This is a genomic window from Rhodococcus sp. 05-2254-2 (genome assembly GCF_002259095.1).
Taxonomy (GTDB): Bacteria; Actinomycetota; Actinomycetes; order Mycobacteriales; family Mycobacteriaceae; genus Rhodococcoides.
Map to the genome: position 1 here is coordinate 56,514 of NZ_NOZJ01000004.1, position 225,227 is coordinate 281,740.

Genomic DNA, 225,227 nt, shown 5'->3' on the forward strand with positions numbered 1-225,227 from the left:
TCTTCCTCCACGGGATCGCGGCGAGCTGGCGTTGGTTCGTCGAGATCCTGCCGGAAGTGGCGCGGACGCATCGGGCGATCGCAGTCGATCTTCCGGGCTTCGGCGACTCGCAATTCTCGCGTGCCGGTGTCAGTTTCGAGGGCATGGCGCGTGCGGTGGCGGCGGTGTGCGATGCGCTCGAGGTACCGAGAGCGACCGTCGTCGGGCATTCGATGGGCTCCATCGTGGCCACCCGCCTGGCGATCGAACGGCCCGATCTGGTCGAGCGACTCGTCATCACCGGTGGACCCATTCTGTCGCTCACCGGCCTGGCGAGAAGCCCGGTCAAGACCTTTCGCAACCAACCACGCTCGGTGGCAACGCTTCTGATGGAATTGGTCACGATCGGTATGCCGCTTCCTGCACGCCTTGCCCGCAGAGTTGCGCATTCGCCCACTGCGCTGTCTTTGGTGCTCGGGCCGTTCGTGGAGGCACCGCGACAGCTGGATCCGCAGGTGATGGAACAGGTCATGGCCAAACTGGGCGCAACCGGGTCGTTCCCTTCCCTGCTGTCGACTGTCGCGAGCGACCCCAGCGCCGATCTGCACCGCATCACGTGTCCGACGCGGATCATCAGGGGACCGGGAGACCCCCTGTCTCCGCCGTCCGACGTCGAGCGGTTCCTGAAGGCGGTTCCCGCTGCCTCGTCGGTCGATATCGAGGGAACAGGTCACTGGCCCCACATCGAGATGCCCGACCGGTTCCTCGAAGAACTCGAGCGATTTCTGAACGACCGGACGTGATGGATCCCGATACGGATGCGGGCGGTCCCCGATACAGTGCGCGCATGCACAAAGTACCTCGCGCGATTCGGGCCATGGGCATCAATGCGGTCCGTCTGTACAACCGCCTCGAAGTGTCCGTGGCGCAACCGGTTCCCGACGAGCCCGTGCTGTTCGTGTGCAATCACGGATTCGGCGGAGTGATCGATCTGAACGTCTTCGCGTTCTCGGCTGCGTACGACGATCTGAAGCTGTCCAGGGAGATCATCGCGTTGACGCACCAGATCGCGTGGACTCTGCGTGCAGGGAAATTGCTCGAGCCCTTCGGCGCGCGGCCGGCCGCGCGAGAGAACGCTCTCGACGCATTCGAGCAGGGACACAATGTTCTGGTCTTTCCCGGCGGCGACCTCGATGCACTGAAGTCGTGGCGGCACCGAAACGAAATCGTCTTCGCCGGACGCAGTGGTTACGCGCGTCTCGCGATGGAAGCCGGGGTGCCGATAGTTCCGGTCGTGACCGCGGGCGCGGGTGAGTCACTCCTCGTGCTCAGCAGCGGTCGTCGTATCGCCAAGGCGCTCCGATTGAACAAGACGGCATTTCGCGTCAAGACGCTGCCGCTGTCGGTATCCATTCCCTGGGGCGTGAATTTCGGGGTTGTCGGGTTGCTTCCGTATCTCCCGCTACCGACGAAGCTGCAGACGTCGGTTCTCGCGCCGATGCGTCCCGAGCCCGACGAGTCCGCAGAGGACTTCGCACATCGCGTTCACTCTGCGATGCAGGCTGAACTCGACGAATTGACGAAGGATCGCCTGCCGGTGATCGGCTGAGTCGTCATCCCGGTCCTTCCCATCCGCACGCTTCACACGAGGCGTAGATGCGGCTGTTGGCCGGTCCCACGGGCGGCGAATCGATCACGTTCTCTCCCAACGTGACGCCGTCGCAGATGGGGCACACTCCCCGATAGTCGAGGTTGAAACTGTAGGTGAGCACTCGGACTCGATCCTGTAGGTCATGTCGACGTGGGAGCGACAGTAGACCCCGAGCCCCTCGCCCGTCGATAGCAACGGAGTTCTGGTCCACGATGGTCGGCGCAGCGTGGACCGCGTGGGAGGAACGCCGTAGTGTCGGTGTCACGCCGCTCGTCCAGCGCACACAATGGTTCAGCGAAACCGAACCGACCTGCGGATCGTAGGTCGAGAAGGTCGAGTCTCATGACCGACACACCTATCCATGACGAACTGCAGAACTTCATGAAGATGAGCACGCGCGGTGGCGATCGGACGGTCGAACCCGTTGACGTATCGGTTCCCGTCGAGGTGCCTGTGCACGCCCGCGCGCGTCATCACAGAGCCTGACGGTACGACCACCGCACGTCTGCCCTGTTTTTCCCGCGTTCGTTACGGCTGGGCTGCGGGGTCGATCGCTGCGTGCACTCCGCCGCTGTAAGACGTCGGAAGCTCGCGGCTGCACAGAGTTTCGGCCTCGTCGGCGGAGATCCCGAGCGCTCGGAGCACGCGCTGCGTCGTGTCGTCCACGGTTGTCGCTTCGTCGCGATCGGGTTGGGCGAGCAGCAGTCGACCCATCGACAGCAGGGAGCCGGCCACGATGGCGAGTGCGACATCTGCGTCGTCCACATCGAATCGCCCTTGGGCGGCGGCCGATTCGATATCGCGGCGTGAACGCGGTGCCAGGCCGCCGGCTGCGGCGAATGCCGCAGCCTCGGAGTTGAGCAGAACGCGACTCAGTTCCGGCTCGAGGCGGAACAGTCGTCCGGACAATCGGAAGGACTGCGTGAATTTCTCGACGGGGTCGTCCAGACCAACGGTGAGCGAGTCGAGGAAGTCGCCGGCGGATTCGAGGGCCGCGTCGATGGCCGCCTGCCACAGCTCTTCTTTGCTCTCGAAGTAATTGTAGAAAGATCCATTGCTGACCTCGGCGGCCTGGGTTATTTCCAGAACGGGCGCGTTGGTGTTTCCGCTCGCCAGGAACCCTTGCGCGGCCCTGACGAGAGCGGCTCTGGTGCGGGCCTTGCGGCGCTCGACACGGTTGCCTTCGGTCACGGTGTGCTCCTGCTCTGGAAGGTGGCGAGAGCAGCCTATCGCGACAAATATTGACGAATTCGTCAAAAATGCTTGACTGGGCGAGGTGCGGTGAGTGACGATATCGTCAATGTCTGACGAACGTCGTCGGATCCGTGGCCACATCGAGGACTTGATGAGAACCGACGTGTCGATTCCCCAGTACCGCAGGAACATCTACTCCACCGACGCCATTCTCGATCCCTACCCGCACTATGCGAGATTGCGGGAGCTCGGCCCGGTGGTGTGGCTACCGGGTCAGCAGGTGTTCGCGGTCCCTCGGTATGCCGAGTGCAAGGAAGTACTGCTCGACGACGAGACCTTCATCTCGGGTGACGGCGTCGCGCTCAACCCCATCGCCAACCGGCTCGGCCGGGGCACGACCCTCAACAGCGATGGCGACGAGCATGCATCGAAGCGCGCGGTTCTGGCGCACCGTCTGACTCCGAGGGCGGTTCGGAAGATGACCACGGCAATTTCGGAGAAGGCGGAAAGCATCGTCGACGTCGCGTTGCGCAAACAGTTCGTCGACGGAGTCGACGATCTCGCGACGGCGCTGCCCATGTCGATCGTGCCTGACCTCGTCGGCTGGCCCGAGGATGGCCGCGAGGACCTTCTGCGGTGGGCCGGAGCAACTTTCGACTCACTGGGGCCTGTCAATCGGCATTCCGCCACCGCGGTGAAGGCCGCCACCGAGATGCTGAGTTTCTCGAAGCGGGTGGTGCGCGAGCGGTCGGTCCTACCCGGAAGTATGGGCGAGGACGTGCTGATCGCCGCCGACGACAACCGACTCGAGAAGTCGGCGTGCCCGGCACTGATGATCGACTACCTCGGACCGTCACTCGATACCACCATCGGAGCTATTTCCGGCGCGCTGGACCTGTTCGCCCGGCATCCCGAGCAATGGCAGGCGATACGGCAGAACCCGGACCTGATTCCCAACGCCGTCAACGAGGTGGTCCGGTACGAGTCACCCATTCGAGCATTTTCTCGAAAGGCTGTGCGCGACGCCGATATCGGCGGATCGAGAATCCCGGCAGGAGCCCGTGTGCTGGTGATCTACGCGTCGGCGAACCGCGACCAGCGGGAATGGGACAACCCCGACGCCTTCGACATCACCCGCGATGCGGCTCGCCAACTCGGCTTCGGCTCGGGTACGCACGGCTGCGCCGGTCAAGGATTGGCGCGTCTCGAAGCGCAGACCATGCTCCGGGTGCTCGCGCGCCGGGTCGAACGAATCGTCTCGTCGGGAACACCGAAGAGGGCCGTCAACAACGTCATTCACCGATACGAACAACTCCCACTGAAACTGGTGGCTGCAGAGAGGACATCGCAATGAGAATCGACGTCGACTGGGATCGGTGCGAAGGGCACGGAATCTGTGCCGATCAAGCTCCCAAGGTTTTCAGCCTGGACGACGAGGGCGAGCTTCGCTACGCCTTCGAGGGCGGCGACATACCCGACGACCTTGCCTCCACGGCACGTTCGGCGATCGGAGCGTGTCCCGTGGCAGCTCTCCGAGAGAGCAAGTGAGCGCCACCGACCGTCGTATCGTCATCGTCGGAGACTCCATCGCCGGGTGCACCGCCGCCCGTGAGCTCCGTGCCCGCGGGCACCGGGGTTCGATCGTCATGATCGGTGCCGACGCCGACGGCTGCTACGCGAGACCGCCGTTGTCGAAGCATATGCTCAAAGGTGAAGCGGCCGAGGCCGAGACGTGGGACATGGCGGATCTCGACCTCACCTCGATCGTCGATCCGGCGGTGTCGTTGGATGCCGAGACTCGGACCGTGACCACCGCCGATGGCACCGCCGTTCCCTACGACGCCTTGATCGTGGCCAGCGGTGCCTCTGCGCGTCGGATAGCCGCCCCCGACCAGGCGGGCGAGACAGTGCTGCGGACCTTCGCGGACGTCCGTGCCCTGCGTCCGGCACTGGACGAGGCCTCCACCGCGATCGTGGTGGGTGCAGGATTCCTCGGCATGGAGGTCGCCAGTGCCTGCGCTGCACGTGGGACAGCGGTGACCGTCGTCGATGTGGATCCACCGTTGCAACGACTCCTGGGTTCCTTCCTGTCCGACGCGATAGTCGCGCGAGCCGAGGCTGCCTCGGTCGAGTTCGTTCGTGCGGACGCCCCTGTCGCGTTGGTGGGTGATCCCGTCACGGGTATCGAGTTCGCAGATCGCACGCTGACTGCCGATCTCGTTGTCACCTGCGCCGGTGACGAGCCGCAGACCGGTTGGTTGGACAGTACCGGCATCGCGGACCGGATCGGGGTCGGAATCGACTACCGTTGCGCTACAGACATTCCCGGCATCTATGCGGCCGGGGATGTCGCATACTCGCGCACAGCGTCCCGTCGAGCACCGTTCTGGTCCAATGCCGTTGCGCAGGGCAAAGTCGCCGCAGCCTCCGCGCTCGGCATCGAACCGACCTGCGCACCCACCGACGACTACTTCTGGACCGAAATCCTGGGGCTGTCCATCAAAGTCGTCGGTCCTCTACCCCTGCAGGGAGATCCGACCGTTCTGGAAGGATCCGTCGACGACGGATCTGCCCTGCTGCAGTGGAGCCATGAGGACGGCCGCACCACCATCGTCGCATTCGGCATCAAGAAGCCCGTCGGTCTGCTCCGGCGGTTGGCTCGCGAGAACACTCTCTCCACTACCTGAGGAACGTTTCATGGCTACTGGCTCCACACTTGTACGACGCCTTCCCGAGATTGTCGGAATAGGCCGTGCCGCAATCGGAATCGCTCATACGATCGCGCCCACTCGTGCCAACGAACTCCTCGCCGGTCCCGACGCGGCTGTGGCAACCACGCGTGCTGCCGCCCGCACCTTTGGAATTCGCGAGATCTACATCGGAGGCGGGCTGTTCGCGGCCACCATGTATGCACCGAAGTTTGTGCGCCCCTTGCTGCGCGCCGGGGTGGCAGTCGATGTCTGGGATACCGGTGCCTTCGCCCTGACCGCGTACCTGCCTCAGCGGACGCGGGTGGCAGGCTGCGCCATCGCCGGAGGGTTCGCTATTGCCGGTGTGCTTGCGGAAACCCGGCTCTGACAATCGGAGAGGGAGGGGCTGTCAGAACACCAGTGAGCGCGCAGGCAGCCCCGCCACTCCTTCTCTGGCGAATGCTGCCCACGTCCCACGGACCTTGGCGGCCAACTCCGACGGCGGCGTGTTGCCCGCCAACATGGGCGCGTCCGACCATGCCTCACCGAACAGCAGCGGCAACTCGATGCAGTGGCACGCCCCCAACGGGGCACCTTTCGGTGCCCAGTCGACGCGGTACGACGCGACCCGACCACCGGCACCGTGCCACATCTTCACCATCGAATCCACGCCGAACAGCAGGTTGGTGACGAGACGGACCACCGGAGCGGTCAGTACCGAACTGACGACGCCGAACCTGTTGAGCCACAGCATGCCAGTCACGATGTCCACGAACGGGGCGGCGTCGTCCCTGGTGTGACCGATCAGCAGTTCGACGCGAGTGGCAGTGTCACGTAGGGCAGCGTCGGGGTCACCGGAGAGGGGCTCGAGGTGCGCAACCGGCCCGAACGGCATTCCGCCCGCGGCACCGAACCTGCGCACCGCCTGTGTCACTGCACGCTCGGCATCGAGCACCTCCGACGCAGGTGCGGTGGCCGGGTCCGTGGAGAACCGAGCTGCGAAAGCCTTTCGTGCCGTGCTGTAGAGAGCCGAACGGCCCGATCGCAATCCGAGTGGTGCGCTCTGCACGATGGCTCTGGTGAACAGCCCTGCGGCCGCTTCGCATGCCATCAGCGAGAGGATGGCATCGCCGCCCGCGGACTGACCGAACAGGGTCACGTTGGTGGGGTCACCGCCGAATCGAGCGATGTTGGTCGACACCCAGTGCAGTGCGGCAATCTGATCCTGAACACCGATGTTGCTGTCCCCCGTGTCCTTCGGGGTCAGGTAGCCGAAACCGCCGAGACGGAAGGTGACGCTGACGACCACCACACCCTCCCGGACGAGGTGGTCTGCGTCGTACTTCTCGGCCTCTCCGCCGCCGGAGACGTAGCCGCCACCGTGCAGCCACACCATGACCGGAAGTCCCTCGGCCGCAACGGGAGCGGTCACCGACAGCACGAGGCAGTCCTCGCTCTGGTCGAGTGTGTCGATTATCGGACCGGTGACGTTGTCGAGCCGGGACGGAATCTGAATGCAGGCCGGGCCGCGGCGGGTGGCGTCGCGCGTCGTCTCCGGGGTGTTCACCGGTTGTGGCTTCCGAAAGCGCGTGGCGGTGGCATAGGGAATTCCCCGTGCGTGGATCAAACCGTCGGCCTCGATCACGTCGAGGTCTCCGCTGGTCGTACCGGTGATCGTTCGCCGCGTCGACGCGGCCGTCATGTCGTCGTTCAAATCCAGAACCCCCTGTGTCGAACAGTGTGAGCATATCGTTCGCCCGTGGCGTCATAATCGGACCATGCGGTCCAAGCAGAAGATTCTCGACGCCACGCTCAGGTTGATCGCCGAGTCCGGCTTCGAGGGCGTCACGATCGCGGCGGTGGCTCGTGCTGCTGGTGTCACGCGTCAGACGGTGTACTCGATCGTCACCACCCGCGAGGACATGATCTCCGAGGCCATGATCGGACTGGTCGTCGATGTCATGGGTGGGATACGGGACAAGGCCGATCAGGCCGAGACTCCGACGCAGTTCATCGTCGAGACGATCGTCGCCGCACGCCATCTCATTCGGCGCGAACCGGTTCTGAATTCGTTGCTGCGCTCGGGCAACGCGAATCCACTGTTCGACGCGGACATGATGGAGCGTGCGCTACCGGTGGTTCGTCAGTTCCTGGACGGATACGTCGAGCGCAATCCAGGATTCGATTCCGGGCAGTTCGACGGTATCGATGGAGTCCTCGTGCGGGTGGCGCTGTCGGTCATCCTGTTCGACGACCCCTCCATTCACGAGGACGACGGTCTGCGTCGGTACCTCGAGCGGTGGTTGATTCCCGTTCTGCCGTTTGCTCAGCCTGGAAAACTTGACACCTGAGGACACATCTGTCTAGTTTTGCACGGCGCGCACGTGTGACCCGAGTCTCGGTGCGTGCCTGTCCACAACCCTGGGGGGAACGTGTCGAATCTGAACCGTCGGTCATTTCTGGGCGCTACTGCAGTTGCCGGCCTTGCCGCAGTCGCGGGTACCGGGGTGGCCCGGGCAGGGGTCAGAACTCGCATTCCGCTGACCCGAGAAGACCATCGGGTGGTCGTGATCGGGTCCGGATTCGGCGGTGGCGTCGCAGCGTTGCGCCTGGCCGAGGCCGGCATTCCCGTGCTGGTGCTCGAGCGCGGAAGGCGTTGGCCCACAGGGCCGAATGCGGACACCTTCCCCAATGCGACCGCGCCGGACAAGCGAATGCTGTGGTACGGGTCGAGCCCCAATCTGTTCGGCAGGCCCGTTCCGTTCGATCCGTATGTCGGACTGCTCGAGGCCGTTCCCGGCGACAACATGACCGCGCTGTGCGCCGCGGGTGTGGGCGGTGGATCCCTGATCTATCAGGGGATGAGTTTGCAGCCGTCGCAGGCGGTGTTCGAGACACACTTTCCGGCCGAGCTCGACTGGACGAGGTTGAACGCGGTCCACTACCCCCGCGTTGCGCGGATGCTTCAGCTCGCGCAAGCCCCCGACGAGTTGATCGGCACTCCCAATTACCGAGCGGCGCGGGTGTTTGCGGACAATGCGCGGCGGGCGGGACTGCCGGTGTCGAAGATTCCGATGCCGATCGATTGGAACTTCGCGCTCGACGAGACCCGCGGGGTGATGACGCCGTCCTACACCGACGGTACGGGCGCACTCGGAGTCAACAACGGAGGCAAGCATTCTGTCGACGTCACCTACATCGCAGCCGCCGAGGCGACCGGCCTGGCCACCGTGGCGACGCAGCACAACGTAACGCATGTCGAGCGCGCCGCCGACGGCCGCTGGATCGTCCACGTGGACCGAATCGATTCCGACGGAACGGTGTTGGAGAACAAGATCCTCACCACCGGTGCACTGATCATGGCCGCGGGAAGCCTGAACACCACCAAGATGCTCGTTCGCGCGAGCGCCACCGGGGCCGTTCCCGATCTGCCGGACCAGCTGGGTCAGGGCTGGGGCACCAACGCCGATCGCATCTACGTGTGGTCCAGCATCGAGCAGAATTTCGGTACACCGCAGGGTGGTCCGGTGGTGTTCGGCAGCTTGAACTGGGACGACCCGCGCACTGCCCACACCGTCATCCAGGCATCGATTCCGCCACTGGGAGTCGATGCCCGCAGCACCATGCTGGTCGGATACGGAGTCAGCAACGGCCGTGGTCACTTCGGCTACGACTCCGCACGAGATCAGGCCCAGCTGCGTTGGCCGGCCAACGGCGACTCCGTCATTCAGGACGGGTCCATCGACCCGACGGTTCGCCGCATCGCCGGTACCGGCAGCATTCTCACCGACACCAATGCGCTGTTCCCGTCCACCTGGCATCCGTTGGGCGGGGCCAACATCGGCCCGGTGTGCGACCTCGACGGCCGCGTCCACGGCCAACGCGGACTGTACGTTCTCGACGGTGCGCTGATGCCCGGAAACACCGCGGCCTGCAACCCATCCATGACCATCGCCGCGCTCGCCGAACGAGCTCTGGACAACATCGTCGCCCGCGACCTCGGCACCGTCATCTGACACCCGGAAGAAAGAGACCGATGCACCCGTATCGCGCCATGCGCTTTCGGCTGATCGCCGACCGCTGGCGATGGCGGGCGATGCGAGAGTTCCTTCGACGCAACCGTATCGACGGTGCCCTGAGCGTCGAGCAACGGGTGAACGACTATCTCGCCGTTGCCAACGCCTTCGGCCTCACCTGGCCACGAGACGAGACGCGTCTGCACGCGCTCCTTCTCGGTTTCGGAGAGTCCGATCCCTCGGCGGTGAGCGGATCGATCAGAGAGAATGCAGCGTCGATGACGCTCTGCTCGGTCGTACCCTTGCGGGCCCGTGCTACCGATTAGGGACGCCTCTCACCGGCGACACGCGTCGCGTCGCATCCGGGCTGTCATCGACTCGGGTGGCCCGACGATCGTGTTTCAGCCGATCGTTCGCGCGCTCGACGGCGCGATCGAGGGATACGAGGCTCTGTCGCGTTTTCCGGACGGCGGAGGCACAACCGAGAGCTGGTTTGCCGAATCCGTGCACTGTGGACTCGGGGCAGCTCTCGACACGTCTGCTGTCATGAATGCGCTGAAGGAGTCCGCTCAGCTTCCGCGCGGATCGTTTCTCGCCGTCAATCTCTGTGCCGCAACACTAGTGGCCGACTTCGGGTTGGTGGGCCACCTCGTGGAATTCGGACAACGACGGCACCTGATCGTGGAGATCACCGAGCACGCCACCATCGACTACGAGGTGGGGGTGCTGGCGGCATTGGCGGAGCTCAGACGCGGCGGCGTCGACATCGCCGTCGACGATGTGGGCTCGGGCTATGCGGGTCTGCGGCGACTGGTGCTGCTCGAACCCGACGTCATCAAGCTCGACGCGTTCGTTGTGCACGAGATGGGCACCAACCCGACCAAAACAGCGGTGGCCGAACTCATCCTGGAGTTTGCACGAAAGACCCATGCTCGCTGTGTGTTCGAGGGTATCGAGACAGACGACGATCTCCACGCCGCAACATCGATCGGAGCTGATCTGCTGCAGGGCTATCGGCTGGGTCGCCCTGCAGCGGTGGATCGGTTCACTACAGACTGAGGCCCCCGAGGTGCTCGGCAAGAAAGCTCTCCACCTCACGGTAGTAGCGAATACTGTTCTCCGGATTGACGAATCCGTGGCCCTCGTCGTCGAACACGAGGTAGTCGACGTCGACGCCACGCGACCTCAGGCGCTCGACGACATTGTCCGATTCTGCCTTGACGACCCGAGGATCGTTGGCACCCTGCGCAATCAGCAGAGGCGCGCGTATCGCGTCGAGCTTCGAGATCGGTGACCGTGCCAGCATGTCGGCCAGCTGATCGGGATCGGCGGGGTCGCCGACGAAGCGGTGCCAGCTGTTGATGATTCCCGGACCGATGAAGGCCGGTTGGGTCCGCATGAAGTTCGACAGGTCCGAGATGCCGACGCAGTCGATCGCCGCGGCAAACGTGTCGGGAGTGAACGATGCGCCCACCAGCGCCGCATAGCCGCCGTAGGAACCACCCATGATCGCCACTCGCTCGCGGTCGGCGTACCCAGCCTCGATCGCCCAGTCCACCGCATCGATCAGATCGTCGTGCATCGCGCCCGCAAATTCACCGACCCCGGCGTTCGTGTGCGCTGTGCCGTATCCAACCGATCCGCGAAAGTTGACCTGCAACACCGCATACCCGCGATTCGCCAACATCTGCGCGATGGGATCGAATTTCCACGAATCCCGATACCAGGGACCGCCGTGCACCACCAGAACCATCGGTAGACCCTTGGGTTCCACGCCCACCGGAAGCGTGAGATACGACGGCAGAGTCAGACCGTCACGCGCCCGAATGTTCACCGCCACCATCGGGGCCATGTTCTCGGGATCCAGATGTGGATAGGGGCGCAACAGTTGGCGACTCGATCCGGTGGCGTGATCGTAGTAGTAGGTGACGGACGGGTCGCGGTCGTGGACGAAGCTGACGATCCACTTCTGACCGGTGTCATCGGAGGACAGTGCTCCGATGTCACCGTCGGACAGTTGCTCGAGATTCTTCAGGATTTCCGCGAAACCCGGTTCCAGTGCATGGATCACCTGGCGTTCGCCGAGGTAGCGAACACCGATGAGCTCGCCGGTTGCACTGTCGCAGATCAGCGGTGGCGAGGTCTGCTCGACGGCTCGTCGCGCACCGTCGAGTTCGAGTGTCGGGTGACTGTCGACGACGGTCTCCTCGCCGGTTTCGAGGTCGAGGCGGATCAGATAGGCCAAGTCGCGCCCTCGGTTGGAACCGAGCCACATGCCGGTACCGTCCGCGGTGATCTGCATCGGACTGATGCCCAGCGGGTAGTCGGTGCCGTCGAACGACGCCACCGTGGTTTCTGCGCCGGATTCGTCCAACCGCGTGATGTCGATGGTGCCGGCCGTGGTCATCGCGGTGGCGAACACCTGGCCGTCGGAACCGAGCATCGGATACCGGCCGACGCCGGGGCTCTGCCGGATCATCGTCAGTTCACCTGTGGCGATCTCGATTTCGTACAGGTCGAACTCGGCGAGGGTCCTGGCGTTGATCAGGACGGTGTACACCCCGGCCCTGCCCCGCACGGGTTCGATGGCCACCGCGCGGGAACCGGGGAACGGCGTCAGATCGACTGCCGCGGCATCGGGATCCTCCAGGTCGACGCGGAACACGTGGTGGTTCTCGTCACCGCCGGTGTCCTGCAGATACAGCAGCCAGCGGGGGTCGTCCGTCCACTGAAAATCGTGCACACTGCGCGTCTCGTCCGCGGTGACGCAGCGTGGCTCGCTGCCGGGCGACAGGTCCTCGATCCACACGTTCAGACGGTTCTTCCACGGCGCGAGAAACGCCATCCTGCTGCCGTCCGGTGAAATCGTGGCACCGGAGCGAACAGGTGGGCCGAAGAAGTCCTCGACCGAGATCAGTGGGGGTGCAGTCATGATTCGTCCTTTCGTTCGGCTGCTACAGAGCGCAGCGGGCGTCGGCCGGTGGGGATTGGAGGTCGACGAGGTAGTTCGCGACGATGGCGTTGACGCAGGGGCTCGTTGCACCGAACGCCACGGTGTGTTGTTCGCCGTCGACGGTGAGCAGCGAGCCGCCCAAGGTATTCGCCAGGTTGACGCCTCCCTCGTACGGGGTGGACGGGTCGCCGGTCACCGAGATGGTCAGGGTGTCGGGGAGTCCGTCGACGTCGGTGGCGTACGGGATGTCGAGAGTCGGCTCTGCAGGCCAGAATTCGCAGGGGTCGCGTGCGCCCTCCGGTCCGAGGCCTGCGTCGGTGAACGGTGCTATCTCTTGGATCTGCCTCTTGAGGTCCACTTCTTGTTCTGCGGTGTTGCGCTGCTCGTCCATGCAATTGATCGCGTACAGCGCCTCGGGGAAGTTCGGGAAGGTGCCGTCGGCGTCCCGTCCGCCGAAGATGTCGTTGACCTTCAGAAGCGTATCGGCCTGTCCTGCTTGCAGTTCGGCGATTCCCTCGGTGATGACGGGCCATGCCGTGGAGTCGTAGAGCCCAGCGATCACGGCACCGTACGCGCCGTCGAAGTCCATGATGCGGCCATCGCCGGTGACGATCGGTTTGTCGATCAGCGGTCTGACGATCTGCTGGAAATTCTCGACAGCCTGGCTCGGATCGGTGCCCAGCGGGCAGTCCGGGGCGCTCGCGCATGCCGCCGCCATGTCGTCGAATGCTTTCTGGAAGCTGGTGTATTGATAGATCCTGCGTTCTGCGGTGCCCTGCCCCGGATCTATTCCGCCGTCGAGAACCATCGCGCGTACGTTCTCGGGGAACATCTCCGCGTAGACCGCACCGAGGCGTGTCCCGTAGCTCTGACCGAGGTAGCTCAGGGTGTCATCGCCGAGCACGGCCCGGAGAATGTCCATGTCGCGGGCAGCGTCGCGGGTGCCGACGTGTTCGAGGACATCGTCGCCCCCCGATCGTTCGGAGCACTGGCTCACCAGCTGCCGTGCACCGTCCTCGGTGAGGGTTCTCGAGCCGGTGAGGACGGTGGTGTAGGCCTGTCCTGCCTCGTATTCCTCATCGGTGAAGCAGTCGATGGCCGGGGTGGACGCACCGACGCCGCGGGGATCGAATCCGATCAGATCGAATTTTTCGGTCAGCGGGCTCTGCGCCCACGTCGCCGTCGCACCTGACGCCGCCATGCTCAATCCAGGCCCGCCCGGTCCGCCGGAGTTGAGCAGGAGCGAGCCCACTTTCTCGCCTCGGGCGGGTGCTTTCAGCAGCGCGATCTGCGCCGTGCGCCCATCCGGGTTCTCGTAGTCGAGTGGCACGTCCACGCGGGCGCATTCGAAACTGGGATCGCTGGCGAACAGTTGCTCGTCGGTTGTGGTGGTTCCGTAGCCTTCACACGGCTCGAATGTCACGCTCTGGTCGTAGAACTGCTGCAGATCGGCCGACGGCTCGGAGTCTGCGTTCGGTTCCGGCGGCGACTGGCTGCAGGCGCCGAGCAGCAGCATCGACGCTGACGCTGCAGCGAAGAGTTTCGCTCTCCTGTTGGCGAATAGGGGCATGGTCGGTCGACTCCTGTCGAATTGCGTTGTGACGAAGTTCTATTCGGGATCGGTGGCGTTGAGTGCTGCAACCTGTCGCAGCACCTCGCGTTGGGCGCGGTTGTACAGGTCTTCCACGGCGATAGCGAGTGCGCGAGTCACCCGTTGTCTGTCGCCGTCGGTGTCGGCGAACAAGGCCGGGAAACGAGCCGCCAGCTGACGAACATGCGGGGCCATTCGTTCCGCCAGATCCCTGGTGGTGGCGCTGTCGGCGTCGGCCGGGAGGTCGTCGAACTCCGGGTCTGTGGGCAGCTGCGGAGTGGACCGAAGTAGGTCGCAGTAGGCGTCGAGGGCCGTCGGGCTCAGTACCGTGCTGGCGAAGGTGATGAATTGTCGGTCTGCTGTTGTCAGATGTGCTGCAGCGGAACCGAGTTCGGGTGGCAGATCGGTCGGAAGGGATTCATGGAGAAGCATCGCGATTTCCAACCGTGCTCGCTGCAGTCGCTCGATCGTTGCCCCGAGTTCGGCATCCAGGGTGCGCAGCGCCTGTTCCGGATGGTCGCGCCCATCACCCTGAGCGGCGATGTCGGCCAACGAGAATCCCAGGTCGGTCAGGCGTTTGATCTGCATCAGCCGTACGAGATGTGTGACGCCGTACTGTTTGTAGCCGTTCGAGGCACGCTCGGGCTCATCGAGTAGTCCGACATCGTGGTAGTGCCGCACCGACTTCAGGGTGGTGCCGGCGAGATCGGCTATCTGCCGAGTGCTCCAGCCCATGTCGCTCTCCTCCGTTTCGATCAGGTCGGAATCAGTGTCGACTGTGACCTAACGGCATAGTCAAGGGCCATTTCTCTTTACGCGGGGTTCGAGTGAACCAATTGCGCTGTCGAGCGACGGAACGCCCAGACGGTGACGAGCACTGCCAGCGCGAGCAACGGGGTGCCCATTGCGATCCGGGCAAACGCGAGCCAACCCGTGGCGTCGGTGTCGTACAACCAGTCCTGAACGATGTAGCGGGCGCCGAACAACACGGCGAATGTCGACGTCGCGATGTAGTGGGCGCGGATGACCGAGTGATTGGATCGCCAGGCGTACTCGTTGCCGTGCAGCGCATTCCACAGCACTCCGGTCAACGGTCGTCGGGCGAGTATCGAGGCCAGCATCATCGCTGCTCCGGCCAGGCTCAGCCAGATGCCGATGAGGAAGTAGCCGCCTGCCGACCCTGTCCAGGCGGCGATACCGCCTGCGACGACGACGCCCAGTAGTCCGCCACTGGCCTGCGCGATCGGCTCGCCTCGCTTGACCCTGAGAACAGTGATCACGAGCGCGATGGCGATCGCGACGCCTACGGCGATAGGAAGGGACACCAGGGCATTGGCGGTGACGAATGCCACGACCGGAATGGCGGTGTAGATCATTCCACTGGTTCCGCCGAGGCTGTCGAGCAGAAGCTGTGTGGCATTGACCTTTTCAGTGGTCTTGCGACCGGGAACTGTCTGCGTCTCGTTGTTGTCGTCCGATGTCGATTCCGGCGTGTTCATGGTGCCCTCCTCGTCGCTGCTTCGGTTCGCTCTTGCTTCCCCTACTGTCGTCTCGGCGACCGGGGCACAACAGTGCACACAAACATCGAATCGGATTACAACATCATCGGCCGGCCATGACGGATGTCATGTTCTGGCGGTGTGAAGACCAGGTGGGTGGCCGTCACGTTCGAGCACACCACGCTCCACTCGCCGCCCCGAACCGGGGGATTTCACGCTTCGGGCTTCTGCAGTGGAGCACCATTCGCACTACGCAGTTCAGACCTGGGTAACCATTTTCACGTGCGGGATTCCCGCTTCCAGGTATTGCTCTCCCACTCGAAGGAATCCGAAACGCCCGTACCAGTTTTCGAGGTGCGCTTGCGCGGAAATTTCGACCACCCCGGGGTATGCCTTCAGTGCGGCCTTGACGAGTGTGCCGGCATAGCCGCGTCCACGACCCGCAGCCGCGGTCGCGACGCGGCCGATGTGGACCGTGTCGTCGACGAGGACGCGGAGGGTGGCCAGTACCTCGCCGCTCTCGTCCTGGATCCAGAACAACTCCGTTGTCGGAAGTAGGTCCGCGCCATCGAGTTCGGCCTCGTCGACGATCTTCTGTTCGTGGACGAAGACCGCGACCCGAAGCGCCATGATGCGGTACAGGGTGCTCGGGTCTACGCCCGTAAGCGGAGCATGGTGGAGGGCGGGCATGTGGTCCGTTTCGTCAGGGGAGTAGAACGATCCTCGCACGGTGAACACACTGGATCACTGTTGCGGGTTGTGTTCCTCGCGCAGTTTGCGTCCCTGCTCGACGGCCTGCGCATCCTTCTCGTCGTTCTTGTCCGATACCCGTGTGTCTCGCGGCGGCAGTTGGAGTCGCTTCTCGGCGACGATTCCCGCCTGGAGTTGACGGCCACGTTCGAGTTCGGAATCGAGTTCGGCTCCGAACAGCAAGGCCAAGTTGGTGATCCAGAGCCAGAGCAGGAACACGATGGCACCGGCGAGTGAGCCGTAGGTCTTGTTGTAACTGGAGAAGTTCGCGACGTAGAAGCCGAATGCGACGGTCGCCAGAATCCACACGATGATGCCCACCGCGGCACCGGAACTGATCCACTTGAACTTGGGCTGCTGCACATTCGGCGTCGCGTAGTACAGAATCGCGACGGCGAGCACCACGACGATCAGGACCAGAGGCCAGCGAGCGATGTTCCAGATCGTCAGTGCGGTGTCGCCGAGTCCGACGGCGTCGCCCACAGCCTTGGCCACGGGCCCGCTGATCGCCAGCATGACTGCGGCCAGGGCAATGAGTACCAGAGCGATGAGCGTCACGAGGAGCATCACCGGGCGCAGCTTCCAGATGGGCCTGCCCTCGTCCACCTCGTACATGCGATTCATCGCGCGGCCGAATGCGCGGACGTAGCCGGACGCGGACCACAGCGCACCGGCGATGCCGACGATCAATGCAAAGCCCGCGGTGGGTGCCTGCACCAGCTGTTCGATCGGTTCACGCAGGGTGTCGACCGCCGATTGGGGTCCGAGATCGCCGACGATCTGCAGTACGCCGTCGACCGTTGCCTGTCCCTGCCCGAACACACCCAACAACGAGACGATGGCCAGAATCGCGGGGAACAGGGACAGTACGGCGTAGTAGGTCAGCGCGGCTGCCAGGTCGGTGCACTGATCCCGAGAGAATTCACGAGCCGTCTTCTTCAGTACGTAGATCCACGAGGGTTTGGTCAGATCGGCAGGTGAGTCTGCCTTGCGGGGATCGTCGGGGTCGGCTTCGGTGGGTGCGGGATCGGTTGCTTGGTCGGCCATCAGGAGCGCATACCCGGCTACTGTCGATGAAAACAGAGTCGGCTACTTCGCGAGTCGACGCAGCGCCACCTGCGCTGCGTTGTAGCCGCCCATACCGTGTACTCCACCGCCCGGAGGTGTTGCTGCAGAACAGATGTAGACCCCGTCGATGCCGGTCCAATACGGGTTGACGCTCACGCGCGGGCGCAAGGCCACCTGGCCCGGATCGTTGGATCCGGTGACGATGTCGCCGCCCACGTAGTTGGGGTTGTACGTAGGCATCTGCGTGGTCGAGCGGACTGCCCGCGCCACAATGCGTTTCCGAACCCCCGGCGCGAAACGTTCGATCTGATCGATGATCGCCTCGCTCGCGTCGCCGGTGTATCCGTTGGGGACGTGGGCGTAGGTCCAGATCGGGTGGATGTTGCCCTGCGAGCGGGTGGGGTCGGCCAAATATTGCTGGCCGAGCAGTACGAACGGCTTTCGCGGCATGACGCCTCGGTGCACATCACGTTCCGCGGCGGCGACCTCCTCGAAAGTTCCTCCGAGATGGACGGTTCCGGCGCGTCGGGCACTGTCGTTGGTCCAGGGAATACCGTCCTCGACGGCGAGATCGAGCTTGAACGCACCGGGTCCGTAGCGCCACCGACGGTAGGGTCGTGCCACTCGCCGGGGGAGGGCGTCGCCTGCGATATCGGCGACTGCGGTGGGTGAGAGGTCGAGCATCACGATGTCGCTCGTCGGAATCTGTTGCAGTCGAGTCACTCTGACGCCGGTCTCGACCTTCCCGCCGTGTTCGGTGAGGATCGACACGAGTGCATCGCTGATTGCGCGTGAGCCACCTTCGGCCACCGGCCACCCGTACTTGTGACCGGCCGCGATCATCATGACTCCGACGGCGGAGGTGGTCGGCCGAGTCAGTGGATACAGCGCGTGGGCCGCGACACCGGAGAACAATGCGCGCGCCTCGGGTGTACGAAACCGGCGGGCGGTCAGCGACGCCGGTGCCAGGGCGTTGAGGCCGAACTTGGTCAACGTGATCGGGTGCCGCGGAACATGCAGCAGTGGCCGGAAGAAGTCGGTCGTCAGGTCGTCGAAGCGATCCGACAGTGGCCCGAAGAATCGTTGCCACGGGTCACCGTCGACACCGAGTCCGGCAGCGGTCTCGGTGATGGACCGATACAGCACTCCGGCGCTGCCGTTGTCGAGGGGTTGCACCGCGTCGATCTCCGGATACTTCCACGTCAGTCCGTGGGACTCGAGATCGAGACTGGCGAAGAACGGTGACGCCGCGCCCACCGGGTGCACGGCCGAGCAGTCGTCGTGCAGCACTCCCGGCAGGGTCAGCTCGGAGGTTCGGGTGCCGCCGCCGACCGTGTGGGCCATCTCGAGGACCGTCACCTCGACGCCTGCCTTCGCCAGCGTCACCGCAGCCGCGAGACCGTTGGGACCCGATCCGACGACTGTCGCCGTGGTCACGGTCGATCCACCGCGCCGGTGACGGTGCGGTGGCTCTGAGTTGCTCGGTACATCGGCTGACCTTCGCTCATCGGGGTGGGACCAAGAGGTGAACCCTCTCGACCAAGCTCAGTGCGGTGTCGGCATCCCCGCCTTCGAACACCGCAGTGTGTATTCCGCGCATGGCGCCCGTGAGCAAATGGGCGGCAGCGAGTACGTCTGTGTCGCTGTCGATTTGGTGTGCGTCTGCGGCGGCGCGGAGCAACTGGGAGATCGCGACGACGAAACTGTCGTGCCACCGTTCTGCCGAACCCTCGGATTTCGGTACTCCCAGATTCCGGAACAGGACGTGTGTTCGCGGGGAGTCGTAGATGCTCTCTGCCGCGATGCGAAGAAACGTCTGCAGCTGCTCGAGTGGGGTGCCCGGCCAGGTGGCGGCGACCGATTTCTCGTGGATGCGGTCTATCAACACTGTGGCGGCGTCGTCGACAGCGGCTTGGAAGAGCACGCGCTTGGTGGGGAAGTGGTGGAATGCGGTTCTCGGTGCGAGACCGCATCGGAGAGCGACACTTTCGATCGTGATGTCTGCGTAATCGGCGTCCCGCAGTAGGTCCTGGGTGGCCTCGATCAGTCGGGCCGCCGCGGGCCCGGGTTCGTCGGTGGTCGACGACCCGGCCCAGCGATAGAGCGTCGTGGTGTGGATGCCCAGCGAAGTCGCCACGGCGGCCGGGCTCTCGGAACCGCCGAAAGCCCGTGCGACCGCTTGCCGACGATCGGCGAGTGTGAATCTGGAGACCCTGGCCATGCTGGTGACACTACATTCCTCGTGAGGTGCCTGGACGGTGCTGAGTTCGGCCGGGATCTAGTGGAGCATCCGGGCGAGGACGGGCAGCAGAATTCGCGCGGGGACCAGACCGGCCGCGATTGCCTGAACGGTGTTCATCCGGCCCGAAACCACCTGCGGGCGAGACCGTCTGGCATCGAGCGTGCGCATGGCAGTGGCGACCACTTCGGTCGGTGTCTGGTAGCTGCCGGTTGCTGCGGCGGTGTCTCCGATGACATCGAAGAACTCCGTACGGGTGGGTCCCGGATTGAGTGAGAACACTCTGACTCCGTGCTGGGCCGACTCGAACCACAGCGACTGACTGAAACTCAGCACGAATGCCTTGGCGGCCGCGTACACCGCCAGTGATGGGACGGGTTGGAACGCAGTGGTGCTGGCGACGTTGACGATGGTGCCGCTCGAGCGGGCGATCATGTCCGGCAGAAACGCCGAGCAGATGTCCACGACAGCCCGGATGTCGACGGCGATGAGGCGCTCGAAGTCGTCGGCGTCGCTGTCCACGAACGGTCCCTGCACGGCGAACCCTGCGTTGTTGACGACGAGATCGATCTGCTCGGGCACCACCTCACGGAGTCGGCGTCCGCTCGCTTCCTCGGACAGGTCCCAGGCCACTGTGCGGCAATGGATTCCGTGGTTCTGTTCGAGTTCCGTCGCCAGTGTGGTCAGCCGGTCCTCTCGTCGTGCGACGAGTACCAGATCGGAGCCGCGGGCGGCGAGCGCTCGGGCGAATTCTTCACCGATCCCCGAGCTTGCGCCGGTCACCAGCGAGCGGCCCGGCCGGTAGCGGGACCGTCGGAGATTCATCGGCTCGCCCCGAGGGGAATGCCCCCGAGCTCAGCGGCCGAACGCCGTGCGAACTGCTCGTACGACGTCGGTGTGTGTCCGAGCAGAGTCGGCAGAACCGTCAGGTCTCCGGCCGGGAGCCCGTAACCGTCGTAGTGGGTCATCATCGTGCGGTATGCCTGGCGTGCATCGGCCGGCCAGTTCTTCATGTCACGGGGGTTGGACGCAGCCTTGGCACCGCGAACGAGGTGGCCGATGGAGTTCAGCTTCGTCGATTGCACGGCATGCCCGACGACCGAGGCCACTGCAGGCAGCACGTTCAACGAGTTCGTCAACGACGAGGGCGGGATCCGAATGGCGGTGACGCGGTGGCCGAGCACATCAGACCAGATCTCTGCCATCTCGTGTCGGGTGAGTTCCACCGTGGACAGGTCGTAGACGCGATCGGTGTGCGGCGAGGGGTCGACGAGGATGTTCGCGGCTGCTTCGGCGACGTCGGCAACATCGACGACACCCATGACGCTGTCCGGTGAAACCGGATACGGCATGACTCCGGCCTGCAGAAACTCCCACACTTCCAGATAGTTCTGCATGTAGTGGGACGGCCTGAGCACCGTGGTGGGAATTCCGCTGCTCCGCAGAATTCCTTCGGCGATGTCCTTCTGGTGGTGGTGTGTCAGTTGATGCAGGTTCGGATGAATCACGGAATGGAAAACGATGTGCTGCAGCCCGTTTGCCGGTCCGATTGCGATCAGATGATCGATGATCGGCCTCTCGTCGATGATCTGCGTCGGTGCCGCGTGGTAGAGGACGTCCGCCCCGGTGAGGGCGTTTCGGAGCGTTTCTTCGGACCTGAGATCGCCTACGACGACCTCGACGGCTCCGTCTGCGCGGGTGGTCGCAGCTTGCGCCGCGTTCTTGACGACTGCTCGAACCGGCACGTTCTGCGTGGCGAGCTGTCGAACGAGCAAGCGGCCGACACCACCCGCGGCACTGGTCACTGTGATCATGGGGCCTCCTCGTTGGTGGGCTCGGCGGACGCTGAGCATGATTGCAAATATTGCACAGCGAATGCATATAACGCAAGGGCTCTGTGGCCAGGGCATTCCTCCGCGCAGAAACAAAAATCCGGTGCAGCCAGCCGCGCTCAGCGCGGTCAGCTGCACCGGATTCTGTTCGAAATCCAGTTGGAATCGGCCTACTCGATGGTGGTCGACTCCTGCGTGCGTTCGGCCGGCTTCGGTTCGATCGAGCGCCGCGACCAGTAGCTGGCGAGAAGTGAGCCCGAGACGTTGTGCCACACCGAGAAGATGGCCGCGGGCAGGGCAGCCGCGGGGCTGAAGTGCACCGATGCCAGAGCCGCGGCCAAGCCGGAGTTTTGCATTCCAACTTCGATGCTGATCGCGCGTCGGCTGGCGACGTCGAGTCCGCACGCCTTGCCGATGCCGTATCCCACGGCCAGTCCCAGCGAGTTGTGCAGCACGACGGCCAGGACGATGAGGGCTCCGATGGACAGCAGAGTCGGTGCACTGGCGGCAACCACGAACAGCACCACCGCGGTGATGCCGGCGACCGAAATCAACGGCAGAGCGTCGAGCATGCGGTCGATGATCTTGGGAAACAGCAGGCGCAGAACAACTCCCAGTACGACGGGAACCAGCACGATCTGCAGGATCGAGACGAACAGTCCGCCGGCGTCGACGGGTAGGAACTCACCGGCGAGCCAGAGCACGAGCAGTGGCGTGAGAATCGGTGCGAGCAGGGTGGACACCGATGTCATGGCCACCGACAGCGCGGTATCGCCCTTGGCGAGGTAGACCATCACGTTGGACGCTGTGCCGCCCGGAGCCGAACCGACCAGCACCATCCCGGCGGTCAGTGCCGCAGAGAGGCCGAGCGCGTTGGCGATTCCCAGCCCGAGTAGTGGCATCGCGATGAACTGCGCGGCCACCCCGAGCAACAGTGCCCACGGCCGTCGGGCGACCACCGCGAAGTCGGAGAGCCGCAACGTCATTCCCATGCCGAGCATGATGATCGACAGCAGCCACGGAACGGCAGGAGTGCCGCCGCTGAAAGTATCGGGAGTGATCAGGGCCAGTGCGCCCGCCGCCACGACGATCAAAGCGAACCACTTGCCGGTGAACTCGCTGACGGATTTCAGCTTGGGCATGCAGAGTCTCCAGAGGTGGTCGGGGCGCGGCCCCGGGCGGGCGCGCAACCCACCGAGCGTAACCGCAGCGTGGAACAAGACCAATTGGACTTGTTCTGGCATTATCAACCCTTACGTGAACCGCTGCCGGCCATGTGCGAAGGACGAGAAAGTAAGGACGTCACCGTGAACAAACTCTCGACGGTGGCACTGCTGATCCTGTTGGGCGCAGCCGGAACGTTCAACGGAGTGTCGCTGACCTCGGACCCCAGCGGGCGGTCACTGGGCTTGAACGTCGGAATGCTCCCGTCGTGGCATACCTGGGACTACCGCATATCCGGGTTGTTCGTGCTGTTCTTCCTCGGGCTGGGACCGTTGATCTGCGTGGCGGCCGTGCTCGTCGACGCCTCCGAAGCAGCGCTGTATGTCGCGTGCGCGGGGCTGGTGACCATCGGGTGGGTGGTGTGGCAGATCGTTGTACTGGACATCGACGCTCCGCGCGCTCAAATTCCCCTCACCGTGTTGGGGGCCGCGTTGATCGTCCTGGCAATCGGCCAATTCCGCACGCGTGCCCGCGATCGCAGCCGGCAATAGCCGAAGGCGAGCCGCTGCACGGGATGCTCCACTCGCGGCCCGGGTCTGAGGGAATCCCCCGAGGTCGTCGAATAGTGGAGCACCAGTTGCTCAGGAGTCGGAACCTGTTCGGCGCTGTCCCGGCACGCGTCACAACACGATGGGCCCCAGAAGCGACAGGGTCAGCACAACCAGACCGCCACCGATGCGTGAGGAGATGGACAGGAAGGGAAGCAGTTCCAGTCGATCGGCGGCACCCAGTACTGCCAGGTCACCGCTCGAGCCGAAGTCGGCCAAACCCAGTCCGCCCGAGATCGCCGATTCGATGAAGTGGAGATGCACCAGCCAACCCACGAATCCAGCAGCGAAGAGGGCGACGAACACGACTGCGATGGTGGAGAACATGTACACCGGGTCGTTGAGCAGGCTGAGCACCTGCTTGAAGTCGATCGCCACGATGCTCACGGCCACCAGAATGGCAGGGATGAAGGCGTTGGCGACGAGTTTGTACCAGATATCGGCACCCTGAACCAGGAAGTCGGGGATGGGCAAGAAGATCTTCGCGATGGCGCACAACACGATCAAGAAGACATAGCTGTGGATCGACGGAACGTAGAAGGACAGGGCGTCGGCGATCATGAACAGCATTCCGGCCGTGAACAATCCGATGATGGAGCTGCGCACGGCATCGGCCGAGGAGATGGCCTTGCCCACCGGCACGATCATTTTCGATTTCTTGACTGCCAGTTCGCCGTTGCCGTTGAAGCGGGGGAACAGGTTCGGCTTGCGCCGCCCGAGCCATGCCAAGCCACCGGCCGCGATGATGCAGACGGTATTGGCCACCACGACGGCGGGCACGAGCATCGACAGGTAGTCGGTCGCGTTGCCGCCGCTGTTCTGTGCGATGACCTCCGAGATCGGAATGGCACCTGCCGCAACGCCTCCGCCCAGTACCGGCCCGACGACGTAGAACAGCATCTTGCCCAGGCCGTATCCGGTGAGCTGCCCGATGAGGCCGAACAGTGCGAAGCACACGGCAATGGTCGCGACGATCGGCACGATGATCCGCGAGCCTGCCTTGATCAGCAGCGAGCGGTCCATACCGAGGATGCTGCCGACGATCAGCGCCGCGACGACGAATTCACCGAATGCGGACAGCGTGTAGAAGTCGTCGATCGCCGTGGCGGTGCGCTCGGGCATCAGGTTGTAGCTGAACAGCACGGCCGGAATCAGGATGGTGAGGATGACGCCGCCACCGATGCGGTTGAACCCGGGGATCGCATTGCCGATCACCATCAGTAGGCCGCCGAGGGCCATCGTGGTGGCGAAGCCCGCCGTCATCCCTTCCGCGGGGGTGAACAGATACGCCAGCACCACGATGACCAAAGCCATCGGGACGAACCAGCGCATCGGTAGGCCGAGGGTCGAGTTCATGTCCGACGAGCGTTCGCCGTCCTCGGTGACGACTTCGGATTCGGTCGGTCGGGCTGACGTCAACGTGTTCTCCTGAATTTTCGGTGCACGACGAGGGGATCGAGCTAGCGCTACGTTATGTGTTGTGGGTCACTGCGTCAACATGATTGTATGCACCTGTTCCCATAAGCCTGGTAGAAATGGCCAGAGCGCGCCTATCGAGTACCAATTGCATGCAATAGAGGAGAAGTTGTGACTGTCGACGACCGAGCCACCAACGAGCCGAGCACCCCTCGTCCGGCGTCCACCGGCCCCCTCCAGGGCCTGCGCGTCATCGAGATGGGTCAGTTGGTCGCCGGGCCGTTCTGTGGGCAGATCCTGGGAGACCTCGGTGCCGAGGTGATCAAACTCGAACAGCCGGGAACCGGAGACCCACTGCGTGAGTGGGGCCGGACGCGTCCTCAGGGTGAATCGCTGTGGTGGTCGGTCGTAGGTCGCAACAAGAAGTCGGTGACGGTGAATCTGCGTACTCCCGAGGGGCAGGGCATCGCCCGAACATTGATCTCCCGGTCCGACATCGTTGTCGAGAACTTCCGCCCGGGAACGTTGGAGCGGTGGGGGCTGGGCTACGACACGCTCGCCGCCGACAATCCAGGCTTGATTCTGGCCCGGGTCTCGGGATTCGGCCAGACCGGCCCGTATTCCTCGCGCGCCGGCTACGGCTCGATCGGTGAGGCGATGGGCGGACTGCGTTACGTCGTCGGCGATCCTTCGACGCCGCCCTCACGCGTCGGAATCTCGATCGGCGATACCTTGGCCGCGGTGTTCGCCGCCATCGGGACGCTCGGCGCGGTGTACGAGCGAACTCGCAGTGGCCGTGGACAAGTGGTGGACTCGGCAATCTACGAGGCCGTCCTTGGCATCATGGAATCGATCGTGCCGGAGTGGGTCATCTCGGGCTATCAGCGTGAACGCAGCGGTGCCATTCTGCCCAATGTTGCGCCCAGCAACGTCTATCCCACCGCCGACGGCGGTTGGGTGTTGATCGCAGCCAATCAGAATACGGTGTTCGCGCGTCTCGCCGAGGCAATGGGGATGCCGGAGTTGGCCACCGACCCGCAGTTCAGCACGCACGGTGCCCGCGGGGAACGGCAGGAACAACTCGACGCGATGGTCGGGAAGTTCACCGTTCAGCACGATGCGCGCGCACTCGAAGAGCTGCTGCTGGCGCATTCGGTTCCTGTCGGCAAGATCTACCGACCCGAGGACATGTTGGGTGACGAGCAGTTCATCGCCCGCAAGAGCATCATCACCACCCCGCATCCCACTCTGGGGGAGGTGCCGATGCAGAACACGTTCCCCCGGCTCAGTCGTACCGACGGATCGGTGCGCTGGCCCGGCCCTGCGCTCAGCGAACACACCGACGAAGTACTCACTGCCGTCGGCGAATTCACGCGCGACGCCATCGATGCCTTCCGCGCCGACGGGATCATCTGATGGTGTTCGACGGTTTGCCCACGAGCGCGAGGTTGGTGGAGGTCGGCCTGCGGGACGGCCTGCAGGCGGTATCGCAGTTCGTCGGTACCGATCACAAACTCGAATTGCTCCACGGCATTCTCGATTCCGGTGTGACCACCGTCGAGATCACGTCCTTCGCGCATCCGAAAGTGTTGCCACAGTTCAGCGATGCCGAGCGAATCATCGAGGAAGCGCCGCGCAGAGACGGGGTTCACTACAAGGCGTTGGTGCCCAATGTTCGCGGTGCACAACGGGCTTGCGAGACGCAGATCGAGGAGATCGTCGCGATCATCCCGGTCGACCGGGACATGGCCGCGAAGAATCAGAATTCGACGCCCGAGCAGTTGCTGCACGATTTCGCCGCGATCGTCGCCCAGGGGCACCTGTCCGGGAAGAAGGTCAGCGCCGCAGTGGCGACCGCGTTCTTCGCGCCCTGCCACGGCGCGATCGACACTGCCCAACTCGACGCGGTGGTCGAGCGAGTGGTCGACGCCGGAGCCGACTCGTTGTATCTGGCGGGTACCAGTGGGGTGGAAACCCCGAACGAGTTCTACGACGGTGTCCGACGCGTCAAGAGCCGTCATCCCACCATCCCGGTGGGGGTGCATCTGCACAACCGCAACGGCTTCGGCACCGTCAACGCGTTGGCGAGCCTGTCCGCGGGAGCCGACTGGATCGAGGCGTCCTTCGGCGGCCTCGGCGGAGACATGTGGTTCCCCGGCGACCCGTCCGTCCTCGGCAACGCGCCGATGGAGGACGTGGTGGCCCTGTTGGATTCGCTTGGAATCGAGACGGGCATCGACCTCGAGACCTACCTGGCGATGGTGCGAACGAGCGAGGGGTACACCGGCACACCGTCGTACTCGTTCGTCTCCCGAGGTGGCACCCGTCAACAGCTCGCTGATGCACAATGGCCCGTGTGAGAACACCCCCGACAACCAGGCACCTACCGTGTCCGAGCTGAGCGACAAGATTCTCGACCTGCTCATCTCCGGGCTCTACAGCCCGGGCGAGAAGCTCAACGAGGCCGAGCTCGCCGGGCGGCTGGGGGTCAGCCGCACTCCGGTGCGCGAAGCGCTCGCCACTCTCGCCACCACGGGTGTGGTCACGATGGAGAAGAACAAGGGAGCCCGGGTCACCGAGTTCACCCGAGACACCGTCGAGGCGATCTATTCGTCCCGCTCGCTGCTGGAGCCGCATGCCGCCAAACTTGCGACGGGGCACTTCTCGGCCGAGGAACTGGCTGACTTGCGTCGCACGGCGCAGCGGATGCAGGACATCGTCGTCGAGGCCGCCGACACGACGGAGATCGCGAGCCTGAACAACGCCTTCCACACGGCGATCCTGTCGAAGTGTCCCAACGCACGAATGGCCGAGATGGCCATCGCTTTGCTCAAACCCCTTGTCGCAGCACGAACCTTTCGGAAGTACTCACCGAAGGAGATCTCACGCAGCGCCGCCCATCACCTCGAGATCGTCGACGCGTTGGAGTACAAGGACGAGGAGTGGGTCGAGGCCATCATGCGCGCGCACATTCGCGCCGGTTGCCACAGCGCGATCGCGGCGGATTGAGCGTCGGATCGCCGGCCGCGCCGGACTCTGGCAACAGTCACCCCGGCCAGGATCACCCCAGCGACCGTGAGGAAGTCGGATTCGGTCAACCCTCTGTCTGCGTCGACCACGTACAACACTGCGCCTTCGATAGGGGCGTTGAAGAACAGCCACAGCACCGAGGCAACGCTCAGTGATATCGCTGCGGGCCACGAAGGCTTGGCCAGACACCATGCTGCTGAGGCGAACACTGCGTTCATCAGAACGAGTGCGTGGAACGGATCGGTAGTCGGCACCGGTACATCATGAACGAATGCGGACAGTCAGGTCCCAGTCTGTTCGGGTCCACGACGAGGATCGGGGTGTCACCGACGTGCAACAGAGTGTTCGTCGATGTCAGTCGCGGCGGCCGACGACGCTATTGCATGCCGGATCTGTGCGGCAACCGAATCAATGTCGCCGATCACCGTCAACGCAGAAATACACTCGGCGACAAGTGATCACACGCCGTTGGTGACGCCGGCGATCAGGTCGATCAGCCCATAGGGGGATTGTTCCCCGAGGCACAGTTCCAGCGTTGCATGTGCCTCGATTGCCACCGCCCCGCTTCGGGTGAACATGGCATCCTCGTAGGCCGACAGGGCTGCGTCTAGGTCGCCGCGGTGATCGGCGATTGCGCGACCGAGTTCGGTACCGTCGAACATCGCCAGATTCGCGCCGTCTCCCGAAGGCGGCATCAGGTGCGCGGCGTCGCCCAGCAGCGTCACTCCCGAGTTGTGTTCCCAGCGGTGGTCGTTGGGCAGCGTGAAGATCCTCCGGGGAACCAGCGCGGTCTCTCCGTCGGTGATCAACGCCGTCAATTCCGGTGCCCACCCATCGAACTCGGCTGCGACCGTTGCTTTGGCGGAAGCCGTATCGGTGAAGTCGATCGCGTCGATCCAATCGGTGCTGCGGTTGAGCTGAACGTACGTGTGCAGGATGCCGCCGACCTCACGGTGCACGGTGAGCCCCTTACCCGGGCTGAGGGCGAACATCGCACCACCTCCGACTGCGCGGGCTGTGGCGGGGTGCCGATCGTCCACGTCGTGGAGGTAGGTTTCGATGAAGACGGTACCCACGTATTCGGGGACGGCGGCGGAGAGCAAGGGTCGGATTCGTGACCATGCGCCGTCGGCACCGACGAGCAATTCGCTGACGGTGGTGGTTCCGTTCTCGAACTCGATTTCGTGTTGCCCATTGCCCAGTGGGCGTACGGAGGTGAGCTTGTGCCCCCACTGAACGGTGTCGGCCGGCAGTGAGTCGAGCAGAATGCGTCGCAGGTCCCCGCGCAGCACCTCCGGTCGACCTCCGGTGCCGTCATCGGGTTCGTCGAACAGAGCCTCGCCGTTCGGGTTCAGTACGCGGGTCGCTTCGCCTCCCTCGTGAATGATGGCGCGGAACTGCGCGGTGAGCCCGGCCGCGGCAAGTGCGACCTGCCCGTCGCGCTCGTGGATGTCGAGCTGTCCGCCCTGTGTGCGAGCGCCGGCCGTGGCATCGGCCTCGTACACCGTGGCGGCGATTCCGTGAACGTGCAGTACGCGTGCCAGGACCAGGCCTCCGAGTCCTGCACCGATGATCGTGATGGATGTACTCATGGATGTCTCCGCCCGTCGTTGGAACACTGTTCCAGGTAAGAATGGAACAGTGTTCCAAAGATGTCAACAGGGGCAGAGACGGGCGTGGTGGATTTGGTTCGGCTCAGCCGCGGCCGATGCCGGCCAGGATTATGTCGAGACCGGCCTGAAACTGCTCTCTGTCGTCGTGGCCAGCGAATTGCGACGCAATCCGGGTGAGGAACGGATAGTCGCCGGTGTCCGTCACCGCTGCGCGTGTGGAGTCGAGGAATGCCGAGCGGTCCGTCACCGTGGCGGCCAGTTGCATGCCGGCATCGCGCTGACTTGCAACCCCGATCGCGTGGAACAGAAGCACTGAAGCGGCGTCGAACTGCGCACTGTGCGGAACTCCGTGTGCGTCGAGCTCGGTGCCGATGCGGTCGAAGAGATGCAAAACGGCAGGCTGCCACTGAGCGGCGGAGAGTTGCGTGGCCACCCATGGTCGCGTGGTGATCAAGTCGAAGACCCTCATCATCAGGCCGCGAACACCAGGTTCTGCCGCACCGTTCTCCGGCGGTGATTCGAGGACCGATGCCATGACGGTTTCGGCCGATGCCGCGAGCAGATCATCCCTGTTTCCGACGTGGTGATACAGCGCTCCGGGGCCTGTCGACAGACGTGCGGCGAGGGTGCGAAACGTCAAAGCGTCGGTGCCACCCTCGTCGAGCGTCTCGATCGCTGCCTGCACGATGCGTTGTTTCGACAGAGCATCGGAACGTCGAGCGGATGCAGGCTTCGTGTTCGTCATGCGCAGATCCTGTCACAACTGGAACGTTGTTCCATGCCTGCACAGGATGACCGTTACGAACCCCGCACCACGTCGAATGCGGGCTTGGCGCTGAAGTCCGAGCGCAGTAGTCCGTAGTTCTGTTCGGAATCGGCGAGGTTGGTGCCCGAGTCACGCAGGGAATGCACGAATATCGGGCCCACGTACGGGAGCGACGACGCCTTGGCCAGGCTCGAGCCGATGATTGCGGCCTGCGCATCCTCGGTGACGGCCATCGGCCCGTTTCCGGTGGGTGCGCCCAGTTCGGTGATCCAGATCTTCTTGCCACCGTCGCCGTTGGCCACCATCGTGCCGTAGGCCTGATCCACCTGTGCCCATTGACCGTTGGGGTCGTTCTCGACGGTGAAGGGGAAGGTGTAGGGGTGCATGGCGACTGCGTCCATGAATCCGCCTGCTCCGGCGGCATACATTTGCTGCAAGAAGGTCACCGGCGCGACGGTCCATGCTCCCAAATCCACCGTTGTCGCCAACCCGGCGCTCAGCACAGTGGCTCCGGCGTCGGTGTTGTGGATTGCGGGATACGCCGCGCGCAGCATGTTCGTGTAGCGGACCGCATCGACGGGGGCGAAGAAGGTCGGGATGTTGGGCTCGTTCCACACCTCGTAGTGGTCGACGCGCTCACCGAGATGTGCTGCGGCCGCACCGGCGAATGCGCCGAAGGCATTGGGATCCAACGGAACTGCACCGGGCAGTGGTGAGGCGATGCCGCCCTGCGCCCATCCCGGGGTTCCGCCCAGCACAGCCAGTACCGAATAGCCCTGTGCTATCGCGGCATTGATCACGCGATCGGTGTTGCCCCAATCGAATACACCCGGCGCCGTCTCGATTGCCGCCCAGTTCACCACCACCCGTACCCACGACGCACCGATATCGCGTCCGGCACCGAGTTCGTTGTTCAGCGTGGCGTCGTCGAGCGTCAGAAACGGTGCGCCACCGGTGAAGCCCAGGTCGGCCGGTGCCGCATGTGCGACGGGTGTGGAGAGGCCGAGAGCGATCGCGGCGGCTGCAGCAACGGCGAGCAGACGGGAGCGGAGGGTCATGGCGATCATCCTAAGGTGCTCGTCAGCGGGGCGCTGATCAGTGCTTCGACGGTGGAATGGGGTACGCGGTCGTTCCAGCGGGCGGTGTTCAGCTCGTAGATTCGCTCTCCGGCTTTGACGGCGGCGGTGCGGTCGAGCAGATAGCGGCGGCATTCGGCGACGAACTCCTCTTTGTCGTCGAACGTCGGCAGCTCGAAGATCGAGTCGAGCGATCCGACGGCCGCCGAGGTCCCGACGACGGGCAGTCCTTTGCTGGCGGCGTCGAGGATCTTGACGCGTACACCGCCGCCGGTGGCGACCGGGGCGATCAGGGCTCGGCACGTACCGAGGAATTCCTGCAGGTCGTCGACGAAGCCGAGATCGCGAACTCCGGCAGGGTAGACGGGATCCTTGGCACCCGGGGCCTTCGCGCCGATGATGCACAGTTCGGCACCGTCGATGCCCGCGGAGATCGCCGGCCAGTATTCAAGTGCGATCTTGAAGGCTTCCTGGTTCGGCGGCCAATCACGAGTCCCCATGAACACCAGGCGTTTCGCGGTCTCGGACAGGTCCAGCTGCGGCGCGGGTTCGAGAGTGAGGTCGATCCATCGGGCGTCGCGGACCCCTTTGCTCCGGTACATCTGTGCCTCGTCGGCATCGTAGGTCCCGACGGCATCTGCCGCACGAGCGACGCGAATCTCGTCCCGCAGGATGCGTGGTGCTTCGAGGCGGCCGATCAGTCCGCGCGTCACCTTCCACACCTGCGACTCGGTGTTGACGGTGTTGATCGCGAACGGCGACCCCAGCTTGGTCGAGCGGAGGAACGATTCCGCCATGTAACTGTGTTCGGCCACATACACATCGGAGGTGGAGGCGTCGATGGCGTCGCGGAAGGCGTCGACGTCGTATCGTCCGTGCACCACCGAGCGCGTCGGTCGGACGGACTTCATCAGCAACCCCACGTCGACTGTCGGCTTGGGGACGCGTACCACGTCGGGGGCCACGTCGGTCTCCTTGGACAGGCAGATCGAACGCACCTCGAACGCCTCACGCGCGAGCTGAATCATCAAGCGAGACAGCGCGATATCGCCGCCGTGCTCGGTGACGGGGTCCTTGGACAGCAGGAAGGTCGCGCGTCTCATTGCGTCACTTCTTCTTTCACTGGAGCCCGGTACAGGGCGCGCATGAACCAGACGAGCAGTACCGCGTCGGTGATCACCGAGGCCACGGCCGCGCCGACGGCACCGAAGGGGAACAGGCACAGGACGAGAACCATCTTCAGCGGTGCCAGCGTCGCTGCTGCCAGCACTCGGGTGCGGTCGCGGTGCTGCAGGTAGAGCACCGTGGTGAACACGTGGTTCATCACTCGCATCACCACGAACAGCGACATCACCACCAGTGCACCCGCGATCTGCGGGGACGCCGGGGTGAAGAAGAGCAGGAGTCCGGCCACCAGGAGCAGTGAGCCGGCGGCGCAGCCGAGAACGGCGGTGTGCTTCAGGGCCGGTCCGGCGCTGACGAGTCCGTCTGCTGCGCGGAGCTTCTCGTGGAAGGTATTGCCGAAGGCCTGGCCGATGAAGGCCACCGCCCAGGCCGTCACTGCTGCGACGGAGTAGTAGCCGGCGATGGTGGAGTCGGTGAGGAAGCCGAGCAGCAGCACGTCGCCCTGGATGTAGACCGCGTTGGCGAGGTTCTCCGAGAACAGCATCGAGATCTCGCGCCAGGATCCGGGGATGCGCGGCGCTGCAACGCGCGTTCGTATCGCGGCCAGCACGGCGATGACGAAATACGGTGCGGCATAGAGCAGGCTGGCAACGGTCAGCGTGGCGTCGGGCACAGCGAAGAGGTAGGCCGTCGCGAGGGCGATGGAGGTGGCTTGGCGGGTGGTGTCCCATCGCTGGGTGAGGTCGGGGCGGCCGTCGCGCAGCGCTCTGCTCTTGTAGGCGTTGAACACCAGCTCGCCGCCGCCGATCACCAGGGCGAACCAGGCGATGTAGTTCACCTGAACCAGGCACAGGCCGCCGACGATGAGTAGGGCACCGACGAGCACGCGAGTGGTGCGCTCGCCCAGGAACTCTCGTTCGCTCACGCGGATCGAGCGCACGGTGAAGGGGTGATCGAGTGGTGCTGCGATGATCGCGGCGAGGGCGAAGGCCATCGCGTACTGGCCGTAGTCGGAGATCCCCAGCTTGGCGATCAGCGCGATGGTCCACAGCAGGCCGATGCCGCGGCCGCCGTAGGTCCACAGGGCAGCGACCCCGGCCTTGAGCAGATTGGCGTTCATTGCGCCGCCCACACGGAGACGAAGTCCTCGACGACGAGCTCTGCGGTGTGGGAGATGCGAAGCGCCTCGACCTCGCGTCGAAGTTTGCCCAGCGCAATGGGATCGGTGATGAGGTCGGCGGTGGCGTCGGCGAGTTCGGCGACACCACCGTCGACCACCAGGGCTCCGCTGTCGGACTCGGCGAGAGCGCCGACCTTCAAGCAGGTCACCGGGGTCTGATACGCGATCGCTCGCGTCACCACCGAGGATGCGGGGAATGCATCTCCGTAGATACTCCGTTTGCCGTAGGGCAGAACGAGTGCGCGGATGGACCCGAAGAAGGCGTCCTCGTCCGGTCCGTTCACCTCGCCGAGGATCTCCACGCCGTCGACGGGGTCGAGCAGTTCGGTTCCCCGTCCGGCGATGCGGATCGCGATGTCGCGGGGGAGACTGTCACGGAGTTGCTGGATCTGATCGAAACCCTTGCCGCGATAGACCAATCCGAAGAGACCGACCGCCAGCGGCCGCTCCTCGGCAGGCTCTATATCAGGGCGCGCGGGAACGAAGAGGGCACTGGCCTTGGCTGTGGCGTCGGGATACACACGCGCGAGGGAGTCGGCACCGGAGCGGGTCAGTGCGAACAGCGTTCGGGTACCGGCTATCCGGCGTTCGAGTGCCCGCCATGCCGACCGAAGTGGATAGTGCAGGCCGTGATTGAGCACCTTCTTGCCCGCGAGAAATTTGGTTCGGGCGGGCCACCAGACCAGTCCGGGCGGGTCGTGCACCGTCGCGGTCACCACCGGGTTACCGGTGAGCCGGGCGGTTGCCCAGAACGGCATCACCGAGCCGCCGCTCAGTTCGCAGTGCACGATGACACGGCCCGGGTCGGCGTCGACGAGTTCTTGAATCGCGTTGCGGTGGCGCAGAATATCGCGCGCCGAATGCGATCCGGGTCCTTCGTGGCGATACTCGATCACCTCGGCGAAGTGTGGCCGAACGGCGTCGGCGAAGTCGTCGGCATAGTCGCCCACGCCGCCCACCCCGGATCGGGGGGCGACGTAGACGAGTCGGCAGTCACGCAGGATCATCAGTAGAACAGCGGCCGATACTTGGGGCGGTAGGCGAGTGCCTCGGGATCGCGCATCGCTCGCACTTTTGCGGGTACACCGGCGACCACTTCGAGTTCGCCGACATCCGCGCGCACCATCGAGCAACCACCGACGACGGCTCCGCGGCCGAGGGTCACGCCACTGAGAAGGGTGCTGCGACTGGCGATCCAGACGTAGTCGCCGATGACGCAGGGTTCGAGGATCGGGGTGAACTCGGGAGAGTTGTGATCGTGGTAGCCGCCGATGATGTGGGTATCGCTGGCGATGACGACGTTGCTGCCGATGGTGATTCCGCCGCGGGCGTCGAGCATGCACCGGAACCCGATGGCGCAGGCGTCACCGATGGTGAGCCCCTCGGGATCGAGGATGGTGGTGCCGCGGAAGATCGAGGTGTCCTTGCCGATCGTGGCACCGAAGGCGCGCAGGAAGTTCTGCCGAATCCAGTGTGACGGAATGTAGGTGACGATCATGTTGAAGCCGAGTGTGCCGATGCGATTGCGCAACTTTCGCTTGAACGTGATGTCCTGCATCTTGTAGTTCGAGACGTCGTAGATCTCGTTCTCGGGCTTCTCCACCGCTGTCATGCTGCAATCTCCTCCGTCATGTCGAACTCGATCATTGCCCGGACCACCTGATCGAAAGTCTTCGTCGGTTCCCAGCCCAGCAGGGTGCGGGCCTTGGAGGCGTCGCCGACCATTCTGGCCGAATCGGTCGGTCTGAGCATCTCGGAATCGCTGCGCACGTAGTCACGCCAATTGTCGATGCCCACCGCCTCGAAGGCGGTGGACACGAAGTCCGCGACGCTGTGGGCCTGTCCGGTGGCGATCACGAAGTCGTCACCCTTGCCGTACTCGGCCATGGCCGCCATCGCGTCCACGTAGTCCGGGGCCCAGCCCCAATCGCGCACCGCCGTGAGGTTTCCCAGTTCGAGCATGGTCTGGTTCCCTCGCGAGATGGCGACCGCGGCCTTGCTGATCTTCCGGGTGACGAAGGATTCCGGCCGCCGCGGTGACTCGTGGTTGTAGAGAATGGCATTGGTGGCCTCGAGCCCGCGTGATCGATAGACATCGACCATGTGGTGACTGAGCGCCTTCGACGCACCGTAGGGCGAGGTGGGTGCGATGCGCGTCGCCTCGCTCTGCAGTGAGACACCGGATCCGGCGAAGATCTCGGCACTCGAAGCGTTGACCATCACGATCCGCTTTCCCGACGCCTCCTGGTGGGTGAAGCAGGCATCGAGCAAGGCTGCTGCGGAGACGCCGTTGACCCTGGTGGTCAGTACCGGGTCGTTCCACGATCGCCAGACCGAGGAGATTCCGGCGAGGTGGAAGACGTAGTCGGGGTCGGTTTCGGTGATCAGTGCCGTGGCGGCTCGGTGGTCGCTCAGGTTGGTCTCGTGCTGAACGACGTGTGGGTTCACCGAGTGGTGGGTCCCGCCAGGCTTGGCAACGCCGTGCACTGCCCAGCCGCGGCCGAGTAGAAGTTCGGCGAGGTAGCTGCCGTCCTGGCCCGCCACTCCGGTGATCAGAGCGGTGGGGTGGGGCCCGGTGTTCACGCGATCTTGACGGTGTCGGGGGACTGTTCGGCGAGGTCGTTGTGCACCATCATCGTCACCAGTTCGGGGAAGGCGACCTTGGGCTTCCAGCCAAGAGCAGCATGTGCTTTCGACGAATCGCCGACGAGCAGGTCGACTTCGGCGGGCCGCAGGAAGCGCGGGTCGATCTTGACGTAGGGCTCCCAGTCGTCGATGTCGACGGCGGCGAATGCGTGGTCGAGGAGTTCGCGAATCGAGTGGGTCTCACCGGTGGAGATGACGTAGTCGTCGGCCTGGTCCTGCTGCAGCATCAAGTACATGGCCTCGACGTAGTCGCCGGCGAATCCCCAGTCGCGCTTGGCGTCGAGGTTGCCCAGCGAGATCTCGCTCTGCAGCCCGAGGGCGATGCGTGCGACGGCCTGGGAGACCTTTCGCGTCACGAATTCCGGTCCACGGCGCGGCGATTCGTGGTTGAAGAGAATTCCGGAGCTGGCGTGCATGTCGTAGGACTCGCGGTAGTTGATGGTCATGTAGTGGCCGTAGACCTTGGCGACGCCGTAGGGCGAGCGTGGCCACAGCAGTGTTTCCTCACGCTGGGGCACCTGCTGCACCTTGCCGAACATCTCGGAGCTGGAGGCTTGGTAGAAGCGAACCTGCTTGCCCGCCACCTGCTCGTACAACCGGGTGGATTCGAGCATGTTCAGCACTCCGCCGCCGGTGACGTCGGTGGTGAGGCGGGCGTTCTCCCAGGAGTACGCCACGAAGGAGACGGCTCCGAGGTTGTAGACCTCGTCGGGATCGGCCACGGCGAATGCGCGCATCAGCGCCGACAGGTCGAGTAGGTCCCCGTGCAGAATCTCGACCTGAGGTAGTACTCGCTCCAGCATCAGGGCTTTCGGATTGTTCTGTCCGCGAAGCAGACCGAACACCTTGTACCCCTTGCTCAGCAGCAACTCTGCGAGATAGAGGCCGTCCTGTCCGGTGATGCCGGTGATCAAAGCGCGCTTGTTCATCGCGACGCCGTCCTCTCGATTCGTTCTGCATTGATCTCGGATACTGCGGAAATGAGTTCGGCGGCAAAGCGTTCTTCACTGAACTGCTCCACGTGTGCCTGAATCTTCAGTGGTTCCCAGGCCGTCCGTTCGAGAGCGGTGACCGCGTCGCGAATCGAATCCGGTTGTGGCTGATCGAAGTACACCCCTGTGATGCCTTCCTCGACCGTGTCGAGGAAGCCGCCCCAGCGGAGCACGGCGCTGGGCTTGCCGTGGTAACCCGCTTCGATGGGGGTCAATCCGTAATCTTCATAGCTTGCGGCGATCAAACCGTTACAGCCTCGATAGAGCCAGGTCATCTGTCCCGAAGTCAGATCACTGAGCATGAGAACGTTGTCGGACTTGAGCTTTCGCAACCGGTCGGCCTCGGGACCGCGGCCGACGACGATCAACTTGCGGTCGGTTCCGGCGAACGCGGCCATCACCTTGTCGACATTCTTGTACGGCAGCAGCCTGGAGATGCAGAGGTAGTAGCCGCCGCCGTCGAGCCAGCTCACTGCCTCTGACACGGCCTCCGCGGGGGCGGCCTCGACCGTGAACGGAGCCGGCACCACCGTGGATCGGATGCCGTAGGCGTCGGTGATGCGCTGCTGTATCACGGTGGAGATGGCGAGGTAGCGATCCGCCGACAGTGCGGCTCGCCGGTCCCACTGGCGTAGCGGCCACGAGAGAGCCTTGAGCGCAACACGTTTGGTCGGGCTGCGGCTTTCACCCAGATACATCTGCGATTCGTACAGCCAACGCGCAGGTGAATAGCAGTAGACGAGCTTGCGGCCGGAGGTGTGAAAACCGTGTGCCCAGCCGCTGGTGCTGGTGAGGACCACATCGGCGTCGATCTCGATGGACGAGGAGGCGAAGGGCAGCAGCGGAAGTGCGGCCCGGTGATTCTTGCGCAGGAAACCGATCCGGTTCAACGTCGACGGGCGCACGTCGAGTTCGGAGAACTCGGGGAACGTCGTCGACGGTTCGAAGAGCGTCGTGTAGATGGGCGCCTCGGGAAAGGCGCGGGCCATGGCGAGGACGACCTTCTCGGCTCCGCCGCGTTGGGTGAGGTAGTCGTGCGCGATCGCGACGCGGAGGCCGTCGGTCATGCTGCCACCTGAATACCGATGGCCGAACTTGAATGTGACACAACACTATCCGTCTTCATGAGCTACCCATCGTGTCGGTCCGTACTCGAGTGGAGCTGGAGATGTCCCGAACGCCGAATGACGCTCTGTCGTGCGACGGTGCACAACAAGAGCGTCGAGTTTCAGGCGTCCCCCCGACGAGACGTGCGAACACTGGACATAATCCTGCCACGAAGAGTCATTCGTTCGCGCTATATGAATATCCGTTTACGGGGGAAATAGATAGCGTTAAGTGAGGTGGTTCACAACGCGAAATTAATTGATCGGTGAACCGAAACCGCGCCTTTGCGCAGAGTTAACGTGGCCGCAATGAATGCACCGAGAAATGGGCGCGTCGAACCCAATCAAAAGGGGCGTGCGGTTTGCGAATCAACGATCGGTCGATCGAATTTATTCAGCGGGTGACGGTCGCTCCAACGTACGGTGTCCAGGTGATCGCGCCGTACTGGAACGTCACCCGTACGCCGCCGCCGTACTGCGGCATCTCGTCGCTCGTTGCGGGCCCCAGGGTGGGATCCCAGGCGCTGTAGATGCCCCCACCGATGTTGTGGGTACCGCCGATGGCGGTCGAGAACACACGGAGGCCGAAGGGGCTGTCGAAATCCTGGTAGGTGCCGTTGAACGGCGTCGTCGGGAGAAATCCGGTGGCCCGGATCGATTCGGCCACAGCGCGAGGAACGGCGACGAAGCCGTTGGGCATCTCGTAGAGAACCGCATCCTGGCGGTACTGCGCCCACGTATCGCGCACGGGGAACACCGGGCCCAGTACCGCTCCCGAGTTGTTGGGAGCGGCAGCGAATCGGTTGTACTCGGCCGTGCGTGGGATTCCCTGCTGCAGCAGTCCCATCAGGCCCCACAGGGCCGGTTTGGCACCCCAGTTGCTCTCGAGCAGGCCGAACGTGTCTTCCGGGTCGTTGCTGCCGGTTGCCTTGTCTCGCAGCGTGTACAGGAAGATCGGCCCGGTGTACGGCAGCTCGCGCCACTTCTGGATGAAGTCGGTGATCATCGCGTTCTGCTGATCTCCCGACACCGCGGAGGTGGGAACGCCGTACTCGGTGGCCCAGATCTTCTTGCTGCCGTCGCCGTTGGCGACCATGGCCGCGCGCATGTCCATGACCTGCCGGGCCGGTGAATGTTCGACGTACGGGCCTTCGGAGAACTTCAACGAGTACTGATACGGGTGGTAGGAGAGGGCGTCGAAACTACCTGCCGCACCTGCGGCGTACATCTGATTGGTGAAGTCGACGGGGTTGACGATGCCCCATCCCTGTTCGGCTGCGCCGAGGACTCCGCCGACGACGGTTGCGGCCGAGTCGGCTGCCTTGATCTTGGGGTACGCGGCTTTGAGCAGGGCGGTGTAGCCGGCCGCGTCGGGCTGCGGACCGTAGAACATCGACCCGTTGGGCTCGTTCCAGATCTCGTAGTCGGCCACTTTGCCCTTGTAGCGGGCGGCGACCTTACCGGCGAAATCACCGAACGCGGCAGGCGATGCCGGGCGGGTGTTGATGGGTTGATTCACCGGGGAGGTCGCCCACGGCGGGGTGTACGCGATGATGCCCAGCATCGAGATGTTCGCTGCTCGAACCTTGTTGACAACGCGATCGACGGCCGTCCAGTTCAGCTGATTCTGGGTGTACTCGACGGTGGACCACGGAATGGCGATGCGCATCGACGTGACGCCCATGCTCGTCATGAATTGCACGGTGGTGTCCAACTCCGCGTCGGAGGCCCACAGCAATCCGCCGCCGTCGGAAATGCCGACGCCGGGTGGGTTGGGGGCTGCTTCGGCGCGGGACGGGCCGACGACGTGGTCGGGTGAAGTGATGACGGACGTGACTCCGAAAGCGAGCCCGGCAGCGACGATCAGAACGGTTGTCGCTGACAATACTGTGCGAAAGCCACCGCGAAAGTGAACCATCTTAAATTCTCTCCACCAGGGGGTCCGTACCAACATTCGACGGGCCGGTGCGGGAATCATTGCACCTCGAGCACGCTTTTGTGCAAATCACAAAAAGCGGACCGATAATTATGAAACTGCTGGTCGAGTACCTCCGGCCGAAAGCAAGTTTTTCGTTTTCGTACTCTCGATGTTGTCGCCGTCGGGCTTGGTTTCCGTCGCTTTTTCCCACGCGTAGACGACGAATGCGAGCATCACGGAAAATGCCGTCGTCGTGGAAGGATTGCTGACGACGGGGAAGTCGAGTTGCAGCGCGACCACTGAGAAGCCGATGAATGTGCCGCCGTAGAAGCCCAGTTCCCAGCGTCCCGATCGCAGCATTCGGTAGCCCACAACGGCACCGGCAACGAGAATTGCGGTGAAGGCGAGGCCGGTGAATATCCCGCCGCGGTAGACGGTGAGCAGCGGCGAGTTGGCGACGAAGTTCACCTCGAATGCAGTCGCCGGATCGACGAATTCCGGCCGTCCCCAACCGAGGCCGAACAGCCAATGGCCTTGCATGTGGCCGGGGAATTCGGCGAGGGCATCGCCGCGTGCGCTCGAGCCTGCGTCTTCGTTGCCGAAGGACGAGAAGACGCGGCTGCGCACACTGGGTACTGCGAGCGCTCCGATGAAGGCCGCGACGAATGCGCCGACGATGGCCAGGCGTTCCCTGGTCCGCAGTTGTTGGAACGCGAACATCAGTACTACGCCGAACACCACCGAGAACAGAGCCGCTCGCGACAGCGTCAGCACGATCGACAGGAACAGCAGGGCTGCGAGGGCGGTACGCAGGTAGCCGCGCAGCAACAGGATGCACAGCATCAGCGCGAGGACGAAGCCGATTCCGGCGGCGTTGGGGTCGATGTACGTCCCTGCCAGGCGAACCGAGGTAGCTCCGGTGGGGCTGTAGACGAACCGCGTGCTCTCCTCCTCGGTGCCGTATCCGAGAATCGAGAGGTAGCGAATGAGTTTGCCTGCGGGATCACCGACGAAGATCAGCAATGCGAAAGCGGCGGCCCCGGATGCCGCGTAGACGTAGATCCGGCCGAACATCGCCATTTCGTCCCGCGGCATTCGCAACAGGCACACCACCACGAGCGTCGAGATCAGCCATTTACCGAATTCGAAGAAATCGCCGAGTCCGGTTGCCATGACGACGACCGACAGTGCGGACAGGACGATCAGCGTTATGACGGTCGTTTCGGGCCATGTGATGCGGCTCACTGCTGTGCGGTGAATCACAGTGGCGAAGATCGTCGCGAGGGCGAACGTGAAGACCAACGGCACGGGTGTGCCGGGAACGTAACCGAAGGGGAGGGCGCCCAGCGAAAAGGCAAGAGCGCGAGTCAGATACAGCGGATGACGTAGGCCTATGTACGCTCCCACTGCAAGTGCGACGAGAGCGAATGCACCCAATTTCGCCGGAGTTCCGCCGACGATCATCGCGAATGTAACGAGTACGGGGATTGCCACGATGGCGACCCATCCGACCCGCTGCGTGATGCTCATGGGTTCTGATGTTGTCACGCTTTCATGTACTCGCAACATCTACGCCGTGCCGAATCCTTCGCTGCGCTTTATTGTTTCCCCTTGACCGACGGTTATTCGATAGGAGCACTCGTGGAGATTCGAGAGTATTGGCGGATCCTTCGAGCGGGTTGGTGGATCGTCGCGCTGGCGACGGTCATCGGCGTCGCCGGGGGTTTTGCCTACACGTTCTTCACGACGCCTCAGTACCAAGCGTGTGCCCGTCTGTTCGTCACCACCGAAGGTGGCAGTTCGGTCGGTGAGGCATACCAGAACAATCTGTTCTCGCAGGAACGCGTGTCCTCGTACGCCGGGTTGGCCACCAGTACCCAAGTTGCGCAGCGAGCCGTCGATCAGTTGCAGCTGCAGCAGTCCGCGGCGGAACTGCGGTCCAGGATCACCGCGACGCCGATCGAGAAGACGGTGTTGCTCGATCTGTGTGCCACCGACGCCGATCCCGCGGTCGCCCAGGCGTTGACCAACGCGGTCGCCGGCCAGCTGACGCAGGTGGTGCAGGAACTCGAAACCTCCCAGCGCGGCGGAAACCCCGCGGCCGGTGCCACCATCGTCGATCAGGGTGACGTTCCGACGGCACCGATCGGCATGGGTCTGGTGACGGCTCTTGTTCTCGGCGGCGCTGTCGGCTTCGTGGTCGGCCTCGCCCTCGCGTTGCTCCGTGGTCTGATGGATCGCTCGATTCGCGATCGTCCACGCGCCGAGGACGTCTCGGGCCGCGTCGTGCTCGGTGGCCTCCCGGTGGATGCGACGCGTCCCACGGTGCCGGTGGCGTCGATGGCGACGATGGGCGAGCCACTGCGCGTCCTGCGCACCAACATTCGCTTCCTCGGCGGTGGATCGCCGCCACGCATCATCACCATCACGAGCGCTGCGTCGGGTGAAGGTCGTACCAGTACCGCCATCGATCTCGCCGCCGTTCTGGCCGAGGCCGGGCATTCCGTGCTGCTCGTCGGTGGCGACCTGCGTAGCTCGGCCCTGGGCACCCGCTTGGGTATCGACCAGTACAGCGGCCTGTCCACCGTTCTCTCCGGTGAGCACAGCGTGGAGGATGCCATCCAGGATGACGTGTTCGACGGTGTGTCGGTGCTTCCTGCAGGGCCGGTGCCGCCGAACCCGAGTGAGTTGCTCGGATCGGACCGCACTCAGGAACTGCTGACGGCGCTGCGCGGTGACTACCGCTACGTCATCGTCGACACCCCGCCTCTGCTCGATGTCACCGACGGCGCAATCCTCACTGCATTGTCCGACGGCACAGTGCTTCTCGCCCGCACCGGCCGCACCACACGCGACAAGTTGCGGCGTGCGATCAAGGCGCTCGACGGCGTCGGCGGCACCGTGCTGGGCGTGGTGACCACCTTCGAACCCGCGGCCCGACGCCTCCGCGGTGGCAGTTCCGCGGCAAGCGAGGGTTCCAGTGAAACAACCGCTGCTGCAGACACTTCCACTGTGCCGACCACGCACGCCCCGTCCGGACCCGCCCACGCCGCGGTCCGGCCGAGGCCGGCGAACAACGACTCTGCGACGTCCTCGGCGAGCAGAGGATAGCTTCGATGTCAGGGAGGTGGACGGTCCGAGTCGGTGCCGTGCTGTGTGCAGCAGGGGTGTCGATCTCCTGCTCTCAGCAGGCTCCGATCGTGCTGCCGCCCGGTGCGCAGACCGCTCCCGTCACGGCCGCTCCGGCGACGTCGGAGCCGCTGCCACCGTCCGATTTCGGTGGTACCGGGCCGGGTTCGTTGATCTCGGCCGAGCCGATCGAGGACATCGCAGCAGACATCACCGAGTTGGGTGCCACCGCGACGCGGGTGGTGTACCGATCGACGTCGGGTGTCACCGGGGAGCCGACGGAAGTCTCGGGCACCGTGGTGATCCCGGGTGGCACTGCGCCCGAGGGTGGTTGGCCGGTGGTGTCCTACGGGCACGGTACGACGGGTGTGCTCGAGGCGTGTGGGCCGTCGAGGTACGCCAACCTGCTCGGTAGTGCCCCCATCGTGGCGGCACTGGTGCTCAACGGTTTCGCCGTGGCCATGACCGACTATCAGGGGCTCGGGCTCGGTGGGTCGTATCACCCGTACCTGGACTCGAAGACGTTCGGCTACAACATGATCGACGCGGTCCGTGCAGCCAGGAACTTCGTGCCCACTCTCAGTTCGCGGTGGGCCGCCTACGGGGTCTCGCTCGGCGGCATGGCAGCCTGGGCGGCCAGCGACCGCAACGCCGAGTACGGGGGCGGGCTCGAGCTGGTGGGTACCGCGGCGATGGTGCCGGTCTCGGACATGTCCGGCTTGGCCGATGCGGCCGCGAATCAGACTCTGACGCGGGCCCAGTACCCGCTGCTGATGTACGCCTTGCACACTCTGGCGATCAGCCATCCCGAGATGAACCTCGACGATTACCGATCCGGGTTGGCGCGGGAGCGGTGGAACGACTTCATGGAATGCGTGCCGCCGAAGTCCGACGACGTGCCGGGGCTGTTGGCAGGTCTGCAGGCTGCAGACCTGACGCCCGTCAGTGTCGAGGCGACCGATCGCCTGCGCGGCTACCTGGCGGATATGGCTCTGCCGCAGCAGCGTTCGACGACACCTCTGTTGGTGATGTACGGCAGCGAGGACGATCTGATTCTCGAACCGTGGACCGAGAAGGCGTTGCAGCGCGCATGCGCGTCGGGTGACCTCGTCGAGTACGAGCTTCATCAGGGCGAGGGGCACGGAAATCTGGACAGCAGTCGGTCGGTTCCGTGGGTCAAGGGCATGTTCGCCGGCCAGCGCCCGGTGAACACGTGCGAGCTGAATCGATGATTGCCCCCACGGGTGTGCCGACCCTCAAGGACTACGGCCGTATTCTGTTGTCCGGCTGGGCATTGATTCTGGCCGCCGCGATACTGTCGGCGGGTGCTGGCTGGTTGGCGACGCAGTTGGTCGAGCCGACGTACACCGCAGCGTCTCGGGTGTTCGTCACCGCTCCCGGTCCCACCTCGCCCAAGAATTCGCTCGACGGCAATCGCGGGTCGCTGGTTCGCGTCGAGACATATGTTCAGTTGGCCACCGGCGAACAGGTACTACGACGCGTCATCGCCTCGCAGGGGTTGCCGCTCGAACCGGAGGCGCTGAAGAACGACATCACGGTGGTGCCCACTCCGGGCTCGGCGTTGATCGAGATCTCGGTGGTCAATTCCGACGCCGAGCAGGCACGTGACATTGCCAATGAGGTTGCGGTGCAGCTCATCAAGCTCGTCGGTGAGATCGACCTGGGTGCCAATGGAGCGGTGTCGGAGGTGACGCTCGTCGACGCGGCCACCACTCCTGATCAGGTCACCACACCGACGCCGATGAGCAACATGATTCTGGGGGGAGTGATGGGCACGATCCTGAGCAGTGTGCTGGTTCTGGCATTCGGAATTGCACGCGACTCGATCGACCATCGCGATCAAGTGGAGAACATCGTGAAGCAGGCGACCGCTGCCCAGCGGACGCCTGCTGCAGAGGGGGGCCGATGACACTGTCGAGAACGAGCCGAGCAAGACGAGCGAGCGGTGCCTGCGCACTGGCCTTGATCCTGGTGACGTCGGGATGTTCCTCCGACGAACCTCCCTCCGATCCGTACTCGGTATCGGAGTCCGCTGCGTTCGGTGCGACGCTGGACGCCGATTACGGTGAGGCGGGCCCCGGTTCGCTCGAGAGTGCGCAGCAACTCCTGACCATCGATCGTCGGGTCAGTGCGGTGTCCTCGGTGGCCGCGCGGGTGGTCTACTCGTCCACCTCCGGCGTCGACGGTTCACCGCAGCGCGTCTCGGGCACGATCTTCGCGCCGGAAGGCACACCGCCCGAGGGTGGTTGGCCGATAATCGCGTACGGCCACGGCACCACCGGCGTGCTCGAGGACTGTGCACCGTCGACGGATCCCGAGCTGCTCGGCAGCTCGCAGATCGTCGCAGCGCTGGTGCGCGCCGGGAACGTCGTCACGGTGTCGGACTATCAGGGACTGGGCCTGGAGGGCTCTTATCATCCCTATCTCGACGCTCGTACCGTCGGCAACAACCTCATCGATTCGGTGCGTGCCGCCCGCAAGCTGATACCCGAGGCGTCCACCAAGTGGGCGGCGTTCGGCGGGTCTCAGGGCGGTCAAGCATCCTGGGCTGCAAACGAACTCGCGGGCAGCTACGGCGAGGGCCTCGACCTGGTCGGCTCGGTCAGTTTGGTACCGGCCGCCGATATGGTCGGTCTCGCGGAGGCCGCCGCGAACGGCACCCTCACCGACGATCAGAAGCCGCTGCTGCAGTGGGTTCTGGTGGGCCTGGCCCAGTCGCATCCCGAGCTGGACCTCGACGACTATCGCAGGGGCATCGTCGCCGAGAAGTGGGACGAGCTCTCGGCGTGCGGCGGCGTTCTCGCTGCCGACCGCACGTCGTTGGCGGCGCAGATCAGCGACGACGATCTGCGTCCGGCAACCCCCGAGGCGACGGAGAAGCTCGCGGAGTACCTGCGCGAGATGAGCTTGCCGATGTCTCCGGCCGCCGCACCGATGCTGGTTCTCTACGGCGGCAAGGACACCTTGATCTCGCAGGCGTGGACCGAGACCGCCATCGCGGCCGGCTGCGCCGCCGGGGACACGATTCAATCTGTACTCCAACCGAATTCCGGTCACGCAGACATCGACGGTGCTGCTGCGTTCGGATGGCTCGAAGACCGGTTCGCCGGCACCGAGGCCATCAGCTTCTGCCCGCCTCCTGCGCCATGACCTCCAGAAGGTACCCATGACCGCCACTCCCGACAGCACCGCGACCGCCGCAACCGCGGTCGCCGATACCGGTACCAAGCGCCCTGCCCGCCTCGTCGGGCTCGACGGCCCTCGCGGATTCGCCTGCCTGTGCGTGCTCGCCGTGCACGTCGGCGGTCACTACTCGCCGCAGACCGTCCTGACCTACAAGCTCGGGGTACTCGGGCAGGGGTTGATCTTCTTCTTCGCGCTCTCGGGTTTCCTGATCTTCCTCCCGATGGTACGAAAGCTGTTCGCCGGCAAACCGATGCCGAACAACGTCAGCTACGCGATGCACCGGCTGCTGCGAGTGTTTCCGGCGTACCTGTTCATCTTCTTGTTCGCCAACTACGTGATGCGTGCGGTGTTCGTGGAGAACGCTGCGGTGGCCGAACAGCATTTCATCGACAACGGCCTGGGCATCCTCACCGATCCGCTCACGCTGGTGGCCAATCTGACGTTGGTGCACACCTACATTCCGAGCATGATCCAGACCGGCATCAACCCCTCGTGGTCGCTGTCGCTGGAGTTCGCGTTCTACATCGCACTGCCGCTGCTGACGAGCATCGCGTTCTTCCTGCGCAAGCGCACGTCAATCTCGGCACCGGTACTGGCGTTGATTCCGGTGGTGATCATGTTCGTCATCGGGATCACCGGAAAGCTCTACACCGCCTCGCGCGTGGGGCCGTCGGGCATCACCGATCCGAAACTGCTGGAATGGGGACCCAACGAGATCGCGGTGCTCAGCCGCAGCTTCTGGTCGTTGGCAGACAATTTCACCTACGGGATGCTGGCGGCGGTCGTGTTCGTCGCGATCGACAACGGAATGTTCAAGGGCACCATGGTCACCCGCATGCGGTGGTGGACGGGAATCGCAATGATTCCGACGGCGGTGATCTCACTGATGCTGATCGACGACAACTCGCGTTGGCAGACATCCACCGTGTCCTTCGGATCGGCACTGCTCATTCTGTTCATCATCGTGCCGCTGGCACGCGGTGAGCGGTCGAAGCTCGCCGAACGGGCCGATTGGGCACCGCTGAGCTACGTGGGCATGATCTCGCTCAGCGTCTACCTGTGGCACTTTCCCATCCTGATCATGCTGGGGCGCTTCGGATGGATGGCAGGCGACAGCCCGTTGGGGCTACTGCGGAACTTCGTGTTGGTGAGCGCGGTGAGCATCGCGTTCGGGGCGGTGACGTACCGCTTCATCGAGAAGCCGTCGTTGACGTACGCGCGTAGATTCAAGGCGAGCAAATAGATTCATGCACACCGTCCGTAGGCTCGTCGCTCCGCTGATGCTCCTTCCTCTGCTCGCAGGATGCGCGGTTGTGGTGCCGCTCGGTGTGCAGGCGCAGGGGGCCGTAGCAGCGGCGGTGCGTGGTTCCGATCCGGAGCCGATGGACATCGCGAATCCAGGTACCGGTAGCGGCTCCATCGTCAGTGCCGAAACGATGCCGAATCTGCCGCTGCCGGTCCGGATGTCGGGTATCGAGGCGGCGAAGGTGGTGTACCGCTCGGTGCAACCAGGGGTGGGTGAGCGCGAGGTATCGGGCACGGTGTTCACCCCGTCCGGTGATGCGCCCGAGGGTGGCTGGCCCGTCATCTCCTACGCCCACGGCACCACGGGGATCGAGCAGGCGTGCGCGCCGTCGAGGTCCGCGTCGCTACTGGGCGCGTCGGCGCTCGTACAGGGTTACACCGCAGCCGGATTCGCGGTCGCCATCACCGACTACGAGGGCCTCGGACATCCGGGCAACCATGCCTACCTGGACAACATCACCGCCGGCTACGACGTCATCGATGCCGTGCGAGCATTGCGCACGGTCTTTCCCGACGTGGGTACCGACTGGGCTGCGTTCGGCGGTTCCCAGGGCGGCGGTGCTGCCTGGGCCGTGAACGAACTCGCCGATTCCTATGCACCGGAGCTGAATCTGGTCGGTGCCGTGGCTCTGGCACCCACGGCGAACATGGTGGGTCTGGTGGACAAGGCTGCGGCGGGCACGTTGACCGAGGATCAGGGACCGGTGCTGCAGTGGATACTCGAATCACTCGCTCGGCGTGACGATACCGTCGATCTCGACGACTACCGCAGCGGTAATGCTGAGCAGGACTGGGACACTCTCACCCAATGCACGCCGGACAAGGCGGGTGCGCGCACCGAGGCGGCGAAGAGGCTCGGCGACAAAGACTTTGCGCCGAAGTCCCCGGCGGCTGCCGCGGCGCTGCGTGACGAGCTGACGCGGATGGCACTGCCGACGGGGCCGGTGTCGGCACCGATGTTGGTGGCCTACGGAGATGCCGATACCTACATCGACGTGGCGTGGACCGATGCGGCACTGCGATCGGCATGCCGACTGGGCGATGTCATCACGATCGACCGGCAGGCCGGACGCGGCCATGGGGATGTCAACGGCGACGCCGTCAATCAGTGGTTGGCCGATCGATTCGCGGGGGCACCGGCTCAGAACGATTGCACGTGAACAGGGGGAGCGTCATGGGGTTCGGTCAGAACGCGAAGGTACGGGCCAAGGACGTCGTGAAGAAGCGTCTCGGACGCGGCATCGCAGTGGAGGCGATCGACGAGCCGTATCTGGTGGTCGCGGTGCTGGGACAGTCCAATGCGCACGGTGCGGGCCGTGGGTTGGATCGGTCGGGTCTCGATGCGCCGCGTCCACGGGTGCATCAGTGGGCGGCATCGGGACGATCGAAGAACACCATCGTGGCGGGCAGCAATCCACTGTTTCACGAGGTGCCCTCCACGGCAGTCGGATTCGGCCCGACGTTCGCCGCGCATCTCGCCGATGCGACGGGTAGGCCGGTGTTGCTGGTTCCGTATGCGCGCGGTGATTCGGGCTTCGCACGGATTCACGGTATCTCCTGGGATCCGGCCGACACCGGGGCGCGAGTGAATCTGTTCTGGGGTGCGATGCAACGCATCCGAACAGGACTGGCGACCAAGCCCGGCAACGAGCTCGCGGCGGTGCTGTGGCACCAAGGGGAGAGCGATGTGCCGCTGCTGACAGGGCCGGTGTACGCACAGAAGCTCGACAGCCTGATCGACACGCTGCGCGGTGAGTTCGGCGACGTTCCGTTCGTCCTCGGTCAGATGGTGCCGGACGAGATCGAATCAGGGGATGCGAACTACGCCGTCATCGATGCGGTGCACGCCGATACGCCTCGACGTAGGGCCGGAGTGGCGTACGTGCCGGGTCCGAGGGGGCTCTACAACAGCGAGACCGAGAAGATTCACTACAACGGCGAGGGGCAACGGGAGCTGGGACGCCGGATGTGGAAGGCCTTCGCCGAGATGTCTCCGAGCGTCCGACGTTCGACCGACAATGCTTGACACAGGGCGTGGATGTCGCGCTAATTGGTGGTCGGGAAAGTCCGGGGTGGGGGCCACGGGGAGAAGTCGGCAACGCTGTGGATGCGTGCGATTAATGCAGTGGAAACATGTAACGACCTGCGGGTTCATGGCGCTCAAACCACCGTCAGCAAGTGACACGACAAGTACGACAAGATAATCTGCACGACGGGGTGGCACGGAGCTGTGTCGATCACGCAAGGGTTCGACAATGCGTACGTACCGAGGGGAAATCAGTGTCAGTCAGCGATCTGGAAGCGCAGAGTTCGGTTGTCTCGCGGCGTGACGCTCGACGGTTGCGCAGGGTGACGTCGCGTCGTGAATGGGAAACGCATTACACCGAGGGCCTGCGTGTCACGGACACGGTGGTCGTTCTCGGTGCGGTGACGGTGGCGCAGATCATCCGCTTCGGCGACGTCGACTTTCGTGAACCGTGGTCCATCGTCGGCTACTTCGGAATATCCGGGATACTCGCCATTCTGTGGCTGACGTTTCTCGCCATCTTCCGAACTCGTTCTCCGCGGGTGATCGGCAACGGATCCGAGGAGTACCGCCGCATCGTGTCGGCCACGTTCCGGCTCTTCGGCACCATCGCAATCCTTTCCCTGTTGTTCCGCTTGGACATCGCCCGTCTGTATCTCGCGATCGCACTGCCCGTCGGGCTGGTCGGACTTCTGTTGAGTCGATGGGTATGGCGAAAGATCGTGTCGCGCAAACGTGCTCGTGGCGGATACCAAACCTCGGTGCTCATCGTGGGCAGTCGTAGTTCGGCTCTGGCCATGGCCACCTCGTTCGAGCGTTCCCCCGAAGCCGGCTACAGCGTGGTTGGTATCTGCCTGCCCAACTACGAGCCCGGCAACGACTCGTCGTTCACCATCGACGGCGTCGAGATTCCGGTACTCGGGGATGAACACAGTGTCGTCGAGGCCATCGAGACCTCCGGCGCAGATACGGTCGCTGTGACGGCCACCGAGCACATCGGACATCACGGACTGCGAAAGATGGTGTGGGACCTCGAGAAGAAGAAGGTCGACCTCGTGGTGTCGCCGGGAGTGGTGGACGTGGCAGGTCCGCGTCTGGTGATGCGTCCGGTCGCGAACTTCCCGCTCATCCACGTGGAGAAGCCGCAGTACAACGGCGCAAAGCGATTCAGCAAGACAGCGTTCGACTTCCTGTTCGCCGCCTCGATTCTGTTGTTGATTTCGCCGGTTCTGATCACTCTCGCCGTGATCATCAAGCTCACCAGCAAGGGCTCGATCTTCTACAAGTCCGAGCGAATGGGCATCGACGGCAAGCCTTTCCAGATGATCAAGTTTCGCAGCATGGTCCAAGACGCAGACAAGCGAGTGCAAGAACTGGCCGCCCTCAACGAAGGGGCGGGCGGGGTGCTGTTCAAGATGCGCGACGACCCACGGGTCACCCGGGTGGGCAGAGTGATGCGTAAGTTCAGCCTCGACGAGCTGCCGCAGTTCGTCAACGTGCTCAAGCGTGAGATGAGCGTGGTGGGTCCGCGGCCGCCGCTGCGCCGCGAAGTGGAAACGTACGACGGTGAAGTGCGTCGTAGACTTCTCGTCAAACCCGGTATCACCGGGCTGTGGCAGGTGAGTGGTCGATCGGATCTGTCGTGGGAGGAGAGCGTGCGCCTCGATCTCTCGTACGTCGAGAACTGGTCCATGACAGGGGATCTGCTCATCATCGCCAAGACCGCAGTCGCCGTCCTCAAGAGTGACGGCGCGTACTAGTAGCGCTGACGCTCACTCTGCGGTCGGTCGGTTTTGTTCGTATCATTGCGCAATGACAACTGTGTCGCAGAACGGACGTGACGTATCCATGGGGCAGAACACGTTTCACGATTTCCTCGCAGATCGCATCGACGTGATCGCCCGCGTCCATCTGAACAGGTCCACCTCGCTGCACGCTGTCATCTCTGACAGTGTGGACGCCTACACCTCGGCGTTCGCGGAGTTTCGCGGCACCGAGGCACCGTTGGATCTTCTGGCTCCAGAAGTCCGCGCCGAGCTGAGCGATTTCGTTCACCGCTGCGCCGAGGCCGTCGAAGAGCCGGAGAACCCGCAGTTTCCCGTTCGTCGCTGAGAAACCTCCGCTTTGCTGGTCGTTCAGCTCGTCCTGTGACTGCAGTCTCCTGGGTGACGGGCGTGATCGCCTGTGTTTACTATTCCCCTGTGTGCGCGTGATCTGAAGGCGTTGTCCTCCAGATGCTTACTGTGACGCTTCGTCACGGACTCTTGTCGAGTACGCCATTGCTCAGAACGACTGACGGGGAAGAATCAAATGCGAATCACGGTGTTCGGTACCGGCTATCTCGGTGCCACTCATGCCGCGTGCATGGCCGAGCTCGGCCACGAGGTTCTGGGCGTGGACGTGGACCCGGCCAAGCTCGCGAAGCTCGAAGCCGGCGAGGTCCCGTTCTGGGAGCCCGGTCTCGAAGAGGTGCTGCAGCGCAACATCGCCGCCGGACGGCTGCGCTTCACCGCGTCGTATCAAGAAGCTGCCGACTTCGCGGAGGTGCACTTCCTCGGTGTCGGTACTCCCCAGAAAAAGGGCGAGTTCGCGGCCGACATGAAGTTCGTCGACTCGGTCATCGAGACACTTGCGCCAATGCTCACCAAGCCGGCCGTGATCTTCGGTAAATCGACCGTCCCCGTGGGCACAGCCGAGCGTCTCGGCAAGATGGCCCGCGAACTCGCGCCTGCCGGCGACGAGGTCGAGGTCGCGTGGAATCCCGAGTTCCTGCGTGAGGGCTTCGCCGTCAAGGACACTCTGCACCCCGACCGTCTGGTGCTCGGCGTCGATCGTGCCCGTCCGGGTCGCGCCGAGGAGCTGGCCCGTCAGGTCTACGCGCAGCTGCTCGAGGAGAAGATCCCGTTCCTGGTGACCGATCTGGCTACCGCCGAGCTGGTCAAGGCCTCCGCCAATGCGTTCCTGGCCACCAAGATTTCGTTCATCAACGCCATTGCCGAGGTGTGTGAAGCCGCGGGGGCCGACGTCACCGTGCTCGCCGATGCCATCGGCCACGACGAGCGCATCGGCCGCAAATTCCTCAACGCCGGCATCGGCTTCGGCGGCGGCTGCCTGCCCAAGGACATCCGGGCATTCATGGCGCGGGCCGGCGAACTGGGCGCTGACCAGGCATTGACGTTCCTGCGGGAGGTAGACAACATCAACATGCGACGCCGTACCCGGATGGTCGAGCTGGCACGTGAGGCCTGCGGATCGCTCCTCGGTGCCCGAGTCGCCGTGCTCGGCGCGGCGTTCAAGCCCGATTCGGACGACGTCCGTGATTCACCGGCCCTGAACGTGGCCGGTCAGATCCAGCTCCAGGGTGCAGCGGTCAACGTGTACGACCCCAAGGCCATGGAGAACTCGCGGGCTCTGTTTCCTACTCTCACCTACAACAGCTCTGCGCTCGAAGCCTGCGAGGGCGCTGACGTGGTGTTGGTGCTGACGGAGTGGAAGGAGTTCAAGGCTCTCACTCCGCAGGATCTGGACGGCGTCGTGCGGAGCAAGAAGCTGATCGACGGCCGAAACTGTCTGAACCCGGAGCAGTGGCGTGCGGCCGGATGGAACTACCGCGGGCTTGGACGCCCCTGATCGCGTTCGACCTGAACGAATGATTCATTCGATGGAATGAATTCGTGTGCTCGTTTTTCTTCGATTCGACTTCTCGTTATTTCGGCGTCTACGAGCTTCGGAGTCGGCAATATGCTTGTTTCACCCCAGGCTGGGCGGTGTGGAGGTTTGTTCAGCGTGCTATCGGCGGGAGCGAGACCATCGATCGCACGATAAACGGCGCAATAACCTGTGAAGTCTCACATTGCAACGCCGATTGTGCTCATGTGTAACGATTTTGGGCCGCGGCACGGTTATATCCGGTGGGTTCCTGTCGCACACATCGCCTAGTCAGAGATGGTGTGGTAAACCGGATACCTGCTGTTATTCATTTGTGATCTGCGCCGCTCGCGTGGTGCATCGGATAGCGGCGTGGGACTATTTCAATTCGATACCAGTTGCTCTCCGGATTGGTTCGGAACAAATTCGCGCGTTCACCTCTGGTGTTCGCAGTAATGCAGAGGAGGGGAGCACGTTGGCATCTGTCGGGGCTGCACAGCGCTCTCTGTGGGGATCTCCACGTCGATCGAACGTCATGCCGACGCGCAAGCTCACCTCACGTCACGTGTGGGAAGAGCAGTACATCAGGCGCCTGCGGATCACCGACATCGTCGTCATCATCGCTTCGGTCGCGCTCGCTCAGATCGTGCGCTTCGGCGACGTCGAGACCACCGGATTGCTGTCGACAACCACCTACACCGGGGTATCCGTCGCTCTGGCAGGTCTCTGGATCATGTTCCTGGCAATCTTCCGCACGCGGTCTCCTCGCGTCATCGGCAACGGTGCCGAGGAGTACCGACGCATCGTCTCGGCCACCTTCCGTCTGTTCGGGGTCATCGCTATCGCGGCTCTGCTGTTCCGCATCGACATTGCCCGTCTGTACCTGGCAATTGCATTGCCCGTCGGGCTGCTGGCTTTGCTGCTGAGCCGTTGGATCTGGCGCAATGCCGTGACTCGACTTCGCAGCAAGGGCGAGTACAAGACCTCGGTGCTCATCGTGGGTAGCCGTACAGCGGCGGTATCGATGGCGCAATCGTTCGAGAAGTCTCCAGCATCGGGCTACGCGGTAGTCGGAATCTGCATGCCGGGGTACGAGGCTCCGCGGGACGGCGTAGTTCACATCGAGGGCACCGACATCCCGGTACTTGGTGACGAGCACGATGTACTCGATGCTATCGGGGAGTGCGGTGCGGACACTGTCGCCGTGACGGCCACCGAGCACCTCGGCCACAAGGGCATCCGCAAGATGATCTGGGACCTGGAGAAGAAGGATGTCGACCTTGTTGTCGCTCCGGGTGTGGTCGATGTGGCCGGCCCGCGACTGGTGATGCGGCCCGTTGCGGGCTTCCCTCTGATTCATGTCGAGAAGCCGCAGTACAACGGTGCTACACGCTTCAGCAAGACGGCCTTCGACCTGACGTTCGCGGCTTTGGTGCTGGTGATGATCTCGCCCATCCTGATGGCAGTGGCCATCGCCGTGAAGACCACGAGTCGGGGCCCTGTGTTCTACAAGTCGGAGCGGATGGGCATCGACGGCAAACCGTTCTCGATGATCAAGTTCCGCAGCATGACCGTCGACGCAGACAAGCAGGTTGCCCACCTCCTCGATCAGAACGAGGGTGCCGGTGGAGTTCTGTTCAAGATGCGTGACGATCCGCGCGTGACGCCAGTCGGCAAGTTTCTGCGACGTTTCAGTCTCGACGAGCTACCGCAATTCGTGAACGTTCTCAAGCGTGAGATGAGTGTGGTGGGGCCGAGGCCGCCGCTACGCCGTGAGGTCGAGACCTACAACGGTGAGGTTCGTCGGCGGCTGTTGGTCAAGCCGGGCGTCACGGGCTTGTGGCAGGTCAGCGGACGATCCGACCTGTCGTGGGAAGAGACAGTCCGACTGGACCTTTCGTACGTTGAGAACTGGTCGATGGTGGGGGATCTACTGATCATCGCCAAGACCATGAAGGCAGTAGCTGGAAGCGACGGGGCGTATTGAGTTTGCCCAAGTCGGGTGTTCGTCGCGCTGTTCTCATGTCGGGAGGGTCAGGAAGTCAATGAGCAAGTCAGTTGCAATCATCGGTACGCGGGGATACCCAAGCTACTACGGCGGATTCGAGACGCTGATCAGGCGGCTGGGGCCATACCTTGCCGAAGCAGGCTGGGACGTGACTGTTTACGGGCGTCCAGGCGCAGTCAAGACGGACGACCCTCTGCTGGACCCGCGGGTTTCATCAGTGATGACGAAGGGCCTCGAAACCAAGTCGCTCAGCACACTCAGCTACGGTTTGACCTCGTCACTCAGTGCGGCCCGTCGCAAGCCCGATGTTGCGTTGATCATGAACGTGGCGAACGGATACTGGCTTCCACTTCTCCGTTCTCGCGGCATTCCGACGGTGGTCAATGTCGACGGTATCGAGTGGGAGCGAGCGAAGTGGGGCACCAACGCCAAGCGGGTGTTCCGCGGCGGAGCTCGACTGACAGCGAGGTATGCATCGGAGCTGGTATGCGATTCGCATGAGATTCGGCGGCGATGGCAGCACGGTTTCGGGCGCGACGGAGTGTTCATTCCCTACGGAGGAGACACGCCGGATCCACTTCCGGTCGTCGACGGCCTGAAGTCCAGAGAATACGTATTGATCGTGGCTCGGTTCGTCCCCGAAAACACCGTGCCCGAGTTCCTCGAAGCCGCTAGGGAACTCGGCAAGAAGTGGAACGTAGTGATCGTCGGCTCCTCAGGCTACGGCGGGGAGCTAGACCTGGCGGCGGGGAAGTTGGCAGAAGAATCGCCCCGCGTGCAGTGGCTGGGCCACGTGAGCGACGACAAGAAGCTGTTCTCCCTGTGGCAGCACGCGGGTGCATACTTTCACGGTCACAGCGTTGGGGGAACCAATCCAGCGTTGGTCCAGGCAATGGCCTGTGGTGCACCGGTCGTCGCCCGTGACACTGTCTACAACAAGGAAGTGCTTTCGGGCGCAGGAACTTTTGTGCAACCAGACCCTGCCAGCATCGAGGCAACTGTCAGCCGCGCGATGACTGACCGAGCGTGGCAAGATTCGTCTGCGGCGCTGTCGTACCAGCGAGCGCAAGAGTTATACACCTGGGAGGGCGTGTGCAGCGGGTATGCGTCTCTGTTGGAGGATGTGGCCACGCCAGCGATGACACATCGAGATAAGCTCGTGAATCGTGTCGGGGGTAGCTAGCTCCGGTATGGGTGTCCCGCCGCCGGTACTGCGTATTATTCCGGAGCTCAGAGCCGACCATGTCAAGAGAAGCTCCAGCATGACGGCCGCGGAGACGCTGTATGTCGATACGAACCCAGATTTGCCCGGTACGCACCTGCCTAGCGGTTTCCGTCGCGTATCGTCGCTCGGACTGATCAAATATGTAATCCTTTCGCGTGCAGCTGTTTTGGAGCTTCCCGAGCCGTTGTGGGTGCGTTTTCTTCCGAAGACGGCCTTGGCTGCTTTGGCATGGAAGGCGTCGAGACTCGTTAGGCGGACTCCGGGTACGACGGTGGCCTACGCAATCGAGAACAACGAACCGGTAAATCTGCTGTTTGGAAACCGACACGTGCCTCAAAGCGTGGCGGTGCCATTGACACTGCTACTCGGACTAGTCATCCGAAGCAGCGTCGATCGCTTGTGCTTTGGCAGCGAAGGGTCGCGTGCGACGTATCAGTCGATTCCGCTGGTGAGCGGCATCGATCATTCGGTTGTGGTGAACTTGCCCGCAAGGCCGACTTTGGTGAATGCGCCCCCGCCCGATGCGAACACCCGCCGGAACAGAGTTGTCTTCGTAGGTGTCTTGGAGCCCCGCAAAGGTATCGATGTGTTGATGAAGTCATGGCCTTCGGTGGAGCAGTGCTGTCCGGACGCGGTCCTCACTATCGTCGGCGACGGTCCGATGAGCCGTGAAGTCGAGCAGTGGAGTGCCGAGAGCCCACGTACCCGCGATCTCCGCGGTCGGCTCCCGCACTCCCAAGTGTCGAGCCTCATCGGCGAAAGTGCGCTGCTTGTCGCACCGTCGGTCCGCGACGGTCGGTGGAGAGAGCAGATCGGCTTGCCCATCCTCGAAGCGTTGACTGTTGGCACGACGGTGGTGGCCAGCGACGAGACAGCGCTGGCCACCTGGCTAGCTGCCAAGGGGCATTCGGTGCTTGGTGCGCACGAGTTGTCCAAGGACTTGGCCGGCGAAATCGTTGATCGCTTGAGAACGCCGTTACCGATCGACCAAGTAGTCGCTTCGTTGCCGGAGGTGTCGGGCCGCGTTGCGGCCGACGAATGGCTGAACCAAGACCAACATTCGCCCAGTGATGGCGCGAGCGATGGGCACAGAAGAGGTGGGTACTGATGACCAACTCGGCAGCCTGTCACCGTGATCGTTTGGTTGCAATCGTGGTGCACCACAAGAGTTACGACTCGATCAAAGCTACCGTCGAACTTCTGCTAGACGACGGAATCGCTGAGGCCCGCGTCGTCGTCGTCGACAACGGTGAGGAGCCCGGTCGGCAGGATGAGCTGACTTCAATGCTGCCAGCCGGGGTGCACCTCCTTTTCGAGAAGAACCGCGGCTACGGGGCCGCGGTCAACCGTGGTGTCGAGTACGCCGATTCGCTGGGTGCGCCCTACGACTACGTTCTGGTGTCCACTCACGAGTGTCGTGTCGAAATGGGTGCCGTTCCCACGCTTGTTGCAGCTCTGGACCGAAACACTGACGCAGCTATCGTTGGGCCGACGCTCATCTCGGGAGAAGCGAACCAATTTATCTGGTCCGCAGGCGGATTTCTTACCCCGACATTGCGGCTACCGCGGCATTACTTCCATCGCGCGACGGAACTACCTCCGCTGGCAGATGCCGAGGTTGAGAGGGAATGGCTCGACGGGGCATTCTTGGTCACCAGGCGTTCGGCATTGCGAGAATGTGCGGTGGACGAGCGATTCTTCATGTACATGGAGGAAGTCGATCACCACGTCGCACTGAGAAATCGCGGATGGAAGATCATGTGGATACCGTCAGCGCGTGTATGGCAGTCTTCCGGCGGAATTCCGCCCTACTACCTCGGGCGCAATATGCAGCTGTTTCAGAGATGGAACGGGACAGCGGTCAGCCGATTGGCGGCCACCCCTTGGTCGATCGCGCATCGGGCTCTGTCCGACGTGCGCCATGGGAAGGGATTGAACAGCGTAGCTGGCATGATCAAGGGCTGGAACGATTCACGCCGAGTGATGGACGCAGCTGACGGTGAGGTCGTTATCGTCAATCCCCTCGGCGGCGCGCTTGCACACTACGAACGCGAACTGACCGACGTTATTCACTCAGTGGGCCACGGCACCACGACCTTGTCGGCATACGAGCCCTCACACAACGGAGGATCTCGGCTTGGATGGATCCTGACCTACCTTCGGCTTTTGCTCCGTTCGCGATTGATCAGGAACCGCCACGCCACGGTTGTGTTGTGGCCGGTCTTGGGCTACCTCGATGCTGTGCTTACTCGACTTCTTGCTGGATCCAAAGCTTTTGTCGTACTACATGACCCAAGTCCACTAGTGCGGTCTGTGGGGTATGACCGACTCTCCGTCGGCCTCGCTAGGCTACTCGGTGGTGGCAGATTCATCATCCACGGCGAAGCCGCGGAAGATGTCACGAAACTCTCCAGCATCGAAAGCACTACGCTGCCGCACCCGGTCCTCTCTCCGATTCGACGCCGCGGAAAGCGTTCGGACCACCGAGTCGTCCGGGTACTCGGGCAGTACAAGGCCGATAGAGATTTGGTTGCTCTGGAAGAGATTGCAACCTCGTTCGCCGACGAGGGTATAGATTTCGAGATATTGGGTCGTGGCTGGCCTTTGGTCAAGGGGTGGAACGTCACCGATGTCTTCCTATCCGAGCAGGACTTCGACGATGCTGTGGACTCTGCGAGTGTCGTCGTGATTCCATATAGCAAATTCTTCCAAAGCGGCGTGGCAATCAGGTGCTTCGAGCGAGGGACCCCGGTAGTAGGAGTGGGCGGAACCAGTCTCGACGAATTGGTCGCCGAGGATTGCCAACTCCTCGTCGGACCCTCGTACTCCACCAGTTGGTCCGAGGCCGTGAAGTATGCGCTGGATTTGAAAGACCCTGCTGGCCTCTCAGAATCGAACGCTGTGCGGCTCGCCAGCGTCGCTGGCTGGAATCGCTGGCTGGGGTCACTCTCATGAGCAACGAACTGACTCTGCTGGCGCTGGGTCGAGGCTCCGACAGAGTCGACGAGGCGTGGGCGCGTTCCGGACAAGTAACTTCGATTGTTCGGTTCGAGCGCGCGGCACCTTCTGGAGTGCGCTTCGGAAAACGGGTCTTCGGGATAGCTGTGGACTCGCTTTTGCTGGCAAGCAAAGCGAGACTACGGCACCGCAATGAACGTTTTCTGTGTGCCAACCCGTGGATCGCGGTTGCGCTCAGGGCAGTCGGCCTCTCGGCTCATGCAGTAACCGGACTGTACGCAGTGCCAGGTACCAACAGCTGGAAGCTTCTTCGGCGTTCGTTGAGGAACACCCCGATCGTGACCACGGCCGAGATCGAAGCGGAACAGTGGGTGGATCAGGGCGGCAAGGCGACCGCTGTCCTGTACGGCAACACTTTCAAGTACCCCGTGGCCGCGAGATCGTCGGAGGTACCGACAATCTTCATTGGTGGGACCTCGGATCGCGATGCCGATTTGATCGACTCCCTCATCGACGAAGTCCGAAGTGACACCCAAAACGTTCGACTTCTCGTTGCAGACGGTTCAGGTGCCAGAATCTGGACGGGTGAGCAAGCGGAGATCGAACACTTCGGCAGAGTAAGCTCCGAAGAATTTGGCAGGATCATGAGCACAAGCAGTGTCGTCTTTTTGCCAATTCTGAACAAGCCAAGGGCTTCTGGGCACATGGTGTGTGTCGGCGCATTGGAGTGCGGGTTGCCGGTGGTGTCGTCGGAATGTACTGGTATGGATGGATATGTTGACGGCGAGTTCGTGACATACCTGGACCCGATGACATCGATTGTGACTCAACTGATCGAACGCGCTGCCGAGTCGCCGGACAGCCTCCAGATCATTGAGTTCTGGGAAGACAACTTCAGCCTGAACGCGTACGTCGGTCGTGTACTCGCAGCGGTCGACAAACTGACAGCGCTGCCATAGCCGTCTATTGACGGTGTTATCGCGCAGAATCGCCGTCTGAGAGGCCGAGAATCAGGCTGAACCGGTGTCCTAGGGCAGTACGGACTCTTTCGCCGCGTAGCCCGCCTCGGTGGCGTCTTTCTGCGGTCTCCACCACTGCTCGTTCTCGCGGTACCAGTCGATGGTCGCTTTCAAGCCGGCGCGGAAGTCAACATAGGTTGGTGTCCAACCCAATTCGGTGCGCAGCTTGGTCGAGTCGATGGCGTAGCGCAGATCGTGGCCGGGGCGGTCGGTGACGAAGTCGAAGGCGTCGGGTGCGTTTCCGGTTTCTTCGAGGATCGCTTCGAGGACGGTGCGGTTGTTGGCTTCGCCGTCGGCTCCGATGAGGTAGGTCTCGCCGATGCGGCCGCCGTCGATGATGGCCCAGACGGCGCTGTTGTGGTCGTCGACGTGGATCCAGTCGCGCACGTTCTGTCCTGCCCCGTAGAGCTTGGGCCGAGAGCCACTGAGGATGTTGGTGATCTGGCGTGGGATGAACTTCTCCACGTGCTGGTAGGGACCGTAGTTGTTCGAGCAATTCGAGATAGTGGAGCGGACCCCGAACGAGCGGGTCCAGGCACGCACCAACAGGTCGCTCGAGGCCTTGGTGGAGGAGTACGGACTCGACGGGTTGTACGGGGTCGATTCGGTGAACCGCGCCGGGTCGTCGAGTTCGAGGTCGCCGTAGACCTCGTCGGTGGAGATGTGGTGGTAGCGGACGTCGTGTTCGCGGACCGCGTTGAGCAAGGTGGTGGTGCCGATGACGTTGGTGTGCACGAACGGCCACGGGTCGGTCAACGAGTTGTCGTTGTGGGATTCGGCGGCGAAGTGGACGACCAGATCGGTCTCGCGGACGAGGCGGTCCACGAGGTCCGCGTCGGCGATGTCGCCGTGCACGAACTCGATGCGATCCGCCACCGGGTCGAGGGAGGCTCTGTTGCCGGCGTAGGTGAGCTTGTCGAGCACGGTGACCTGGGAGTCGGGACGCTGCGCGAGGGTCTGATGTACGAAGTTCGCGCCGATGAACCCGGCCCCACCCGTGACGAGAATTCTCATGAACCAGGACGCTACTGGGTGGGCATGCGGTAGCGCCGTGTACGGCGGTCGATGTCACATCGATTCGTTTGTCTGCACCGCGCGGTCTGGCGACACTTCTGGAAGACTTCGCGGTCATGCGGGGAATCATTCTGGCGGGCGGCACGGGCTCGCGTCTTCATCCGATCACGATGGGCGTCAGCAAGCAGCTGGTCCCTGTCTACGACAAACCGATGATCTACTACCCGCTCTCGACACTGATCCTGGCCGGGATCCGCGAGATCCTCATCATCACCACCCCGCAGGACGCCGACCAGTTCACGCGCCTCCTCGGTGACGGTTCCCAGTTCGGCATCGACTTGACCTACAAGGTCCAACACGAGCCGAACGGTCTCGCCCAAGCGTTCGTATTGGGTGCCGAGCACATCGGCACCGACTCCGCGGCATTGGTGTTGGGCGACAACATCTTCTACGGCCCCGGCTTGGGCACCCAACTGTCGCGGTTCGATCACATCGACGGCGGAGCCGTGTTCGCCTACGAGGTTTCCGACCCCACCGCCTACGGCGTCATCGAATTCGACGCCGACCGCAAAGCGATCTCGTTGGAAGAGAAACCCGCCGCCCCGAAATCGAACTACGCCGTCCCCGGCCTGTACTTCTACGACAATGACGTCATCGCCATCGCCCGCGACCTCACCCCGTCCGCCCGTGGGGAATACGAGATCACCGACGTCAATCGCCACTACTTGGAGGCCGGCCGCCTCCACGTCGAAGTCCTGCCTCGCGGTACTGCCTGGCTCGACACCGGCACCTTCGACTCGCTGCTCGACGCCTCGAACTACGTGCGCACCATCGAACAACGCCAGGGCCTCAAGATCGGATCCCCCGAAGAAGTGGCCTGGCGACGAGGATTCATCACCGACGACGAACTGCGCGTGCGCGCCGAGACGCTCGTGAAGTCCGGGTACGGCCGCTACCTGCTGGAATTGATCGACCGAGGGAACCGATGACCTTTCGTGAACTGAGCATCGCCGGTGCCTACGAGTACACCCCCCGCCAGTTCGGCGACGACCGCGGAGTGTTCTTCGAGTGGTTCAAAGCATCGGCGTTCGAGGCCACCACCGGGCGGTCGTTGGAGCTGCTGCAGGCGAACTGCTCGGTCTCCGCCGCCGGGGTCCTACGCGGGATCCACTTCACCACCAACCCACCCGGGCAGGCGAAATACGTCACCTGCGCCCGCGGAGCGTTCCTCGATGTCATCGTCGACCTGCGCGTCGGATCGCCGACGTTCGGGCAGTGGGACAGCGTGCTGATCGACGACATCGACCGCAAAGCGGTCTTCCTGTCCGAAGGACTCGGCCACGCCATCTTGTCCCTGGAAGACAACTCGACCGTCATGTACCTGTGCTCCCTGGAGTACACCCCGGCCTTGGACCGCGACATCAACCCACTCGACCCAGCCCTGGGCATCGACTGGCCCACCACCGCCCGCGACGGCACACCCCTGACCTACGAACTCTCCGACAAGGACACAGCCGCACCCACCCTCGCCCAAGCCCTTGAAAAAGGGAGCCTTCCTACCTGGAAAGTGGACGAGCACGAGGACCAAACTCGCGTCGACTAGATTGTCCAGGTGCAACAAGTCCGTTGAGGAGGTGTCCTCGATGTGGTCGTGAGCTAAGGATGGACAGGGATTTGATAATCTTCGCCGGAGTAGTGACCTTCAATCCCGACATCAGCAGGCTTCGCGAGAACCTTTCCGCAATCGAGGGTGCAGTTGCTTGCATCATCGTGTTCGATAATGGTTCAAAAAATGTCGATGACATCCGGCAGCTCCTGGCCGACGTGCCGGCAGCATTTATGATTGAGAGCAGCGAAAATTTTGGCATTGCAACGGCGTTGAACGGGATTGTCGGTGCCGCGGGCGAGCGGGGTGCGGATTGGGTACTGCTACTGGACCAGGACTCTGTCTGTAGACCTGGGTTGCCTTTAATCTTGGCCGAGCATGCTTCCGAAGACATTGCCATCATTTGTCCCGACATTGTCGATCGCAACCTCCCCTCGCGAATGGCGACCACCGCCCCGGCAGTGAGCGATGTCGAGGCATGTATTACTTCAGGTTCGCTGACAAGCATCGCCGCATGGTCGGAGGTGGGCGGATATGACCAGGGTTTTTTTATTGACTATGTCGACTTCGATTTCTGCCTGCGACTCCGAATGGCAGGCTACAGGATTGTTCGCGACCCCCGTGCAAGTCTATTGCATGAGTTGGGGAACAGTAAGAAGTATTGGAAGTTCACTAGCTATAATTATTCAGAATTTCGCCTCTATCACATGTCGCGGGATATGATCTATTACTCGGTCAAGCACCGTGCGATCAAAGCGACATTGAAGATGAATGGTCGAGGTCTATTTGGTAACCTTTTGGTTCTGCTCAAAAAGATAGTGGTCATCTTATGCTTCGAGAAGCGAAAAGCAAGGAAAGCGTGGGCTGTGTTGCGAGGTGCCGCGTCCGGGCTTTTGACGGCGGCCGCAAGCGGCAACGGGGTTAACGCTCAATGAGGATAGAAAAGTCGCTCTTTCGTGCACCGGCACTGTCCCTTGCTTCTCAAGCAATTGGTGTGGTGCAGCTATTTGCGCTTCTGTGGCGGCATGGTGCCAGCAACGCGACGGACGCATACTTCTACTTGTTCAACCTCGGAAATCTCCCCACTCAAATCTTGATTGTGGGAGTCTTGTACCCGATGCTGCTGAATGAGCAACGCATTACACGGGGTGCTGCCAGAAAGTTCGGTTATATTGTATCGGGAGTGAGCCTGGGGGCAATAGCGCTCGGTTGGGCGTGGTTGACGTATACGGGCCGCGTGACTGACGATCTCATTCCGATCATCTGTTTGAGTGCATTCAATGCCGCCTTTCAGGCTCTGATATGGCACCGCGCCGTACTGGCAGAGGCAGACGGCACCCCGCAGTGGATCTCCGCTGTTGCACTCCCGGCCAACTTCCTTGCAACCTGCGTCATTCTGTTGCCCTGGCCGAACTCAACAGTCACCGTCACCGCCATGATGGTTGCTCTTGTCAGCGCGAATGGCCTATTCCTCATCTCGATGATATCGCTACGGGTTGGCAGGGCGGTGCTCGATCGGTTGCCAGCGACTTCGCTTGTCAAGCACAGGGCACCTTGGTGGTTTCTGGCGAAGTCGGGTGTTGGATATGGCGGTTTGATGGTGGTCCAGTCGATATCTTTGGTATTGCCGCCCTCGACGCTTACACTGCTGACCGTTCCAATGAAAATCGTCGCCTCGGTGTCCGCCACGTTCACGAATGCGATTCTTCCTCGCCTTATTCACCAAAGCAGCACGTCACCAGAGGAAGGCCGTAGATTTCTAAGATTGGCAGCTGGCGGGTTAGCAATCGCAGGAACATTGCTCTTCCTTGGCGCGCGGCTATTTTTGCCTGAGTATTCTTTGACTGCCCTTGTGATTGCACTTTGGCTAGTGGCTTCTGCGGCGTCGTCGGTAGCTCAGCGGCTAGCGTTTAGGTTTCTGAAGCCAAGTGCATCACGAATAACTCTAATCGTAGTTCCAGTGATCGTGGTGGCAACGCTTGTTTCGTCAAAGTTTGACGGGTTTGGCCTGATCTCACTCCTGTGTGCGTATGCTGCAGTCGACGCAGCGTCGGGTTGCCTATTGCTCTTCGCGCTGAGAGACCGACTGATGGCTTTTGTCACGACTCTAATTCTGGTCAACCTTGGTACGATTTGGCTTTTTGTGCTGGCTTCTTGAATATCCAAACCCGGACTGAATTGGTCGATGAAGAACAGGGCACGGCATATGAGACCAGCGGTATCCCCTACGAATCGCAGTCGGGTTGTTGTTGCTTCGCGATTGCGCGGCGGGTCTTGTGCTGGCGAATAGAGGAACTTTGGGGTTTCGTGGGATGAAGATCAGGCGCCGGGAGCATACGGAATGATCCGATAGTCTAAAACTTCTCATTTGGAGATAGGAGGTTCCGCTGCTTGCTCTACATTCTGAGCGTCAGCACCGAGGCCTGCCTTCTGGGAACTCTTGTCCTTTTGCGTGGCGAGCCAAGCAAGGGTTAAAGCAAGTCCGAACCAGAAGATTGGCATATAAGTCGCATTAGAGAACAGGCTGCTTATTGCCACCACGGATGTGATCTGTCCTGCCAAACTGCGGACGCTAACAAACAGGAGACCAATGATGAGGGCGACAAAAGGAACGGCAAGCCACCTAGAGTCAACCCATAGTCCGAATATCCAGTTGCTCGCCACTGAGTTCGACGATTCATCTAGGTATAGCTTACCGGATACCCCGACTCGACCTGCTGCACTCAATCCCCTGCCATACCAGGGGGACTCGTCGGCCAAAGCGAATAGCCCTTGAGTTTGTTGAATTCTGGCCTGTCCCGATACGTCCTCTGAGTCGAGAGCAATTGTGCGCTGCAGGCGGATTAGCAGGTCATTTGTCAGCGCTGGCAGGAAGTAGAGAAGTGTGGTCGCACCGATGAGTGTAATTGCAATCGCCGTTCGGCGATGAGTTGCCTGTCCCTGGTCGCGGTATTTTCGCCAAAGGTAGTTAGCAGCCGTTGCGATGATAACGGTCGCTACGAGCGCGACCCAGGCACCCCGAGCGAAGGCCAGGACCCACATGACAGTGCACATAGGCAACGCGATTGCCCTCTGCCACCGTTTTATTGGAAGGTGCCAAGCAAGCAGTATTCCAACTGCGCAGTACATCCCCAACCAATCCGGTTCTGGCCAAAGTCCCGAGGGTCGGCCGACTGCTGAAATGTCCAAGTGAACCAGGCCGGCTCGCGAAGGAAACAACCCGACTAGTTGCCCCACGCCATACCCGCCAGAGATCGTGATTACGGTTAAGGCGCCTTTCGCCATCACCAGTCGTTCGTGCTGCGTCGAGTACATAGCCAGCGATAGAGCCGATAGCACGAGCAACGCCAGCTGGACAGCAAGGCGGGGATTCCCTACAAGGTCACCCGCGACCACCGACGAGGCCACGAGGGCACTCGCGAGGAGAAGTAGCGCCATCGGCGTCGTAAAAGTGGTCCGCCGTGAAAGGTGCAGGATGACCCAGCCGAAAGTCAGCAACGTGAAGACGTGGACGTTGGCGACCTGCAGGCTTGTCAGCACCGCGCTACCACCGATCGCCGCAGCATGCAGTTTTGTACGTAGCTTTGTAGGTGTCGCTGCGAGCAGGAGCAGGAGAGCGACAAGAGCCAACATAGACGGGATTAAGACGAATGGGTCCGACGGCACTTCCTAAGCCTATGGGTGATGGAGTGCGGTGGCTATTCCAATGGAAACCGTTTGCTCGCAAGTGGCTCTCTGCACGAGCATCGCCACCTCTAGCCCGCCACTTGCGGCCGCGGGAGGCGCTGGGTCAAACTTCGACACCCGTCCGTCCATGATGCGGTTGAGATGCCGGGGTAAGGCTCAGTCGTCTAAGTGGTCGATCGCCCGGTCGAGATGGGGGGGCTGACCCGCGATGCCCGACAGTGCATCTGTCAGTTGACTGCATCGCATGCATATAGTCTCGGCAAATCGAGCTTATTGAGGGCACCTGTTAACCTCCTCGCTATGCTTGCGTGCCCGGATGAGTTTGGTACGAATCCGTTGCTTGAGTACTCGCCTTGTCCAAGCCATCGGCCCGTTGTCTCGTCCAACGGGTCGACGAATGTAACCCCCGCAGAGTCTGCAGAAGCGCGAATTTCGGATCGCAGGGCCTGCGTGGTGTCCGGTTCGACGGCTGGGGGGTCTAGCGGACCCACCACAACGATTCGTGCACTCGGTGCCCGCGACTTAAGTTCGCCAAGCACAACCGCTGATTGAACTGCGGCCAGCCCGTTAGCCGGATCAGCAGCACTGGACTGAACGATAATGAGCTCGGGGTCATTGGCCGTGACTGCGGCGATACGGTTCGGGAACCCATAGGTATTGGAACCGGGTTGAGCGACGACGAAACCGGAACCTGGCTCCGCATCGACGGTGGTCCGCCAGCAGAGTTGGCGCGAAAGTATATCCGCGTAGCCCTGTTTCGTACGAGTGCCGGCACCCCGGGCGTATTCATCGCCCAAAACTGATACACGGAGGTATTCGTATTTTGGCGGGTGAATCGTGGACAGCTCGCCAGTTGCTTGAGCTGGCTGTCGTGCGTCCGGGAAACCCACGGCCAAAACCACAAGGGCAATCGAAGCAATTAAAACTACTCCGACCGCCAGGGGCTTACCATAGAAGACGGTTCTATGTCGACCATGCGGATGTCGCCGTAATTGAGTAGTGCCCACGAGAACGCATCATGCCCTACAGTCGCGCTGCGGCGCGCGGTGAGTGGTCCGCGACTGCATGGGGCGGGCAGATTTTGACTTCGCGCTCGTGTTTGCAGTGAGGTTGCTTGAACTTGGTGCGCAGTTCGCATGGCAGAAGATTTCACTGCCGACTGCCGCTTGAGATCGCATTTCGGTCTGATGTGGTCGATTCCATCAGAGGTATGGTGGCAGACGCAGATCTACTCATCTCGCTGCGGCGGAAAGAGGCATACCGGCGCGGGGACATGGTCGGCAAGGCCGGAGAGAACGCCGATCCGGTTGGCCACGCTCGAATGACACGGCAAGCATTTGTCTGTCAGGTACGGCAAGATGTGCAGAGTCACCATGGTTAGCTATGCGCAAGGAAATACCGGAGGCGTGACTGTGCCCATACGATGGATCAACTCGGCACGTGGGTTTGCGATCCTGCTTGTCATTCTTTACCATGCGGCGCAGTGGTCTTCATCCGCTGGCTTCAGTTCAGATGCATGGAGCGAGGTGAACGATAGCCTGGCAACACTTCGACTCCCATTGTTTTTTGCGGTTTCTGGAATGCTCGCTGTTAAGTGGATGGACAAGAGTTGGCGAGCCATGATGGGTGTAAAGGTAGTGTCGCTTGCTTGGCTATATTTGGTCTGGCAAGCGATCACACTTTTCGTCTACATGCTTGTGCCGAACACGGCGACCCCCGGAAAGGGGAACTTCCGCGAGCTGCTCACAGCTGTTGCGACTCCGCTGGTCCCTCAAGGGGCGTTGTGGTTCATTTGGGCACTTGCCCTGTTCTTTATGCTGGCAAAGATTTCGTGGCGACTTCCGCGATGGTTAGTCTTGCCGGGTGCCGCCGCAATCTCGACAGTAGTCTCAAGCGAGACCATCCAATTGGGGAATGTTGGATGGGATGGTGCGGCAAGCAATCTCATCTTTTTTCTCGTGGGGGTTTCGTTTTCTTCGCAGTTAAAGCGATTTGGAAGTTCGCTCCGCGCGCCCGTTGCGATCATGTTCGTATTCGCTTGGATTGGCTACATCAGCCTTGTGCCCGACTACGAAGCTGTTGGTCTAAACCTTGTCTCGCGAGGGCTTGGCATGGTCGCGGGTATCTCAATAGGTTGCTTAATTTCGCCGATTTCTGCAATTTCGTGGATAGGTGTGCGAAGCTTGAACTTCTATCTTCCGCATTACCCGATTTTGATGGTGACTGCATACGCTGCATCAGTCTCTTCGCTGTCGACAACGTCGGCAGTTTGGCTCCCCATGGCATTTTTCGGCATCGCGGTAGGTTCGTGCTTCTCGCTCTTATTGCTTGCCAGATGGTCTGATGTTGTTAACTACGCCTTCGCTCTGCCACCCAGAATAGCCTCCCGTTTAGAGGGTTGGTCGGCCGATCAGAAGCAATGAAGGATTGCCGACGGCAGAATTCAAGCTATGGGCAGCATCTGTGGACTATAGTCTATTCAGTCGTATTGTCTGTCCGAGGTTCGTGCATCCCCTTGCTTGGCGAATATTCAGCGCACGGTCCACGATTCGACCCCTGTATCTCACGCGGATAGACGCTGTTGACAGTGCACAGACTCTGGTCGATCCCGTATCCAAGGCATGACTGGTTCGCGATGCGCAGTAAACTTGGAGGCCTGGATGTGTGTTGGGCCAACTGCCTTGTCAGCCAATTGGTGACGAACGTTGGTTCAAAGCTTGCACGTTCTGAGGATCACCAACGAAACTAGTTGCAAACTATTTTGGTGTGTGCGTGTTCAATCTCACCTTCCCTTCGACGGGGCGCGTGAAGGTGGCGGTGGTTTTAAGCGACCGTCAATTCGAGCCCCGTGGTTCGGGGCCCACCCACAAAGATCGCCCAGAAACTGGCAGATCGCCTCCTTTTGCGCGCAGTGCGGGGGATCTGGCTAGTAACGGGGCCGTCAACGAACAGTTGAACCGGGCCTGCGATCTGCTGGATCGCCAGGTGTACGGGATCAACAGACCTATGTAACGATTGAGCCACACAGGTCGCGATGCACCGAAACGAAACGACGAGGAGCCCGAGGCATGGAGATACAGGATTACCTAAAAATCCTGAAGGCACGATGGATCGTCGTGGCCGTCACCGTGATCGTGGCGGTTCTTAGCTCGCTGGGTGCATCGCTCTTGACCACTCCGTTGTACGAGTCCAGTGCGCGGATGTTTGTTTCTACCTCCGGCGGCACCTCGGTAAGTGAGACGTACCAGGGCAACCTGTTCTCGCAGCAGCGCGTGGCGTCCTACTCGGAGTTAGCGACTAGCAAGGCACTTGCGGCCCGAGTTATCGACAGATTGCAGTTGGGGCTGAACCCTGGCCAACTCGTGGCCAAGATTAAGGCGTCGTCCGCTCCGGACACCGTACTTTTCGACATCACAGTCACAGACGCGTCCCCGGCGTTAGCTCGTGACATCGCTAATGCGTTAGCCGCAGAATTGATTACACAGGTCCGCGAACTGGAGACACCCGAGGGTGGTGGGGTTCCGTCAGCTGGTGTCAAAACCTTCCAGGAGGCCACCGCAGCAGCCGCACCTGTCACGCCAAACATCCAGCGAAACGTGGCACTCGGTGCGGCTGTTGGACTCTTACTCGGTGTCGCACTCGCGGTACTGCGTGACCGCCTAGACAATACGATCAAGGATCGTCGCGAAATTGAGTCGATCTCCGGCAAGGCGCTGGTTGGCACCATCCCGTTCGACAAGGAGCGGACGACAAAACCGGCAGTTGACTTCCAGGACTTGGCGCAATCCTCCAGCGCCGAAGCTTTCCGTGAGCTCCGTACCAACCTGCAGTTCCTTGAGGTCGATCATCCGCCCCGCGTCATCGTCGTCACCAGTGCGATTCCGAGCGAGGGCAAGACGACCACGGCGGTGAACTTGGCCATCTCGCTTGCCGAGGCCGGCCACCACGTCGTTCTCGTCGAGGGCGATCTGCGTCGTCCTCGCATCTCGAAGTACCTGGGCCTCATCGGTTCGGTCGGCCTCAGTACCGTCCTTGCGGGGCAGGCGAAGGTGGATGAGGTGCTGCAGCCGACCAAGTACGAGGGCCTGCAAGCCATGGCATCCGGTCCGATTCCGCCCAACCCGTCCGAGCTGTTGGGATCGGAAGCGTCTCGCGCCATGCTGGTGGAGCTGCGATCCAAGTTCGATTACGTCATCGTCGACGGCGCTCCGCTGTTGCCGGTAACCGATTCGGCCGTTTTGACCACACATGCGGACGGTGCTCTGATGGTCACTCGCTACGGGCATACCAAGAGCAACGAATTGGTCAGGGCCATCGGCAATTTGGAAACGATCGGAGCGCACGTCCTCGGTGTGGTGCTGGCATTGACTCCCTCGAAGAAGGGCGACATGTACAGCTACTCGTACAACTACGTCGCCGATACGAACTTGCCCAAGCAGGTCCCACCGGTTCCCGCGCCGGCACCTCAGGCACCGGTCGCCTCGACGACGTCGGTGACCCCTCCCGCTCCCGCACCGGTGCATGCTCCGCCGACGCGACAGTCCTCTCCTCGGTCTGCTTCCGCGTCGCCTGCTGCCGGCCCGCGTACCAGAGAGGCAGCCCGGGAATCCGAAACCGACCCCCGATCCCAGCGGCCGGAGACTCTGCCCAGAAACGGCACTGAAAACCCGAGACTGCGGAAGTAGTCAGAGACCGCGGAAGTAGACGGCAGGTATCGGGCTCAACTCGGTCGTTTCGAGTTGGACTTCGGCCGTCCGCTTGTGTCGATCACAATTCCCGCGAGAGTGATCGCCGCCAGTAGTATCGGCGTCGAGACATTTAGGAACTGCGCGATGGTAGCGACCGGGAACAATAGTTGGATGACCACGGTGAGCCTGTCGCAGATGCTGGTTTGGTTCTCTTCTGCATGCTCATACGTAGTTCCTGACGTCGCAGTTGATGATGGCCGCGTCGAAGTCGCACCCGTTGCCGTCGGAAAAGCTGCTGATGTGCAGTGGTTTTCGTGTCCCATCCGCCGACCAAAAGCATTACCTAACGCAGGTTATGCACCGCTTTGGCAGGCCTCCACGGGGTACGCAATCAACGCCCCGGTACTCCTCCCGAATGGGTTCCACAGGCAGGCGCACCGCAGCGGGAACCTCCCGGTACCCAGTTCGATGCGACGGAGTTGGCACTGTGGGCTGTCGCGTCCGGCCTCTCGTCCGGTGGCACTACCAGACAGGTGCCCGTGAAGACTGATGATGGGGTCGCTTAGGGTACGCCAGCGGCCGCGTCCATTCTGTAGCTACCTGTCGGCTACGAAGCGTTCGGACGTGATGATGTCAGCATGACTCGCACGCCGCAGCCGCATTCGCGGAGGCTGACGAGGCTCAGCGAAATTCCCCAACCGTGCTCACCGAAATTCCCCACTCGTGAGCGGTCTTCACTGTAGTGGTTGGCGGGTTCCGGTGGTTGCTTTGCGGAGCTTCTCCGATCTGGCGTTGTGGTCCCGCAGGCGGTAGGAATCGCCGTCGAGGTTGAGTACGACGGAGCGATGCAGGAGTCGGTCGAGCATGGCTGCTGCGACGGTGTTGTCACCGAGCACTTCACCCCAGGATCCGACGCCGCGGTTGGTGGTCATGACGATGCTGGTTTTCATATACCGTTGCGAGACAACCTGAAACAGCGCCGATGCTGCCTCGCCGGGCAGTGGAAGGTAGCCGAGTTCGTCGATCACCAGCAGCGTCGGGCCGGCATAGAAACGCATCGTCGTCGCCCACCGCCCCTCCAACGCAGCTCGATGGCAGCGGGCAGCGAGATCAGCTGCGGTGGTGAAATACGTTCGATACCCGGCATGCGCGGCAGCCCTCGCGAGCCCGACCGACAGATGTGTCTTCCCGACTCCGGGCGGGCCGATGAGCAGCACATTCGTCGCCGTCTTGAGGTATCGGCAGGTCGCGAGCTCGTCGATGAGCTTGCGATCGACACCCGCGGCGGCGTCGTAGTCGAAGTCCTCGAGCGACGCCGGAGTCGGCAAACACGCGAACCGCAGTCGTCCGGTCAACCGTCGTGCCTCGGTGGCCTCGACTTCGATCGACAGCAACCGATCCAACGCCGCGGTCATCGACAGTTCCTCGGCTGCGGCTTGGTCGAGGACCGAGGGTAACGCTTCGGCGGCATCGTGGAGTTTGAGGACCGCCAGATGCCCGCGCAGACGTTGATAGAGACTCGTCGCTTCGGTCGTGTTCGGTGCCGGAATCCGGTCGCCTGTTTTCTTGTCGGCCATCAGAGGGTGTTCCTTCCGTGTGCGGCCCGTTCGTAGATCGACAGGTCGTAGATGACCGCGCCTGTGTCAGTGAATTCGGCTGCGTGAGTGCAGCTTTCGCGCCGTCCATCTCTGGAGGACAGTGTTGATTCGGCCGAGGTTCGGAGCTTCTCGGCGGCAGCGAGAGCGTCGGGTCCGGGTGGGATTCGTTCTTTGCGGCGGTGCGGGCGGCCGGTGTTCGCACCCGCCATCGCTGCTTGTTCGAGGGCGTAGATGTGGCCGTGGTCGCGGACCATCGCCCCGGTGCCATCGGCAGCGAGACGATGTCGGGCGATGGTGATGCCGGATGTGGTGACGATGTCGATGACATCTGAGCCCAGGACGTGCGTCACTGTCACAGCGGCATAGGCGAGTTCGGGTGGGACCGAGTAGCGGTTGCCGCGATAGGAGACCAGCGCTTGGCGCGAGACGGCCCGGTCGGTGGTCAGGATCGCTGGATATGCAGCCGCGGGCATCGGATGCAGCCCCTCGGTGGTGGCGATCGTCGCCACCGACGCCTTCCCGTCTTTTGTGGGCCGTAGCCGGGTGTCACTGCGCAGACTGCAGAACCGGTCGAGGCTTGCTTGGGCTTGCTCGACGGTCAGATCGTCGGCGAGTGTGCGCCACCACCGTTGGGCTGCAGTGTGATTGGACTTCTCTACCGCACCTTTGCGGTTGCCGCGGCGGGGTGGGCAGATGGCCACGGAGACACCGTAATACTTGGCGACGCCAGCGAAGCTGGCCGTGATGCGACCGGAGTCGGGGTGGCAAACTGTCGCCATCCGATCGAACCGCCAGACTCGGCTGACTCCGCCGAGGCCTCGGCAGATGCGGTCGAGTCCGTCGACGACATGCGATTGGGTCATGTTCGGTGCGAGGACCGCGCGCCATTTGCCCGAGCACGCCAAGGTTCCGACGAACAGATGCGCCATCGAGCCCCACCCCCAGGAGGCGGGCGGGTTGGGTAGGTCGACCCAATCCCATTGGGTTTCCTCACCCGGCGGGTGATCGATGACTGCGTTGGGTCTTTCGGTCGCGGTGAGGCAGGCTTTGCAGATCGGACGGAGTTTGAGTTCTCGGATCTTGCGGTGCAATGTTTGATACGACATCGAATATCCGAGGTCTTCGAGCTCGTCGCAGAGGGTGCGGACCCACAGGTGCGGGTCCTCGGACAGGCGTGCGATGACGTAGGCGAGGAACACCTCGAACGGGTCCGGGATGCTGCGTTTACGCACTCCAGGGGTGGTGGTCCCGTTGAGGTAGGACCGGATGGTCTTGCGGTCGCGGCCGGTGTGTCTCGCGATGTCGGCGATCTTCCAGCCTCGTTGATGCAGGGCGTGTATTTCCACGTCTTCCTCCCGTGTAAGCATGAGGAGCGGGTCTCCTTCGGGTAGCTGGTGTGTGGTCAGAGACCATCAGCATCCGGGGAGACCCGCCCTCGTTGGCGGTGCCACACGGGTGGGGAATTTCAGTGAGCGTCAGTGGGGAATTTCGATGAGCGCCGTCAAGGCCGTCAAGCGCGGGATCTCTCTAGCCGCGACTGCACGCCCACCCAGCAGTGGTCTACCCAACAGCGAGCGAATCGCATTGATCAACGTCGACGGTGCGACACCTTCACCCGGGTGTCGGCAGTTCGTGGAGAGATTCTCGCCGTCTACTTCATTGTCTACTTCGGCGGCGCGCTCTCGCCTCGGACACTCATTCCGACATCAAGCCGCACTTGAGCGTGCGGCGATGGGCGGTCGGGTCTTCTTGAATCGCAGGGCGGGCTTCTCCACGAGAAACCAACTCGCGAGCGCCAGTGGCACTGTGCCGATGATGCTGGCCGTGACCATCGCCCACACTCCGAGCTCATGGAGAGCGGCGAGAACAACGAGCTGCTGTACGACCCATCCGTAAACGTACACGCCGTAACTGATGTCGATCGAGCCGTCGCCGATGTGCTCGACCAGAAGTCGGGGGAACTGTGCGGAGATCCACAGGCAAGCGAACGCGATCGGTAGAGGTGCCACGGCTGCGCCCCAGCCGAAGCCAGTTGCGGTGATTCCGATCGCGAGCGCGCCGGCAAACACAACCGGCGACGCTGGGATTCGATCACGAAACATGAACACGGTGGCACCGGCGAAGAAATACGTCGCCAGGAGAGCGTTCACGGCCTTCGTGTTGTCGGGGAAGTGGCCGAGTTTGTGAGCCGCGCTCAAAACGGTTAACGCGGCGAATACAGTCAGGACGGCCCAGCGATTCCGAAATGCTCTAACGGCGAATAACGCCGCTATCAACACGTAGCAGCCGAACTCGTATATCAGGGTCCACAGCGGTCCGTCCCACGCGTCCGGCCATGGTGCTCCGTCGAGAGTTCCACCGATTGTCCACTGCCGCATGAGCAGGGTGACGTTGCTATAGAGGTAGCTGAACCCCTCTTCGAAGGTCCACCCCCCGCGCACTGCTCCCGCGATCGGCGCTGCAACGAACGCCGTTATGACGAGGCAGACCCAGAAGCCGGGGTAGATGCGGAGCGCACGTGCCCTGAAGTACGAGACGAGGTCGTTGTTAAGACGGCTCCCTGTTATGAGGTATCCGCTGATCGCAAAGAACGCGGCGACGGAGAACTCGCCGAGTTTCAGGTCTCCGAACTGTGGGTCTTGTCCGAAACCTGCCACGGGCCACGAGTGAGAGACGATCACCAGTGTCGCGAACAGTAGGCGCAACGAGTTCAGGCTGTTGGCGCGGATGTTGAAGAATTCCCCCAGCTTCATCGACGCAACTATGCCTCACTCGCCGCATTTCCGCGCTCCTGCTGCGTCGGTTGAATGACGACTTGGGCTCACCGAATGAGCGGCATTTGGCACTGGCTGTCGAACCGCATCCAGGCTGATTGGTTAGCGAATTCGTTGCCACGTGACCGACATCACATAGATCTTCTTCAACGGATAGCCGATTCGGTTCAAGAAGGGATACGTGACGTCGTCTGCCCTGTTTTCAAAAGCACCAGAAGTCTGCGGCCACGGTTTGCGTGATCTCACAAGAAGTCAGCACTCCGGAACGTCGATGGTCACCGTGGGCTGATCCACCAGAGGCTGCACGGGCACCGTTGCCTCGCCGGGAGCCGACGGCTCCTCGAGTTCCCACGTCACGGTCTGCGACTTGCCCGGCGGAATGGTGAGGTACGCAGCCTGCACCGGCCGGCCCAGCTCGGTGCCGGCCTGGATGGAGAATCCCGTGATGCCGTTGACCTTCATCGACGTGATCTTCGCGCCCTGAGTGCCGTACAGATAAACGATCGCTTCGTTGGTCCCGTACTCCACCGTCGGCTGGAACGTGCTCGCCACGTACGACGTCAGGCCCGCCGGATCCACGTTGTTGGTCAGCGTTGCCGTCACTGTTGACTTGCGGGTACCCGCGGTGCAGGATTCGGCTGAATACGTGATGTCGCGGGTCAGGTAGTAATCGAGCTTGTTGCCGCCGGCATTGTTGACCACCACGTTGGCGTACGGGGCCGGGCTGTCCGGCAACACGTGACCCACCTTGGTGCCGGCCAGAATTGCCTGCTCGGCCGGGTCTGCGCTCCACACCGAGATGCGGCCCTCACTGCCGGCGCGGCCCACCGCGTCGAGCAGAGATCGGGTGGGTGCCGCACCCGTGGTCATCTTCTGAACCACTGCTGCGGCGATCTCCTGCAGATATGCCTTGCGAGCCAACTGGTCGTCGCCGAACCTGGAATACGCTGTGCTGAGGGTGATCTCGACGACGTTCTCCGCGGTGATCTGCTCACCGTCGGCCAACGTGACCGGGCCCGTGGCACCGAGGATGTAGCTCAACGCAATCGGGTCGGTAGCGATGGCGCCGTTGAGCACCTCACCCGTCTGCTCCGTCCACATCGACGACCAGATCTGACCGGCATACGGAAAGTGCGGGCTCGCATTCGAATTCCGGAAGTCGGTGGTGGTGTTTCGCGGAGCCCACAGCGCGTTGTATTCGGGCCCCAGATCGATGGGCTGCTCCGCAAATTCGAGTTCATTGTTGCTGCCGAGAGTATCGACTCGGGCCGTGCCGTTCTCGGCCCGAATGATGCCGTAGCCACCGAGCAACCCGCCGGTGCCCCGAGCCTCCGCATTGGTCTGGAATGCGAGAAAGTAACTGCGCGGGCCGTTGTCGCCGAGCATCGACGGCAGCAGTTCACTGGCGATCCGGGTGTTGGTGAGCAGAGTCGCGAGTTCGTGAGTCTGATCGATCAACGACGTGCGAGCCTCGTCCACCACGCCGAGGAAGGCGGGCTCGTCCACCTGCTGGGCCCGCTCACTGAGCTCGTCGGCCGCCGCGGAAGTCTGCTCCAGCACCGGCTGAGCGTCCCGCAGTGCTGCGGTGTCCACCTTGCCGCCGCCCTCGACGAGGCTGCTCGGATTCAAGCTCGCGCCCGCGGCCGACGCCGGGGCGAGCACGTCGTCGGCCAATCCCTGCACCACGTCGCTGATCTGCGCTACCGATTTCAAGGGACTACCAAGGTATGGAACGGCTTTGGCTATCGAAAACGGGATGGACGTCGTCGCCGAGACCGCATCGTCGGCGGATTCGGAGGCGCGAGCCGCTGCGGCCTCGGCCCCGGCCGAATCGCCGTCGAGCAATGCGTCCTTGGCCTGTGTGGCCGAGTCGCGAGTGGCAGTCAAACTCGACTGCGCCGAATAGGCCTCGAAACCGAGCCACACCACAAAAGCGATGACAATGACCAGAAATACCCCCACCGAGATGAGAATGGGCCGCTTTCTGCCCGATTTCCGACCCCGGGTATCGGTGGAACTGGTTGCCATCGTCGGTGGCCTCTCGGTCGAGGAAATGTATTCGAGTGCACAGCCTAAAGGGGAGTGGTCGATCTGGCGTACCTGTCTTCGATCCAGGTAGAGCATTCACAGTGTGTCGACTAGTTTGTAGTGGGCGATGAAAAGATCGACGTCGATGAGCGGTGCCGCCGGCCGAATCGAAGCCGTCAGGGTGCGTGCGTTGAGGAGGTCGGGGAGTGTCGCCAGAGGCGGACGATCGGTTCGAGGATGGCCGCTTCCCTCTGTCGGCTGCTCAGATGAACATCTACCTCGCTCAGCAGCTGGCCCCGGATGTGCCGTTCACCATCGCTCAATACGTCGAGATCCGCGGCGATATCGACCCGTCCGTTCTGATTCGTGCGACGGACATCGCCTGCCGACGGCTCGAATCGCCTGCAGTGCGGATCGGCGTGGACGACGGCCACCCGTACCAGTGGTCGGACCTGCGAGTGCCGTACGCGATGATCTACCGCGACTTCACCGACCGCGAGCATCCCATCGACGATGCCCAGCGCTACATGAACGAGCAGTACCGGAAACCGGTGGATCTGGTTCGCGACCAACTGATCGCGTCCGAGATCATCCAGGTGGGTACGTGCCACTACTACTGGTACAGCCGGGCTCACCACATCGTGATGGACGGACTCGGTGCAATCTCGGTGCAGGAGCGCACCGCTGCGGTGTACACCGCGTTGATCACGGGCACCGAGATCCCGAGGACCCGCGCCATCGGAGTGCGGGAGATCTACGACTACGAGGCCGCGTACCCCAACTCCTCCCGCTACGAGACCGACCGCCAGTACTGGCTCGGACGCCTCGACGGCCACCTCGAGGCCCCCAGGTTGGCCGGTAGCCCACGCGAACCTGCCGCTCCCAGCGGAGTGACGGTCAGCGTCGGTGCTGTGCTGGACGCAGACCTCACCGAAGCCGTTGCGGCAGTGGCGCATCGGTACAACTCCTCCGACGTCCCCGTTGTGCTCGCCACGTTCGCGCTCTATCTCGCGCGCATGACCGACACCGACGACGTCATGCTCAGCCTGCCGGTATCGGGCCGAGCGACCACCAAACTGCGGGAATCGTCCGGCATGATGTCCAACGTCGTGCCGCTGCGCATCGGCGTCGAACAAGGCGTCACCGTCGAGGAACTCCTTCGACGGATTCAGGTGGAACTCACCGGCGCACTTCGCCATCAGCGGTTCCGCGTCGAGGACATGCAACGGGCGACCGGCGACGGTACCGGCAGCGCCGCTGCCGGACGCGGGGTGTTCGGCCCCACGGTCAACATCATGATGTACAACAGCACAATTCGGCTCGGCGACGTCATCGGCGAATACCGCGTGCTCTCCAGCGGACCCATCGACGACATGATGGTCAACGTCTACCCCGGTGTCGCAGGCATGAGCACCCGCGTCGACTTCCTCGGTAACCCTGCCCTCTACAGCACCGACGAGCTCGCAGCCCACCACCAACGGTTCCTGGCACTCCTGCGCGAGGTGGTCCACGCACCTGAGGGCCTCGCGGTGTCCGAGCTGGAGGTGCTCGATGTCACTGAGAAGGCAGCGCTGCTCGGTGCACAGTCCGCGACGACCGCAGTCCCCGCACTGCTGCCCTCGTTGCTGACGACCGGCGCGGTGGTGCGTGCCACCGGAGTCGATCAATCCAGTGACGACTTCACCAGGGTTGCGGAACACATTGCTGCGCAACTCGTCTCGATCGGCGCAGGCCCGGAGAAGCGGATTGCCGTCGCGATCGAACGCTCCTACGAATCCCTTTTGGCGTCGTGGTCGGTCTCACTCGCGGGTGCGTCGTTCGTTCCACTCGACCCCACCGAGCCCGCCGACCGGTTGGCTGCAGTGCTCGCCGATGCGCACGTGGAATTCGGCATCACGACTCGTGCCGGTGTGCACCACCTTCCGAGCACTGTCCGATGGTTGCTCATCGAGGACCTGCTCGACGCCGACCCGATAGCGTTCACGCCGCCGACCCTGCACGTCGACAACGAGGCCTACGTCATCCACACCTCGGGGTCGACGGGTAAACCCAAGGCCGTCAGCGTCACTCACCGCGGGCTCGCGCAACTCGCAGCCAACGTCGTCGACCGATACGCCGTCACCCCCGACTCGCGCGTACTGCAGGCGGCCTCGCCGGTCTTCGACGCATCCATCCAGGAGCTCCTTGCCGCGTTCGCTGCAGGTGCCACCCTGGTGATCGCCCCGGCCGACGTCTACGCCGGTCCTGCCCTCGCCGGCGTGTTGGACCGCGAGAAGATCACGCACCTGATCACCTCGCCCACCGTGCTGGCCACTCTGGACCCGGACGACCTCAGCTCCATCGAGGTCTTCGACGTCGGAGGTGAGGAGTGCCCGCCCGCGTTGCGGGACAGGTTCGTCTCGGCCGATCGAACGATGCGCAACGCCTACGGACCGACCGAGACGACGGTGTTGGCCACATTGTCCGACCCGATGCGCGCCGCCGAACGGGTGACCATCGGCGCGCCCCTGCCAGGTGTGCGGGCGTTGGTGCTCGACGCGCACCTGCGGCCCACGCCGTACGGAGGCGTCGGCGAGCTCTATCTCGGTGGCGACGGACTGGCCCGCGGATACAGCGGGCAGCCGGGTGTGACATCGACGCGGTTCGTCGCAGACCCCGGGACAGCCGGAGCTCGGTTGTATCGCACGGGAGACATCGTCCGTCGGTCGTTCGACGGGTCCACGATGGAGTACCTCGGCCGCAGTGATCAGCAGATCCAGCTGCACGGGCGTCGTGTCGAACTCGGCGAGGTCGAATCCGCGGCAGCATCGTGTGCGGGAGTGACCGCGGCTGTGGCCGTCGTGCGCGAGAACCGACTCGTTCTGTACGTCACCGGTGGCTCGGCGGAGCTGGACGGTCATCTCCGGAACCGCCTGCGCGCGTGGATGGTTCCCAGCACCGTCGTGGTTCTGGATGCGCTGCCGATGACCGCGAGCGGCAAGGTCGACCGTCGTAAGTTGCCGGCCCCCACCGCATTCGTCGATACCGAATACGTCGCGCCGCAGACCGATACCGAACGCACCGTGGCGGGAGCCTTCGCCGACGTCCTCGGTGTCGAGAAGGTGGGGCGCGAGCACTCGTTCTTCGAGCTCGGCGGTGACTCGCTCAGCGCTACCCGCGTTCTCGCACGCCTCGGTTCCGCAATCTCGTTGACCGTACTGTTCGCCGACCCCACAGTCCGCGCAGTCGCGGCGGCCATCGACGCGTCTTCTGCTTCCGAGCAGTCACTCGAACTACTCGATACCGTTCTGCCGGGCCGTATCCCGCTGTCGTACGCGCAGCAGCGGCTGTGGTTCCTCAACCAGTTCGATCCCGCATCGCCCGCGTACAACATGCCCGTGGCAGTACGAGTCGGAGCCGGTGACGATCCCGCGATGGTTCTGACGGCTCTGCGCGACGTCATCGAGCGACACGAAGCCCTGCGCACCTACTACCCGGCCGACGACGACGGTCCGCGGCAGGTTGTGCGGCCCACCGATACCGTCCTCGTCGAGGTACCCGAGCGCACCGTCTCCGAGCGGGATCTGGACTCCGCTGTCGCAGTGGTCGCGACCGAGGGCTTCGATGTGTCGGCCGAGGTACCCATCCGCGCAACGCTTCTGAACGTGCAGGAATCCGGCGACACCGTGGTCGTGGTGGTGGTGCACCACATTTCGATGGACGGGTGGTCGGTCGACCCACTCGTACGCGACTTCGCGTTCGCCCACGCCTCTCGGGCAGCGGGTCACGCGCCCACCTGGCCGCGCCTGCGCGCCCAGTACGGCCAGTACTCGGTATGGAACCGGGCAGTGGTGGATTCGGTTGCCGACGAACAGCTCTCGTTCTGGTCGTCAATTCTGGGTGATACCGAAACCGCGGCAGCAGAGCTACCGGCGGACTTCCCCAGGCCTGCGGTGCAATCGATGAGAACGGATGCAGTTCCGTTCGAGATCGGGTCGCAGCTGCACTCGGGTATTCGTGAGCTGGCTCGATCGACCAACTCGACCACGTTCATGGTGGTCCACGCCGCCGTGGCCGCCGCCCTGAGCCGCTTCGGCACCTCGAACCGCGTGGTGGTCGGGTCTCCGACGGCCGGGCGTGGACACGAAGCGCTCGACGAGATGGTGGGGATGTTCGTCGGAACCCTGCCTCTCGCAGTCACTGTGGACCCGTCGGACAGTTTCACGTCCCTGCTCGATGTAGTCCGCACGGCAGATCTCGATGCCTTCTCGCATTCCGACGTCCCGTTCGAGCGCATCGTCGACGCCCTGGCGACCGATCGATCCCTCGACCGGCATCCGTTGTTCCAGGTGATGTTGGCATTCGACAATGCGCCGCACCGATCGGTCGAGGACCTGCCCGTCTCGGTGCTCGAGATACCCACCCGCACCTCGGAATTCGATCTGACGCTCGTGCTTGCGGACGAACAGGGTGATTCGGCATCGTCGACCGGCCAGATCGAGTACGCGGTGGACCTCTATCAGCGGGCCACCGTCGAACAATTCGCGTCGGTGATTCTGGCTTTTTTGAACGCAGCGGTCGCGAACCCGGCCTTTGTCGTCGGTGATCTCGCGCTTGCCGACACGCCCGCACTGCCGTCGTCGATGATCGACGGCACGCTGCTCGATGTATTGAGCTGTGGCACAGCCATGTCCGGTGCTGTCGCCATCGACGGCCTGGAATCGATGACGTACACCGAGCTCGATTCTCGCTCGAACCGGATCGCGCGGCTGCTCATCGCACATGGCGTCGGACCGGAAACTCTTGTGGCCCTGTCCCTCGAACGCTCGCCCGAGTACATCGTTGCGCTGTGGGCCGTGGTGAAGGCGGGTGGCGCGTTCGTGCCCGTGGACCCGCGCTACCCGGCCGCTCGCCGCGAACAGATGCTGGGGCACATCGAGATCGGCTTCGGCGGATCCGAGCCGGCAGTGTACTGGCTCGACGAGACGCAGGCCCGGCAGTTCAGCGACCTGGCCCTGACCGATGCGGATCGCCTGGCAGCGCTGCAACCTACGCACCCCGCCTACGTGATCCACACATCGGGTTCGACGGGAACACCCAAGCCCGTGGTGGTGACGCATCAGGGTGTGTATGCGCTTGCGCAGCAGGTCATTCCGCGATACGGCGTGACCTCGAGCTCGCGCGTGCTCCACGGCTACTCGGTCAACTTCGACGCCGCAGTTCTCGAACTCGTCCTCGCTTTCGAGGCCGGGGCGACCATGGTGATCGCGCCGCCGGACCTACTCGGCGGGGACGAGATGTCGGCCTTCCTCACTGCACATCGCGTCACCCACTACCTGTCCACACCCGCGGTGCTCGCCACCGTGCCGCCGACCCCCGGGATCGAGACCGTCGCCGTGGGCGGTGACGTGCTGGGCGCCGGCGTCGTGGACGACTGGTCGGCCGGGCGGTCGATGCTGAACGCCTACGGTCCCAGTGAGGCGACGGTGGTCGCCACGTTGGCCGAGTCGCTGCGTGCCGGGGAACCGGTCACCATCGGTCGGCCGCTGGCTCATGTGGGAGCGCTCGTACTCGACGACCGGTTGCATACGGTGCCACTCGGGGGCGTCGGCGAGCTGTACCTCGCAGGCTCGGGTGTGGCTCGCGGCTACCACTCGGATCCGGCGTCGACCGCCGCGCGCTTCGTCGCGGCACCCGGCGGCACGCGGATGTACCGGTCCGGTGACCTCGTTCGGCAGCAGCCGTCGGGCATGCTCGATTACCGCGGACGCCGAGACGACCAGGTCCAGATCAACGGTGTGCGCGTCGAACTGGGGGAGATCGAGAGTGCTCTGACGGCGCACCCCGACGTCAGTGGAGTGGTGACAGCGGTCCGTGAGAACAGGATTCACGCTTGGGTGGTGGGCCTCGATGGGCAGGACGCTGCCCAGTGGCTGCTGGACCGGCTGCCGTTGTCGATGCAGCCGGCCGTCATCACCCGGATCGACGATATTCCGCTGACCGGCAACGGCAAAGTGGATCTCGCCGCCCTGTACTCGGAGACGCTTCACTCGGACACGCTGCATGGGGGCGATCCGGCGGCGGCGCGCACCCTGGCTCAAGAGGTGGTACTCGGAATTTTCGCCGACCTGCTGGGCATCGAGAATCCTGGCGTCGATGACAATTTCTTCGTCCTCGGCGGGGACTCCCTCGTCGCCACGCGTGCCGCAACCCGTATCAGCGCGGCGCTCGGTACCCATGTACCGGTGCGGACCGTCTTCGAGTCTCCCACCGCGCAGCAGCTCGCGTCGGCGATCGAGTTGTTGTCCGAGAACTACACTCCGCTCCCCGCACTGGTCCACGACCCTGACGCGCGGTCGTACCCCGGTCTTGCCCCGGCCGAGCGCCGAATCTGGCTGCAGAATCGATACGACCCGACCTCGGCCGCATACAACATCGCCGTCGAGGTACCGCTTCCGGCAGACCTGGACCTCGATGTTCTGCGCGCCGCCATAGCCGATGTGCTGGAACGGCATACACCGCTGCGCACGGTGTACCCGTCGACCGCGAACGGTCCCGTCACCGTTGTTCTCGACCCGCAGATCGTGCTGTCGACGTTGGACGATGCTCACGCAGGGCACGATGCTCTGGCCCTGCACGGCTTCGACCTGACCCTCGAAGCACCGCTACGACTCGGCCTGCTGGACCGAGGCGGCGAACGGGTGCTGTCCGTTGTTGCACACCACATCGCGGTCGACGGGCTCTCACTTCGCCCACTGGCCCGAGACGTCGAGACCGCTCTGCTGGCCCGAATGGCCGGATCGACACCGGAATTCGATACTCTCGCCGTCGACTACTCGGATTATCGAGTGTGGCAGCGCACTGTGCTCGACGCCGTGGCGTCGGACCAGCTCGAGTTCTGGCGTCGCACCCTGGCCGGCGTGCCGGAGTTCCTCGACCTGCCGACCGGAACCCCTGATCCCTCGGCCGATGCGACGGCCGTGGATTTCTCCGTCGGCCCGGACACCCTCACGCTGCTGCGTTCGCTCGCGCATCGTGTGGGCGCAACGGTGTTCGTCGTGGTCCACGCCGCGTTGGCCGCCGTGCTCGCAGAAGCCAGCGGTACCCAGGACATCGCCATCGGGACCCCGGTGGGTGGCCGAACCGATCCGGCACTCGATCACCTCGTGGGCATGTTCGTCGGTACCGTCGTGCTCAGGACGGAGGTCGATCCGTCGACGACGTTCGAAGGCTTCGTCACCGCGGTCCGCGACCGGGATCTCGATGCATTCGCGAACTCGGACGTACCGTTCGAGCAGGTGGTGGACGCGGTGCAACCCACCCGCGCCGTCGATACCCATCCGCTGTTCCAGGTGCTGCTGGCCTTCGGTGATACGGCAACTCCGACAATCGAACTGGGGTCGACGTCGATCACCCCGCGGCGCGTGGACATCACGGACACTCAGTTCGACCTCGAGGTCCTGGTCGAAGAGTCCGAGGCCGGATTGATCGGCCATCTCGGGTACTCGCCCGCACGGTTCTCGCGATCGGTGATTCTCGGACTCGCCGAGCGCCTGACCGAGGTGTTGAACTTGGTCTCGACGCGGCCGAGCATTCGGCTGGGCAGCGCGGAGTTCGGGCACGCCCCGTCGGCTGTTACCTCGCACCGCGACAGCGCACCCGGACTCACCCTGGCGGCAGTGTTCGAGCAGGCAGTCCAGAGTTGGCCCGACAATGTCGCGGTGATCGAGGGGGCGCGATCGCTGACCTACCGCGAGGTGGATCGACGATCGAATGCGCTGGCCGACAGACTGATACGCGCAGGTGCTCGGCCAGGGGCTCTGGTGGCGATCGCCTATCCTCGCTCCGTCGAGTACCTCGTCGCGATCTGGGCCGTGGCCAAGACCGGAGCGGGCTTCCTGTCCATCGATCCCTCTCAACCCGTGGCCCGAGTGCAGGAGATCCTCGAGCGCGCTGCCCCGGTCACAGGAATCTCGGCTGCCGATTTCCATTCGGTCGGTGACGATTGGATGAGCGTCACCGGCGACGAGCTCGATCGTGTCGATGGTCGCGAAGCACCACTGGACAGCGTGGCCTACGTCGTCTACACCTCCGGTTCCACCGGGGTACCCAAGGGCGTGCGGGTGACGCACCGAGGCATCGCGAATCTGGTGCAGAGCCAACGAGATCTCTTCGGAGTGGAGCCGGGATCCCGGGTCCTCCAGTTCGCGTCGCCGAGTTTCGACGCGTCGATCTTCGAGACACTGATGGCCGTCGGGGCGGGAGCCAGCACGGTGATCGTTCCGCCCGAGGTGCACGGAGGGCGCGAACTCGAAGCGCTCATCGAGCAACACCAGGTGACCCATGCGTGCCTCACGCCGACCGTCCTACAGGTGACCGACGCGGAGGCCGTGCCGTCGCTTCGAGTGATCGTCATGGCCGGTGAGGCCGCCAATTCAGCACTGCTGCAACGATGGTCGCGTCGACGCTCGGTGTTCAACGCCTACGGCCCCACCGAGGGGACCGTCATGAGCACCTGCACCACGGACCAGCGTCAGTGGAGCCCGGCGGTACCGGTGACCATCGGCGGACCGGTTCGCGGCTTCGACGCAGTGGTACTCGATGCCCGTCTACGCCCGGTGGGCAACAACGTCGTCGGGGAGCTTTACTTGGGCGGGGCCGGCCTCGCCGAAGGGTATCTGGGACAGAGCGGAACGACGGCAAGCAGCTTCGTTGCCGATCCATTCGGTGACGGTCGGCTCTACCGGACAGGCGATCTGGTGCGCTGGGTTGTTCAAAGCAGCGTTGTTCGGGGTAGCGATCGTGAACTCGAATATCTGGGTCGGGTCGATTCGCAGGTCAAGGTTCGCGGTCATCGCGTCGAGCTGTCCGAGGTGGAAGCGGCACTGCTGCGTCACCGAGATGTGCGTCAGGCCAGCGTGATCGGTCGAGGGCAGTCGCTCGCTGCCTACGTGGTGGGAGGCGTCGAACCGCGGGAGGCTCGCGAGTTCCTGGCCAGGTCACTGCCGGCGTACATGGTGCCCAGTACCGTCACCGTCGTCGATGCACTGCCGATGACGTTGTCCGGCAAGGTAGATGCGAGCACGTTGCCCGAGCCCTCGATCATGTCGACCGAACGACGTGCCCCGGTCTCCGCGAACGAAGTACTGGTACATGCCGTGTTCTCCGACGTCCTGCAGGTGGCCGGTGAGGACATCGGGGTGGACGACAATTTCTTCGATCTCGGTGGGCACTCCCTCTCGGCGGTGCAGGTGATGGATGCGCTGGGGGACCGGCTCGACCGTCGACTTCCGATCAGTCTGCTGCTGGTACATCCGACGATCTCGGCCCTGGCAGCACAACTCGACGCGGGCGATCACGGTGCGGACGGTGCCTTCGAGGTGGTGCTTCCGCTCCGAACCCAGGGCGTGGGCGCACCGCTGTTCTGTGTGCACCCGGCCATCGGAATCGCGTGGAGCTACCTCTCGCTGCTCGGGGAGACCGAACGTCCGCTGTACGGGCTTCAGGTGCCCGGTATCGCCGACGGTGACGTTGCGCCGGCATCGATCGAGGAGTTCGCCGAGAGATACGTGCGCGAGATCCGAGGCGTTCAGGCGCACGGTCCCTACCACCTGATCGGATGGTCGCTCGGTGGTGTGATCGCGCATGCTGTTGCGACGCAACTGCAGTCGGAGGGTGAGGACGTCGCGCTGCTGGCGCTCGTCGACGCGCAGCTCTCGGCACCGGAGGGAGCCGCAGAGTTCGGCATCGACGATCTTGCTCTTCAGCTCGGGGTCGAGGGTGACTCGTTCGAGACCATCGTGGATCGATTGCGCGAGAACATAAGTGAACTGGCGTTTCTCACCGTGGATCATCTGCGGCGAATGTATCGTCCCGTCGCGGAGGCTCCCACCTGGGTGGCGTCGTACGCGCCTGCGGTGTTCGCGGGGCCGGTGCACTACTTCGCCGCTCGCGGCTCGCACGGTGCGGAGCAGTGGACGCAGTTCGTGGGCGGGCGGATGTCGATTCACCGGGTCGATGTGGAACACGAAGACATGCTGGGCGAGATCGGTGCCCGTGCACTAGGCCGAGCGATCGGCACCGATGCTGTGGGGAAAGGTGTGGCGTGATGAGCGAACAATTGGAGCCTTACGTCGATGACGTGCGAGCACACTACGACCTGTCGGACGAGTTCTTCGCACTGTTCCTCGACCCGAGCATGACGTACAGCTGCGCCTACTTCGAGCGTGAGGACATGACGCTGGAGGAGGCGCAGACGGCCAAGATCGACCTCGCCCTCGGCAAGCTCGACTTGAAGCCGGGGATGACGTTGCTCGACATCGGCTGTGGCTGGGGCGCTCTCGCCAAGCGGGCGGTCGAGAAGTACGACGTCAACGTCATCGGTCTGACATTGAGCAGAAATCAGTACGAGCACGGACGCACCGTCGTGGCCGACCTGTCGACCGAGCGCACCGTCGACATCCGATTGCAGGGGTGGGAGGAATTCGACGAGCCCGTCGACCGGATCGTCAGTATCGGCGCGTTCGAGCATTTCAGACGTAACCGATACTCGGCGTTCTTCGCGAAGTGCCGCTCGGTACTGCCGGCCGACGGGCGAATGTTGTTGCACACCATCGTCATCACCCCACCAGACCCGGCCTCCGGTGGTGGCGGACTCACCCGTGAGGATGCGCACTTCTCCCGCTTCATCCTGCGCGACATCTTTCCCGGCGGACAGTTGACGCTCGTCAAGGTGATCAAGGCGAAAGCCGCCGACGCCGGGTTCGAGTTGCTGCGGGAGCATCCTCTGAGGTTGCACTACGCGAGGACACTCGATACCTGGGCCGAGAAACTGATCGCATCTCGCGACGAGGCCATTGCCGTGTCCTCGGAGGCGACGTACGACAAATACGTGCAATACCTCACCGGCTCGTCGGCGCGATTCAAGAGTTCACGCATCGACGTCGTGCAATTCACGCTGGCCGCTGCAGACATACCCGAGAAGTGACAAGGATGCCCAACATGATGAAAGCTCGACTCGGTTGTGTCAGTGGACTGTTCGCTGCCGCCGTCCTGGCCGTCAGCGCGATGGCTCCCGGAACCGCTGCTGCTGCACCTCTTCCGGTCGTCGGACCCGGTAGTGGTTTCGTCACCACCGGAGGCATCGACGACCTCACCGCCTGCTCCATCGCGGCCGTCGGATACGACGACGCGGGCCGACTCGTCGCCCTGACCGCAGGCCACTGCATTCTGCGTACGGGTCTGCCCGTCACGCTGGTCGGATCGCCCGCAGCCCCGGTCGGCACTACGGCCGTCGGGCATTGGGGACCCGACTACGGCGTCATCGTCCTCGATCCCACCAAGGTCACGCCCGTGTCCAGTCTGGGCGGAGTCACCGTGACGGACATCGGGACCGGATCGGTGGGGCAGCCGGTCTGCAAAAGCGGCGTCGGCAGCGGACTGACGTGCGGCACGATCGTGGAGAACCGGGGCGGGGACCTGATGTCCGATGCCGTCACCGTCTGGGCAGACTCGGGTGCACCGCTGGTGGCAGGCACGACGCTCGTCGGAATCGCCAGCCATGCCTCGGGCGTTCCGTTGCTCAGTCCCACCGCCTACGCATCGGCGTCGGAATCGATGCGTTTGCTGAGCGCATCGGGGGCCCCGGGTGCGGGCTTCCGGCCGGTGGGAAGCTGATAGCGAGAACCTTCGCGATGTGGGTGCGAAGTGTGGGGACGATCATCGGTGCGGGTTGGCGAATCGTCGCGGTGTGCGTCGTCGTTTCCGTATCCGCGGCATTCGGTATCAGCTTGTTGGTGACCCCGGTATACGAATCGCGGGCTCAGATGTTCGTCTCTACCTCAGGGGCGAAGTACAGCCCTGATGTGTACGAGGGAAACCTGTACTCACAACAGGCGATTCCGGCGTATGCGGGATTAGTGACGAACGAGGTCGTTGCCTCGGCAGTGATCGCCGATCTCGCACTCGATCTCACTCCGGCGGAGTTGGCCGACAAGGTCACGATGACCTACTCGCCAGAGACCGTTGTGTTCGACATCGTCGCCACCGATTCCTCGCCGGAGCTCGCGGCCGATATTGCGAACACCATGGCCACAGAGTTGAGTGCAGTGATTGCGGACCTGGAGGCTCCCGAGGATGGCGGGGCTCCCGCGGCGGTGGTCGGGATACGCAACCAGCCCGAGATCCCGTCTGCTCCGATCCGGCCGAACACCCCGACGTACCTGATGGGCGGTGCCGCAGTGGGGCTGGTCATCGGAACTGTGTTGGTGCTCGTCCGTCACCGCTCGCGCGGGACTGCGCAGTAGGTCCGAACTACACCCGATCCATTCCCGCCTTGTGGGTCGGATCGATGAGGAACAGGCTGCTGCCGTCCAATCCGTCTCTGCGGTGGATGTTTCCGCGCAATCCGGCTTCGACCAGTCGTACCGCTATTTCGTAGATCTCTTCGAGGCGATCGTCGGTGAGGTCGGGCCTGATCGCGAGATGGATTTCGTCGCCGATGTGGCGCAGTACCGCTTGGAAGCTCGGACTCACCGCGCTGTAGAGCTCCTCGCACTGGACCACCAACGCGTCGGACATGACAAAGTCGTCCTCGGCCCCGAGCAGCGGCATCACACCGAAGTCCTCGAGCAGATCGATCAGCTGCACGGCACTGCGGCCGGCTGCCGTCGACCGGTCCGCCTGTACACCGGATTCCACTTCCTTCGTCGTGAAGATCAGTGTCGCCTCGGCGCTGGGATCGAGCAGACCCAGATCGGCGCGCATCGCCTTCAGCAGCAACGAATGCATTCTGGTGATGTAAGCATGCTCGCTCTGCAGACGTTCGTGTGCCGGAGCGGGGATTCCGGTTTCGGGAGCCAGCGGGGCGAACACGCGACGGTCGATGCCCGTGGACAACTCGAGCGCCAACGGATGGACGCGCCTGCGTGCGACCACCAGTGCGGCGGTGAGCGCCAGATTCAGTTGGTCGTAGGCCTTGTCCAATGCCTGTGTCGCAGCCTTCAGGTCACCGACCGGAGTCGAGACCACCGCCGCCGAAATCTCCTCGGCCACAACTCGATCGACGTTCGATAGCGCGAAGAGTAGTTCCTGGTATCGCGCGGTCACCTGGTCGCGGTTCCACGAGTCGTTGTCGCTGGACTGACGCACTTGACGATCGACGGCGGTGTGCAACGCCGCCAACTCCCGCGACATCACCTCCTCCTTCGCGCCGACGCGTCGAACACTCAGCGCAGCCAACGCGGCACCGAGCGCAGCGATGACGACGAGAATCAAGGTCCACACCGCAATCGCGGTCACACCGGACTCGGTCGCAGCTACGACGCTGGTAGTCATGGGCACATCATGCACGAATGTGTTACATATCGTTCTTCTTTCGCCGCTCTAACTGCCAGGTATATCCAGGTGCGGTTATCGCCTTTCGGATTCAGCGGAGCGCGGTGTGGGCTGCACCGATCTCTGTCGCCATCCCCAGATCGTCGTTTTCCACAGCGCTTCGACCACGACGGCACGGCTCATCTTGCTGGTGCCGGACTCTCTTTCACGGAAAGTGATGGGAACCTCGCTGATCTTCTTCCCGGTATCGGCCACCAGCAATGCCATTTCGATCTGGAAGCTGTATCCGCGCGAGGTGACGGAATCGAGGGCCATCACTCGTAGTACATCGGCGGTGAATACTCGATAGCCCGCGGTGGCGTCTCGCACCGTCAACGGCGTGAGCATGCGTACGTAGGTGTTTCCGGCTTTGGAGAGGATCTTGCGGCTCAGTGGCCACCCTTCGGTCCGCCCGCCGGGCACGTAGCGGGATCCGATGACGAGGCCGACCTCGGGAGCGTAGGAGGCCGCGATCATCGCCGGCAATCGTTCGGGAGGGTGACTGCCGTCGGCGTCCATCTCCACCAGTCGAGTGAATCCGTTCTCGAGGCCGTATCGGAACGCGTCGAGGTACGCGGTGGCCAGACCCGATTTGGCAGGCCGATGCAGTACTCGCACGTCGGGATGCTCCGCCGCCATAGCGTCGGCGATGTCCCCGGTGCCGTCGGGACTGGAATCGTCGATGACGAGAATCGTCGCACCGGCAACGGAATCCAATGCCCGACGCACCAGCGGAACCAGATTTGCGGATTCGTTGTAGGTCGGGATGCACACCAGGACGTCCGGGTATGTGGCGGTCATCGCGCCAACACCTTCGGAGTCCAGATCAGGTAGTAGCCCGCGAACTCGCCGTGCCGGGTGAAGGGCACCTTGTTCGAGAGGCGATACGGCGTCTCACCCGTGGTCAGATACTGATTGATCGCTCGTCCGTTGTCCGTGTTCAGACTCAGATAGATCGTGCCGAAATGTGATTGGTCGATCGCTTCGCGGTATGCGTTCATGCCGTTCTTGTTTCCGTAGTTCAGGCTGAACGTGTCCGTCCACAGGATCGGTTCCACCTCACCGCGCAGGGCGTAGCGCTGCGCCGACGGTTCCTCACCGAGAATGGCTTTGTTCGGCGAGACGGCGATCTCCTCGCGCAGGGCTTCGACCACCGCGGTGTCGTCGACCCACGAGGTGAGGAACTCCTGCGATTGTGTCCAGCCCAGAACCAGTTGCATCGACAGTGCCGCGGCCGCGAACGGAACCCCGAACCACCTCGAGCGAGCGACGAACCAGGCGAGCAGGTACCCGGCCAGCGGAGCCGCGAACACCATGCCGAACGCGACGTGCTTGGACAGCGATGTCTCCTCGCCGATGCGAATCTGCTGCGCAGGCCCGATGACGCTGAACGCCAGCAACGTCAGGACCAACGGCCAGCGACGCCACTGGAGGGCAGCACCGAACACCGCCAGGATCAGGATCACCCCGATCCACATCGCGGTGTTGGTGAGCAGCAGCGATGCCGAGGCCGGAGAGATCGGTGTGCGGTTGGTGGTGGTCGAGACAATGCCGGGCACCAGATCCTGAGCCCAGAACACCAGAACGAAGAAGGAGATCGAGACGGCCGACAACACGATCAACAATGCCTGCCGGACGGCTCCCCAGCGAATCTTGTTCCACGTCAGCAGCATTCCGATCACAGCGATACCGGGAAGGTAGACCGCCGTGGCGTATTTGGTGAGGAATGCCAAGGCCAGTACCGCGCCGATGATCGGAGCCCAGAGCAGTGAATCCTGTTGCGCACTGCGCACTGTGAGCCACAGGGCGACGGCAACCAAGCTCATGGCCATTGCATCGAAGGTCGCCATGTGGGACAGAAAGATCACCGAGCCGCACAGCAGGAAGACCGCGGCACCGAGCAGACCGGCGAGCCGGCCGAAGAGCTGGCTGCCCACGCCGTACGTCGCGACGATCGCCAACCAGACGAACACCATGCTGACCATGCGTGCCGCCTCGAGGCCGCCGACGGAATCGGCTGCCGCAGCGAGGATCGGGAACAGGCCAGGGGCACCGGAGAAGTAGGCACCCGGATATTCGGTGACGTTGACGCCGTCGGTGATGTGCTCGATCATCCGGTGCCCGACGAACACGTAGAGGCCCTCGTCCTGGAAGGCGGTGGTGTTGGAACCGGGCCGAAGCGACAGGGCCGAGGACACCGCGCACATCAGAACCAGCCACGGCCACGACGCCGTCAGCCAGCTGCGGGGCGTCGAGGACGTGCGCCGGGTCGAGCGATCGAGTGGCATCTGGTGTACGAAGGTCGAGATCTCCGAGCGAAACAGCTTTCGCCGCAGCGTCATCGGATCGAGGAGCGTGGGGAATTCGGTACGCCAGAACATCAGTGGATAGACCACGACGAGGTTGAAGACGGCGAACCCGATCATCGGTGCGTAGTTCGACCAGCCGTATTCGGGAGCCCGCCAGAAGATGCCGGCCCACATCGCCACCTGGACGAGCACCAGCCACGTGACCATCAGACGCTTGACGCGCCGAGCGGTGGTGGAGCGGGTCTTGATTCCCGTCGCCTGCCACGCGTCCGTGCGACCGCGGAGGACGTCGAACACCGCCACGGAGTGGATGTAGGAATAGAACGTTTGCACGCGGTCGAGCCCGATGGCGCTCTCGCGGCCCATGGTGACGACGGGGACGATGGCGATGCGCACCACCATGGCCAGGAACACGAACAGGTAGTTGTTGATGGACACGTCCTCGGGGGCGAGGAAGGCCATCAGAATCGGCGGCAGCGCGATGGCATAGATGTTGATCGCCGTGTCGATGTAGTACATGAAGCCGGACCAGAAGCACAGGCGTTGGCGCAGTGAGAATTTCACCGCATGAAAGTCGCGGGACTTGAGCAGACTCATCGACCCGTTCGCCCAACGGTACTGCTGATTGGAGAACTGATCGAGCGTCTCGGGGCACAGTCCTTTCGATACGACCACCGGCACGTAGCGAGTGCGATATCCGACGCGCATGAGATCGACACCGGTGTAGACGTCCTCGCTGTGTTCGATGGCCGAGAATCCGCCGCCGACCTCGAGTGCGCGGCGGCGATAGATCGCGCAGGTACCGACGCAGATCGACGCGTCGCTCCGGTCTCGTGCCGCTTGAATCCAGCGGTAGAACAGCACCTGCGTCGCCCCTGCCGAGTACTCCATCCACTTCATCCGCAGCGTGGTGTCGAAGTACTGCGGACTCTGCACGATGGCCACGTCTTCTTCGGTGGTGTACGGCATGAGTTGATGCAGATAGTCCGGCCGCGGCACGAAATCGGCGTCGAGGATGGTGATGAACTCCCCGTGGGACTCGTCGAATCCGAAACGCAGGTTGCCCGCCTTCTTCAGATATCCGCGATTCGGCCGGACGCGATACTCGTAGCCGAAGGCGTCGGCCAGGTCTCGAACGCTGTCCCGATCGGAATCGTCGAGCACGTAGACCGTCAGCTCGCCACTCCAATCGAGCTGACTGACATGCCAGAAAGTGTTGTGCAACACTGTGATATCTTCGCCCGCACTCGGTAGGAACACATCGACACTTGGGTAGTGCACGGGCCGATACGCGCGTACTCGCTCTCGGTGGCCGGCCAGGGTGTCGCGTCGCGACTGCACCGAGGTCAGCAGCGAGAGAACCATCGCTGCCGTCGTGATGGCGAGTGGAACGAGCAACGGAATTGCCCACGCCTGCCCCTGTACCAGGTAGAGGAGGCTGACCGTGGTGAGAAATCCACCGAAACTCGACGCCAGCGGAATCCAGCGGTGCTCACTCTGCAGATACGAATCGCGTTCGACATCCGTTGGTGGAGAGGGCAGTTCCTCTGAGTCCGGTGGGGCGAAGCGCACAGTATGGCTCTGGAAGATAGACGTCATGACGACCAATCGGCTCACGAGCGCGGCAGTGAAGATGGAATGGGGTCGTCATTGACCTTGTGTCCCCCGACCACCAAAACATACCTCGAGTCCGTTTGGTCTGCTGTTTTCGGACTGTCCGTCGTTTGATCTAATCTAGGACTCCTTATGACCCGCTTCCGGACGTCGTTGCTCACGCTCATCACTGTGCTGTCCGTCGCCGTCGCTGGGTGCTCGTCGGCACCCGACCGGCCTCAGCGCACGTTCGGTTTGTCCTCGGACGGCGAAAATGCCGGAGTGAGATCGGCATTCGACACCGGCGAGGCGCTGGGGCGAGAGCCTCAGGTGGTCAACTTCTTCGAGGCGTGGGCCTGGCAGCGCCCGTTACCGGTGGACACCCTGTACGAGATCCACAACCGGGGCGCGATTCCCGCGGTCACCTGGGAGCCGTGGGATCCGAACGCAGGCGAGTATCAGGACGGCTACTCGCCGTCGCGCATCGCTGCCGGCGAGTTCGATGCCTACATCACGCAATGGGCCGACGCGGCAGCACAATTCGGGCAACCCATGCAACTTCGCTTTGCACACGAAATGAACGGAACCTGGTATCCGTGGTCGGTCGACGGAGTGCGAAGCACCGCTGACGACTATCTCGACGCCTACCGGCACGTTCACGACATATTCATGCGCACCGGGGCCAACAAGGTGCAGTGGGTGTGGTCCTTCGATGCCAGCAGTGGCCGCCCGGAGGGGTTGCCCACCGCCGAGGCGTCGTACCCCGGGGACATGTACGTCGATGTGATCGGTATCGACGGCTACAACGGAGGCGGCGAGGCGACGTCGTGGCAGACGCCGGACGAGGTCTTCGGCGGTGCGCTCCAGACAGCGAACGCCGTTGCGCCGGGCAAGCCGGTCTGGATCTACGAAACCGGAACCGGAGACCGGTTGGGTGACAAGCCCGCCTGGATCACCGACCTGTTCTTGTACCTGGATGCCACCTCGGTCAGCGGACTGCTGTGGTTCGATTTCGACAAACAGGGTGAAGCGAACTGGCGTCTGGACAGCTCTCCGGCTGCACTCGATGCAGCCTCGGCCGCGTTGGCTGAGTGGTAATCAGCTTCTGGGCCGTGCGGCGAGAGCCGAAGCCATGGCTGCGGTGGAGGCGGGACTGCTGTCGATGCGCCAGTCCACTTCCTTGTTCATATGGAACCACAGGAATCCGGTGACGTCCGGTTGCGCGGCCAGGTACTCGATCAATCGGGTGATCCAGGCAGGCTTGGACCCACCGGCCTCGGCGGACGCGACCTCACCGACGACGATGGGCTTGCCCGGTGCGAGTGCCCGCACCTGCGTCAGTCCGTCGCCGAACAACTGATCCGGGGTCTGCCATACGCTCCACGACTGACTGGTTCCCCAGTTGTAGCCGTCGAGACCCACCGTATCGACGTACTGGCTGCCCGGATAGACCACCGACATGGGAACGGCGTTGGGCACGTTGGGATTCCACACCCACTCGACGTTGGACGCACCGGCTGCGGTGAAGAGATCGTGAACGTGGCGATAGGCACGCACGTAGTCCCCGTCGGTGTTGCCGTTGACCCGATCTGCCCACGGATACCAATTGCCGTTCATCTCGTGCGCGTACCGTAGCATCACCGGCTTGCCCCAATTGGCCAGTGCCCGAGCCCATTCGGTGATGTAGGCGTCGTACCGGCCCGAGGTGATGTCCGAGGACTGGAAATCGGGCTGCACGACGCCAGCGCCCGCAGCCCAGGGTTCCCACGTCAGCAGAGTCGTCGACCCGCGTGCGTCGGCGGCGTCGAGCTCGGCGATCGGAGCGGGCTGCGCGAAGTCCTTGTAGATCACGGCGAGCGAGGCTCGCTCACCGAGGACGGATTCGATCTGCTCCAACTCCCACGTGGCGGACGGGCCATTGGGATTGATGATGCCCAGACGCAGTGGTGCCGAGGAGATCTGTTGAGTTCGCGATGTCAACGGAGACGACGATGCCACGACGGTCGAACCGAGGACGAGTGGGATGACGAGTGCGGCAGCTGCGACGCCGATCGTTGACGCCAACGACCTGGTGTTTCTCATGCTGCGACGGTAGTACTCCTGTCGTCGCTGCAGGTGGGAACGGGAGTGTCAAATGTCCTTCATAGCAACATGTTTGGTTGATAATTTCCTGACTACGGACGGTGGTACCGGTTTCGGGGACCGAACGGTCTCGGGGGCTGTTTGGCGCGGGACTTGCGAACCCGGAGAATCGCAAGGATTCGCGTCATCTCCGCTCGAACCGGCTGTCACTTCATGCTGTCGAACCAGGGCCGACAGAAGAAGCATCGGCTTCCGGTTGCAGTTGTGTCGCGATGCGACGCGGATCGTCCTGGGGGAGTGAGTCGATGAGAATGCGTCGGGGATGCGAGGAGGGGCCGGTGATGAGGTATTTCTGACCGGGGCGCACGCGGGCTGCTTCGGCGAGGACCTGCTCCGATGGGGGTTCGGTGTCACGCAGTTCGTTGGTGTCACGCAGTGCGTCGCTGACGATGCGGCGGGGGTCGTATTGCCGCAGGTTCATCGATTCCCATTCCGAGCGTCGGAGCGGAACGCCCATGTCTGCTTCGGCCGCGGTGCGGGTGGTGTCGACGAAGTGGCGCACGCTGCGCACGGCGCGGGTGAGTTGGTGCGCATATCCGGGGAGGCGTTGGGGGCCCAGGACGAACCCGGCGATGATCGCGACCAGGAACAGTTTCTCGAAGGTCAAGCCGAACATGAGGAGAGCTCCGGTTTCGGTGGTGTGAGGGCGCGTCTGTCGTGTACCTCGGTGATCACGATTGCTGCGCCGAACAGCGTGGCCATGGGAACCGCGACCAGGAACATCGACAGGACATCGGCGGCGGGCGTGACCAGTGCACTGAACAGGGCGATGGCGACGACGCTGATTCGCCAGCTGCTGCGTAGCCTGCGCGCGGACAGGATGCCGAGGCAGTTCAGCATCACCAGCAGGGCCGGAAGGACGAAGGCGATGCCTGTGGCCAGGACGATCTTCATGACGAAGTCGACGTAGTACGAGGCGTTGAGGATGGTGCTGTCCTGGTCGGAGGAGAACCCGGCGAGGACGCTGACCATGCGCGGGAAGATGGCGAACCCGAACACGCAGCCGGCGACGAACAGTGGAGCTGCGGCCGCGGAGAATCCGTAGACATATTTCTTTTCCCGACGCGTCATGCCGGGGGTGAGGTAGGCGAACAGCTCACGCAGCCACACCGGAGACGACACGATGACGCCGGTGAACAGGGCGATCTTCAGTTCGAGATCGAAAGCGCCGGTGACGGTTTCGAAGTTGAGGCTGGCCTGGCGGGTGAGGGCGAGTTCTTCGACGGGTGCGCGCAGGATGTCGAGGATCTGATCGGAGAGCGCGAATCCGATCGCGATGCCGACGAGCAGCGACACCGCCGCGCGAATCGCGCGGCGACGTGCCTCGCGTGCATGCGCCGCAAGCGGCATCACTCCCCGCGCGGCGGTGGCTGTGGTCACGAGGTGTGTCGGTACGGAACCGGCGTGGACGCAGCGTCGGCGAACACCGGAGCGGTCGTGTCGTCACGCGCTGTGGGCTTCTTCTCCTCGCGCACTTCGTCTTTCAGGATGCGCATCGACTGGCCGACGCCTTTCGCGAGGGACGGGAGCTTGGTGGAGCCGAAGACGAGCAGCAGGATGGCGAGAACGATGAGGGCATGCCAGCCGGTGAGGTTGTGCAACATGGTGATTCCTTCGTGGGTGTGAGGTGGGGGTGATCAGTTGGTGGGTGCGGAGCCGGCATTCGGCGGACCACCGGCCGGGGGAGTGCCGCCGCCCATCGGGGACTGTCCGCCTCCGCCTCCGGATGGGGCTGCGCCGGCGGTGGGTTCGGTGGTGGTGTCGATGGCAACGGCCAGTGATCCGACGTAGCCGGCGGTGGAGTCGCCCGAGAACGACCCCATCTGCAACTCGTAGCCGTCGCCGAACACGTTGTCGTTGTCGATGCTGCCGAGCTGGGCGAGGTTCTGCGCCGATGACGGGTAGGTGTCGAGCTGGTAGATCGCGTCGAGCATGTCCTGAGGGAATGCGATCTGCGAAGTGGCGATGGCGTTGTCTGCGGTGGTCGCCGATGCGGCGTCGGGATAGACCTCGAAGTGAATGTGGGTCCAGCGGCCGCTGTAGCAACCGGGGACGATCGTGTCGAAGGTGACGGTGCCGTTGGCGTCGGCGGCCTGGATGCCGCGCAGGTACGTCTCGTCCTCGACCCCCTCGGAATACATCGAATACAGCCCTGCCGCATCGCATTGCCACATGTACACGGCGGCGTTCTCGAAGGGGCGATTGTCGTTCGCCATGTCGGTGAGGGTGAGGTTCAGCGACAGGGGCACTCCGCTGACCGTGGTGCCGCCGTCGAGGCTGGAGGTGATGTCGCGGCGAACGATTCCCGATTCTTCGAGCACATTGACGCCGTTCGAGCCGTCGGCAGGGTAAGGGCCGTTGGTCTCGTCGGGGATCTCGCTGGTTGCCGCGGTAGCTGTGCTCGACGCGGTTGCCGTTGTGGCGGTGGCACTTCCAGAGTTAGACGTGCTCGAGCAAGCAGCCAACGCCACCGCGCCGGCCCCCGCGCCGACGATGCTCAGCACGCGGCGACGGGTGACCAAGGTGGTCATGTCGAACCTAGCGCCCTGGTCGACGACGTCCTCGGCGGGGCGATCGAGCAGCCGGCCCTCGTAAGCGGGTCCGGCAGAAGTGTTGGTGGGCTCCGGAATTCGGGCCATTGTGGGATCTCCTCTGAGATGGCATCGGTTGTTTTCGGTAGTGCCAATACTCTGGGACGTTCCGGTGAGGACGCTGAACCTCCGCTGCGAGGTTCCTGTGAGCGGTGTGGCCCGGATTTCCGACCGGAGATAGCTAAGGCTAGCCTTATCACCAATGCCCTCTCGAGCCACAGGATTGTCATGACTCATCGCCTCACGTTCCGCTTCGCCGCAGTGTTCGCCGCCGTGGCAGCCGCATCCATCGCACTTGCCGGTTGCGGCTCCACCGATTCGGCCGACAGTCCGGCAGCCGCCTCGTCCACCGGCGCGTTCCCGCTGACCGTGCACCACATGTACGGCGACACCACGCTGGACTCCGTACCCGAACGGGTCGCGACATGGGGATTCGGCACCACCGACGCGGTGCTCGTACTCGGTGTCGTCCGGTGGCAATGCCGTCGGCCGAATACGGCGGAGGTGACGATCTGATCTATCCGTGGGTGTCCGACGCGATCGAGGCCTCGGGCGGTCCGGCACCGGTTCTGCTCGACAACGTCACGGACGCACTGTCCGTCGAGAAACTACTCGCCACCGACCCCGACGTCGTGTTGGCCCCGCACTCCGGCCTCACCCGAGCCGAATACGACGCGGTGACCGCGGCCGGAGTTCCCGTCATCGCCCCGCCCGAGGAGCTGTGGTCGACGCCGTGGCGCGACGTCATCACCACCACCGGTGACGTTCTCGGGATCCCCGAGCGCGCCAGCGATCTCGTGGCCGATCTGGACCGTCAGGTGCAGGACGCAGGCGCTCAGCATCCCGAATTCGACGGCCGCACAATCGCATACGTGTCCGAGGCTGCCGACGTGTACTACCTGCTGTTGCCGACGGACCCGCGAGTGGAGCTGCTCGAGAATCTCGGCTTCGCCTCACCGGCCTCGGTGACCGATCTCGCGACCGACGATGCCACCGACTCGACGACCGTCTCGGCGGAGAACATCTCGAAGATCGACGCCGACGTGGTGTTCACTCAGGTCGACACCGAGGATGCCCTGCAGCAGTTCCTCGATTCGCCTGTGTCGCGGCAGATTCCGGCCGTAGCCGCGGGTGCGGTCGCCGGATTCGTCGGGCAGGAAGCCGGAGCGGCAGTGGGCCCGACGGCACTGTCGATTCCGTACTTCCTGCCGACGCTCGTCGATGGTCTTGCGGCCGCTTGTTAGGTAGCCGAGGACTGACGAGCGCTACCTCGTGGCACCACTGCGTGCTGCCTCGAGATGGTGAGCGGAGGCAGCTTTCAGGTGCGTGAGATCGGAGGCGACGGTAGCGAACGTGTATCCCTCACTCAGTCGCTGCGCCGCGAGTTCGCCGGACGGAGTGTGGATCCCTGCGGCGATTCCTGCTGCCGCTGCAGCCTTCTGGACTCGAACGATGGCTTCCTCGAACACATCGTCGACGCTCGTGTCTGTCGGTGACGAGCCACCGACGGCCAGTCGCAGATCTGATGGGCCGACGTATACCCCATCCAAACCCTCGACTGCACAGATGGATTCGACGTTCTCGAGTCCCTGTGGCGTCTCGATCATTGCCACTACCGCGGTGTCGCGATTCGCCTCGGACGGCAGTGGTCCGACCCGGAGCTGGGAGCGCATCGGTCCGTACGAGCGGATTCCGGCAGGGGAGTAGCGAGTGGACGCTACCGCGCGCTCGGCGTCGGCAGCGGAGTCGATGAGGGGAACGATGACCATTCGGGCCCCGGCGTCGAGCGCCTTCCCGATGTAGGTGGGGTCGTTCGCTTCCACGCGAACGACCCCGGCAGGTCCGGCCGCCGAATCGATGGCCTGCAAACCGCGCAGCAATCCGTCGTATCCCATCAGGCCGTGCTGGAGATCCAGCGCGATGTAGTCCCAATCCAGATGTGCGAGCCATTCGGTGGACACGGGTGAATCGATGACCGACCAGTATCCGAGAATGCGCTCGCGATTGCGCAGGCGGGTGGCGAAGTCGTTGGCAGGCATGAAGTTTCCTATCGGTTGTAGGCAGGCATCGGACCACGCAACGTGGCACCGACGTCGTCGCAGGCAATCATCAGGTCCTGCGCTAGTGGGCCGCGGTTCAGGGCATCGATGTTGGCTTTCAGGTGTGTCGCTTTCGAGCCGCCGAGCAGTATCGGCCCCACCACTGGCTTGGACCGGAGCCATCGTAGAGCCAGCTCGGTCAGAGGGAAACCGGCGTCCGACGCGATGGCCGAGAGAGCTTTTATCGCCTCGAAGATCTGAGCATTCCAGTATCGGTCGCGATACATCGACGCCAATCGTGAGTCACCGAATCGCCCCTCGTTCGGAGATTGCTCGAATGAGTGCTTACCGGTGAGCAATCCACCGCCGAGTGGGTTGTAGACCATGGTGATCAGGCCGGTGACATCGGCGAATTCGACGTACTCGTCCTCGATTCGCCGAGCCAACAGGTTGTAGAGCTGTTGCGCAACGATCGGACGCGGCGCTCCTACATCCCCTGCGATGCGTGACACCTCACCGATCTGCCACGCCGAGAAGTTCGAGACGCCGAGCGCGCGAACCTTGCCCTCGGCGCGCAGGGCGGCGACCGCCTCGAGAGTGTCCTGCAGGTCCGCTGCTCGGTCGGGTTGATGCAGATAGAGCAGATCCACGTACTCGGTGCCGAGGCGGGTGAGACTTGCTTCGACGCTGAGGCGCAGGCCCTTCGGCGACAGGGGCGAATTGCCATCGGTGTCACCGAGGTACATTCCAGCCTTGGTCGCGACTGTCACCGAGTCGCGTCGGGCAGAGATGAACTTCGAGACGATGCGTTCGGACTCGCCTGCGGAGTAGCCGTTGGCCGTGTCGATGTGGGTGATACCGGCATCGAACGCGAAATCCATCAACTCGACGGCAGCGTCGAGGTCGACCGTATCTCCGAATGTCATGGTGCCCAGCACCATCGATCCGAAACCGAGGTCGTTCATCAGGACACCTCGATTCCGAAGACCTGCATCACCGAGTACACGCCCAGCGCCATGATTGCCAAGCTGCTGATGACGAGTGCCACCGTGATGCCGGGATGGGGCCGGTGCTGCTTGTCGGTTTCGTCGGAGCGCAACTTCCACACCGCGATCACCACGGCGACCAAGAAGATTCCGCCGCCGATTCCGCCGATCTGAACCATCAGAACCGGTGATTGAACGAAGAGATAGAACACAGCCCACAGCGGCGGGAACGCGACGGTCAGGATTCGGATACTCCGTCGGCGGGCAACCGGATCGTTCCAGTCCAAGACACCGAGGATGCCCAAGGTATGCGTCCAGAGCCGGGGCACGCTGGCCACCGAGCCGATCAGGGTGGACCACAGCACCGCGATGGCCCCGACGAGGAAAACGATCTCGGCCCACGGACCCAGGGTGTCGGTGTACATGCGAGACAGGGTGGTGATGACCTCGTTGCCCGCCGGTACGAGTCCTTGCGGGTGCAGAACCGACGCGCCGATCACGTAGAACGCGAGAGTGCAGACAGTGCACACCAGCCAGGAGACCGCGACATCCATGCGCATCACCCGGAGCCATCCGTCTGCACGTCGAGCACGGGCGGGGGGTGCCGTCGGCCGGACCGGTCCACCGTGCGTATCCCTTTTCGATGCACCAATAGGTGTAGGTGGTCATCTCGTCGGCACCGACACCCGTCAAGCCGAACATCGCTACCGAGACGCCGATCAGTGCCGCAGGGATGGTGAAACTCATTCCGCTGGCGAGATCATTGGTGTCCCAGCCGAATTCGGTGAACGGGAGAGCCAGGGCCAGGGCGACAGTGATGAGGGTGAAGCCAGCCACCGATGCGACGGCCAAGCGCTCGATGATCGAATACTTGCTGGTCTGCAGCAGGGCTACGGTGCTGACGACGATGATGACCGTCCAGGCAGTGAGAGACGACCGAGACAGCGGCTCGCCGACGATGGGCAGCAGGATGGAACAGGCTGCGGCCGTTCCACCGATGATGCCGCCGCGCTGGAACATCTTGGTGAAGTCCATGCCGATCCACAGGTAGTTGATCCACCCGCCTCGGCGAGTAGTGGGACCTACGTGTGAATAGAGTTCGAGGGCAGGCTTGCCGGCCAAGATGCTGATCCGGGCCAATTCCATCTGGACCCACACCTTCACCGTCGTAGCGATGATGATGAGCCAGAGCAATACGAAACCGGCTCTGGCACCCAATGTCGTGGTCAGGATGAGTTCTCCAGAGCCCACGACGGCAGCAGAGAGGATCATGCCCGGGCCGAGTCGACGGACACGGCCGCCGAATGTGGTGGGTGGATCGAGTACGTCGGCAGGATCGAGCGCGTAGGGGTCGAGATCTCCGACTCCCTTGCGGGTGTGGGCGGTTTGCGTCATGTTGAGGGCTTTCTCGAGGGGGAAAGTACGGAGTAGTTCAGTGGGCCGAGTGCACCGGAGTGTTGCCGGCCAGTACGCGCGCAATATCGAGTGCGACAGTCGTTCCCATGGTTCGATTCGCCTCTCGGGAACACGCACCGATATGTGAAGTCAGAACGACGCCGGGTGCAGTCCGAAGTGGTGAATCTCCGAGCGGTTCGATGGCGAACGCGTCGAGTCCGGCCCCGGCGAGATGGCCATCCACCAGCAGATCGGCGAGTGCTTGTTCGTCGACCAGACCTCCGCGTGCGGCGTTGATCACCACGGCGCCGGAACGCATGGCTTGCAGTCTCGCTCGATCGAGGATCGGGCCGACACCGGCGATGGCAGGAATGTGCAGCGTCACTACATCGGAGGACGATATGCAGGTGTCCATATCGACTGCAGTGACACCGGCTTCGGTGAAGGTGGCGGGGTCGATCATGGGATCGTGAGTGATGACCTGCATGCCGAATGCTGCACCGTACGCGGCCACCATTCGGCCGATCCTGCCGTAGCCGATCACTCCCAATGTGCGCCCGGCCAATTCGGAGCCGAACACCTTGGTCCACCGGCCCGCGCGGATCTCGCGGTCGCTGGCGGTGATTCCTCGGGTCACGTCGAGAATCAGGCCGAAGGTCAGTTCCGCTACCGCCCTTGAATTGGAGCCCGGCGCGTAGACAACTGCTATTCCCCTCTCCTTGGCTGCGTCCACATCGATGTTGTCGTAGCCGACGCCGTGCTTCGCCACCACCCGCAGAGCCGGTGCCGAATCCATCAGCTCCGCGTCCACGCGGTCCAGACCGACGATCATCCCTGCTGCGTTCTGCACGTGCGCTTCGATGTCTTCGCGCGACGGAGGGCCGGCATGGCCACCTGGTTGCGTCACGGTGTGGCCTGCTGCCTCGAGCACAGTGCGAGGTTCGGACGAGTAGCGACCGAAGGTTGGGGTCGTGACGAGCACCGTGCCGGGGGTGTGTGACGGAGCATCAGCGTTTCCGATGTTGTGGGCCATGTCACGACCCAATCAGAACCGCGCGAAATGCGCAAGTGATGCGCGTCAGTTGCGCGAAACACGCACAACTGGCACTGTGGTTGCAGAACCTCCTCGCCGTGCGGAGGGGCTGTGTTCTCTATGTAGGCATCGCAACAGGAGGGGGTGGCCATGCGGCCCAGCACATCCGGCATGCTCGTCATCGCCGACGACCTGTCCGGTGCCGCCGAGGTGGCAGGCGTCTTTATCGGCTTCGCGGCGGACATCTCTCTCGGTCTCGGCCCTGTTTCGCCCGAACCGGGCGCTTCGAAGCCGAGCGCGACGGTGACAGTGCTCGATCTGGACACCAGGGCCGCCGATGCGAGCGGTGCTGCATCGATCGTGCGAGCCGCAACGAGTGGAGTTCCCGAGGGCACTCGAGTTCTCGCCAAGATCGACTCGCTTCTTCGAGGCAACGTGGCCGCAACCGTCGGTGCACTCGCCGAGGTAGGGCCGGTCGTCGTCGCAGCAGGGTTGCCGTTGTTGCGCAGAGTAATTCGTGACGGTGTGCTGTACGTCGACGGAGTTCCTCTGGCCGACACCGACCTGTGGTCGGCGGAGGCGAGCGCCCCGCCCGTCTCGCTGGCCGAGCTTGTCGGAGCAACGGTGGTAGAGATCGCCGATCTTGCGGACACCAAGGGAATCGTGCTGTGCGACATCGCCAGTGACGACGATCTCGACCGTGTAGTGGCAGCAACGGCGGCTCGGCCGGAGATAGCGTTGGTCGGCACATCGGCGCTCGCCGCTGCAGTCGCACGAACCATGCCGAAGCGTCCGCATCGTCGATCGATCGCCGCCACCGTCGATCCCGTTCTCGTCGTCGTCGGCACTGCCTCGTCGGTCGCGGTCGATCAAATCGACTGTGTGGCCGCCGATGGTGTTCGAGTCGTGTCCGTCGATGTACAGGAGCTGCTCGACGGGCGAGCGGACGCCGGCATTCTGAATGCAGCCTTGCACCGCGGCTCGGTAGTGCTCACCATCGGAGGACCGGTCGATCCGACGGCATCTCGCGCACTTGCCGCGGCCTTGGCGACGTTCGTACACGACGGATTGCGTTCACACCCAGCAGATCTCGTCTTGACTGGCGGCGAGACTGCTCGTGCCGTGATGTCGGCTCTCGGAGTGCACGCCCTCGTACCTGTCGATCAGGTGCACTACGGCGCCGTCGTCTCCGTCGCCCCCGACGGCCGCCGAATCGTCACTCGTCCAGGCAGCTTCGGCGACCGAAACAGCTTGTCCACCATTCACTCGTACCTGATCGGCTCTTCGCCGGTCGCCGACGTAAGGAACTTCGCCATGCCGTCCACCCACACCCTTGCGCTACCCGTCGTTGCCGTCACGATGGGCGACGCCGCCGGGATCGGCCCCGAGGTGATCGTGCCCGCGTTGCTCGACGACCGAGTGGCCGGCTGGTGCAACCCCGTAGTGATCGGCGACAGTCGGCGCCTGCGCCAGGCCGCCGGAGTCCTGGGACTCGACCCCGAAATCGTGACGATCGAGAGCGTGTCGGACGCCGAGTTCGCTCCGGGGCGCATCAACGTGATCGATCTGAACTTGATACCCGACGAGCTACCGTGGGGCGAGCTGTCCTCTGTCGCTGGGCACGCCGCGTACGAATACATCCGGGTTGCATCGGAATTGGCTACCGAAGGCCAGGTCCATGCGATCTGCACCGCCCCGCTGAACAAGGAGGCGCTGCACGCCGCCGGGCACATCTTCCCTGGCCACACGGAACTGTTGGCGCACCTGACCGGGACCGAAGAAGTCTCGATGATGCTCTCGACGCCCAAGCTCAAAGTCATTCACGTCACTACGCACATCGGGCTGCTCGACGCCGTCGCCAAGATCGAGCCCGGTCTGGTGGAGCGAACCATTCGGCGCGGATACGAGGCCCTGGTTCGTTCGGGAACGGCGCAGCCCAAGATCGGTGTGTGCGGCATCAATCCGCACGCCGGGGAGAACGGACTGTTCGGTTACGGCGAGGAGGACCTCAAGATCGTTCCCGCCGTCGAGAAGCTCCGCGCCGATGGACTCGACGTCGTCGGTCCGCTGCCCGCCGATACTGCGTTCTTCCTCGCCGGGCGCGGCGACTACGACCTCATCGTCGCGATGTATCACGACCAGGGGCACGGGCCGGTCAAGGTGCTCGGCATCGAGGCGGGTGTCAACATCTCGGTCGGGCTCCCCGTCATCCGTACCTCCGTCGACCACGGGACTGCGTTCGACATTGCCGGCAAGGGAATTGCCGAGGCCGGTAGCATGATCGAAGCTCTGCGACAGGCAGCCGAGCTCGCAACCACCACGGCCGAGGTCGAGTAGCGGAGGTAGAGATGGCGGTTCGAGAATCGCAGGCGAGGCGAACGGAGATCGTCCGCCTTGCCAAGACGGCCGGGCTTGCCGACGTCGAAGCTCTCTCTGCGCAGTTCGGTGTCACCGCATCGACCATCCGGCGCGATTTGGCGCAGCTCACGGCGGAGGGTCTGATCGCGCGTACCTACGGCGGCGCCATCGCGCTTGCCTCACATCCGGAGTCGTCGCTTCGTCAACGCTCGGGTGAGAGCTTCGAGGCCAAGCGGGCCATCGCGAAATGGGCGGCCAACATCGTGCTTCCCGGCGAAACGGTGATGCTCGATGCCGGCACCACAGTCGGTGCGATGGGCGAATTTCTGCGCGATACAGAACGACTGACCGTCATCACCGCCGGCCTCACCGCTCTCGAATCCCTGGCCGACGCAGACGGTGTTCGCGTTCAGTGTCTCGGAGGAACCCTGCGTCACGTCAGTCAGGGATTCGTCGGGCCGCTCGCCGAGTCGAACCTTGCGCGAGTGTCCTTCGACAGAGCCTTCCTCGGGGCAGACGCCGTCACCGCCGATTCCGGTATCTGCGAAGCGGAGCAGGAACAGACTCGCCTCAAAGAACTGATGATGGAACGAGCGGGCAGCGTCTACGTGCTTGCTCACGCTGAAAAACTGGGTGAGCGCCCATTCCATGCCTGGGCACCGTTGCCCGCAGGTGTCACCTTGGTGACCGACGCCGCTGCGACAACGGATCAGCTCCGCCCGTTCGAGGACGTCGGCGTCGAGGTGGTCGTGGTGTGAAAGCTAGTGCGCGTGACCCGAACTACCGCATCGCGCAACGTCTTCGAGTGCACACCCACACCGCCGACGGTCCTGGAACGCTCGAGTGCGGTGTCGATGTGCCACGAGGAGGCGTCGAACAGGGCGGTGATGTCCTTCGCGGTGACGGTGGCCTCGTGCGGCGGCTCGCCCTCGGATGAATGATGGTGTGCGCCATCGTGCAGATGCCCGACGATGAGCAGCGAACCACCCGGCGCGACCCACTGCGCGATGTGTCGATAGAACTCCAACTGCGGAATCGACGGATGCGCGTAGTGGGTCATCACCAGATCCCAACGCTCGGTGGGGTTCCAGGTCGTCAGGTCTGCTTCGATCCAGGTGACGTCGACCCCGGCTGTCTGCGCCTGCTGTGCGGCGGTGTGGAGGGCGGCTGCGGAGATGTCGGCACCGGTGACCTGCCAGCCCTGCTCGGCGAGCCAGATCGCTTCGGCACCGGCACCACATCCTGCGTCGAGCGCGGTACCGGGTTTCGATCCGGCTGTTTCCTCCACGAGATACGGATTGGCGGCGACGGTGTGGGACGTTCTGTCATCCCAATGGTGCTCCCAGTAGTCCTTGTCGAATGCGTGCGTCATCGATCGTCCTCTCCCGGTGGTGTGCCGGTATCAGAATGACAGCCCGTGCGCAGATGCGGCAAGCAATGTTGCCGTGTCAGCAAATCGGCGACGGTGCTGCGCTGTGTCAGTGAGGTGCGTCGGTGATCATTCGATTGCGGCCGGCGCGCTTGGCCTGAAACATCAGTGCGTCAGCTCTGTCGAGTGTGTCGCGAAGACCTTCGTTCGGTCGCTGGAGCGTGTATCCGGCCGAGAACGTCACACCCGACGGCGTGGTGGCGGCTGCAAGAGCCTCGAGTGATCGAAGAGCGCCCCGACGATCGCAGTTGCGCAGAGTGATCACGAATTCCTCTCCGCCCCAACGTGCTATGAGTCCATCGACGCCGATGCACTCACGGGCTGTCGACGCGAAGTCGCGTAGCAACGCGTCGCCGGCTGCGTGGCCGAAGTGGTCGTTGAACTGTTTGAAATGGTCCAGATCGAGAACCGCGACGACTGTGTCGACCGAATGCTCGTCGACGACGGACACCGCGTAGTCCGACCAGCCGCGACGGTTGAGTGCCCCGGTCAGTTGATCGGTTCGGGACGCAAGCAGGATGCCGTCCTCGACCTCTTTTCGTTCGGTGATATCGAGAGCGGCAGCGAGCGTCCACTCGGCATCGGACGGACCGGTGAAAGGAACCAGAGTCAGGAGAACCCAGAGAATCTCGTCGTTGGGTCGGACGAACCGCACCTCGACTTTCACGGATTCTTCCGCGGCCGTACCGGCGGCCATCAGGTCCTCGACACTGCCGTGAAGCGGGAGGTCGTCCGGGTGAGTGTGCACCGTTGCGGATCGACCTATCAATTCCGAGGAGGGTAAGCCGACGAGTTCGCAGTAGGCGGCGTTGACGTCGACGAAGAGCCCATCGGCGTCGGAGAGAGCTTGCGCCACGGGGCTGGAGGCGAACATGCGCCTGTACCAGTGTTCCTCCACGACGCGACGACCCGCTTTCTCCCCTTCCCGCATCGGAAGTCTAGTCGAGGGCGGGTCGAGCTCAGCGGCACGTGCGTCCGCCGGCTGTTGCGGGAATTGTGGGCGGTAGACAGCAAACTGGCACGAATGTACGACTTGCGGGAACCGTGTGCGCTCCCGCGCCGTCCAAGGGGTTGGGATGGCCGGCCGACGATGGGGTCTTGATGACGACGAAGTGGCGAGAAGTGACGAGCATCGAGTGCCAACAGGATTTCGACGACCTGCTCGACGTCTGTATCGACATCGCCGCCGAACGGATCAGTGAGAACTGGGGCCTCCACCCGGTGGCTGTCGTCAACGATTTGTCCGGCGGGCAGAGGGTGCTCGCGCCGCTGCAGCCGGAGGTCGGCGGGGCATCGAACGCCGCGATGCACGAGCAACTCGTCCACGATCTGCGAGCCGTCGCTTGGGATCTGCGGTCGTACGCCATCGTCTCCGACGTGACCGGCGAGAAGGCGTCGGGCACATATCTCGAGGTTTTGCTCGAGCACCGCGAGTACGCGATGCGAATACTCGTCCCGTACCTGATGCCCGACGCCACGACCTTCGATCTGGGTCCAACGAAAGCTTCGGTGGGGCAACGGTTTCTGTGGGGCTGACTTTCCCCGCAAACGCGCGCGCCTTTGCCAGGTGCGAGCGAATTATGCCCGGATCGGGGGCGAATCCGGACGCGTCTGACAAACGCGCGCGCCTTTGCGAAACCCGGGGGTGCGCGCGCCGATCACCCTCGTCCAGGAGATTGGCACTCTCAACAGTCGAGTGCCAAAATAGAGGCACATACTCACTCGAAAGGAGTCCGCAGTGACCGTCACCTCTCCCCACTTCGATTCACGTGAATTGGACGACGACATGCCACCGAAGTGGTGGAATCGGCGCATTCGTACCCGCGCTCAGGTGACCGAATATGCCGTCATGTTCGGGGCACTGTCGATCGTCTCGTTCTGGGCTGCGGGCCTCGGTATCGCGGCGGGACTCATTGCCGTCGCCTCGGCATTGTGGGCCGATCGCAGCCCCGACCTCTCCGGGCCGCCCGCCGATCGCAGCGACAGGGCGCTCGCCCTCGGGACCGGCATCGTCGGAATTGTCGTCGGCATCGGATTTGTAGTGATGGTGTTGCCGTACTGGTGATGGAGCGACTTCGTCGCATGTGACTGGAACTTCGTAGCCTGCTACGAGCTTCTGCTCACGACCCCGGGCACCCGCCTTCGAGGCCGGTCGACCGTAATGCGGTCGGCCGGTTTCGTCGTTTCGAATCGATTTCTTCGAGTATCTGCGACGGAGCGTTGCACCAACCAGATTTATATGTGACGCTGTGTAGCGTAAAGATTTGAGGACGCGGGCGGAAGGATCACCATGACTGCAGTCGACGACGCACGAACGCTCTACCGAGACAGGCTGCACGCTCTGTCGACGGCATCGGTGCATCAGCACTTCGACGCCTTCCTCGACATCCCCTGGGACGAGCCCGAATATGCGATTGTTCCCAACGATCCACGCTGGGTGCTCCCGGACGCGGACCCGCTCGGCCACACCGACTGGTACAAGTCGCTTCCCCTGGACCGGCAGATTCACATCGGGATGTACCGCCAGGCCAGCATGGTCAAGGTCGGCCTGCAGTTCGAGCAGATCCTCATCAGCGGACTCATGCAGTACGCCCTCACACTCCCGAACGATTCACCCGAATTTCGGTACTCGACGCACGAAGCCACCGAAGAGTGCCACCACACCCAAATGTTCCAGGAACTGGTGAACCGCATCGGCATCGACGTGCCGGGTGGGCCCGCGTGGTTCCGCAAAGTCGTACCGATGCTCACGGTGTTCGCCGCTCGATCGGCACCGTTCGGGTTCTTCGTCGGCGTCCTCGCGGGAGAAGAGCCGATCGACCACATGCAGAAGGGCGTCCTGCGCGCCGGTAGCGTCGGACACCCCTTGGTTCAGCGCGTGATGCAGATTCACATCGCCGAGGAAGCCCGTCACATCGGCTTCGCGCATCAGTACCTCGAGCACAAGGCCCCGCGGCTCGGACGCTTCGAGAAGGCATCGATCTCGATACTCATGCCGGTCATCATGCGACTGCTGTGCGACGTGATCATGAAACCGAGCAAGCAGATGCGACGCGACCTCGACATCCCCGACGAGGTTGTCGACGCCGTCTGGTGGGACAGCGACTCCTCACGAAAGGCATTGCGCGACACCTTCGGTGACGTCCGCATGCTCGCGGGCGAGCTCGGACTGATGAACCGCGTGTCCCGACGCGTCTGGCGCGCCCTCGGTATCGACGGACGTCCCTCGCGCTACCGCAGTGAGCCGTCGTTCGGCTGAGTCTCGTCGACGACGCTTTCGAGTGGCACCTGCGGGATCGCGATGCCGCGGGATGCGCCGAGGCCCTTGACCTGCAGCCAGATTGTGTCGGCCAGGAATGTCGCGAAATGATCGAGCCCGGTACGTGTTTCGGTCTGCCCGCTCCAACTGCGCACCGCACCCATGCAACCGGACACCAGGCCCGCCACCCACGGCCGCACCAGCGACCAGTCGTCGGTGGTCAGGTCTGCATGCACGAGGGACAGGAACGCCGCGACGCTCACTTCCAACTGCTCGGCCAGCATGGCGTTGGTTTCTTCGAGGGGAGTAGGCGACTCGGCACTGACGTCCTGCTCGACGAAACGCGTCCACGCGGGATGCTCCGCCACCCACCGCACGTAGGTACTCACCACTCGATGGACCACATCGCGAGGAGTGCCGGTCAACGCGAACGACGTGACCAACGTGGCCGTCAACTCCGCGCAGATCGCCCGCTGAATGGCCGTATCCAAGTCGGTGCGATCACGAAAATGCCGGTACAGACCGGTGCGATGCACCCCGGCCTCGGCGGAAATCTGTGCGGTGGTGAGCCGCTCACCAGGAGCGATATCACGCGCCAGCACCGTCATGGCGGCGTCGATGATATGGCGTCGACGATCGGTGTTGTGCTGTTCCCAACGCCGCTTACGGCCATCGGACTTCGGGCGCGGGCCACCGTCACTCATGCTGCATGTTCTCACGTCCACACTGGGCAAGGCTGTCAGTTGCTGCGTTTACGAAGCGCGAACAGAACGCCGGCGGCACCGACCACGGCCACCGCTGCGCCGATCGGCCAGAGTGGGAATCCGTCGTCGGTGTCCTCTGTCTGGGTCGCGGGCGGTAGGGCCTCGTTGGTGAAGTCGAGGTCCGTTGCCGGGGGAGCGGCGGCTTGGGTGAGCTGGAACGGAATGCTGCCGGTGATCGGATGCCCGTCGGCGGAGACGACCCGATAGCCGATGGTGTACTCACCCGCCGCACCCAGCCCGTCCAGATCCACTGTCACCGTGCTGCCGTCGACGACGGGATCCGATGCCCCCCATTGCGTTCCATCGGATCCGACGACGGTCACGGTGGCGAAGTTCGACTGCACGGACTGATTGAACGTCAGCGTCACCTCGTCCGGCGCGGCGTCGAGGACGGAGTTCTCGGCAGGGTTGCTGGACTGCAGAGTTGCATGGGCAGCTGCCGGAGCGATCGACAGTGTTGTCGCGGTGAGAATGGCGGCTGCGATCACGGCCAGGCGTTTCATGGACTGCTTTCTTGTTGTGGCTACTCGTGCGGAGGTTCGCCGGTGACCTTGTGGTCTGCGAAGTTGAGGCCCTCACGCACGAGACGGGCGAGGTGACCGTCGGCCAGGCGGTAGATGACGTTTCGGCCGTCGCGTCGGGTCTCGACGAGTCCGGTGAATCGCAGCTTGGCCAGATGCTGACTGACGGCGGTGCGGGAGGTTCCGGTGGCCGTGGTCAATGCGCTGACGTCGGCGGGGCCTCGGTCGAGTAGCCAGAGGATGTGCAGTCGGGTGGGGTCGGAGAGCATCCGAAAGGTGTCGCTGGCCGTGGCCAGGCGTGCGGAATCCGGTTCGACGGCATGGTCGAGACTGATGCGCGGTTCTTTCTTCGGTGGCATCGAACGTCGTCTCCCTACGCGGAGGCGACCACCGACATCCGGGTGCGACTCCACAGGCGTGCTGCGGTCAGTGCCGCAAGTGTAGCCAAGCCCGTGAGCACCATCGCCGCAGTGAACAGTCCGAACTGGGCACCGACCCATCCCGCAACCGGATAGGTGAGCAGAAACGCGGCATGCGAGAGCGAGAACTGCGCCGTGAAGATGGACGTGCGGGTGCTCTCGTCGGATTCACGACGCAGAACTCTCGCCGACGGCGTGTTGATCATCGACGTCCCGACGCCCAGCAGCGCCCACGTCGTGGCCAGAGCGATCCAGGCTGCCGACCCACCGTTCAGGGTTGCAACTGCTGTCGCTGCTGCGGTTCCCACGACAGCCGTTGCGGCTCCGGCGAGCATGAGGGTGTGATCGTTCGTGGATCTGAGGGCTCGCGGGATGAACAGTGCCGCCACCATCGAACCGGCACCGTAGACGCCGAGAGCGATGGCCAGCTGGCTGCTCGATCCGCCGAACAGATCGCGGACGTAGACCACGGAATTGACGACCACCAGAGCCGTCGCTGCGGCGACCACCGTGTTCAACGCGAGCAGCCCCTGCAATTCGGGATTTCTGACGAACGTCGTGATGCCGGTTGTCGGCCTGTTGTGTTTGGGCGTAGTGCGTTTCGGCAGCACTGTGCCCACCACCATCATCGCGGAGACGACGAACCCCAGCGCCGTGCCGACGAACAGTGTGTGAAAGCCGATGACCGTCAACAGTGCTGCGGCGATGAGTGGACTGACCAGTGACTCGAGGTCGTAGGCGAGACGCGAGAGCGTCAACGCGCGGGTGTACTGCTGCGCGTCGGGCACCACGGACGGAATGACCGCCTGAAAGGTGGGCGTGAACGTGGCCGACGCCGCCTGCAGAACGAAGATCAGCACGTAGACCTGCCACACCTGATCGACGAAGGGCAGCGCCAGCGCGGTGAGCGCTCTGACGGCGTCGGCGGTGACGAGCACGAGCTTGGTCGGGAGCGTGTTGGTCAGCGACGAAACAATCGGAGCGACAAACACATACGCGATCATCTTGATCGCCAGAGCGGTACCGAGGACCGCACCGGCGGCACTGCCGGCGATGTCGTAGGCGAGCAGCCCCAGGGCCACCGTCAACAGTCCGGTGCCCAGCAACGCAACGACTTGCGCGGTGAAGAGGCGTCGAAAGGCGATGTTTCGGCGAAGCATGGCTTCAAGGTACACATGCGTGCGCACTTGCGCACTCATATGGTTTTGCTAATTCCGAGTTCCCGCAGGCACGGCAGGGAATCTTTGGGTAGCGTTGCGCGGTCGGCGTCACAAACGAGGTGGTCCATGACCGGTATGCGGAACGCATCGAGCGAGGTCATGCGTCGCGCCGTCGATCAGTTGCCCTCGATGATCGGATACTGGGACAGCTCGCTGCGGAATGTGTACGCCAACCAGGTGTATGCGGATTACTTCGGTATCGAACCTCGGGATTTGGTCGGTAAGCACCTCAGCGAACTGCTCGGCGAGGCTCTCTTTCAGTTGAACGAGCCGTACATCACCGGCGTCCTCGCGGGCGAGCAGCAGCAATTCGACCGGACCCTCATCGACGTCAACGGTGCCGTGCGCGTCACTCAGGCAACCTATGTGCCCGATATCGTCGACGGTGCCGTCGTCGGGTTCACCGCGTTGGTCGTCGATGTCAGTGCGCGCGCCGAGGTCGAACGCGAGCGCGATCGCGCGATCCGGCTGTTCCAGAACGTCATGGAGAACGCCCCGATCGGCAAAGCGGTGATGACCCGTGACGGACGATGGCTCCAGGTGAACAAGGCCTTGTGCGAACTACTCGGCTACACCGCAGAAGAATTGCGGCAGAAAACGTTTCGAGACATCACCCATCCCGACGACATTCCCCTCGCCGACGAACACCTCAAGGGACTGGCCGAAGGGACGCTGACGAACGTGGCGTCGGAGAAGCGATACATCCGCAAGGACGGTGCCACCATCTGGGTACAGCGAAACGCGACCGTGGTGCGTGACGACGAATCCGGCGACGTCATCATCGCGCAGATCCAGGACATCACCGCCCGCAAAGCCGCCGAGGCGTCGCTCGAACGCCAGGTGCTGATCGACGACCTGACGGCGTTGGGTAATCGACGACGACTGATGGCCGAGCTGGATGCGCTGAAGGAATCGGTCGGCGAACGTCCGGTCGGAATGCTCTTCGTGGACATCGATTCCTTCAAATCCATCAACGATCGGTTCGGCCACGCGGTGGGGGACCGGGTACTCCAGGCAATCGGCCGTCGCATCCTGGACAACACCCGCGCTCGAGACATCGCCTGCCGCATCGGCGGTGACGAATTCGTAGCCCTGCTGCACTCCGCCAGATCTGCCGAGGGAGTCGAACGCCTTGCCAACCGGGTTCGTGGCCTCCTCGCCGGCCCCTACGACATCGACGGCACTGTCGTCCCGGTCTCGGTGAGCGTCGGATGGAGTTGGGAACCGACCACCGACCCGGACGAGTTACTGCGTATCGCAGACGAGCGAATGTACTCGTCCAAGCGCGCCTGAGATCTGGATCAACGTGGGTTTCAGTCGGTCGGAGTGCAAGAGAGTCGCATTGATCCGGTGGATCGGGCCGGGCTGGGGAATTTCACAGCCGTGTCGGCCGTGCACCCAGTGGCGGCGCGGGGGTGGGCCCGCGGTGCTTACGTGACTCGACTCGATACGCGATGTAGAGATACAGGACGCCGGTGATGGCACCACCCAGGCAGCTTGCAGCGATATCGAGCGCGGTGGAGCCCGAGGTGATCGTCAAGTGCATCAGGAGGAAGCCGATACCGACTGCGGGCACGAGGGCAAGCGCATTGATGTAATCGGCCCGGGTTGCGCCGCACTTCTTGCTCAGGGCCCCGGTCATGACCCACTCGCGAAATGGCTTCTGCATCTCGGCCTCCGACCTTGTGCGGTCCACTTTGTCCGTTTTCTCCACGGTACCGGATAGTTCGCGGCGCTGACTATGTCATGGGAGGGTGCAGGTATGCGTGCTCTGGTGTTTCTCGCGGTCCTTGCGATCGTGTACACATGGCCGCTGTTCGGAGGCAGCCCCGGCCAGTGGTCTGCCCTGTTCCAGGGCGTCATGATCGGCGCGATAGTCAGCACCGCGGTGACTCCCGCGGGATGGAAGGCGATCCGACGCATCAGAAGTCGACTCGTTGGGTCGTACAGTCCACCCAGGTCCTCGCGGCGATGAAATCGGGTGCAGCTGACCGCGCTCAGCGCGGCTGGCTGCACCGGATTCGATCGAGAGTAGCGACTATCTCGGCGATCACGTGGTCCATGCGTTCGGTCAGGTCGACCCAGGTGTAGCGAAGGATCGTCCAGCTCTGAATGATGTCGTTCTGCCTGATCCGATCCTGATGGAACGCGTCGTGATCGGAGTGAAATGCCCAGCCGTCGATTTCGATAACCACCATCTCGGCGAGGAACGCGAAGTCGAGTTCGTATCCGCCCCATCGATAATTGACCACCCAGCCGCCGATCTTGCGGGCCCGGAACTCTCGAACCAAGAGACGCTCTCCCTCCGAGCGTGCACCGTTCGCTGCGACTTTCAGCAGCCGCTTCGCTTCGGGAGCGCCGGTGCGACCTGGGTTTCGTGCATCTGCCCGCTGCAATCGCTCGAGGTCGGTGTGTCGCTGAAGTGCCCGATCCATGATGTGCGCCTTACCTATCGACGCTTCCAGAACAGTGAGTTCGAGAGACGTGACACGAAGTCCGCGCCGCTCGACGATGTCCTTGTTGTGAATGTCGCGGCGACGTAGTCGGCAGCCCTCGGCGCGGCTTCGACCCCTGCGTGGGGTGGTGACCTCGATGATGCTCGGCACGTCGGAGATCACCCCGTGCCAGAAGGCAGCGGCTTCCCCGCTGAGTGCAGCGTTCGGTCCTGCACCCCACACGGCGCACCGAATGCGTGCGTCCGCGGTGAATGGGCGGTCCACGACGAAGTACACCCCGCGATGAATTGTTCGCCACGCACCGGCGCGAACCGAGCGATCCACTGCGTCGCCACTCAGGCCGCAGAGTGCCGCCTGCGCGCGAGTGATCACGCCGTCGTGCTGTGCCAGCCATTCATCGAGCATGTCCACTTGGACGTTCACGGTGCCGAAGCGGTTCCCTAGCGAATCGGGTGCACTGAGCCGCGCTCAGCGCGGCTGGGTGCACCGAATTCAATCGACGCGGAGCTGTGTGTTCGAGAGTTCTGCCCCAGATCAGAACCCCAGATCTCTGTTGCGACGCTCGCGCTCGAGTCGGCGTTGTTCCTCTGCACGTTCTCGACAACGCCGGAGAAATTCTGCATCGGCATCGGGATTCTGGGCGGACTGACGGCCGGGGCGTGTCTCGTATTCAGGAAACGCAGAGTTGCTCGCGCGCCGGTTGCCGCCACCGGGACCTCCCCAAACTCCTCCTCCAACAGGACGTCCCGCGAACAGCCATGCCAATGAGCCGGCGAGCGGGAGAAACACGACCAGCAGCAGCCACACGATCTTCGGGAGGAATCGCACTCCACCATCGTCGGCCGTGATCACGTCGATCAGACAGAACACCCACAGCAACATCACCAGTAGACCGAGATACGGCATGTGATCCTCCACTTTCAAGACCGTTCGGTCTGATGTATCGAGCATCGTAGCGGGGCTGTCGCGATTTCGACAGATTTGGCCCAGGTCTATCGATCTGCAGGATGTGGTCAGCGAGGCGGGGAACTGCGCTGCTGGGCAAAATCGGGTGCAGCTAGCCGCGCTCAGCGCGGTCAGTTGCACCCGATTCGACCTCCAATTGCTTCAGCCCGCATAGCGTCGCTGCAACAGTCAGTGGCCTTGGGAGTAGATGAACAGCGACGACTGTCGTGTGTTCCTGGTGAGCAGGACGGTCACGGGGTCTGCCGTTCCCCTTGTGGGACGCGAGGTGGACAGCATCTCGGGTTCGCAGGTCAAGCCCAGTGCAGTCCAGTTGCTCGTCGATGCAGCGGCGCACGTCACCGGTTGCAGGGGCGGATAGGAAGGGTTTGCCGCCGATACCGCTGTGTCGTCGCCGGCCTCGCTGGGCGCGTCGAATCGGGCCCGCCACGCGGGCTGACCGACGAACTCCGTGTGGGTGAAGGCCTGAACGAACTCGAAGCCACTCGGCACGTCGAAAGCTATGTCCTGCAGACCACGCGACACTTCTTCTTCATTCATGGACCTGCGTTCGCCGGGCTCGAACGAACTGCACGACGCGGTGAGAACGACGACCAAACCGATGAGCCAGAACCGACACAGTCCTGCTGACGAACTCATCTCGGCGCACGGCTCGATGATTGTCTCGGGATCAGTGTCGGGAGTGCCTTTTTCAGCGGAGTCGAGCCGTCGTCGCCGTTGAGTAGTATTTCCATTGCGGTTCGGGCGATTTGGTCGAATGCGGTGCGAACCGAGGTCAGGGGAACCGGCAACAGTTGCGCGAGCGGGATGTCGTTGTAGCCGACCAGTGAAAGGTCCTCTCCAACAGCCAGATTGTGTCGATGCGCTGCCGACAACACTCCGAGGGCGAGGTTGTCGTTGGCTGCGAACACGGCGGTGGGACGGCCTGAGCCGTCGAGCAGATCGTGTCCTGCGCTTGCCCCGGCTTCGATTCCGTAGCCGGTCTCGATCGTCCACTCCGGGCGTGGTTGCAGGCCGGCTTCGGCAAATGCCCTGTGCGCGCCCGCCAGACGACCGACAGCACTGGACGTGAACAGAGGGCCTGTCAGCACTGCGATGTCAGTGTGGCCGAGATCGATGAGGTGACGAACCGCGAGATATCCACCGGTCTCGTCGTCGCCGATCGAGGACGGGCTCTTTCCGTCGGTTCTCAGCACCAGTACGTGCGGAATTCCGTTCTCGCGCAGGTGACTGGGGAGGGGGTCGTCGGTGCGGCTCGTGGCGAGAACGACCCCATCGACATTGCGCTCCAGAAGCGACTGTGCGGCGTTCCATTCGTCGGTGGGATCGTCGCCGCTCGTCGCGACGACGGCGTGGTAACCCTCCCTGCCCGCTGCCCGGTCGATGGCCTCGAACATCAGCGCCATCACGGTGTCCGAGAGGCGCGGCACCAGGACGCCGATGGTGGCGGTGGCACCGCGTCGTAGATTCGACGCGAACGTGTTGCGCCGGTATCCGAGATGCTCGGCAATCTCGCGCACCCGTACGGCCGTCGCGGATCGGGACGGTGCGACGCGGTCGTCGAGCACACGGCTGACGGTCGAGATGCTGACCCCGGCAGCCTTGGCGACGTCACGCAGTGTGACCGCGTCTGCGCGCTCCGTCGAGAGCCCGCTTCGGGTGGAACGCATGTGCAGTTCCTGACTGTTCGTTGAATCTCCTGGTACGGCCGAACTTACAGATCGCCAGCCTGCGGCGCATGCAAACGTCCCAGGAACGTTTGCAAGCGGGCCATGCGATGCCTGTCACCCCTGATCTTCAAAGTGATGGTTGACACATCGGCGGCGAGCGGTTTAGCGTGATGCAAACGTTCCCGACAACGTTCCCATCAGAATCTCGAGAAGGACGACAACATGAATTCACTCGATCTCCGCGGACTCAGCCCAGCACCGATCACGCCGTTCACTCGCGATGGTGAGGTCGACTACGACGCGATCCAGCGCCTCGGTTCCTGGCTCGGCAGCGTCGACGGCGTCAAGAGTCTCGTCGTCCTCGGTCACGCGGGTGAAGGCACATTCCTCACCCAGGCCGAGCAGGCCAAGGTGATCGGTGCCTTCCGCGATTCGGTCGACGGAAAGCTTCCGATCATCGCCGGCATCACCGGGGAAGGAACGGCCGTATCCGTCGAAGAAGCCAAGCGTGCGGTCGACGCCGGTGCATCTGCCGGACTGGTGTACCCGTCGCACGGTTGGCTGCGTTTCGGCTACCAGGACGGCGCACCGCAGGATCGGTACCGCGCACTGTACGAAGGATCGGGCTTGCCTCTGATCCTGTTCCAGTACCCGGACGTCACCAAGGCGACGTACAACCTCGACACCCAGCTCGAAATTGCCGCTCAGGAGGGCGTTTTCGCAACCAAGAACGGCGTTCGGAACATGCGCCGTTGGGACCGTGAGATCCCGGTTCTGCGCAAGGAGAACCCGGACCTGCAGATCCTCAGCTGCCACGACGAATACCTGCTGCACACCATGTTCGACGTCGACGGCCTCCTCGTCGGCTACGGCGGCCTGGCTCCCGAACCCCTCGTCGAGCTCATTGCCGCAGGCAAGGCCAAGGACTACCCGGCCGCACGCGCCATCCACGACCGTCTGCTGCCCGTCACCGCCAACGTCTATCACCGCGGATCTCACATGGAGGGCACCGTCGCGCTCAAGGAAGGCCTGGTCCACCGCGGCATCCTCGAGCACGCCACCGTCCGCTCGCCGCTGCTGCCACTCGCCGCAGGCGCTCACGAAGAGATCGCGGCGGCACTCGATTCCGCGAACCTCGGTTCGGTAGTACCCGCGCTGGTCTGAGTTCCCTCGCAGGGACAGACCGCGTCAGATCACTCGGTCGGCATCGGTGGCCATCTTCGCCCGGCCATCGATGCCGCACACCGACCTTCGCTCGTACTTTTCGTATCCGCTCCCCACCGCGTCGAGCCGAGGGCACACTGCCTCTAGTAGCGAGTACGGAGCGTCACCAGAAAGGCTCGTCATGAGTCAACCCCGCACGACCCCGGTGGCACAAGCCGCGTCCACCATCACCGCTGATGGACCGCCTGCCATGTCGAGTCGATGGAAGACCGTCCTGAGCACGCTGGCCATGGCGGGTCCCGCCTTCATCGCCGGCGCCTGGCAATTCGGCCCCGGCAACCTGGCCAGTGCGGTCGAGGCCGGTAGCAAGTACGGCTACGCGTTGATCTGGGTCGTCGTGCTCTCGACGGTGTTCATGCTCGTGTACGCCGATATGAGCGTGCGTCTGGGAATACGGACGCCGACGTCGTTGATCAGTTCGGTCAAAGACATCCTCGGACACCGCGTCGGCGTCGCTGCCGGCTTCGGGGTCTTCATCATCACCCTATGCTTCTCGGTCGGCAATGCCGTCGGATCCGGACTCGGGCTGTCGATGGTATTCGGCGGATCCCCGTTGATCTGGACGATTGCCTGCACGGCATTCGTGGCGCTGATCCTGTTGTTTCGCAACGTCTATCGCATAGTCGAGCGAGTGCTGCTCGTCATCGTCGGACTCCTCGGTGCCGCCTTCATCATCAGCGCGGTCATCGCGAAGCCGGACTGGTACATGGCTCTCGACGGCGTGATGCCCAGCGCCCCTTCGGGAAGCTTGCTGCTCATCGTCGCGCTCGTCGGCACCAACTTCTCACTCAACGCAGCGTTCTTCACCTCGTACGGCATCCATGAACGGGGCCGGACCAGAGGCGAATACCGTCAAACCTCCATTGCCGACACGATTCCCGGCATCGTCGCCCCCGGCATCATGACAGCGCTCGTCATCGTCGTGGCCGCTGCGGTACTGGAGAGCCAGAATGCCGAAGCGACCAGCTTGGTCGGACTGGCGAAAATATTCGAACCCATTGCAGGACCGATAGGTTCGACCATCTTCGCCCTCGGACTGTCGGGAGCGGCCTTCTCCTCGATGGTGGCCAATGCCACCGCCGGAGGAACTATGCTCTCCGACGCGTTGGGCCGGGGAGCATCGCCCGGTACCCCTACGGCGAAGGTGACCTGCGCTGCAATCCTGGCGTTCGGTTTGGCGATCACCATCATGTTCACCTCGTCGCCGATCCAACTGATCATCGTCGCCCAGGCTCTGACCGTGCTGGTGGCCCCATTCCTCGGCTTCTTGCTCTACGTCATGAGCAACAATCGCCAACTGATGGGAGACCTCCGAAACACGTGGTGGAAGAACGCACTCGGTGTCCTCGGATTCCTCTCCATCCTGTCGCTCTCCGGTGTGCTGGTCTACGAACTTATGACTCGCTAGACCACGCGTCGCAATCGTCCCGGGCGGAAGTTCTCACGAACTCCTGCCCGGGACTTTTCTCTACCTCAACGCCACCGATCGCGGTGGGTGTGTCGTGACGAACTGTCCGGCTATCGAACCCACGAGCGCGATTCCGAAGCCGACGCACTGAACCCCGGTCATGCTCTGTCCCAGCACTATCCATCCGATGACTGCTGCAGTCAGCGGACTCAGCACGCCGAGGAGTGTCACATTGGCACTGGGAAGAGCGCGGGCACCGCGAAACCACAGTGAGTAGGCCAAGGCGCCGCCCACCACTGCGAGCCAGGTGTAGCCGACTGCAGCCTCGGCATCCAGTGCCCACTGCCCTTCGTCGACGATCGGAATCAGTGGCGAGATGACCATTCCGCCGATAATCAGTTGCCATGCAGTGGAATTGAGTGGGCTGGTGTCGGGTGGCACACCCCAGCGCTTGGTGAGGGCGACACCGATTGCCATGCTGACGGCTCCGACCACTGCGGCGGCGAGGCCGATTGCGTCGAGTCGGATCGTTCCGGACACAGCCGTCAGCGCAACCCCGACGACGGCCAGCGCGGCCCATCCAACCTGGACGGGCCGCGTTCGTCCCCAACCGAAGATCACCGATATCGCCACGATCACAAGCGGCTGCGCGGACCCCACGACGGCGGCAATTCCACCGGGTAGCCGGTAGGCCGCCACGAACAGCATCGGAAAGAACAACCCGATGTTGAGTACACCGAGGGTCGCGGTCTTGAGTCTCCATCCCTTTGCGGGAATGCCCGGAGCGATGAGCAGCAGAAGGAGCCCCGCGGGAACCGCGCGCAGCACGCTGGCGGTCATCGGCCGGTCGGGAGGAAGGAGTTCGGTGGTCACCAGGTACGTCGTGCCCCAGAGGATGGGAGCGAGTGCGGCAGCGGCCGTCAATCCGAGAGTCGAGGGGGCGACGTCGGGCGCGCGGAGGCGTCGAGCATCGGTTGGGTGTGTCTGCATGCGAGGTGGTCGCATCGGTGGCTCATCTCTAGGGCGCGGTCCGTAAACATCTTAACGTTGAACTATCTAGCATTGAACGGTAGGACGGTCGTGGCACAATGTCAAACAATTGAGCACTGAAGTATTGAAGGGTGGTTGGCTCGATGTCGAACGAGGCACTCGACGCAGTGGACCGGATCGTCCAGCAGTGGCGGGCCGAGCGGCCCGATGTGGATGTCGGCCCCATGGAGGTCATCGGCCGTATCAGCCGTGCGGCGTCTGTACTGGACAGGCGCACGCAGGCTGTACTGGTCGAATTCGGTTTGCAACCAGGCGAATTCGATCTCATCGCAACGCTCCGGCGCGCCGGGTCTCCGCATCGTCTCACCGTCGGGCAGCTGCTGGACAGCGCGATGGTGACGTCAGGTGCCGTTACGCACCGTTTGAATCGGTTGACCGACAAGGGATTGGTCGAACGCGAGATCGACCCCACCAATCGTCGGGTGGTCATAGTGCAATTGACGCAGGCCGGAATCGCTGCAGTGGATGCCGCGCTACCCGCTCACGTGGCCAATGAGGAAGCTCTGCTCGGATCGTTGAATTCGGATGAACGACGGCAACTCGCAGGCCTGTTGAAGCGACTTCTTCTCGATCTCGGATAGATGCGCCACCGGCACCGGCTCTTCCGCATCCAGGCGGACTGTGGTACTTGTTGTTCCATGAACTCATTCGACACGTCGAAAGGCGCATGAGCGCCCGTAGTCACAGCACCGTCGGTCTCGAAACGCCGAGGTGCAGAACATGAAGCTTGCCGAGGCCCTCGCTGAACGAGGGGAACTGATCAAGCGCACCGAACATCTGAAGGTTCGGATTCTGGCGAACGCCCGCCATCAGGACGGTGAATCACCGGCTGAAGATGCGTCGATTCTGTTGTCGGAGTACACAACTGTGCTCGACCGTCTCGAGGTCCTCATCCGCAGGATCAACCGGACGAACAGCGCCGCGACGATGCGGGACGGAACAATTACCGACGCACTCGCGTCCCGTGACGTGCTGCGGATGCGTCACAAGGCGATCTCCGCAGCAGCGGACGCCGCGTCGGGACGTGAACAGGAGCGTCGATACGGTCCGCGACAGCTGCGGTCGGAGTTGGTGTATGTGGCAGCCCTTCCTGTTGCCGAATTGCGCTCCACTGCAGACGATATCGCCAGACAGATCCGGCTGGTGGATCTGGAGATCCAACGCATCAACTGGGAATGCGACCTGATCGAGTAGTGAATCGGTTGCCGGGTAGTAGGTAGTTTTCGTTCGAGGCGAGCACGTGCCGCGGCCGGCGGTTTTCCGGTCCTTCTCCCGCGTGGTGAGCAGCGTCCCGGGTATTCACCCGTTCACAGTGCAGCTCAGTACAATTCACGGAGTACGGCGCACACCTCACAGTGCACTACCGTGTGCTGATCGAACGAGAACGAGGGTGGGTAAGGGGCCACCCGGCATTGTGGTCTCGACGGCTTTCGGAGGTTAGCCTGAACGGCATGAACGTACCGCCGATACGCCTCGAACGGCCTGCTCTGATCGTCGTCGACGTGCAGGCTGGATTCGACGATTCGGAGTTCTGGGGTCCGCGGGACAACCCGTCGTGCGAGAGCAATATTGCTGCGCTTCTACGGGTGTGGAGGTCGAAGGCGTGGTCGATCGTGTTCGTTCGACATGACTCCGATAACCCGCAGTCTCCATTGTCGCCGACTGGTGATGGGCATGCGTTCAAAGACGTCATCGAAGGAACTCCGGATCTGCTGATCAGCAAACGGGTCAATTCGAGCTTCTACGGCACCCCGGACCTCGATGCCTGGCTACGAGCAGAGGGCATCGACCAGGTGGTGATCTGCGGGATCACCACCAATCACTGTTGCGAGACCACCGCGCGCATGGCGGGCAATCTCGGTTACGACACCTACTTCGTCATCGACGCCACACACACCTTCGATCGCCTCGCACTCGACGGAACCACGGTGCCCGCGGCGACGTTGTCGGCAATGACTGCGACAAACCTGCACGGGGAATTCGCGACTGTCGTCGTGACGGAGGATTTGCTTTCGAGCTTCTAGCCGAGCCGTTTGATACCGTTCGGTATGGCGAATCGGCGGACGACTGCAGGTCTGGCAGGACCCATCGTGTTGCTGTATCTGGGTTACTTCGCCTCGGTCCCGATAATCCAGGCTTTCGTTCGCGGCCTGTTCGAGCCGCAGTTGAACTGGGCCGAGATCGGTTGGGGTGAAACGATTGTATTTGCATTCATGGTCGTTGCGGGACTGATTGCGTGCGTCACGGCGATACGGATTCTTGTCGACTCGCCGCGGTTTCCGGGCATCGTGGCGACGTCGGGTTCGTCGATCGGCCGCAAGATCGATTCGGTGGCTGTCACGCTGATCGGGTTCGCAGTCGTCGTGTTTTCGCTGATGGGCGAGGGTCTGGCACTCGGCTTCTTCGCCCCCATCGTTATCGGATGGTTGTGCGTCAACACAATTCGCAACTACAGATCGCTGTCCAAGTCGGGTCGAGCTGCGACGGTGCAGTGATACGTGAACACCGTACTTGCGCTGCTAGTGATGGTCGGAGTTTGCGCGTTCACATACGGCGCTGCAGTCGGCATTCGAGGAAAGGCGCTCCACGTCGACTACTACGGCCGCGACGTGCCGGACCGAGTGAAGACCACGCCGCACCTGCGTGCACGGGCGAACAGGATATTCGTGGTCTGCAGCGTCGCTGCCGCTACTTTGCTGCTGGCTCCACTGTTTTGGATCTTCACCGACTTCCAACGCGAAAGAACGACGTGGGAGTTACTCGGTCTGGCGGGCTATGTCTTCATCGTCGTACTCGTCGGCAGCTACCCGTTCGCAAAAATCAAGAGTCTGTGATCATTCGGCCTTCGCTCAGGTTGGTTCCGGATCCATCAGTGACTCGACTGTCTCGCTCTCGGAAATCGATCAAGACCACGTAGAAGCCCGGTGCCGAGTCCGGATAGAGCACTGTGAATCGAGGCCACCGTTTGGGTCCAGCACGGGTCGAACAACGATCTGGACGCGCTCGTCGAGTCAGGGGCCGAAACGGTTCAGCTGAGTCAAGCGGGCACTGTCAGAACCGGCCGACCGCAGTGTCGAGCAAGGTTGTCGGCTGCGGACTCGCCGCCCAATCTGCGTAGTACCGAACCGAAACCGCCGCCGGACGCACCCAGGACAATCATCGACGCGTCGTACTTCCGTCCGAATGATTCCAGTGCGCCGCCGGGAGTTCCGTAGACCGCATCGTAGGTCCATGGAACGTCGGCTCGGTCGAGTGCCTCGGTTGCACGTTCACGTTCGCGCCCTGCCTGGGCCTCGGTGTCCTCTTCGTACGTCTCCGAGTCGGGGTCGACGGGTGTGTCGGCTAAGTCGATCACGTGTACGACGTGCACAGATCCTCCGATCCCCGATGCGAACTGCAGCGACCACGTCAGCGCGTGATGCGAGATGTCGCCGCCGTCGTAACCGACCACCAGCGGGCACTTGTGGATATGGGGACCACCGTCCGGTCCGTCGATGTGCTCTACCGCGCTGCGTCGGTGGTGGTCTGAACTGGACATCATTGCCTCCTCGAATCGTGCACTGCAGAACGAACATGCGCCCTCATCAGATGTACGCCGTCGCGATCATCGCGACACCGACGACCGCAGTGGTGGCGAGCGCCGTGCCGATGGCGTTGGACGCGGCGAGCCCGTAGTGGCGGCGTTCGAGCAGGCGGATGGTCTCCACACTTGCGGTGCTGAAAGTGGTGAAACCACCGCAGAACCCGACACCGATAATTGCCTGCACCTGCTGAGGTGCAGACCGAAACATCACCAACCCCGCCACGATGCCGAGTACGGCCGATCCGGTGACATTGATCAGCACTATGGCGTAGGGGAATTCGGTCTTCAGTCGCGTTCGGATGACGCCGTCGAGCACGAATCTGCTCACTGCCCCGGCACTTCCGGCGAGAACGACCCACAGTGCGATCATCGCTTGTCCTCCGTGTGGGCACCGAACTGTTGCGCGAGAACTATGCCTGCCCCGGCTGCGAACGTACCGACGACCACACTGACGGTCATGTACAACGCGGCCGCCAACACCCGATGATCTTGCAGCAGTTCCACGGTCTCGAGAGCAAAGGAGCTGTAGGTGGTGTACGAGCCGAGTACCCCGGTGCCGATACACAATCGGATTCGGCGTCGCCAGCCGTCGTCAGGGCCGGAGAGCGCAAGACGCTCCAACAGCATCCCGAGGACGAAAGCTCCGGTGAGGTTGATGACGAGAGTGGTGAAAGGGAACGGACCCGAATTGGGCGGATACGCGGTCTCGGCCGCGTATCGAACACCGGTGCCTACCAGGCCGCCGAGGGCTACGGCCGCAATAGCGGCTGGTTGGGCATGCACTGGGCGGGAAGGGGCCGGGCTGTCGGGGTCGACCGGCAGGGACCCATCGGCGGTAGCGCCGTGCGTCTCGTGGAAATTGTTCATCAACCTGCTCCCTATCTGCGGACATACGAGTGCCGAGACAGGGACTGTTGTCGGTCCGAGGACCGAGGTTCGGTTACGGCGAGCCCCACCGCCGCTGCGCGCACCGGCGCATGATCATGATGGCACACCGTGATGCGGCTCCGCCGCAGTGGCGTGATCAGGTGCCCTGGGTGGCACTCGACCGCACCACTGCCGAAGGCACTGGGCCGTCGTAGCGGGCGATCGGGCGAATGATCTTGCTGTCATGTGACTGCTCGACGATGTTGGCACACCACCCGACCATCCGACTGCAGGCGAAGGTGGGCGTGAACATCGACCGAGGAATTCCGCAGAGCTCCATCACGACACCGGCGTAGTACTCCACGTTGGCGTACAGCTTTCGATCCGGTTTCAGATCGGCGAGCGCAGCGGTGATGACCTTCTCGACCTGAACAGCCTTGTCGATGAGCTCCCCGCCCAACTCCTGCGCAGTTTCGCGCAGCATCACCGATCGGGGATCGTCGGTTCGGTACACCGGGTGCCCGAAGCCCATGATGCGTTCGCCTGCAGAGATTTTCGCTCGCGCCCAGGCGTCCGCGGAATCGACGTCGGCGATCTCGTCCAGCCCGTCGAGAGCGCGATCCGGGGCACCTCCGTGCAACGGACCAGCGAAGGCACCGATGGCTGCGCACACTGCGGATGCGATGTCCGAACCTGTCGACGCGACAACTCGCGCAGTGAACGTCGACGCGTTGAACCCGTGATCGATCGTGGCGGTGAGGTATCTGTCGACTGCTCGGGAATGGGAGGCGTCGGGTACCTGCCCGGTGATCATGAACAACCAGTTCTGCGCGGTGGTCAGATCCTCGCGCGGTTCCACGGGTTCTTTGCCGGTCCGAATCCTGTGTACGGCAGCCAGAATGGTCGGCGTCATCGCGCACAGACGTAGCGCGGTCACACGCTTGTCCGATTCCGACGACTCGTAGAGGGGTAGTGCGCCTGCCAGCCCCGACAACACCGTCCGTAGCGCAAAGAGGGGTTGCTCGGGACCCGATTGCGCCACCGTTCTCACCGCAGCTGCCACGGCCTCCGGCAATATTCGCAGCGGTGCCACTGTACTCAGGAATTCGGCGCGCTCGAAATCGTCCGGCAGCCGACCTTCGACCATGAGGAACCACGCGTCCTCGAAGGTCAGGTGTAGCGCGATGTCGATCGCCGAGTACTGGCGGTAGTGATAGAAACCTTCGTCGCCGCGAACATCTCCGATGGATGTGGTGGTGACAACGACGTTGTGGAGCCCCCGTGGGGCATCGAGAACGGTCATGGCTGCACTCCTTTGCGCTGGTCAACCCCTACGATCCGCGCTAACGTTGATTATTGTCAATGTTGATCGAATCAATGTGAAAGGCGGACATGACGCACGCCGACGGTCGGAACATGCTCACCACCGCGCAGGCTGCCGCACGGCTGGGGGTCAAGCCGGAAACGGTGTACGCGTACGTCAGCCGCGGTCTGCTGACCAGCACTCGACTGACCGGCGTGCGGGGGAGTGTGTTCGACGTCGACGAGGTGGAATCTCTCGCCGGACGCGACACCGCTCGGCGTACCGATATCGGCGCCGTGGAACGAATTCGAACTCGGATCACGCTGATCGACGACGGGCATCTGTACTACCGGGGGCGTGATGCGGTGGAGCTCAGCTCGCGTGCGTTCGAGTCGGTTGCACACTTCGTCTGGACGGGTGAATTGCTGGACGAAGTCCACTTCCACGCGGACTCCGTTGTGGTGCAACGATGCAGAGAAGCGACAAGGCTGGTGTCGCCGGATTGCCGGTCCATCGATCGGATCCGCATCGCCGTCGACATCGCGTCCACCTACCGACCGATGCGATTCGACACCGGGTCCACATCCGTTGTTCGCGAGGCAGGGCAGCTGCTGGCGACGGTCGCAGCAGCACTCGGTGGTGGTTCCTCGGAGCTTTCGGTTGTCGAATCGGTCTGGGCGGCAATCAAGTCCGACTCCTCGAATCCGAACGGTCTGGCGGTGCTGCAGGCCGCGCTCGTCCTGATGGCAGACCACGGTCTTGCTGCGTCGACGCTCGGAGTTCGGGTGGCAGCGAGCACCCGAGCCAATCTGTATTCGGCAGTCTCGGCGGGTCTGGGATGCATCGACGGCCCGCTGCACGGCTCCGCTGCCGATCCCGTGTATCGGTTCCTGACGATGGCGATCGACGATCCGATAGGCGCTCTCGCAACACAATTGAGGTCCGGGGAGCGGGTGCCCGGCTTCGGGCACGTCATCTACACCGACCGAGACCCGCGTGCCGAGGAACTACTGCGACTGCTTCGGGACCCGGCTCACGGTGCGGACCCCGTAGTGATCGCTGCAGCGGACACGATAATCGAGGAGGTGAGTAGCAGATTCGATACCTTTCCGAACTCGGATTTCGCTCTCGCCACGTTCACCCTCGCCTACGGGCTCGAGTCCGACACACCGGAGATGCTGTTCGCACTCGCCCGCATTGTCGGGTGGACGGCACACGCCATCGAAGAATACGACGAAGCGCCCCTTCGCTTTCGGGTTCCAGGCATCTACACGGGGACTCGACCGGGAACCTACTGAGGCGTCGGGCAGTCCAGTAATGCGAACGCAGCAAGCAGTTGGCGACGCGCGGCAGCGATCTCGGCTGTGTTGTCGGCCAGGTGATGCAGCAGAGCGCGCTGAAAGATGCCGTCGAGAAGGATGTAGGCCGAGGCGTTGTCGAGTGCGGGAGTGGAGCCGCGAAGTTCGCAGTAACGAGCGACCACGCGCCAGATCATGTCCTCGCGACGCGCCTCGATCTCGAGCACGTCGTTGCGGAACGAGCCGTCGAACAGAGCTTGATTGCGCAGGTCGTACCAGAGTCGATGGATGCCGGCGTCCTCGACCAGAGTGGCGAAGTACTTCTCCTCGAAGTCCGCGTACAAGCCGGTGGCGTCGACGGCGTTGGCCACCACCTCGTCGTAGCGAGTGACACACATGGCCTCGTACTGGCGAACGGCGTGCGTGATGAGGTCGAGTTTGTCGGTGAAGTAGTAGTGCAGCACGCCGTGTGAGTACTCGGAATTCTGCGCGATCTCCCTCAGTGACGTGCGCGCGTAACCCAATTCGGCCAGCGTGTGCAGCGTCGCCTCGGCCAGTTCGGTGCGCTTGGCCTCGAACTTGTTGCGGGCTCGCTCTTCGATACGCGCGCGAGGATCAACGGTCTGGGTCATGTGCCGGGTCCTTTCCGCGCGTGGTCGTCACCTCAGTGTATGCCCGACGGCCGATCGGGGGATATCGGCGGCGGCCAGATATTGGTCGCTGAAAAAGGTGTGGGCGGCACCGCGCTGCTCGGATCCTATTGCGCTACAAAGGCTGCAGTCATCCAGGTCACCCGCGTCGCAACATTCGAAATGCGAGCATCGGGAGTGCGGGTGAATGCGGTGTGCCCCGGATTTGCCGACACTGCGATGGTCGACCGACTGGTCCCGGACTTCGAAGCCGCGACCCAGATTCCGTTCGGTGACCTGGTCGCCGCGAAGCAGGAACGACTGGGAACGCCAGAGGACATCGCGGAAGTGACGTTGTTCCTCGCCTCCGACCGGGCGTCGTGGATCACCGGAAGCCACTACATCCTGGACGGAGGACTGTCGGCGTCGCTCGTCTAGGTTCGGGAGCTCCCCGTCACCCGAGGGCGACGGGGAGCAACCCTCGGGGCGTCTCGGATGCGATGTCGGTCAGCGCTTCCTGCAGGTCGGGGTATCGGAACTCGAAACCGCTGCCTGTCAACACCTGTGGATCCACCCAACGGCTTTTCAAGACCAATTCTGCCTCCGTGCGAATCACCCGTGCCCCGAACTGAAGCAGCCATGCCGGTGTCGGCAACCCGCGGCTTCGGCCCAGAGTGCTCCTCACCTTCTGCATCAGCTCCTCGTTGGTCACCGGGAACGGCGTGGCCAAGTTCACCGGGCCGGAGATGCCTGTGTTGTCGTAGAGGTGATCGAGGATGCGTCCGACATCGGCGACGTGCACCCAACTGAACATCTGGCCGCCGTCGCCCATCGTGCCGCCGAGTCCGACTCGGGCCAGGTCGATGATCGGGTTGATCGCACCGCCGCCTGCACCCAGCACTATCGACATACGCAGCGCCACTTTGCGAATGGCCACATCGGCGTCGAACAGCTCACGCTCCCAGGCGCGGGCGACCTCGACGGAGAATCCCGACCCGATGTCGCCGGATTGTTCGTCCATCGGCCTGTCGCGCGAATCGCGATAAATGGTGCCCGTACTGGCGTTGACCCACAACTCGGGTGGGTTCTGGACCTGAGCCAAGGCACGCCCGAGTTGGGCCGTCGTCTGGATGCGCGATGACATGATCTCGTCCGCGTTCGCCTTGTTGTAGCGACAGCTCACCGAGCGGCCTGCGAGGTTGACGACCAGATCGGAACCGTCGAGCACGTCGACGAGGCCGCGATGGTCGGACCATGTGGCATCACTGGATGTTCCGCGCCCGACGGTTCTGACGCGAATGCCGCGATCTTCGTAGGAGCGATGCAGGTACCGGCCGATGTAGCCGGAGGCACCGCACACGACGACAGTCGATGGTGAATCAGTCACTGGTCCAACCCTTCTGGAGAGGTCATTCGTTTCAACAGGCCGGCCACGTCGGTGACCAACCCCCGCGCCACCGGGAGACGAGCGAGGCGTACGGCTTTGGCCACCACCGGTACGAGCCCGTCGACCAGGATGCGGGTGCGTGCCTGGTTGTCCGAGGAGTCGGTGACCCAATGGAGGGTGACACCCATGTAGATCATCCAGAGCAGCTGCGGAAGAACGTCTTTCAGAGAACCGGGAACCTTCTGTTTCGACGTCTCCAAGGTGGTTCGCATGAGGTCGATGGCCATGGACCTGGCGTCGGACGATTCTTCCGAGAACGGACTGGAACTGGACCGGGTGGGCAACGCCAATTGCAGAAAGGATCCACCGAATGCGTGATACGGCTCCATCACGTCCAGCCCGGAATGCAAGACGGCAGCCAGGTTTTCGGACAGTGATCCGCCGTCGACGAGGACGCGGAGTGCACGCTCGCGATGATCGCGCTGGATCACCGTGTACAACTCGTTGACGAGTTCGTCCTTGCCGGCGAAGTAGTAGTAGGCATTCCCGCGCGAGACGCCCGCTTCGTCGGCGATGCGACGCATCGTGGTCGCCTGGAACCCTTCCTCACGAAAGAGGCGTAGAGCTACCTCGACCACCTTGTCGCGAGTCTCAGACGTGCGAGCCATCGATTCACCTCAATTCTGAACGTGTTCAAATTCGACCATAGACCTGCTTTTGAACACGTTCAAGATCGGATGGTGGATGCCAGGGAGGGCTCTGCCCGATTTTCAGCGGTGACCACGGTGTCCGATCCCGGTTCGTCGGAAGATCTGGCCCCGATCGAGGAGAATTCCATCCATGCTGCCGCCGGAAAGGACCTACGCCGAATTTCCCTCGCCCGTCGACGGGATTCGGTGCACCTGGGAGCGGCGGTCGCACGCGGGGGACCGGCCGTTGATCGTTCCCGACGGATGTGTGGATCTGATCTGGTTCTCCGATGGACGACTCGAGGCGGCGGGCCCGGATACCGCAGCCCGACAAGCCGTCACCCTCGGTCCGCTGGAGATGGTCGGTGTGCGTCTCGCTCCGTCCGCAGCTCGAAGGGTCAGTGCGATTCCAGTCGGTGAATTGTGTGATCAGCAACCGCATGTCGCAGCGCTGGGAGCGTCCTGGTTGGAGGCTGCCCATGTCCTTACGGGTCACGATCCGAACGGTGCGATGCCAGCGCGGCGAAAGATGCTCGCCGACCTCACCGTTCGGGCCATGAGGCCTGCGGAGGACGGGCTGGTCCTGGCCGCTGTGCAGGTGCTCGAGGCGTCGCCGGGTATCAAAGTCGGTGATCTCGCCGTCGGCTTGGGAGTCGGTGTTCGGCAGCTGCATCGGAGGTTTGTCGACGAGGTCGGCTACGGCCCGAAAACCCTCGCCCGGGTCATTCGCGTCGGGCGGCTCGTCGACGTTGCTGCCACCGTTCCCGACCTGGCGTCGCTCTCGTATGCCGCAGGCTTTGCGAGTCAGGCGCACATGTGTGACGAGGTACGTGCACTCACCACGTTGACACCGGTCCGATTTCTGGAAGAACGTCGCGGCCCGTCTTACGTAGGGTCGCTGCTATGAACCGAGAACCCTTTGTGGCAAGTAGACATGTGGCTCGAGTTATCAGGCGTACACCCGACGAGGTGTACGAGTTCGCCGCGAATCCTGCGAACTTGCCCAAATGGGCGGCAGGACTGGCGCACAGCCCGGTGACCATCGACGGTGATCGGCTTCTCGTAGATTCGCCGATGGGACAGGTGACAGTACGCTTCGTGCCGCACAACGACCTCGGCGTTCTCGATCATGACGTGACACTGCCGTCGGGGACCGTCGTGAACAACCCCGTAAGAGTGCTGAGTCATCCAAATGGGGCGGAAATTCTGTTCACGGTCCGACAAATCGAACTGAGCGACGACGAATTCGAGCGCGATCTCGGCATGGTCGCCGACGACTTGAAAAGACTCGCAGAGCTACTGGAAGGTCAGTGACCTCGTGCGTCCATCAACAGGGATGTACGCGTCCAATTGGGCCTCGACGAAGTCCGACGTCGGGTCGATCCGCCCGGCTTCGCGCCACGGACGGCCGCGCGCGTCGTCCTAGACGACTCCGAGGACCGCACCCGCTACTGTCGCTCCCGTGAGGTGGTAGCTCGCGGTGACAGCTCCGAACACGAATGGTTGTGGAGTGTGGGGCGTCAGCGCGTTGGTCAATGATGCTGCAGCGGAGGCCAACCCGACACCCAGTCCAACGAGCACCCCGGATACCACGGCATCCGCGTTGATGGCGTCGAGAACGAGAGCGATCACGATGGTTGTCGCCGCCGAGCAGCAGAGCGGAACCACGTAGTAGGACAACGGGAATCGGCCTCCTGTCTGCGCCCGATCACGCCCGATCGAGCGATCCCATGTGCGCCCGAACAAGGGGCCGAACCACAGCGCGCCGAGTGCGTAGTACACAACCGCTGCCCCGGCTACTCCCAACCAGTTCACGACACTCCCCTTCGGCCCGGTTGAGTCACTCGGTCGACATCGGTCCAAGAAGTGGTGGTCATAGCGTGATCGTCTCGAGACCCGAGGCTCGGTGTATTGCAGAATTGCGACATGGAAGAAAGGCAGGTCGCGTCCAAGCCCATCGACGTTCACGAACGCTCCGGCGTGATGGCTCCTGCGCTTCTCCGTCGCTTCGACGCAACCTGGCACGAACCGGCTGCAGAGGTTCGAGATGTTGTCGACGCGTACTGGAGCGTGCGATGGGAATTGTCTGCGGACGAAACCGTCGAACAGCGAGTCCTCGAATTTCCGGCAGTCACGGTCAGTATCGAGACCGGTGCAGTGCCTGCGCCGTTCATGATCACCAATGTTCAACGCAGGGCGTGGTCCCGGACGATAGAAGGTCAAGGCTTCGTGTTCGCCATCCGGCTGCGTCCAGCTGGACTGGCTGTCGTATCCAACCTCGATCCCAAGAGACTTACTGCGGAGCAACCGATCACCGAAGAGACCGACCAACTTCTCTTCGGCATGCTCGGTAGCATTTCCGGGCAGGATTCGGCTGCCGACCATGCTGTACGGGCAGATTCAGTGATCACTGAGATGCTGGGGAAACGACCGGCGGCTGCCGAACATCTTCTCGCGAACGCCGCTGTCGATGCTTTGGCGCAGGGCATCGGCAGAAAACCCGGGCAATCGGTGGCAGGAATGCTCGGGGTCAGTGAACGTGCCGTGCAGAGGGCGCTGCGATCGTCACTCGGGATGGGCCCCAAAGCAGTCGCCCGACGGGTTCGACTACAAGAAGTGGTGCAACGTTTGTCGCTCCCCGCAGCCGATGCTGCCCGTATTGCTGCCGACCTGGGCTACGTCGATCAAGCTCACATGATCAACGACTTTCGCGGCGTCGCCGGAATTACGCCGGGAGCGTACCTTCGTGAACTCGCTGCACTCGGCCGCGCCTGAATGAGGGTGGCGAAAGCCTCTGCAAACTCAGCGTACTTCTTGGGAAGTCGGCCCAGCCTGCGTAGCGGAGTACTCGCTGCACTGCGCGCATCGGGTGAGCAGATCGTGTGTGCACGCGACGACGTGCGCGAGAAAGCGCTCGGCACTGGCGAGTCGAGCTTGCTGCCGTCGGACTCGGGCCAGATGGTCTGCGATGACTTCGGTTCGTTCGGGCTCGTCTCGATGAAGTATCACGCGGATGTCGGACAAGCTGATTCCCACGTCCTGACAGGCCCTCAGCACCCGCAGTCGACGCAGGTGTTCCTTGCTGTAATCGCGGTGACCCGACGAGAGGCGTTCGGGCACAACCACACCGACGTCCTCCCAATGTCTGAGGACGTGAGTCGGAACGTCGAGTTCGCGCGCAGCCTCTCCGATCTTCACTCGCCGATGGTCTCACATTGACTTCAGGTCGACCTGAACTATTACGTTCGTTCCCATGACGATCGACAGATTCGATCTACCAGAGCCGATCTTCGTGTCCGTGGGCGGCGATAGGGTGGCGACTTACGAGCTGGCTCCCGAGGTGGACGTGCCCTCAGTGGACGTTGTGTTCTGCCATGGAACTCCCTGGTCGGCTCAGGTGTGGGCGCAGGCCGCGCGCCACCTCAGCGCTGGCCATCGTGTCTACCTGTGGGACATGCCCGGATACGGCCGGTCTGCACAGGGATCCGATGTCCGGACCGACCTGCCCACCCAGATGCTGCGCTTCGCGCTGTTGCTCGACCACTGGAGGTTGAAGAGCCCCTTCGTCGTCGCTCACGACATCGGCGGTGCAGTCGCCCTGGGAGTCCATTTACTTCACGGCTGCGATTTCGGCGGGCTTTATCTGTGGGACGTGGTGACCCTCGACCCCTGGGGATCCGAGTTCTTCAGACTCGTCGCGGACAACGCCGAGGTCTTTGCCGCGTTGCCTGCACACCTGCACTCGGCGCTGGTTACCGAATACATCGCGGGAGCGGCACATCAACGACTGGACGCAGACATCGTGGCAATGTTGACCGAACCCTGGATATCCGACGAGGGTCAGCCCGCGTTCTACCGACAGATCACCGAACTGAGTCCCGAACACACGCGGCCCATCGTCGATGCCCTTCCCCGAGTCCGCTGCAACACCTCGATCGGATGGGGCGAACAGGACCCCTGGATTCCCGTCGAACAGGCGTTTCGACTGCGGCAATTGCTGCCGGGGGAATCGTCTGTGATCACTGTTCCTGGTGTGGGTCATCTGACTCCGCTCGAAGCACCGTCGGTCACCGCCGAAGCGTTGGATGCATGGCTAGGAATGCTTGTCCGAGAATTTCCGAAAAGCCCACGATCGTGCAGCTGACTCGTTGACATCGTTCGTCGAGCCGTCATAGTTGCGTCTCGTGGATACTGAGTTCCGTGGTGCTGAGACGAATGGGAACGTCCCTCATCGGAGGCCGAGGGGCCCAGTGGCTTCGTGAGCTGAACGAGCGACATCCATGGAGTCACAACGATTACTTCCACAGCTGGATTCTGGCGAATCTGCCGGACCGGCGTGGCCGCGCACTCGACATGGGCTGTGGACGGGGTGGCCTGGTGCGAGCCTTGGCTCCTCATTTCGAGCACGTCGTCGGGGCCGATGCCGATGCGGACATGCGCCGAATCGCAGTGGCCACGTGTGGCGACGTCGACAACGTATCGATCACGGATCGTCAACTGGATTCGTGGGCAGACGATTCGATCGATCTCGTGACCATGGTCGCCGTCCTGCATCACCTCGACATCGACGATGCCTTGCGTCATGTCGGGCGGATTCTTGCGCCGGGCGGCCGCATGCTCATCGTCGGGCTTTCGCCACCGCGAAGCGTACGAGATCTGCTGTGGGATTCGGTCTCCATCGTGACCAACCCCCTCATCGGATTTCTGCACCACCCGTGGCCGAGGACGGTGACAGCACCGCCGCCACCGTTCCCGATCAAGGATCCGGTGCTGAGCTTCGACGAGATCGAAGACATGACCGAAAAGTGGCTACCGGGTGCAAAAATGAGACACCGCATAGGGTTTCGACACACAATCGGGTAGACGAAGCCTGGTGTCGAGTAGAGCCGTCATGTCTCTCCTACGCGCAGAAGGCGAAAGCCTCTGCAGTAGAGCGTGAATCCGACGGCGGCACCGACAACGGCACCGATTATGGGTTGCACTTTTGTCCACCACTCGAGGAAGAGGCCGACTCGGACCTGCAAGGTGATGTCAGCGGTAGTCGCGTAGGCCCGGCTCATTTGGCCGGGTTCTACGTACAGGGTTCCGGCCCATCCCGACACGGACGCGAGCAGACCCACCGTGAGCCCTAGTGCGGCGAAGGCAAGAACAACTGAGCGCATGGGGGCACAATATCGGTGCTGGGCAGAAACAGGTGTCGCGAACGACAAGGAAAGGACGCGCCTCGAATGTGGGACTTACACAGTCCGGGCGTGCTGCAGTTGCCGTCGGGCAGTCTCGTTCGTGGACGTGCCTTGCGTGTTCCGACACCTGACGGTCCGTTGCCGGACTTCGGGATCTACCTGCAGGGCAAGGATCCAGGCGAGTTCGAGTGGGACAGTCGATGGGTTCGTTGGCCCGACTTCCGGCTGCCGTCCGACTCGAAAGAGCTCGAGGTCGGACTACGAGAAGTATTGCGCCGCTGTGCAACCCAGAGAGTCGAGATCGCGTGTACCGGCGGTGAGGGGCGAACGGGCACCGCACTGGCCTGCCTGGTTGCGCTGGACGGTATGCCGGGAAGTGCTGCAATCGACTATGTCCGGAGCAATTACTCGCACCGCGCTATCGAAACGCCCTGGCAGAGACGCTATGCGAGGACATTCGTGAAACCGAGCTCTCTGCTCTGAGCAGAATCTGCGACCCATCACGGACAGGAGGCCTAGGCTGCGATCATGGGCCAGGTCATACGAATCGATGAGCGTCGAGCAGCGCGCGCGGTGGAACCCCTGTGGCGCGAGGTGGTCGGCAGACGACTACGCGAACGCAGACACGCCCGCGGAGATACCCTCGCCGACACCGCCGCACGCGCAGGTATTGCGCCGCAATACTTGTCGGAGCTCGAACGCGGCCGCAAGGATCCGTCGAGCGAAATCCTCGCGGCCGTCGTCGGCGCATTGGGCACGTCGATGGCCGAAATCTCACGCCTTGCGCATCACGACCTCTCGCGTGGCGATGCGACGTTGATGGCCGCCTGACGTCCCTCGAGAACCTGATCGACGACCCCGTATTCGAGAGCAGCCGGTGCCGTCAACACCAGATCTCGGTCGGTGTCGTGTCGAAGCGTGTCCACGTCGCGTCCGGTGTGTGCCGCCAGAATTGCCTCCATCTCCGCCCGCACTCGGACGACTTCGTCAGCGGCCAAGATGAGGTCCGGGATGGTGCCGCGTCCCTGCGCCGCAGGCTGGTGCAACACCACCCGGCTGTGGGTGAGCGCAGAGCGTCGTCCCGGTGCGCCGGCAGCGAGTAGTACTGCACCTGCTGCCACCGCTTGACCCACACATGTTGTGGCAATGGGTGATCCGATGAATTGCATCGTGTCGTAGATTGCGAGCATGGCAGCGGTGTCGCCGCCCTCGCAGTTGATGTACATCGAAATTTCCTGGTCGGGGGAGTCGGCCTCCAGATGCAGCAGCTGCGCGATCATCGCATTCGCGACCCCTGCGTCGATACCGGTACCGAGATAGACGATGCGCTCACTGAGCAGATGCGAATAGACGTCGACGACGCGTTCTCCGCGCGAATCTCGGGTGATGACATTGGGAATCGTGTACGTGCTCATCGGGCCAACTCCATTCCGAACGATGCCCGTCGCGCAGGCATGACCTGATCGAACGAGTCCACGATCGCGTCGACGAACCCGTACTGGAGGGCTGCTTCCGCGGTGAACCAACGGTCGTGCAGAGAGTCGTCGAAGATCTGCTCGCGTGTTTGTCCGGTGTCGTCGGCAATGAGCCCGAGCACGGTATCTCGGGTATGACGCAGATCGTTGGCCTGTACTTCCACTTCGACTGCCGACCCACCGATGCCGGCGGATCCCTGATGCATCAGTATTCGCGAATGCGGCAGGGCATATCGCTTGCCGCGCGTACCGGAGGACAACAGGAATTGACCCGCGCTGCAAGCCAACCCGAGTGCAAGCGTCGACACGTCGCACGGCACCAGCCGCATCACATCGCGGATCGCGAGCATCGCGGGAACCGATCCGCCGGGGGAGTGAATCCACAGAGCGATGTCGGCCGAGGAGTTGTCGGCGGCCAATGTCAACAAATGGGTGGTGAGGACCGTGCCGTTGTCGTCGTCGAGGGGGCCGTCGAGCACCAGGACTCGATGACGCAGGAGTTGGTTGCGGAGTTCGGGTGGGAACATTCGTGGCGTTTCGCTCATGGTTCGAGTGTGAGTCCCAATTCGATTGCATGCCAATAGTTCTGCTGTAGGCAGCGGGTCTGCTCACAGCTTCGCGGGTGCCAGATGGACAATGGAGAGATGACTGCACTCGAGTTCTCCGAATCCGTCCTCATCGATGCGTCGGTCGACGACGCGTACGCCGTTGTCTCCGACATCACCCGAACAGGCGAATGGAGCCCGATCTGCCAGGAGTGCTGGTGGAACGAGGCCGACGGCGGTGGCGTCGGATCGACCTTCACCGGCCGCAATGTGGTGCCCGGTCGCACGTGGGAGACCGTGTCGACGGTCGCCGTAGCCGACCCGGGTCGCGAGTTCGCGTGGGTGGTGGGCGACAACTTCGTTCGCTGGGGCTATACCCTCGAAACCGTCGATGGCGGAACACGACTGACCGAGAACTGGAACTTCCTGCCCGACGGCATCGCCTTCTTCCACAGCAAGTTCGGCGACGACGCGCAGAAGGAAATCGACACTCGCAGCCAGGCGGCACTCGACGGCATCCCCCGCACCCTGGCCGCAATCAAGCGAATCGTGGAAGCCGAAGCCTGATTCCTGTCGGCCAGGTGCGCTGCCTGTCCACTGTTCGAGGCCGACGACGGAATCCCGCCTTTCGGCGCGAATTGTGGACACTGAGCGCACCTGCGACCGATAGCCTGTCCGCATGGCAGCGACGGTTCTGCGGATGTCCACGGTTCTCGAATCACGAGGCCCGGCAGCGGCCATTGTGCTCACTGACGAGCAGGTCGCGTCCCTCGGTTCCACCAAAACGCCACCAGTTCGGTTCACGATCGGTGGTCAGACGGTGCGTGGGCGCATCGGCCGAATGGGTGGCGAGAATTTGCTCGGACTCAACAAGAGCGTTCGCGCCACACTCGGAGTCGAGGCCGGAGACACCGTCGACGTGACGATCGAGTTGGACGACCAGCCGCAGGTGATCGAGGTTCCGGCGGCGCTGGCGACAGCCTTGGACGCGGATCCGGCTGTCCGAGCAGCGTTCGATGCGCTGGCACCGTCGACGCGAAAGGAACACGCAAGGTCTGTCGCCGACGCGAAACGGGACGACACTCGCGAGCGGCGTATCACGGCAATCGTCCAGTCCCTGCGGCCCTGAGTGCTGCCGGCCCTGCGACGTTGCAAACGCGCGCGCATTCGTCAGGTGTGCGCGATTCCGCCATTGACCAGGTGACCAATTCGCGAGCGTCTCGCGAACGCGCGCGCGTTCGCGATGGCCGTCGGGGCTCACACCACCGCAGCGGGTGTGCTGGAAGCGATGGCCGGCGTCGGGGTGTTCTCCGACGACAGGCGAGTGAGGATCTTGATCGCCGAGGTGATGTCGGACAGTGAACGGGTGAACGGAATGCGCTGTCGATCGTCGAAGGCGTACCCCGTTCCGAATCTCAGTCCGGGTGCCAGCAGCAGTCCCTGCGACTGGGCGTCGGCGACGAGATGGCTGGATCGAATGCCGTCGGGTAGGGAACACCACAGTGCCAGGCCGCCGTCGGGAACTCGAAAGTGCCAGCCCGGCAGATGATCACGCATCAATGTGACGGTGTGATCGCGGGCCGTTCTCGACGCCTCCGCGCGGACTCGTCGTACCTCGTCGTACTTACCCAACAACTCGATTGCCGCCAGTTGATCGATGATCGAGACCGAAAGTTGGCGTCGCGCATAGGTTGCGGCGACCCGCGCCAACAGACCGGCTTCGGCGCGAACCCACCCGACTCGCAGCCCGCCCCACACCGTCTTGCTCGTGGACCCGATGATCACGGTCGCCACGTCCGGAGTGGCGGCTCCGAAGGGCTCGATATCCGGTGAACCGTCGAGAGACAGATCGGCTGCAACCTCGTCGACGATGGTCAGTACGCCGTGGCGGTGCATGGTGGCGGACAGCTGTCGGCGTGTGCTCAGGGGGAGTCGGGCACCCGACGGATTGGAGAAGTCGGGCATGAAATACGCCAACGTCGGTGCACTCTGCCGCGCGGACCTGTCGGCGGCAGCCACGAACTCGTCGGTGTTGTCCGGATCGATGGGCACCGGGATGCAACGACCGCCGAGGGAGTGGACGAGTTCGACGACACCCGGATACGTCGGGTGCTCCACCAATACGCGGGCCCCGGGCTCGGTGAACGTCGCCAACACAGCGTGGATGGCGTCGGTGGCACCGGAGGTGACGAGGATGTTGTCGGCGGTGGTCGGCACTCCGCGCCCCCGGTAGTACGCGGCGATGGACTCTCGGAGCTCGAACAAACCGGACGGAGCGTACCCGCCCAAGGTGAAACGATCTCGAATCTTCTCTGCCGCAACACCGTACGCGTCGGACAACAGCGGCGATGCCGACGGGGAGGCGTTGACGAATTCCAGATTCGCAGTCTCTCGGTCGCCGGCCAGTGAACCCCACGACGGCATCGAACCCGTCGGCGAGACGTAGGTACCCGAGCCTCGCTGGGCGCTGATCCACCCACCCTCGCGCAGGTGCCGGTATGCCGATGCGACCGTCACCCGACTGACGTCCAAGCTGATCGACAACGCCCGCTCGGCAGGCAAACGCGTCTGGGCCGACACCTCACCGTTCTCGATCAACCGCCGCAACTCGTCGGCGATCTCGAGGTAGAGCGGACCACCGGATCGGTTCCGCAACGTTGCTGGGTCGATCCGTGCGGCCAGATCCCGGGCCGTGATGGCGGAGGCGTCGAACGAGTCCATGCATGCCACTCTCGCACACTGGACTGCATTATTTGGGGCAAAAGCAGTCCATTGTGGTCACATGATCGCAATTGGAGCTGTATTGGTCCTGTCCATGGTGGGTGCAGGGTGGACTGTGGTCGCTCTGCACGAGGGCGGAAGAAGCGGGCCTGCCGGGCCGCCGCGGAGTCGTGTTCAGTCCGACTGACGCTCGTTCCGGCTCAGCGAGTCGGTGCAGAGCCTCTGGCGATGCAGCGAAACCCGATGTGGGACATGCCGGAGTCGACGGGTTGCGCTTGTCGAGCAGCGGGACGATAACGGCGGCAATAGTTCTCGGCGCACAGATGGGACCCGCCCTTGATGACCCGACGCGAGATGGTCCCGGCGGGATCGTTGCTGCCCGCGGCCGACGCGACCCGCGGATCGATCGCGGGTCCGCAGCAGGCGTGGGTGGCGGTTTCGCTGTGATCGGTGCGGTAGAAATCCGCCGTCCACTCCCACACGTTTCCGGTGGCGTCGTACAAGCCGTAGCCGTTGGGTGGATACGAGCGTACGGCCGTGGTCCTACGATCGGCGACCGGTTTGAGGTTCTGCCAGGGGAATTCCCCGATCCAGTAGTTGGCCAACTGCGTACCCATCGGTGCCAGTTGATCTCCCCACGCGTAGGCCGCGCCGTTCAACCCGCCGCGAGCCGCGCGTTCCCACTCGGCCTCGGTGGGTAGTTCCTTGCCCGCCCACTGGGCGTAAGCGTTCACGTCCTCCCAGCTCACATGCGTGACCGGATGCAATTCGCGTCCATCGATACCGGAACCCGGGCCCTCCGGATGCGCCCAGTTCGCGCCCGGAATCAGCCGCCACCAGCCCTGCCAATTCGTCAGATCCACCGGGCCCTGCGTCGGGGTGAACACCAGCGAACTCGGCACCAGACGCGTTGGATCCGCATCCGGATAGTCCGCCGGATCCATCGGCCGCTCGGCCACCGTCACGTACCCGGTGGCTTTGACGAACCGTCTGAACTGAGTGACGGTCACCGGCGTCTCGTCCGCCCAGAACCCCTCGACACTCACCTCGTGAACGGGCGCTTCCTCGGGATAGTCGGCCCAGTCCGATCCCATCCGAAACCGGCCGCCGGGCACCCACCGCATACGGGGGAAGGGTGGGGCACTCATGGCGGTGATCGTACACATCGATGGGGAATGCCATTGCGCTGTCACGGAATTGAACGGCTTCGATCGACCTTCGCCTTGTCTGTGCACCCCCTGAGTCCTCGCAAACGCGTGCGCGTTCGCTGAACGCGAGTGGTTTCGCGTCACGAATTTGCGCGCGTATGACGAATGCGCGCGCGTTTGCGGGATCGGGAGCCGGCCAGCGACACCCAGGCCCCACCAGCGACATCCCAGCTCGCAGCCGCAGTACCCGTCAGTAGCGAAACGTGATGCTTGCCACTTCTCAAACCCGCTGTTATCTTGGAAACACATTCCATCAGATGGAATTGTTCATGGAATTCAGAGGAGTGGACAGTGGCATCTCGTTCCAACGAAGTACCCGTCGCAATCTCGGGTGCGGGGCCGGTGGGTATGGCGTTGGCCATCGATCTCGCCCTTCGCGGTATCCCGAGCGTGCTGTTCGAGAAGCGTTCGGAGGAGGAACGAATCGTCGCGCGCGCCAACATGACCAACGTTCGCTCCATGGAGCACTTCCGACGCTGGGGCATCGCAGATGCATTGCGCGACAACGATCCTGTGAGCCCGTTGGTCTATCGTGACGTCGCCTTCGTGACCCGTCTGACCGGCCACGAGGTCTTGAGATTCCCCCGCGCATACGAGTGGTCGGAGCGGCTGCCCATCGCATCCGAGGTCGCGGAATGGGCCCCGAACGAGGCAATCGAGAGGACGCTGCGGGACCGCGTGAAGTCCCTTCCGCTGATCGATCTCCGCTTCGAGAACGAGGTGAAGAAATTCGAGCAGGACGACCACGGGGTGACCGTCACCGTCTCCACCCCGGACGGTGAACAGACACTGCTGGCGCAGTACATGGTGGTGTCCGAGGGCAGTCGCAGCCGACTCCGTCGCGACGGACTCAACGTCCGAATGGAAGGTCACCCCAACCTCGCGCGCAGCTTCCTGTGGCACATCAAGGCTCCGGCACTGGCCGAGCTGTGGAAGGCCACACCGATGGCCTCGATGCTGCTGTTCTACAACGAGGACCGCGCCGGCGACAGTCTGGTTCCGCAGTCGGGCACCGATCACTGGGCCTACTTCTGCTCGCCCGTACCCGAGGACGTCGACGGTGACGACTGGGAAGCGTGCCGCGCCATGCTCTTTCGTGCGATCGGTGAAGAGTTCGAGGTCGAGCCGCTCGCGGGCGGCACCTTCATCACCCACTCGATCCAGGCACCGCGCTTCGACTTCGGCCGCGTACTGCTGGCCGGCGACTCGGCCCACATGGTCTCGCCGATGGGCGGATTCGGCATGAACATCGGTATCGGTGATGCTGCCGACCTGGGCTGGAAGCTCGCCGCGTTGCTCGACGGTTGGGGCGGCCCCCTGATGCTTCCGAGCTACAGCATCGAACGCGGTGAAGCAGCGCGATTCATCCTCGCCGGTTGCGAGAGCAATCAGGCCGTGGGTTCGCGCGAACTGGTGCGCGACGGTATCGAGGACGACGGCCCCGTCGGCGAAGCGATCCGCGCCCAGGTGGCCGAGGACATCGCGATCCAGAAGGCCCGTCAGTTCAAGCGAATGGGCGGCCAACTCGGCTACCGCTACTCGTCGTCTCCCATCATCTACCGTGACGGAACCGACCAACCTGCACCGTCTTTCGAGGACTACGTCCCGTCGTCCTATCCCGGAAATCGTGCACCGCATCATTGGCTCGCGGACGGCTCGTCGCTGTACGACCACCTGGGGAACGGCTTCACGCTCCTCGTGCTCGGCGACGTCGATCACAGCGCACTCACCGACGCAGCTGCCGAACGCAACGTGCCACTGCAGATCCTCACCGTCGAGGACCCCGACCTCACCGATCTGGGTGAATTGTATTCCGCCAACGCAACATTGATCCGCTCGGATCACCACGTCGCGTGGCGCGGCGACGCACTACCCGACGATCTCGATCATCTGCTCGATGTCGTCACCGGGTCAGTGTCCTTCGCCTGAACAGTCACACCGAACCGCAGCCACACCCAACCGCAACTCCCAACAATGAAAGGCCCACTCTCATGCCCAAAGTCACCCGTCTAGGCCACGTCGGACTGTTCGTCGCCGACCCCGAGATCATGATGGAGTTCTACTCGACATTCCTCGGAATGACCGTCACCGACCGCGACGAACGCCGCGTCTTTCTCAGTTCGCGGCCGTCGGAGGAGCACCACGAGATCCTGCTCGCGAAGAACCTCGAGCGCCACACCGATCCGCAGCAGCTCTCGTTCGTCGTCGATTCGTTGGCCGACCTGCGTGCGTTCTATGCCCAGATCGTGGAGCGCAAGTACGACATCGACCACATCAGCAATCACGGCAATGCGCTCGGTTGCTACTTCCGTGACCCCGAGGGAAACCGAGTGGAGGTGTACTGGCACACCGGAATCGAATGGCCGCAGCCGTTCAGCGAGCCCATCGACCTCTCGCTGTCCGAGGAGGAGTTGCGCAGCCGCCTCGACGAGATGGTCGCGGCGTAGGAAACCCGGCCGGGACCGCGGAGGAGAAGAGCGTTGAAAGAAGGAATGATCGCCGAGGTGGTGGCGTTCACCGGCCACAACGGCGACCGCATCGAGGGCTATTCGGCTCGACCGACCGCTGCCGAGCCGGTGGGCAGCGTCGTCGTGCTGCACCACGCACCCGGGCTCGACTTCTGGTGCAAAGAGGTGGTCCGACGGTTCGCCGAGTGCGGATACGCGGCGCTCGCGCCGAATCTCTATCACCGCCGCGGTCCCGGTCACTGGGCCGAGGTCGCTGCGGCGGCCCGGGCCGAGGGATTGGGAAAGGCCATGCCCAACGACCAGGTGATGGGCGACATCGCCGGGGCCACCGACTACGTCAAGTCGCAGCCCGGCTCCAACGGTAAGGCCGGGGTGATCGGATTCTGCTCCGGCGGACGGCAGGCCTTCCTCGCGGCGTGCGACGTGCCGGCGTTGGACGCCGCCGTCGACTGCTGGGGTGGAAGCATCGTGCCGCAGGCTCCCGATCCGACGAAGCCGAACGCCCCGTCGCGGGGAGTCATTCATCGGGCTCCGGACATGTCGGCTCCGCTGTTGGGGATCTTCGGTAACGACGACACCAATCCGGATCCGACGCAGGTCGACGACATCGAACGTGAGCTGACCAGGCTCGGCAAAGATTTCGAGTTCCATCGTTACGACGGTGCGGGACATGGGTTCTTCGCTACCGACCATCCGCATTACCAGCAGGCACAGGCGGTGGACGGCTGGAAGAAGGTCTTCGCCTTCTTCGATGTGCACTTGAAGTCCGACGCATCCTGATCGACTTTCAGGCGAGGGTCGAAACGCACAGAAAACCCGAAGGAATTGAGGGTTGTGTGATGGCCCTCACATGGCTAGTCTCGATTCCGTACCTCGGAATCGCATTCCACGAAGGCCACGCGAGTAGTCCACGAGACCGCGTGAGCACCCCGCACGCGCTCTCGAAGGAAGAACCCCAATGTCTCTCACTCCCTCCCGTCCCACCAGGGCCGGGTCGAAGTCCGCGAAGTTGATGGTCATCGCGGCAACCATGTCGGCCGTGCTCGCCGGCTGCGCCGCCGAAGCGGCATCACCGACCGGCACCGCCACCGGCGGCTCGACGGCCGTAGCAACGGACCAGACCAACACCTCGGCTGTCACCGACCTGGTCGACTACACCGGAGGAACTGCAGGCGCGGCCGATCAGAGCCTCGAACCCGTCACCATCGGATGGGTCAATCAGCAGGGCGGTGCCCTCGGATTCCCGGCCGCCACCGACGGTGCCGAGGCTGCCGTGAAGTACGTGAACGAGAACCTCGGCGGTATCGACGGGCATCCGCTGAAGCTCGAGACGTGCTTCGTCGTCGAGAACGAGCAGGACGGCAACAGTTGCGGCCTGCAGCTGGTCAACGATCCGGACGTTCGGACCGTGCTGTTCGGCTCGACCATCACCGGCAATCAGTCGTTCCTGGCGGTCAACAAGGGGCAGAAGCCGATCCTGATGGCCAACTCCATCAGCTCCACCGACGCTCAGAGCGACAACGTCTTCATCTACAACGGCAACCCGTCGTCGATCTTCCGTGGACTGACGACCTACCTGGACACCGTGGTCGGCGCGAAGTCTGTGGCGCTGATCTACCCGCAGAACGCTCAAAGTGCCGATGGTGCAAAGGTTCTGCAGACCGCACTCGACTCCGTGGGAATCGAGGTCAAGGCCGTCGGCTTCGACCCCTCGACCACCAACCTCACCGCAGCAGCAGTGGCCTCGGGGGCATCGGACGCCGACGCCATCGTGCCGCTCGTCTCGACGCCGCCGACGTGCGTGGCCGCGGCCAAGGCCCTCGACACGCTGGCCGTGACGGCCCCCATCATCGGAGCCGGCTCGTTCTGCTTCACCGACCAGGTGGCGCAGGGGCTCGGTGGTGACGCACCGAAGTGGCAGCAGATCTCCACCCAGACCAACGTCGCCGACATGAGCCAGCCCGACGTCCAGTCGTACATCGACGCCTCGACGACCGCCGGACTGTCCGAGACGTCCCAGACCACTCCCGACGCCGCCCTCGCCTGGGGGTTGGTCGCCACAGCGACCCGATTCCTCAATGCCGCAGGCGGTTCCGAAGCAACCGCGCCGGCGATCGCCGAACAGGCGAAGTCCTTCACCGGCCCACTGCTGTTGGGTAGCGCCACCGTCGCTTGCGGCGCGAACACCGCCGAGCCGGGCCTGTGCGGTGCCCAGACTCGAGTCTTCGAATACACCGGCGACGGCTCGTACACCGCGCTCACCGACTGGCTCGAACCATCGGGCACCTGACACATCGATCTCCGACAGCCCCCACACTCTCGAGAAAGAAGACCATCATGACCGCTGTAGCCAACGACACCGTCGAACATTCCAGCCCCGCGTCGAGTCCGGAAGTCCTCATCGAACGAGCACGATCCTTCCGTGATCACCTGCTCGCAGAACAGGATTCGACCGACGCTCGCGGCACCTACTCGCCCGAGACTCACGAACTGTTCAAGGAGGCCGGCTTCTACCGCACCTTGCTCCCACAGCGTTTCGGTGGGCTCGAATACGACGTCACCTCGTTCGTCAGGATGATCATCGAAATCGCCCGCGGCTGCCCGGGTTCGGGCTGGTGCCTGTGCCTCGCCTCCGGTCACGGACTGCAGATCGGTGGATTGTTCGACGAGAAGGCGCAAGCCGAGGCGATCGGACCCGGCGGGGACTTCGCAGCCCCGATGCGCGGCGTGCCGATGGGTACCGCGACGCTGCAGGACGACGGTCGCTGGAGCGTCGACGGAACCTGGGACTACTGCTCGGGATCGCCCTACTCGACCCACGCCATTCTCGCGGTGCGCCTCGTCGAAGGCGGCGAGAAGACCGGCCAGGGCTTGGCTCTCGTTCCGCGCAACGGCTGGATCCTGCAGGACGATTGGAAAGAGCGCGCGTTCGGTATGCGCGGCAGCGGCTCGAACAGCATCACCGTCTCCGGCACCGCGGTGCCGGAGGAGAACGTGGTGCGCGGCAGCCTGCTGCAGTTCCGCGGCGGACTGAAGACTCCCGGTTACGAGCTGCACGGCAATCCGATGTACGCAGGCCATCCCATGGGCTACCTGCAGCTCGAGATCACCTCGGTACTGGTGGGCTGCGCCTGGGCCGCGCTCGACGAGTACGAGCGCATCCTGCGGACCAAGAAGACCATGGGCCCCAACCCACTTCCGCGCTTCACGTCCCCGGATTTCCAGCGCTACTGGGGCGTCGCGGCCGGCAAGATCCGTGCGGCCGAGGACATCCTGGTGAAGATGAGCCAGCACTACTCCGAGCTGTGCGCGTCGTCGGTACAGGATGGCGGCGAGTTCGAGCCCGAGGACCTGATGAACATCAACGCCAGCACCCACCACGCCGTCAACCTCGCCTGGGAAGCCGTCGAGTTGCTGTTCCGTACCTCGGGAACCAGCGAAGGCGGCCGAAACGGCTCACGCATGCAGCGTTACTACCGCGACATGTCCACGGCGCGAACCAATGTGGGCCTGCAGTGGGAGACCTTCGCGCAGATGTTCGCCCAGGAGCACTTCGATCTCTCGCCGGCACCGCTCGCGTGATGGCCGGGCCCTCGATTCGACTCGGGCGGGCGTAGCGCATGGATACCGTCTTCCTGTTCGCTCTGCTCGGGTTGGGTACCGGCGCACTGATCGCGATGATCGCGGTCGGCGTCGTACTCAGCTGGCGCGGTAGCGGAACGATCAACATCGCGGCCGGTGCCGTGGTCATGGTCGCCGGCTACCTCTTCTGGTCCCTGCGCACCGGGTTCTTCGCCCCCGCATTGACCACTCCCGCAGCAATAGTGGTCACGCTGCTGGCGATGGCTCTGCTCGCCGTCATGGTCGAGTTCGCCGCCGTCAAACCGCTCAGATCCGCCTCGCCGCTCGCCAAACTCGTCGCGTCCATCGGCGTACTGCTGCTGCTGCAAGCAGTGGTGCAGCTCGTGTTCGGCACCGCTCCGCTCAACAGCCCAGCGGTATTGACCGACTCGGTCGTCGAGGTCGGTGGCGTGACAGTGCCGGTGGCACAACTGATTCTGGCCGCAGTGGTCGTCCTGATCTCGACGGCACTGGCGGCGCTCTACCGCTTCACCCGCTTCGGAATTGCGACCCGCGCGGCGTCGGAGAGCGAGCGTTCGGCCGTCCTGGCCGGGTTGTCGCCGTCGTCGATCTCGCTGGCCAACTCCGTACTCGCCTATGTCACGGCCGGCTTCGTCGGCATCCTGGCCGCCTCCATCGTCGGAGTCAGCGCCTCGACGCTGCCGCTGCTGGTGATCCCGGCCTTGGCCGCTGCGTTGTTCGCGGGTTTCAGCTCGATCGGAATTGCCTGCGCAGCAGGTCTTCTCATCGGGATGGCCGAGTCGCTGCTGTCCTACGCCTCGACCATGGCCTGGTTCCCGACGCAGGACGGAATCACTCCACCCGGGTTGCAGCAGCTCACAGAGTTCCTGCTGATCGTCATCGCACTGTGGTGGAAGGGTTCGACACTGCCGCAGCGCGGCGAATTCGTCGGACGCTCGCTCCCGGCGGTACCCCGCCAGGAGCACCTGCTGCGCCGCGTCGGCCCCGTCTTCGTCGTCGGAGCGATCGCACTGCTCGTCCTCCCCTCGGACCTACGTCAGGCCATCACCACCGGCCTGGTCGCGACCGTCCTGTGCCTGTCGTTCATCGTCATCATGGGATACGTCGGGCAGCTGTCGGTGGTGCAACTCGCGCTCGCCGGATTCGCCGCGTTCGCAGTCTCGCGGCTCGGCACCGAATTCGGTCTCGGCTTCCCGGCCGCCCCGATCATCGCCGTTCTCGCGGCGACCGCACTGGGCGTGGGAATCGGAGCCGCGGCCCTGAGAGTGCGCGGAGTGACCCTGGTGGTGGTGACCCTCGCCGCGGCCGTGGCCATCGAACAATTCGTGTTCGCCAACTCCGAATGGGGCGGCGGTCAGACCGGCGCACCCGTGGCCTCACCCACACTGTTCGGATTCAACTTCGGACCCGACTCCGGCCTGCGCGGACTGGACGGCGCACTACCGAGCCCGGTGTTCGGACTCGTCGCACTGGTGGTCGCCACCCTCGCATACATGGGTGTGGTCTACCTCCGCAACAGCGACCTCGGTCGTCAGATGTTGGCCATCCGCTCCAACGAACGTGCCGCAGCCGCAGCCGGAGTCAACGTGCGGACGGTCAAGATCGTCGCCTTCGGCATCACCTCGGCTCTGGCCGGAGTGGCCGGCGTGATGTACGCCTACCAGTTCGGCACCGTCTCGGCGAACAGCTACGGGATCTCCGTCGCGCTGACTCTGGTGGCGAGCGTCTACGTACTCGGCGTGACGCTGCCGCAGGGAGCCGTGCTGGCCGGCTTCGGAGCGATCGGTTCGGTGATACCGCTGATTCTGCAGAAATACGTTCTCCCCGCAGACCACATCTCCCTGTACGTGCAGCTGCTCATCGGCGGCGGTCTGCTGCTCCAACTGCGGTTCTTCCCGGACGGCCTGCTCGTGTCGAGGTCGATCAAGAAGGAACGCAAGACGACCGGTATCGACACCCTCGTGCCGGAACTGCCACGGATGAAGAGCGTGCGAACATGACGACCAACGTTCTCGAAGCCCGCAACATCGAAGTACGGTTCGGCGGCGTGCACGCGCTGCGCGGCGTCGACCTGCAGGTACGCCCGGGCCAGATCGTCGGCCTGATCGGACCCAACGGAGCAGGCAAGACCACCTTCGTCGACGCCATCACCGGGTTCGTTCCGGCCGGTGGGTCCATCGAGATCGGTGGTCGCGACGTCAGCGGCCTGCGTCCCCACGCACGAGTACGACAAGGTCTGTGCCGCACCTGGCAGGCCGTCGAGCTGTTCGACGATCTGACGGTGGCGGAGAACCTCGCCGTGGCCTCACGTCAGCCCACCGTGAAATCGACGATAGCCGGCATGTTCGGCCTCGGCATCGACGATATCGCCGGCGCAACAAAGACTCTCGCTGACGTGGGAATCGGCCACCTGGCTCGGGCGCTGCCCACCGAACTCTCCGAGGGGCAACGCAAACTCGTCGGAATCGCCAGGGCGCTCGCGTCCGAGCCGGCGATTCTGTGCCTCGACGAGCCCGCCGCCGGCCTTGATACCACCGAAAGTTCGTTTCTCGGAAAGCAATTGCGCAGCCTGGGTGATCACGGAACACCGATGTTGCTGATCGACCACGACATCTCGTTCGTGTTCGGAACCTGCGACTACGTCGTCGTACTCGAGTTCGGTCAGGTGATCGCCCAGGGGCTGCCACACGTCGTGCGATCCGACCCCCGTGTGATCTCGGCGTACCTCGGTCATGACGTCGCCTCGGCAGGAAAGGACCGGACATGAGCGCAGTTCTGAGCGTCGATCATCTCTCGGCCGGCTACCAACGGTCGGCGGTCGTTCGCGACATCGGCATCGAGGTCGGGACAGGCGAGGTGGTGGCTCTGCTCGGGCCCAACGGCGCAGGCAAGACCACCACTCTCAAGGCAGTCTCGGGGCTCGTGCGTTCGTTCGAGGGCGGGGTGAGCCTGCAGGGGGAGAGCCTCGAGGCACTGTCACCGACTAACCGGGCTCGCCGCGGCATCGCCCACGTGCCCGAAGATCGAGGACTGTTCTTCGGTCTGACCGTCGCCGAACACTTCAAGTTACGCAGGCGCGGTGAGACTCTCGATGCCGACCTCGCTTTCGACTACTTCCCGGCGCTGACGAAACTGAGCAACCGTCTTGCGGGAGTTCTCTCGGGAGGCGAGCAGCAGATGTTGGCCGTGGGCCGGGCGCTCGCCCGCAAACCGGCGCTGCTGCTGCTGGACGAACTCAGCCTCGGACTCGCGCCGGTCATCGTGCAGGCACTGCTGCCGGTCATTCGCCGGTTCGCCGACGACACCGGTTGCGGCGTCCTGCTCGTCGAGCAGCACGTGGAGCTCGCCCTCGGAATCTCGGACCGGGCCTACCTGATGGCCCACGGCGACATCTCGGCCGGACACGACGCCCAGGTACTACTGCAGGACAAGGGGCTGGTCCGAGCCAGCTACCTGGGCGGGGACCAATGGGACGCAAGCGAAGCGGACCTGGCGACAACAACCACCACCACAGAAGGAGAGAAATGAAAATAGGAATCATCGGAGCCGGACGAATGGGTCAGGCATTGGCCGGACTCTTCACTCGGGCCGGACACGACGTCATCCTCAGCAACTCGCGCGGCCCGGAATCGTTGGCGGACATCGTCGACGAGTTCAACGGACACTGCTCCGCGGGAACGGTGCAGGAGGCCGTGGACAGCACCGACCTCGTCTTCCTGGCCACCCCGTGGGGCAAGACCGCCGCGGCCGTTTCGGTCGTCGAGAACTGGGACGGCAAGATCGTCGTCGACACGACGAACAACCGGACCGCCCCCGGTCCGCAGGGCGTCATCGACATCGGCGGCCGGATCTCGAGCGAGGTGGTCGCCGAGTACGTACCGGGTGCGCGAGTGGTCAAGGCGCTCAACGTCACTCCCATCCACATCATGGCGACCACACTGTCGGCCGGAGCCGATCCTCAGCACGCGGTCTACATGGCAGGCGACGACGACGACGCGAAGAAGCTGGTGACAGATCTCCTCGCGACCATCGGTGGTGTCGCCATCGACACGGGCGATCTGCACACCGGCGGAGCGCTTCAAGGGATGGGCGGTGCACTGCCCGGTGACATGGACATGCTCAGCGTCCCGGCCGCCGAGGCCAAGCTTGCTGCAGCCAAGAGCTAGACCTACCAACACAATTCGAGGAGAACACCATGACCATCGTTCAGTTGAGCAAGACGACCACCCTCACCGCCAAGGCCGACGAGGTCTGGTCGTTCGTCAGCGACTTCGGCGGCTACGCCTCCTGGCAGCCGCACATCGACGCCGTGGAGATGCAGGCCGACGGTAGCCGCAAGGTCGACTTCTCCCGCGGCGACTCGGTCTTCGACCGCATCGCGGCCCAGGACGACGCCGCCCGATCGCTCACCTACGAGTTGGTGCCGGGCCAGCCCGGACCGATGCAGCACCTCGCCGCCACCTTCACCGTGCGCGAAGCAGGCGACGGCTCCGAGGTGGAATACGCCATCGAGGCCGACGTGCCCGAGGAGATGCAGGACGGTGCCCGCGTCGGTATCGGAGCGGACATCGACGGCGCACTCGACGGCCTGAACAGCAAATTCGGTGGCTGACGACGCCCCCGTCGCACTGGTGACCGGAGGAGCGGGGTTCATCGGGTCGGCTGTCGTCGACCAGCTCCGCGCCTCCGGCCACCACGTGGTGGCGCTCGACTTGCACGGTGATCCGGCGGTCGACCTGTCCGACGAACACGCCGTGCGCGCCGCCGCGCGGGCAGTGCTCGCCGAACACGGCCGCGTCGACGTCCTCGTCCACGCCGGGGTCTCGTTCCAGCGGGCGACCCTCGCCGATCTGGACGCCACGGTGCTGCGCAACGTCATGGCCGTCAACGTCGAAGCTCCGCTGTGGCTGGTCCAGGAACTCGAACCGGGCATGACCGAGCGAGGATTCGGACGCGTGGTGTTGCTCGTGTCCGACACCTTCTTCAACCCACCGCCGGTGTCGGACATGCTGCCGTACATCACCAGCAAGGGAGCGCTCATCGGTGCGTCACGCTCGCTGGCACGCTCGCTCGGCGCGTCGGGCATCACGGTGAACTGCGTGGCACCGGGCCTGACGCCACCGCCGGTCGGCGGCATGGAGCAGCACGTCAAGGACGACGTACTGCGCCGGCAGGCACTTCCGCGTCCACTGGTTCCCGACGACGTGGCCAACGTCGTCGCGTTCCTGGTGCGGCCGGAGAGTCAGGCCATCACCGGTCAGACGCTCTGTCCCGACGGCGGGTTGGTGCTGCTGTGACGTCGAATGTTGCAGTGCGAACCGGTAAACGAATGTCGGCCGCCGACGCCGTCGCCGACATTCCTCACGGCGCGAGCATCGGCGTCGGGGGATTCGGCACCGCCGGAGTGCCGTGGGCGCTGGTGCGGGCACTGCGTGCCCAGGGTGCCTCCGGCCTGACCGTCGTGGCGAACAACTGTGGAGTCAACGGAGCCGGCCTGGCTCTGCTGCTGCACGACCGCCGCATCGACCGCGTGATCGCGTCGTACATCGGAGCGAACGAAGAATTCGCGCGGCAGTACATGAGCGGCGAGATCGAGGTGGAGCTGACACCGCAGGGCACGTTGGCCGAGCGGCTTCGGGCCGGCGGGGCGGGCATCGCCGCCTTCTTCACCCCCACCGGGGTCGGCACCCTCGTCTCCGACGGCGGCATGCCGCATCGGTACGACCCGGCCGGGAACGTGGTGAAAGCGTCCGCTGCCAAAGAGATTCGACGCTTCGGACTCGGCGGCCGCGAGCGTGAGTACGTGCTCGAAGAGGGCATCGTGACCGACTACGCGCTCGTACGCGCCGCGGTGGCAGACACGGCCGGCAACGCGATATTCCGGGCCTCGGCGCAGAACTTCAACCCGGACGTGGCGATGGCAGGCCGCATCACCGTCGTCGAGGCCGAGCGCATCGTCGAACCCGGCGCACTCGATCCCGACTCCGTTCAGCTCTCCGGCGTGTTCGTCCAGCGTGTGGTCGAAGTACCGGACGAGGTGGTCGCATGACCGGCCTCGGCTGGAACCGGGACGAGATGGCGCGACGAGCCGCGCAGGAACTGCGTCCCGGGCAGAGCGTCAACCTCGGGATCGGTCTGCCCACCCGCGTGGCCAACCATCTGCCGTCCTCGCTCGGAGTGACCGTGCACAGCGAGAACGGCGTCCTGGCCGTCGGCCCGACACCGCTGCCGGAATGCCTGGACACCGACCTGATCAATGCCGGAACCGAACCGATCACGGTGCTACCCGGCGCATCGTTCGTGTCCTCGTCCACGTCGTTCGCCATGATCCGCGGCGGACACATCGACGTGACGGTTCTCGGCGCGATGGAGGTCTCGTCGACCGGCGACCTGGCCAACTGGATGATGCCCGGCCACATGGTGCGGGGGATGGGCGGGGCGATGGATCTCGTTGCCGGTGCGGGCCGCGTCATCGTCGTCATGGAACACGCGGGCAAGGACGGCACACCCAAACTGGTGCAGCAGTGCACGTTCCCGCTGACCGGACGCGCGGTGGTGGACCGCATCGTCACCAATCTCGGCGTTCTGGACGTCACGCTACGGGGTTTCGCATTGCGTGAAGTGGCGCCAGGGGTGACGATCCCCGACGTGCGCCGGCTGACGGGGGCGTCCGTGATGACGTGACGAGCCCGGCCACGGGGGCGTTGAACGGTGACGTGACAGGGCCGACCAGTAAGCTCACCTCCCATGGAGGCTTTGTGAACGAGCGCGAGAATCGAGACGCCGGCCATGTGCGCGCAGTGTCCCGGGCCACCCGCATCGTCACGGCTCTGGCCGAGCATCCGTACCCGCTGGGCATCGTAGAACTCGCCCAGTTCGTTCGACTGTCACCGGCCAGTGTGCACCGCATCCTCGGCACTCTCGTCAGTGTCGGTTGGGTGGAACAGAATTCGCGCACCGCGAAGTACCGACTCGGAATGCACGCCATCGGAATCGGCAGCGTCGGAATGGTCACCAATCCGGTTCTGCACGACGCGCGGATGTATCTCTCGCGGCTGGCGGAATGGTCCGGCCACGATGCCGTTCTGAGCACCCTCGTCGGGGTCAAGGCCGTTCAGCTCTCGCGCGTGGCGGGAGCACACACCGAGTTCATCGAGTTCGAACCCGGGCATCCGCAGCCCGCGTACGCCATGGCCGACGGCAAACTTCTGCTGTCGTACATGCCGTACGAGCAGCGTCGCAATCTGTACGAGAACGACGGACTGCGGCGGTTCACGCCCAACACGATCACCGACCCGGATGCCATGGAGGCGGAGTTCTCGCGCATCCAGGAGCAGGGCTACGCCGTCGACAACTTCGAGCGGTTCGACACCGGGCGCGGAATCGCGGCCCCGGTCCTCGACGCCGATCGGCGTCCCATCGCCGCGATGCTGTGCCTGGGCAAGATCGAACCCGATCGTGATGCGGAAATCATTCAGCAGTTGCTCTCGTTGGCACGGGAGATGTCGGAACGGCTGCGCGCCGCGGGAGATCTGCCTGCGTCCGCTCTCGATATCGCAATGCCCGAGACCGACTCGGGTCACTGATTTCCCCGAAACCTTTCTGACGCAATGGCGTCCGCTGCACTCCGTCCTTCCCGAGGGTTGACGGCAGTGTTCGACGTCACGTAAAGTCGGTTGAAATAAGATTCCATTAGACGGAATCGCAATCCGAATGGACTGTCTCATGGCGACGTCGACCACCGAAACACCCGCCGCAGCGGATGCGGGACTGCTCTTCCGAAAAGTATTGGGCCACTTGCCTACCGGCGTTGTCGTCATAGCGTCGGAGGGAGCGTCCGGTCGAACCGGGATCGCGGTGAACTCGTTCACCGCCGTCTCCCTTGACCCCGCGCTGGTGTCGATCTGCGTGGCCCGCACCTCGACCACCTGGCCGGCCATCAGAGCGGCAGGCCGGTTCTGCATCAGCATTCTGGCCGACCATCACGAGCAGGCATCACGCCAGTTCTCGGCGCGCAACACCGATCGTTTCGCAGGCACGTCCTGGCACGACCAGTCGGCGGGCCCGGCCCTGGACGACGCGGTGGCCTGGCTCAACTGCGAGATGTACGCCGAATACGCGGCAGGCGATCACACGATCGTCGTGGCCCGCGTACACAGTCTCAGCGCGGCCGAGGACGGCAGCGCTCTGGTCTTCTTCCGCGGCCGGTACGGACGTTTCGTACCCAACCCCCAACCCCCAACGAAAGGTGCAACACCATGAAGCTTCTCTTCTTCGATGATTTCAAACTCGGAGCCCTCTACGGCGGCAACGTGATCGACCTCAGTGGCGAAGTCAAGGACATCCCGGCGGCGCATCCGCAGGACGTCATCCGCGGCGTCATCGAGGGCTGGGCCACCTACCGCGAACGCCTCGAAGCCGCAGTGGCCGCAGGTGACGGAATTCCGTTGAGCGCAGTGCGTATTCGTCCGCCGATCCCTCGGCCGTCGAACATCGACTGCATGGCGCGCAACTACATGGAGAACGGCACCCTGCCCGAGCGGCCGCCGATCAACGGATTCGCGAAGTCTCCCAATTCGATCATCGGCCACGGCGACACCATGGTGTTGCCCGACGTCGCAGCGACGATCTTCGAGGGCGAGGCGGAGCTGGCCATCATCATCGGCAAGCGCGCGCACAACGTCTCGGCAGCCGATGCGTACGACCACATCTTCGGCTACACCAACCTGATCGACGGTTCTGCACGCGGAATTCCGCCGCGGGAGAACGCTTTCTACCAGATGAAGTCCCGGGAGACCTTCTGCCCGATCGGCCCTTACCTGGTGACCGCCGACGAGGTGCCGAACCCTCAGAACATGCCGGTCACGCTGTGGAACAACGAAGAGATCAAGCAGGAGTTCGACACAGACGACATGGCGTACAGCATCGCCGAGTCCGTCGAGTTCGTCTCGCACATGCATGCTCTCGAGCCCGGCGACATCATCGCCACCGGCACCAATCATCGTGGACTGCATGCCTTTCAGGACGGCGACCGCATCGACTTGCAAGTGGGCGACCTCGGCCGGCTCAGCGTCAACATCAGTGACGAGCTGCACCGCACCTGGGGACGTCAGACCCGCCACGAATGGACCGAAGCGGGAAACAAGGGTCGGACTCCGCCTCAGCTGAGCGGACGCTACGCCCCCACAGCCGAATGACCGCCCGATGAAAGTGCTTCGCGTGCACGAGACCCTCGGCGATTCCGAGACGTACGGAGGAATCGACGCCGGAGATGCCTTCCTGCCGCACCGCGACTCACGCGTCAAAGGTCCGGCCAATGTCGTTCCGGCAACGGCTTTCTGGCTCACCCGAGCTCGGATGGTCGACGTCCCCGCCCCCACCTCGCTCGGGTCACACGCCGTTGTGGTGCTCTCGGGCGAGGTGCGGGTGGATGTACGCGACCGCAGCCCGGCTGTGCTGACCGCCGGAGACCTGGTGTTCGCGAACGTCGCCAGTCCCGAGACCATGACGATGACCTGGGACGGCTTCGCGTGGTTGCTCTACCTCGCGCTGGACGACTGGCTGCCCGAAGCAGGCGACAACGAAGCCCGACCCGACCCGACCGTCCGGCAGGGACGGCCGTCGCTGACGTGGATCTACGACGACGGCGGAACCTCTCGGACCGAGCCGCTGCGCTGGCCGAGTGATCTGGCTCCGGTACCGCCGGTCGAGCAGTGGCCGCGTTCGCTCGGAGCATTCGTCACCCGCCGCGATTACGGCGAGGACGGGTACGTTCCGGGCGTCTGGCACAACGGGCCCAGGCCGCAGCTGGGCGTCACACTCAACGGCAGGGCCGAGAACGAGACCGGGGACGGAACGGTGACCTCGCCGGTGGCAGGCGACATCGCCTACATCGACGACGTGACCGGAGCAGGCCACGTCACGCGCGGTCTCGGTGATCGGTGGATGCTGTTCGTTACAGTCGATCCGGAACACCTGCGTTTCGTACCGGAGAAGTAAGTCCCTCGCCGAGGAGGCCCGACGTGTCGATCGCTGCGTCACCCGTGGAGTTCTCCACCGTCGGGCTTCCCTCCGTCGAGCGAATACAACGGTGGGAGGGGCACAACTCCGAGGTGCTCATCGGGCTGAGATGCCGCAGCCTGGAAGGCGGGTCCCTCGAGGCCACCGAAACCAACGTCCAGGTCGGATCGGTCGGGCTGGCCCGTGTTGTCGGAACCTCCCATGTCGTCGAGCGAGATGCCGAGCTGATTCGGCGCCGGCCGTCGGACTCGGTGGTCCTGTACTTCAGCCTGGTCGGCGATGCGTTCTTCTACTCCGAGGACGGTGTGCGCACCGTGGGCCCAGGCCAGGTTCTGCTGTGCGACGCCGACAGGGCCTTCATGCGCGGGTTCTCGCACGGCCTCGAAGAACTAGTCGTCAAGATCCCGCGCGGGGTCTACTCCGACGTCACCGGAGAGGACTCACTCGCGGCCCCGAAAGTCTTCGACTTCTCGGCGAACGGCAACGTGCACGCTGCCGCCCTGGCCGCTCGAGTGAGCCGCGCGATGCGCGCCGACGGGCCGGCGGCGCCCGACGAGCGGACGATCCTCGAACTGGTCTCCGTCCTGACCGGTGGAACGCGCAGTGACATCGGGCAGGCGCATCGCGCGGCTGCTCATTCCTACATCGAGCGCCGTCTGACCGACGCGTCGTTGTCTGCCACCGACGTCTCCGACGCCATCGGAATCAGCGCCCGGCACCTGTCCCGAGTCTTCGCAGCCGACGGCACCAGCGTGCCCAAATACATCCTCGAGCGGCGACTCTCTCGTGCACACACGGTGCTCACCTCGCCGTCGGGACGCTCGACGTCGATTGCCGAGATCGCCGCCTCCTGCGGATTCTCCTCTGCCGCTTACTTTTCCAGTGCCTTCTCGGCACGGTTCGGAGCCCGAGCATCGGACGTTCGACGCGACGCCGTGGTGCTGCGGTCGGTGCACTAGTTGCGCAATTGCGCCACCGTTGCCGATTTGCGCCGACATGACCGGGATCGATGGCCACCCACGGTGTGATGCAGGACACTGGTTTGCAAGACCCGAGATCAACGTCGGGCGCAACGAAGGGTGTGTTCCATGCCGGTGTTCGACGACGGCCAGAAGGCCACAGAGCTACCCGATTCCTCGGTGGTCGAGACCGACGTTCTCATCGTCGGCTCGGGGCCTGCCGGTGGATCCGCAGCATTGCTGCTGTCCACGCTCGGAATCCCGAACATCATGATCACCAAGTACCGCTGGACGGCCAACACTCCCCGCGCTCACATCACCAACCAGCGCACCATGGAGGTCTTCCGCGACGTCGGTATCGCAGATCAGGTACTGGCCGACGCCACCGAGCACGGGCTCGTCGGCGACACCGTGTTCTGCACCTCGATCGCGGGCGAGGAGATCGGACGCATCCGCACGTGGGGTACCGGGGCCGACCGAGAAGCGGACTACCAGCTCGCCTCGCCGTGCCTGACCGTCGACATTCCGCAGACGTACCTCGAGCCGATCCTGGTGAAGAACGCGACGATGCGGGGAACGCAGGCCCAGTTCTCCACCGAGTACCTCTCGCACGTGCAGGACGCCGACGGGGTCAGTGTGTCGGTGGTCGATCGACTCACCGGACACCGCTACACGATCCGTGCCAAGTATCTGATCGGCGCGGACGGAGCGCGTTCCAAGGTGGCCGCGGACATCGACCTTCCGCTCGAGGGCGCGATGGACATCGCCGGGTCGATGAACATCACCTTCAAGGCCGACATCGCCGAGTACGTCGGACACCGACCGTCGGTGCTGTACTGGGTGATTCAGCCCGGGTCGAACGTCGGTGGTATCGGTGCCGGGCTGGTTCGGATGGTCCGGCCGTGGAACGAGTGGCTCGTGGTCTGGGGATTCGACATCGCGCAGCCACCGCCGGTGGTGAACGAGGCAGCCGCCGTCGAGATCGTGCGGAGCCTGCTGGGCATGCCGGAACTCGACGTCGAGATCACCGGAACATCGTTGTGGGGCAACAACGAAATGTACGCCACGCACCTGCAGAAGGGGCGGGTGTTCTGTGCGGGCGACGCCATCCACCGGCATCCGCCGAGCAACGGGCTCGGCTCGAACACCTCGATCCAGGACTCCTACAATCTCGCGTGGAAGATCGCCGCGGTACTGAAGGGCCAGGCGGGCGAAGCATTGCTCGATACCTACTCCGCCGAGCGCGCCCCAGTGGCCGAGCGAATCGTCAAGCGTGCCAATCGCTCCGGCCGTGAGTTCGCAGACCTGTTCCACGCCCTCGGGGTCACCGACGCCAAGACCGAGGAGGAGATGGTCGAACGCATCGAAGAGCGTAAGGCCAACACACCGGCGGGCGAGGCCAAGCGAGCCGCGCTGGTGAAGGCGATGGAGATCAAGAACTACGAGTTCAACGCCCACGGAGTCGAATTGGGCCAGTTCTACACCTCCTCGGCTGTCGTGCCCGACGGCGTTCTGCCCGAGCCGGTACGAGACCCGGACCTGTACTACCAGGTTTCCACCGTCCCCGGATCGCACCTTCCGCACGCCTGGGTGGGCGATCACATGCACAAGCACGCGATGATGGATCTCGCGCCCTACGACCGCTTCACGCTCATCACCGGAGTCGCCGGATCGGACTGGGAGTCGGCGGCGGACAAGATCGCACACGAGTTGGGTGTGCCCCTCGAAACCGTCGTCATCGGACCCGGACGCGACGTCACCGACCTGTACTTCGACTGGTCTCGGCTGCGCGAAGTGACCGAGAGCGGTGCGTTGCTGGTCCGCCCGGACAAGCACATCTGCTGGCGTGCAGACGAACTCGCGGCAGACCCCGAGGACGCCCTGCGGCAGGCATTGACCGCGGTCCTGTCGCGATGACCTACGACTTCGCCTACGAGGCGAACCCGATGCGGGTGCGGTTCGGTGCAGGCTCGCTGTCGGTTCTGGCGGACGAGCTCGATCACCTCGGCCTGCGCCGCGTCCTCGTTCTCTGCTCACCGAGCCAGAAGGGCACAGCCGAACGCATTGCCTCGATGCTCGGAGACCGATGCGTGGGTGTGCGCGCCGACGCCGTAATGCACGTGCCCGCGGAGGTGGCGAAAAGGTCGAGTGCAGAAGCGCTTTCCCTCGGGGCAGACGGCTGCATCACCGTCGGCGGCGGGTCCTCGATCGGCCTCGGAAAGGCCATCGCCCTCGTCCACGGGCTCCCGATCGTCGCCGTTCCCACCACGTACGCAGGCTCGGAGATGACCCCGGTGTGGGGGCTGACGACCGACGGGCGCAAGGAAACCGGTCGCGACATCAGGGTGCTGCCCCGCAGCGTCGTCTACGACCCCGAGCTGACGACGGGCCTGCCGGTCGACATCTCCGTCACCAGTGGAATCAACGCGGTGGCGCACGCCGTCGAGGCGTTGTATGCACCCGACATCAGCCCCATCGTCGCGCTGATGGCCGAGGACGGAGTGCGCGCACTCGCATCGGCGCTGCCGGCCATCGTGGCCGATCACCTCGATCCACAGGCGCGCAGCGACGCCCTCTACGGTGCCTGGTTGTGCGGCGCCACTCTCGGTGCCACGACGATGTCGTTGCACCACAAGCTGTGTCACTCGCTCGGGGGTACCTTGAACCTGCCGCACGCTCCGACCCACACCGTGGTGTTGCCGCACGTGTTGGCCTTCAATCAGTCGGCTGCACCCGGCGCAGTGACGGCGCTCTCGCGTGCGCTTCCCGGTTCCGGGGACCCGGCAACCCGGTTGTGGGATCTCTGTCGTGGACTCGGAGCGCCACGTTCGCTGGCCGAATTGGGTATGAAGGAGAAGGACATCGACCGAATCGCCGACGACGTGACGAGCAGATCGTACGGAAACCCGCGGCCCGTCACCCGCGAGGCCGCCGCAGCCATTCTGCACGCAGCGTGGGCCGGCGACCCGCCGACCGACATCGGACAGTGAGAGAGACCATGACCGAGCAGACCATGACCGGACAAGCCCAGGACGCCGTCGAAGAGCGGTTGGTGGAGAACGTACTTCGATCGTTCGACGACTGCACCGACCCCCGGTTGAAGCAGGTGATGACCTCGCTGGTGCACCACCTGCACGGATTCGTCCGCGACGTGCGACTGACCGAACAGGAGTGGAACACCGCCATCGGCTTCCTGACCGAGGTCGGGCACATCACCGACGACCGCCGTCAGGAATTCATTCTGCTCTCCGACGTCCTCGGGGCGTCGATGCAGACGATCAACGTGAACAACCCGGCCTACGAGGATGCGACCGAAGCAACCGTGTTCGGACCGTTCTTCGTCGACGACGCACCGCGGATCGAGAACGGTGGTGATGCATCGGGAGGTGCTGCCGGACAACCGTGCTGGGTCGAGGGAACCGTGCGCGACACCGCCGGCACGCCGATCCCCGGAGCGCGCCTGGAAATCTGGGAAGCCGACGAGGACGGGTTCTACGACGTTCAGTACGACGACGCGCGCGTCGGCGGTCGAGCGCATCTCTACAGCGACGACGAAGGAAACTATCGATTCTGGGCGTTGACGCCCACGCCGTATCCCATTCCGCACGACGGCCCCGTCGGCCGGATGTTGGCCGCGACCGGCCGCTCGCCGATGCGTGCGTCGCACCTGCACTTCATGGTCTCGGCACCGGGGATGCGGACGCTGGTGACGCACATCTTCGTCAGCGGCGACGAACTGTTGAGCAGCGACACCGTGTTCGGAGTCAAGGAGTCCCTGATCAAGGACTTCGTCGAGCAGCCGTCGGGAACACCGACGCCGGACGGTCGCGACGTCGGTGACAAGACCTGGGCCAGAGCGGATTTCGACATCGTGCTCGCTCCGGCCGAGATCTGAGACCGCCGGTCCGGACGGTCGGTCAGTGGTCGACCGACCGCCCGGCGGTGATCGAATCGACGAACGGGGTCAGCAGCAGCGCCAGATCGTCGGCCGCTGCAGCGATGTCCTCGGGCGGTTCGGGGATGTAGCTCAGGGCCAATCGGACGATGGCTTTGCTGATTACGTCGGCCTGTCGTGGGCTCGCGCCCACCCATCCGCGCTGGAAGGTCTCGGACAGACGCTCACCCGCCCGCTCGATGAGCACCTCGCTGTCGGTGGTGATCAGGCGCAGAAGATCTTCCGGTGCGTCGCCGCTGTGCAGCGACCGGACGAGCGGATCCAGGCCGCTCAGCTCGAAGAACGACGAGAAGCCCTGCCGCAGAGCGGCCGACGCGTCGTTCTCGTGCTGATACAGAGCCGTCTCGCACATGGCCACGAAGAGGTCCGTCAATCTGATGGCGTACCCCTGCGCGACGCCACGCCGCGAACCGAACTCGTTGTACAGGCTCTGCCTGCTCAGCCCTGCAGCCTTGGCGATGTGGCTCATCGTGACGTTGCGCCAGTTGCGCTCGTTCAGCAGCTCTCGCAAGGCGTCGAGCGCGGTATCGCGCGCGAGAGTGGATGCGGCTTCACGGTATCGACCGGGGGTCGACGTCTGTTCGGCTGCGGGCATGAACACGACTCTATCGAACGACCGCATGGGGCCGATCCAGCCAATCTTCTCCGAGGAGTTCCCGATCGATGGGGTCTGCGCTCGCGATGAGGGATCTGATCTGTCGGATGTCCTTGGGGAAGCCGACGCCGATGGCCCCGACGAGCGTGTCGCCGCGCAGCGCACAGGCGGTGAAGCGGCGTTCCTCGATGGAGCCGCGAACCACGACGTACTCGTCCTCGGCACCGGTCCAACCCGCGAACTGCAGGTTGAGCCCGTGCTGAGTCGACCAGCCCCACGGCACGTCGAGCCTGCCGACATCGAGACCGAGTATGGACCGTGCTGCCCGGGTCGCCTGATCGACGGCACCGTTCCAGTGCTCACTCCGATAGGTGCCGCCGAGAATCGTGTTGGGGACCTCTGCCACGTCGCCCGCCGCGTAGACGTTCGGCCTCGATGTGCGCATCGACGCGTCGACCAGGATTCCCGACGCGGTCTCGAGGCCCATGTCCGCCCCGAGCTCGACGTTGGGCACCGAACCGGCGGACACCAGGACGGTGCCGGCCGACCACGAGCGTCCGTCTCGAGCGGTGGCACGGAGGGTGCCGTCGTCCTGCTCGTCGAGACTCGTCACGGTGACGTCGGTGTGCATCGTTATCCCTCTGTCCGCGTGCAGGTCTCGGTACATCTGTGAAATCTTTGGCGGCGCGATCCGGCTCAGCGGAGCCGATGCCGCTTCGAGCACCGTCACCTCGGCACCGAGCGACCGGGCTGCTGCCGCCGCCTCGCACCCGATCAATCCGCCGCCGATCACCAACAGCGATCCGGTGCGGAGGATGTCGGCATGCAGTGGTGCGACATCGGTGGCGCTGCGAAGCGTGAACACGTGACCCGGGAAATCGAGTTGCCGAGCCCGAGAACCCGTTGCCAACAGCACGGCGTCGTACGGGATCGGATCGCCCTGATCGAGCTCGACGGCCGAGTCGGTGACGGCGACGGCGGTGACGCCCGTGCGGACGTCCACGCCCTCGATGGCTGCACCCAACCGGACCTGATCGACCGACTTCGTGCCCATCAGCAGCTCCTTGGACACCGCCGGACGACGGTAGGTGGACTCCTGCTCGCTCCCGATCAGCGTGATGGAACCCGTGAAGCCCTCGGCCCGTAGCACTTTGGCGGCGGTGTACCCGGTGGCACCGGTACCGACGATCACGACCTCGGCGGGTTGCCCAGTAGTCACCCGCGCTCTACCTCGACCATCTCGAAATCGGCCTTGGCCGCGCCGCAGTCGGGGCACGACCAGTCGTCGGGAATGTCGTCCCAGCGCGTGCCCGGCTCGATGCCGTCCTCGGGCCAGCCCAGTTCCTCGTCGTACTCGAATCCACACTGAACGCAGCGATAGAGCTTCATGCCTTACTCCTGAAGTCGATTTTCTCGCGGACACCGCAGTCGGGGCACGGCCAGTCGTCGGGTACGTCCGACCACGGTGTTCCTGCCGGAAAGCCCTCTCGCGGTGCGCCGTTGGTCTCGTCGTAGACGAACTCGCACACCGGGCACTCGAAGGCGGCCATCACTTCGCTCCGTGCGCGGCGAGGATCTTCTCCCGCTTGGACGGCTGGATGTTGACCTTCGTGATGTCACCGTCGTAGTGGTCGAGTACGCGGTGGTCCATCACCTTGCGCCACACCGGTGGGAAGTAGGCCAGCGAGATCATGCTCGCGTAGCCACTCGGCAGATTGGGTGCCCCGTCCATGCTGCGCAGAGTCTGGTAGCGGCGGGTGGGATTGGCGTGGTGGTCGCTGTGGCGCTGAAGGTGGTACAGAAAGATGTTGGTCACGATGTGATCGGAGTTCCAGCTGTGCTCGGGAGTGCATCGCTCGTAGCGGCCGTTCTCCTTCTTCTGACGCTGCAGGCCGTAGTGCTCGAGGTAGTTGACCGTCTCCAGCAGTGAGAATCCGTAGATGGCCTGAATGATCAAGAACGGCAATACGATCGGACCGAACACCGCGATCAGGACCCCGTACAGAACCACCGACATCAGCCATGCGTTGAGCACGTCGTTCTGAATGCTCCACGTGCTCTTGCCCAGTCGCTCCATGCGCGTCTTCTCCAGCTCCCAGGACGACTTCAGGCTGCCCCACACGCTGCGTGGCAGGAAGGCCCAGAAGCTCTCGCCGAACTTCGAGCTCGCCGGATCCTCGGGAGTGGCGACGCGAACGTGGTGGCCGCGATTGTGCTCGATGTAGAAGTGGCCGTAGAACGTCTGTGCCAGAGTGATTTTCGACAACCAACGCTCGAGGCTGTCCTTCTTGTGGCCGAGCTCGTGCGCGGTGTTGATACCGACGCCGCCCATCACGCCGATACTGATGGCCAGGCCGATCTTCGAGATGAGGCCGAGCCCGCCGTCGATGCCGAGCCACGACAGGTTGTTCGCCGACCACAGGTAGCAGGCGAACACCAGACTGGCGAGCTGGAACGGAATGTAGGCGTAGGTGCAGTAGCGGTAGTACTTGTCCTCCTCCAGCGCCTTCATCACCTCGTCGGGTGGGTTGTCACCGTCGGGACCGAAGAAGCGATCGAGGATCGGAAGCAGGCCGTAGACCAGCAGCGCGCCGATCCACCACCAGACCGGCGACACGGCGGTCCAGCCGAGCTGGTTGAAGGCCCACACCAGGCCGGTGGCCAGGAAGACCGCTGTGGGCGGGATCAAACCCATCAGCCAGAGGTATCGCTTTCGGTCGTGCCATTCGGCGACCGGCGCCTGCGCCTGATCGTCGACATTCGATGCGGTCATCGTCACTCCTCGTGTAAGGCCGATCACTGTGGATTGGACAATACACGGAATTTGTCAGGATGTTGTACAAAATCAGAAATTTGTACAAACAATGCTTGAGGCTGTGGCAGCGCCCACAGCGCCACCGTTTGGACAGATCCAGCTGCTATCTTCCGATTCGTTGTGGCCGGTCACAAACGGTCGCAACGCTCGTAGGTCCGTCTGTATCCCGTCGGGGGTACTTCACAACAGGAGTAGTTATGGACGCATTCATCGCCAAGATCATCGTCGACGTCATCCTCGGGCTCATCGGCAGCGGAAGCGCCGAGAGCGGCAGCACCGCAGTGAGCGCATTCCTGGGTTCCTGACGTTCGAGGGCTGCGCCGGTGCGACGCCGGCGCAGCCTGCTCCGACAGAGTCGTGTCGCGCTGCGACGGCACCGTTTGTACTCTTGGCCGGAGCGAAAGGGGCCCGCACCACGCCATGGGCTACGACAGCGACAACCTGGACGGTGACGGCCCTCGCGGTCGCAGTAGGCATCGACGAGCCAGGGAGAAGAACTCCGGTCGACGCATCCTGCTCGGTTTCGGTGTTTTCGTCGTCGTTGCGCTCGGACTCGGTGCCTGGCTCGCGTACACCGCCGATGCCGCATACACCTACCTCGATCAGGCCCGCGAGCATGCCCAGGCAGCAAAAACTGCACTGCTGACCGGGGATACGCAGAAGGCCGACACCTCCGTGTCCGACGCGGTGCGCACCTCGGCCCAGGCGAAGGAGGCCACCGATTCGCTGATCTGGACGGCGGCCGCCGCAATTCCGTACGTGGGCCAACCGCTGGACGTCGTCTCGCAGATCACCGACGTCGTCAACGGGCTGAGCGTGGATGTGCTGACACCCTCGGTGGAGGTGGGCACCACCCTCGATCCGAGTCGGCTGCGTGGGCCCGACGGTTCCATCGACATCGCCGCCCTGCGCGACGCCTCGCCTGCGCTGTCTCGGGCGGCGGCTGCAGCGGAGGTACTCGATGCCCAGGCCGAGGCAATCGAGGAACCGACATTCGTCGATCGGGTCGGTGAGGCGCGAACTCGGTTGCAGGATCAGACGCACGAGCTGACGTCCCTGCTGACGAACACGAACATCGCGGCCGAGGTTCTTCCGGCGATGCTCGGTGCGGACGGCCCGCGCAATTACTTCCTGGCCTTCCAGACACTCTCGGAATCCCGCGGAACAGGCGGATTGATAGGCGGATTCGGCATCGTGCGCGCCGTGGACGGGAAGGTCGCGGTCGACTCGTTGGCCAGCAATGCCGAGCTTCGGATTCCGTACGACCCCATCGATCTCGGCCCCGACTTCTTCGACTTCTACGAGAGCCGCTTTCAGCCCACCCAGAACTGGCAGAACAGCAACGTCAGTCCGCACTTTCCGTACGCGGGTCGGATCTGGCAGTCGATGTGGGAGCAGGAAACAGGCGAGCGTCTCGACGGCGCGTTGGCCACCGACCCGGTTGCCCTCGGCTACATCCTCGACGCCGTCGGACCCATCACGATGGGCGACGGCGAAGTGATCGACGGATCCAACGTCGTCCGGATCACGCAGTCCGACGCCTACTTCCGCTTCCAGGACGACAACAGCGCGCGCAAGGCCTACCTGCAGGACATCGCCGCCCGGGTGGTCGCGAAGATGCAGGGCAACATCGGCTCTCCCAGTGCGCTGCTCGAAGCACTCGGCAAGGCCACCATCGAAGGTCACATCTCCGTGTGGAGTGCGGACCCGGCACTTCAAGCGATCCTCGGTCCGACCGAGATCGGCCACGAAGTTCCCGACAGCCCCGACCCGTACGCCGCGGTGGTGGTGAACAACGGTGCGGGCGGCAAGCTCGACTACTACCTGCAGCGCAAGGTCACCTACTCCGCGCAGTCCTGCGAGGGCCCGACGCGCACCACCCGCGTCGTCGCCGAGATCACCAACAACGCTCCGCTGCAGGACTACACCACTTACATCGCCGGCAGGCAGAACGACTCCACCCGATACGACGGACCGCCGGGAACCAACCGATCGGTGGTGGCTCTGTACGCAACTCGGGGCGCAACGTTGACCGATGCCACGATCAACGGAACTCCACTGTTTCTGCTGACCGCTGCCGAACGGGGCCATCCGGTGTTCTACGTGCCGGTCGTCATCGAGCCGGGACAGACCAAGACCATCGAGTACAACCTCGTCGAACCGACCGTCGCCGGCGAAGCGCAGGCGCCGGTTCAGCCGCAATCGGCGCCGGCACCGACCGAAGTGGACTTCCCGGACTGCTCGTGATCGCCGGTAGGGCAGAATCCCCGGCGTGCGAAGAACTCGACTGTGGATCGCCGGGGCACTCGGGGTGGCTCTGGTCGCCGCGCTCGTGGCAGGACCACTGAAGAAGCCGGCGCTGACGGTCCGCAACGCACACTGCTTCGGGTGGAGCGTCAACGACACCGGCCCACGATTGGTGACGCTGGGCGACTCGATGGCGCAAGGCAATTCACGCGTCGACTGGGGGATTCACGGCAACACGTCGTGGTATTCGTATCTCGTGTGCGGAGACGATTCTCGCGCAGCCGACGGTGGGAATCTGGGAATCAACGGCGCGACGACGACGCAGATCCTCGCCCGAACCGACGACGCACTGGCAGCGAACCCGGACATACTCGTCGTCAACGGAGGCACGAACGACCTGGCCCGGTCGGTTCCGCTACCCCGGATCATCGACAACCTACGCACGATCCTGGACCGCGCACGCGACGTCGACACCGTCGTGATCGCCACGGTGCCGTCGTCGCGCACGGTCAGCGCCGACGACCTGAACGACGACATTCGAGCACTGGCCGCCGAGCGCGGCATACCCGTCGCCGAATTTGCGCCGCTGCTCGACCGGCCCGGAGCCACCTTCGACGGGGTGCACCCCACCGCGAGTACGGCTGCAGCCATGGCGGCCGCGGTGGTTGCGGCAGTCGGTCGAGCGCTGCCGCGGACGTGAGCGTTCAAAAGCGTGAGCCGAACGCGGGATTCCGCCGATCAGAGTCGGTAGTGAACGCTGAGGTGCGGGCTACCTGTGGATAACCCCGAACTATCCACAGGTTTCGAAAACAGCACTGGCGCAGGCGTCGTCGATCGTTCACCGTATCGGCATGGGGGTACACACAGCGGTCGACCTGATGGCTCGGGGGATGAGCCGCAGCACCATCTCTCGCAGAACTGCGTCCGGGCAGCTGATTCGAGTGCTGCCCGGACTCTATGCGACGAACAAACCCGAGTACATCGACCTGTGCACAGCGGTAGCTCTGTGGAAGCCCGGCGCTGTGCTCAGTCATCTGACCGCTGCGTGGGTGTGGGGGTTGATCGACGAGGAGCCGACGCAGGTTACGGCGACAGTGCCGCCCTCGACCCGGCAGCACGCGCCGGAGTGGGTGAAGATCCATCGACGACGCGTCCCCGAGGCGGACCGGTGCCGAGGTCTTCCGGTGGTGACGTTGGCCCAGGTGTTCGTCGACGTCGCGGCTACCCTGACGGGTGAGGAGTTGGAGCGGTTCTTCGACACGGCAATCGCGCGGCCGGCTCTGCGACGTCGAATCGCGACCGAATGCGAACGATCTCGCGGGATGCACGGCATGAAGGCAGTACGGAGACAGTTGCGTCTGTGCTGCCTCGGTACCCGATCCGAGGCCGAGCGAGTGGTGGCTCGGGCACTGTCCGCTCGACAGTTCTTCATGGAGATCAATGCGCGGGTAGGTCCGTATTTCGGCGACCTCGTGGACTTCCGGGCACGGGTGATCGTCGAAATCGACGGACGCGAGTTCCATACGTCGAGCCGAGCGTTCGACGGCGATCGTCGACGCCAGAACCGGCTGGTACTTGAGGGGTGGCTGGTTCTGCGCTACTCCGCTGTACAGGCGTTGGGCGAAACGCGACGCGTGGTCGACGAGATCATCGAGGTGGTCCGGCGTCGTCGACGTTCGATCGATGCAGTCGGTCGAGCGCTGCCGCGGACGTGAGCGTTCAAAAGCGTGAGTCAAACGCGGGATTCCGCCGATCAGAGTCGATAATGAACGCTGAGGTGCGTGATCAGAGGCGGCCCTGTTGGACCGCGATGACGACGAGGGCAATCACAGCAATCGTGAGGATTGCTAAGAGCGCCAAATGAATTGGATCAGTGGAACCTGGCGGTCGAACCCCGTTCGAACCCCTTTTCTGGAGCATGTCACAGACTGTAGGTCACTTTCTCGGATTGTGCACAGTATGAGTGGTACAACCGAAAACCACTCCTCTGCGAGCTCGCACATATGTTCGATAGCGAGTAGGGTCGAGTGCGGCGGAGCTGGGAGGGAAGCCCGGCTCCGCCGCCCGATCGGTGCCCCGCAGGCAAGTTCTCGAGTTCGCAGACCGGGTGATTCGTCTGTGGTTGACTTGGCCCTCCAGGTCGGGATACCAGGAAAGCTCTGCAAGGTGAACGGTCTTCGTCAGTGGTGGTCGCTTCCCGTCGACTACGGGTGGAACGTTGCGTATGCGCGTTCGCAACGAGGCTTGGACATCACCAGGGTTCTCATCGGAATTCTGTGTTGGCTCTACGCCGGTGCCGCGGCGATCGCTCTGAGCATTCCGGGATTCGCCTACAGCAGCCTCGCACGTTTGCCCCTGTGGTTCACCGTTGTCACGACGGTCCCGGTGGGGTTGATCTGGTTGATCGGCGGCTGGCCGAGTTGGCGCGTGTCGATCGCGTTCGTGCTGTACGCCGACATCGTGCTCGCGGCTGTTCTGCTCACCACCGATGGACCGTCCGCGGTACTGCCCATTGCAGCCCTGTTCACGGTCATGGGCGCTTATGTCGCGGGGTTTCACGGTCCCAAGCTGTTTGCGTTCCATCACGGCTTCGCATTCGTCACCGCCGTCGCCCTCTACGTCTCGGCAATGGTGAACGACCCGGCGGAGCGTCTACAGACCAATCTCTACTTCGTCATGCTGATCCTGGTGATGTTCGCGGGACCGTTGATCGGGCATTCCTTCCTCATGCTGTTGCGCCGAGACGCCACCGGCGCGTTCTACGATCCGCTCACCGGCCTACGGAACCGTCGGGGATTCGATGCGGCGATCGGCAACCTGGAATCTCGATCCGGTGCGAACATGTCGCTGGTCGCCGTGGTCATCGACATCGACAACTTCAAAGCGGTCAACGACAGATACGGCCACGAGCATGGAGACGCGGTCATCCGGACGACAGCGAATCGCATCCTCGAGGTCTTCCCGGCACCGGCCGTCACGGTTCGACTGGGCGGCGAAGAATTCGCGGCCGTGTGTGTCGACGACCTCGATACGGTCGTCGAACAATCGGAGCGATTACGAGTTCGTCTGTGTGACAGCACCGACCGGGCACCGTTGACCGCGTCGTTGGGCATCGCCCATGCCGTGGTCGAGACGGGGGACGTCGAGTCCGCTGTCAACGAACTGCTGGGCCGCGCCGACGAGGCGATGTATCACGCGAAAAGGCTTGGCGGCGACCGCGTCTCCCTCTACGGAGGCGACTCGCCGTTGAGCCGTGACGTGGACGAATTGCAGTGACGACGCCGAGCCGAGGTCCGTGTCGGAACCCGGCTCGACGCCGTCGATCGTGCTGTACACGAACTGCTACGCCACCTCGGCCGCGAGCGCGGACTGCGTTCCGACGTCGAACACCGGGTTGGTCAGGTGCACGTCGAGGCTGTTTCCTGGGCCTGCGATGATGCCGTTGAGCACCGAGGTGAACGCGCCGCAGTTCTGGAACTGCGGAATGGTGTAAGTGCCCTTCACGTGGGCATCGGCCTGATTGTTCTGGATCAGATCGATCGCGTCGAGCGAACCGGTAAGTTCGGCAGTGGTCTCGGCGGTGACGCAATTGCTACCCGCGGGAATGAGATCGACCGACGCCGACCCCGCGGACCCGGTGTCGATACCCAGAGGCTTCACCGAGTCGATACGAATCTTGAAGCTCTGCTGCACGGCGAGATCCAACGTGGGTGCCTCCGCGGGACCGCCCTGGGTGAGGGTGCCCGACACCGGCGTCGGATCGACGATCGAAATGGTGAAGTTCGCCAACGTTGCAGGGCCGAGTTTCAAGTCGGCCGATGCCTGCGGCAGTGCGAGCGTGCCGGTCACCGTCCCGCCGACCAGGTCGACGTCCGTGACGAGGTCGGTGGTGGGGAAGACGACCGGCTGACCGGTCTTGGCGATGATCGTCGTCGTGTCTGCCTGAAACGTGATCGGAAGCGTGTCGGCAGCGTTGGCCGGGGCGGCCACCATCGTCGCCAATGCGACGGACGAGGCCAGTGCCGCCATCGTGACGACAGTCCTGTTGCGGATTTTCACGTGCTCTCCTTCGAGGAAATGGATTGTGCTGGAACGTAATCGGAGGATGTCGATCAGGACAGTGTGAAGGCCGGATTCGGCTGGACCGACAGGCTGTCGACCGTGCAGTTGCCGGACATGGGCTGGTCGGTCGAGGTGAGGGTGTTGGTCATGTTGTCGAACGAACCGGCGAGGGTGGCCGGGCCGCAGTTGTATCCGACGAGCGAGAAGGCCACGTTGGAGACCTCACCGGTGGTGGCACTGGTGGGGGTCAGAGTCCACGGCAGGTTCTTCAGCTGCGGCAGGCCGCACAGGCGGTTGGAACCGCTGATCTTCGCGTCGGTGATCGATGCAGAGGAGCCGTCGGCGCTGGTGCTGCCGGAGAGTGTGATGGAACAGCTCACGGGAACTCCGAACGAGGCGGGCGTGCTCACGACGATCGTGCCGGGTGCGGTGAAGGCGGTTCCGGCCGGAGAGATGGTGGCGGCACCGGCATCGGCGGCACCGACTGTCGCCCCGGTGATGGCAACGGCGGCGAGTACGGCGGCGAGTGTACGAGAGCGGGTCGGCGGGTTGAGCGTCATCGATCGATCCTCCATGTCCAGGACGGCTCCGGGAGCCCACGCGGGCGGCCGGTGGCGGCCGGTGCTCCGGCAACCGGGATGGACGTTAGGTGTGCGAACCATATGTCGGAATTGCTTCGTTCAAGTCTGTGAGAAGTCACAATACGGTCGGTACGTTTGTTGTTTGCCGTGGTAACGAAAGTGGGCTTCGGTTCCGAAAGTCCACTCCGTCATGGGTTTTCGGCCCGATTTCGAGCTCGGAGGGTTCCGAGCCGCGCGGCCGACCCAGCGGAAGTTCCGTTATCGGAGCGTTATGCAAAGTTATCCAAACGAGATAGTTGTGGTGTCTGTCGTGACACCTCCGTCGTCCAACATTGAGTCAGCGAGAAGAAACTACGAGAATCAGGTTTGAAGATCAGCCAACCCCCACGTGACGGGGGTGGTTTTTTCGTGTCAAACTGTGGTGTGACGTTCGCGCTGGCCGAAGCAGGATCTGCAGTCGACACGGACACGGGAGAGCTGACGGTGCAACCGTATTTCGCCCCGGTCTGTCGGCTTGACAACGGCGCGCTCGCAGCGATCGAAGTTCAACTGCGAGGTCCGCAGAACGGTCCGCTCGCCTCCGCCGACGCGCTCAAGCGCGCAGCCAGAGCAATGGACGCCAAGCGCGAACTCGACGCCCTTGCGTGGGGAGTGGCTCGGGTAAACCAGTCGGTGCGGTTGCCGATGCTCGTCTCCATGGACGTCGACTCCCTTGCTGCACTCGATTCCGCCACCGAGGAACAGTTGCGCCGCGACATCGTGGTCGTCACCGAGGCGGCACTCGTCGACAGTCCGGCCCGCACCCTCGCTGCGATCGACAAGGCCAGGCGTGACGGCAAAGTGGTGGCCGTCGATGACGTCGGTCGTCGACCGCAGTCGATGACCCTGCTGCCGCTCATCGAACCCGACGTGATCATCCTCGCTGGATCGATGGTCTCCCGGCGTCCCGATCTCGCCACCGCACGTACCGCTCACGCCGTCTCGGCTCAGGTGGAACGAACTGGCGCGGTGGTGGTCGCCAGCGGAGTCGACACGGCACTGCACCGCACTCGCGCGCTCGGACTCGGAGCGACCTACGGGGTGGGTGAGCTGTATCCGGCGGCCGAGACCACCGAGGAGCTCCCCGCGGACGCCGCGGAGGTGATGCCGCCGTTCCCGACCTGGAGCACACCTGCTGTCGCCGCCGAGTCGCCGTACGCCATCGCGTCGGCGGGAAAGACAGCCACCCGCAGCACCAAGCGTCTACTGGTGGCGATGAGTACCTCGCTCGAGATGCAGGCTGCGGTCTCAGGTCCGGAAACGTTGGTACTCGGTACTTTTCAGCGAGCAGAGCACTTCACCTCGAGCACCCGTGCGCGTTGGGTCTCGATGGCCGAGCAGATCTCGTACGCCGGCGTGTACGGCGTTGGCATGGGCTACGTCCAAGAGGGCGGCATCATGCATGCGCCCCTCGACCCGACGGATCCGCTGGTGGAGGAGTGGAACGTGGTGGTGTTGGGTCCGCACTTCTGTGGAGTGCTCGCAGCGATCGATCTGCACCGCGGCGAAGTCGACGCCGATCGTGAGTTCGATTACGTGATGTCGTACGACCGTGCGACAGTAGTTCGTTGTGCGCGTGCGATTCTCGCGCATTTCTGACGCAACGACGACCGCGTTCCCGGACGGGATGTTTCGGGCAGCCATGGCAGGGCATACGGCACAGCAGGTGATGAAGTAGTCCGGACTGCCCCATTGCTCAGGCCCCGTGCGTTGAAAAAGCAGCGTACGGGGCTGCCTGAACAGTTACCGCGCGGTCGAAGCCATGTCCACCAACTCCTGAGCGATGTCGCGAAGCTTTCGGTTGGAGTCCTGCGATCGGTCTACCAGTAGCGCGAACGCCGCATCCGCGCTGATGCGATGCGTTGCCATCAACATTCCCTTGGCCTGTTCGATCGGTGCTCGCTGCGAGAGCGCCCGTCCGATAGCGTCCGGTAGCCCGAAGTCGGTTGCGTTCGCTGCGGTCATGCAGACATTGTTGCGCGACTTGCTCCGGCGCAGGTCAGACCCGAGAAGACGCGCCGAAAAACCGTCGAACAGAGTTGCCCACGTTACCGACTTCGTAGTGTTCCGTGACCGCGGTGTTATAGAGCTTCGGCGCTGTCAGGCGGCGGGATTGGACAGCGGCCGTCCGATCAGGAACTCGAGAGTGCGGTAGGCGTCGGTCCGCCGCCCGTTGCTCGCATTGTCGTGATACGCGGCACCGGCGACGACCACGCCGACCGGAATACGGCCGGACTCGATATCGCGCGCCGTCTGCTCGGCGCAATTGCGCAACACCGGGCAGTCGGCGCACAACCGCCATGCCTTCTCTGCGCGCTTGCGTCCGTGCCGAGGAAGTTGTTGCGAGTCGTAGGCATCCATGTCTTCGATGCACGCACCCTTGAGGCGCCAGACCTGGTCATCCGTCATCGTCATGATCCGTTTCGCGTCGTGCCGATCGTTCCAGGACCCATGTTCCCCGTCACTCGGAACTCGAAACACCCAAATGCCTTGCGCCGCCGCAGGCCCGCCGGGTCAGACCGTACGACGAGCGGCGACCCTCGACGCTGCGGCCGCCGCCGCGATGGTCACCAGCGCGCCGAGCACGATGGCAGGGCATTCACCGGGAGCCAGGACGCCGCTCTGCGCGCCCAATGTCACCGCCGAGACCGGAACGCCCAGCTGGGCTGCCGCGAGTATCCCGAGTCGGGTGGGCTGGCCGGTCAGGCGCATCGCACCGTGCACCGCGATGGCACCGAAGCCCAAGACGAGCCCCAGCACGATCATCTTCGGGTGACCGGCGAGGGCACGCAGATCGAGGGATGCACCGAGCCAGACGAAATACAGTGGTCCCAGGAATCCTTCGGTGATGGCGAACAGCTGTTTGGCGAGGCGTCGCGGTTCTCCGATGGCGGCAATCGCCAGGCCGAAGCCGAAGCCGGCCAGCATCACCGAGGCGTGGGTGTGGACGGCGAGTGCCGCGAGGCCGAACAGCAGAACCAGGTTCAGTCGCAGTTCGAGCGCGAGTTTGCGCTGAGCAGACACCCGATGCACGCGCCGGCGCAGTCCCGAGATGTCGAAGTGTCGCAGGACGACGAAGATCACCGCGGCAGCGAGCAGAACCGTCGCAGATCCCAATGCGGCCGGACCGGCCCGCTGTGGATCGATCACGAGGGGCAGCGCGACGATGCAGACTGCATCGGCGAGCGCGATCTGCGGCAGGAGGGCCATCAGGCCCGGAGCGGTCATGGTGGTGGACTCGACGATCGGCATGACGACAGCGGCCGAGGACGACGTCATCAACACCGCGTACAGACCGAGATGAGGCGGATCGAACGCTGCCGAAACGGCCCAGCCGAGCGCGGTTGCGAGCAGCCCGACGGCCACCGCCCGAGCGGCACCGACCCCGACACCGATGCGCAGTCGCGGGTCGCGAATCGGTACCTGACTGCCGGCCACGAACATGACGAGCGCAAAGCCCACCTGCGCGAGGAAGCTCAGCGTCTGCTCGCTCGGGTCGACAACGCCGAAGCCTGTGTGACCGAGTGCAATTCCGGCGACGAGTTCTCCGATGACGACGGGTATCCGAAGCCCGCGTGGAAGCGCCAGCAGTGGGCCGAACAATCCCACCGCGGCACACAGGGCGAGCGTCTCGAAGGTCATGCGCCCGCGCCGGTGTCAGGCAGAGTTCAGCGTCGGGCGTCGACTCGACGGCAGCGCCGACGCAACAAGATCACGAGGGTGCAGCGCCCCCTGCTCGGTCATCATCACCCGCATCCGATACTCGACCACACGCAATTGCGCAGCCAACGGGCTACGCATCAACGCGAACTCGTAGTCCGTACCGGTGGAGCCGAATTCGGTGTCGAGATCGGTCATGTCATCGTCTCCTCGGATGCAGGGAACACAGCGGCAAGCGAGTCGGCAATCGTCCCGGAGGTGTCGATCACGGTTGCACTGGGCCAGGGGCGTCGGGCACCGGCCATGGCGTCGTACACGGCCTGCGACGCGTCCGAAGCGCCGTGTGGACGGGTCGTAATGCGTTCGAGCGCAATGTGTTCGGGAGTTCGGCATTCGAGCTCGACAAGATCGGTGTGGGTGCCGGCGGCCAGTTCGAGCGCGTGCTCGCGCGACTTCTCGTCGTTCCACGAGGCGTCGATGACGACCGAACGGCCCATCCCAACCTGCTCGCGCGCCCGGTGCATCAATTCGGCATAGGTGGATGCTGTCTTCTCAGAGGTGTACAGCCCGCATCCGACTGCCGACGGATGCGGAGACCGTGGATCGAGCCCCGCGCTCTCCTTGCGCACCACATCGCTCGACAACACCACCGCCCCGGTACGTTCCGCGAGTGCGGCCGCCACCGTGCTCTTGCCGGTGCCGGGCAGGCCTCCCACCAACGTGATGGTGATCGAGGACACCAGGTGGTCCAGCGCGAGTCGCATGTGGGCGAGCGCGTCGGTCTGCGAGGCCGCATGACCCTGATGAAAGCGAAGGCAGGCGACCTTGGCGCGAACCGTTGCGCGGTAGGCGATGTAGTGATCGATCAGAGAGCAGGGAGGATCGTCCTCGGTCGCCTCGAGGTATGACGCCACCAAGCGTCGAGCTGCGTCGGGGCGTCCCTGGAATTCGAGATCCATTGCCAAGCAGGCGACGTCGTCGATTCCGTCGAGGAACCGAAGTCGGTCGTCGAAATCGAGACAGTCCAGTATTCGTGGGCCGTCCGGTAGGCAGAAGATGTCGTCCGAGAGAAGGTCCCCGTGTCCGTCGACTATGCGGCCTCGCGAGATCCGGTGATCGAACAGGGCCGCACGGCCGGCGACGTAGCGAAGAGATAGATACTCGAGCTCGTCGACGAGTGCGGTGTCGAGGACGCCGACCGCAAGTGTGCGCAGCTCACGAATGTTGTTGCGCCACCGCTCGTCCAGAGCGCTCTGTCGTCCCTCGTCGTCGATGCGGGTACTTCGGGGACTGTTCCGATGGGCAACCGCGACAGTCTGTGCGACGAGGTCGACGACGGTGCCGATATCGTCGCCTGCCGCGGCGCGGGTGGACAACCGGGTCGAATCGGGGAGGCGTCGCATCTTCAACAGTGGTTCGGCGGGCCCGCCGCCAGGATCGGTGAGCTCGGCGATACCGATATATACATCGGGCGCGAATCGGGAATTCAGTACGAACTCGCGGTCGCATGCGGTCCATCGGGAATCGACGGTACGGAAGTCGAGGAAGTCCGTCTCGATCGGCTTCTTCATCTTGTAGGCGACATCACCGAGTAGAAACACGTACGCGCTGTGCGTTTCGTGGACCTCTGCGGTGCCGACGACCGCCGGGCCTGTTCGGTCGCAATCAACTACTGCAGGCATAGTGCATCCTTCGAATGGATTTGGGGAGAACAAGATCGACGGCACTATCGCGAAGGATGGTCGCGGTCCTGTAGAAAGTGTTGCCAGTCCCTGTCCCACTGCCGCATTCGTGAACGTTCGCCGGCCCTGGTGGTGAGATAGACCAGACCACCGACGACGACTGCACCGAGGAACCACACGAACACGGCCGTGGCAGTTCCGTTGACGACGGCACCGGCGGCGGTCTCGGGAGCGCGTACGCGGTTTCCGTCCGCATCGCGCCAGATCGGAGTCGTCTCACCGATCTGCACAGCGGACGGCACCTGGGCCGATCCCGACCGGATGGAGCCGTCCGGCGCGCTCCACTGCACAGTCGCGGTACCGCTGGCGGGCACGGCACCGTCCGTCTCGGACCTCTCGGTCCTGACGGAGTCGATCACTCGGGCATCGACTCGAACGTATTCTGCGCGTTGCTGTTGCGCCCGCAACGACAGGTCGCTGTACGTCACCGAACCGATCGTCGCTGCCACGGGAACCAGCAGTAGAAGCACCGCGATCCCGACGGCGAAAGCCGCTCGTTCGATCCTGTCCGGCAGCCGCATCAGTGGATTGGAGATCCACGGACTGTATCGCCACCACCGGTGCGCGAGTTCCGAGAACATGACCGTCACCTACTCCCACCCGAAGTGCATTCGTTTCCTACGAGTCTCCGGCGTCGGGCAGTGGATCCGTAAGGGCACAAGGTCCCGATGAGCCGGGGGCTGTCGGCAGTTCGAGGACTCAACGCACCACGAGAATCGGGCAGCCCGACGCATGCACCAGCGACTGGCCGACCGATCCGGTGAACGGACCAGTCCATGGCCCTGGCTCGCGGCTGCCGACCACGAGGAGGTGTGCGGTGGCCGATGCGAGTCGAAGCTCGTGCTCCGCGGACGCGTCGAGCAGATGCAGGTGCACGTCGACTGTGGGATGCATGGACTTGGCAGCGTCGAGGCGTCCGCCCAGCCATTCGAGTGCTCGGATCTGTTCCAGCTCGGCGTCGTTCGTGACAGGCCGACGGTGGGGCGATCCGACGTGCAGCGCGGTGAGTGGGACCTCGAGTGCATCGGCGAACCAGAAGGCCGCCTCGATCGCTCGTGTACACGAGTCGGAGTGATCGACGCCGACGACAACCGGAGAGGTCGGCGTGAGATCCGCGTGCTGGGGACGCCACACCAGGACCGGGCACGACGATTCTTCGACGATGCGAGTTGCGTTGCGGCCGAACAGCACATCTCGGATCGGGCCCGATTCACGACCTCCGATGACGATCAGATCAGCAGTGTGCGACAGCGCGCCGAGAACGGAGGCGATGGGATCGTCCGTCAGAATCGAATCGATTGCGATGCGGGGGTCGAGACCGAAGAGTTCACGACGAGCCGATCGGAGAAGGCGTCGACCGTGCAGTCGCTCCAACGACCGGGCCGATTCGCGAGAGGTGAGTGCGTGCACGAGCCGAATGCGCGCGCCGGTGACAGAGGCAAGGCCCGCGGCCCAGGACAGGGCGTCGCGGGACTTCGATGTGCCGTCGAGCGCGACGACGATGTCACCCCAGCAGGTCTTCGCCCAGAAGCCGGGAGCGGCCGGGTTGTCCGTGGGTCGGTGTCGCGGCTCTGCGTTCACCATGACCGGCCTGCCATGGGCGGCAGGGCGCGGCGTATCTCCGCCGAGACGGTCTTCAGATCGTCGTCGATTGCTCGTTCCGCTTGCAGGCGCTCGAGTTCGACACGGGCACGATTGGACGTCAGTGGGAACAGGTGGCCGTGGACGCGCGCGGTGGCGTACAGGCGGTCGTAGGTGGTGCGGACTGCGTCGTCGACGACTGAGCGCGTCAGATCGGGGAACCTCGCGGCGAGCATCGCGGCAATCGATGTCAATTCGTCGTGCAGCAGTCGGGTGGTCGGTGGTGCGTCGGTGATGGTCATGAAGATCGGCTACCTCGCGCTCGTGGAGATGGAGTGCTCCTCCCCTGAGCGTTCCCGGCGCGGCTCGTGCGATGTAGGGCCTTTCGTCGGCTGGCCGGTTATCGAAGGGCCCTCATAGGGCCGGACGAGGCCGAATCAGCTCAGAAAGACCGCGTCGACGATGACGTATCCGGCCACGGCGAACACGAGGTAGGCGAACAAACGTTGTAGCCGCGCGGTATCGACTCGACTTCCGAAGTGCGCGGCCACGAGGGAGCCGACGATCGCGGTACCTGCGAAGGCGAGGGTGATCGACCAGTCGATGGTCGTACCACTCAGGTGTGAGAACAGACCTGCGACGGAGTTCGCGACGATGATGACCAGCGAGGTTCCGACAGCGACAGACATCTCTATGCCGAGCATCAGCACCAGTACCGGAATGATCAGGAAGCCACCTCCGACGCCGAACAGCCCGGTCATGAATCCGACGGCAAGACCGGCCGGAATCGAACGTGGCGCGCAGCGTCTCCAGTTGATACCCGATGTCGATGTCTTGCAGGCTGTTCCGATATCTCCCCGCTCGGCGAGCATCCGCGCTCCTGCGGCAACCATCACGGCGGCGAAGCCGAGCAGCAGAACCCTGTCCGGAAGCAACCGGCCGAGTGCACTGCCGGCGAACGTCGCTGGAATGCCGGTCGCAGCGAACACGGCCGCCAGCCGCCATTCGACTCGGTGGGCTCGCAGCTTCGGTATCACTCCCACCGCGGAGGCGGTACCGACGACGATCAGCGAGACGGGGATCGCTTCCTCCACGCCGAGGCCGAGGGCGAACACCAACACCGGGACCGCAAGAATCGATCCGCCTCCACCGAGTAGGCCGAGCAGAATTCCGATCACCGCACCGAATCCGAGCGCCAGCGCCAACGTCATCGTGTGTTCACTCCCATGGTTGCTGTTCTCTTTATACCCCAAGGGGGTACTTGACATACCCTAGGGGGTATTGCACACTGTGTCTACCGCCCCGCGAAATTCGCCCGGAGACGGCCAGATGGAGGAAATCATGATTCTCGAGCAGTACTACCTCGAATGCCTTTCCCACGCTTCGTATCTGATCGGCGACGAGAGCACCGGACGCGCGATCGTCGTCGATCCTCGTCGCGACATTGCCGAGTACCTGGACGATGCGGCGAAGTACGGCCTCACGATCGAGGGCGTCGTCAACACCCACTTTCACGCAGACTTCGTCTCGGGTCACCTCGAATTGGTCGACGCGACCGGCGCGTGGATCGGCTTCGGTGAATCGGCCGAGACCGACTACCCCATTCGAAGACTGCGCAACGGGGAGCGTCTGTCCCTCGGCGAGGTCGAACTCGAGATCTTGTCCACTCCGGGTCACACCTGGGAGTCGATCTCGGTCTTGGTTCGCGAGCATCCCGGGGCCACCCCGACCGCCGTGCTCACCGGAGACTCCCTGTTCATCGGCGATGTCGGGCGACCCGATCTCGTCAATCTCGGGGACGGGTCCACCACCGACCTTGCCAGAGCGATGTATCGGACGGTGCACAACACACTGCTGACGCTGCCCGACGAGGTCGTCGTCATGCCCGCCCACGGAGCCGGCTCGTCCTGTGGCAAGAACCTGTCCACCGAGTTGACCTCCACCATCGGCGAGCAGCGGGCGACCAATCCGTCGGTGCAGCCGATGACCGAGGATGCTTTCGTTGCGCTGGTCACCGAAGGTCAACCGGCGGCGCCGTCGTACTTCTCCGCCGACGCCGCGATGAACAAGCAGGTGCACCCGCTGCTGTCACCGAGCCGCACAATTCCTGCGCTGACGCCGGAGGAGGTGCGAGGCGAGCTTTCTGCCGGCACCCGAGTGCTCGATGCGCGGAGTGTGGACGACTTCGCGGCCGGCCATCTTCGGGGATCGGTCAACGTGGGTTTCGACGGTCGCTTCGCCGAGACCGGCGGCATGGTCGCGGAGATCGGCGGACGGATCGTTCTCATCGCGTACCCGGGGGACGAGCAGGAAGCCGCGCTGCGGTTGGCCAGAGTCGGCTCGGACAACGCGATCGGCTACCTGGTGGTGGACCGAGACGGAACCTTTCCTGCGGAGCTGACCGAACTGGTCGAGACCGCTCCGCGCACCACGGTGGAGCAACTCGATGCCATGCTCGCAGCGGACGAAGTGACACTGGTGGACATCCGCAATCCGGGTGAACGTGACCTCGGCACGATCCCGGGAGCGACGCCGATACCCCTGGCGCAGCTGCGAACTCGACTCGAGCACGTTCCGACGGGTAAGCCGATCGTGGTGCACTGTGCAGGCGGCTGGCGTTCGAGTGTGGCCGCATCCTTGCTCCGTGCACAGGGATTCGAGCACGTCTCGGATCTGCTGGGTGGTTACAACGCCTGGGCCGACGCCCACGTTCCGGCCTGACATTTCACCGAATCGTAGAGGAGAGAATCATGTGTTATCCCGTCACTTGTAACACCTGCAACAAGACCGGCTGGGGTGGTTGCGGCAACCATGTCGACGACGTCATGGCCACGGTGTCCGTGGCCGACCGCTGCACCTGCGGTGAGGCATCAGCGTCACCCGTCTCGGAGCGTCCGAGCATGCGGTCGTTGTTCGGTCGCTGAATCACCCTGGGCAGCAGGGACCTTGTGCCCTAGTTCACGCGGTGCGCTGCGGACAAGCTGGACCGATGATATCGACAACGCGGGTGGCCACCGAACGCACTCGACGCTGGCCGTGGCTCGGCGCAGTCTGCGGAGGTGCATCGATCAACGCGTTCGGTGCCGCGATCGGATTGGTCTCGGGGGCAATCGATCCGAGTCCTGACGTGCAGGGGACGTTGCCTGTCACGCTCACAGCGCTCTCACTGGTGTTGGTCGTCGGCATACCGATGGGGTTTGCTGCGGCGTCTGCCTTCGCAGGCGGCGGACGCTCGGGCCCGATGGCTCACATCGCCGGCGTGCTCCTCGTGGTCTGGATCGTCGCTCAAGCGGTCCTGACCGGTGAGACGAGTTGGCTGCTGGGATCGTTCGGTGTGCTGGGTCTCGTCATTGCTCTTCGCGTTTGGCGGATGACGGTTGCCGCGGGAAAGTCCGCGTATCTGTTGTCGGACGACGTATGAGGTTGCTGATCTGCACCTCGGGTCGGCATGGCGCGACCCACAGTCTGGGCGAGGAAATGGGTCGAGTCTTCGAGCACGAGGGCGTCGACGTCGACATCCAAGCCCCGGAATCCGTGACCCGCGTGGACGGTTACGACGCGGTGATCATCGGCAGCGCCGTCTACTCCGATCGCTGGGTTCCGGCCGCGAAGGCTCTGGTCGACAGGGCGTCCAGGTCCGACCATCCACCCGTCTGGCTGTTCTCCTGTGGACCGCTGCACTCGAGCGAACGGCCGGTCAACGTCACCTCCGACGCGGCACACGCGGTGTCGGTGTTGCATGCCATCGCGCACCGAACGTTTCCCGGAAGGCTTGATCCCGAGAAACTTTCGGTGGGGGAGCGTCAGATCTTCGACAACTCCGGAGCGGTCGCCGGAGACTTCCGCGACTGGGTGCTCGTATGCAACTGGGCCCGAGAGATACTCGCCTGTCTCACGGCTGGGACACCGGGCTCCTGACCTTCTGGGACGTTCCTGCACCCAGACGCTGAGCGGACGGGCAGACGTGCTCGTGAATCTCGGCCGCCAGCCGCGCCACGGACTCCGTCAAGACGGTGTTGGCCTCGATCATGTCCTGGAGTAGCGCGGTGTTCGAAAGTGTATGTACGGCAACCTCACTGCTCACCGAGTCCGCGCGTTTCGCGGAGATCAGCAGAATCGCTCCCTGTAGCCCCGCGATCATCGACAGGAACAGGTTGAGCAGAATGAACGGGTACGGGTCGAATCCGTCGCTCTGGTTGTAGGCGGCCCACAGCGTCATGGTGCCCAGGAACAGGAACACGAACGGCCAGGAGCCCATTCCGTTCCGGACGTAATCCGCCGCCCGCTCACCGGTGGTCAGTGCGTCACCGGTTCGGACCCCGGGGTGTCTTCGCCACAGGTTCATTGCTCGCAGGTGTTCGATCGGGAGTGTGCAGCAGTATCCATGCTGCCGAGTGTGGCCGAGGTCGTCGACCAGTGCCAGGGACGAAAGCCCCTGCTCCTCGGGCCTTTCTGCTCCCGCCCTGTCGGTTCGGGATACGTCCCGAACCTGCGGTGACTTCCGGCCCTACATGCCGAGTGTCGCAGCGCCGACCATCGACAGTGTGCATTGCTCGATGGTCGAGAACGGCATTGGTTTCGATAGTTGGAGGAGATCCACGATGAAAGCTGCTGTTGTCACCGAGTTCGGCGGACCCCTGGTCGTCAAGGACATCCCGATTCCGGAACCGGCACCCGAGCAGGTGCTGGTGAAGATGGAGACGTGCGGGGTCTGTCACACCGATATCCATGCTGCGCAGGGGGATTGGCCGGCCAAGCCGACCCTGCCGTTCGTTCCCGGGCACGAAGGCGTCGGAGTGATCGAAGCAGTCGGATCCCAGGTGTCGAAGGATCGAATCGGCGAGCGGGTCGCGATCGCGTGGCTCGGTTCGGCGTGCGGCGAATGCGATCATTGCGTATCGGGCTGGGAGACGCTGTGCGAGAAGCAGCAGAACAGTGGCTACTCGATCGACGGGGCATACGCCGAATACGCTGTGGCCCATGCGAAATATGTCGTCCGCGTTCCCGACGGCATCTCCTCGTTCGATGCCGCTCCGCTGACCTGCGCCGGCGTCACCACGTACAAGGCGGTCAAGGTAGGTGGCGTCACCCCGGCACAGCGTGTGGCCATCTTCGGCGTCGGCGGACTCGGTCACATGGCAGTGCAGTACGCCAAGATCGCCGGAGGATTCGTCACCGCCGTGGACATCGAGGACGAGAAGCTCGAACTCGCTCGTGAACTCGGCGCAGACCACACCGTCAACTCGGCGACGACCGATCCGGTGGAGGCCATCCAGGAACTCGGCGGAGCCGACGTCGCCATCGTGCTGGCCGTCATCCCCAGCGTGTTCGATCAGGCATTCCGGTCCTTGCGCCGCGGCGGTCGGCTGGTGTGCGTGTCCATGCCCGCGCACGGTGTGTTCCCGGTTCCGATCTTCGAGACGGTCGTCGGCGGAATCTCCGTCCTCGGTTCGATCGTCGGCACCCGAAAGGATCTGCGTGAGGTGTTCGCTTTGCACGAGGCCGGGCGGACCACGGTATCTGCCGTCTCGCGCAAACTCGACGAAGTGAACGAGTGCTTCGACGACCTCATGGGTGGCCGCGTCACCGCTCGTCAGGTGTTCGAGTTCTGAGCGCGCACGGCCCCGATCTCGGGTCGATGTTCCCGTAATGTCCGAAACGCCGTAGGGTTCGGAAGGGCAGACACGTGCTCGATCAGCATGTGTGCTCACTACGAATCGAGCAGCGATGCACGCGGAGAACCCCGCCCCGGAGCAACCCGTCACCGACGAGTTCGACGACGATTTCGCCGCCGCCCTTGCCGGGCTCGGCCGGTTGGCGATGAGCACGATGTCGCTACCGGAAACCCTCTCGCACGTTGCGGAATTCGCGGTGCGGGCCATCCCGGGTGCCGATGGAGCCGGGTTGACGTTGTTGCATCCCAACCTTCCCGCGACGATCGTGGCCAGCGAGGATTTCGTCCGTGTGGTCGACGACATCCAGTACGGACTGGGCCAGGGTCCGTGCATCACCGCAGCGAAGGAGGGCATCACCGTTCGGTCGGGTTCGCTCGACGCCGATCCGCAGTGGCCCGAGTTCGGACCTCAGGTGGGCCGGCTGGGTGTGCACAGCGTGTTGTCGCTGCCGTTGATCACCAAGTCGGTGGTACTCGGCGCGATGAATGTCTACGCGCACAAGCCGAATGCCTTCGACGATCGAGCGGCCGAACTGGGCGAGTTGTTCGCCGTGCCCGCGGCGATTTCGGCTCAGAATGCCCGTGCGTTGGACAGTGCAGTGCAGCTGACCGAGCAACTGGAAAAGGCATTGGGCAGTAGAGCCGTGATCGATCAGGCCATCGGCATACTGATCAGTAGAACCGGATGCAGTGATGCCGAGGGGTATGACAAGCTTCGCGACATCAGTCAGACCGAGCACAAGAAGATCGCTGTGGTGGCCCATTCCATGGTCGCCGAGGCGATGAAGGTGGCACGCGCGCGTCGCCGACGCACATAGACCGGACAAAAGCGCGTAGCGTCGACTATGCGGGTGCACTCGAGGCATGGACTCCGACTTTGGCCTCGCGCCTGCACCGGACGATGGAGATCCATCGTGGCAGGATTCACGGAAGAATCGAACAGGCGGTCGGGCCGCACGGGATTCTCGATGAAATTGCAGCCTCGTCTGCTCGCCGATCTGGCGCGATTGACCACAGCACTCGACAGCTCCACCGTCGACCTCGCACAACTGGTGGACCGACTGTCCGCGGATATCGACGCGGCCGTATCGGCCGTGGTCTCGATAACCCTCACCGTGATCGTCGACGGTGAGTACTTCGAGGTGTTGGCATCGACCGGGAACAGTGCCGACCACGAGCCGGCATCATCGCTCAGGCTCACCCTCACCGACCCGCTCAGCATCGGGACCGAGAAGTATCTGCTCATTCTGTCCGGCACCGCAGGCGCTCTCGTGGACTTCGCCGCCGATGTGAGTTTCACCCTCGGACTCGGCGGCGACTCCGCAGTTCTCGATCGACACCTGCGCGGTGCGGGCGAAGAGCGGTCCGCCTACGCGCTCGCTTCGGTGAGCGAAGTGAATCAGGCGATCGGAGTGCTCATCGTCGGCGGGCGCAGCGCGGCGGAAGGCCGTGCCGAACTGCACCGATTGGCAGCGCAATCCGGGACGCCCACAGCCGAAGTGGCTCGAAGAACCCTGCGTGACGCACGCGGATGGTTTCCGCCGCAGGGTTCCTGACCCACAGTGTCACCGCCGGGATTCAGCGGAAACGATGCTCGATGACGCTGCGAGGCAACTGCATTGGGCTCGGGTAGGCCACGAGAACCCTGTTGCCGTCCGGATCGCACCCGTCGACGAAACTGACTCCGTCGGCTGTGTGGGCGTACGTGGACGGGTAGTGCTTGCGGAGCCGAGCCCCGATCTCGTTGAGTGACTCGGCGCGTTGAGCCGACCACATGATCTCGCTGACTCCCAGAGCTGTCACCGGTCGCGGCAAGGACAGTGGGTCGGCGTGCAGATAGATCTGAAAGCCGTTTCGCGCCAGCAACAGTGCGGCGTCCGCTTCTCGGAGGGAGACGGTGAACTCGAACACCGAGCAGTAGAAATCGATGGACCGCTCGAGTTCCCGAACCCTGATCAGCGCCGATGCCACGGCCACCGTCGCGATGTGCGACGGTGTGGGCACGGCGGCCCCGCTAGTGATGGTCCCTCGAATGAACCACCAGCACTGGGCAATGTGCATGCTCCGCGCACTGCGAGCTGACGGATCCGAGGAGCAGTCCGACGAATCCGCCGTGCCCTCGGCTGCCGACAACGAGAATCTCGGCGTCATGGCTGGCCTCCAGCAGGACTTTTGCTGCAGAACCCTGTCTCACAACCTGTTTCAGGCCTACGGGCAGATCGGTGCCGAACGCAGCAGCGGTAGCCTCGGCGAGAATCGTCTCGGCGTTCTTCGCGGGCTCGACTTCGACGACGTAACCGGTGTCCATGTACGGCTGGTACTGCCAGACTGTGACTGCCTCCAACGTGGTCGACAAGGCGGTGGCCAACTGCTGCGCACGTTGCAGGGCGAGGATCGACGAAGGTGATCCGTCGACTCCCACCACGATGGGGCGGCCGGTCGGCTCGGTGTCGGTCATGTGGATGGGCCTTTCTCGGGTGATGAACCTTTGTCAACGGCGGAGGTGGAGGGTGAAAGCCGCTTTGTGAGGACACCGATGATGTCTCCGGCCCACTCGTCGACCTCGGCGCGTGATCTGTCGTCTCCGTCGCCGGCGTTGATCATTCGGACCACCGCGCGCTCGAACAACGACAATGTCGATCGATCGAGCTTGCCGCCGAACACCTTGTGTTCGATTGCCCAGGACGCCTCGCTCCACTTCGACTTCGCAGTGGGCGGTGTCCCGCTACCTATGGGCCCGCTGGAGAACAGCCACACCGGCCTGGTCTCGAGTTCGGATTGCTCACGGGCGACGAGCGACCGGGCATCACCGAGCCAGCGGCCCATGTAGACGCCGCTTCCGAGTACGACGGCGTCGTACTCGGCGATGCTGTCCACCTCGGCTGCATCGCGGACGTCGACCGTGGCCGCGGTGGCGGTGTCGGACAGTCTCGCGGTCAGCGCCGAGCCCAACCACTGTCCGAGCTCGCGGGTGGAACCGTGACGGCTTGCCGTTGCGATCAGGATGCGCATGATGCCTTCTGCTTTCTTTCTCGAGGTACGGCGTTCGGTCAGCAATGGAGTTGTGCTGTCAAGAGATCCACGGATGTGCGGTATTGCGCCAAGTCGATATCGCCACGTGCGTACCGAGCGGCGAACAACTCCTCCAACGTGTCGGGACCGGTAACGGCGCGCGCTCTTGCCCAGGCGGGAGTGCGAACCCCGGACCGCAGCACTGCGAGCAAACAGAGTGCTGCGACAGCGAAAGCGAATGTGAGGGAGAGTGTCATGCCGGTCGGTCCTGTCGGTGGTTGCTCGTGAGGATCACTGACGACGACTCTGCCGCGCGGGAGCGCCTGGAAACAGGGACTTAGGACCCTCAGCGGTCGCCGAAGGTGTTCGCGGTGAGCGGCCGAATGGATCTGCACCACCGGGGGTTCCGTCGTCCGTCGCCGGTCCCTGGCGATTGGGTACTTCGTACCCTTCCGGGCCGGGTCGACGCATCGCTAGCGTGCAACGGGACTACCGAACACCCCACAGAGAAGGGCCCGTCATGACAAGAGCAACATCGAGCGACACAGATCAGGCCCGCTACTCCTTGCCCTCCGACAGCGATCGACGACTGGCACTGACCCCACCGGACCCGACGGACAGATCCGCCGGCGAGGTCGACGGTGCCTGGCTCTCGGTCAGTGACGATCTCGACTTCGAGGCACCCGAGCTCGTTGCCGCCCTGTCGCGGCGGCTCGGTCCGATCGATCGAGTCCTTTATCGCCTCGACGAGTGGCAGAAGGCACCCCGGCGCGTCACCGTAGGCGCACGGAGAATTCACCTGGACGGCTACCGGTTTCAGCCACACCACACACTCGGTGTTCGCACTCGCGACGGCGACAGTGTGACGCTGCTCGTGGTACCGCCGTTGATGAGTGGGCTTGCGGCGCAGGTAGTACTACACGGTGCCGGTCAGCGCGGAAACACAGAGACGGTGCAACAGTTGCTCGGATTGACGTTGACCGACGCATCCGGCAGCAGCATCGAAGACAAATGACAGTTCTGGTCCCGACCGAGGACGGCCGCAGCCTCGAAGTACTCGATACAGGGCCGGTCGACGCGCTTCCACTCGTCTATCACCACGGCACCCCGCAGGGTGCAGTACCGTTCCAGACCCTCGAACGGGCAGCTGCTGCAAAGGGATTGCGGGTCGTCTCCTACTCGAGGCCGGGGTACGGAGCATCCTCCCCACGTCCGGACGGTGCGACCACCGCTACGGTGGCGGATGACGCCGCCGACACGGAGGCAGTGCTCGACCACCTCGGCATCGGCGAATTTCTCACGATCGGCTGGTCAGGTGGGGGACCGCGTGCATTGGCCTGTGCAGCACTGCTGCCCGGTCGGTGCCTCGCTGCCGCCTGCTGCGTCGGGATCGCTCCGGCCGCCGACTACGACGGCGACATTCGCGACGGAATGGCCGAGGAGAACATCGACGAGTACACGGCCGTGTTCGCCGGCGTCGAAGCCTTGGAGTCGTTTCTCGATATCCGAAAAGGATTCTTCGGTGTCACCCCGGACCAGGTAGCGGCAGGATTGGGAGCGTTGGCTCCACCGGTCGACCGCGCCGCGCTGACCGAGGAACTCACCGAGTACCTCGCCGCGTCGGTCAACGCGGCCGGCCGTCAAGGCATCGTGGGCTGGCGTGACGACGACCTGACCCACACGCGCCCATGGGGATTCGACCTGAGCGAGATCAGCACACCGGTGTCAATATGGCAGGGCAGTCTTGACACGATGGTTCCGTTCGCCCACGCTCGTTGGTTGGCGGCCAACGTCGCAGGAGCGCAGGCCCACCTGATCGAAGGAGAGGGACATATCTCCCTGATGAGCCGGGTCAACGACATTCTGGACGATCTCCGCCGACTGGGCGGGGTGTTCCCGAAAGGTTAGGCGTGTTGCGCCGTCGCAGCATTCGCGGCGATGGTGCGCAGCATCTTTCTGCTCATGACGAATCCGATGGGCTCGACGAAGTAGCGTCCGAAGACCAAGCGGCTCTTCAATGTTGCAGCGTGCGAATACCGTCCCCGCTCGATCAGTCGAGTTCTTCCACCGGGCAGGGCGCGCAGATGAAACGACCAGAGTGCCCGGTCGGCCGAGTCGGGGTCTGCACCCAACAGCACGAAGGCGGTGCCGTCGTCGACCAGTGTCACTGTCAGAGGTGGTGATTGGGGATGCAGGAGCACGGAGTCGCCGACCTCGATAGTCTGGAATCGAGGGTCGATTTCCGTCGCCGACGTGATGTTGCAGCCGACCATGTTCTCCAGTCCGCGGTAGCTGTAGAAGCCTGCCCGCTGCTGTCCGAGCTGAATCAACCAAGGCCACACGAGATCAGGCGTCGTGTCGACATCGATTGCATGGGTGTACGTCCACGCCGGGTGTGGCACGCTCTCGTCACCAGGCAGTGCTTCGTCTACCTCGGCCGGCGTCGCGCCCCACGTCGTGCGCCACTTGCGCAGAGGAATCGAGGCCAGGACATGGAACGCGATGAGGCCTGCGCCACCGGCAGACTCGGCCAGTTCGTTCATGGTGATTTGTCCCCCTGTTGTGAGATCGATGTCAGGCATCGCGTCGGCGAAGGAGATATGCCGCGAGGGCGAGCAGCAGGACCGTCCACAGTGCTGCGACTCCGAAACCCTGCCAGGGAGTGAGCAAGTCGGAGGGAGCTTGCCGGGGTGAGGCGATCAGACTGCCGGCCTGCGAGGGCAGGTACGCCTGGATGTGCCGTCCCACGGTGCCGGGGATCAGTTGGGTGAGCGGTGCCAGTACGAGAACGAACCCGATCATGCCCGTGATGGCTCCCGCGGTGTGTCGGACGATGGCACCGACGGCGACCGCCATGGCGCCGAGCAGCGAAAGGTACAGGCCGGCACCGATCACCGCTCGCAGCACGCCGGGATCGCTCAGCGACACAGATGCTTTGGAGTCCATGATGGCCGAACCGAGGAAGAATGTGGGGAATGCCGTGATCTCGCCGATGACGAACACGACGGCCATGAACACACCGGTTTTGGCCGCCAACATCGGTATTCGTGAGGGCACCGCCAGCAGACTGGCCCTGATCGTGCCGCTCGAGTATTCGCTCGTGACCACCAGGACGCCGAGTACGCAGACCGCCAACTGGCCGAGCTGGAACCCTGCCCCCAGGATCTGGCGTGCCGGGTCTGTGACGATCTGAAGCTGGGAAACCGGATCGACGTTGTCCCAGTAGGCGACGGTGAACCAGGTGAAGAATCCGGTGAAGCCGATGGTGACGATCACCAGTGCGGCCAGGGACCAGATCGTCGAGCGCAGTGAGATCAGCTTCGTCCACTCCGATGTCACCAGTCCGAGGACATCGTCGCGATGATGTTCTCGCTCGGGGGGCTTGGTTGCGGTGCGCGGTGCGGTGATACTCATGATGTCGCCTGTCCGCGAGAGTGAGTGACGAGGGGGCGGTCGTGTTCGACGTCGTCGAGGTGGGTGAGTGTCATGAACGCTTCTTCCAGCGATGCCTCCTGCGGGGTCAGCTGGTAGATCGCGATGTTCTGCTGTTGGGCGAGCTCCCCGACCCGGTGTGCCGAGAGATCGTGGACGGTGAGTCCGTCGTGGCCGAGTACGTCGGTGGTACCTCCGGCCGCTGCGATCGATGCGGCGAGACTCGTCGAATCGGAGGACGAGACCAGCACCGACGCTCGACTGCTGCGAGCTATCAGCTCTGCGGGAGTGCATTCGGCGATCAGCTTGCCGTGATCGATGACCACGAGATGGTCTGCGGTCTGCGCCATCTCGCCCATCAGATGGCTGGAGACGAAGACGGTTCGTCCCTCTCCCGCCAGGTTCTTCATGAGGTTGCGCATCCAGTAGATGCCGTCCGGGTCCAACCCGTTGATCGGTTCGTCCAGAATGAGCACCGCCGGGTCGCCCAGCAGGGCTGCAGCGATTCCGAGTCGCTTCCGCATGCCGAGCGAGAACGATCCGGTACGTTCGCCGCTGACGCCGCGAAGCCCGACCAGCTCCAGAACATAGATGATTCGGGACGTTGGAATGCGTTGCGTACGAGCCAGATACAGCAGATGGTTGTAGGCCGATCGCCCTGGGTGGACGGCCTCGGAGTCCAGCAGGGTTCCCACGGTGAGCAGCGGCTTGTTCAAATGGGCATACTCGACGCCGCCGATCAATGCAGTGCCGGCGTCGGGACGATCCAAGCCGACGATCAACCGCATCGTGGTGGACTTACCGGACCCGTTCGGGCCGAGAAATCCTGTGACAGTGCCGGGTTCGACAACGAACGACAAGTCGTCGATGACGAGCTTGTCGCCGTAGCTCTTGCTCAGCGCGCGTACTTCGATCGGATAAGGCATGGTGTTCGTTCCCCTGTGGCGGCGAGTCGTTCGGAGTGAGCAGACGTGCGCTCAGGCGGCGGGACGGTGTTCGTCGACGCGGTGGACCTCGATGGTGCAGTCGTCCAGCACTGCGGCGATCGCAGCGACCGCGACGAGGACGGGTGCGACGATCGCGACCGCTACACCTGCAGTCACCGGTATCTCGATGATGGTGTGCCCCTGATCGTTCTTCACCACGATTCGCCGAATGTTGCCGTCGTGCAGCAACTTCTTGACCGTTTCGGTCAACTTCTCACCGCGAACCCGGAGAGTGTCGGTGGTCGGGGTGGATGGGGTGCTGTCGGATTCGCTCATCGCTACAGCCTGCTGCCGCAGGCTTCGCTCGCGTAGGGCATTTGTACCCTCGTTCGTGGGCGAACGACAGTCCGCGCGCGTTATCACTCGGGATCTGCCGCTGCCGTTGCGGTGATCCGCGCGAGGCGGCGGCCGGGCGACGGAACGACGGTGACCGGGCAGTGCGCACGCGCCAGCACCGACCGGCTGGTGGACCCGAGCATCATCTCTCCGTAGCCGCCGCGCCCGTGACTGCCGATCACCAGAAGTTGAGCGCCCTGTGCATGATCGAGTAGAGCCTGCACCGGCCGGTCCTTGACCACCACGGTGCGCACCGCCACCGTGGGATGACGACGTGTGTGCGGCTCGAGCATCCGGGTCAGTTGATCCGCCGCTGCGGGCCGATTGGCCGGCCATTCCAATCCTCGAATCGGAAGTCCGACCGTCAGATCCGCGTCGGACCAGCTGTGCACTGCCGTGAGCGGAGCCGACCGCACGGAGGCTTCCTCGAATGCCAGCGCCACCGCCGCCGCGCTCGCTCTCGTTCCGTCCACCCCGACGACCACCGGATGCGTCGTGTCCAGGCCGTCGCCCGACCAACCACGCACCACCGTGACCGGGCATCGAGCATGGGTGGTGACGGCGAAACCGATCGACCCGAGTGATCGTTGCTCGGCCCCGCCGAGACCGCGGGTGGCGATGACGACCATGCGGGCGGTGGTCGAGAGGTCGAGCAACGTGGCAACGGCGGGGTTCTCGGACGAGACGGTGTCGATGCCGATCGGACCGGCCGTCGCGCTCACGCGGGACGCCAGCGCCCTGGCCTCGTCCAGAATTGTTCTGATTTCCGATCTCGATTGCTCGACAACGGGTTCGGGGAGTATCCCCACCCCCGTCAGCGCCTTCGGAAGTGGCATCGCCGAGACGAGAACCAAATCGGAGCTGTGTAGGTGTGCGTCGAGAACTGCCCAGCGCACTGCATCCAACGCTGCAGCTGATCCGTCGACTCCGACGACGGTCGGTAGTGAACCCATCGTGCGACCTCCTCGGTCGTGGTGTCGGAACATCCATCAGACGCCTCGCACAGTCTCGGGCGCGGCAGGACAACAACACCGACACGAAGGACTTTGGTCCATTGATTCGGTGACGAAAGGTCGGGCCGGCCGTACCTGCGACCCGTAGGCTCGGAAGTCGAGGCGCCCAGTGTGGACGCAGGTGAGGGGTGTCGCTGTGGTCACGGTGTTCTTGGTGGACGATCACGAGATCGTGCGGCGTGGTCTGATCGACCTGATCGACTCCGATCCGGACCTCGAGGTCATCGGTGAGGCGGGCAGTTGCGCTCAGGCGCTGGCCCGAATCCCGGCCCTACAGCCGGACGTTGCCGTGCTCGACGTGCGCCTGCCCGACGGCAACGGCATCGAACTGTGCCGCGAACTCCTCGATCGCCTGCCGCTCCTCAAGACCATGATGCTGACCTCGTTCACCGAGGATCAGGCCATGCTCGACGCCATCCTCGCGGGCGCGAGCGGTTACGTCGTCAAGGACATCACCGGCATGGAGCTGACCCGCGCGATCAAGGACGTCGGGTCCGGTCGGTCGCTGCTGGACAATCGAGCAGCGGCGGCGCTGATGGACAAACTGCGAGCCGGAACGGCGACCCCAGGACCTATCGACCACCTCACCAGCCAGGAGCGCACGCTGCTGGATCTGTTGGGAGAAGGCCTCACCAACCGGCAGATCGCAGCCAGGATGTTCCTGGCCGAGAAGACGGTGAAGAACTACGTCTCTCGGTTGCTGGCCAAGCTCGGGATGGAGCGGCGTACCCAGGCTGCGGTGTACGCGTCGAAGCTCGCCGATACCGCTCCGTCGGCCGGACAACCGGGGTCGCGGGATGGATGACCACCGCGCGGAGACCTCGTCCTCGTTGCCGCAGTTGCGACTCGGTGAACTGTTGGCCGAGGTTCAGGACCGGATAGGCCGAATCGCCGACGCCAGAGTCCAGGCCGACGGGCTGCTCGACGCCATGCTCGTCATCACCTCCGGCCTCGATCTGGAAGTGACACTGCGCTCGATCGTGGAATCGGCCGTCGACCTCGTCGATGCTCGGTACGGCGCACTCGGTGTCCGCGGCGACGGTCACGGGTTGAGTGCGTTCATCAATCACGGCATGGACGAGGACACGCGAGTGGCCATCGGCCCGCTCCCCACCGGGCGCGGGGTGCTCGGACTGTTGATCGACCAGCCGAAAGTGCTGCGCCTCGAAGATCTCTCGGCGCACCCGGAGTCGGTGGGATTTCCGCCGAACCACCCGCCGATGAAAACTTTTCTCGGCGTTCCGATTCGGGTCCGTGACGAGATATTCGGCAACCTCTATCTCACCGAGAAGAAGGACGGCAAGCAGTTCACCGAGGACGACGAGGTCGTCACGAAGGCGCTGGCGTCCGCGGCCGGCATCGCCATCGAGAACTCGCGACTGTACGAGGACTCACGGGTACGCCAGGCCTGGATGGAAGCAACTCGGGACATCGGCACCGAGCTGCTCGCCGGGACGGACATCGACGAAGTGCTACAGATGGTGGCGCGGAAAGCATTGCACCTGACCGGTTCCGATGCGGCGTTCATCGCGGTTCCCGAGGACGGCGACCAGCCGTTCGAGGATGTCACCGAACTGGTCGTCACGGTCAGCGAGGGGCTCGGATCCGATCGCATGATCGGAGCAGTCATTCCGATCGAGGGTTCGAGCTCGGGATCGGCATTTCGACGTCGAACACCGTTGCGCAAGGAACGACTCGAGTACGGTGCCAAGGAATTGGGCTCGGCTTTCGGGCCCGCACTGATTTCACCCTTCCGCGTCGCCGAGGGCGTGAGCGGCGTCCTGGTGGTGCTCCGCGCAGAGGGGCGGGGGCCGTTCGACGATTCCCAACTCGAGCTGGTCTCGAACTTCGCCAATCAAGCTGCATTGGTGATGCAGATCGCCAATTCCAGCCGCCGGATGCACGAACTCGAGGTGTTGTCGGACCGGGACCGAATAGCCCGCGACCTGCACGATCACGTGATTCAGCGAATCTTCGCCGCCGGATTGGCTTTACAGAGCACTCTGCAGCGCACCGAGTCCGAGGAAATTCGGGTGCGACTGTCCAGGACGATCGACGACCTGCAGGACACGGTGCAGGACATCCGGACGACGATCTTCGACTTGCAGAGCACGTCCCACTCGGCCACGCGATTGCGTCAACGCATCAATGCGGCGGTACTCGAACTCACCGAGAACGTCGATATCCGTGCCGTCGTGCGGATGTTCGGGCCTCTGTCGGTTGTGGACACCAAGCTCGCCGATCATGCCGTTGCCGTCGTTCGTGAGACGGTCAGCAACGTCGTCCATCACGCGCAGGGCGACACTGTGACCGTAACCTTGTCGGTGGGCGACGAGTTGCAGATCGTCGTGTCCGACAACGGGATCGGGATGCCAGAGGACACCACCGCCAGCGGACTGTCCAACCTCGGTGCCCGTGCTGTCGAATGCGGTGGGTCGATGAACATCGGTCCCGGCTCCTCCGGACGCGGCACCGATGTGACCTGGTCGGTACCGCTGCCCTGACGGGTGCAGTCGTTCGTCACCTGTTTCGGTGACCTCCGGCCGCTGCGTCGGGTGGGTGTGCGCTCGTAGCGTTCTCGGTGAAGGTGCAGAACCTATCGTCGCACCACCGAGAGGAACCCGATGAACAGTGCACACACCGCCGGACCCGTCGTGGTCGGTATCGACGGATCGGAGACCGCGCTCGATGCGGTCCGATTCGCCGTGCAGGAGGCACGTGGGCGGGGGACGTCGCTTCGTTTGATCCACGTGATCGCCGGCCACGACGAGCCCGAAACCGTCTACGGCGCTCCGGATGTCGACGGCGACTATGCCCGCGCGGCATTGAGTCGCGCAGCGCATGTGGCCGCATCGATCGATCCGGCGATTGCCGTGGAATCGGTCGTTGCACACGGGCGGCCCGAATCGGTGATGTCGACCGAAGCGGGATCTGCGTCTCTGCTCGTACTGGGGACCACGACCGGCAGTGCAGTGACCGCCTGGGTACTCGGATCGATGGTCGGAGCCGTGGTCGAAGCATCGCCCAACCCCGTGGCGATCGTCCGGCACTTCGACGCCGAACGCCGCGGACCGGTCGTCGCGGCGCTGGGTGATGCCGACATTTCACAAGCCGATGTTGTTGTCGCTCAGGCGTTTCACGAGGCATCGATCAGGTCGGCCAGCGTGTTGGCGGTGCACACCCAGGCCGTCTCCTCCATTCTCGCGTCCGCCCTCAGTAGACCCGGTGACGGGCTACACCCCGAATCGGCAATGGACGTTCGGCTCGAACCCTTCGGCGCGGACTACCCAGACGTTCGCGTGGCGTCGGTGTACGCCGAGGCCGACTCGGGATCGGAACTCGTGGCGGTCTCCGAGACGGCCCAGCTGATGGTGGTCGGCCACGAGCGAGACAGAGTGCCGGGACGAACACTGACCGCCGTACTGCGGCATGCCCATTGCCCCGTCCTCGTCGTCCCGCACGCATGAGTACCTCGAGGCAGTCTCCGATCGTCGTCGGTGTCGACGGCTCCGGCTCGTCGCTCGACGCAGTCGGGTGGGCCGCTCATGCGGCCGAGTTGCGTGGGGTACCGGTGAAGCTGGTGTCCGCCTATCAAGTCAAGGTCCTGTACACCAGCTTCGTCGCGCTGCCGTCTCACATCGGCTCCGAGGAGCACAAAGCCGCCGAGTCGGTCCTGGCCTGGGCTTCGCTGGTTGCGCGACGGTCGGTGAAGGACCCCGACGGTCTCGAGATCGTGAGCGAATCGATTGTGGGCCCGACGATTCAGGCCATGCTGGAGCAGTCCTCCAGTGCCTCGATGATGGTGGTGGGCTCGCGCGGCAACGGCGATTATTTCGCTGAACTGCTCGGCTCGGTGAGCACCGCGGTGGCCGTTCAAGCGCACTGCCCGGTGGTCATCGTGCCGAAAAGTGTGGAGCTGCATTCGTCGGGAGGCCCTGTTGTCCTCGGCGTCGACGGGTCGCCGCACAACCAGAACGCCGTTCGGTTGGCATTCGACGAAGCCTCGCTCCGAGGAACGGAATTGGTTGCAGTGCATGTGTCCACGGACGAACCGATCTCCTCGCCCGACGCGTCCGCGACCGACAGATCCGATGCGATCGTGTCGAACGGCCGAACCGTGTTGGCGGAGAGCCTGTCCGGCTGGAGCGAACAGTATCCGGACGTCGTGGTCCAGCAGAAAGTGCTGCGCGGCAACGTGGTCGAGAAGATCCTCGAGGTGTCACCGCGCGCCCAGGCCGTGGTCGTCGGTTCGAGCGGACGCAACGGTTTCAGCGACAGACTTCTCGGATCCACGGTTCGTTCACTGGCCCACCGCGTCGACTGCCCGTTGATCATCGCCCGCGGGTAGCTCGACGGGTCCGGCAGTCACGACCACCGCCACTGCCGGATCTCGGGGAGGTCCTCGAAATGCTCTCGGATGTAGGCGTCGTGTCGTGCCAGTTGGTCCTGGCAATGTTGCCGCAGTTCCTCGGCACCGGCCGGCGTTGTGCGTGCCCGGTCGAGTGCCGCGAGGGCGAGATGGTAGCGACTGATCTTGTTGAGCACCACCATGTCGAACGGTGTTGTCGTGCTGCCCTGTTCGATGAACCCGCGTACGTGGAACCGCTGGGCGTCCGGTCGGCCGTGCACCAGTTGGTGCACCGCACGGGGATAACCGTGGAACGCGAAGACAACATCGACCGAGGTGGTGAACAGGTCCGCGAACTGCTCGTCGGAGAATCCGTGGGGATGATCGCCGACGGGCAGCAGCGCCATCAGATCGATGACGTTGACCACCCGAACCCTGAGCTCGGGAGTCCATTTACGTAACAACTCTGCGGCAGCGAGGGTTTCCTCGGTCGGCACGTCGCCTGCACACGCCAGAACGATCTCGGGATCTTCCTCGGCGTCGACCGATTCGGTGCCGGCCCAGTCCCAGCGGGACGCACCTGCCGCTGCATGCGCCCGCGCCTCGGGAAGCGTCAGATACTGCGGGTGACTCTGCTTGTCCACCACCAGAACGTTGACGTGACCTCGACTGCGGAAACAATGATCGGCAACCGCGAGCAGCGTATTGGAATCCGGTGGCAGCCACACGCGCACCACATCCGGTGCCAGAGGAATGACCGCGTCGATCAGTCCGGGGCCCTGATGGCTGAATCCGTTGTGGTCGTTGCGCCAACACGTGCTGGTGAGCAGCACGTTGAGCGAGGCGACGGGTGCCCGCCACGCGAGTGTTGCCGCGTGCTGAAGCCACTTGGTGTGCTGGATCAGCATCGACACGCTCACCATGGCGAAGGCCTCGTAGCTGGCGAACAGGCCGTGCCGACCCGACAGCAGATACGCCTCCAGCCAGCCCTCGCACAGATGCTCGCTGAGCACCTCCATCACGCGACCGTCGGGACCGAGATCGTCGTCGAACTCGGTGGTCGGCAACTGCCAGCATCGATCGGTCACCTCGAACACCGCCTGGAGCCGGTTGCTCGCGGTCTCGTCGGGACAGAACAGGCGAAAGTTGCCGCCGCCGTGGGGTTGTGCGTTGTCGAGATAGATATCACGCATCATCTCCCCGAGCACGGTGGTCGTCTCGTGCGACGTGCGCCCCGGGGACTCCACGGTGAGCGCATAGTTGTCCAGATCGCGAATGACCAAGGGCTGCAGAAGTAGTCCTCCGTTCGCATACGGAGTGGCACCGAGACGTTCGGTGCCCGACGGAGCGAGCTCGCGAATCGAGTCGACGGGAGCGCCGTCGTCGTCGAACAGCGATCGGGGGTCGTAGGAGAGCAGCCACTTCTCGAGCTGCGCCAGATGCGACGGGTTCTCGCGGAGTCCCGACAGCGGTACCTGGTGCGCCCAGTGGGTGCCCTCGATGAGCTTGCCGTCCACCTCGTGCGGCCCGGTCCAGCCCTTGGGGGTGCGCAGAACGATGGCGGGCCACTCGATGTCGTGCTGTGGTTCTCCGTTGCGGGCGGCGTGCTGGATTGTCTCGATCGCGTCGTGAGCGCGGGTGAGGGCTGCGTGGAGCGCCGGGAACACCTCTCGTGGGTCGTCGCCTTCGACGAAGAGGGGTGCCCACCCCTGGCCGCTCAGGTAGTCGGCTACCGATTGATCGGTGCTGCGTCCGAGAACCGTCGGTCCGGAAATCTTTCCGTCGTTCAGATGCAGGATGGGCAAGACGGCGCCGTCGCGAATCGGGTTCAGAAAGGCCGGGATCTTCCACGAACCGGACAGAGGACCGGTTTCGGCCTCACCGTCCCCGACGACACAGGCAACGATCAGATCCGGATTGTCGAACGCGGCACCGGCGGCGTGGACGAGGGCGTAACCCAGCTCGCCGCCCTCGTGAATGCTGCCCGGGGTCTGGACGCTGACATGGCTCGGAATGCCCCCAGGAGTGGAGAATTGACGGCACAGCCGTCGGACGCCCTCGTTGTCCAGTGAAATGTTCGGGTAGATCTCGCTGTAGGTTCCCTCGAGGTAGGTGTTCGCCACCAGCGCCGGACCGCCGTGGCCGGGACCGGTGACGTACAGCCAATCCGAATGGGTTCGACGAATCACCCGATTGAGGAGGGTGTAGATCATCGAGAGTCCGGGACTGGTGCCCCAGTGCCCGAGCAGCCTCGGTTTGATGTGCGCCACCTCCAGAGGACGACGCAGCAATACGTTGTCCTGCAGATAGATCTGCGCCACCGTCAGATAGTTCGCCGCAGCCCAATAGCGCAGGTCCGCGTCTAATTCGTCCGAGTTGTAGGAAGACTCGATCGACTCCACGCTCATCGATCGGTGGGAACGACGACGACGGGAACATCCACCGAATGCAACACCGCACGCGAGGTGGAACCGAGAAGCATCGATGCGAATCCACCCCGACCGCGGCTTCCTACGACGATCAACTGCGCTGCCTCCGACGCACGGACCAGCTCACGAACAGGCCTGTCCTGAACCACCACTCGATGGATGGTGACGTCCGGGTAGTCCTCCGACCAGCCGGCCAGGCTCTCCGCCAACGACGTCTTCTCGGCGAGTTCGGAATCGACCCACGGACCCTCGTCGTCGCGCGTCAACACGCTGCCGAGTTCGAGGTCGCTCCAGGCGTGTACAGCGACGAGGTCGACTCCGCGCAGTGACGCTTCCTTCAGAGCGAATCCGATCGCAGGCTGACTGTTGGCGGTGCAATCCACCCCGACGACAACCGGACCGTCGCTGACGATGTTCGATTTGATTACTGCAACAGGACATTTGGCATGCGTGACCACTGCGGTACTGACCGACCCGATCAACCCGCCGGTGAACTCGCCCAGACCCCTCGACCCCACGACGATCATGGCGGGAGCGACGTCGAAGTGCGTCAGATTCCGTGCAGCAGAGCCGTGTTCGAGGCGCGTATCGAGAATCAGCGAATTGCCGGCGGCAGTCTTGTGCGCAACATCGACCGCTGCGGTCAGCACACGCTTGGCCTCGACGTCCTGGTCCGAGAATGCACCGATCCGGAGACTGATGGCATCCCCGTAGGTTCCCGGCGCGAACAGAGACGACGTGACCAACTCGAGTGGAGCGTGGCGTCGAACGGCCTCGCGCGTTGCCCAGCGGACCGCGTCGAGCGATGTGGCAGATCCGTCGACTCCGACGACTACCCGACTCGATGCATTCATGACGAATTCCCGTCCATTGACTTGCGTGTGCAGATACCTACCGAGCATGGCTCGGATCGGCTCGTCGCCGACAGAGGCGGAAGTCCTTCGGTGCGGGGCGGAAGTCCCTGCCTGCTACCCCTAGGGGGTATGTCTTGCTATCGTCGGAGACATGCATCCAGTGATCCGACGCAGTCGCCCGGGCATTGCCTCGGCGACCGGATTGCTGATCGCACTGACGATCTTCGGGGTGCTGCTGATGCACTCGGCGACGCCGACCGCGTCGGCGAACACCGATCATGCAGCCATGGCGTCGGCGATGCACCATGAGGGGCCCGTGCAGGTGGCGGTCGGTGAACACGACTGCCCGGCGGCGCACCAGATGATGCATCCGTGCGCGGGAACCACGGTGTCGTGGGCTGCTCTGTCGGTTCCGTCGACGAGCGTCGACCTCGGCTACTCGCTGATATCGGCGGACGGCATCGGTGGGCGCACCGACTCCATCTCGGAGCGTGCTCCGCCGTGGACCCTCTGGGAGCTGGACAGATCGGTGACCTTGCGAGTGTGACAGGGAGCCCGGTGAACGTACGACCACCGGCGGATTCACTCATCCCTGTATTTCGCACTCGTTCAAGGAGTTTCACATGCGTACAACACTCGTCGCTTCGCTGGCTGCTGCCACCGTGAGCGCATTTCTCGTCGCAGGCTGCAGCAGCGACACCTCCGACTCGTCGATGGACGGCCATTCGATGGGCTCGTCGAACTCGTCGTCGGCGTCATCGAGCCAGTCCGATGCGTCGGCAGAATTCAACGATGCGGACGTGATGTTCGCGCAGATGATGTACCCGCATCATGCGCAGGCGGTCGAAATGGCGGCAATGGTCCAGGGCCGCACCGACAATCCGGACGTCGTGGCGTTGGCGTCGGCGATCGAGGCCGCGCAGCAACCGGAAATGGACCGGATGACCGCCTGGCTTGCCGAATGGGGTCAGCCCGCGCCCTCGTCCGACATGGGTGAGATGAGCGGCATGGACCACAGCTCGGGCATGGGCATGATGACCCAGCAGGACATGGACGCGTTGAGTGCGGCCACCGGTGCCGAGTTCGACCGTCAGTGGCTGACGATGATGATCGAGCATCACGAAGGCGCGATCGAGATGGCGAACACCGAGATCGCCGACGGCTCCAACCCCGACGCACAGGAAATGGCCCGCACGATCGTGGCCACGCAGCAGCAGGAAATCGACACCATGCGGACGCTGCTCGGCTGACCCGGATCGACACCGAGGGCCGCACTCCTGACCAGGGGGTGCGGCCCTCGAGTAGGCTGGCCACTCGGAGAGTCCTTCTCTGCGGTCGGTCCGAGGGAGAATATTCACATGGCACGTCCACGGGTATTGGTCATCGGCGGAGGATTCGGCGGGCTGCACGCGGCGCGCCGTCTGCGTAACGAGGACGTCGATGTGACCGTGCTCGAGCGCGGCACCTCTCACGTCTTCCAGCCACTGCTCTATCAATGCGCCACCGGTCTGGTGTCCGAGGGTTCGATCGCCAGTCCGCTGCGGCACCTACTGCGTAAGCAGAAGAACGTGTATGTGGCGCTGGGTGAAGCGACCTCGGTGACCGCGGTGGGTGACGGTGGAGTGGTGACGGCCAGTCGGTTCGACGGCTCGACCTTCGAGCTGCCCTACGACTACCTCGTCGTTGCCGTCGGAATGCAGCAGGCGTATCACGGCCACGACGAATACGTGCAGTGGGCACCGGGGATGAAGACCCTCGACGATGCCCTCGCGATCAGGCGAAAGCTGATCTCCGCCTTCGAGATGGCGGAGTCTCTGCCCACCGTGGAGGAACGCCGACCATGGCTCACGTTCGCCGTGGCGGGGGGAGGCCCGACCGGAGTCGAATTGGCCGGTCAGATAAGGGAACTCGCGACTCGGGCGTTGGCGAAGGAGTTCGACACCATCCACCCGTCGGAAGCGCGAGTGCTGCTCTTCCACGGCGGTGACCGCGTCCTCGAATCGTTCCCCGATTCCCTGACGAAGAAAGCGCAACGCACCCTCGACGCGGTAGGCGTGGAAACCCATCTCGGAGTTCACGTCACCGACGTCACGGCCACCGACGTCGAGGTCACGGCCAAGGCCGAACCCAAGACCGTCACTCGCTACGACACCCACACCGTGCTGTGGACCGCAGGCGTCGAAGCCGTTCCGTTCGTGAAACGACTCGCCGACGCGATGGGCGTCGAACAGGATCGCTCCGGACGCATCGCCGTGCAGCCGGATCTCTCGATCCCGGGACACCGCAACGTCTTCGTCGTCGGAGACATCATGTCGCTGAACAAGCTCGCGGGAGTCGCCGAAGTTGCGATGCAGGGCGGACGCGCGGCGGGCGCGGCCATCGCAGCAGACCTGTCCGGCTCTGCGCGTATGGATTTCAAGTACCGAGATCTCGGCAACGCGGCCTACATCGCCCGCGGTCACGCACTCGTGCAGGCCGGACCGCTGAAGATGTCGGGCTTCGTGGGCTGGGTGTCGTGGGGAGTCATCCACATCGCATTCCTGGCCGGGAACCGCAATCGCGTCGGGACGCTGATCAACTGGGCCGCAACCCTGGCCACCGGTACCCGACGCGAACGTGCCATCACCTACGGCGACCCGGAAACGGCGCGTAAGCCGTACAACTGAGCGAACGCCAGCGTTCAGTACCGTCGCCGATCGGCGGAAATCCGCTATCGGTCGACGATAGTGAACAATTAGGTGCGGGTCAGCCGATGCCGGGGATGAAGCCGGGGTAGACGAAGTGCCCGGGACCTCCGCCGGGCAGCAGCTGACCCGTTGAACCCGGGTAGTTCATGTTCAGCAGAATCAGCTTGTGCGGGTTGCCATTCGAATCGGCCTGCCAGCAGGAGGACAGCACGCCGTGAAATCCGGTGCACACGATGCGGGTGCTGTTGCCGTAGGGCGAGGTCAGTCGATTCTTGCTGACGAACGGATTCCAGTAGTCCGGATCCTGTGGCGTGAGGAATCCGGTGACGTCCTGCGGAGCCGACGGACTCGGATACGGCGGGGGAGTGGGCCACTCGTCGGCTGCGGCCGTTCCCGTTCCGAAGGCAGCGGCACCTGCAATGACGCAAGCAATGACAGCGGTGCGACGAAACATCTCGATCGACTCCTTCGCGGGACGGGCACCCAATAGACCACAGACACTCGTCTCGCGGGAACACTTTTGCGTCGCGCCGCCGAGAGCATCACGATCGCGTCTCGGATTCGTCCGGTCCATAACGCTCGGGACGTTTGCTCGAGGTAACGTCACCTCATCTTCGGCCGATGTAGAGACTCGACCGGTGTAACTCGACGAAAAGGTGAAACAGCGTGCCACGATCTCGACGACACGGCTTCCGGCGAATCGGTTCGGCTACGGCCGTCGCCCTCGCAGTGGCGATTCTCCCGACCGCGCTGATGACGCCCGTCGCGTCCGCGGAAGAGCTGCCTGCGGCTACGACGCAGTCGAGCAACGGATCGAGGATCGAGTCGGTCAACACCCTCGAGAACCGCCAGGTCCAGCTCCAGGTGTACTCGGCGTCCATGAACCGCACCATTCCCGTGACGGTGCAGAAGCCGGCCGACGACAGCGTGTCCCGCCCTGTGCTGTACCTGCTCAACGGCGCAGGCGGCGGCGAGGATGCCGCATCGTGGCAGTCGCAGACCGACGCCGAGGCCTTCCTGTCGGACAAGAACGCCTACATCGTGACTCCGCAGAAGGGCAAGTGGTCCTACTACACCGACTGGCTCCAGGACGATCCGAAGCTCGGCAGCAACAAGTGGAGCACCTTCCTCGGTGAAGAGCTGCCCCCGCTGATCGACGCCCAGTTCGACACCAACGGTCGCCAGTCGCTCGCAGCGCTGTCCATGACGGGCACCTCGGTTCTCAACATCGCGATCAAGTACCCGGGCAAGTTCACCGGCGTCGCGGCGTACAGCGGCTGCGCTCAGACCTCCGACCCCATCGGTCAGCAGTTCGTCAAGCTCGTCGTCGAGACCTACGGCGGCGGCAACGTCGAGAACATGTGGGGACCGCTCGACGGCCCCGTGTGGCGCGAGAACGACCCGCTGCTCAACGCCGAGAAGCTCCGCGGAACGCAGATCTACATGAGCACCGGCAGCGGACTGCCCGGTGCCCCGAACGACACCTTTGCCAACCCGCGTCTGAAGAACGACCCGGCGACGCTTGCCAACCAGGTCATCGTCGGCGGTGGCATCGAAGTTGCCACCAACTTCTGCACCTCGAACCTGGCCAAGCGCCTCGATCAGCTCGGTATCCCGGCCACCGTGGACTTCCGCCCGGTCGGAAACCACTCGTGGGGCTACTGGCAGGACGACCTGCACAACTCCTGGCCGTTCCTGGCGGGATCGCTCGGAATCTGATCTTTCCAGCACCGAACAACGGCCACCTGCACCTCGTGTGCGGGTGGCCGTTCTTCGTTGTCCAGGGCGGTGGATCGACGTACTGATCGAACGTATGATCGAACGATGGCACGGCGCGCACAACCTCGACCGGCGTCTGCCGTGCGCCCGTTCAAGCTGCTCCGACCACCGCTGAAGGTGTGGATCGACCTGAACATCCTCTACCCGCTGCCGCCGCACCACGCCTCGAAGTTCAATCCCGAGGGATTCGATGTGCGACGCGTCGTGCCGGGAGATCTGGTCGAGTGGTCCATCACCGTGGACGGAGATTGGCTGGGCCGCGTCACGTACGAGTTGATGTCACGAGACCGCAGCGAAACCGTCACTCACTGGGTACCCAGCCGGGCACTCAAGCCGCTGTAGGACGCAGAAAGCCCCGCCTCGATGGAGGCGGGGCTTTTCTGCGCAATTACCTTCAGAAGCTGTGCTTGCGGGCCTTCTTGGCGAGCTTGCGGGTGGTGCGCTTCGACGGAACGAACAAGTGCGCAGCGCTACGGCGACGGTTGCGTCGACGGATCAGTACGAACGCGACGGCACCGGCCGCGGCTGCGACGGCTGCGATGATCGGAGTGCCGACCTTCGCAGCCTGGGCGACATCCTCGGAGTCGATGTTGCGAACCGTGTTCTTCACGTCGTCGGCGACGGCGGAGGCCTTGTCGGCTGCCTTGTCGGCGACCTGCGAGGCCTTCTCCTTCACGTCGTCGGCATCGACGTTCGAGACCTTGTCCTTGACGGTGTTCTTGACGTCCTCGGCCACGTCGGACGCCTTGTCCGCGACATCGGCGGCTGCGTGCTTGGCCTCCTTGGCGGCACCGGCTGCGGAGTCGGCGGCGCTTTCGGCGACGTCGGAGACCTTGTCGGCGGCCTGATGAGTGTTGGCCTTCGCCTGATCCTTGGCACCCTCGGCGCGAAGGCTGTCGTCACCGGTTGCCTCGCCGGCCTTCTCCTTCGCAGTCCCGGCCAGTTCCTCTGCCTTGTGCTGAGCCTTGTCGATGAAGTCGGCCATCGGTGCGTACCTCTTTCGTGTAGGTCGTCTCCGGATACCCGGAGCTGGGGGCGTCGCGGACGACGCCGTTAGGTATGAGTCGAAATCGACGCTCCGAAACATACGTCCGACGGGCGTGTTCCGGGTCACTATCGGTGGGGATGCTCGATGTCGCGCAGTTCCCTGGTGCCGTCGGGCCCGCATTGTCAGTTCACGTGCTGGAGAATCACCACGATCGAAGCGATGCCGACCAGCAGGGCGATGTTGGGCTTGCGGTAGCGATGCAGGATTGCGACGAACTCGCGCAGGAACGCCGTCGGTGCGTAGAAACGTGCCGTGTCGGCTCCCGTCACATGGGCGTCGAGACCCAGATCGCGAGTGAACGCGGCCGTTCGCAGGACGTGAAAGTTGCTGGTCACCACGATCATCGGCTCCGACCTCAGGTCCGACGACTCGAGAAGGTCCCGCGTCATCGTCAAGTTCTCCCGAGTGTTTCGCGAGCGCGCCTCGGCGAGGATCAGTTTCTCGGCCACACCCTTGCCGATCAGGTACTTCTTCATCGCCGTGGCCTCCGCAGTTTCCTCGTCGGACCCTTGCCCGCCGGATACGACCAGGGCCGGGCGATGTCCGGACGCCACTTCGGCGTTGTACACATCGAGGGCGCGGTTCAGTCGGCTCTCGAGAAGAGGCGTCACGGTTCCTCCCGAGCCCAGCCCGCATCCCAGAGCAACAACGGCTGAACTTCCTTTCGGTGGCTCCAAGTGTCCGTAGATCAGCGCGTGGACAGAGAACGCGGCGAGCTGGACGCCGAGGCAGACCGAGAACAGCACCCCTGTCCAGACCGCGGCCAGCAACCACAGGGGCAGAGTGTGCGTTTCCAGCACGGCCGCCACTGCGACGAACAGCCCGACGCCCAGCGTCACCGCAACCGCCAGAGCAAGTGGCAGTGCGGTCGAGAGTCGGAGCCCTTCGCGCCTGATCACCACCAGCCCATTGATGGCCGCTGCGCCCACGAGTCCGATTGCCGTCAGCAGTATTGCCGTCAGCACCGCAACGACGAGAATCGCCTCGACCCGGGCGTCCAGCCGATGCAGCAGACTCAGCGATCCGATCGCCAGCGCAGCGAGAGCCGCAATGACAGTCAGGCCGTTGGACAGCCGACGCGGGTCTCGCCGGATACGGACGAACGACGTGACGACCAAGACGACGGCCAACGCGAGTAGGAGCATGGTTCGAACCTGGTTCCGGTCAGGGGAGTGGTGTCGTCAGTGCGGCAGCGACCAACTCGACGAGGGTGTCGATGTACGGGGTGAAGGTGTCATCGGTGGTTCCGACGTCGGAACTGCGGCTCAGGGCCCATTCCTGGGCGAAGATGTTGGCGGCACCAATAATTGCGAGAATGACCAGGCGATAGTTCCTGTTCGGCAGTTCTCCTCGTGCTGCGGCGGTGGTTGCAAGGGAGTCGAACATCTCGACGATGACGTCTCGCTGGTTCATGCGCCACAGTTCGATGTCGGTACTGACGCCGACCACTTCGACGTAGCAGACCCGAGCCGACATCCTGGTGCGACACGTGACGCCGAGGTACGCCCGGATTGCGGCGTCGATCGACGCCAACACCGGTTGCCGACCGTCGGCGGTCAGTGCCTCTCGTGCAGCGTGCTCGCCGTCCTGATTCATGGTGGTGACGATCTTCTTGAGCAGCTCCGACCGGCTTCCGATCTCGCGATAGAAGTGACGGGTCGACACGTTCGATTCCGCGCACAACATCCCGATCGTGGTCGCCGCGTACCCGTGGCTGCCGAACAGAGCGATCGCGGTGTCCATGAGACGGGCGATGCGTTCGGAGGATCGCTCCTCGGGCGACCTGCCTGCGTACTTCCGATCGCCCATGGGGTCGAGAGTACTGACCGGGCCCGCTGCCGTTGTCGACGTCACGGAACGGAATGAACCGCTCGCGAGCTCGTTACGTGCGTCGGCGCGTGAACGGTCGCTTCGGCCACTTCGAGCGCACCGGCTTGTATGCGCCGGACAGGGCACGTCGCTCGAAGTCCAGGCCCGATCCCCTCGACGCCAGTAGGACGAGAGCGATGACTCCTGCGGCCCCGACCGCCACTGCAGTCATCGGATTCTGGTTCCCTGTGCTGTGTGGATGCAGGCAACAGGTGATGTGTGGTTCATGAGGGGTTCCTGTCTTCGGTGTGCGGTGAACACTGTCATTGACACCGCCACTCGTCAATGGCACATTGTGTGATGTAAGTCGCGATCCGCCGCACAGTCGGGCCGATCCGCGATGGTGTTCGGTGAGACAGCGAGGCACGACGTGACGACAAGCCGAGTTCGATGGCCCGAGTTCGACGGCTCCGTCGACAACTTCCAGGACGTTCTCATCATCGGTGCAGGCATATCGGGCGTCGGAGCCGCATATCGCCTGCAGCAGATGGCACCGGAGCTCAGCTACACCGTCCTGGAAGGTCGCGAGCGCGCAGGCGGTACCTGGGACCTGTTCCGGTACCCCGGAATTCGGTCGGACAGCGACATCTTCACGTTCTCGTTCCCGCACACGCCGTGGCAGGGAGACACCCTGCTCGCGCACGGCGAAGACATCCGCAATTACATCGTCGATACCGCGTACGCGAACGGTATCGACGAACACACCGATTTCTCGACGTCGGTCGAGGCCGCGAACTGGGATTCGTCGACGGACCTGTGGACCGTCGAGACGCTTTCGAGCGGTGTTCCGAAGACCTATCGCAGCCGATTCGTGTTCCTGTGCACCGGATACTTCGACTACTCGGGCGGGTACACCCCCGATCTTCCCGGGGCCGACGAGTTCTCCGGGCAGATGGTGCACCCTCAGCAGTGGCCCGAGGATCTGGACCACTCGGGCAAGAGGGTCGTCGTGATCGGAAGTGGCGCAACCGCAATCACTTTGGTGCCCTCCCTGGCAGTCGAGGCCGCGTCGGTGACGATGCTGCAGCGCTCGCCCACCTACATCGCGTCACTGCCGATGACCGACCCGTTCACCACGCTCACTCAGCGCGTACTGCCGGACTCCCTGGCGCACAGTGCATTGCGGTGGCGTAATGCACTGTTGATGGTCGGCTCGTATCAGTTGTGTCGACGCGCACCGAAGACGGCCCGCAGGGTGTTCCGGGCCATGACGAAGGCGCAATTGCCGCGGGGATACGACGTCGACAAGCACTTCGATCCGATGTACGCCCCGTGGGACCAGCGACTGTGTGTGGTGCCGGACGGCGACCTGTTCAAGGCCATTCGTTCCGGTCGTGCGACCGTGGTGACCGACCGAATCTCCCGCGTGACCGCCGACGGCATCGTCCTGGAATCCGGAGACGAGATCCCGGCCGACATCATCGTCACTGCAACGGGGTTGAAGCTCAAGGCCTTCGGTGGCATCGCGCTGTCACTGGACGGAAAGCCCTTCGCGGCGCACGACAAGTTCGTCTACAAGGGGCACATGCTCGAGGACGTGCCCAACGTTGCCTGGTGCATCGGGTACACGAATGCATCGTGGACGCTCAAAGCCGACATGACGGCCAAGGCGGTGGCGAAACTGTTGGTGTACATGCAGTCTCACGGCTACACCCACGCAATTCCCGACCGAGCGGGCAAGCCGGTGGAATCTCGACCGGTCGTGGACCTCGCATCGGGATACGTCACGCGATCCTTGGACGAGCTACCCAAATCGGGGACCGAGCGGCCCTGGTCGGTGAGGCAGAACTATATTCTCGACAGAATAGACGCGCGCTTCGACGATCTCACCGAATCGATGACGTTCGGACGGACCGTGCCTGCACGGGTGGCCGGCCCCGAAGCAGTAGACGCTCGCACCGGATAAACGAGAACAGATCGGACCGCAATGACTTTCGACATCGAGGGGCCCGCGCTCGCGCACACCATCCGCGGCGAGGGACCGACCCTGGTGCTGATCCATGGGATAGTTCATCGGCAACACGCCTGGGACAGCGTCATCGAGACACTCGCGCAGCACCGGCGAGTGGTGACGGTCGACCTGCCCGGCCACGGTGATTCACCTGAACTACCCACCGAGGAGTTCGATCTCGGCCCGTGGATCGTCGCCGAACTGGAGCGGTTCCTCGAGCACGTGGCGGTGGACGGCGAGAAGCCGCACGTGGCCGGAAACTCGTTGGGTGGATACTTCGCCCTCGAACTCGCCGCCCGCGGATCGGTTGCCTCGGCCACTGCGCTCTCGCCGGCCGGATTCTTTCGCGGACACTGGGATCAGACGCGTGCGCTGCTCGTGTTCCGATTGCTGCGCGCGTTGTCCCGAGTGATCAGCCCGATCGCACCGGCCGTCATGCGTTCGGTCGTCGGTCGCACGATCGCCAACGGTGTCTTCTACGCCAAGCCGTGGCGAGTTCCCGCCGCGACGGCCACCATCGACGCGCTCAGTATCACCACCAATCGGGCGATCGACGCAGCGGGTAACGCAGTGCCGCGCTTCAGCATTCCGGTCGACGAGGATGTTCCGGTCACCGTCGCGTGGGGGCGTCGCGACTGGGTTCTGCCGGTGTATCAGGCACCGCTGGTGCGTCGAACCTTTCCGCAGGCGGACGTGACGACGTACGCGGGGCTCGGGCACGTACCGATGTCGGACGATCCGGAGCTGGTGGCGTCGATTCTGTTGAGGGGATCACGAACCGTCTCGCAGTCGGCGTGAGCGTTCCGGAGAAGGTCGACGGCCGAAGCCACCGGTGGCGCGATCATCGGATCACGCGGCGGCGTGAACTGCTCGACTGCACTCTGGACACCATCCGACAGCAGGGTCACAACATCGGCATGGACGACATCGCCTCTGCGAACGGAGTCTCGAAAACTGTTCTGTACAAGCATTTCACCGACAAACGGGGCCTGACCGACGCTGCCATGGCGCGATACGTCGAGACCGAGCTGGTGCCTCGGATCAAGGACGCGATGTCCGAGGACCTCGACGAGTATCACCTCACCCGGGCAGTGATTTCAGCCTACGTCTCGACGGTCGACACGGATCCCGAGATCTACATCTACGTCCACGCCAACAACGCCGTCTCGGGCAACCAGGACGTCATCACCGCGGCGGAGGGGCTGATCGCCGAGCTCCTGGCCACCGTCATCGCCGACAGATTCCGAGAGCGTGAGTTCTCCACGGCCGGTTCGATGCCCATCGCCTTCGCAATGATCGGTGCTGTTCGATTGGCGTCACACTGGTGGATCTTCGATCGAACCATGACGGCCGAGGAGCTTGTCGACTACCTCACCATGATGGTCTGGAGCGGAATTGCTGGCATAGCGCGCGCCGCGGGCTCGGCCGAGCGATTCGCGTCGGAATCTCACCCGTTGATCGACGAGCCGTGAGGGCTCAGTCCGGGAGCGCGATGTTCCTCGCGGCCACCGCTGCGGCCACTTCCTCCGGGAGAATGTTTCTGAACAGGAACAGGTCTCGACCCAAGACCCATTCCGGTGCGAGTGCAGCCGAGTAGCGCTCGAAGTAGCCGAGCTGCTTGCCGAACAACACCAGTTCCTCCGGTGTCGCGATACCCCAGCGCCTGCCTGTCTCGACCAGAGACGCGACGAGTTTGCTCAGGTCGACGCGGGCGGCTCCTCGACCCAGAATCGGCTCGAACAACTTCCTCAGCTGCAGACCGATCAGCTTGTCGCCCAGAGTTGTTCCCTCGGTGATGCCGAGCATGCGGATGCGTCGCGCAGCTTCGGTGTAGTTGCCGTCGAACAGGGAGGCACGGAACATCTCGCGAAGTACCTCGCGCCACTGCTCGGGTAGTTCCCCGACGATTCCGAAGTCCAGGAATCCCACCCGTCCGTCGTCCAGTGCCCACAGATTGCCGGCATGTACATCACCGTGGAAGGGGCCGTGCAGCACAACGGCTTCCAGCCAGACCTTGACGCCGCGACGCAACTGCAGCTCGGAATCGAGCCCGGCGAGATCGCCCGGCGTGATACGGCCCACCGGGGTTCCTCGAACTCGTTCCATGCAGATCACCCGGGGTCCGCAATGGCTCCAGTAGATGTCCGGAACCATCACGTGAGAATTGTCCCCGAAGACATACAGGTTGTCGCGAAAGCGTTGCTGACGCAATGCTTCTGCTGCACTGTCGAGTTCCTCGGCCGTCAACTCGTCGAGGTCACGGACAACGGCCGTCGCGTTGGCGATGCGGAAGACCTCGAAGAACCTCTCCAACAACGACGCACCGGTGAAGGCCACCCGTAGATCGACTCGCATGCGACGACGGATTTCGGGCCGCTGTACTTTGACGACCGCCTCGCGCCCGTCGGGTAGCACGCAGGCGTGGACCTGCGCCACGGATGCTGCCGAGAGCGGCACGTCGTCGAACGAGGTGAACAGTTCCGCGATACTGTCACCCAGGTCGCGTTCGATGACACGGCGAGCCTTGTGGGCCGGGACGGGTGGCACACCGTCGAGCAAGCGCAGACACGCATCGGCAAGAACCGGGGGGAACACACCGGGCGACGACGCCATGAGTTGTCCCAGTTTGACGAACGTCGGCCCCAGCGCCTCGAATCCTTTGACCACACCTTCGGCTAGGGAGACCGTGAAGCGACGGCGTTTGGCGAGCCAGGACACCGGCCAGCGAACGACGGCGATCGCTGCGGCAGCCAGGAGTACCACGGTGATCCACGCGGCCCGGCCCAACTCTTCGAGACCGAAATGTGTGAGGTCGGGATACGCGATGTCGAGGGCCTCGGTAGGCGCTCCGTCGGAGTCGGTGTCACGGCCCATCGCGTCGGGCATCAGCGGTCGAACACCGCACGGATCGCCTGGGATTCGGGCACGGACTGGCATGCCAATCGAACCCCGTGTTCGAGCTCGTGCTCGTCGAGTGTCTCGTTGGCGAGCATGGTCACAGTGCCCTCGGTGAGTGTGTACGCGCAGCCGCCGCACGTCCCTTCGCGGCACACGTACGGCGGATCGAGACCGAGCTCGAGGAGTCGGTCGAGAAGCTTGGTGCCGGAATGCCAGGCGAATTCGGTCTCTGTTCCGTCGATCTCGACCTGAGCGGTGACGGATTGTGCATCCGATTCGTGAGCCGACGTGGTGTTTTCGCTCCGGAACGGATTGGAGTCGAAGGAGGAGAACACCTCTCGATGCGTTCTGCGTGCGACCGTGCCGGTGCGGGCGAGCCACTCCTCGGCGACGTTCATGTACTGCGGCGGACCGCACAGGAACGCCTCGCACTCCGGCGGAACGGCCGCATTCATCGTGGCCAGCCCTGCAGCAGTCGGCAATCCCGAGTCCGACGTGTACCAGTGATGCACGTCGAGTCGACCGGGAAAACGAGACCGAAGTTCGGTCAGTTGTTCCGCGAAAATCACCGAGTCGCGGTTCTGGTTGGCATAGACGAGGGTGATGCGATTCTCGTGCTGCACCAGCGCGGTTTTGATGATCGACATCATCGGCGTGATGCCGCTACCGGCGGCCAGAAGTACGAAATCGACGTCCCAGTTCTCCGGTCCGAACATGCCCGACGGCTTCAGCGCCTTCAGTCGCATCCCTCGAACTGCGTTGTCGTGCAACCAGTGAGACGCGAGCCCGTCCTGGATTCGTTTGACCGTCACGGTGGGAAACGGGTCGCGTACCGGGGAGCTCGAGAAGGAATAGCAGCGGGCCACCGAACCGCCGTCGGTGCAGGGGATCTCCAGTGTGAGGAACTGTCCCGGCGCGTACCGAAAGTGTGTCTCCGCATGCTCGGGGACCGCGAATCCGAGCGAGACGGCGTCCTCGGTCTCGTGGGTCACCTCGGTGATTTCCAGCTCGAAGATTCCCGCCTCGGGACCGCTGGTCGACGTACCGAGGTCTGCCGGTGGTGCGCTCCTGAACATCGTCACTTGTTCCCTCTTTCGGGCTCGTTGCGTGTCGGTCGTCACTGTCGCACACTTCGCCACCAATTAATAGGCCATTGACAAATGGCGAATAGCGGGTGAAGGTGACGAGGTGACTTCGACCACGAACGACGACTACCTGCCGCGCGGCGCATTCGGTGCCGGGTCTCGGCGAACGCGACTGGCAGCGTTGATGACTCGGCTGATGCTGCGCCCGATGACGAACCTGCTTCCGACGTCCCGCAGCGGCATCGAGTTCTCCCGACGCCTCGTCGCTACGTCGATGAACCTCTTCGGTCCGGTGCCGAAGGGGACGAGAGTGGACATCGTGGGCGACGGCCCGGTGCGCGGCGAATGGGTGCGAGCACCCGGCCTGACCCCTGGCCCCCGCGTGATTCTCTACATCCACGGCAGCGCGTACGTCATCTGTTCGGCACGGACGCATCGTGGTCTGACCGCGCGGTTGTCCTCCGCGACCGGCCTGCCGGTGTTCACGGTCGACTACCGGCTGGCCCCGGAACACCCGTTTCCCGCCGCCGCCGACGACCTCGAATCCGCATACCGCTGGCTACTCGGCCAGGGGTACGACGCGGCGAACATCGTCATCGCCGGGGACTCGGCCGGCGGCCACCTCGCTGCCGACCTGCTCATCGAGAACGACCGGACCGGGACGCCTCAGCCGGGGGCGATGGTGTTGTTCTCGCCGCTGGTGGATCTCGACTTCGAGCTGTCGGCTCGGATGGAGCGTACGCGCAAGGACCCGATGATCTCGGCGAAGGCAGCGCGAGGACTCGTGGCGCTGTACACCGAAGGCCACGACGCCGATCTGCCGCGATTGCGGCTCGACCTCGCGCTCGCACGCGACCTGCCACCCACCCTGATCCAAGTCGGCGGGGTCGAAATGCTGCGCGGCGACGCTCGACACCTCCACTCCATGATCGACGCGGCAGGCGGACGAAGTGAACTCGAGATCTGGCCCGACCAGATGCACGTGTTCCAGGCTCTCCCGCGGCTGATCCCCGAGGCCGCTCACGCGCTCGAGCGTGCAGCCGAATTCATCACCCATGCACTCGACAACTCAGTTGTGCAACAAGATTCGAAGGAACAGGTAAGTCGATGAGAAGCAAGAACGGAAAACCGTCGTACGGGTCAAGAGCGGTCGTGACCGGCGCGGGCAGTGGCATCGGCCGGGCCTTCGCACTCGAACTGGCTCGTCGCGGCGGAGCAGTCATGTGTGCCGATATCTCGTTGCCGCGCGCGCAGGAGACGGTAGCGATGGTGAACGCCCTCGGTGCCACCGGATACGCCGTCGAATGCGATGTGTCGATCCGCGAGAACGTCGAGGAGCTGGCGCTACGTGCCGGCATCGAATTCGACGGACCGACGACGGTGCTGATCAACAACGCCGGCGTCGGGATCGGTGGAAAACCCGTCGGCAACATCGGTTTCGAGGACTGGAACTGGGCCTTGGGGATCAACCTCTGGGGAGTGATCCACGGCTGCGAGGTGTTCACGCCTGCGCTGCGGGCCGCCGGCGAGGGCGGAATCATCAACGTCGCCTCCGCCGCAGGCTTTGCCGCCGCGCCTCTGATGGGTCCGTACAACGTCGGCAAGGCGGCAGTGATGTCGCTGTCGGAGACGATGGCGGCGGAACTGTCGGGTACCGGTGTGCGCATCTCGGTTCTGTGCCCCACGTTCGTCAAGACCAACGTGGCCGTGGACGGCCGGATCACCGCCAGTTCATCGCGGCTGGCCGAGATGGCGATGCGCTGGACCGGACGCTCACCGGACAAGATCGCTGCCCGAACACTCGATGCTTTCGACAAGGGTCGGCTCTATGTCGTTCCCCAGTTCGACGCCAAGGCCGTATGGCGATTCAAGAGACTGCTGCCCGCGGTGTACGTGCGTTTTCTCGGGTTGCTCAATCGGGTCATGCCCGCCGACCAGGACGCAGCGAAGAACGAATCCCTCACTACTACAACCACAGGAGCCTGACATGGCAATGGACTTCGATGACATGTTGACCAAGATCAAGGACCGTCAGTGGGCGTTGGCGGACATCGATTGGGACGGCCCGGGAGCCGAGACCATCAGCCCCGAACTGCACGCCAAACTCAAGCCCTTCATGTCCGATCTGATGTGGATCGAGAACGTGGGCGCTCGCGGCTTCGCCGCCATGGCGCTCAAGGCGCCGAACGAGACGCTGGCGGAGATCTACCGCTACTTTCACGCCGAGGAGCAGAAGCACGCCAACGCCGAACTTGCTCTCATGCGGCGGTGGGGCATGCTCGACGGCGACGAGATGCCCGAGCCCAACATCAACGTCAAGCTCGTCATCGACTGGCTGGACAAGCACTCGGACGGGCTGTCACTGGCCGTACTGGGCACCGTCATTCCGATGCTCGAGGTCGCATTGGACGGTGCGTTGGTCAAATTCATCATGGACGAGATCGACGACCCGGTGTGTCAGGCGGTGTTCAAGAAGATCAACTCCGACGAATCACGGCATCTTGCAGTCGATTTCGCGGTGATCGAGCTGCTCGGGCATTCGCGAATGCGCAAGATTCTGGTCGACACCGTCGGCGCGTGGATGAACCCGGCCCTCATCGTCGGAACGCTGCGGTACATCCCGCTGCTGAACAAGATGCGCGACAACATCGTCGAGATGGGTGTCGACGAGGAGCGCCTCTACACCGCGATGAAGCGGTTCAAGAGTGTCGGTCAGCGCAATCCCGTTGCGCTGCGGGTTCCCATGTACCGCATCGTGCAGTGGCACGGCAGCATCGTGATCAATCGCAAGCACCCGTACCACCTGCTGGCGGACGGCCTGGTGAAGCTCACGCGCCGGTACCCCACGAAGACTCTCAATTCCGAGCCGACCTGGGCCAAGGAACTGACCTACGAGCCCGTCGCATGAGCGAGTTCGATGTGCGCGACGGTGTACTCGATGCGGTGATCGTCGGCGCAGGGTTCGCCGGAATCGGTTCCGCTATCCGACTGCGCAACAAAGGTATCGACAACTTCGTCATCCTCGAACGCGGAAGCGCAGTCGGAGGAACCTGGCGCGACAACACCTATCCGGGCGCAGCGTGCGACATCCCGTCCAGGCTGTACTCGTACAGCTTCGCGCCCAACCCCAACTGGTCGCACACCTACTCCGGCAGCGGTGAGATTCTCGAGTACATCCACACGATGGTGGGGGAGTTCGAAATCGAGTCGCGTATTCGATTCGGCCACAACGTCATCGACATCATCTGGAACGAGGCGGCCGGGCATTGGCACCTGAGCATCGACGGGCGTGCCGACGTTCGGGCCCGCACGGTGGTGATGGCCTCGGGACCACTCGCCAATGCCAGCCTGCCGAACATTCGGGGCATCGACACCTACGAGGGACACAAGATCCACAGTGCTCGGTGGGATCACGACTACGACTTCGAGGGAAAGAAGATCGCCGTCGTCGGAACCGGGGCGAGCGCGGTGCAGATCGTTCCCGAACTGGTGAAAATCGCCGATACGGTCAAGGTGTTCCAGCGCACCCCGGGCTGGACGCTGCCCAGAATGAACCGAAAGACACAGGGCAGCACCAAGCGTCGCTACGCCCGGTATCCGCAGGCCCAGACCCTGGCGCGTTCGCTGTGGTTCTGGGGCCACGAGTCCGTCGCCCTGGGTGTCGTCTGGAAGACGCCGCTGACGCGCATCGTCGAACTGGTCGGTCGCGCGCATCTGCGTCGTCAGGTTCGCGATCCGTGGCTGCGACGCCAGCTGACCCCGCGGTTCCGGGCCGGCTGCAAGAGGTTGTTGATGACCAGCGACTACTACCCGGCCTTGCAGAAGCCGAACTGCACGCTGGTGACGTGGCCGATCGCAACGCTCTCGCCCAAGGGAATTCGGACCGTGGAAGGCGTCGAGCATCAGTTCGACGCCATTGTGTTCGCCACCGGATTCGATGTCTCCAACACCGGAACCCCCATCCCGATCACCGGGCGCGACGGCCGGGTACTGGCCGACGAGTGGAGCGCAGGGGCCAAGGCGTACAAGAGCATTGCCGTATCGGGCTACCCGAACATGTACTTCACCTTCGGCCCGAACTCCGGACCGGGGCACAGCTCGGCCCTGGTGTACATGGAGGCCCAGATCGACTACCTCGTCGAGGCGATATCCCTGGTGCTCGACGGCAACCTGCACAGCGCCGATGTGCGCCAGGACGTTCAGGATGCCTACAACCGGGAGATGCAGCGCAAACTCGCCAAGACGACCTGGAATTCCGGTTGCAGCAGCTGGTATCTCACCGAGGACGGCTTCAACGCCACCATGTTCCCCGGTTTCGCCACCCAGTACGTCAACCAGCTCAGAAGCGTCGAGCAGGGCGATTTCACCATGATCCCGCGCCGCGTCGAACGGCCGCGAGAACCGCTGCGGGTGCACGAGAGCGCGCTGCCGTTGCGATGACGTTCGGCTTCGGGTCCGCCTTCCGCCGCGTGGTCGACGTATATCCTGTGGGTCGACGCGCGGCGGAGGTAGGGAGCTCGGTGGAGTATCGAATCGACGACTTGGCCCGAGAGGCCAAGACGACCACTCGCAATGTGCGGGCGTACCAGGAACGCGGACTGCTTCCGCCGCCCACGCTCCGCGGTCGCGTCGGTATCTACGACGACGATCACCTGACGCGACTCAAGGTGATCGACTCGCTGCTGCAACGAGGGTTCACCTCGGCGCACATCGCGGATTTCCTCTCGGGCTGGGAGCAGGGCAAGGACCTGGAAGAAATCCTCGGCCTGCAGGAAATCGTGACCCGCAGGTGGTCGTCGACCGAGACCACGGTCATCCCCGTCGAACTGATTGCGCAATTTCTCGGTGAGGACAACGACGACATCGTTGCCCGACTCATCGAAGCGAAACTGATCAGAATCGACGGAGATCAGGCCGAGATACTCGATCCCACTCTCCTCGAGGTGTTCGTCGATCTGAGCCAGTACGGCTTCACCCTGGAGGAACTCCTCGACCAGCACGAGAGAACCGCATCGAAGATGAACGCCATCGCCGAATCGATGGTGGGGAGCGTGACCGACCATTTGGCCGCGAAACACGGTCCGGGGTGGCTCCCCAAGTCGGGGGAGGTGGCCGAGACCACCGAGATGTTCGAGAAGATGCGTAGCCTGGCGATGAAATCGGCACAGGCGGAGTTGGCGCGTGCCCTCGATCGCGTCCAGGAACAGGCACTGAGTGACTACCTGTCGCAGACACTGTCCAGGCGGAGCGAATGACTGCGGTTTGAACACTGCGACAATCGGACATACGTCACTCTCGACAGCCGAACGGCGGCTGACCGCCTTAGGGGGCACCATGAGATTCGTTACGTTGATCGTTCTGGTCTGGCTCATCATCGGCGCATTCGCGTCGTACCAACGTGGTTACTTCGAGAGCGCACCCGAGAACTGCGGCGGAGCGGGCACCATCGCCCTCACTGTCGTCGCAGGACCGCTCAACTACTTCGGCATCAACCCCGAGGTCACCGACTGCAACGTCACCGTGCCTCAGCCGAGTGAGTGATCCGAGTCTCTGACCGCGCGCCCGCGGTGCACCTTCCTTAACCTGGTGAGGTGTTCCGCGGACGTCTGTTGCTGTTTCTGGCCTTCGCGATCCCGGTTGTCCTGGTGTCTGCGATCGGTGTCGGCGGCTACGTCGCGTTCACGAAGGCTCGCGTCGATCCGATGACCACGGCCGACGCCATCGTCGTACTGGGCGGCGAACACGACGGCCGCGAGGCGTACGGCATCTCGCTCGCCGAGCAGGGTCTGGCGAAGACGGTGGTGCTCTCCGATCCCTACGGTTCCCGCGACCCGACCATGAAGAAGTACTGCGCGGCATCGACGACCGAGTTCGAGGTGCTGTGCATTCCGCCGACTCCGTCGACCACACGCGGAGAAGCGATGTTCACCGAGGAACTCGCCCGCGAGCGAGGGTGGAACCACGTCATCGTCGTCACGTGGCGCTACCACCTACCCCGCGCCCGGTACATCTTCGACCAGTGCTTCGATGGAACCGTCACGATGCGTCCGACGCCACGTGCCTACGACTTCTCCCTCGTCGAATGGGAGTTCACCTACCTCTACCAGATCGCGGGCTTCGTCAAGGCGGGCGTACAGGGACCGTGCGAGAACTCGGCGGACGACTGATCCGGGCGGGTCAGAAAATCTTGTGATAGAGCGTGATGCCGGACTTCCACGCCAGGAATCCGAACATCACGGCAGCGATTCCACCCACCACGTTGGCAGCGAAAAATACTGTTGCGCTGCGGTACTCCTGGTTTCTGGTGAGCCGAAGCGTAGCCAGCGCCACCGTGGCCAACGGGGCCACCGACGCCAGAAATCCGATGCCCACCAGCGAACGAAACCGGTCCGGTGGATCGAGAGCGA

Annotated in this window: 230 protein-coding genes and 1 pseudogene (2 of these 231 cut by a window edge); 122 read left to right on the top strand and 109 right to left on the bottom strand. The window is 63.6% G+C overall.

The genetic code is table 11. The features are described 5' to 3' along the window. Together CH283_RS06330 and CH283_RS06335 are read left to right on the top strand one after the other, a co-directional pair. Positions 1–782 carry the 3' portion of an alpha/beta fold hydrolase gene (locus tag CH283_RS06330; RefSeq protein ID WP_094640633.1) on the top strand. The gene continues 127 nt to the left of window position 1, outside the view, so only the last 782 of its 909 coding nucleotides appear in the window; its start codon lies off the left edge, out of view; its stop codon occupies positions 780–782. 44 nt (positions 783–826) lie between these two features. Further along, positions 827–1,588, top strand: coding sequence for a lysophospholipid acyltransferase family protein (locus tag CH283_RS06335; protein ID WP_094640847.1), 762 nt, complete (start codon positions 827–829; stop codon positions 1,586–1,588). A 4-nt stretch (positions 1,589–1,592) separates the two neighbouring features. On the opposite strand, the gene CH283_RS28210 is transcribed toward CH283_RS06335, so the two are convergent. Then, entirely contained in the window at positions 1,593–1,751 is a 159-nt protein-coding gene (locus CH283_RS28210) for a hypothetical protein (protein WP_176460178.1), read from the bottom strand. Between the two features lie 221 nt (positions 1,752–1,972). Between CH283_RS28210 and CH283_RS28215 the strand changes: the two genes are divergently transcribed. Continuing rightward, positions 1,973–2,116, top strand: a complete 144-nt coding sequence (locus CH283_RS28215) for a hypothetical protein (protein ID WP_156516152.1) — start codon at positions 1,973–1,975, stop codon at positions 2,114–2,116. Between the two features lie 42 nt (positions 2,117–2,158). Here CH283_RS28215 and CH283_RS06340 read toward each other — a convergent pair whose 3' ends face one another. Further along, positions 2,159–2,821: a TetR/AcrR family transcriptional regulator gene (locus tag CH283_RS06340; RefSeq protein WP_068049335.1), complete on the bottom strand. Its 663-nt coding sequence runs from the start codon at positions 2,819–2,821 to the stop codon at positions 2,159–2,161. A 154-nt stretch (positions 2,822–2,975) separates the two neighbouring features. Here CH283_RS06340 and CH283_RS06345 point away from each other — a divergent pair, with 154 nt between their 5' ends. Genes CH283_RS06345 through CH283_RS06360 form a run of 4 tightly spaced genes read left to right on the top strand, consistent with a single transcriptional unit; the run spans position 2,976 to position 5,902 of the window. Continuing rightward, positions 2,976–4,178 (top strand): cytochrome P450, encoded by a 1,203-nt coding sequence (locus CH283_RS06345; protein WP_094640634.1) that lies wholly within the window; start codon positions 2,976–2,978, stop codon positions 4,176–4,178. Then, positions 4,175–4,372, top strand: coding sequence for a ferredoxin (locus CH283_RS06350; RefSeq protein ID WP_068049336.1), 198 nt, complete (start codon positions 4,175–4,177; stop codon positions 4,370–4,372). The genes CH283_RS06345 and CH283_RS06350 overlap by 4 nt, the downstream gene beginning before the upstream one ends. Further along, positions 4,369–5,511, top strand: a complete 1,143-nt coding sequence (locus tag CH283_RS06355; RefSeq protein ID WP_094640635.1) for an NAD(P)/FAD-dependent oxidoreductase — start codon at positions 4,369–4,371, stop codon at positions 5,509–5,511. Before CH283_RS06350 ends, CH283_RS06355 begins: the two co-directional genes overlap by 4 nt. Positions 5,512–5,521: 10 nt before the next feature. Beyond that, positions 5,522–5,902, top strand: a complete 381-nt coding sequence (locus tag CH283_RS06360; protein ID WP_094640636.1) for a hypothetical protein — start codon at positions 5,522–5,524, stop codon at positions 5,900–5,902. Positions 5,903–5,923: 21 nt separating this feature from the next. Here the strand turns inward: CH283_RS06360 and CH283_RS06365 are convergent, their stop codons facing one another. Then, positions 5,924–7,228: a carboxylesterase family protein gene (locus tag CH283_RS06365; RefSeq protein ID WP_255183108.1), complete on the bottom strand. Its 1,305-nt coding sequence runs from the start codon at positions 7,226–7,228 to the stop codon at positions 5,924–5,926. 64 nt (positions 7,229–7,292) lie between these two features. Here CH283_RS06365 and CH283_RS06370 point away from each other — a divergent pair, with 64 nt between their 5' ends. The 4 genes from CH283_RS06370 to CH283_RS06385 all read left to right on the top strand — a co-directional run bounded on the left by CH283_RS06370 (position 7,293) and on the right by CH283_RS06385 (position 10,589). Continuing rightward, positions 7,293–7,865 (top strand): TetR/AcrR family transcriptional regulator, encoded by a 573-nt coding sequence (locus CH283_RS06370; RefSeq protein ID WP_094640637.1) that lies wholly within the window; start codon positions 7,293–7,295, stop codon positions 7,863–7,865. An 81-nt stretch (positions 7,866–7,946) separates the two neighbouring features. Continuing rightward, positions 7,947–9,530 carry a GMC oxidoreductase gene (locus tag CH283_RS06375; RefSeq protein WP_094640638.1) on the top strand — a complete coding sequence of 528 codons (1,584 nt, stop codon included), beginning with the start codon at positions 7,947–7,949 and terminating at the stop codon, positions 9,528–9,530. 20 nt (positions 9,531–9,550) lie between these two features. Then, positions 9,551–9,856, top strand: a complete 306-nt coding sequence (locus CH283_RS06380; protein WP_141215207.1) for a hypothetical protein — start codon at positions 9,551–9,553, stop codon at positions 9,854–9,856. Further along, entirely contained in the window at positions 9,843–10,589 is a 747-nt protein-coding gene (locus CH283_RS06385; protein ID WP_082898713.1) for an EAL domain-containing protein, read from the top strand. The genes CH283_RS06380 and CH283_RS06385 overlap by 14 nt, the downstream gene beginning before the upstream one ends. Here the strand turns inward: CH283_RS06385 and CH283_RS06390 are convergent. The 11 genes from CH283_RS06390 to CH283_RS06440 form a co-directional block, all read right to left on the bottom strand. Beyond that, complete coding sequence (locus tag CH283_RS06390; protein WP_094640640.1) at positions 10,579–12,462, bottom strand: S9 family peptidase; 1,884 nt, start codon at positions 12,460–12,462, stop codon at positions 10,579–10,581. The two genes, CH283_RS06385 and CH283_RS06390, sit on opposite strands and share 11 nt — an antisense overlap. Positions 12,463–12,484: 22 nt before the next feature. Continuing rightward, positions 12,485–14,053, bottom strand: a complete 1,569-nt coding sequence (locus CH283_RS06395; RefSeq protein ID WP_217901094.1) for an alpha/beta hydrolase — start codon at positions 14,051–14,053, stop codon at positions 12,485–12,487. A gap of 39 nt (positions 14,054–14,092) precedes the next feature. After that, entirely contained in the window at positions 14,093–14,809 is a 717-nt protein-coding gene (locus CH283_RS06400; RefSeq protein ID WP_094640641.1) for a MerR family transcriptional regulator, read from the bottom strand. A gap of 77 nt (positions 14,810–14,886) precedes the next feature. Beyond that, positions 14,887–15,573 (bottom strand): DUF3159 domain-containing protein, encoded by a 687-nt coding sequence (locus tag CH283_RS06405; protein WP_094640642.1) that lies wholly within the window; start codon positions 15,571–15,573, stop codon positions 14,887–14,889. Positions 15,574–15,831: 258 nt separating this feature from the next. Next, positions 15,832–16,263 (bottom strand): GNAT family N-acetyltransferase, encoded by a 432-nt coding sequence (locus tag CH283_RS06410; protein ID WP_094640643.1) that lies wholly within the window; start codon positions 16,261–16,263, stop codon positions 15,832–15,834. Positions 16,264–16,317: 54 nt separating this feature from the next. Next, positions 16,318–17,370, bottom strand: coding sequence for a YihY/virulence factor BrkB family protein (locus tag CH283_RS06415; protein ID WP_094640644.1), 1,053 nt, complete (start codon positions 17,368–17,370; stop codon positions 16,318–16,320). A gap of 42 nt (positions 17,371–17,412) precedes the next feature. Continuing rightward, entirely contained in the window at positions 17,413–18,828 is a 1,416-nt protein-coding gene (locus tag CH283_RS06420) for a phytoene desaturase family protein (RefSeq protein ID WP_094640645.1), read from the bottom strand. 67 nt (positions 18,829–18,895) lie between these two features. After that, positions 18,896–19,612: a TetR family transcriptional regulator gene (locus tag CH283_RS06425; RefSeq protein ID WP_094640646.1), complete on the bottom strand. Its 717-nt coding sequence runs from the start codon at positions 19,610–19,612 to the stop codon at positions 18,896–18,898. A 57-nt stretch (positions 19,613–19,669) separates the two neighbouring features. Then, a complete protein-coding gene (locus CH283_RS06430; protein ID WP_094640647.1) occupies positions 19,670–20,455 on the bottom strand; it encodes an SDR family NAD(P)-dependent oxidoreductase in 786 nt (261 codons plus the stop codon). Further along, complete coding sequence (locus CH283_RS06435) at positions 20,452–21,444, bottom strand: SDR family oxidoreductase (RefSeq protein WP_094640648.1); 993 nt, start codon at positions 21,442–21,444, stop codon at positions 20,452–20,454. Before CH283_RS06435 ends, CH283_RS06430 begins: the two co-directional genes overlap by 4 nt. 188 nt (positions 21,445–21,632) lie before the next feature. Beyond that, positions 21,633–22,604, bottom strand: coding sequence for a bile acid:sodium symporter family protein (locus CH283_RS06440; RefSeq protein WP_094640649.1), 972 nt, complete (start codon positions 22,602–22,604; stop codon positions 21,633–21,635). A gap of 165 nt (positions 22,605–22,769) precedes the next feature. Here CH283_RS06440 and CH283_RS06445 point away from each other — a divergent pair, with 165 nt between their 5' ends. Next, positions 22,770–23,177 (top strand): hypothetical protein, encoded by a 408-nt coding sequence (locus CH283_RS06445; protein WP_094671128.1) that lies wholly within the window; start codon positions 22,770–22,772, stop codon positions 23,175–23,177. Between the two features lie 129 nt (positions 23,178–23,306). Here CH283_RS06445 and CH283_RS06450 read toward each other — a convergent pair whose 3' ends face one another. Next, positions 23,307–24,653 carry a 2-hydroxycarboxylate transporter family protein gene (locus CH283_RS06450; protein ID WP_255183109.1) on the bottom strand — a complete coding sequence of 449 codons (1,347 nt, stop codon included), beginning with the start codon at positions 24,651–24,653 and terminating at the stop codon, positions 23,307–23,309. 168 nt (positions 24,654–24,821) lie between these two features. Between CH283_RS06450 and CH283_RS06455 the strand changes: the two genes are divergently transcribed. The 4 genes from CH283_RS06455 to CH283_RS06475 all read left to right on the top strand — a co-directional run bounded on the left by CH283_RS06455 (position 24,822) and on the right by CH283_RS06475 (position 28,138). Then, positions 24,822–26,066 carry a CaiB/BaiF CoA transferase family protein gene (locus CH283_RS06455; protein WP_068049370.1) on the top strand — a complete coding sequence of 415 codons (1,245 nt, stop codon included), beginning with the start codon at positions 24,822–24,824 and terminating at the stop codon, positions 26,064–26,066. After that, positions 26,066–27,010, top strand: coding sequence for a pyruvate carboxyltransferase (locus CH283_RS06460; RefSeq protein ID WP_094640651.1), 945 nt, complete (start codon positions 26,066–26,068; stop codon positions 27,008–27,010). Before CH283_RS06455 ends, CH283_RS06460 begins: the two co-directional genes overlap by 1 nt. A 28-nt stretch (positions 27,011–27,038) precedes the next feature. Beyond that, positions 27,039–27,659, top strand: coding sequence for a GntR family transcriptional regulator (locus CH283_RS06465; RefSeq protein ID WP_094640852.1), 621 nt, complete (start codon positions 27,039–27,041; stop codon positions 27,657–27,659). Between the two features lie 284 nt (positions 27,660–27,943). After that, positions 27,944–28,138, top strand: coding sequence for a CGNR zinc finger domain-containing protein (locus tag CH283_RS06475; RefSeq protein ID WP_373557651.1), 195 nt, complete (start codon positions 27,944–27,946; stop codon positions 28,136–28,138). Here CH283_RS06475 and CH283_RS06480 read toward each other — a convergent pair whose 3' ends face one another. The 12 genes from CH283_RS06480 to CH283_RS06535 form a co-directional block, all read right to left on the bottom strand. Next, complete coding sequence (locus CH283_RS06480; protein WP_094640652.1) at positions 28,139–29,272, bottom strand: FAD-dependent oxidoreductase; 1,134 nt, start codon at positions 29,270–29,272, stop codon at positions 28,139–28,141. 103 nt (positions 29,273–29,375) lie between these two features. Then, the gene (locus tag CH283_RS06485) at positions 29,376–30,038 is read right to left on the bottom strand and encodes a TetR/AcrR family transcriptional regulator (RefSeq protein ID WP_094640653.1); all 663 of its coding nucleotides are present in this window, start codon (positions 30,036–30,038) and stop codon (positions 29,376–29,378) included. A 53-nt stretch (positions 30,039–30,091) separates the two neighbouring features. Further along, the gene (locus CH283_RS06490; protein ID WP_094640853.1) at positions 30,092–31,117 is read right to left on the bottom strand and encodes a hypothetical protein; all 1,026 of its coding nucleotides are present in this window, start codon (positions 31,115–31,117) and stop codon (positions 30,092–30,094) included. A 5-nt stretch (positions 31,118–31,122) separates the two neighbouring features. Further along, positions 31,123–32,238, bottom strand: a complete 1,116-nt coding sequence (locus CH283_RS06495; RefSeq protein ID WP_094640654.1) for a glycosyltransferase — start codon at positions 32,236–32,238, stop codon at positions 31,123–31,125. Beyond that, the gene (locus tag CH283_RS06500) at positions 32,235–33,380 is read right to left on the bottom strand and encodes a polysaccharide biosynthesis C-terminal domain-containing protein (RefSeq protein WP_094640854.1); all 1,146 of its coding nucleotides are present in this window, start codon (positions 33,378–33,380) and stop codon (positions 32,235–32,237) included. Before CH283_RS06500 ends, CH283_RS06495 begins: the two co-directional genes overlap by 4 nt. Continuing rightward, positions 33,377–34,447, bottom strand: coding sequence for a glycosyltransferase (locus CH283_RS06505; protein WP_255183110.1), 1,071 nt, complete (start codon positions 34,445–34,447; stop codon positions 33,377–33,379). Before CH283_RS06505 ends, CH283_RS06500 begins: the two co-directional genes overlap by 4 nt. Next, complete coding sequence (locus CH283_RS06510) at positions 34,447–35,052, bottom strand: acyltransferase (RefSeq protein WP_094640655.1); 606 nt, start codon at positions 35,050–35,052, stop codon at positions 34,447–34,449. The genes CH283_RS06505 and CH283_RS06510 overlap by 1 nt, the downstream gene beginning before the upstream one ends. Continuing rightward, positions 35,049–36,023 (bottom strand): GDP-mannose 4,6-dehydratase, encoded by a 975-nt coding sequence (locus CH283_RS06515; RefSeq protein ID WP_176460179.1) that lies wholly within the window; start codon positions 36,021–36,023, stop codon positions 35,049–35,051. Before CH283_RS06515 ends, CH283_RS06510 begins: the two co-directional genes overlap by 4 nt. Next, positions 36,020–37,015 (bottom strand): GDP-mannose 4,6-dehydratase, encoded by a 996-nt coding sequence (locus CH283_RS06520; protein ID WP_094640657.1) that lies wholly within the window; start codon positions 37,013–37,015, stop codon positions 36,020–36,022. Before CH283_RS06520 ends, CH283_RS06515 begins: the two co-directional genes overlap by 4 nt. Further along, a complete protein-coding gene (locus tag CH283_RS06525; protein WP_094640658.1) occupies positions 37,012–38,145 on the bottom strand; it encodes a glycosyltransferase in 1,134 nt (377 codons plus the stop codon). Before CH283_RS06525 ends, CH283_RS06520 begins: the two co-directional genes overlap by 4 nt. A gap of 433 nt (positions 38,146–38,578) precedes the next feature. Beyond that, positions 38,579–40,069 carry a cellulase family glycosylhydrolase gene (locus CH283_RS06530; RefSeq protein WP_255183111.1) on the bottom strand — a complete coding sequence of 497 codons (1,491 nt, stop codon included), beginning with the start codon at positions 40,067–40,069 and terminating at the stop codon, positions 38,579–38,581. 141 nt (positions 40,070–40,210) lie between these two features. Next, entirely contained in the window at positions 40,211–41,632 is a 1,422-nt protein-coding gene (locus CH283_RS06535; protein ID WP_255183112.1) for an O-antigen ligase family protein, read from the bottom strand. A gap of 111 nt (positions 41,633–41,743) precedes the next feature. On the opposite strand from CH283_RS06535, the gene CH283_RS06540 reads away from it, so the two are divergent. From CH283_RS06540 to CH283_RS06610, 15 genes are all read left to right on the top strand, one after another. Beyond that, a complete protein-coding gene (locus CH283_RS06540) occupies positions 41,744–43,213 on the top strand; it encodes a polysaccharide biosynthesis tyrosine autokinase (protein WP_094640660.1) in 1,470 nt (489 codons plus the stop codon). Positions 43,214–43,218: 5 nt separating this feature from the next. Beyond that, positions 43,219–44,463, top strand: a complete 1,245-nt coding sequence (locus CH283_RS06545) for an alpha/beta hydrolase family protein (protein ID WP_094640661.1) — start codon at positions 43,219–43,221, stop codon at positions 44,461–44,463. Next, entirely contained in the window at positions 44,460–45,161 is a 702-nt protein-coding gene (locus CH283_RS06550) for a YveK family protein (protein ID WP_094640662.1), read from the top strand. The genes CH283_RS06545 and CH283_RS06550 overlap by 4 nt, the downstream gene beginning before the upstream one ends. Next, complete coding sequence (locus CH283_RS06555; RefSeq protein ID WP_094640663.1) at positions 45,158–46,402, top strand: lipase family protein; 1,245 nt, start codon at positions 45,158–45,160, stop codon at positions 46,400–46,402. Before CH283_RS06550 ends, CH283_RS06555 begins: the two co-directional genes overlap by 4 nt. A gap of 16 nt (positions 46,403–46,418) precedes the next feature. Further along, complete coding sequence (locus tag CH283_RS06560) at positions 46,419–47,681, top strand: acyltransferase family protein (protein ID WP_094640664.1); 1,263 nt, start codon at positions 46,419–46,421, stop codon at positions 47,679–47,681. 4 nt (positions 47,682–47,685) lie between these two features. Beyond that, complete coding sequence (locus CH283_RS06565; protein ID WP_094640665.1) at positions 47,686–48,903, top strand: lipase family protein; 1,218 nt, start codon at positions 47,686–47,688, stop codon at positions 48,901–48,903. Continuing rightward, entirely contained in the window at positions 48,900–49,769 is an 870-nt protein-coding gene (locus CH283_RS06570) for a sialate O-acetylesterase (RefSeq protein ID WP_255183113.1), read from the top strand. The genes CH283_RS06565 and CH283_RS06570 overlap by 4 nt, the downstream gene beginning before the upstream one ends. A 254-nt stretch (positions 49,770–50,023) precedes the next feature. Next, positions 50,024–51,529: a sugar transferase gene (locus CH283_RS06575; protein WP_373557652.1), complete on the top strand. Its 1,506-nt coding sequence runs from the start codon at positions 50,024–50,026 to the stop codon at positions 51,527–51,529. A 52-nt stretch (positions 51,530–51,581) separates the two neighbouring features. Continuing rightward, positions 51,582–51,881, top strand: coding sequence for a hypothetical protein (locus tag CH283_RS06580; RefSeq protein ID WP_094640667.1), 300 nt, complete (start codon positions 51,582–51,584; stop codon positions 51,879–51,881). Positions 51,882–52,079: 198 nt separating this feature from the next. Beyond that, positions 52,080–53,399, top strand: coding sequence for a UDP-glucose dehydrogenase family protein (locus tag CH283_RS06585; protein WP_094640668.1), 1,320 nt, complete (start codon positions 52,080–52,082; stop codon positions 53,397–53,399). 553 nt (positions 53,400–53,952) lie between these two features. After that, positions 53,953–55,404 (top strand): sugar transferase, encoded by a 1,452-nt coding sequence (locus CH283_RS06590; RefSeq protein ID WP_094640669.1) that lies wholly within the window; start codon positions 53,953–53,955, stop codon positions 55,402–55,404. Between the two features lie 58 nt (positions 55,405–55,462). Beyond that, a complete protein-coding gene (locus CH283_RS06595; RefSeq protein WP_094640670.1) occupies positions 55,463–56,608 on the top strand; it encodes a glycosyltransferase in 1,146 nt (381 codons plus the stop codon). Between the two features lie 79 nt (positions 56,609–56,687). Next, on the top strand, positions 56,688–57,758 hold the full coding sequence (locus tag CH283_RS06600) for a glycosyltransferase family 4 protein (protein WP_176460180.1): 1,071 nt from the start codon (positions 56,688–56,690) through the stop codon (positions 57,756–57,758). Then, positions 57,758–59,605 carry a glycosyltransferase gene (locus tag CH283_RS06605; RefSeq protein WP_094640672.1) on the top strand — a complete coding sequence of 616 codons (1,848 nt, stop codon included), beginning with the start codon at positions 57,758–57,760 and terminating at the stop codon, positions 59,603–59,605. Before CH283_RS06600 ends, CH283_RS06605 begins: the two co-directional genes overlap by 1 nt. Next, a complete protein-coding gene (locus CH283_RS06610; protein ID WP_094640673.1) occupies positions 59,602–60,567 on the top strand; it encodes a glycosyltransferase in 966 nt (321 codons plus the stop codon). Before CH283_RS06605 ends, CH283_RS06610 begins: the two co-directional genes overlap by 4 nt. A 69-nt stretch (positions 60,568–60,636) precedes the next feature. On the opposite strand, the gene rfbB is transcribed toward CH283_RS06610, so the two are convergent. After that, positions 60,637–61,641, bottom strand: a complete 1,005-nt coding sequence (gene rfbB, locus CH283_RS06615; protein ID WP_094640674.1) for a dTDP-glucose 4,6-dehydratase — start codon at positions 61,639–61,641, stop codon at positions 60,637–60,639. Between the two features lie 116 nt (positions 61,642–61,757). Here rfbB and rfbA point away from each other — a divergent pair, with 116 nt between their 5' ends. The 4 genes from rfbA to CH283_RS06635 all read left to right on the top strand — a co-directional run bounded on the left by rfbA (position 61,758) and on the right by CH283_RS06635 (position 65,405). Beyond that, positions 61,758–62,630 (top strand): glucose-1-phosphate thymidylyltransferase RfbA, encoded by an 873-nt coding sequence (gene rfbA, locus CH283_RS06620; protein ID WP_094640857.1) that lies wholly within the window; start codon positions 61,758–61,760, stop codon positions 62,628–62,630. Continuing rightward, the gene (locus tag CH283_RS06625; RefSeq protein ID WP_094640675.1) at positions 62,627–63,244 is read left to right on the top strand and encodes a dTDP-4-dehydrorhamnose 3,5-epimerase family protein; all 618 of its coding nucleotides are present in this window, start codon (positions 62,627–62,629) and stop codon (positions 63,242–63,244) included. The genes rfbA and CH283_RS06625 overlap by 4 nt, the downstream gene beginning before the upstream one ends. Before the next feature lie 92 nt (positions 63,245–63,336). Continuing rightward, a complete protein-coding gene (locus CH283_RS06630; RefSeq protein WP_176460181.1) occupies positions 63,337–64,182 on the top strand; it encodes a glycosyltransferase in 846 nt (281 codons plus the stop codon). After that, positions 64,179–65,405, top strand: coding sequence for a hypothetical protein (locus tag CH283_RS06635; RefSeq protein ID WP_141215209.1), 1,227 nt, complete (start codon positions 64,179–64,181; stop codon positions 65,403–65,405). Before CH283_RS06630 ends, CH283_RS06635 begins: the two co-directional genes overlap by 4 nt. A gap of 206 nt (positions 65,406–65,611) precedes the next feature. Here the strand turns inward: CH283_RS06635 and CH283_RS06640 are convergent, their stop codons facing one another. Further along, positions 65,612–66,880, bottom strand: a complete 1,269-nt coding sequence (locus CH283_RS06640; protein ID WP_094640678.1) for an O-antigen ligase family protein — start codon at positions 66,878–66,880, stop codon at positions 65,612–65,614. Between the two features lie 281 nt (positions 66,881–67,161). Continuing rightward, the gene (locus CH283_RS29005; RefSeq protein WP_094640679.1) at positions 67,162–67,941 is read right to left on the bottom strand and encodes an SGNH/GDSL hydrolase family protein; all 780 of its coding nucleotides are present in this window, start codon (positions 67,939–67,941) and stop codon (positions 67,162–67,164) included. A gap of 399 nt (positions 67,942–68,340) precedes the next feature. Here CH283_RS29005 and CH283_RS06650 point away from each other — a divergent pair, with 399 nt between their 5' ends. After that, positions 68,341–69,357, top strand: coding sequence for an acyltransferase family protein (locus CH283_RS06650; protein WP_176460182.1), 1,017 nt, complete (start codon positions 68,341–68,343; stop codon positions 69,355–69,357). 645 nt (positions 69,358–70,002) lie between these two features. Next, positions 70,003–71,619, top strand: coding sequence for a polysaccharide biosynthesis tyrosine autokinase (locus tag CH283_RS06655; RefSeq protein WP_094640681.1), 1,617 nt, complete (start codon positions 70,003–70,005; stop codon positions 71,617–71,619). 737 nt (positions 71,620–72,356) lie between these two features. Here CH283_RS06655 and istB read toward each other — a convergent pair. The 4 genes from istB to CH283_RS06675 form a co-directional block, all read right to left on the bottom strand. Continuing rightward, on the bottom strand, positions 72,357–73,199 hold the full coding sequence (gene istB, locus CH283_RS06660; protein WP_094640682.1) for an IS21-like element helper ATPase IstB: 843 nt from the start codon (positions 73,197–73,199) through the stop codon (positions 72,357–72,359). Further along, positions 73,199–74,587: a Mu transposase domain-containing protein gene (locus tag CH283_RS06665; RefSeq protein WP_094640683.1), complete on the bottom strand. Its 1,389-nt coding sequence runs from the start codon at positions 74,585–74,587 to the stop codon at positions 73,199–73,201. Before CH283_RS06665 ends, istB begins: the two co-directional genes overlap by 1 nt. 339 nt (positions 74,588–74,926) lie before the next feature. Then, a complete protein-coding gene (locus tag CH283_RS06670; RefSeq protein WP_094640684.1) occupies positions 74,927–75,973 on the bottom strand; it encodes an acyltransferase family protein in 1,047 nt (348 codons plus the stop codon). Between the two features lie 273 nt (positions 75,974–76,246). Next, positions 76,247–78,022 (bottom strand): DUF4012 domain-containing protein, encoded by a 1,776-nt coding sequence (locus tag CH283_RS06675; protein WP_094640685.1) that lies wholly within the window; start codon positions 78,020–78,022, stop codon positions 76,247–76,249. Positions 78,023–78,228: 206 nt separating this feature from the next. On the opposite strand from CH283_RS06675, the gene CH283_RS06680 reads away from it, so the two are divergent. From CH283_RS06680 to CH283_RS06695, 4 genes are read left to right on the top strand one after another with little or no spacing between them, the layout of a single operon-like run. Beyond that, positions 78,229–88,110, top strand: coding sequence for a non-ribosomal peptide synthetase (locus CH283_RS06680; RefSeq protein ID WP_094640686.1), 9,882 nt, complete (start codon positions 78,229–78,231; stop codon positions 88,108–88,110). Further along, positions 88,110–88,988 (top strand): cyclopropane mycolic acid synthase family methyltransferase, encoded by an 879-nt coding sequence (locus CH283_RS06685; protein WP_094640687.1) that lies wholly within the window; start codon positions 88,110–88,112, stop codon positions 88,986–88,988. Before CH283_RS06680 ends, CH283_RS06685 begins: the two co-directional genes overlap by 1 nt. A gap of 14 nt (positions 88,989–89,002) precedes the next feature. After that, positions 89,003–89,677, top strand: a complete 675-nt coding sequence (locus tag CH283_RS06690; protein WP_094640858.1) for a hypothetical protein — start codon at positions 89,003–89,005, stop codon at positions 89,675–89,677. Positions 89,678–89,709: 32 nt separating this feature from the next. Continuing rightward, positions 89,710–90,306, top strand: a complete 597-nt coding sequence (locus CH283_RS06695) for a YveK family protein (protein ID WP_176460183.1) — start codon at positions 89,710–89,712, stop codon at positions 90,304–90,306. A 7-nt stretch (positions 90,307–90,313) separates the two neighbouring features. Here CH283_RS06695 and CH283_RS06700 read toward each other — a convergent pair whose 3' ends face one another. The 3 genes from CH283_RS06700 to CH283_RS06710 all read right to left on the bottom strand — a co-directional run bounded on the left by CH283_RS06700 (position 90,314) and on the right by CH283_RS06710 (position 95,283). Beyond that, a complete protein-coding gene (locus tag CH283_RS06700) occupies positions 90,314–91,336 on the bottom strand; it encodes a hypothetical protein (protein WP_094640689.1) in 1,023 nt (340 codons plus the stop codon). A gap of 75 nt (positions 91,337–91,411) precedes the next feature. Next, complete coding sequence (locus tag CH283_RS06705) at positions 91,412–92,176, bottom strand: polyprenol monophosphomannose synthase (RefSeq protein ID WP_094640690.1); 765 nt, start codon at positions 92,174–92,176, stop codon at positions 91,412–91,414. After that, positions 92,173–95,283 carry a glycosyltransferase family 2 protein gene (locus tag CH283_RS06710; protein WP_141215211.1) on the bottom strand — a complete coding sequence of 1,037 codons (3,111 nt, stop codon included), beginning with the start codon at positions 95,281–95,283 and terminating at the stop codon, positions 92,173–92,175. Before CH283_RS06710 ends, CH283_RS06705 begins: the two co-directional genes overlap by 4 nt. A 147-nt stretch (positions 95,284–95,430) precedes the next feature. On the opposite strand from CH283_RS06710, the gene CH283_RS06715 reads away from it, so the two are divergent. Further along, positions 95,431–96,375 (top strand): glycoside hydrolase family 26 protein, encoded by a 945-nt coding sequence (locus tag CH283_RS06715; RefSeq protein WP_094640692.1) that lies wholly within the window; start codon positions 95,431–95,433, stop codon positions 96,373–96,375. On the opposite strand, the gene CH283_RS06720 is transcribed toward CH283_RS06715, so the two are convergent. The 5 genes from CH283_RS06720 to CH283_RS06740 form a co-directional block, all read right to left on the bottom strand. Continuing rightward, the gene (locus CH283_RS06720) at positions 96,376–97,359 is read right to left on the bottom strand and encodes a glycoside hydrolase family 26 protein (protein WP_094640693.1); all 984 of its coding nucleotides are present in this window, start codon (positions 97,357–97,359) and stop codon (positions 96,376–96,378) included. A gap of 211 nt (positions 97,360–97,570) precedes the next feature. Then, on the bottom strand, positions 97,571–98,035 hold the full coding sequence (locus CH283_RS06725) for a preprotein translocase (RefSeq protein WP_094640694.1): 465 nt from the start codon (positions 98,033–98,035) through the stop codon (positions 97,571–97,573). After that, positions 98,023–98,799, bottom strand: a complete 777-nt coding sequence (gene tatC, locus CH283_RS06730) for a twin-arginine translocase subunit TatC (protein WP_255183115.1) — start codon at positions 98,797–98,799, stop codon at positions 98,023–98,025. Before tatC ends, CH283_RS06725 begins: the two co-directional genes overlap by 13 nt. Then, entirely contained in the window at positions 98,796–99,023 is a 228-nt protein-coding gene (locus CH283_RS06735; RefSeq protein WP_094640695.1) for a twin-arginine translocase TatA/TatE family subunit, read from the bottom strand. The genes tatC and CH283_RS06735 overlap by 4 nt, the downstream gene beginning before the upstream one ends. A 33-nt stretch (positions 99,024–99,056) precedes the next feature. Continuing rightward, positions 99,057–100,058, bottom strand: coding sequence for an intradiol ring-cleavage dioxygenase (locus CH283_RS06740; protein WP_094640696.1), 1,002 nt, complete (start codon positions 100,056–100,058; stop codon positions 99,057–99,059). Between the two features lie 180 nt (positions 100,059–100,238). Between CH283_RS06740 and CH283_RS28665 the strand changes: the two genes are divergently transcribed. Beyond that, entirely contained in the window at positions 100,239–100,526 is a 288-nt protein-coding gene (locus CH283_RS28665) for a hypothetical protein (protein WP_255183116.1), read from the top strand. Next, a complete protein-coding gene (locus CH283_RS06745) occupies positions 100,490–101,254 on the top strand; it encodes an ABC transporter substrate-binding protein (RefSeq protein ID WP_255183134.1) in 765 nt (254 codons plus the stop codon). Before CH283_RS28665 ends, CH283_RS06745 begins: the two co-directional genes overlap by 37 nt. A 21-nt stretch (positions 101,255–101,275) precedes the next feature. On the opposite strand, the gene CH283_RS06750 is transcribed toward CH283_RS06745, so the two are convergent. From CH283_RS06750 to CH283_RS06765, 5 genes and pseudogenes are all read right to left on the bottom strand, one after another. Next, the gene (locus CH283_RS06750) at positions 101,276–102,049 is read right to left on the bottom strand and encodes an HpcH/HpaI aldolase family protein (RefSeq protein ID WP_068055285.1); all 774 of its coding nucleotides are present in this window, start codon (positions 102,047–102,049) and stop codon (positions 101,276–101,278) included. An 8-nt stretch (positions 102,050–102,057) separates the two neighbouring features. Continuing rightward, positions 102,058–103,014: an aldo/keto reductase gene (locus tag CH283_RS28670; protein WP_094640697.1), complete on the bottom strand. Its 957-nt coding sequence runs from the start codon at positions 103,012–103,014 to the stop codon at positions 102,058–102,060. Beyond that, entirely contained in the window at positions 103,014–103,589 is a 576-nt protein-coding gene (locus CH283_RS28675; protein WP_255183117.1) for a hypothetical protein, read from the bottom strand. Before CH283_RS28675 ends, CH283_RS28670 begins: the two co-directional genes overlap by 1 nt. A 133-nt stretch (positions 103,590–103,722) precedes the next feature. Then, a pseudogene (locus CH283_RS29010) lies at positions 103,723–104,430 on the bottom strand (Nramp family divalent metal transporter); the annotation flags it as partial. Between the two features lie 37 nt (positions 104,431–104,467). Next, complete coding sequence (locus CH283_RS06765) at positions 104,468–105,463, bottom strand: phosphoglycerate dehydrogenase (RefSeq protein ID WP_094640698.1); 996 nt, start codon at positions 105,461–105,463, stop codon at positions 104,468–104,470. A gap of 150 nt (positions 105,464–105,613) precedes the next feature. Here CH283_RS06765 and pdxA point away from each other — a divergent pair, with 150 nt between their 5' ends. Then, complete coding sequence (gene pdxA / locus CH283_RS06770; RefSeq protein WP_068055269.1) at positions 105,614–107,800, top strand: 4-hydroxythreonine-4-phosphate dehydrogenase PdxA; 2,187 nt, start codon at positions 105,614–105,616, stop codon at positions 107,798–107,800. A gap of 11 nt (positions 107,801–107,811) precedes the next feature. Next, on the top strand, positions 107,812–108,579 hold the full coding sequence (locus tag CH283_RS06775) for a DeoR/GlpR family DNA-binding transcription regulator (protein ID WP_068055266.1): 768 nt from the start codon (positions 107,812–107,814) through the stop codon (positions 108,577–108,579). Here the strand turns inward: CH283_RS06775 and CH283_RS06780 are convergent. Both CH283_RS06780 and CH283_RS06785 read right to left on the bottom strand, forming a co-directional pair. Then, positions 108,531–109,193 (bottom strand): class I SAM-dependent methyltransferase, encoded by a 663-nt coding sequence (locus CH283_RS06780; RefSeq protein WP_068055262.1) that lies wholly within the window; start codon positions 109,191–109,193, stop codon positions 108,531–108,533. The genes CH283_RS06775 and CH283_RS06780 overlap by 49 nt on opposite strands. A gap of 106 nt (positions 109,194–109,299) precedes the next feature. After that, the gene (locus tag CH283_RS06785; RefSeq protein ID WP_094640699.1) at positions 109,300–110,181 is read right to left on the bottom strand and encodes a GGDEF domain-containing protein; all 882 of its coding nucleotides are present in this window, start codon (positions 110,179–110,181) and stop codon (positions 109,300–109,302) included. Between the two features lie 170 nt (positions 110,182–110,351). On the opposite strand from CH283_RS06785, the gene CH283_RS06790 reads away from it, so the two are divergent. From CH283_RS06790 to CH283_RS06800, 3 genes are all read left to right on the top strand, one after another. Then, positions 110,352–110,786, top strand: coding sequence for a hypothetical protein (locus tag CH283_RS06790; protein ID WP_094640700.1), 435 nt, complete (start codon positions 110,352–110,354; stop codon positions 110,784–110,786). A gap of 202 nt (positions 110,787–110,988) precedes the next feature. Next, positions 110,989–111,315, top strand: a complete 327-nt coding sequence (locus CH283_RS06795; protein WP_068055253.1) for a hypothetical protein — start codon at positions 110,989–110,991, stop codon at positions 111,313–111,315. A gap of 225 nt (positions 111,316–111,540) precedes the next feature. Next, a complete protein-coding gene (locus tag CH283_RS06800) occupies positions 111,541–112,509 on the top strand; it encodes an AurF N-oxygenase family protein (RefSeq protein ID WP_068055249.1) in 969 nt (322 codons plus the stop codon). On the opposite strand, the gene CH283_RS06805 is transcribed toward CH283_RS06800, so the two are convergent. Genes CH283_RS06805 through CH283_RS06820 form a run of 4 tightly spaced genes read right to left on the bottom strand, consistent with a single transcriptional unit; the run spans position 112,482 to position 115,373 of the window. Next, on the bottom strand, positions 112,482–113,213 hold the full coding sequence (locus tag CH283_RS06805; RefSeq protein WP_141215212.1) for a TetR/AcrR family transcriptional regulator: 732 nt from the start codon (positions 113,211–113,213) through the stop codon (positions 112,482–112,484). The two genes, CH283_RS06800 and CH283_RS06805, sit on opposite strands and share 28 nt — an antisense overlap. Before the next feature lie 35 nt (positions 113,214–113,248). Then, complete coding sequence (locus tag CH283_RS06810) at positions 113,249–113,776, bottom strand: copper resistance CopC family protein (RefSeq protein WP_094640702.1); 528 nt, start codon at positions 113,774–113,776, stop codon at positions 113,249–113,251. Between the two features lie 20 nt (positions 113,777–113,796). Beyond that, positions 113,797–114,153 (bottom strand): ArsR/SmtB family transcription factor, encoded by a 357-nt coding sequence (locus CH283_RS06815; protein ID WP_032396178.1) that lies wholly within the window; start codon positions 114,151–114,153, stop codon positions 113,797–113,799. A gap of 14 nt (positions 114,154–114,167) precedes the next feature. After that, positions 114,168–115,373: an MFS transporter gene (locus tag CH283_RS06820; protein WP_094640703.1), complete on the bottom strand. Its 1,206-nt coding sequence runs from the start codon at positions 115,371–115,373 to the stop codon at positions 114,168–114,170. A 126-nt stretch (positions 115,374–115,499) separates the two neighbouring features. Here CH283_RS06820 and CH283_RS06825 point away from each other — a divergent pair, with 126 nt between their 5' ends. Next, positions 115,500–116,726 (top strand): GGDEF domain-containing protein, encoded by a 1,227-nt coding sequence (locus CH283_RS06825; RefSeq protein ID WP_176460185.1) that lies wholly within the window; start codon positions 115,500–115,502, stop codon positions 116,724–116,726. 82 nt (positions 116,727–116,808) lie between these two features. Here CH283_RS06825 and CH283_RS06830 read toward each other — a convergent pair whose 3' ends face one another. Continuing rightward, positions 116,809–117,102 carry a hypothetical protein gene (locus tag CH283_RS06830; RefSeq protein ID WP_068055229.1) on the bottom strand — a complete coding sequence of 98 codons (294 nt, stop codon included), beginning with the start codon at positions 117,100–117,102 and terminating at the stop codon, positions 116,809–116,811. A gap of 93 nt (positions 117,103–117,195) precedes the next feature. On the opposite strand from CH283_RS06830, the gene CH283_RS06835 reads away from it, so the two are divergent. After that, the gene (locus tag CH283_RS06835) at positions 117,196–117,408 is read left to right on the top strand and encodes a hypothetical protein (RefSeq protein ID WP_094640706.1); all 213 of its coding nucleotides are present in this window, start codon (positions 117,196–117,198) and stop codon (positions 117,406–117,408) included. Between the two features lie 22 nt (positions 117,409–117,430). Here CH283_RS06835 and CH283_RS06840 read toward each other — a convergent pair whose 3' ends face one another. From CH283_RS06840 to CH283_RS06855, 4 genes are all read right to left on the bottom strand, one after another. Further along, positions 117,431–118,312 (bottom strand): type IV toxin-antitoxin system AbiEi family antitoxin domain-containing protein, encoded by an 882-nt coding sequence (locus CH283_RS06840; RefSeq protein ID WP_306437456.1) that lies wholly within the window; start codon positions 118,310–118,312, stop codon positions 117,431–117,433. 111 nt (positions 118,313–118,423) lie between these two features. Beyond that, positions 118,424–118,795 carry a PLD nuclease N-terminal domain-containing protein gene (locus CH283_RS06845; protein WP_094640861.1) on the bottom strand — a complete coding sequence of 124 codons (372 nt, stop codon included), beginning with the start codon at positions 118,793–118,795 and terminating at the stop codon, positions 118,424–118,426. A 228-nt stretch (positions 118,796–119,023) separates the two neighbouring features. Continuing rightward, the gene (locus tag CH283_RS06850) at positions 119,024–119,491 is read right to left on the bottom strand and encodes a hypothetical protein (RefSeq protein ID WP_094640707.1); all 468 of its coding nucleotides are present in this window, start codon (positions 119,489–119,491) and stop codon (positions 119,024–119,026) included. After that, on the bottom strand, positions 119,488–120,522 hold the full coding sequence (locus tag CH283_RS06855; RefSeq protein WP_094640708.1) for a LacI family DNA-binding transcriptional regulator: 1,035 nt from the start codon (positions 120,520–120,522) through the stop codon (positions 119,488–119,490). Before CH283_RS06855 ends, CH283_RS06850 begins: the two co-directional genes overlap by 4 nt. 222 nt (positions 120,523–120,744) lie before the next feature. Here CH283_RS06855 and CH283_RS06860 point away from each other — a divergent pair, with 222 nt between their 5' ends. Beyond that, entirely contained in the window at positions 120,745–121,686 is a 942-nt protein-coding gene (locus tag CH283_RS06860; protein WP_068055215.1) for a dihydrodipicolinate synthase family protein, read from the top strand. A gap of 24 nt (positions 121,687–121,710) precedes the next feature. Here the strand turns inward: CH283_RS06860 and CH283_RS28220 are convergent, their stop codons facing one another. Further along, entirely contained in the window at positions 121,711–121,869 is a 159-nt protein-coding gene (locus tag CH283_RS28220; RefSeq protein WP_156517214.1) for a hypothetical protein, read from the bottom strand. Between the two features lie 106 nt (positions 121,870–121,975). Here CH283_RS28220 and CH283_RS06865 point away from each other — a divergent pair, with 106 nt between their 5' ends. Continuing rightward, positions 121,976–123,154: an Nramp family divalent metal transporter gene (locus CH283_RS06865; RefSeq protein WP_068055234.1), complete on the top strand. Its 1,179-nt coding sequence runs from the start codon at positions 121,976–121,978 to the stop codon at positions 123,152–123,154. A gap of 60 nt (positions 123,155–123,214) precedes the next feature. On the opposite strand, the gene CH283_RS06870 is transcribed toward CH283_RS06865, so the two are convergent. Continuing rightward, positions 123,215–124,144 carry an EamA family transporter gene (locus tag CH283_RS06870; RefSeq protein WP_255183120.1) on the bottom strand — a complete coding sequence of 310 codons (930 nt, stop codon included), beginning with the start codon at positions 124,142–124,144 and terminating at the stop codon, positions 123,215–123,217. A gap of 143 nt (positions 124,145–124,287) precedes the next feature. Between CH283_RS06870 and CH283_RS06875 the strand changes: the two genes are divergently transcribed. From CH283_RS06875 to CH283_RS06895, 5 genes are all read left to right on the top strand, one after another. Beyond that, complete coding sequence (locus tag CH283_RS06875; protein WP_094640710.1) at positions 124,288–124,785, top strand: MarR family winged helix-turn-helix transcriptional regulator; 498 nt, start codon at positions 124,288–124,290, stop codon at positions 124,783–124,785. Between the two features lie 139 nt (positions 124,786–124,924). Then, a complete protein-coding gene (locus tag CH283_RS06880; RefSeq protein ID WP_094640862.1) occupies positions 124,925–125,398 on the top strand; it encodes a DIP1984 family protein in 474 nt (157 codons plus the stop codon). 257 nt (positions 125,399–125,655) lie between these two features. Then, the gene (locus CH283_RS06885) at positions 125,656–126,228 is read left to right on the top strand and encodes a cysteine hydrolase family protein (RefSeq protein WP_094640711.1); all 573 of its coding nucleotides are present in this window, start codon (positions 125,656–125,658) and stop codon (positions 126,226–126,228) included. Positions 126,229–126,252: 24 nt separating this feature from the next. Beyond that, positions 126,253–126,699, top strand: coding sequence for a hypothetical protein (locus CH283_RS06890; protein ID WP_094640712.1), 447 nt, complete (start codon positions 126,253–126,255; stop codon positions 126,697–126,699). Positions 126,700–126,702: 3 nt separating this feature from the next. Continuing rightward, the gene (locus CH283_RS06895; protein ID WP_094640713.1) at positions 126,703–127,038 is read left to right on the top strand and encodes a hypothetical protein; all 336 of its coding nucleotides are present in this window, start codon (positions 126,703–126,705) and stop codon (positions 127,036–127,038) included. A 203-nt stretch (positions 127,039–127,241) separates the two neighbouring features. Here CH283_RS06895 and CH283_RS06900 read toward each other — a convergent pair whose 3' ends face one another. The 4 genes from CH283_RS06900 to CH283_RS06915 all read right to left on the bottom strand — a co-directional run bounded on the left by CH283_RS06900 (position 127,242) and on the right by CH283_RS06915 (position 129,957). Continuing rightward, positions 127,242–127,742 (bottom strand): universal stress protein, encoded by a 501-nt coding sequence (locus CH283_RS06900; protein WP_176460186.1) that lies wholly within the window; start codon positions 127,740–127,742, stop codon positions 127,242–127,244. Between the two features lie 46 nt (positions 127,743–127,788). Continuing rightward, the gene (crcB, locus tag CH283_RS06905) at positions 127,789–128,157 is read right to left on the bottom strand and encodes a fluoride efflux transporter CrcB (protein ID WP_094640715.1); all 369 of its coding nucleotides are present in this window, start codon (positions 128,155–128,157) and stop codon (positions 127,789–127,791) included. Then, a complete protein-coding gene (crcB, locus tag CH283_RS06910) occupies positions 128,154–128,654 on the bottom strand; it encodes a fluoride efflux transporter CrcB (protein WP_094640716.1) in 501 nt (166 codons plus the stop codon). Before crcB (CH283_RS06910) ends, crcB (CH283_RS06905) begins: the two co-directional genes overlap by 4 nt. Before the next feature lie 157 nt (positions 128,655–128,811). Next, positions 128,812–129,957, bottom strand: coding sequence for a citrate/2-methylcitrate synthase (locus CH283_RS06915; protein ID WP_094640717.1), 1,146 nt, complete (start codon positions 129,955–129,957; stop codon positions 128,812–128,814). Between the two features lie 89 nt (positions 129,958–130,046). Between CH283_RS06915 and CH283_RS06920 the strand changes: the two genes are divergently transcribed. Further along, positions 130,047–131,255: a citrate synthase gene (locus CH283_RS06920; protein WP_094640718.1), complete on the top strand. Its 1,209-nt coding sequence runs from the start codon at positions 130,047–130,049 to the stop codon at positions 131,253–131,255. On the opposite strand, the gene CH283_RS06925 is transcribed toward CH283_RS06920, so the two are convergent. Then, complete coding sequence (locus tag CH283_RS06925; RefSeq protein WP_094640719.1) at positions 131,249–131,887, bottom strand: TetR/AcrR family transcriptional regulator; 639 nt, start codon at positions 131,885–131,887, stop codon at positions 131,249–131,251. The genes CH283_RS06920 and CH283_RS06925 overlap by 7 nt on opposite strands. A 39-nt stretch (positions 131,888–131,926) precedes the next feature. Between CH283_RS06925 and CH283_RS06930 the strand changes: the two genes are divergently transcribed. After that, complete coding sequence (locus CH283_RS06930) at positions 131,927–132,322, top strand: SDR family NAD(P)-dependent oxidoreductase (protein ID WP_255183121.1); 396 nt, start codon at positions 131,927–131,929, stop codon at positions 132,320–132,322. A 16-nt stretch (positions 132,323–132,338) separates the two neighbouring features. On the opposite strand, the gene CH283_RS06935 is transcribed toward CH283_RS06930, so the two are convergent. Both CH283_RS06935 and CH283_RS06940 read right to left on the bottom strand, forming a co-directional pair. Then, positions 132,339–133,271 (bottom strand): TIGR01777 family oxidoreductase, encoded by a 933-nt coding sequence (locus CH283_RS06935; protein ID WP_094640720.1) that lies wholly within the window; start codon positions 133,269–133,271, stop codon positions 132,339–132,341. After that, on the bottom strand, positions 133,268–133,939 hold the full coding sequence (locus CH283_RS06940) for a TetR/AcrR family transcriptional regulator (RefSeq protein WP_094640721.1): 672 nt from the start codon (positions 133,937–133,939) through the stop codon (positions 133,268–133,270). The genes CH283_RS06935 and CH283_RS06940 overlap by 4 nt, the downstream gene beginning before the upstream one ends. A 172-nt stretch (positions 133,940–134,111) precedes the next feature. Between CH283_RS06940 and CH283_RS06945 the strand changes: the two genes are divergently transcribed. After that, complete coding sequence (locus CH283_RS06945) at positions 134,112–134,867, top strand: helix-turn-helix domain-containing protein (RefSeq protein WP_094640722.1); 756 nt, start codon at positions 134,112–134,114, stop codon at positions 134,865–134,867. Further along, complete coding sequence (locus CH283_RS06950; protein WP_255183122.1) at positions 134,864–135,274, top strand: SRPBCC family protein; 411 nt, start codon at positions 134,864–134,866, stop codon at positions 135,272–135,274. The genes CH283_RS06945 and CH283_RS06950 overlap by 4 nt, the downstream gene beginning before the upstream one ends. 108 nt (positions 135,275–135,382) lie before the next feature. Here the strand turns inward: CH283_RS06950 and CH283_RS28225 are convergent, their stop codons facing one another. Continuing rightward, positions 135,383–135,775 carry a DUF1761 domain-containing protein gene (locus CH283_RS28225; protein WP_176460187.1) on the bottom strand — a complete coding sequence of 131 codons (393 nt, stop codon included), beginning with the start codon at positions 135,773–135,775 and terminating at the stop codon, positions 135,383–135,385. A 111-nt stretch (positions 135,776–135,886) separates the two neighbouring features. Between CH283_RS28225 and CH283_RS06960 the strand changes: the two genes are divergently transcribed. Further along, positions 135,887–136,735 carry a helix-turn-helix domain-containing protein gene (locus tag CH283_RS06960; RefSeq protein ID WP_094640724.1) on the top strand — a complete coding sequence of 283 codons (849 nt, stop codon included), beginning with the start codon at positions 135,887–135,889 and terminating at the stop codon, positions 136,733–136,735. A gap of 27 nt (positions 136,736–136,762) precedes the next feature. On the opposite strand, the gene CH283_RS06965 is transcribed toward CH283_RS06960, so the two are convergent. After that, entirely contained in the window at positions 136,763–137,158 is a 396-nt protein-coding gene (locus CH283_RS06965; protein ID WP_094640725.1) for a MerR family transcriptional regulator, read from the bottom strand. 55 nt (positions 137,159–137,213) lie between these two features. On the opposite strand from CH283_RS06965, the gene CH283_RS06970 reads away from it, so the two are divergent. Further along, entirely contained in the window at positions 137,214–138,104 is an 891-nt protein-coding gene (locus CH283_RS06970; protein WP_094640726.1) for an alpha/beta fold hydrolase, read from the top strand. Between the two features lie 71 nt (positions 138,105–138,175). Further along, positions 138,176–138,823 carry a class I SAM-dependent methyltransferase gene (locus CH283_RS06975; protein WP_094640727.1) on the top strand — a complete coding sequence of 216 codons (648 nt, stop codon included), beginning with the start codon at positions 138,176–138,178 and terminating at the stop codon, positions 138,821–138,823. Positions 138,824–138,849: 26 nt separating this feature from the next. Here CH283_RS06975 and CH283_RS06980 read toward each other — a convergent pair whose 3' ends face one another. Then, positions 138,850–139,122 carry a hypothetical protein gene (locus tag CH283_RS06980; RefSeq protein ID WP_094640728.1) on the bottom strand — a complete coding sequence of 91 codons (273 nt, stop codon included), beginning with the start codon at positions 139,120–139,122 and terminating at the stop codon, positions 138,850–138,852. A gap of 66 nt (positions 139,123–139,188) precedes the next feature. Here CH283_RS06980 and CH283_RS06985 point away from each other — a divergent pair, with 66 nt between their 5' ends. Next, positions 139,189–139,626, top strand: a complete 438-nt coding sequence (locus CH283_RS06985; protein WP_068055161.1) for a protein-tyrosine phosphatase family protein — start codon at positions 139,189–139,191, stop codon at positions 139,624–139,626. Between the two features lie 45 nt (positions 139,627–139,671). Further along, complete coding sequence (locus CH283_RS06990; protein ID WP_255183123.1) at positions 139,672–139,974, top strand: helix-turn-helix domain-containing protein; 303 nt, start codon at positions 139,672–139,674, stop codon at positions 139,972–139,974. Here the strand turns inward: CH283_RS06990 and CH283_RS06995 are convergent. Together CH283_RS06995 and CH283_RS07000 are read right to left on the bottom strand one after the other, a co-directional pair. Beyond that, positions 139,932–140,558: a ClpP family protease gene (locus tag CH283_RS06995; RefSeq protein ID WP_094640729.1), complete on the bottom strand. Its 627-nt coding sequence runs from the start codon at positions 140,556–140,558 to the stop codon at positions 139,932–139,934. The two genes, CH283_RS06990 and CH283_RS06995, sit on opposite strands and share 43 nt — an antisense overlap. Then, the gene (locus CH283_RS07000; RefSeq protein ID WP_094640730.1) at positions 140,555–141,163 is read right to left on the bottom strand and encodes a ClpP family protease; all 609 of its coding nucleotides are present in this window, start codon (positions 141,161–141,163) and stop codon (positions 140,555–140,557) included. Before CH283_RS07000 ends, CH283_RS06995 begins: the two co-directional genes overlap by 4 nt. Before the next feature lie 99 nt (positions 141,164–141,262). Here CH283_RS07000 and CH283_RS07005 point away from each other — a divergent pair, with 99 nt between their 5' ends. Further along, positions 141,263–141,730, top strand: coding sequence for an SRPBCC family protein (locus CH283_RS07005; RefSeq protein WP_094640864.1), 468 nt, complete (start codon positions 141,263–141,265; stop codon positions 141,728–141,730). A 112-nt stretch (positions 141,731–141,842) separates the two neighbouring features. Continuing rightward, positions 141,843–142,292: a YdeI/OmpD-associated family protein gene (locus CH283_RS07010; RefSeq protein WP_094640731.1), complete on the top strand. Its 450-nt coding sequence runs from the start codon at positions 141,843–141,845 to the stop codon at positions 142,290–142,292. A 128-nt stretch (positions 142,293–142,420) separates the two neighbouring features. On the opposite strand, the gene yczR is transcribed toward CH283_RS07010, so the two are convergent. Together yczR and CH283_RS07020 are read right to left on the bottom strand one after the other, a co-directional pair. Beyond that, positions 142,421–143,884: a MocR-like transcription factor YczR gene (gene yczR, locus CH283_RS07015; RefSeq protein ID WP_094640732.1), complete on the bottom strand. Its 1,464-nt coding sequence runs from the start codon at positions 143,882–143,884 to the stop codon at positions 142,421–142,423. Between the two features lie 200 nt (positions 143,885–144,084). Beyond that, positions 144,085–145,032 carry a formylglycine-generating enzyme family protein gene (locus CH283_RS07020; protein ID WP_255183124.1) on the bottom strand — a complete coding sequence of 316 codons (948 nt, stop codon included), beginning with the start codon at positions 145,030–145,032 and terminating at the stop codon, positions 144,085–144,087. A 351-nt stretch (positions 145,033–145,383) separates the two neighbouring features. Between CH283_RS07020 and CH283_RS07025 the strand changes: the two genes are divergently transcribed. From CH283_RS07025 to CH283_RS07125, 21 genes are all read left to right on the top strand, one after another. Beyond that, positions 145,384–147,021 carry an FAD-dependent monooxygenase gene (locus CH283_RS07025; protein ID WP_094640734.1) on the top strand — a complete coding sequence of 546 codons (1,638 nt, stop codon included), beginning with the start codon at positions 145,384–145,386 and terminating at the stop codon, positions 147,019–147,021. Between the two features lie 62 nt (positions 147,022–147,083). Then, positions 147,084–147,539: a VOC family protein gene (locus tag CH283_RS07030; protein WP_068055139.1), complete on the top strand. Its 456-nt coding sequence runs from the start codon at positions 147,084–147,086 to the stop codon at positions 147,537–147,539. Positions 147,540–147,572: 33 nt separating this feature from the next. Then, complete coding sequence (locus CH283_RS07035) at positions 147,573–148,340, top strand: dienelactone hydrolase family protein (RefSeq protein ID WP_255183125.1); 768 nt, start codon at positions 147,573–147,575, stop codon at positions 148,338–148,340. Positions 148,341–148,518: 178 nt separating this feature from the next. Continuing rightward, complete coding sequence (locus tag CH283_RS07040; protein ID WP_094640736.1) at positions 148,519–149,850, top strand: ABC transporter substrate-binding protein; 1,332 nt, start codon at positions 148,519–148,521, stop codon at positions 149,848–149,850. A gap of 47 nt (positions 149,851–149,897) precedes the next feature. After that, entirely contained in the window at positions 149,898–151,142 is a 1,245-nt protein-coding gene (locus CH283_RS07045) for an acyl-CoA dehydrogenase family protein (protein ID WP_068055127.1), read from the top strand. 38 nt (positions 151,143–151,180) lie between these two features. Further along, complete coding sequence (locus tag CH283_RS07050; protein ID WP_094640737.1) at positions 151,181–153,163, top strand: branched-chain amino acid ABC transporter permease; 1,983 nt, start codon at positions 151,181–151,183, stop codon at positions 153,161–153,163. Continuing rightward, entirely contained in the window at positions 153,160–153,930 is a 771-nt protein-coding gene (locus CH283_RS07055; RefSeq protein ID WP_094640738.1) for an ABC transporter ATP-binding protein, read from the top strand. The genes CH283_RS07050 and CH283_RS07055 overlap by 4 nt, the downstream gene beginning before the upstream one ends. Further along, on the top strand, positions 153,927–154,691 hold the full coding sequence (locus tag CH283_RS07060; protein WP_094640739.1) for an ABC transporter ATP-binding protein: 765 nt from the start codon (positions 153,927–153,929) through the stop codon (positions 154,689–154,691). The genes CH283_RS07055 and CH283_RS07060 overlap by 4 nt, the downstream gene beginning before the upstream one ends. After that, positions 154,688–155,329 (top strand): NADPH-dependent F420 reductase, encoded by a 642-nt coding sequence (locus tag CH283_RS07065; RefSeq protein WP_176460188.1) that lies wholly within the window; start codon positions 154,688–154,690, stop codon positions 155,327–155,329. The genes CH283_RS07060 and CH283_RS07065 overlap by 4 nt, the downstream gene beginning before the upstream one ends. 29 nt (positions 155,330–155,358) lie before the next feature. Then, a complete protein-coding gene (locus CH283_RS07070; protein WP_094630222.1) occupies positions 155,359–155,775 on the top strand; it encodes an SRPBCC family protein in 417 nt (138 codons plus the stop codon). After that, positions 155,768–156,460, top strand: coding sequence for an SDR family NAD(P)-dependent oxidoreductase (locus CH283_RS07075; RefSeq protein ID WP_094640741.1), 693 nt, complete (start codon positions 155,768–155,770; stop codon positions 156,458–156,460). The genes CH283_RS07070 and CH283_RS07075 overlap by 8 nt, the downstream gene beginning before the upstream one ends. A gap of 32 nt (positions 156,461–156,492) precedes the next feature. Continuing rightward, a complete protein-coding gene (locus CH283_RS07080) occupies positions 156,493–157,212 on the top strand; it encodes a CoA transferase subunit A (protein ID WP_176460205.1) in 720 nt (239 codons plus the stop codon). Continuing rightward, complete coding sequence (locus CH283_RS07085) at positions 157,209–157,847, top strand: 3-oxoacid CoA-transferase subunit B (RefSeq protein ID WP_094640743.1); 639 nt, start codon at positions 157,209–157,211, stop codon at positions 157,845–157,847. Before CH283_RS07080 ends, CH283_RS07085 begins: the two co-directional genes overlap by 4 nt. Positions 157,848–157,921: 74 nt before the next feature. Then, positions 157,922–158,749: an IclR family transcriptional regulator gene (locus CH283_RS07090; RefSeq protein ID WP_068055115.1), complete on the top strand. Its 828-nt coding sequence runs from the start codon at positions 157,922–157,924 to the stop codon at positions 158,747–158,749. Between the two features lie 139 nt (positions 158,750–158,888). Next, the gene (locus CH283_RS07095; protein WP_217901096.1) at positions 158,889–159,425 is read left to right on the top strand and encodes a flavin reductase family protein; all 537 of its coding nucleotides are present in this window, start codon (positions 158,889–158,891) and stop codon (positions 159,423–159,425) included. Beyond that, positions 159,422–160,360 (top strand): fumarylacetoacetate hydrolase family protein, encoded by a 939-nt coding sequence (locus CH283_RS07100; protein WP_094640745.1) that lies wholly within the window; start codon positions 159,422–159,424, stop codon positions 160,358–160,360. Before CH283_RS07095 ends, CH283_RS07100 begins: the two co-directional genes overlap by 4 nt. 7 nt (positions 160,361–160,367) lie before the next feature. After that, positions 160,368–161,162 (top strand): hypothetical protein, encoded by a 795-nt coding sequence (locus CH283_RS07105; RefSeq protein ID WP_094640746.1) that lies wholly within the window; start codon positions 160,368–160,370, stop codon positions 161,160–161,162. Positions 161,163–161,185: 23 nt separating this feature from the next. Beyond that, positions 161,186–162,142 (top strand): helix-turn-helix domain-containing protein, encoded by a 957-nt coding sequence (locus tag CH283_RS07110; protein ID WP_176460189.1) that lies wholly within the window; start codon positions 161,186–161,188, stop codon positions 162,140–162,142. Positions 162,143–162,271: 129 nt separating this feature from the next. Further along, a complete protein-coding gene (locus CH283_RS07115) occupies positions 162,272–164,059 on the top strand; it encodes an FAD-dependent oxidoreductase (RefSeq protein ID WP_094640748.1) in 1,788 nt (595 codons plus the stop codon). Beyond that, on the top strand, positions 164,056–165,132 hold the full coding sequence (locus tag CH283_RS07120; protein ID WP_094640749.1) for a maleylacetate reductase: 1,077 nt from the start codon (positions 164,056–164,058) through the stop codon (positions 165,130–165,132). Before CH283_RS07115 ends, CH283_RS07120 begins: the two co-directional genes overlap by 4 nt. A gap of 8 nt (positions 165,133–165,140) precedes the next feature. Continuing rightward, positions 165,141–166,037 carry a dioxygenase family protein gene (locus tag CH283_RS07125; protein WP_068055079.1) on the top strand — a complete coding sequence of 299 codons (897 nt, stop codon included), beginning with the start codon at positions 165,141–165,143 and terminating at the stop codon, positions 166,035–166,037. A gap of 22 nt (positions 166,038–166,059) precedes the next feature. Here the strand turns inward: CH283_RS07125 and CH283_RS07130 are convergent, their stop codons facing one another. The 5 genes from CH283_RS07130 to CH283_RS07150 are packed head-to-tail and all read right to left on the bottom strand — an operon-like array spanning position 166,060 to position 169,465. Then, positions 166,060–166,692: a TetR/AcrR family transcriptional regulator gene (locus CH283_RS07130; RefSeq protein ID WP_094640865.1), complete on the bottom strand. Its 633-nt coding sequence runs from the start codon at positions 166,690–166,692 to the stop codon at positions 166,060–166,062. Positions 166,693–166,702: 10 nt separating this feature from the next. Further along, positions 166,703–167,911: an NAD(P)/FAD-dependent oxidoreductase gene (locus tag CH283_RS07135; RefSeq protein WP_094640750.1), complete on the bottom strand. Its 1,209-nt coding sequence runs from the start codon at positions 167,909–167,911 to the stop codon at positions 166,703–166,705. Then, positions 167,908–168,081 (bottom strand): rubredoxin, encoded by a 174-nt coding sequence (locus tag CH283_RS07140; RefSeq protein ID WP_027495558.1) that lies wholly within the window; start codon positions 168,079–168,081, stop codon positions 167,908–167,910. Before CH283_RS07140 ends, CH283_RS07135 begins: the two co-directional genes overlap by 4 nt. Beyond that, complete coding sequence (locus CH283_RS07145) at positions 168,078–168,242, bottom strand: rubredoxin (protein WP_068055073.1); 165 nt, start codon at positions 168,240–168,242, stop codon at positions 168,078–168,080. Before CH283_RS07145 ends, CH283_RS07140 begins: the two co-directional genes overlap by 4 nt. Then, entirely contained in the window at positions 168,242–169,465 is a 1,224-nt protein-coding gene (locus CH283_RS07150; protein WP_094640751.1) for an alkane 1-monooxygenase, read from the bottom strand. Before CH283_RS07150 ends, CH283_RS07145 begins: the two co-directional genes overlap by 1 nt. A 462-nt stretch (positions 169,466–169,927) precedes the next feature. Here CH283_RS07150 and CH283_RS07155 point away from each other — a divergent pair, with 462 nt between their 5' ends. The 4 genes from CH283_RS07155 to CH283_RS07170 all read left to right on the top strand — a co-directional run bounded on the left by CH283_RS07155 (position 169,928) and on the right by CH283_RS07170 (position 175,030). Further along, positions 169,928–171,754: a DUF4012 domain-containing protein gene (locus CH283_RS07155; RefSeq protein WP_255183126.1), complete on the top strand. Its 1,827-nt coding sequence runs from the start codon at positions 169,928–169,930 to the stop codon at positions 171,752–171,754. Between the two features lie 25 nt (positions 171,755–171,779). Continuing rightward, the gene (locus tag CH283_RS07160; protein WP_176460190.1) at positions 171,780–172,454 is read left to right on the top strand and encodes an SGNH/GDSL hydrolase family protein; all 675 of its coding nucleotides are present in this window, start codon (positions 171,780–171,782) and stop codon (positions 172,452–172,454) included. A gap of 151 nt (positions 172,455–172,605) precedes the next feature. Beyond that, positions 172,606–173,469: a DUF559 domain-containing protein gene (locus CH283_RS07165; protein ID WP_094640753.1), complete on the top strand. Its 864-nt coding sequence runs from the start codon at positions 172,606–172,608 to the stop codon at positions 173,467–173,469. 451 nt (positions 173,470–173,920) lie between these two features. After that, positions 173,921–175,030 carry a GGDEF domain-containing protein gene (locus tag CH283_RS07170; protein WP_176460191.1) on the top strand — a complete coding sequence of 370 codons (1,110 nt, stop codon included), beginning with the start codon at positions 173,921–173,923 and terminating at the stop codon, positions 175,028–175,030. A 66-nt stretch (positions 175,031–175,096) separates the two neighbouring features. Here CH283_RS07170 and CH283_RS07175 read toward each other — a convergent pair whose 3' ends face one another. Beyond that, positions 175,097–175,813, bottom strand: a complete 717-nt coding sequence (locus CH283_RS07175) for a hypothetical protein (protein WP_094640755.1) — start codon at positions 175,811–175,813, stop codon at positions 175,097–175,099. 53 nt (positions 175,814–175,866) lie between these two features. Then, positions 175,867–176,376, bottom strand: a complete 510-nt coding sequence (praA, locus tag CH283_RS07180; RefSeq protein WP_094640756.1) for an alkane oxidation protein activator PraA — start codon at positions 176,374–176,376, stop codon at positions 175,867–175,869. Between the two features lie 429 nt (positions 176,377–176,805). Between praA and CH283_RS07185 the strand changes: the two genes are divergently transcribed. Beyond that, entirely contained in the window at positions 176,806–178,035 is a 1,230-nt protein-coding gene (locus CH283_RS07185) for an EAL domain-containing protein (protein ID WP_255183127.1), read from the top strand. 144 nt (positions 178,036–178,179) lie between these two features. Here the strand turns inward: CH283_RS07185 and CH283_RS07190 are convergent, their stop codons facing one another. From CH283_RS07190 to CH283_RS07230, 9 genes are all read right to left on the bottom strand, one after another. Then, the gene (locus CH283_RS07190; RefSeq protein ID WP_094640758.1) at positions 178,180–178,401 is read right to left on the bottom strand and encodes an ANTAR domain-containing protein; all 222 of its coding nucleotides are present in this window, start codon (positions 178,399–178,401) and stop codon (positions 178,180–178,182) included. A gap of 135 nt (positions 178,402–178,536) precedes the next feature. Beyond that, positions 178,537–178,845, bottom strand: coding sequence for a WhiB family transcriptional regulator (locus CH283_RS07195; RefSeq protein WP_037193923.1), 309 nt, complete (start codon positions 178,843–178,845; stop codon positions 178,537–178,539). Positions 178,846–178,950: 105 nt separating this feature from the next. Continuing rightward, complete coding sequence (locus tag CH283_RS07200; RefSeq protein ID WP_094640759.1) at positions 178,951–180,078, bottom strand: cation:proton antiporter; 1,128 nt, start codon at positions 180,076–180,078, stop codon at positions 178,951–178,953. 15 nt (positions 180,079–180,093) lie between these two features. Beyond that, a complete protein-coding gene (locus tag CH283_RS07205; RefSeq protein ID WP_094640760.1) occupies positions 180,094–180,294 on the bottom strand; it encodes a hypothetical protein in 201 nt (66 codons plus the stop codon). Continuing rightward, positions 180,291–181,778 (bottom strand): bifunctional aminoglycoside phosphotransferase/ATP-binding protein, encoded by a 1,488-nt coding sequence (locus CH283_RS07210; protein ID WP_094640761.1) that lies wholly within the window; start codon positions 181,776–181,778, stop codon positions 180,291–180,293. The genes CH283_RS07205 and CH283_RS07210 overlap by 4 nt, the downstream gene beginning before the upstream one ends. Before the next feature lie 44 nt (positions 181,779–181,822). Beyond that, positions 181,823–182,419 carry an Rv1733c family protein gene (locus tag CH283_RS07215; protein WP_141215213.1) on the bottom strand — a complete coding sequence of 199 codons (597 nt, stop codon included), beginning with the start codon at positions 182,417–182,419 and terminating at the stop codon, positions 181,823–181,825. A gap of 118 nt (positions 182,420–182,537) precedes the next feature. Beyond that, the gene (locus CH283_RS07220; protein ID WP_094640763.1) at positions 182,538–183,422 is read right to left on the bottom strand and encodes a universal stress protein; all 885 of its coding nucleotides are present in this window, start codon (positions 183,420–183,422) and stop codon (positions 182,538–182,540) included. After that, positions 183,416–183,721: a three-helix bundle dimerization domain-containing protein gene (locus CH283_RS07225; protein WP_094640764.1), complete on the bottom strand. Its 306-nt coding sequence runs from the start codon at positions 183,719–183,721 to the stop codon at positions 183,416–183,418. Before CH283_RS07225 ends, CH283_RS07220 begins: the two co-directional genes overlap by 7 nt. A 135-nt stretch (positions 183,722–183,856) precedes the next feature. Then, on the bottom strand, positions 183,857–184,630 hold the full coding sequence (locus tag CH283_RS07230) for a sulfite exporter TauE/SafE family protein (RefSeq protein ID WP_094640765.1): 774 nt from the start codon (positions 184,628–184,630) through the stop codon (positions 183,857–183,859). Between the two features lie 130 nt (positions 184,631–184,760). Between CH283_RS07230 and CH283_RS07235 the strand changes: the two genes are divergently transcribed. The 3 genes from CH283_RS07235 to CH283_RS07245 all read left to right on the top strand — a co-directional run bounded on the left by CH283_RS07235 (position 184,761) and on the right by CH283_RS07245 (position 187,337). After that, on the top strand, positions 184,761–186,140 hold the full coding sequence (locus CH283_RS07235; RefSeq protein ID WP_094640867.1) for an MBL fold metallo-hydrolase: 1,380 nt from the start codon (positions 184,761–184,763) through the stop codon (positions 186,138–186,140). A 268-nt stretch (positions 186,141–186,408) separates the two neighbouring features. Continuing rightward, positions 186,409–186,840 carry a hypothetical protein gene (locus CH283_RS07240; RefSeq protein ID WP_141215214.1) on the top strand — a complete coding sequence of 144 codons (432 nt, stop codon included), beginning with the start codon at positions 186,409–186,411 and terminating at the stop codon, positions 186,838–186,840. Continuing rightward, positions 186,837–187,337 (top strand): flavodoxin domain-containing protein, encoded by a 501-nt coding sequence (locus tag CH283_RS07245; protein ID WP_094640767.1) that lies wholly within the window; start codon positions 186,837–186,839, stop codon positions 187,335–187,337. Before CH283_RS07240 ends, CH283_RS07245 begins: the two co-directional genes overlap by 4 nt. On the opposite strand, the gene CH283_RS07250 is transcribed toward CH283_RS07245, so the two are convergent. Continuing rightward, positions 187,312–187,764, bottom strand: coding sequence for a DUF1003 domain-containing protein (locus CH283_RS07250; RefSeq protein ID WP_068055040.1), 453 nt, complete (start codon positions 187,762–187,764; stop codon positions 187,312–187,314). The two genes, CH283_RS07245 and CH283_RS07250, sit on opposite strands and share 26 nt — an antisense overlap. Positions 187,765–188,020: 256 nt before the next feature. Between CH283_RS07250 and adhP the strand changes: the two genes are divergently transcribed. From adhP to CH283_RS07265, 3 genes are all read left to right on the top strand, one after another. Then, a complete protein-coding gene (gene adhP / locus CH283_RS07255) occupies positions 188,021–189,031 on the top strand; it encodes an alcohol dehydrogenase AdhP (RefSeq protein ID WP_068055039.1) in 1,011 nt (336 codons plus the stop codon). 115 nt (positions 189,032–189,146) lie between these two features. After that, positions 189,147–189,911 (top strand): GAF and ANTAR domain-containing protein, encoded by a 765-nt coding sequence (locus CH283_RS07260; protein ID WP_068055038.1) that lies wholly within the window; start codon positions 189,147–189,149, stop codon positions 189,909–189,911. A gap of 150 nt (positions 189,912–190,061) precedes the next feature. Next, the gene (locus CH283_RS07265) at positions 190,062–190,649 is read left to right on the top strand and encodes a hypothetical protein (protein ID WP_094640768.1); all 588 of its coding nucleotides are present in this window, start codon (positions 190,062–190,064) and stop codon (positions 190,647–190,649) included. A 22-nt stretch (positions 190,650–190,671) separates the two neighbouring features. Here CH283_RS07265 and CH283_RS07270 read toward each other — a convergent pair whose 3' ends face one another. Genes CH283_RS07270 through CH283_RS07280 form a run of 3 tightly spaced genes read right to left on the bottom strand, consistent with a single transcriptional unit; the run spans position 190,672 to position 192,105 of the window. Beyond that, entirely contained in the window at positions 190,672–191,097 is a 426-nt protein-coding gene (locus CH283_RS07270) for a VOC family protein (protein WP_255183128.1), read from the bottom strand. A gap of 10 nt (positions 191,098–191,107) precedes the next feature. Next, on the bottom strand, positions 191,108–191,551 hold the full coding sequence (locus CH283_RS07275) for a universal stress protein (RefSeq protein ID WP_068055036.1): 444 nt from the start codon (positions 191,549–191,551) through the stop codon (positions 191,108–191,110). Then, positions 191,548–192,105 (bottom strand): flavodoxin domain-containing protein, encoded by a 558-nt coding sequence (locus CH283_RS07280; protein WP_094640769.1) that lies wholly within the window; start codon positions 192,103–192,105, stop codon positions 191,548–191,550. The genes CH283_RS07275 and CH283_RS07280 overlap by 4 nt, the downstream gene beginning before the upstream one ends. Positions 192,106–192,625: 520 nt before the next feature. Here CH283_RS07280 and CH283_RS07290 point away from each other — a divergent pair. Both CH283_RS07290 and CH283_RS07295 read left to right on the top strand, forming a co-directional pair. After that, positions 192,626–193,120 (top strand): DUF5994 family protein, encoded by a 495-nt coding sequence (locus tag CH283_RS07290; RefSeq protein ID WP_094640771.1) that lies wholly within the window; start codon positions 192,626–192,628, stop codon positions 193,118–193,120. Next, positions 193,117–194,013 carry an alpha/beta fold hydrolase gene (locus tag CH283_RS07295; RefSeq protein WP_094640772.1) on the top strand — a complete coding sequence of 299 codons (897 nt, stop codon included), beginning with the start codon at positions 193,117–193,119 and terminating at the stop codon, positions 194,011–194,013. Before CH283_RS07290 ends, CH283_RS07295 begins: the two co-directional genes overlap by 4 nt. Here the strand turns inward: CH283_RS07295 and CH283_RS07300 are convergent. The 5 genes from CH283_RS07300 to CH283_RS07320 all read right to left on the bottom strand — a co-directional run bounded on the left by CH283_RS07300 (position 194,010) and on the right by CH283_RS07320 (position 197,812). Continuing rightward, positions 194,010–194,648, bottom strand: coding sequence for a hypothetical protein (locus CH283_RS07300; RefSeq protein ID WP_176460192.1), 639 nt, complete (start codon positions 194,646–194,648; stop codon positions 194,010–194,012). The two genes, CH283_RS07295 and CH283_RS07300, sit on opposite strands and share 4 nt — an antisense overlap. A gap of 31 nt (positions 194,649–194,679) precedes the next feature. After that, positions 194,680–195,519 carry an ABC transporter permease subunit gene (locus CH283_RS07305; RefSeq protein ID WP_068055020.1) on the bottom strand — a complete coding sequence of 280 codons (840 nt, stop codon included), beginning with the start codon at positions 195,517–195,519 and terminating at the stop codon, positions 194,680–194,682. Next, on the bottom strand, positions 195,516–196,463 hold the full coding sequence (locus CH283_RS07310; protein WP_094640773.1) for an ATP-binding cassette domain-containing protein: 948 nt from the start codon (positions 196,461–196,463) through the stop codon (positions 195,516–195,518). The genes CH283_RS07305 and CH283_RS07310 overlap by 4 nt, the downstream gene beginning before the upstream one ends. 51 nt (positions 196,464–196,514) lie before the next feature. Then, positions 196,515–196,799 carry a DUF4342 domain-containing protein gene (locus CH283_RS07315; RefSeq protein ID WP_094640774.1) on the bottom strand — a complete coding sequence of 95 codons (285 nt, stop codon included), beginning with the start codon at positions 196,797–196,799 and terminating at the stop codon, positions 196,515–196,517. Positions 196,800–196,882: 83 nt separating this feature from the next. Beyond that, a complete protein-coding gene (locus tag CH283_RS07320; protein WP_176460193.1) occupies positions 196,883–197,812 on the bottom strand; it encodes a universal stress protein in 930 nt (309 codons plus the stop codon). A gap of 196 nt (positions 197,813–198,008) precedes the next feature. Here CH283_RS07320 and CH283_RS07325 point away from each other — a divergent pair, with 196 nt between their 5' ends. From CH283_RS07325 to CH283_RS07340, 4 genes are all read left to right on the top strand, one after another. Beyond that, the gene (locus CH283_RS07325; protein ID WP_068055658.1) at positions 198,009–198,677 is read left to right on the top strand and encodes a response regulator; all 669 of its coding nucleotides are present in this window, start codon (positions 198,009–198,011) and stop codon (positions 198,675–198,677) included. Further along, positions 198,670–200,376, top strand: coding sequence for a sensor histidine kinase (locus CH283_RS07330; protein ID WP_094640776.1), 1,707 nt, complete (start codon positions 198,670–198,672; stop codon positions 200,374–200,376). The genes CH283_RS07325 and CH283_RS07330 overlap by 8 nt, the downstream gene beginning before the upstream one ends. A 120-nt stretch (positions 200,377–200,496) precedes the next feature. Beyond that, positions 200,497–201,339 carry a universal stress protein gene (locus CH283_RS07335; protein WP_094640777.1) on the top strand — a complete coding sequence of 281 codons (843 nt, stop codon included), beginning with the start codon at positions 200,497–200,499 and terminating at the stop codon, positions 201,337–201,339. Next, positions 201,336–202,220, top strand: coding sequence for a universal stress protein (locus tag CH283_RS07340; protein ID WP_094640778.1), 885 nt, complete (start codon positions 201,336–201,338; stop codon positions 202,218–202,220). The genes CH283_RS07335 and CH283_RS07340 overlap by 4 nt, the downstream gene beginning before the upstream one ends. Before the next feature lie 17 nt (positions 202,221–202,237). Here the strand turns inward: CH283_RS07340 and CH283_RS07345 are convergent, their stop codons facing one another. Together CH283_RS07345 and CH283_RS07350 are read right to left on the bottom strand one after the other, a co-directional pair. Next, positions 202,238–204,628, bottom strand: a complete 2,391-nt coding sequence (locus CH283_RS07345; protein ID WP_094640779.1) for a phosphoketolase family protein — start codon at positions 204,626–204,628, stop codon at positions 202,238–202,240. Then, positions 204,625–205,503 carry a universal stress protein gene (locus tag CH283_RS07350; RefSeq protein ID WP_094640869.1) on the bottom strand — a complete coding sequence of 293 codons (879 nt, stop codon included), beginning with the start codon at positions 205,501–205,503 and terminating at the stop codon, positions 204,625–204,627. The genes CH283_RS07345 and CH283_RS07350 overlap by 4 nt, the downstream gene beginning before the upstream one ends. Positions 205,504–205,654: 151 nt before the next feature. Here CH283_RS07350 and CH283_RS07355 point away from each other — a divergent pair, with 151 nt between their 5' ends. The 3 genes from CH283_RS07355 (at position 205,655) to CH283_RS07365 (ending at position 208,169) form a co-directional block, all read left to right on the top strand. Further along, positions 205,655–206,050: a DUF6153 family protein gene (locus CH283_RS07355; RefSeq protein ID WP_094640780.1), complete on the top strand. Its 396-nt coding sequence runs from the start codon at positions 205,655–205,657 to the stop codon at positions 206,048–206,050. A 76-nt stretch (positions 206,051–206,126) separates the two neighbouring features. Beyond that, positions 206,127–206,753, top strand: coding sequence for a DUF305 domain-containing protein (locus CH283_RS07360; RefSeq protein ID WP_094640781.1), 627 nt, complete (start codon positions 206,127–206,129; stop codon positions 206,751–206,753). Between the two features lie 108 nt (positions 206,754–206,861). Beyond that, positions 206,862–208,169, top strand: a complete 1,308-nt coding sequence (locus tag CH283_RS07365) for an NAD(P)/FAD-dependent oxidoreductase (RefSeq protein ID WP_094640782.1) — start codon at positions 206,862–206,864, stop codon at positions 208,167–208,169. Between the two features lie 79 nt (positions 208,170–208,248). Here CH283_RS07365 and CH283_RS07370 read toward each other — a convergent pair whose 3' ends face one another. After that, positions 208,249–208,644: a hypothetical protein gene (locus CH283_RS07370; protein ID WP_094640870.1), complete on the bottom strand. Its 396-nt coding sequence runs from the start codon at positions 208,642–208,644 to the stop codon at positions 208,249–208,251. Between the two features lie 299 nt (positions 208,645–208,943). Here CH283_RS07370 and CH283_RS07375 point away from each other — a divergent pair, with 299 nt between their 5' ends. After that, on the top strand, positions 208,944–209,909 hold the full coding sequence (locus CH283_RS07375) for an alpha/beta hydrolase (RefSeq protein ID WP_373455116.1): 966 nt from the start codon (positions 208,944–208,946) through the stop codon (positions 209,907–209,909). Between the two features lie 105 nt (positions 209,910–210,014). Continuing rightward, positions 210,015–210,311: a hypothetical protein gene (locus tag CH283_RS07380; protein WP_032376174.1), complete on the top strand. Its 297-nt coding sequence runs from the start codon at positions 210,015–210,017 to the stop codon at positions 210,309–210,311. A 52-nt stretch (positions 210,312–210,363) separates the two neighbouring features. On the opposite strand, the gene CH283_RS29115 is transcribed toward CH283_RS07380, so the two are convergent. The 4 genes from CH283_RS29115 to CH283_RS28230 form a co-directional block, all read right to left on the bottom strand. Beyond that, positions 210,364–210,954, bottom strand: coding sequence for a CsbD family protein (locus CH283_RS29115; protein ID WP_068055598.1), 591 nt, complete (start codon positions 210,952–210,954; stop codon positions 210,364–210,366). Positions 210,955–211,139: 185 nt separating this feature from the next. Next, entirely contained in the window at positions 211,140–212,162 is a 1,023-nt protein-coding gene (locus tag CH283_RS07390; protein ID WP_094640783.1) for a YdcF family protein, read from the bottom strand. A gap of 19 nt (positions 212,163–212,181) precedes the next feature. Further along, the gene (locus CH283_RS07395; protein WP_094640784.1) at positions 212,182–212,826 is read right to left on the bottom strand and encodes a TetR/AcrR family transcriptional regulator; all 645 of its coding nucleotides are present in this window, start codon (positions 212,824–212,826) and stop codon (positions 212,182–212,184) included. A 73-nt stretch (positions 212,827–212,899) separates the two neighbouring features. Continuing rightward, positions 212,900–213,058 (bottom strand): hypothetical protein, encoded by a 159-nt coding sequence (locus CH283_RS28230; RefSeq protein ID WP_176460194.1) that lies wholly within the window; start codon positions 213,056–213,058, stop codon positions 212,900–212,902. 168 nt (positions 213,059–213,226) lie between these two features. Between CH283_RS28230 and CH283_RS07400 the strand changes: the two genes are divergently transcribed. The 3 genes from CH283_RS07400 to CH283_RS07410 are packed head-to-tail and all read left to right on the top strand — an operon-like array spanning position 213,227 to position 216,309. Continuing rightward, positions 213,227–214,792, top strand: coding sequence for a flavin-containing monooxygenase (locus CH283_RS07400; RefSeq protein ID WP_094640785.1), 1,566 nt, complete (start codon positions 213,227–213,229; stop codon positions 214,790–214,792). A 21-nt stretch (positions 214,793–214,813) separates the two neighbouring features. Then, positions 214,814–215,635, top strand: a complete 822-nt coding sequence (locus CH283_RS07405; RefSeq protein ID WP_094640786.1) for an alpha/beta fold hydrolase — start codon at positions 214,814–214,816, stop codon at positions 215,633–215,635. After that, positions 215,632–216,309 (top strand): TetR/AcrR family transcriptional regulator, encoded by a 678-nt coding sequence (locus tag CH283_RS07410; protein ID WP_094640787.1) that lies wholly within the window; start codon positions 215,632–215,634, stop codon positions 216,307–216,309. The genes CH283_RS07405 and CH283_RS07410 overlap by 4 nt, the downstream gene beginning before the upstream one ends. A 4-nt stretch (positions 216,310–216,313) precedes the next feature. Here CH283_RS07410 and CH283_RS07415 read toward each other — a convergent pair whose 3' ends face one another. Together CH283_RS07415 and CH283_RS07420 are read right to left on the bottom strand one after the other, a co-directional pair. After that, positions 216,314–217,723 carry an ABC1 kinase family protein gene (locus CH283_RS07415; RefSeq protein ID WP_094640788.1) on the bottom strand — a complete coding sequence of 470 codons (1,410 nt, stop codon included), beginning with the start codon at positions 217,721–217,723 and terminating at the stop codon, positions 216,314–216,316. Next, positions 217,723–218,811 carry a ferredoxin--NADP reductase gene (locus tag CH283_RS07420; protein WP_094640789.1) on the bottom strand — a complete coding sequence of 363 codons (1,089 nt, stop codon included), beginning with the start codon at positions 218,809–218,811 and terminating at the stop codon, positions 217,723–217,725. The genes CH283_RS07415 and CH283_RS07420 overlap by 1 nt, the downstream gene beginning before the upstream one ends. A gap of 112 nt (positions 218,812–218,923) precedes the next feature. Between CH283_RS07420 and CH283_RS07425 the strand changes: the two genes are divergently transcribed. The 7 genes from CH283_RS07425 to CH283_RS07455 all read left to right on the top strand — a co-directional run bounded on the left by CH283_RS07425 (position 218,924) and on the right by CH283_RS07455 (position 224,987). Beyond that, complete coding sequence (locus CH283_RS07425; protein ID WP_306437458.1) at positions 218,924–219,931, top strand: alpha/beta hydrolase; 1,008 nt, start codon at positions 218,924–218,926, stop codon at positions 219,929–219,931. Beyond that, positions 219,928–220,806, top strand: coding sequence for an SDR family NAD(P)-dependent oxidoreductase (locus CH283_RS07430; RefSeq protein WP_094640790.1), 879 nt, complete (start codon positions 219,928–219,930; stop codon positions 220,804–220,806). The genes CH283_RS07425 and CH283_RS07430 overlap by 4 nt, the downstream gene beginning before the upstream one ends. A gap of 1 nt (position 220,807) precedes the next feature. Continuing rightward, the gene (locus CH283_RS07435; protein WP_094640791.1) at positions 220,808–221,728 is read left to right on the top strand and encodes a reductase; all 921 of its coding nucleotides are present in this window, start codon (positions 220,808–220,810) and stop codon (positions 221,726–221,728) included. Further along, positions 221,725–223,260: a flavin-containing monooxygenase gene (locus tag CH283_RS07440; RefSeq protein WP_094640792.1), complete on the top strand. Its 1,536-nt coding sequence runs from the start codon at positions 221,725–221,727 to the stop codon at positions 223,258–223,260. Before CH283_RS07435 ends, CH283_RS07440 begins: the two co-directional genes overlap by 4 nt. An 80-nt stretch (positions 223,261–223,340) precedes the next feature. Next, positions 223,341–224,075 carry a MerR family transcriptional regulator gene (locus CH283_RS07445; protein WP_094640872.1) on the top strand — a complete coding sequence of 245 codons (735 nt, stop codon included), beginning with the start codon at positions 223,341–223,343 and terminating at the stop codon, positions 224,073–224,075. Between the two features lie 79 nt (positions 224,076–224,154). Continuing rightward, complete coding sequence (locus CH283_RS07450; protein WP_094640793.1) at positions 224,155–224,361, top strand: hypothetical protein; 207 nt, start codon at positions 224,155–224,157, stop codon at positions 224,359–224,361. 50 nt (positions 224,362–224,411) lie between these two features. Beyond that, positions 224,412–224,987, top strand: coding sequence for a YdcF family protein (locus CH283_RS07455; protein WP_094640794.1), 576 nt, complete (start codon positions 224,412–224,414; stop codon positions 224,985–224,987). Positions 224,988–224,997: 10 nt separating this feature from the next. Here CH283_RS07455 and CH283_RS07460 read toward each other — a convergent pair whose 3' ends face one another. Beyond that, on the bottom strand, positions 224,998–225,227 hold the 3' portion of the coding sequence (locus tag CH283_RS07460; protein ID WP_068055485.1) for a CrcB family protein. 136 nt of this gene lie beyond the right edge of the window; 230 of the gene's 366 nt are visible here — the last part of the coding sequence; the start codon falls outside the window, past its right edge; it ends in the stop codon at positions 224,998–225,000.

Coding starts and splice junctions, on each gene's coding strand:
- CH283_RS06335 (WP_094640847.1), top strand. CDS start 827: ATGCACAAAGTACCTCGCGCGATTCGGGCCATGGGCATCAATGCGGTC.
- CH283_RS28215 (WP_156516152.1), top strand. CDS start 1,973: ATGACCGACACACCTATCCATGACGAACTGCAGAACTTCATGAAGATG.
- CH283_RS06345 (WP_094640634.1), top strand. CDS start 2,976: ATGAGAACCGACGTGTCGATTCCCCAGTACCGCAGGAACATCTACTCC.
- CH283_RS06350 (WP_068049336.1), top strand. CDS start 4,175: ATGAGAATCGACGTCGACTGGGATCGGTGCGAAGGGCACGGAATCTGT.
- CH283_RS06360 (WP_094640636.1), top strand. CDS start 5,522: ATGGCTACTGGCTCCACACTTGTACGACGCCTTCCCGAGATTGTCGGA.
- CH283_RS06370 (WP_094640637.1), top strand. CDS start 7,293: ATGCGGTCCAAGCAGAAGATTCTCGACGCCACGCTCAGGTTGATCGCC.
- CH283_RS06380 (WP_141215207.1), top strand. CDS start 9,551: ATGCACCCGTATCGCGCCATGCGCTTTCGGCTGATCGCCGACCGCTGG.
- CH283_RS06390 (WP_094640640.1), bottom strand. CDS start 12,462: ATGACTGCACCCCCACTGATCTCGGTCGAGGACTTCTTCGGCCCACCT.
- CH283_RS06395 (WP_217901094.1), bottom strand. CDS start 14,053: ATGCCCCTATTCGCCAACAGGAGAGCGAAACTCTTCGCTGCAGCGTCA.
- CH283_RS06400 (WP_094640641.1), bottom strand. CDS start 14,809: ATGGGCTGGAGCACTCGGCAGATAGCCGATCTCGCCGGCACCACCCTG.
- CH283_RS06405 (WP_094640642.1), bottom strand. CDS start 15,573: ATGAACACGCCGGAATCGACATCGGACGACAACAACGAGACGCAGACA.
- CH283_RS06410 (WP_094640643.1), bottom strand. CDS start 16,263: ATGCCCGCCCTCCACCATGCTCCGCTTACGGGCGTAGACCCGAGCACC.
- CH283_RS06415 (WP_094640644.1), bottom strand. CDS start 17,370: ATGGCCGACCAAGCAACCGATCCCGCACCCACCGAAGCCGACCCCGAC.
- CH283_RS06425 (WP_094640646.1), bottom strand. CDS start 19,612: ATGGCCAGGGTCTCCAGATTCACACTCGCCGATCGTCGGCAAGCGGTC.
- CH283_RS06430 (WP_094640647.1), bottom strand. CDS start 20,455: ATGAATCTCCGACGGTCCCGCTACCGGCCGGGCCGCTCGCTGGTGACC.
- CH283_RS06435 (WP_094640648.1), bottom strand. CDS start 21,444: ATGATCACAGTGACCAGTGCCGCGGGTGGTGTCGGCCGCTTGCTCGTT.
- CH283_RS06440 (WP_094640649.1), bottom strand. CDS start 22,604: ATGCCCAAGCTGAAATCCGTCAGCGAGTTCACCGGCAAGTGGTTCGCT.
- CH283_RS06460 (WP_094640651.1), top strand. CDS start 26,066: ATGGTGTTCGACGGTTTGCCCACGAGCGCGAGGTTGGTGGAGGTCGGC.
- CH283_RS06475 (WP_373557651.1), top strand. CDS start 27,944: ATGAACGAATGCGGACAGTCAGGTCCCAGTCTGTTCGGGTCCACGACG.
- CH283_RS06480 (WP_094640652.1), bottom strand. CDS start 29,272: ATGAGTACATCCATCACGATCATCGGTGCAGGACTCGGAGGCCTGGTC.
- CH283_RS06485 (WP_094640653.1), bottom strand. CDS start 30,038: ATGACGAACACGAAGCCTGCATCCGCTCGACGTTCCGATGCTCTGTCG.
- CH283_RS06490 (WP_094640853.1), bottom strand. CDS start 31,117: ATGACCCTCCGCTCCCGTCTGCTCGCCGTTGCTGCAGCCGCCGCGATC.
- CH283_RS06495 (WP_094640654.1), bottom strand. CDS start 32,238: ATGAGACGCGCGACCTTCCTGCTGTCCAAGGACCCCGTCACCGAGCAC.
- CH283_RS06500 (WP_094640854.1), bottom strand. CDS start 33,380: ATGAACGCCAATCTGCTCAAGGCCGGGGTCGCTGCCCTGTGGACCTAC.
- CH283_RS06505 (WP_255183110.1), bottom strand. CDS start 34,447: ATGATCCTGCGTGACTGCCGACTCGTCTACGTCGCCCCCCGATCCGGG.
- CH283_RS06510 (WP_094640655.1), bottom strand. CDS start 35,052: ATGACAGCGGTGGAGAAGCCCGAGAACGAGATCTACGACGTCTCGAAC.
- CH283_RS06520 (WP_094640657.1), bottom strand. CDS start 37,015: ATGAACAAGCGCGCTTTGATCACCGGCATCACCGGACAGGACGGCCTC.
- CH283_RS06525 (WP_094640658.1), bottom strand. CDS start 38,145: ATGACCGACGGCCTCCGCGTCGCGATCGCGCACGACTACCTCACCCAA.
- CH283_RS06535 (WP_255183112.1), bottom strand. CDS start 41,632: ATGAGCATCACGCAGCGGGTCGGATGGGTCGCCATCGTGGCAATCCCC.
- CH283_RS06545 (WP_094640661.1), top strand. CDS start 43,219: ATGTCAGGGAGGTGGACGGTCCGAGTCGGTGCCGTGCTGTGTGCAGCA.
- CH283_RS06550 (WP_094640662.1), top strand. CDS start 44,460: ATGATTGCCCCCACGGGTGTGCCGACCCTCAAGGACTACGGCCGTATT.
- CH283_RS06555 (WP_094640663.1), top strand. CDS start 45,158: ATGACACTGTCGAGAACGAGCCGAGCAAGACGAGCGAGCGGTGCCTGC.
- CH283_RS06560 (WP_094640664.1), top strand. CDS start 46,419: ATGACCGCCACTCCCGACAGCACCGCGACCGCCGCAACCGCGGTCGCC.
- CH283_RS06565 (WP_094640665.1), top strand. CDS start 47,686: ATGCACACCGTCCGTAGGCTCGTCGCTCCGCTGATGCTCCTTCCTCTG.
- CH283_RS06580 (WP_094640667.1), top strand. CDS start 51,582: ATGACAACTGTGTCGCAGAACGGACGTGACGTATCCATGGGGCAGAAC.
- CH283_RS06585 (WP_094640668.1), top strand. CDS start 52,080: ATGCGAATCACGGTGTTCGGTACCGGCTATCTCGGTGCCACTCATGCC.
- CH283_RS06590 (WP_094640669.1), top strand. CDS start 53,953: ATGCCGACGCGCAAGCTCACCTCACGTCACGTGTGGGAAGAGCAGTAC.
- CH283_RS06595 (WP_094640670.1), top strand. CDS start 55,463: ATGAGCAAGTCAGTTGCAATCATCGGTACGCGGGGATACCCAAGCTAC.
- CH283_RS06600 (WP_176460180.1), top strand. CDS start 56,688: ATGACGGCCGCGGAGACGCTGTATGTCGATACGAACCCAGATTTGCCC.
- CH283_RS06605 (WP_094640672.1), top strand. CDS start 57,758: ATGACCAACTCGGCAGCCTGTCACCGTGATCGTTTGGTTGCAATCGTG.
- CH283_RS06610 (WP_094640673.1), top strand. CDS start 59,602: ATGAGCAACGAACTGACTCTGCTGGCGCTGGGTCGAGGCTCCGACAGA.
- rfbB (WP_094640674.1), bottom strand. CDS start 61,641: ATGAGAATTCTCGTCACGGGTGGGGCCGGGTTCATCGGCGCGAACTTC.
- rfbA (WP_094640857.1), top strand. CDS start 61,758: ATGCGGGGAATCATTCTGGCGGGCGGCACGGGCTCGCGTCTTCATCCG.
- CH283_RS06625 (WP_094640675.1), top strand. CDS start 62,627: ATGACCTTTCGTGAACTGAGCATCGCCGGTGCCTACGAGTACACCCCC.
- CH283_RS06635 (WP_141215209.1), top strand. CDS start 64,179: ATGAGGATAGAAAAGTCGCTCTTTCGTGCACCGGCACTGTCCCTTGCT.
- CH283_RS06640 (WP_094640678.1), bottom strand. CDS start 66,880: ATGTTGGCTCTTGTCGCTCTCCTGCTCCTGCTCGCAGCGACACCTACA.
- CH283_RS06655 (WP_094640681.1), top strand. CDS start 70,003: ATGGAGATACAGGATTACCTAAAAATCCTGAAGGCACGATGGATCGTC.
- istB (WP_094640682.1), bottom strand. CDS start 73,199: ATGGCCGACAAGAAAACAGGCGACCGGATTCCGGCACCGAACACGACC.
- CH283_RS06665 (WP_094640683.1), bottom strand. CDS start 74,587: ATGCTTACACGGGAGGAAGACGTGGAAATACACGCCCTGCATCAACGA.
- CH283_RS06670 (WP_094640684.1), bottom strand. CDS start 75,973: ATGAAGCTGGGGGAATTCTTCAACATCCGCGCCAACAGCCTGAACTCG.
- CH283_RS06675 (WP_094640685.1), bottom strand. CDS start 78,022: ATGGCAACCAGTTCCACCGATACCCGGGGTCGGAAATCGGGCAGAAAG.
- CH283_RS06685 (WP_094640687.1), top strand. CDS start 88,110: ATGAGCGAACAATTGGAGCCTTACGTCGATGACGTGCGAGCACACTAC.
- CH283_RS06690 (WP_094640858.1), top strand. CDS start 89,003: ATGATGAAAGCTCGACTCGGTTGTGTCAGTGGACTGTTCGCTGCCGCC.
- CH283_RS06700 (WP_094640689.1), bottom strand. CDS start 91,336: ATGACTACCAGCGTCGTAGCTGCGACCGAGTCCGGTGTGACCGCGATT.
- CH283_RS06705 (WP_094640690.1), bottom strand. CDS start 92,176: ATGACCGCCACATACCCGGACGTCCTGGTGTGCATCCCGACCTACAAC.
- CH283_RS06710 (WP_141215211.1), bottom strand. CDS start 95,283: ATGACGTCTATCTTCCAGAGCCATACTGTGCGCTTCGCCCCACCGGAC.
- CH283_RS06715 (WP_094640692.1), top strand. CDS start 95,431: ATGACCCGCTTCCGGACGTCGTTGCTCACGCTCATCACTGTGCTGTCC.
- CH283_RS06720 (WP_094640693.1), bottom strand. CDS start 97,359: ATGAGAAACACCAGGTCGTTGGCGTCAACGATCGGCGTCGCAGCTGCC.
- CH283_RS06725 (WP_094640694.1), bottom strand. CDS start 98,035: ATGTTCGGCTTGACCTTCGAGAAACTGTTCCTGGTCGCGATCATCGCC.
- CH283_RS06735 (WP_094640695.1), bottom strand. CDS start 99,023: ATGTTGCACAACCTCACCGGCTGGCATGCCCTCATCGTTCTCGCCATC.
- CH283_RS06740 (WP_094640696.1), bottom strand. CDS start 100,058: ATGGCCCGAATTCCGGAGCCCACCAACACTTCTGCCGGACCCGCTTAC.
- CH283_RS28665 (WP_255183116.1), top strand. CDS start 100,239: ATGACTCATCGCCTCACGTTCCGCTTCGCCGCAGTGTTCGCCGCCGTG.
- CH283_RS06745 (WP_255183134.1), top strand. CDS start 100,490: ATGCCGTCGGCCGAATACGGCGGAGGTGACGATCTGATCTATCCGTGG.
- CH283_RS06750 (WP_068055285.1), bottom strand. CDS start 102,049: ATGCCTGCCAACGACTTCGCCACCCGCCTGCGCAATCGCGAGCGCATT.
- CH283_RS28670 (WP_094640697.1), bottom strand. CDS start 103,014: ATGAACGACCTCGGTTTCGGATCGATGGTGCTGGGCACCATGACATTC.
- CH283_RS28675 (WP_255183117.1), bottom strand. CDS start 103,589: ATGGATGTCGCGGTCTCCTGGCTGGTGTGCACTGTCTGCACTCTCGCG.
- CH283_RS06765 (WP_094640698.1), bottom strand. CDS start 105,463: ATGGCCCACAACATCGGAAACGCTGATGCTCCGTCACACACCCCCGGC.
- pdxA (WP_068055269.1), top strand. CDS start 105,614: ATGCGGCCCAGCACATCCGGCATGCTCGTCATCGCCGACGACCTGTCC.
- CH283_RS06775 (WP_068055266.1), top strand. CDS start 107,812: ATGGCGGTTCGAGAATCGCAGGCGAGGCGAACGGAGATCGTCCGCCTT.
- CH283_RS06780 (WP_068055262.1), bottom strand. CDS start 109,193: ATGACGCACGCATTCGACAAGGACTACTGGGAGCACCATTGGGATGAC.
- CH283_RS06785 (WP_094640699.1), bottom strand. CDS start 110,181: ATGCGGGAAGGGGAGAAAGCGGGTCGTCGCGTCGTGGAGGAACACTGG.
- CH283_RS06790 (WP_094640700.1), top strand. CDS start 110,352: ATGACGACGAAGTGGCGAGAAGTGACGAGCATCGAGTGCCAACAGGAT.
- CH283_RS06800 (WP_068055249.1), top strand. CDS start 111,541: ATGACTGCAGTCGACGACGCACGAACGCTCTACCGAGACAGGCTGCAC.
- CH283_RS06805 (WP_141215212.1), bottom strand. CDS start 113,213: ATGAGTGACGGTGGCCCGCGCCCGAAGTCCGATGGCCGTAAGCGGCGT.
- CH283_RS06810 (WP_094640702.1), bottom strand. CDS start 113,776: ATGAAACGCCTGGCCGTGATCGCAGCCGCCATTCTCACCGCGACAACA.
- CH283_RS06815 (WP_032396178.1), bottom strand. CDS start 114,153: ATGCCACCGAAGAAAGAACCGCGCATCAGTCTCGACCATGCCGTCGAA.
- CH283_RS06820 (WP_094640703.1), bottom strand. CDS start 115,373: ATGCTTCGCCGAAACATCGCCTTTCGACGCCTCTTCACCGCGCAAGTC.
- CH283_RS06825 (WP_176460185.1), top strand. CDS start 115,500: ATGACCGGTATGCGGAACGCATCGAGCGAGGTCATGCGTCGCGCCGTC.
- CH283_RS06830 (WP_068055229.1), bottom strand. CDS start 117,102: ATGCAGAAGCCATTTCGCGAGTGGGTCATGACCGGGGCCCTGAGCAAG.
- CH283_RS06835 (WP_094640706.1), top strand. CDS start 117,196: ATGCGTGCTCTGGTGTTTCTCGCGGTCCTTGCGATCGTGTACACATGG.
- CH283_RS06845 (WP_094640861.1), bottom strand. CDS start 118,795: ATGCCGTATCTCGGTCTACTGGTGATGTTGCTGTGGGTGTTCTGTCTG.
- CH283_RS06850 (WP_094640707.1), bottom strand. CDS start 119,491: ATGAGTTCGTCAGCAGGACTGTGTCGGTTCTGGCTCATCGGTTTGGTC.
- CH283_RS06855 (WP_094640708.1), bottom strand. CDS start 120,522: ATGCGTTCCACCCGAAGCGGGCTCTCGACGGAGCGCGCAGACGCGGTC.
- CH283_RS06860 (WP_068055215.1), top strand. CDS start 120,745: ATGAATTCACTCGATCTCCGCGGACTCAGCCCAGCACCGATCACGCCG.
- CH283_RS28220 (WP_156517214.1), bottom strand. CDS start 121,869: ATGACGAGCCTTTCTGGTGACGCTCCGTACTCGCTACTAGAGGCAGTG.
- CH283_RS06865 (WP_068055234.1), top strand. CDS start 121,976: ATGGCGGGTCCCGCCTTCATCGCCGGCGCCTGGCAATTCGGCCCCGGC.
- CH283_RS06870 (WP_255183120.1), bottom strand. CDS start 124,144: ATGCAGACACACCCAACCGATGCTCGACGCCTCCGCGCGCCCGACGTC.
- CH283_RS06875 (WP_094640710.1), top strand. CDS start 124,288: ATGTCGAACGAGGCACTCGACGCAGTGGACCGGATCGTCCAGCAGTGG.
- CH283_RS06880 (WP_094640862.1), top strand. CDS start 124,925: ATGAAGCTTGCCGAGGCCCTCGCTGAACGAGGGGAACTGATCAAGCGC.
- CH283_RS06885 (WP_094640711.1), top strand. CDS start 125,656: ATGAACGTACCGCCGATACGCCTCGAACGGCCTGCTCTGATCGTCGTC.
- CH283_RS06890 (WP_094640712.1), top strand. CDS start 126,253: ATGGCGAATCGGCGGACGACTGCAGGTCTGGCAGGACCCATCGTGTTG.
- CH283_RS06900 (WP_176460186.1), bottom strand. CDS start 127,742: ATGTCCAGTTCAGACCACCACCGACGCAGCGCGGTAGAGCACATCGAC.
- crcB (WP_094640715.1), bottom strand. CDS start 128,157: ATGATCGCACTGTGGGTCGTTCTCGCCGGAAGTGCCGGGGCAGTGAGC.
- crcB (WP_094640716.1), bottom strand. CDS start 128,654: ATGAACAATTTCCACGAGACGCACGGCGCTACCGCCGATGGGTCCCTG.
- CH283_RS06915 (WP_094640717.1), bottom strand. CDS start 129,957: ATGACCGTTCTCGATGCCCCACGGGGGCTCCACAACGTCGTTGTCACC.
- CH283_RS06920 (WP_094640718.1), top strand. CDS start 130,047: ATGACGCACGCCGACGGTCGGAACATGCTCACCACCGCGCAGGCTGCC.
- CH283_RS06925 (WP_094640719.1), bottom strand. CDS start 131,887: ATGACCCAGACCGTTGATCCTCGCGCGCGTATCGAAGAGCGAGCCCGC.
- CH283_RS06930 (WP_255183121.1), top strand. CDS start 131,927: ATGCCCGACGGCCGATCGGGGGATATCGGCGGCGGCCAGATATTGGTC.
- CH283_RS06940 (WP_094640721.1), bottom strand. CDS start 133,939: ATGGCTCGCACGTCTGAGACTCGCGACAAGGTGGTCGAGGTAGCTCTA.
- CH283_RS06945 (WP_094640722.1), top strand. CDS start 134,112: ATGCTGCCGCCGGAAAGGACCTACGCCGAATTTCCCTCGCCCGTCGAC.
- CH283_RS06950 (WP_255183122.1), top strand. CDS start 134,864: ATGAACCGAGAACCCTTTGTGGCAAGTAGACATGTGGCTCGAGTTATC.
- CH283_RS06960 (WP_094640724.1), top strand. CDS start 135,887: ATGGAAGAAAGGCAGGTCGCGTCCAAGCCCATCGACGTTCACGAACGC.
- CH283_RS06970 (WP_094640726.1), top strand. CDS start 137,214: ATGACGATCGACAGATTCGATCTACCAGAGCCGATCTTCGTGTCCGTG.
- CH283_RS06975 (WP_094640727.1), top strand. CDS start 138,176: ATGGGAACGTCCCTCATCGGAGGCCGAGGGGCCCAGTGGCTTCGTGAG.
- CH283_RS06980 (WP_094640728.1), bottom strand. CDS start 139,122: ATGCGCTCAGTTGTTCTTGCCTTCGCCGCACTAGGGCTCACGGTGGGT.
- CH283_RS06985 (WP_068055161.1), top strand. CDS start 139,189: ATGTGGGACTTACACAGTCCGGGCGTGCTGCAGTTGCCGTCGGGCAGT.
- CH283_RS06990 (WP_255183123.1), top strand. CDS start 139,672: ATGGGCCAGGTCATACGAATCGATGAGCGTCGAGCAGCGCGCGCGGTG.
- CH283_RS06995 (WP_094640729.1), bottom strand. CDS start 140,558: ATGAGCACGTACACGATTCCCAATGTCATCACCCGAGATTCGCGCGGA.
- CH283_RS07000 (WP_094640730.1), bottom strand. CDS start 141,163: ATGAGCGAAACGCCACGAATGTTCCCACCCGAACTCCGCAACCAACTC.
- CH283_RS07005 (WP_094640864.1), top strand. CDS start 141,263: ATGACTGCACTCGAGTTCTCCGAATCCGTCCTCATCGATGCGTCGGTC.
- CH283_RS07010 (WP_094640731.1), top strand. CDS start 141,843: ATGGCAGCGACGGTTCTGCGGATGTCCACGGTTCTCGAATCACGAGGC.
- yczR (WP_094640732.1), bottom strand. CDS start 143,884: ATGGACTCGTTCGACGCCTCCGCCATCACGGCCCGGGATCTGGCCGCA.
- CH283_RS07020 (WP_255183124.1), bottom strand. CDS start 145,032: ATGAGTGCCCCACCCTTCCCCCGTATGCGGTGGGTGCCCGGCGGCCGG.
- CH283_RS07030 (WP_068055139.1), top strand. CDS start 147,084: ATGCCCAAAGTCACCCGTCTAGGCCACGTCGGACTGTTCGTCGCCGAC.
- CH283_RS07040 (WP_094640736.1), top strand. CDS start 148,519: ATGTCTCTCACTCCCTCCCGTCCCACCAGGGCCGGGTCGAAGTCCGCG.
- CH283_RS07045 (WP_068055127.1), top strand. CDS start 149,898: ATGACCGCTGTAGCCAACGACACCGTCGAACATTCCAGCCCCGCGTCG.
- CH283_RS07050 (WP_094640737.1), top strand. CDS start 151,181: ATGGATACCGTCTTCCTGTTCGCTCTGCTCGGGTTGGGTACCGGCGCA.
- CH283_RS07055 (WP_094640738.1), top strand. CDS start 153,160: ATGACGACCAACGTTCTCGAAGCCCGCAACATCGAAGTACGGTTCGGC.
- CH283_RS07060 (WP_094640739.1), top strand. CDS start 153,927: ATGAGCGCAGTTCTGAGCGTCGATCATCTCTCGGCCGGCTACCAACGG.
- CH283_RS07065 (WP_176460188.1), top strand. CDS start 154,688: ATGAAAATAGGAATCATCGGAGCCGGACGAATGGGTCAGGCATTGGCC.
- CH283_RS07070 (WP_094630222.1), top strand. CDS start 155,359: ATGACCATCGTTCAGTTGAGCAAGACGACCACCCTCACCGCCAAGGCC.
- CH283_RS07080 (WP_176460205.1), top strand. CDS start 156,493: ATGTCGGCCGCCGACGCCGTCGCCGACATTCCTCACGGCGCGAGCATC.
- CH283_RS07085 (WP_094640743.1), top strand. CDS start 157,209: ATGACCGGCCTCGGCTGGAACCGGGACGAGATGGCGCGACGAGCCGCG.
- CH283_RS07095 (WP_217901096.1), top strand. CDS start 158,889: ATGGCGACGTCGACCACCGAAACACCCGCCGCAGCGGATGCGGGACTG.
- CH283_RS07100 (WP_094640745.1), top strand. CDS start 159,422: ATGAAGCTTCTCTTCTTCGATGATTTCAAACTCGGAGCCCTCTACGGC.
- CH283_RS07105 (WP_094640746.1), top strand. CDS start 160,368: ATGAAAGTGCTTCGCGTGCACGAGACCCTCGGCGATTCCGAGACGTAC.
- CH283_RS07115 (WP_094640748.1), top strand. CDS start 162,272: ATGCCGGTGTTCGACGACGGCCAGAAGGCCACAGAGCTACCCGATTCC.
- CH283_RS07120 (WP_094640749.1), top strand. CDS start 164,056: ATGACCTACGACTTCGCCTACGAGGCGAACCCGATGCGGGTGCGGTTC.
- CH283_RS07125 (WP_068055079.1), top strand. CDS start 165,141: ATGACCGAGCAGACCATGACCGGACAAGCCCAGGACGCCGTCGAAGAG.
- CH283_RS07130 (WP_094640865.1), bottom strand. CDS start 166,692: ATGCCCGCAGCCGAACAGACGTCGACCCCCGGTCGATACCGTGAAGCC.
- CH283_RS07140 (WP_027495558.1), bottom strand. CDS start 168,081: ATGAAGCTCTATCGCTGCGTTCAGTGTGGATTCGAGTACGACGAGGAA.
- CH283_RS07145 (WP_068055073.1), bottom strand. CDS start 168,242: ATGGCCGCCTTCGAGTGCCCGGTGTGCGAGTTCGTCTACGACGAGACC.
- CH283_RS07150 (WP_094640751.1), bottom strand. CDS start 169,465: ATGACCGCATCGAATGTCGACGATCAGGCGCAGGCGCCGGTCGCCGAA.
- CH283_RS07155 (WP_255183126.1), top strand. CDS start 169,928: ATGGGCTACGACAGCGACAACCTGGACGGTGACGGCCCTCGCGGTCGC.
- CH283_RS07165 (WP_094640753.1), top strand. CDS start 172,606: ATGGGGGTACACACAGCGGTCGACCTGATGGCTCGGGGGATGAGCCGC.
- praA (WP_094640756.1), bottom strand. CDS start 176,376: ATGACGCTCAACCCGCCGACCCGCTCTCGTACACTCGCCGCCGTACTC.
- CH283_RS07190 (WP_094640758.1), bottom strand. CDS start 178,401: ATGACCGCAGCGAACGCAACCGACTTCGGGCTACCGGACGCTATCGGA.
- CH283_RS07195 (WP_037193923.1), bottom strand. CDS start 178,845: ATGACGGATGACCAGGTCTGGCGCCTCAAGGGTGCGTGCATCGAAGAC.
- CH283_RS07200 (WP_094640759.1), bottom strand. CDS start 180,078: ATGACCTTCGAGACGCTCGCCCTGTGTGCCGCGGTGGGATTGTTCGGC.
- CH283_RS07205 (WP_094640760.1), bottom strand. CDS start 180,294: ATGACCGATCTCGACACCGAATTCGGCTCCACCGGTACGGACTACGAG.
- CH283_RS07210 (WP_094640761.1), bottom strand. CDS start 181,778: ATGCCTGCAGTAGTTGATTGCGACCGAACAGGCCCGGCGGTCGTCGGC.
- CH283_RS07215 (WP_141215213.1), bottom strand. CDS start 182,419: ATGTTCTCGGAACTCGCGCACCGGTGGTGGCGATACAGTCCGTGGATC.
- CH283_RS07220 (WP_094640763.1), bottom strand. CDS start 183,422: ATGGTGAACGCAGAGCCGCGACACCGACCCACGGACAACCCGGCCGCT.
- CH283_RS07225 (WP_094640764.1), bottom strand. CDS start 183,721: ATGACCATCACCGACGCACCACCGACCACCCGACTGCTGCACGACGAA.
- CH283_RS07230 (WP_094640765.1), bottom strand. CDS start 184,630: ATGACGTTGGCGCTGGCGCTCGGATTCGGTGCGGTGATCGGAATTCTG.
- CH283_RS07235 (WP_094640867.1), top strand. CDS start 184,761: ATGATTCTCGAGCAGTACTACCTCGAATGCCTTTCCCACGCTTCGTAT.
- CH283_RS07240 (WP_141215214.1), top strand. CDS start 186,409: ATGATATCGACAACGCGGGTGGCCACCGAACGCACTCGACGCTGGCCG.
- CH283_RS07245 (WP_094640767.1), top strand. CDS start 186,837: ATGAGGTTGCTGATCTGCACCTCGGGTCGGCATGGCGCGACCCACAGT.
- CH283_RS07250 (WP_068055040.1), bottom strand. CDS start 187,764: ATGAACCTGTGGCGAAGACACCCCGGGGTCCGAACCGGTGACGCACTG.
- adhP (WP_068055039.1), top strand. CDS start 188,021: ATGAAAGCTGCTGTTGTCACCGAGTTCGGCGGACCCCTGGTCGTCAAG.
- CH283_RS07260 (WP_068055038.1), top strand. CDS start 189,147: ATGCACGCGGAGAACCCCGCCCCGGAGCAACCCGTCACCGACGAGTTC.
- CH283_RS07265 (WP_094640768.1), top strand. CDS start 190,062: ATGAAATTGCAGCCTCGTCTGCTCGCCGATCTGGCGCGATTGACCACA.
- CH283_RS07275 (WP_068055036.1), bottom strand. CDS start 191,551: ATGACCGACACCGAGCCGACCGGCCGCCCCATCGTGGTGGGAGTCGAC.
- CH283_RS07280 (WP_094640769.1), bottom strand. CDS start 192,105: ATGCGCATCCTGATCGCAACGGCAAGCCGTCACGGTTCCACCCGCGAG.
- CH283_RS07290 (WP_094640771.1), top strand. CDS start 192,626: ATGACAAGAGCAACATCGAGCGACACAGATCAGGCCCGCTACTCCTTG.
- CH283_RS07295 (WP_094640772.1), top strand. CDS start 193,117: ATGACAGTTCTGGTCCCGACCGAGGACGGCCGCAGCCTCGAAGTACTC.
- CH283_RS07300 (WP_176460192.1), bottom strand. CDS start 194,648: ATGAACGAACTGGCCGAGTCTGCCGGTGGCGCAGGCCTCATCGCGTTC.
- CH283_RS07305 (WP_068055020.1), bottom strand. CDS start 195,519: ATGAGTATCACCGCACCGCGCACCGCAACCAAGCCCCCCGAGCGAGAA.
- CH283_RS07310 (WP_094640773.1), bottom strand. CDS start 196,463: ATGCCTTATCCGATCGAAGTACGCGCGCTGAGCAAGAGCTACGGCGAC.
- CH283_RS07315 (WP_094640774.1), bottom strand. CDS start 196,799: ATGAGCGAATCCGACAGCACCCCATCCACCCCGACCACCGACACTCTC.
- CH283_RS07320 (WP_176460193.1), bottom strand. CDS start 197,812: ATGGGTTCACTACCGACCGTCGTCGGAGTCGACGGATCAGCTGCAGCG.
- CH283_RS07330 (WP_094640776.1), top strand. CDS start 198,670: ATGGATGACCACCGCGCGGAGACCTCGTCCTCGTTGCCGCAGTTGCGA.
- CH283_RS07335 (WP_094640777.1), top strand. CDS start 200,497: ATGAACAGTGCACACACCGCCGGACCCGTCGTGGTCGGTATCGACGGA.
- CH283_RS07340 (WP_094640778.1), top strand. CDS start 201,336: ATGAGTACCTCGAGGCAGTCTCCGATCGTCGTCGGTGTCGACGGCTCC.
- CH283_RS07345 (WP_094640779.1), bottom strand. CDS start 204,628: ATGAGCGTGGAGTCGATCGAGTCTTCCTACAACTCGGACGAATTAGAC.
- CH283_RS07350 (WP_094640869.1), bottom strand. CDS start 205,503: ATGAATGCATCGAGTCGGGTAGTCGTCGGAGTCGACGGATCTGCCACA.
- CH283_RS07355 (WP_094640780.1), top strand. CDS start 205,655: ATGCATCCAGTGATCCGACGCAGTCGCCCGGGCATTGCCTCGGCGACC.
- CH283_RS07360 (WP_094640781.1), top strand. CDS start 206,127: ATGCGTACAACACTCGTCGCTTCGCTGGCTGCTGCCACCGTGAGCGCA.
- CH283_RS07365 (WP_094640782.1), top strand. CDS start 206,862: ATGGCACGTCCACGGGTATTGGTCATCGGCGGAGGATTCGGCGGGCTG.
- CH283_RS07370 (WP_094640870.1), bottom strand. CDS start 208,644: ATGTTTCGTCGCACCGCTGTCATTGCTTGCGTCATTGCAGGTGCCGCT.
- CH283_RS07375 (WP_373455116.1), top strand. CDS start 208,944: ATGACGCCCGTCGCGTCCGCGGAAGAGCTGCCTGCGGCTACGACGCAG.
- CH283_RS07380 (WP_032376174.1), top strand. CDS start 210,015: ATGGCACGGCGCGCACAACCTCGACCGGCGTCTGCCGTGCGCCCGTTC.
- CH283_RS29115 (WP_068055598.1), bottom strand. CDS start 210,954: ATGGCCGACTTCATCGACAAGGCTCAGCACAAGGCAGAGGAACTGGCC.
- CH283_RS07390 (WP_094640783.1), bottom strand. CDS start 212,162: ATGCTCCTACTCGCGTTGGCCGTCGTCTTGGTCGTCACGTCGTTCGTC.
- CH283_RS07395 (WP_094640784.1), bottom strand. CDS start 212,826: ATGGGCGATCGGAAGTACGCAGGCAGGTCGCCCGAGGAGCGATCCTCC.
- CH283_RS28230 (WP_176460194.1), bottom strand. CDS start 213,058: ATGACTGCAGTGGCGGTCGGGGCCGCAGGAGTCATCGCTCTCGTCCTA.
- CH283_RS07400 (WP_094640785.1), top strand. CDS start 213,227: ATGGTGTTCGGTGAGACAGCGAGGCACGACGTGACGACAAGCCGAGTT.
- CH283_RS07405 (WP_094640786.1), top strand. CDS start 214,814: ATGACTTTCGACATCGAGGGGCCCGCGCTCGCGCACACCATCCGCGGC.
- CH283_RS07415 (WP_094640788.1), bottom strand. CDS start 217,723: ATGCCCGACGCGATGGGCCGTGACACCGACTCCGACGGAGCGCCTACC.
- CH283_RS07420 (WP_094640789.1), bottom strand. CDS start 218,811: ATGTTCAGGAGCGCACCACCGGCAGACCTCGGTACGTCGACCAGCGGT.
- CH283_RS07430 (WP_094640790.1), top strand. CDS start 219,928: ATGAGAAGCAAGAACGGAAAACCGTCGTACGGGTCAAGAGCGGTCGTG.
- CH283_RS07435 (WP_094640791.1), top strand. CDS start 220,808: ATGGCAATGGACTTCGATGACATGTTGACCAAGATCAAGGACCGTCAG.
- CH283_RS07440 (WP_094640792.1), top strand. CDS start 221,725: ATGAGCGAGTTCGATGTGCGCGACGGTGTACTCGATGCGGTGATCGTC.
- CH283_RS07450 (WP_094640793.1), top strand. CDS start 224,155: ATGAGATTCGTTACGTTGATCGTTCTGGTCTGGCTCATCATCGGCGCA.